205 protein-coding genes, 1 tRNA gene and 3 pseudogenes (2 of these 209 running past the window's edge) are annotated in these 226,997 nt (G+C 71.6%); 81 read left to right on the top strand and 128 right to left on the bottom strand.

The genetic code is table 11. The features are described 5' to 3' along the window. On the bottom strand, positions 1–1,303 hold the 5' portion of the coding sequence (locus EDD30_RS26310; protein ID WP_071805654.1) for an acetolactate synthase large subunit. It extends 530 nt beyond the left edge of the window; the window shows 1,303 of its 1,833 coding nt (coding positions 1–1,303); the start codon lies at positions 1,301–1,303; its stop codon lies off the left edge, out of view. Between the two features lie 148 nt (positions 1,304–1,451). After that, the gene (locus EDD30_RS26305; protein ID WP_394328254.1) at positions 1,452–3,830 is read right to left on the bottom strand and encodes a putative bifunctional diguanylate cyclase/phosphodiesterase; all 2,379 of its coding nucleotides are present in this window, start codon (positions 3,828–3,830) and stop codon (positions 1,452–1,454) included. 103 nt (positions 3,831–3,933) lie between these two features. Here EDD30_RS26305 and ilvD point away from each other — a divergent pair, with 103 nt between their 5' ends. After that, positions 3,934–5,781, top strand: a complete 1,848-nt coding sequence (ilvD, locus tag EDD30_RS26300; RefSeq protein ID WP_071805652.1) for a dihydroxy-acid dehydratase — start codon at positions 3,934–3,936, stop codon at positions 5,779–5,781. Positions 5,782–6,341: 560 nt separating this feature from the next. Here the strand turns inward: ilvD and EDD30_RS26295 are convergent. The 3 genes from EDD30_RS26295 to EDD30_RS26285 all read right to left on the bottom strand — a co-directional run bounded on the left by EDD30_RS26295 (position 6,342) and on the right by EDD30_RS26285 (position 10,496). Further along, complete coding sequence (locus tag EDD30_RS26295; RefSeq protein WP_244945410.1) at positions 6,342–8,963, bottom strand: putative bifunctional diguanylate cyclase/phosphodiesterase; 2,622 nt, start codon at positions 8,961–8,963, stop codon at positions 6,342–6,344. Positions 8,964–9,135: 172 nt separating this feature from the next. Then, positions 9,136–9,411 (bottom strand): MoaD/ThiS family protein, encoded by a 276-nt coding sequence (locus EDD30_RS26290; RefSeq protein ID WP_071805650.1) that lies wholly within the window; start codon positions 9,409–9,411, stop codon positions 9,136–9,138. Continuing rightward, positions 9,411–10,496, bottom strand: coding sequence for a WD40/YVTN/BNR-like repeat-containing protein (locus tag EDD30_RS26285; protein ID WP_071805649.1), 1,086 nt, complete (start codon positions 10,494–10,496; stop codon positions 9,411–9,413). Before EDD30_RS26285 ends, EDD30_RS26290 begins: the two co-directional genes overlap by 1 nt. Before the next feature lie 56 nt (positions 10,497–10,552). Between EDD30_RS26285 and EDD30_RS26280 the strand changes: the two genes are divergently transcribed. After that, positions 10,553–10,945, top strand: coding sequence for a PH domain-containing protein (locus EDD30_RS26280; RefSeq protein WP_071805648.1), 393 nt, complete (start codon positions 10,553–10,555; stop codon positions 10,943–10,945). On the opposite strand, the gene EDD30_RS26275 is transcribed toward EDD30_RS26280, so the two are convergent. Next, positions 10,920–11,846, bottom strand: a complete 927-nt coding sequence (locus tag EDD30_RS26275) for a 2-hydroxyacid dehydrogenase (RefSeq protein WP_071805647.1) — start codon at positions 11,844–11,846, stop codon at positions 10,920–10,922. The genes EDD30_RS26280 and EDD30_RS26275 overlap by 26 nt on opposite strands. 109 nt (positions 11,847–11,955) lie before the next feature. Here EDD30_RS26275 and EDD30_RS26270 point away from each other — a divergent pair, with 109 nt between their 5' ends. Beyond that, positions 11,956–13,080, top strand: coding sequence for a PQQ-dependent sugar dehydrogenase (locus tag EDD30_RS26270; RefSeq protein ID WP_071805646.1), 1,125 nt, complete (start codon positions 11,956–11,958; stop codon positions 13,078–13,080). A 51-nt stretch (positions 13,081–13,131) separates the two neighbouring features. Further along, entirely contained in the window at positions 13,132–14,718 is a 1,587-nt protein-coding gene (locus EDD30_RS26265) for a metallophosphoesterase family protein (protein WP_071805645.1), read from the top strand. A gap of 338 nt (positions 14,719–15,056) precedes the next feature. On the opposite strand, the gene EDD30_RS26260 is transcribed toward EDD30_RS26265, so the two are convergent. From EDD30_RS26260 to EDD30_RS26205, 12 genes and pseudogenes are all read right to left on the bottom strand, one after another. Continuing rightward, on the bottom strand, positions 15,057–15,311 hold the full coding sequence (locus EDD30_RS26260; RefSeq protein WP_071805644.1) for a hypothetical protein: 255 nt from the start codon (positions 15,309–15,311) through the stop codon (positions 15,057–15,059). 764 nt (positions 15,312–16,075) lie between these two features. Next, positions 16,076–17,569 (bottom strand): Asp-tRNA(Asn)/Glu-tRNA(Gln) amidotransferase subunit GatB, encoded by a 1,494-nt coding sequence (gatB, locus tag EDD30_RS26255; protein ID WP_071805643.1) that lies wholly within the window; start codon positions 17,567–17,569, stop codon positions 16,076–16,078. A 136-nt stretch (positions 17,570–17,705) separates the two neighbouring features. Continuing rightward, positions 17,706–19,181: an Asp-tRNA(Asn)/Glu-tRNA(Gln) amidotransferase subunit GatA gene (gene gatA, locus EDD30_RS26250; RefSeq protein ID WP_071805666.1), complete on the bottom strand. Its 1,476-nt coding sequence runs from the start codon at positions 19,179–19,181 to the stop codon at positions 17,706–17,708. Between the two features lie 5 nt (positions 19,182–19,186). Further along, a complete protein-coding gene (gene gatC, locus EDD30_RS26245; RefSeq protein ID WP_071805642.1) occupies positions 19,187–19,486 on the bottom strand; it encodes an Asp-tRNA(Asn)/Glu-tRNA(Gln) amidotransferase subunit GatC in 300 nt (99 codons plus the stop codon). A 156-nt stretch (positions 19,487–19,642) separates the two neighbouring features. Next, entirely contained in the window at positions 19,643–21,697 is a 2,055-nt protein-coding gene (locus EDD30_RS26240; RefSeq protein WP_084556403.1) for a putative bifunctional diguanylate cyclase/phosphodiesterase, read from the bottom strand. A 330-nt stretch (positions 21,698–22,027) separates the two neighbouring features. Continuing rightward, a complete protein-coding gene (gene ligA / locus EDD30_RS26235) occupies positions 22,028–24,358 on the bottom strand; it encodes an NAD-dependent DNA ligase LigA (protein WP_244945409.1) in 2,331 nt (776 codons plus the stop codon). Positions 24,359–24,744: 386 nt separating this feature from the next. Continuing rightward, positions 24,745–25,098, bottom strand: coding sequence for a VOC family protein (locus EDD30_RS26230; protein ID WP_211277792.1), 354 nt, complete (start codon positions 25,096–25,098; stop codon positions 24,745–24,747). Positions 25,099–25,425: 327 nt separating this feature from the next. Continuing rightward, positions 25,426–26,547 carry a uroporphyrinogen decarboxylase/cobalamine-independent methonine synthase family protein gene (locus tag EDD30_RS26225; protein WP_123678522.1) on the bottom strand — a complete coding sequence of 374 codons (1,122 nt, stop codon included), beginning with the start codon at positions 26,545–26,547 and terminating at the stop codon, positions 25,426–25,428. Positions 26,548–26,704: 157 nt separating this feature from the next. Continuing rightward, a pseudogene (mnmA, locus tag EDD30_RS26220) lies at positions 26,705–27,772 on the bottom strand (tRNA 2-thiouridine(34) synthase MnmA); the annotation flags it as partial. 88 nt (positions 27,773–27,860) lie between these two features. Continuing rightward, entirely contained in the window at positions 27,861–29,042 is a 1,182-nt protein-coding gene (locus EDD30_RS26215; RefSeq protein WP_071805127.1) for a cysteine desulfurase family protein, read from the bottom strand. Positions 29,043–29,179: 137 nt separating this feature from the next. Then, on the bottom strand, positions 29,180–30,130 hold the full coding sequence (locus tag EDD30_RS26210) for an electron transfer flavoprotein subunit alpha/FixB family protein (protein WP_071805126.1): 951 nt from the start codon (positions 30,128–30,130) through the stop codon (positions 29,180–29,182). A gap of 14 nt (positions 30,131–30,144) precedes the next feature. Then, on the bottom strand, positions 30,145–30,924 hold the full coding sequence (locus tag EDD30_RS26205) for an electron transfer flavoprotein subunit beta/FixA family protein (protein ID WP_071805125.1): 780 nt from the start codon (positions 30,922–30,924) through the stop codon (positions 30,145–30,147). A gap of 427 nt (positions 30,925–31,351) precedes the next feature. On the opposite strand from EDD30_RS26205, the gene EDD30_RS26200 reads away from it, so the two are divergent. The 3 genes from EDD30_RS26200 to EDD30_RS26190 all read left to right on the top strand — a co-directional run bounded on the left by EDD30_RS26200 (position 31,352) and on the right by EDD30_RS26190 (position 32,482). Beyond that, on the top strand, positions 31,352–31,693 hold the full coding sequence (locus EDD30_RS26200; protein WP_071805128.1) for a YidH family protein: 342 nt from the start codon (positions 31,352–31,354) through the stop codon (positions 31,691–31,693). Continuing rightward, positions 31,690–32,016, top strand: coding sequence for a DUF202 domain-containing protein (locus EDD30_RS26195; protein ID WP_071805124.1), 327 nt, complete (start codon positions 31,690–31,692; stop codon positions 32,014–32,016). The genes EDD30_RS26200 and EDD30_RS26195 overlap by 4 nt, the downstream gene beginning before the upstream one ends. A gap of 127 nt (positions 32,017–32,143) precedes the next feature. Beyond that, on the top strand, positions 32,144–32,482 hold the full coding sequence (locus EDD30_RS26190; RefSeq protein WP_071805123.1) for a PLD nuclease N-terminal domain-containing protein: 339 nt from the start codon (positions 32,144–32,146) through the stop codon (positions 32,480–32,482). Positions 32,483–32,487: 5 nt separating this feature from the next. On the opposite strand, the gene EDD30_RS26185 is transcribed toward EDD30_RS26190, so the two are convergent. From EDD30_RS26185 to EDD30_RS26170, 4 genes are all read right to left on the bottom strand, one after another. Next, a complete protein-coding gene (locus EDD30_RS26185; protein WP_071805122.1) occupies positions 32,488–34,110 on the bottom strand; it encodes an acetolactate synthase in 1,623 nt (540 codons plus the stop codon). 65 nt (positions 34,111–34,175) lie between these two features. Further along, positions 34,176–35,789 carry an Hsp70 family protein gene (locus EDD30_RS26180; protein ID WP_071805121.1) on the bottom strand — a complete coding sequence of 538 codons (1,614 nt, stop codon included), beginning with the start codon at positions 35,787–35,789 and terminating at the stop codon, positions 34,176–34,178. A 35-nt stretch (positions 35,790–35,824) separates the two neighbouring features. After that, positions 35,825–36,400 carry a hypothetical protein gene (locus EDD30_RS38435; protein ID WP_143162655.1) on the bottom strand — a complete coding sequence of 192 codons (576 nt, stop codon included), beginning with the start codon at positions 36,398–36,400 and terminating at the stop codon, positions 35,825–35,827. A 67-nt stretch (positions 36,401–36,467) separates the two neighbouring features. Beyond that, on the bottom strand, positions 36,468–37,241 hold the full coding sequence (locus EDD30_RS26170; RefSeq protein WP_071805119.1) for an enoyl-CoA hydratase/isomerase family protein: 774 nt from the start codon (positions 37,239–37,241) through the stop codon (positions 36,468–36,470). Positions 37,242–37,331: 90 nt separating this feature from the next. Between EDD30_RS26170 and EDD30_RS26165 the strand changes: the two genes are divergently transcribed. Further along, positions 37,332–37,796: a DUF6232 family protein gene (locus tag EDD30_RS26165; RefSeq protein ID WP_071805118.1), complete on the top strand. Its 465-nt coding sequence runs from the start codon at positions 37,332–37,334 to the stop codon at positions 37,794–37,796. After that, positions 37,793–38,152, top strand: a complete 360-nt coding sequence (locus EDD30_RS26160; RefSeq protein ID WP_071805117.1) for a DoxX family protein — start codon at positions 37,793–37,795, stop codon at positions 38,150–38,152. The genes EDD30_RS26165 and EDD30_RS26160 overlap by 4 nt, the downstream gene beginning before the upstream one ends. 128 nt (positions 38,153–38,280) lie before the next feature. On the opposite strand, the gene EDD30_RS26155 is transcribed toward EDD30_RS26160, so the two are convergent. The 3 genes from EDD30_RS26155 to EDD30_RS26145 all read right to left on the bottom strand — a co-directional run bounded on the left by EDD30_RS26155 (position 38,281) and on the right by EDD30_RS26145 (position 41,258). Next, positions 38,281–39,189 (bottom strand): ribokinase, encoded by a 909-nt coding sequence (locus tag EDD30_RS26155; RefSeq protein ID WP_071805116.1) that lies wholly within the window; start codon positions 39,187–39,189, stop codon positions 38,281–38,283. Positions 39,190–39,200: 11 nt separating this feature from the next. Beyond that, positions 39,201–40,016 (bottom strand): ABC transporter ATP-binding protein, encoded by an 816-nt coding sequence (locus EDD30_RS26150; RefSeq protein WP_123678521.1) that lies wholly within the window; start codon positions 40,014–40,016, stop codon positions 39,201–39,203. A 63-nt stretch (positions 40,017–40,079) separates the two neighbouring features. Next, on the bottom strand, positions 40,080–41,258 hold the full coding sequence (locus tag EDD30_RS26145; protein WP_123678520.1) for an ROK family transcriptional regulator: 1,179 nt from the start codon (positions 41,256–41,258) through the stop codon (positions 40,080–40,082). 164 nt (positions 41,259–41,422) lie between these two features. Here EDD30_RS26145 and EDD30_RS26140 point away from each other — a divergent pair, with 164 nt between their 5' ends. The 4 genes from EDD30_RS26140 (at position 41,423) to EDD30_RS26125 (ending at position 45,001) form a co-directional block, all read left to right on the top strand. Beyond that, positions 41,423–42,877, top strand: a complete 1,455-nt coding sequence (locus EDD30_RS26140) for a glycoside hydrolase family 3 N-terminal domain-containing protein (protein WP_071807777.1) — start codon at positions 41,423–41,425, stop codon at positions 42,875–42,877. Positions 42,878–42,982: 105 nt separating this feature from the next. Beyond that, complete coding sequence (locus EDD30_RS40925) at positions 42,983–43,672, top strand: hypothetical protein (protein ID WP_244945407.1); 690 nt, start codon at positions 42,983–42,985, stop codon at positions 43,670–43,672. Beyond that, positions 43,669–44,094: a thiol-disulfide oxidoreductase DCC family protein gene (locus tag EDD30_RS26130; protein WP_071807778.1), complete on the top strand. Its 426-nt coding sequence runs from the start codon at positions 43,669–43,671 to the stop codon at positions 44,092–44,094. The genes EDD30_RS40925 and EDD30_RS26130 overlap by 4 nt, the downstream gene beginning before the upstream one ends. Next, positions 44,075–45,001 carry a TetR/AcrR family transcriptional regulator gene (locus EDD30_RS26125; RefSeq protein WP_244945406.1) on the top strand — a complete coding sequence of 309 codons (927 nt, stop codon included), beginning with the start codon at positions 44,075–44,077 and terminating at the stop codon, positions 44,999–45,001. The genes EDD30_RS26130 and EDD30_RS26125 overlap by 20 nt, the downstream gene beginning before the upstream one ends. A gap of 311 nt (positions 45,002–45,312) precedes the next feature. Here the strand turns inward: EDD30_RS26125 and EDD30_RS26120 are convergent, their stop codons facing one another. Next, positions 45,313–47,445, bottom strand: coding sequence for a heavy metal translocating P-type ATPase (locus tag EDD30_RS26120; RefSeq protein ID WP_084556874.1), 2,133 nt, complete (start codon positions 47,443–47,445; stop codon positions 45,313–45,315). 51 nt (positions 47,446–47,496) lie between these two features. On the opposite strand from EDD30_RS26120, the gene EDD30_RS26115 reads away from it, so the two are divergent. Further along, positions 47,497–48,645 (top strand): MFS transporter, encoded by a 1,149-nt coding sequence (locus EDD30_RS26115; RefSeq protein WP_071807780.1) that lies wholly within the window; start codon positions 47,497–47,499, stop codon positions 48,643–48,645. 91 nt (positions 48,646–48,736) lie between these two features. Beyond that, positions 48,737–49,519 carry an alpha/beta fold hydrolase gene (locus EDD30_RS26110; protein WP_123678519.1) on the top strand — a complete coding sequence of 261 codons (783 nt, stop codon included), beginning with the start codon at positions 48,737–48,739 and terminating at the stop codon, positions 49,517–49,519. 76 nt (positions 49,520–49,595) lie between these two features. On the opposite strand, the gene EDD30_RS26105 is transcribed toward EDD30_RS26110, so the two are convergent. After that, positions 49,596–54,581: an NAD-glutamate dehydrogenase gene (locus tag EDD30_RS26105; protein WP_071808093.1), complete on the bottom strand. Its 4,986-nt coding sequence runs from the start codon at positions 54,579–54,581 to the stop codon at positions 49,596–49,598. Between the two features lie 211 nt (positions 54,582–54,792). Between EDD30_RS26105 and EDD30_RS26100 the strand changes: the two genes are divergently transcribed. Then, positions 54,793–56,715: a penicillin-binding transpeptidase domain-containing protein gene (locus tag EDD30_RS26100; RefSeq protein WP_123678518.1), complete on the top strand. Its 1,923-nt coding sequence runs from the start codon at positions 54,793–54,795 to the stop codon at positions 56,713–56,715. 568 nt (positions 56,716–57,283) lie between these two features. Here the strand turns inward: EDD30_RS26100 and EDD30_RS41805 are convergent. The 3 genes and pseudogenes from EDD30_RS41805 to icmA all read right to left on the bottom strand — a co-directional run. Next, positions 57,284–58,306 (bottom strand): annotated as a pseudogene (locus EDD30_RS41805) (arginase family protein); the annotation flags it as partial. A gap of 18 nt (positions 58,307–58,324) precedes the next feature. Next, positions 58,325–59,266, bottom strand: a complete 942-nt coding sequence (locus EDD30_RS26090; protein ID WP_071810136.1) for a tetratricopeptide repeat protein — start codon at positions 59,264–59,266, stop codon at positions 58,325–58,327. An 83-nt stretch (positions 59,267–59,349) separates the two neighbouring features. Beyond that, the gene (gene icmA / locus EDD30_RS26085) at positions 59,350–61,023 is read right to left on the bottom strand and encodes a coenzyme B12-dependent isobutyryl-CoA mutase large subunit (RefSeq protein ID WP_071810135.1); all 1,674 of its coding nucleotides are present in this window, start codon (positions 61,021–61,023) and stop codon (positions 59,350–59,352) included. A gap of 66 nt (positions 61,024–61,089) precedes the next feature. On the opposite strand from icmA, the gene EDD30_RS26080 reads away from it, so the two are divergent. Continuing rightward, positions 61,090–61,722, top strand: a complete 633-nt coding sequence (locus EDD30_RS26080; RefSeq protein WP_123678516.1) for a Pr6Pr family membrane protein — start codon at positions 61,090–61,092, stop codon at positions 61,720–61,722. On the opposite strand, the gene EDD30_RS26075 is transcribed toward EDD30_RS26080, so the two are convergent. The 4 genes from EDD30_RS26075 to EDD30_RS26060 all read right to left on the bottom strand — a co-directional run bounded on the left by EDD30_RS26075 (position 61,715) and on the right by EDD30_RS26060 (position 66,793). After that, on the bottom strand, positions 61,715–62,833 hold the full coding sequence (locus EDD30_RS26075) for a sugar ABC transporter substrate-binding protein (protein ID WP_071810133.1): 1,119 nt from the start codon (positions 62,831–62,833) through the stop codon (positions 61,715–61,717). The genes EDD30_RS26080 and EDD30_RS26075 overlap by 8 nt on opposite strands. An 87-nt stretch (positions 62,834–62,920) precedes the next feature. Beyond that, on the bottom strand, positions 62,921–64,480 hold the full coding sequence (locus EDD30_RS41570; protein ID WP_071810132.1) for a GGDEF domain-containing protein: 1,560 nt from the start codon (positions 64,478–64,480) through the stop codon (positions 62,921–62,923). Between the two features lie 112 nt (positions 64,481–64,592). Beyond that, a complete protein-coding gene (gene meaB, locus EDD30_RS26065; RefSeq protein ID WP_071810131.1) occupies positions 64,593–65,609 on the bottom strand; it encodes a methylmalonyl Co-A mutase-associated GTPase MeaB in 1,017 nt (338 codons plus the stop codon). After that, on the bottom strand, positions 65,606–66,793 hold the full coding sequence (locus EDD30_RS26060; RefSeq protein ID WP_071810130.1) for an acetyl-CoA C-acetyltransferase: 1,188 nt from the start codon (positions 66,791–66,793) through the stop codon (positions 65,606–65,608). The genes meaB and EDD30_RS26060 overlap by 4 nt, the downstream gene beginning before the upstream one ends. Positions 66,794–66,918: 125 nt before the next feature. Here EDD30_RS26060 and mce point away from each other — a divergent pair, with 125 nt between their 5' ends. From mce to EDD30_RS26045, 3 genes are all read left to right on the top strand, one after another. Beyond that, the gene (mce, locus tag EDD30_RS26055) at positions 66,919–67,407 is read left to right on the top strand and encodes a methylmalonyl-CoA epimerase (protein WP_084557993.1); all 489 of its coding nucleotides are present in this window, start codon (positions 66,919–66,921) and stop codon (positions 67,405–67,407) included. A gap of 279 nt (positions 67,408–67,686) precedes the next feature. After that, a complete protein-coding gene (locus tag EDD30_RS26050) occupies positions 67,687–69,000 on the top strand; it encodes a DivIVA domain-containing protein (RefSeq protein ID WP_071810128.1) in 1,314 nt (437 codons plus the stop codon). A 232-nt stretch (positions 69,001–69,232) separates the two neighbouring features. After that, positions 69,233–70,807 (top strand): DivIVA domain-containing protein, encoded by a 1,575-nt coding sequence (locus tag EDD30_RS26045; RefSeq protein ID WP_071810139.1) that lies wholly within the window; start codon positions 69,233–69,235, stop codon positions 70,805–70,807. 34 nt (positions 70,808–70,841) lie between these two features. On the opposite strand, the gene EDD30_RS26040 is transcribed toward EDD30_RS26045, so the two are convergent. Next, positions 70,842–71,642, bottom strand: a complete 801-nt coding sequence (locus EDD30_RS26040; protein WP_071810137.1) for an alpha/beta hydrolase — start codon at positions 71,640–71,642, stop codon at positions 70,842–70,844. Positions 71,643–71,671: 29 nt separating this feature from the next. Then, complete coding sequence (locus EDD30_RS26035) at positions 71,672–71,998, bottom strand: hypothetical protein (protein ID WP_211278076.1); 327 nt, start codon at positions 71,996–71,998, stop codon at positions 71,672–71,674. 56 nt (positions 71,999–72,054) lie between these two features. Between EDD30_RS26035 and EDD30_RS26030 the strand changes: the two genes are divergently transcribed. Genes EDD30_RS26030 through EDD30_RS26020 form a run of 3 tightly spaced genes read left to right on the top strand, consistent with a single transcriptional unit; the run spans position 72,055 to position 75,740 of the window. Further along, positions 72,055–73,548 carry an aldehyde dehydrogenase family protein gene (locus EDD30_RS26030; RefSeq protein WP_071810127.1) on the top strand — a complete coding sequence of 498 codons (1,494 nt, stop codon included), beginning with the start codon at positions 72,055–72,057 and terminating at the stop codon, positions 73,546–73,548. Between the two features lie 54 nt (positions 73,549–73,602). Beyond that, a complete protein-coding gene (locus EDD30_RS26025) occupies positions 73,603–74,244 on the top strand; it encodes an ABC transporter ATP-binding protein (protein ID WP_071810126.1) in 642 nt (213 codons plus the stop codon). Continuing rightward, positions 74,241–75,740: a DUF6297 family protein gene (locus EDD30_RS26020; RefSeq protein WP_071810125.1), complete on the top strand. Its 1,500-nt coding sequence runs from the start codon at positions 74,241–74,243 to the stop codon at positions 75,738–75,740. The genes EDD30_RS26025 and EDD30_RS26020 overlap by 4 nt, the downstream gene beginning before the upstream one ends. Before the next feature lie 82 nt (positions 75,741–75,822). Here the strand turns inward: EDD30_RS26020 and nucS are convergent, their stop codons facing one another. After that, the gene (nucS, locus tag EDD30_RS26015) at positions 75,823–76,482 is read right to left on the bottom strand and encodes an endonuclease NucS (RefSeq protein ID WP_071810124.1); all 660 of its coding nucleotides are present in this window, start codon (positions 76,480–76,482) and stop codon (positions 75,823–75,825) included. 59 nt (positions 76,483–76,541) lie between these two features. On the opposite strand from nucS, the gene EDD30_RS26010 reads away from it, so the two are divergent. The 6 genes from EDD30_RS26010 to EDD30_RS25985 are packed head-to-tail and all read left to right on the top strand — an operon-like array spanning position 76,542 to position 83,626. After that, positions 76,542–77,153 (top strand): DUF4126 domain-containing protein, encoded by a 612-nt coding sequence (locus tag EDD30_RS26010; RefSeq protein ID WP_071810123.1) that lies wholly within the window; start codon positions 76,542–76,544, stop codon positions 77,151–77,153. Positions 77,154–77,176: 23 nt separating this feature from the next. After that, positions 77,177–78,583 (top strand): hypothetical protein, encoded by a 1,407-nt coding sequence (locus EDD30_RS26005; protein WP_071810122.1) that lies wholly within the window; start codon positions 77,177–77,179, stop codon positions 78,581–78,583. A gap of 30 nt (positions 78,584–78,613) precedes the next feature. Further along, positions 78,614–81,253, top strand: coding sequence for an FtsK/SpoIIIE domain-containing protein (locus tag EDD30_RS26000; RefSeq protein ID WP_123678515.1), 2,640 nt, complete (start codon positions 78,614–78,616; stop codon positions 81,251–81,253). After that, the gene (locus EDD30_RS25995) at positions 81,240–81,977 is read left to right on the top strand and encodes a hypothetical protein (RefSeq protein WP_071808007.1); all 738 of its coding nucleotides are present in this window, start codon (positions 81,240–81,242) and stop codon (positions 81,975–81,977) included. The genes EDD30_RS26000 and EDD30_RS25995 overlap by 14 nt, the downstream gene beginning before the upstream one ends. Positions 81,978–81,992: 15 nt before the next feature. Then, positions 81,993–82,847: an ABC transporter ATP-binding protein gene (locus EDD30_RS25990; protein WP_071808008.1), complete on the top strand. Its 855-nt coding sequence runs from the start codon at positions 81,993–81,995 to the stop codon at positions 82,845–82,847. Next, positions 82,844–83,626 (top strand): ABC transporter permease, encoded by a 783-nt coding sequence (locus EDD30_RS25985; RefSeq protein ID WP_071808009.1) that lies wholly within the window; start codon positions 82,844–82,846, stop codon positions 83,624–83,626. The genes EDD30_RS25990 and EDD30_RS25985 overlap by 4 nt, the downstream gene beginning before the upstream one ends. 5 nt (positions 83,627–83,631) lie before the next feature. Here EDD30_RS25985 and EDD30_RS25980 read toward each other — a convergent pair whose 3' ends face one another. Next, complete coding sequence (locus EDD30_RS25980) at positions 83,632–84,492, bottom strand: 3-hydroxyacyl-CoA dehydrogenase family protein (RefSeq protein WP_071808010.1); 861 nt, start codon at positions 84,490–84,492, stop codon at positions 83,632–83,634. Positions 84,493–84,629: 137 nt separating this feature from the next. Between EDD30_RS25980 and EDD30_RS25975 the strand changes: the two genes are divergently transcribed. Next, positions 84,630–84,986, top strand: a complete 357-nt coding sequence (locus EDD30_RS25975) for a hypothetical protein (protein WP_071808013.1) — start codon at positions 84,630–84,632, stop codon at positions 84,984–84,986. A 51-nt stretch (positions 84,987–85,037) separates the two neighbouring features. Here EDD30_RS25975 and murA read toward each other — a convergent pair whose 3' ends face one another. Beyond that, positions 85,038–86,324, bottom strand: coding sequence for a UDP-N-acetylglucosamine 1-carboxyvinyltransferase (gene murA, locus EDD30_RS25970; RefSeq protein WP_071808011.1), 1,287 nt, complete (start codon positions 86,322–86,324; stop codon positions 85,038–85,040). Between the two features lie 41 nt (positions 86,325–86,365). Here murA and EDD30_RS25965 point away from each other — a divergent pair, with 41 nt between their 5' ends. After that, a complete protein-coding gene (locus tag EDD30_RS25965; protein ID WP_071808012.1) occupies positions 86,366–86,944 on the top strand; it encodes a cob(I)yrinic acid a,c-diamide adenosyltransferase in 579 nt (192 codons plus the stop codon). A 384-nt stretch (positions 86,945–87,328) separates the two neighbouring features. Here EDD30_RS25965 and EDD30_RS25960 read toward each other — a convergent pair whose 3' ends face one another. The 13 genes from EDD30_RS25960 to EDD30_RS25905 form a co-directional block, all read right to left on the bottom strand. Then, positions 87,329–87,796, bottom strand: a complete 468-nt coding sequence (locus EDD30_RS25960) for a DUF2550 domain-containing protein (protein ID WP_123678514.1) — start codon at positions 87,794–87,796, stop codon at positions 87,329–87,331. A gap of 9 nt (positions 87,797–87,805) precedes the next feature. Then, positions 87,806–88,087: a F0F1 ATP synthase subunit epsilon gene (locus EDD30_RS25955; protein ID WP_071803832.1), complete on the bottom strand. Its 282-nt coding sequence runs from the start codon at positions 88,085–88,087 to the stop codon at positions 87,806–87,808. A 110-nt stretch (positions 88,088–88,197) separates the two neighbouring features. Further along, positions 88,198–89,331, bottom strand: coding sequence for an LCP family protein (locus EDD30_RS25950; RefSeq protein ID WP_071803833.1), 1,134 nt, complete (start codon positions 89,329–89,331; stop codon positions 88,198–88,200). 225 nt (positions 89,332–89,556) lie between these two features. Further along, positions 89,557–90,999 carry a F0F1 ATP synthase subunit beta gene (gene atpD, locus EDD30_RS25945; RefSeq protein WP_071803834.1) on the bottom strand — a complete coding sequence of 481 codons (1,443 nt, stop codon included), beginning with the start codon at positions 90,997–90,999 and terminating at the stop codon, positions 89,557–89,559. Next, positions 90,999–91,928 (bottom strand): F0F1 ATP synthase subunit gamma, encoded by a 930-nt coding sequence (locus EDD30_RS25940; RefSeq protein WP_071803835.1) that lies wholly within the window; start codon positions 91,926–91,928, stop codon positions 90,999–91,001. The genes atpD and EDD30_RS25940 overlap by 1 nt, the downstream gene beginning before the upstream one ends. A 3-nt stretch (positions 91,929–91,931) precedes the next feature. Further along, positions 91,932–93,581 carry a F0F1 ATP synthase subunit alpha gene (gene atpA / locus EDD30_RS25935; RefSeq protein ID WP_071803836.1) on the bottom strand — a complete coding sequence of 550 codons (1,650 nt, stop codon included), beginning with the start codon at positions 93,579–93,581 and terminating at the stop codon, positions 91,932–91,934. Positions 93,582–93,661: 80 nt separating this feature from the next. Beyond that, positions 93,662–94,483, bottom strand: coding sequence for a F0F1 ATP synthase subunit delta (locus EDD30_RS25930; RefSeq protein WP_071803837.1), 822 nt, complete (start codon positions 94,481–94,483; stop codon positions 93,662–93,664). Further along, positions 94,480–95,034 carry a F0F1 ATP synthase subunit B gene (locus EDD30_RS25925; protein ID WP_071803838.1) on the bottom strand — a complete coding sequence of 185 codons (555 nt, stop codon included), beginning with the start codon at positions 95,032–95,034 and terminating at the stop codon, positions 94,480–94,482. Before EDD30_RS25925 ends, EDD30_RS25930 begins: the two co-directional genes overlap by 4 nt. Before the next feature lie 26 nt (positions 95,035–95,060). After that, on the bottom strand, positions 95,061–95,303 hold the full coding sequence (locus EDD30_RS25920; RefSeq protein ID WP_071803839.1) for an ATP synthase F0 subunit C: 243 nt from the start codon (positions 95,301–95,303) through the stop codon (positions 95,061–95,063). Between the two features lie 70 nt (positions 95,304–95,373). Next, positions 95,374–96,162 carry a F0F1 ATP synthase subunit A gene (gene atpB, locus EDD30_RS25915; RefSeq protein ID WP_071803840.1) on the bottom strand — a complete coding sequence of 263 codons (789 nt, stop codon included), beginning with the start codon at positions 96,160–96,162 and terminating at the stop codon, positions 95,374–95,376. Between the two features lie 15 nt (positions 96,163–96,177). Then, positions 96,178–96,339, bottom strand: a complete 162-nt coding sequence (locus tag EDD30_RS39335; RefSeq protein ID WP_170047177.1) for a hypothetical protein — start codon at positions 96,337–96,339, stop codon at positions 96,178–96,180. 281 nt (positions 96,340–96,620) lie between these two features. After that, positions 96,621–97,151: a hypothetical protein gene (locus EDD30_RS25910; protein ID WP_244945405.1), complete on the bottom strand. Its 531-nt coding sequence runs from the start codon at positions 97,149–97,151 to the stop codon at positions 96,621–96,623. Next, positions 97,148–98,437: a serine hydroxymethyltransferase gene (locus EDD30_RS25905; protein WP_071803841.1), complete on the bottom strand. Its 1,290-nt coding sequence runs from the start codon at positions 98,435–98,437 to the stop codon at positions 97,148–97,150. The genes EDD30_RS25910 and EDD30_RS25905 overlap by 4 nt, the downstream gene beginning before the upstream one ends. Before the next feature lie 80 nt (positions 98,438–98,517). On the opposite strand from EDD30_RS25905, the gene EDD30_RS25900 reads away from it, so the two are divergent. After that, positions 98,518–99,969 (top strand): SDR family oxidoreductase, encoded by a 1,452-nt coding sequence (locus EDD30_RS25900; protein ID WP_071803842.1) that lies wholly within the window; start codon positions 98,518–98,520, stop codon positions 99,967–99,969. Here EDD30_RS25900 and EDD30_RS25895 read toward each other — a convergent pair. The 4 genes from EDD30_RS25895 to prmC are packed head-to-tail and all read right to left on the bottom strand — an operon-like array spanning position 99,966 to position 103,084. Beyond that, a complete protein-coding gene (locus EDD30_RS25895) occupies positions 99,966–100,901 on the bottom strand; it encodes an L-threonylcarbamoyladenylate synthase (protein ID WP_071803843.1) in 936 nt (311 codons plus the stop codon). The genes EDD30_RS25900 and EDD30_RS25895 overlap by 4 nt on opposite strands. Then, positions 100,898–101,524, bottom strand: coding sequence for an arsenate reductase/protein-tyrosine-phosphatase family protein (locus EDD30_RS25890; RefSeq protein WP_071803844.1), 627 nt, complete (start codon positions 101,522–101,524; stop codon positions 100,898–100,900). Before EDD30_RS25890 ends, EDD30_RS25895 begins: the two co-directional genes overlap by 4 nt. 2 nt (positions 101,525–101,526) lie before the next feature. Then, complete coding sequence (locus EDD30_RS25885) at positions 101,527–102,171, bottom strand: L-threonylcarbamoyladenylate synthase (RefSeq protein ID WP_244945647.1); 645 nt, start codon at positions 102,169–102,171, stop codon at positions 101,527–101,529. Positions 102,172–102,208: 37 nt separating this feature from the next. Beyond that, complete coding sequence (gene prmC / locus EDD30_RS25880; RefSeq protein ID WP_071803846.1) at positions 102,209–103,084, bottom strand: peptide chain release factor N(5)-glutamine methyltransferase; 876 nt, start codon at positions 103,082–103,084, stop codon at positions 102,209–102,211. Positions 103,085–103,176: 92 nt separating this feature from the next. On the opposite strand from prmC, the gene EDD30_RS25875 reads away from it, so the two are divergent. Further along, complete coding sequence (locus tag EDD30_RS25875; RefSeq protein ID WP_071803847.1) at positions 103,177–104,682, top strand: GGDEF domain-containing protein; 1,506 nt, start codon at positions 103,177–103,179, stop codon at positions 104,680–104,682. Positions 104,683–104,700: 18 nt separating this feature from the next. Next, positions 104,701–106,047, top strand: coding sequence for an outer membrane protein assembly factor BamB family protein (locus tag EDD30_RS25870; protein WP_071803848.1), 1,347 nt, complete (start codon positions 104,701–104,703; stop codon positions 106,045–106,047). Here EDD30_RS25870 and prfA read toward each other — a convergent pair. Both prfA and rpmE read right to left on the bottom strand, forming a co-directional pair. Continuing rightward, the gene (gene prfA / locus EDD30_RS25865; RefSeq protein ID WP_071803849.1) at positions 106,031–107,122 is read right to left on the bottom strand and encodes a peptide chain release factor 1; all 1,092 of its coding nucleotides are present in this window, start codon (positions 107,120–107,122) and stop codon (positions 106,031–106,033) included. The genes EDD30_RS25870 and prfA overlap by 17 nt on opposite strands. A gap of 65 nt (positions 107,123–107,187) precedes the next feature. Further along, a complete protein-coding gene (rpmE, locus tag EDD30_RS25860; RefSeq protein ID WP_071803850.1) occupies positions 107,188–107,412 on the bottom strand; it encodes a 50S ribosomal protein L31 in 225 nt (74 codons plus the stop codon). Positions 107,413–107,638: 226 nt separating this feature from the next. Between rpmE and EDD30_RS25855 the strand changes: the two genes are divergently transcribed. The 3 genes from EDD30_RS25855 to EDD30_RS25845 are packed head-to-tail and all read left to right on the top strand — an operon-like array spanning position 107,639 to position 110,243. After that, positions 107,639–108,718: an RNA ligase gene (locus EDD30_RS25855; RefSeq protein ID WP_071803851.1), complete on the top strand. Its 1,080-nt coding sequence runs from the start codon at positions 107,639–107,641 to the stop codon at positions 108,716–108,718. Then, positions 108,715–109,611, top strand: a complete 897-nt coding sequence (locus tag EDD30_RS25850) for a phosphatase domain-containing protein (protein ID WP_071803852.1) — start codon at positions 108,715–108,717, stop codon at positions 109,609–109,611. The genes EDD30_RS25855 and EDD30_RS25850 overlap by 4 nt, the downstream gene beginning before the upstream one ends. Then, positions 109,611–110,243 (top strand): RNA ligase family protein, encoded by a 633-nt coding sequence (locus EDD30_RS25845; RefSeq protein WP_071803853.1) that lies wholly within the window; start codon positions 109,611–109,613, stop codon positions 110,241–110,243. Before EDD30_RS25850 ends, EDD30_RS25845 begins: the two co-directional genes overlap by 1 nt. Here EDD30_RS25845 and EDD30_RS25840 read toward each other — a convergent pair. The 3 genes from EDD30_RS25840 to thrB all read right to left on the bottom strand — a co-directional run bounded on the left by EDD30_RS25840 (position 110,240) and on the right by thrB (position 114,978). Beyond that, positions 110,240–111,391, bottom strand: coding sequence for a nitric oxide synthase oxygenase (locus EDD30_RS25840; RefSeq protein ID WP_071803854.1), 1,152 nt, complete (start codon positions 111,389–111,391; stop codon positions 110,240–110,242). The two genes, EDD30_RS25845 and EDD30_RS25840, sit on opposite strands and share 4 nt — an antisense overlap. 159 nt (positions 111,392–111,550) lie before the next feature. Further along, positions 111,551–113,743 (bottom strand): transcription termination factor Rho, encoded by a 2,193-nt coding sequence (gene rho / locus EDD30_RS25835; protein ID WP_123678513.1) that lies wholly within the window; start codon positions 113,741–113,743, stop codon positions 111,551–111,553. Positions 113,744–114,042: 299 nt separating this feature from the next. After that, entirely contained in the window at positions 114,043–114,978 is a 936-nt protein-coding gene (gene thrB, locus EDD30_RS25830) for a homoserine kinase (RefSeq protein WP_071809258.1), read from the bottom strand. 232 nt (positions 114,979–115,210) lie between these two features. Between thrB and EDD30_RS25825 the strand changes: the two genes are divergently transcribed. Next, entirely contained in the window at positions 115,211–115,651 is a 441-nt protein-coding gene (locus EDD30_RS25825) for a hypothetical protein (RefSeq protein WP_143163008.1), read from the top strand. A 110-nt stretch (positions 115,652–115,761) separates the two neighbouring features. Here the strand turns inward: EDD30_RS25825 and EDD30_RS25820 are convergent, their stop codons facing one another. Next, entirely contained in the window at positions 115,762–117,057 is a 1,296-nt protein-coding gene (locus tag EDD30_RS25820; protein ID WP_071809255.1) for an MFS transporter, read from the bottom strand. 58 nt (positions 117,058–117,115) lie between these two features. Continuing rightward, complete coding sequence (locus EDD30_RS25815) at positions 117,116–120,391, bottom strand: efflux RND transporter permease subunit (protein WP_084557598.1); 3,276 nt, start codon at positions 120,389–120,391, stop codon at positions 117,116–117,118. A 72-nt stretch (positions 120,392–120,463) separates the two neighbouring features. On the opposite strand from EDD30_RS25815, the gene EDD30_RS25810 reads away from it, so the two are divergent. Continuing rightward, positions 120,464–121,015 (top strand): MarR family winged helix-turn-helix transcriptional regulator, encoded by a 552-nt coding sequence (locus tag EDD30_RS25810; protein ID WP_084557596.1) that lies wholly within the window; start codon positions 120,464–120,466, stop codon positions 121,013–121,015. Here the strand turns inward: EDD30_RS25810 and thrC are convergent. From thrC to argS, 5 genes are all read right to left on the bottom strand, one after another. Then, entirely contained in the window at positions 120,956–122,005 is a 1,050-nt protein-coding gene (thrC, locus tag EDD30_RS25805) for a threonine synthase (RefSeq protein WP_071809251.1), read from the bottom strand. The two genes, EDD30_RS25810 and thrC, sit on opposite strands and share 60 nt — an antisense overlap. A 68-nt stretch (positions 122,006–122,073) precedes the next feature. Then, positions 122,074–122,442, bottom strand: a complete 369-nt coding sequence (locus EDD30_RS25800) for a VOC family protein (RefSeq protein WP_071809249.1) — start codon at positions 122,440–122,442, stop codon at positions 122,074–122,076. Between the two features lies 1 nt (position 122,443). Next, positions 122,444–123,757, bottom strand: a complete 1,314-nt coding sequence (locus tag EDD30_RS25795; RefSeq protein ID WP_071809247.1) for a homoserine dehydrogenase — start codon at positions 123,755–123,757, stop codon at positions 122,444–122,446. Then, complete coding sequence (gene lysA / locus EDD30_RS25790; RefSeq protein WP_071809245.1) at positions 123,754–125,139, bottom strand: diaminopimelate decarboxylase; 1,386 nt, start codon at positions 125,137–125,139, stop codon at positions 123,754–123,756. The genes EDD30_RS25795 and lysA overlap by 4 nt, the downstream gene beginning before the upstream one ends. 3 nt (positions 125,140–125,142) lie before the next feature. Further along, a complete protein-coding gene (gene argS, locus EDD30_RS25785) occupies positions 125,143–126,807 on the bottom strand; it encodes an arginine--tRNA ligase (protein ID WP_071809243.1) in 1,665 nt (554 codons plus the stop codon). 96 nt (positions 126,808–126,903) lie between these two features. Between argS and EDD30_RS25780 the strand changes: the two genes are divergently transcribed. The 3 genes from EDD30_RS25780 to EDD30_RS25770 all read left to right on the top strand — a co-directional run bounded on the left by EDD30_RS25780 (position 126,904) and on the right by EDD30_RS25770 (position 128,557). Continuing rightward, positions 126,904–127,719 (top strand): thioredoxin-like domain-containing protein, encoded by an 816-nt coding sequence (locus EDD30_RS25780; RefSeq protein WP_071809241.1) that lies wholly within the window; start codon positions 126,904–126,906, stop codon positions 127,717–127,719. Then, entirely contained in the window at positions 127,719–128,411 is a 693-nt protein-coding gene (locus EDD30_RS25775) for a DUF305 domain-containing protein (RefSeq protein WP_071809239.1), read from the top strand. Before EDD30_RS25780 ends, EDD30_RS25775 begins: the two co-directional genes overlap by 1 nt. 74 nt (positions 128,412–128,485) lie before the next feature. Next, positions 128,486–128,557, top strand: a tRNA-Arg gene (locus EDD30_RS25770). Between the two features lie 225 nt (positions 128,558–128,782). Here EDD30_RS25770 and EDD30_RS25765 read toward each other — a convergent pair. Further along, a complete protein-coding gene (locus tag EDD30_RS25765; protein WP_071809237.1) occupies positions 128,783–129,430 on the bottom strand; it encodes a TetR/AcrR family transcriptional regulator in 648 nt (215 codons plus the stop codon). A 104-nt stretch (positions 129,431–129,534) separates the two neighbouring features. On the opposite strand from EDD30_RS25765, the gene EDD30_RS25760 reads away from it, so the two are divergent. Together EDD30_RS25760 and EDD30_RS25755 are read left to right on the top strand one after the other, a co-directional pair. Beyond that, positions 129,535–131,016 carry an MFS transporter gene (locus tag EDD30_RS25760; RefSeq protein WP_071809235.1) on the top strand — a complete coding sequence of 494 codons (1,482 nt, stop codon included), beginning with the start codon at positions 129,535–129,537 and terminating at the stop codon, positions 131,014–131,016. A gap of 66 nt (positions 131,017–131,082) precedes the next feature. Beyond that, positions 131,083–131,916: an SDR family oxidoreductase gene (locus EDD30_RS25755; protein WP_071809234.1), complete on the top strand. Its 834-nt coding sequence runs from the start codon at positions 131,083–131,085 to the stop codon at positions 131,914–131,916. On the opposite strand, the gene EDD30_RS25750 is transcribed toward EDD30_RS25755, so the two are convergent. Then, positions 131,906–132,127: a hypothetical protein gene (locus tag EDD30_RS25750; protein WP_143163007.1), complete on the bottom strand. Its 222-nt coding sequence runs from the start codon at positions 132,125–132,127 to the stop codon at positions 131,906–131,908. The genes EDD30_RS25755 and EDD30_RS25750 overlap by 11 nt on opposite strands. Between EDD30_RS25750 and EDD30_RS25745 the strand changes: the two genes are divergently transcribed. Together EDD30_RS25745 and EDD30_RS25740 are read left to right on the top strand one after the other, a co-directional pair. Beyond that, positions 132,126–132,512, top strand: a complete 387-nt coding sequence (locus EDD30_RS25745) for a nuclear transport factor 2 family protein (protein WP_071809230.1) — start codon at positions 132,126–132,128, stop codon at positions 132,510–132,512. The genes EDD30_RS25750 and EDD30_RS25745 overlap by 2 nt on opposite strands. Positions 132,513–133,309: 797 nt before the next feature. Beyond that, positions 133,310–134,872 (top strand): methyl-accepting chemotaxis protein, encoded by a 1,563-nt coding sequence (locus EDD30_RS25740; protein ID WP_084557594.1) that lies wholly within the window; start codon positions 133,310–133,312, stop codon positions 134,870–134,872. An 816-nt stretch (positions 134,873–135,688) separates the two neighbouring features. Here EDD30_RS25740 and ftrA read toward each other — a convergent pair. After that, positions 135,689–136,696, bottom strand: a complete 1,008-nt coding sequence (gene ftrA, locus EDD30_RS25735) for a transcriptional regulator FtrA (RefSeq protein ID WP_071809226.1) — start codon at positions 136,694–136,696, stop codon at positions 135,689–135,691. Positions 136,697–136,767: 71 nt separating this feature from the next. On the opposite strand from ftrA, the gene EDD30_RS25730 reads away from it, so the two are divergent. Continuing rightward, positions 136,768–137,223 carry a rhodanese-like domain-containing protein gene (locus EDD30_RS25730; RefSeq protein ID WP_071809224.1) on the top strand — a complete coding sequence of 152 codons (456 nt, stop codon included), beginning with the start codon at positions 136,768–136,770 and terminating at the stop codon, positions 137,221–137,223. Positions 137,224–137,455: 232 nt separating this feature from the next. Further along, a complete protein-coding gene (locus tag EDD30_RS25725; protein ID WP_071809223.1) occupies positions 137,456–138,340 on the top strand; it encodes a hypothetical protein in 885 nt (294 codons plus the stop codon). Positions 138,341–138,538: 198 nt separating this feature from the next. Here EDD30_RS25725 and EDD30_RS40915 read toward each other — a convergent pair whose 3' ends face one another. Together EDD30_RS40915 and EDD30_RS25710 are read right to left on the bottom strand one after the other, a co-directional pair. Next, positions 138,539–139,246, bottom strand: a complete 708-nt coding sequence (locus EDD30_RS40915; RefSeq protein WP_244945404.1) for a glutaredoxin domain-containing protein — start codon at positions 139,244–139,246, stop codon at positions 138,539–138,541. After that, entirely contained in the window at positions 139,243–139,986 is a 744-nt protein-coding gene (locus EDD30_RS25710) for an ArsR/SmtB family transcription factor (RefSeq protein ID WP_084557592.1), read from the bottom strand. The genes EDD30_RS40915 and EDD30_RS25710 overlap by 4 nt, the downstream gene beginning before the upstream one ends. 191 nt (positions 139,987–140,177) lie before the next feature. Here EDD30_RS25710 and EDD30_RS25705 point away from each other — a divergent pair, with 191 nt between their 5' ends. Both EDD30_RS25705 and EDD30_RS25700 read left to right on the top strand, forming a co-directional pair. Further along, the gene (locus EDD30_RS25705) at positions 140,178–141,539 is read left to right on the top strand and encodes an MBL fold metallo-hydrolase (protein WP_071809221.1); all 1,362 of its coding nucleotides are present in this window, start codon (positions 140,178–140,180) and stop codon (positions 141,537–141,539) included. Next, on the top strand, positions 141,536–142,795 hold the full coding sequence (locus EDD30_RS25700; RefSeq protein WP_071809218.1) for an MFS transporter: 1,260 nt from the start codon (positions 141,536–141,538) through the stop codon (positions 142,793–142,795). The genes EDD30_RS25705 and EDD30_RS25700 overlap by 4 nt, the downstream gene beginning before the upstream one ends. A 20-nt stretch (positions 142,796–142,815) precedes the next feature. On the opposite strand, the gene EDD30_RS25695 is transcribed toward EDD30_RS25700, so the two are convergent. From EDD30_RS25695 to EDD30_RS25680, 4 genes are all read right to left on the bottom strand, one after another. After that, on the bottom strand, positions 142,816–143,148 hold the full coding sequence (locus tag EDD30_RS25695) for a YnfA family protein (protein WP_071809217.1): 333 nt from the start codon (positions 143,146–143,148) through the stop codon (positions 142,816–142,818). Between the two features lie 71 nt (positions 143,149–143,219). Beyond that, positions 143,220–143,558 (bottom strand): hypothetical protein, encoded by a 339-nt coding sequence (locus tag EDD30_RS25690; RefSeq protein WP_071809215.1) that lies wholly within the window; start codon positions 143,556–143,558, stop codon positions 143,220–143,222. Next, on the bottom strand, positions 143,555–143,989 hold the full coding sequence (locus EDD30_RS25685; protein ID WP_071809213.1) for a MerR family transcriptional regulator: 435 nt from the start codon (positions 143,987–143,989) through the stop codon (positions 143,555–143,557). Before EDD30_RS25685 ends, EDD30_RS25690 begins: the two co-directional genes overlap by 4 nt. 76 nt (positions 143,990–144,065) lie before the next feature. Then, entirely contained in the window at positions 144,066–144,917 is an 852-nt protein-coding gene (locus EDD30_RS25680; protein WP_071809211.1) for a hypothetical protein, read from the bottom strand. Between the two features lie 311 nt (positions 144,918–145,228). Here EDD30_RS25680 and EDD30_RS25675 point away from each other — a divergent pair, with 311 nt between their 5' ends. Continuing rightward, positions 145,229–145,669, top strand: coding sequence for an SRPBCC family protein (locus EDD30_RS25675; RefSeq protein ID WP_071809209.1), 441 nt, complete (start codon positions 145,229–145,231; stop codon positions 145,667–145,669). Between the two features lie 27 nt (positions 145,670–145,696). Beyond that, positions 145,697–146,317 (top strand): maleylpyruvate isomerase family mycothiol-dependent enzyme, encoded by a 621-nt coding sequence (locus EDD30_RS25670; protein ID WP_071809207.1) that lies wholly within the window; start codon positions 145,697–145,699, stop codon positions 146,315–146,317. 25 nt (positions 146,318–146,342) lie between these two features. On the opposite strand, the gene EDD30_RS25665 is transcribed toward EDD30_RS25670, so the two are convergent. After that, positions 146,343–146,921 (bottom strand): TIGR03086 family metal-binding protein, encoded by a 579-nt coding sequence (locus EDD30_RS25665; protein WP_071809205.1) that lies wholly within the window; start codon positions 146,919–146,921, stop codon positions 146,343–146,345. Positions 146,922–146,998: 77 nt separating this feature from the next. Here EDD30_RS25665 and EDD30_RS25660 point away from each other — a divergent pair, with 77 nt between their 5' ends. Continuing rightward, on the top strand, positions 146,999–147,775 hold the full coding sequence (locus EDD30_RS25660; RefSeq protein WP_084557590.1) for an AraC family transcriptional regulator: 777 nt from the start codon (positions 146,999–147,001) through the stop codon (positions 147,773–147,775). A 111-nt stretch (positions 147,776–147,886) separates the two neighbouring features. Here the strand turns inward: EDD30_RS25660 and EDD30_RS25655 are convergent, their stop codons facing one another. Beyond that, entirely contained in the window at positions 147,887–148,537 is a 651-nt protein-coding gene (locus EDD30_RS25655) for a TetR/AcrR family transcriptional regulator (protein WP_394328319.1), read from the bottom strand. Positions 148,538–148,649: 112 nt separating this feature from the next. Between EDD30_RS25655 and EDD30_RS25650 the strand changes: the two genes are divergently transcribed. Continuing rightward, the gene (locus EDD30_RS25650; RefSeq protein ID WP_071809201.1) at positions 148,650–149,642 is read left to right on the top strand and encodes an NAD(P)-dependent alcohol dehydrogenase; all 993 of its coding nucleotides are present in this window, start codon (positions 148,650–148,652) and stop codon (positions 149,640–149,642) included. Between the two features lie 8 nt (positions 149,643–149,650). On the opposite strand, the gene EDD30_RS25645 is transcribed toward EDD30_RS25650, so the two are convergent. The 5 genes and pseudogenes from EDD30_RS25645 to EDD30_RS25625 form a co-directional block, all read right to left on the bottom strand. Further along, complete coding sequence (locus EDD30_RS25645; protein ID WP_071809199.1) at positions 149,651–149,869, bottom strand: hypothetical protein; 219 nt, start codon at positions 149,867–149,869, stop codon at positions 149,651–149,653. A 157-nt stretch (positions 149,870–150,026) separates the two neighbouring features. Then, positions 150,027–151,412 (bottom strand): serine/threonine-protein kinase, encoded by a 1,386-nt coding sequence (locus EDD30_RS25640; protein ID WP_244945403.1) that lies wholly within the window; start codon positions 151,410–151,412, stop codon positions 150,027–150,029. A 427-nt stretch (positions 151,413–151,839) separates the two neighbouring features. After that, positions 151,840–152,205 (bottom strand): nuclear transport factor 2 family protein, encoded by a 366-nt coding sequence (locus EDD30_RS25635; protein ID WP_071809197.1) that lies wholly within the window; start codon positions 152,203–152,205, stop codon positions 151,840–151,842. A 40-nt stretch (positions 152,206–152,245) separates the two neighbouring features. After that, entirely contained in the window at positions 152,246–153,400 is a 1,155-nt protein-coding gene (locus EDD30_RS25630; RefSeq protein ID WP_244945402.1) for a serine hydrolase domain-containing protein, read from the bottom strand. Between the two features lie 33 nt (positions 153,401–153,433). After that, positions 153,434–153,835, bottom strand: a pseudogene (locus EDD30_RS25625) (zinc-binding dehydrogenase); the annotation flags it as partial. 49 nt (positions 153,836–153,884) lie between these two features. Here EDD30_RS25625 and EDD30_RS25620 point away from each other — a divergent pair. Both EDD30_RS25620 and EDD30_RS38430 read left to right on the top strand, forming a co-directional pair. Next, positions 153,885–154,355: a hypothetical protein gene (locus tag EDD30_RS25620; protein WP_071809191.1), complete on the top strand. Its 471-nt coding sequence runs from the start codon at positions 153,885–153,887 to the stop codon at positions 154,353–154,355. A gap of 654 nt (positions 154,356–155,009) precedes the next feature. Then, the gene (locus tag EDD30_RS38430) at positions 155,010–155,645 is read left to right on the top strand and encodes a VOC family protein (RefSeq protein WP_143162869.1); all 636 of its coding nucleotides are present in this window, start codon (positions 155,010–155,012) and stop codon (positions 155,643–155,645) included. A gap of 60 nt (positions 155,646–155,705) precedes the next feature. On the opposite strand, the gene EDD30_RS41565 is transcribed toward EDD30_RS38430, so the two are convergent. Then, positions 155,706–156,317 carry a VanZ family protein gene (locus tag EDD30_RS41565; protein ID WP_071807837.1) on the bottom strand — a complete coding sequence of 204 codons (612 nt, stop codon included), beginning with the start codon at positions 156,315–156,317 and terminating at the stop codon, positions 155,706–155,708. Between the two features lie 237 nt (positions 156,318–156,554). Then, a complete protein-coding gene (locus EDD30_RS25600) occupies positions 156,555–156,911 on the bottom strand; it encodes an STAS domain-containing protein (RefSeq protein ID WP_071807836.1) in 357 nt (118 codons plus the stop codon). A 275-nt stretch (positions 156,912–157,186) separates the two neighbouring features. Between EDD30_RS25600 and EDD30_RS25595 the strand changes: the two genes are divergently transcribed. After that, the gene (locus tag EDD30_RS25595) at positions 157,187–158,191 is read left to right on the top strand and encodes an AraC family transcriptional regulator (protein WP_071807839.1); all 1,005 of its coding nucleotides are present in this window, start codon (positions 157,187–157,189) and stop codon (positions 158,189–158,191) included. Positions 158,192–158,282: 91 nt separating this feature from the next. On the opposite strand, the gene EDD30_RS25590 is transcribed toward EDD30_RS25595, so the two are convergent. Continuing rightward, on the bottom strand, positions 158,283–158,648 hold the full coding sequence (locus EDD30_RS25590; RefSeq protein ID WP_211353759.1) for a hypothetical protein: 366 nt from the start codon (positions 158,646–158,648) through the stop codon (positions 158,283–158,285). A 300-nt stretch (positions 158,649–158,948) separates the two neighbouring features. On the opposite strand from EDD30_RS25590, the gene EDD30_RS25585 reads away from it, so the two are divergent. Then, positions 158,949–159,239: a hypothetical protein gene (locus EDD30_RS25585; protein WP_071804184.1), complete on the top strand. Its 291-nt coding sequence runs from the start codon at positions 158,949–158,951 to the stop codon at positions 159,237–159,239. Positions 159,240–159,260: 21 nt separating this feature from the next. Next, the gene (locus tag EDD30_RS25580) at positions 159,261–159,539 is read left to right on the top strand and encodes a sigma factor (RefSeq protein ID WP_244945401.1); all 279 of its coding nucleotides are present in this window, start codon (positions 159,261–159,263) and stop codon (positions 159,537–159,539) included. 119 nt (positions 159,540–159,658) lie between these two features. Here EDD30_RS25580 and EDD30_RS25575 read toward each other — a convergent pair whose 3' ends face one another. Together EDD30_RS25575 and EDD30_RS25570 are read right to left on the bottom strand one after the other, a co-directional pair. Next, the gene (locus tag EDD30_RS25575; protein ID WP_071804185.1) at positions 159,659–160,492 is read right to left on the bottom strand and encodes a polysaccharide deacetylase family protein; all 834 of its coding nucleotides are present in this window, start codon (positions 160,490–160,492) and stop codon (positions 159,659–159,661) included. 290 nt (positions 160,493–160,782) lie between these two features. Continuing rightward, positions 160,783–161,679 carry a Gfo/Idh/MocA family protein gene (locus EDD30_RS25570; protein ID WP_071804190.1) on the bottom strand — a complete coding sequence of 299 codons (897 nt, stop codon included), beginning with the start codon at positions 161,677–161,679 and terminating at the stop codon, positions 160,783–160,785. Between the two features lie 76 nt (positions 161,680–161,755). Here EDD30_RS25570 and EDD30_RS25565 point away from each other — a divergent pair, with 76 nt between their 5' ends. Both EDD30_RS25565 and EDD30_RS25560 read left to right on the top strand, forming a co-directional pair. Beyond that, entirely contained in the window at positions 161,756–162,121 is a 366-nt protein-coding gene (locus EDD30_RS25565) for a hypothetical protein (RefSeq protein WP_071804209.1), read from the top strand. Beyond that, positions 162,114–162,536 (top strand): hypothetical protein, encoded by a 423-nt coding sequence (locus EDD30_RS25560; protein ID WP_071804192.1) that lies wholly within the window; start codon positions 162,114–162,116, stop codon positions 162,534–162,536. Before EDD30_RS25565 ends, EDD30_RS25560 begins: the two co-directional genes overlap by 8 nt. A 78-nt stretch (positions 162,537–162,614) precedes the next feature. On the opposite strand, the gene EDD30_RS25555 is transcribed toward EDD30_RS25560, so the two are convergent. The 6 genes from EDD30_RS25555 to EDD30_RS25530 all read right to left on the bottom strand — a co-directional run bounded on the left by EDD30_RS25555 (position 162,615) and on the right by EDD30_RS25530 (position 168,348). Continuing rightward, positions 162,615–164,069 carry a glutathionylspermidine synthase family protein gene (locus EDD30_RS25555; RefSeq protein ID WP_071804194.1) on the bottom strand — a complete coding sequence of 485 codons (1,455 nt, stop codon included), beginning with the start codon at positions 164,067–164,069 and terminating at the stop codon, positions 162,615–162,617. 2 nt (positions 164,070–164,071) lie between these two features. Next, the gene (locus EDD30_RS25550) at positions 164,072–164,440 is read right to left on the bottom strand and encodes a hypothetical protein (protein WP_244945400.1); all 369 of its coding nucleotides are present in this window, start codon (positions 164,438–164,440) and stop codon (positions 164,072–164,074) included. Positions 164,441–164,541: 101 nt separating this feature from the next. After that, positions 164,542–165,300, bottom strand: a complete 759-nt coding sequence (gene fabG, locus EDD30_RS25545) for a 3-oxoacyl-ACP reductase FabG (RefSeq protein ID WP_071804197.1) — start codon at positions 165,298–165,300, stop codon at positions 164,542–164,544. A gap of 64 nt (positions 165,301–165,364) precedes the next feature. After that, on the bottom strand, positions 165,365–167,011 hold the full coding sequence (locus EDD30_RS25540; RefSeq protein ID WP_071804199.1) for an alpha-amylase family protein: 1,647 nt from the start codon (positions 167,009–167,011) through the stop codon (positions 165,365–165,367). Between the two features lie 12 nt (positions 167,012–167,023). Continuing rightward, positions 167,024–168,007 carry a hypothetical protein gene (locus EDD30_RS25535; RefSeq protein WP_071804201.1) on the bottom strand — a complete coding sequence of 328 codons (984 nt, stop codon included), beginning with the start codon at positions 168,005–168,007 and terminating at the stop codon, positions 167,024–167,026. After that, positions 168,004–168,348 (bottom strand): PadR family transcriptional regulator, encoded by a 345-nt coding sequence (locus EDD30_RS25530; RefSeq protein ID WP_071804211.1) that lies wholly within the window; start codon positions 168,346–168,348, stop codon positions 168,004–168,006. The genes EDD30_RS25535 and EDD30_RS25530 overlap by 4 nt, the downstream gene beginning before the upstream one ends. A gap of 95 nt (positions 168,349–168,443) precedes the next feature. On the opposite strand from EDD30_RS25530, the gene EDD30_RS25525 reads away from it, so the two are divergent. Further along, positions 168,444–169,082 carry a DedA family protein gene (locus EDD30_RS25525; protein ID WP_071804203.1) on the top strand — a complete coding sequence of 213 codons (639 nt, stop codon included), beginning with the start codon at positions 168,444–168,446 and terminating at the stop codon, positions 169,080–169,082. Positions 169,083–169,110: 28 nt separating this feature from the next. On the opposite strand, the gene EDD30_RS25520 is transcribed toward EDD30_RS25525, so the two are convergent. Both EDD30_RS25520 and EDD30_RS25515 read right to left on the bottom strand, forming a co-directional pair. Further along, complete coding sequence (locus tag EDD30_RS25520) at positions 169,111–170,280, bottom strand: carbohydrate-binding protein (protein ID WP_071804205.1); 1,170 nt, start codon at positions 170,278–170,280, stop codon at positions 169,111–169,113. Between the two features lie 15 nt (positions 170,281–170,295). Further along, complete coding sequence (locus tag EDD30_RS25515) at positions 170,296–171,552, bottom strand: chitinase (protein ID WP_123678511.1); 1,257 nt, start codon at positions 171,550–171,552, stop codon at positions 170,296–170,298. Positions 171,553–171,752: 200 nt separating this feature from the next. Here EDD30_RS25515 and EDD30_RS25510 point away from each other — a divergent pair, with 200 nt between their 5' ends. The 3 genes from EDD30_RS25510 (at position 171,753) to EDD30_RS40900 (ending at position 175,949) form a co-directional block, all read left to right on the top strand. Then, entirely contained in the window at positions 171,753–172,919 is a 1,167-nt protein-coding gene (locus EDD30_RS25510; protein ID WP_084557354.1) for a carboxylate-amine ligase, read from the top strand. Then, the gene (locus tag EDD30_RS25505) at positions 172,916–174,295 is read left to right on the top strand and encodes an FAD-dependent oxidoreductase (RefSeq protein WP_071808703.1); all 1,380 of its coding nucleotides are present in this window, start codon (positions 172,916–172,918) and stop codon (positions 174,293–174,295) included. Before EDD30_RS25510 ends, EDD30_RS25505 begins: the two co-directional genes overlap by 4 nt. A gap of 118 nt (positions 174,296–174,413) precedes the next feature. After that, complete coding sequence (locus EDD30_RS40900; RefSeq protein WP_244945399.1) at positions 174,414–175,949, top strand: polysaccharide deacetylase family protein; 1,536 nt, start codon at positions 174,414–174,416, stop codon at positions 175,947–175,949. 150 nt (positions 175,950–176,099) lie between these two features. On the opposite strand, the gene EDD30_RS25495 is transcribed toward EDD30_RS40900, so the two are convergent. The 3 genes from EDD30_RS25495 to EDD30_RS25485 form a co-directional block, all read right to left on the bottom strand. Further along, positions 176,100–176,909, bottom strand: a complete 810-nt coding sequence (locus tag EDD30_RS25495) for an Fpg/Nei family DNA glycosylase (protein ID WP_071808717.1) — start codon at positions 176,907–176,909, stop codon at positions 176,100–176,102. A 304-nt stretch (positions 176,910–177,213) separates the two neighbouring features. Then, positions 177,214–178,023: a LolA-like protein gene (locus EDD30_RS25490; protein WP_071808704.1), complete on the bottom strand. Its 810-nt coding sequence runs from the start codon at positions 178,021–178,023 to the stop codon at positions 177,214–177,216. A 197-nt stretch (positions 178,024–178,220) separates the two neighbouring features. Continuing rightward, positions 178,221–179,021: a hypothetical protein gene (locus EDD30_RS25485; RefSeq protein WP_143162980.1), complete on the bottom strand. Its 801-nt coding sequence runs from the start codon at positions 179,019–179,021 to the stop codon at positions 178,221–178,223. 112 nt (positions 179,022–179,133) lie between these two features. Between EDD30_RS25485 and EDD30_RS25480 the strand changes: the two genes are divergently transcribed. Together EDD30_RS25480 and EDD30_RS25475 are read left to right on the top strand one after the other, a co-directional pair. Then, positions 179,134–179,427 (top strand): 4a-hydroxytetrahydrobiopterin dehydratase, encoded by a 294-nt coding sequence (locus EDD30_RS25480; RefSeq protein WP_071808706.1) that lies wholly within the window; start codon positions 179,134–179,136, stop codon positions 179,425–179,427. A gap of 353 nt (positions 179,428–179,780) precedes the next feature. After that, entirely contained in the window at positions 179,781–180,923 is a 1,143-nt protein-coding gene (locus tag EDD30_RS25475) for an FHA domain-containing protein (RefSeq protein ID WP_071808718.1), read from the top strand. Between the two features lie 49 nt (positions 180,924–180,972). Here the strand turns inward: EDD30_RS25475 and rocD are convergent, their stop codons facing one another. The 8 genes from rocD to EDD30_RS25435 form a co-directional block, all read right to left on the bottom strand. Then, positions 180,973–182,166 (bottom strand): ornithine--oxo-acid transaminase, encoded by a 1,194-nt coding sequence (gene rocD / locus EDD30_RS25470; protein WP_071808719.1) that lies wholly within the window; start codon positions 182,164–182,166, stop codon positions 180,973–180,975. An 11-nt stretch (positions 182,167–182,177) separates the two neighbouring features. Next, positions 182,178–182,981 (bottom strand): dimethylargininase, encoded by an 804-nt coding sequence (gene ddaH / locus EDD30_RS25465; protein WP_071808707.1) that lies wholly within the window; start codon positions 182,979–182,981, stop codon positions 182,178–182,180. A 302-nt stretch (positions 182,982–183,283) separates the two neighbouring features. Further along, positions 183,284–183,847, bottom strand: a complete 564-nt coding sequence (locus tag EDD30_RS25460) for a hypothetical protein (RefSeq protein ID WP_071808708.1) — start codon at positions 183,845–183,847, stop codon at positions 183,284–183,286. 109 nt (positions 183,848–183,956) lie between these two features. Then, positions 183,957–184,565 (bottom strand): ATP-dependent Clp protease proteolytic subunit, encoded by a 609-nt coding sequence (locus EDD30_RS25455; protein WP_071808709.1) that lies wholly within the window; start codon positions 184,563–184,565, stop codon positions 183,957–183,959. Positions 184,566–184,683: 118 nt separating this feature from the next. Next, entirely contained in the window at positions 184,684–185,748 is a 1,065-nt protein-coding gene (locus EDD30_RS25450) for a 1-acyl-sn-glycerol-3-phosphate acyltransferase (protein WP_071808720.1), read from the bottom strand. Then, positions 185,745–186,596 carry a patatin-like phospholipase family protein gene (locus EDD30_RS25445; RefSeq protein WP_071808710.1) on the bottom strand — a complete coding sequence of 284 codons (852 nt, stop codon included), beginning with the start codon at positions 186,594–186,596 and terminating at the stop codon, positions 185,745–185,747. Before EDD30_RS25445 ends, EDD30_RS25450 begins: the two co-directional genes overlap by 4 nt. A 45-nt stretch (positions 186,597–186,641) precedes the next feature. After that, complete coding sequence (locus EDD30_RS25440; RefSeq protein ID WP_071808711.1) at positions 186,642–188,033, bottom strand: glycosyl hydrolase family 18 protein; 1,392 nt, start codon at positions 188,031–188,033, stop codon at positions 186,642–186,644. Positions 188,034–188,085: 52 nt separating this feature from the next. Further along, complete coding sequence (locus tag EDD30_RS25435; protein ID WP_071808712.1) at positions 188,086–188,745, bottom strand: TetR/AcrR family transcriptional regulator; 660 nt, start codon at positions 188,743–188,745, stop codon at positions 188,086–188,088. 62 nt (positions 188,746–188,807) lie between these two features. On the opposite strand from EDD30_RS25435, the gene EDD30_RS25430 reads away from it, so the two are divergent. After that, positions 188,808–190,838: an acyl-CoA dehydrogenase family protein gene (locus EDD30_RS25430; protein WP_071808721.1), complete on the top strand. Its 2,031-nt coding sequence runs from the start codon at positions 188,808–188,810 to the stop codon at positions 190,836–190,838. Position 190,839: 1 nt separating this feature from the next. Here the strand turns inward: EDD30_RS25430 and EDD30_RS25425 are convergent, their stop codons facing one another. From EDD30_RS25425 to EDD30_RS25390, 8 genes are all read right to left on the bottom strand, one after another. Further along, positions 190,840–191,655, bottom strand: a complete 816-nt coding sequence (locus tag EDD30_RS25425; RefSeq protein WP_071808713.1) for a hypothetical protein — start codon at positions 191,653–191,655, stop codon at positions 190,840–190,842. A 51-nt stretch (positions 191,656–191,706) separates the two neighbouring features. Beyond that, positions 191,707–191,922, bottom strand: coding sequence for a hypothetical protein (locus tag EDD30_RS25420; RefSeq protein WP_071808714.1), 216 nt, complete (start codon positions 191,920–191,922; stop codon positions 191,707–191,709). A gap of 3 nt (positions 191,923–191,925) precedes the next feature. Continuing rightward, positions 191,926–195,159 (bottom strand): cyclic nucleotide-binding protein, encoded by a 3,234-nt coding sequence (locus tag EDD30_RS25415; RefSeq protein ID WP_211353758.1) that lies wholly within the window; start codon positions 195,157–195,159, stop codon positions 191,926–191,928. A 215-nt stretch (positions 195,160–195,374) separates the two neighbouring features. Further along, positions 195,375–196,985 (bottom strand): trypsin-like peptidase domain-containing protein, encoded by a 1,611-nt coding sequence (locus EDD30_RS25410; protein WP_071807943.1) that lies wholly within the window; start codon positions 196,983–196,985, stop codon positions 195,375–195,377. A gap of 80 nt (positions 196,986–197,065) precedes the next feature. Beyond that, on the bottom strand, positions 197,066–198,622 hold the full coding sequence (locus EDD30_RS25405) for a sensor histidine kinase (protein ID WP_084556937.1): 1,557 nt from the start codon (positions 198,620–198,622) through the stop codon (positions 197,066–197,068). A gap of 7 nt (positions 198,623–198,629) precedes the next feature. Then, on the bottom strand, positions 198,630–199,346 hold the full coding sequence (locus EDD30_RS25400; RefSeq protein ID WP_071807942.1) for a response regulator transcription factor: 717 nt from the start codon (positions 199,344–199,346) through the stop codon (positions 198,630–198,632). Between the two features lie 67 nt (positions 199,347–199,413). Next, positions 199,414–200,181 carry a lysophospholipid acyltransferase family protein gene (locus tag EDD30_RS25395; RefSeq protein WP_071807941.1) on the bottom strand — a complete coding sequence of 256 codons (768 nt, stop codon included), beginning with the start codon at positions 200,179–200,181 and terminating at the stop codon, positions 199,414–199,416. Continuing rightward, positions 200,178–200,942, bottom strand: coding sequence for a GNAT family N-acetyltransferase (locus EDD30_RS25390; protein ID WP_071807940.1), 765 nt, complete (start codon positions 200,940–200,942; stop codon positions 200,178–200,180). Before EDD30_RS25390 ends, EDD30_RS25395 begins: the two co-directional genes overlap by 4 nt. Before the next feature lie 104 nt (positions 200,943–201,046). Between EDD30_RS25390 and EDD30_RS25385 the strand changes: the two genes are divergently transcribed. The 8 genes from EDD30_RS25385 (at position 201,047) to EDD30_RS25350 (ending at position 211,694) form a co-directional block, all read left to right on the top strand. Next, positions 201,047–201,697, top strand: coding sequence for a hotdog family protein (locus tag EDD30_RS25385; protein ID WP_071807939.1), 651 nt, complete (start codon positions 201,047–201,049; stop codon positions 201,695–201,697). A 31-nt stretch (positions 201,698–201,728) separates the two neighbouring features. After that, positions 201,729–202,649 (top strand): ABC transporter ATP-binding protein, encoded by a 921-nt coding sequence (locus EDD30_RS25380; protein WP_244945398.1) that lies wholly within the window; start codon positions 201,729–201,731, stop codon positions 202,647–202,649. Next, a complete protein-coding gene (locus EDD30_RS25375) occupies positions 202,646–203,473 on the top strand; it encodes an ABC transporter permease subunit (protein ID WP_071807938.1) in 828 nt (275 codons plus the stop codon). The genes EDD30_RS25380 and EDD30_RS25375 overlap by 4 nt, the downstream gene beginning before the upstream one ends. A 165-nt stretch (positions 203,474–203,638) precedes the next feature. After that, the gene (locus EDD30_RS25370) at positions 203,639–207,376 is read left to right on the top strand and encodes a multifunctional oxoglutarate decarboxylase/oxoglutarate dehydrogenase thiamine pyrophosphate-binding subunit/dihydrolipoyllysine-residue succinyltransferase subunit (RefSeq protein ID WP_123678869.1); all 3,738 of its coding nucleotides are present in this window, start codon (positions 203,639–203,641) and stop codon (positions 207,374–207,376) included. Between the two features lie 63 nt (positions 207,377–207,439). Continuing rightward, positions 207,440–207,619, top strand: coding sequence for a DUF6104 family protein (locus EDD30_RS25365; RefSeq protein ID WP_071808697.1), 180 nt, complete (start codon positions 207,440–207,442; stop codon positions 207,617–207,619). Continuing rightward, positions 207,609–208,337, top strand: a complete 729-nt coding sequence (locus EDD30_RS25360) for an AAA family ATPase (protein ID WP_071808696.1) — start codon at positions 207,609–207,611, stop codon at positions 208,335–208,337. The genes EDD30_RS25365 and EDD30_RS25360 overlap by 11 nt, the downstream gene beginning before the upstream one ends. A 70-nt stretch (positions 208,338–208,407) precedes the next feature. Beyond that, on the top strand, positions 208,408–210,483 hold the full coding sequence (gene pta, locus EDD30_RS25355; RefSeq protein WP_211277989.1) for a phosphate acetyltransferase: 2,076 nt from the start codon (positions 208,408–208,410) through the stop codon (positions 210,481–210,483). Then, positions 210,480–211,694 carry an acetate/propionate family kinase gene (locus EDD30_RS25350; protein WP_071808694.1) on the top strand — a complete coding sequence of 405 codons (1,215 nt, stop codon included), beginning with the start codon at positions 210,480–210,482 and terminating at the stop codon, positions 211,692–211,694. The genes pta and EDD30_RS25350 overlap by 4 nt, the downstream gene beginning before the upstream one ends. A gap of 360 nt (positions 211,695–212,054) precedes the next feature. Here the strand turns inward: EDD30_RS25350 and EDD30_RS39325 are convergent, their stop codons facing one another. From EDD30_RS39325 to EDD30_RS25330, 4 genes are all read right to left on the bottom strand, one after another. Continuing rightward, a complete protein-coding gene (locus EDD30_RS39325) occupies positions 212,055–212,222 on the bottom strand; it encodes a hypothetical protein (protein ID WP_170047634.1) in 168 nt (55 codons plus the stop codon). Between the two features lie 516 nt (positions 212,223–212,738). Further along, complete coding sequence (locus EDD30_RS25340; protein ID WP_071808692.1) at positions 212,739–213,689, bottom strand: zinc-binding dehydrogenase; 951 nt, start codon at positions 213,687–213,689, stop codon at positions 212,739–212,741. Positions 213,690–213,858: 169 nt separating this feature from the next. After that, on the bottom strand, positions 213,859–215,172 hold the full coding sequence (locus tag EDD30_RS25335) for an NAD(P)-dependent malic enzyme (RefSeq protein WP_394328309.1): 1,314 nt from the start codon (positions 215,170–215,172) through the stop codon (positions 213,859–213,861). A 132-nt stretch (positions 215,173–215,304) separates the two neighbouring features. Next, a complete protein-coding gene (locus EDD30_RS25330; protein WP_071808691.1) occupies positions 215,305–215,613 on the bottom strand; it encodes a S26 family signal peptidase in 309 nt (102 codons plus the stop codon). An 84-nt stretch (positions 215,614–215,697) separates the two neighbouring features. Between EDD30_RS25330 and sodN the strand changes: the two genes are divergently transcribed. From sodN to EDD30_RS25315, 3 genes are read left to right on the top strand one after another with little or no spacing between them, the layout of a single operon-like run. Then, complete coding sequence (sodN, locus tag EDD30_RS25325; protein ID WP_071808690.1) at positions 215,698–216,102, top strand: superoxide dismutase, Ni; 405 nt, start codon at positions 215,698–215,700, stop codon at positions 216,100–216,102. 53 nt (positions 216,103–216,155) lie between these two features. Beyond that, positions 216,156–216,599 (top strand): GNAT family N-acetyltransferase, encoded by a 444-nt coding sequence (locus EDD30_RS25320; protein WP_084557347.1) that lies wholly within the window; start codon positions 216,156–216,158, stop codon positions 216,597–216,599. A 28-nt stretch (positions 216,600–216,627) separates the two neighbouring features. Next, positions 216,628–217,041 (top strand): ATP-binding protein, encoded by a 414-nt coding sequence (locus tag EDD30_RS25315; protein ID WP_244945397.1) that lies wholly within the window; start codon positions 216,628–216,630, stop codon positions 217,039–217,041. A gap of 105 nt (positions 217,042–217,146) precedes the next feature. Here the strand turns inward: EDD30_RS25315 and EDD30_RS25310 are convergent, their stop codons facing one another. Continuing rightward, positions 217,147–217,842 carry a FadR/GntR family transcriptional regulator gene (locus tag EDD30_RS25310; RefSeq protein ID WP_071808687.1) on the bottom strand — a complete coding sequence of 232 codons (696 nt, stop codon included), beginning with the start codon at positions 217,840–217,842 and terminating at the stop codon, positions 217,147–217,149. Positions 217,843–218,102: 260 nt separating this feature from the next. Further along, entirely contained in the window at positions 218,103–218,492 is a 390-nt protein-coding gene (locus EDD30_RS25305) for a hypothetical protein (RefSeq protein ID WP_071808686.1), read from the bottom strand. A gap of 53 nt (positions 218,493–218,545) precedes the next feature. Between EDD30_RS25305 and EDD30_RS25300 the strand changes: the two genes are divergently transcribed. Together EDD30_RS25300 and EDD30_RS25295 are read left to right on the top strand one after the other, a co-directional pair. Continuing rightward, positions 218,546–219,496 carry a diacylglycerol/lipid kinase family protein gene (locus EDD30_RS25300; protein ID WP_071808702.1) on the top strand — a complete coding sequence of 317 codons (951 nt, stop codon included), beginning with the start codon at positions 218,546–218,548 and terminating at the stop codon, positions 219,494–219,496. A 421-nt stretch (positions 219,497–219,917) separates the two neighbouring features. After that, positions 219,918–220,172, top strand: coding sequence for a WhiB family transcriptional regulator (locus tag EDD30_RS25295; RefSeq protein ID WP_043524653.1), 255 nt, complete (start codon positions 219,918–219,920; stop codon positions 220,170–220,172). A 403-nt stretch (positions 220,173–220,575) separates the two neighbouring features. Here the strand turns inward: EDD30_RS25295 and EDD30_RS25290 are convergent, their stop codons facing one another. The 6 genes from EDD30_RS25290 to EDD30_RS25265 form a co-directional block, all read right to left on the bottom strand. Then, positions 220,576–221,382 (bottom strand): sirohydrochlorin chelatase, encoded by an 807-nt coding sequence (locus tag EDD30_RS25290; protein WP_071808685.1) that lies wholly within the window; start codon positions 221,380–221,382, stop codon positions 220,576–220,578. Positions 221,383–221,527: 145 nt separating this feature from the next. Next, positions 221,528–222,283, bottom strand: coding sequence for a phosphoadenylyl-sulfate reductase (locus EDD30_RS25285; RefSeq protein ID WP_071808684.1), 756 nt, complete (start codon positions 222,281–222,283; stop codon positions 221,528–221,530). After that, on the bottom strand, positions 222,280–222,438 hold the full coding sequence (locus EDD30_RS25280; RefSeq protein WP_123678510.1) for an IS1 family transposase: 159 nt from the start codon (positions 222,436–222,438) through the stop codon (positions 222,280–222,282). Before EDD30_RS25280 ends, EDD30_RS25285 begins: the two co-directional genes overlap by 4 nt. Beyond that, positions 222,435–224,126 (bottom strand): nitrite/sulfite reductase, encoded by a 1,692-nt coding sequence (locus EDD30_RS25275; RefSeq protein ID WP_071808683.1) that lies wholly within the window; start codon positions 224,124–224,126, stop codon positions 222,435–222,437. Before EDD30_RS25275 ends, EDD30_RS25280 begins: the two co-directional genes overlap by 4 nt. A gap of 371 nt (positions 224,127–224,497) precedes the next feature. Then, positions 224,498–226,036: a sensor histidine kinase gene (locus EDD30_RS25270; protein WP_071808682.1), complete on the bottom strand. Its 1,539-nt coding sequence runs from the start codon at positions 226,034–226,036 to the stop codon at positions 224,498–224,500. A gap of 38 nt (positions 226,037–226,074) precedes the next feature. Further along, positions 226,075–226,997, bottom strand: partial view of an SIS domain-containing protein gene (locus EDD30_RS25265; protein WP_071808681.1) — the 3' portion only. Its footprint extends 112 nt past the window's final position; the window shows 923 of its 1,035 coding nt (coding positions 113–1,035); its start codon lies beyond the right edge, outside the window; it ends in the stop codon at positions 226,075–226,077.

The following is a 226,997-nucleotide window of genomic DNA, read 5'->3' as shown; positions in this document are numbered from 1 at the left end:
ACTTGATGAACTGGGAGGCCCACATCTGGTGCTGGCCGACGCCCGCCACGTAGACCGCGTCCGGGCCGACCAGTTCGCCGATGCGCTCGATCACGTACTGCGGGGCGAGGGTGCCGTCGGTGGGCTCGTCGTAGCCCAGCGGATAGCGCTTGCGCAGGTCGTTGAGCTGGGCCCACCACGGCTCGTACGCGGACGCGCCGGCCGCCGTGCCGGAGACCGCGGCGATCAGCTCGTCGATCACGTGCCGGGCGTCGCCCACGATCGGGACGTCCGCGTGCCGGTTCTTGCCGATCTCGGCCGGGTCGATGTCGGCGTGCACGACCTTGGCGTCCGGGGCGAACGAGTCCAGCTTGCCGGTGACCCGGTCGTCGAAGCGGGCGCCGAGGGTGACCAGCAGGTCGGCCTTCTGCAGCGCGTACACGGCGGGAACCGTGCCGTGCATGCCGGGCATGCCGAGATGCTGCGGGTGTGAGTCCGGGAACGCGCCGAGCGCCATCAGCGTGGTGACCACCGGGATGCCGGTCAGCTCGGCGAGCTTGCGCAGCCCGTCGGTGGCGCCGGCCTTGAGCACGCCGCCGCCCACGTACAGGACCGGGCGCTTGGCGGCCGCGATCAGCCGGGCCGCCTCCCGGATCTGCTTGCCGTGCGGGTGCAGCGTCGGGCGGTAGCCGGGCAGGTCCAGCGTCGGCGGCCAGGAGAACGTGGTCTGCGCTTGCAGCACGTCCTTGGGGATGTCCACCAGCACCGGGCCGGGTCGGCCGGTCGAGGCCAGATGGAAGGCCTCCGCCATCACCCGCGGAATCTCCTCGGCCGTCTGGATCAGGAAGTTGTGCTTCGTGATCGGCAGGGTGATGCCCTGGATGTCCGCCTCCTGGAAGGCGTCCGTGCCGATCGCGGGCCGCGGCACCTGACCGGTGATCGCCACCATCGGCACCGAGTCCATGTAGGCGTCGGCGATCGGGGTGACCAGGTTGGTCGCGCCCGGGCCGGAGGTGGCGACGCAGACGCCGACCTTGCCCGTGGCCTGCGCGTAGCCGGTGGCGGCGTGACCGGCGCCCTGCTCGTGGCGCACCAGGATGTGCCGCACCTTGGAGTCGTAGAGCGGGTCGTACGCCGGCAGGATGGCCCCGCCGGGAATGCCGAACGCCACGTCGACGCCGAGGGCCTCGAGGGAACGCACGAGGGAGCCGGCCCCGGTGGCGGGGGTCGGCGAGACCGCGGTTACGGCCGGAGCGCCGGCGGCGGCCGCGACGGTGGCCGGGGTGGCACGGTGGGCGAGGGTCTCGGGCGTGGGTCTCGTCATGGCGATTCAGACCTTCGTTCGGGTTCGGGCGTCATTCTCGTGCAACAAAAAAGGCCCTCGTGCGAAGCACGGGACCTGGCGCACTGCCCAAATGGATCGGGGGCAGCGCGCTCAACTAAGTACTACGAGGAACGACGAACACATGCGGCTAAGACTGCCCCATCTCACGAGGTGCGTCAACTGATCTCACATCCTGGTCACTCGAAAAGGCCGGGTCGGTCGGCAGCACCGCCCGGACCTGCCGCATCCCGGGCCCCAGCATGACGATCTGGCTGCGCGCCGGCACTCCCGGCGCGATCGGAGCCGGTCGGCTACGCGGCGCCGGAACCTGCCGCGAGCCGCACGACCGGCCGGCCCGCAACTGCGCCTCCAGATGCTCGGCCGGCACTCCCCAGCCGAAGAGGGAGCCCTGCCCGAGGCGGCAGCCGGCCGCCTCGACGATCTCGCGCTGCGCGGGCGTGCCGATGCCCTCGGCCAACACCTCCAGGCCGAGCCGGTGTCCCAGCCGCACCACCACGTCGACCAGCGGCGCGGCCGTGCCGGTCCGCGACTCGGGCTCCGCGACCAGCGCATGGTCGATCTTCAGGATGTCGACGGGAAGATTGCGGAGCTGCCCGAGGGACGAGTATCCGGCGCCGAAGTCGTCGAGCGCGATGCGGACGCCGGTGGACCGCAGCTCCACGAGGCGGCGGATCAGCTCGTCCATGTCCGTGGCCACGGCGTGCTCGGTCACCTCGAGCACCAGGCGCTGCGGCGGCACGCCGTACTTGTCCAGCACCGCCGCCACCTGACCGGCATAGTCGGCGGCGTGCAGCTCCTTCGGCGACAGGTTCACCGAGACCCACACGTCGTGCCCGGCGGTCAGCCACTGGGCGAGCTGGCCGCACGCCTGGTCGAGCACCCAGGCGCCGAGCATGCCGATGAGGCCGGACTCCTCGGCGACCGGGATGAACTCGTCCGGCCGCACGGAGCCGAGGTCGGGGTGGTGCCAGCGCAGCAGCGCCTCCGCACCCACCGGGCGCACCGAGGGCAGCGCGACCACCGGCTGGAAGACCAGCCGGAGCTGGTCGCGCTCGATCGCGTGGCGCAGCTCGTTCTCCAGCACGCTGTGCCGGCGCAGCAGCTCGTCGTAGCGCTTCTGGTAGCGCTCGACCCGGTTCTTGCCGCGCTGCTTGGCGTAGCGCAGGGCGAGATCGGCGTCGCGCATCAGCTCGCAGGTGTCGCCGGGCGTGAGGGAGCCCGCGACGCCGACACTCGCCGACAGGAAGACCGAGCCTTCCTCGGTCTCGTACGGCTCGCAGAGCACCGCGAGCAGCCGCTCGCCCGCCGCCATCGCCTCGTCCGGGGTGGCCCGCATCAGCACCGCGAACTCGTCGCCGCCCAGCCGCGCCGCCACGTCCCCGTGGCTCAGGTGGGCGCGCAGCCGCGCGCCGACCTCGGCGAGGACCGCGTCGCCGACGTCATGCCCCCGCATGTCGTTGACGTTCTTGAAGCCGTCCAGGTCGAGCCCGACCAGGGTGCGGGGACGGCCCGGCACGGCCGGCTCGCGCAGCGCCCGGACCAGGCCGCGGCGGTTGGCCAGCCCGGTCAGCGGGTCGGTGTGGGCCAGTTCACGGAAGTGCGCCTCCCGCTGGCGCAGCCGCAGGGTGTAGCTCCGCACGTCGCCGAGGGCGAGGTACTGCCGACTGACCAGCGCGAATCCCTCGATGCTCGCGCCGAGGAAGCCGAGCCCGGCGATCTCCCCGCCCGCCAGAATGTGACAGGTGCCGGCGATCACCATCGCGGTCATCGGGACGAACGCGTACCCGGTGCCGCGCTGGATGATGTCGCCGGAGACGGTGACCGGGCGGTCCGCGACCTTGACCGCGCGGGCGACCACCACCAGCCCGGCCGGCAGCAGCAGCGCACCGAGCAGGATCACGACCGGCCCGCCCTGGCAGATCCCACCGGGCAGAGCTGTGGCCGAAATCGCGACGAGGGTCACACCCGCGGCCACCCGGACCGTGACGTGCCGCGGCCGGTGCGCGTGCACGGCCAGGATCGTGGTCAGCCCGGTGGCGATGGTGGCCACCCCGGCGCCGAGCAGCACCGAGAGGCAGCGCACCGGCGTCAGGTCGCCCAGGATCCGGGTGGGCTCGGAGACCAGCGTCCAGCCGACGAACCAGAGCGCCGCCGCGATGACGAGCCCGTCGAGAAGATGCCGCAGCGCGGCCCGGCGGTTCTCCGCGGCACCGGGCAGCATCAGCGTGCCGGCCAGCAGGGTCAGCGTGCCCAACGCCATCGCCACCGCGACGGCCTGCCCGAGGGTCCGCACGTGCGCACGCATCTGCTCGTGCGCCATCAGGGCGCTGACCAGCCCGGCGAGCGCGGCGCCGGTGGCGACGGCGGCACCCGCGGCGAGCAGGAGGTGGGCACGCCGGGCGGCACCGGTGTGCTTACGGCCGGAGTTACCCAGCAACGCGACCGCCGGGACCGCGACGAGGAGGCTCGCCAGCCCGGCCAGCTCCACGCCGGACGGTGAGTGCACGCCAACACTCTGCCGTACCGGCATCGATTTCTCTATCCCGAGGGATGGACATGCGCGGCGCCGGTGCACCCCCGTTCGCCACCGACGGTGGCACTATGTAGTGATGCCTGAGCTGCGCTCCCGGACCTCGACCCACGGTCGGACGATGGCCGGCGCGCGCGCCCTGTGGCGCGCCACCGGCATGACCGACGACGACTTCGGCAAGCCCATCGTGGCGATCGCCAACAGCTTCACCCAGTTCGTACCCGGGCACGTGCACCTCAAGGACCTCGGCGGCCTCGTGGCCGACTCGATCGCGCAGGCGGGCGGCGTCGGCCGCGAGTTCAACACCATCGCGGTCGACGACGGCATCGCCATGGGCCACGGCGGCATGCTCTACTCCCTGCCCAGCCGCGAGCTGATCGCCGACGCGGTCGAGTACATGGTCAACGCGCACTGCGCCGACGCCCTGGTCTGCATCTCGAACTGCGACAAGATCACCCCGGGCATGCTGATCGCGGCCCTGCGGCTCAACATCCCCACGGTGTTCGTCTCCGGCGGCCCGATGGAGGCCGGCAAGACGGTCGCGATCGAGGGCGTGGTGCACGAGAAGCTCGACCTGGTCGACGCGATGAGCGCCAGCGCGAACGAGAAGGTGACCGACGCCCAGCTCGACACCATCGAGCGCTCCGCCTGCCCCACCTGCGGCTCCTGCTCCGGCATGTTCACCGCCAATTCGATGAACTGCCTCACCGAGGCGATCGGCCTGGCGCTGCCCGGCAACGGCTCGACGCTGGCCACGCACGCCTCCCGCAAGGCGCTCTTCGAGCGGGCCGGTTCGCTGATCGTCGAGATCGCCAAGCAGTACTACGAGAACGACGACGAGTCGGTGCTGCCGCGTGCGATCGCCTCGCGCGACGCCTTCGAGAACGCCGTCGCCCTGGACGTGGCGATGGGCGGCTCGACCAACACGGTGCTGCATTTGCTGGCCGCGGCCCGCGAGGCGGGACTCGACTTCAGCGTGGCGGACATCGACGGCATCTCCCGCCGGGTTCCGTGCCTGTCGAAGGTCGCGCCGAACAGCCCGAAGTACCACATGGAGGACGTGCATCGGGCCGGCGGCATCCCGGCCCTGCTCGGTGAGCTCCACCGGGCCGGATTGCTGCGCGACCAGGTCCGCGCGGTGCACTCGCCCGATCTCTCGTCCTGGCTGAACGAATGGGATATTCGCGCCGAATCGCCCTCCGCCGAGGCGCTCGAGCTCTTCCACGCGGCGCCCGGCGGCGTGCGCACCACGCAGCCGTTCTCCACCACCAACCGCTGGGCCACCCTCGACACGGACGCCGCCGAGGGCTGCATCCGCTCGGTCGAGCACGCGTACACCGCCGACGGCGGCCTCGCGATCCTCTTCGGCAACCTCGCGCCGGACGGCTGCGTGGTGAAGACCGCCGGCGTCGCCGAGGAGCTGTGGAAGTTCACCGGCCCGGCCCGCGTCTACGAGAGCCAGGACGCCGCGGTCGAGGGCATCCTCGGCAAGCAGGTCGTCGAGGGCGACGTGGTGATCATCCGCTACGAGGGCCCCAGGGGCGGCCCGGGCATGCAGGAGATGCTCTACCCGACGTCGTTCCTCAAGGGCCGCGGCCTCGGCAAGGCCTGCGCCCTGATCACCGACGGCCGCTTCTCCGGCGGCACGTCCGGCCTGTCCATCGGCCACGTCTCCCCGGAGGCGGCATCCGGCGGCCTGATCTCCCTGGTCGAGACCGGCGACGAGATCATCATCGACATCCCGGGCCGCGCCATCATCCTCAACGTCCCGGACGAGGAACTGGCCCAGCGCCGTCACGAGCAGGAGCGACGGCCGAAGCCGTACACGCCGGCCAACCGGCAGCGCCCGGTCTCGGCCGCCCTACGGGCGTATGCCTCGATGGCCACGAGCGCAAGCGACGGAGCGTATCGGCTGGTGCCGGAGTAGGGTTTGTACGGCTTTGACAAGTACGGCCACACGCGCAGACAGAAGCAGCACCGGCCGGCCCGCGTCACGCACGGATGTGCGTGCGTGGCCCGGCCGGGTCGCGCGGCCGCCGGCCGGGTCGGCTTCGGCCGCGCTCGGCGCTCGGCCCCCGCAGCTCGCCTCCCTGTCACCCGGGACGTAGCCACCCCGCCACCCGCGACGTAGCCACCCCGCCATGCCGTCGCCCCGTCGCCCCGCCACGCCCTCGCCCCGCCACGCCGTCGCCCCGCCACGCCACGCCGTCGCCCCGCCACGCCCGCCACGCCGCCTTGTGTCCGACGGCTCACAGGACCGCCGCCGCGCCGATGCCGGCTCACGGTCGAGCCAGGCGGCCCGGCCCTGCGCCGCGGGGGCGTGCGCTTCGCCGGCAGCCGCCGATCTGCGCAGCGACAGCAGCGTGGTGATGCCCAGGACAAGCCCGGCGGCCGCTCGCAGAGCCCAGCCCCGCACGAAGCTTCGTCCCTGGTGGCGCGTGCCCGGTGCTGCTCTCGGCCGCGACTGTGCCCGTACTGTCGAAAGAGCTACGGCCGATGGCTTTCCAAGTACGCCTCCGTGCGTTCCGCGGGGGCGGGCCGGGCCAGCGCGAACCCCTGCCCGTAGTGGCAGCCCGCCCGCCGGGCGAGCTCGATCTGGTCCTGCGACTCGAGGCCCTTCGCGACGATCTCGAGCCCGAGCCGCCGGCCCAGGCTCACCACCACGTCGAGGACCGCCGGGGTGGTGGCGTGCTCGCTCCGCTGGTTGACCAGGGTCTGGTCGAGCTTGAGCATGTCGACCGGGAGCCGACGCAAGTGGGCCAGCGACGCCTGGCCGGCGCCGAAGTCGTCGAGGCCGGCGCGGACGCCGAGGGTGCGCAGGCCGGCCAGCGACGCGACGATCGCCGGGACGTCCTCGGCGATCCAGGTCTCCTGGACCTCGACGACGAGGCGTTCCGGGGCGATGTCGTAGCGGCTCAGGATCTCCGCGACCCGTTCCGGGAAGCGGGCGGTGAGCAGCTCCCGCGGGGCGACGTTCACCGAGAGCCAGAAGTCGTTGCCGCCGGTGCTCCAGCCGGAAAGGCGCCGGCACGCCTCTTCGAGCACCCATTCGTCCAGCTCGGCGGCGCAGCCGACGGCGCGGGCGATCGGCAACAGCTCGGCGGGCAGCACCGTGCCGAGCTTGGGGTGACGCCAGCGCAGCAGCGCCTCGACGCCGACGGGTTGTTCGTCGCGGAGCGACACCACCGGCTGGAAGACGAGGTCGAGCTCGCCCCGGTCCGCGGCGCCGAGCAGCTCCCGTTCGAGGTCCATGCGGCGGTGCAACTGGATCTCGACGTCGGTGTCATACCACTCGACGCGGTCCCGGCCGAGCTGGCGCGCGCGCTTGCGTGCCAGGTCGGCATGGCGCAGGACCTCCTCGGAGTCCTTGCCGCCGGCGAGTTCGGCGAGACCGACGCTGGTGTGCAGCTCGACGATCATGCCGGGCAGCTCGTACGGCTCCATCACCGCCGTGACGATCCGGGTGGCCAGCGCGTATGCGAGCACCGCACCGTCCGGCGTGAGGACGGCGAACTCGTCACCGCCGAGCCGGGCCGCCACGTCGTCCTCGCCCAGCAGGCAGCGGATGCGGCGACCCACCTCGATCAGCACGGCGTCGCCGGTCTCCCGGCCGCGGCTGTCGTTGATCTCGGCGAGGCCGTGCAGGTCGATGACGAGCAGCGTGCCCTGCTGGCCCGCACGCCGCCGGAACTCGAGGAGGTCGCGCATGAGGGCGCGGCGGTTGGCCAGCCCGGTGAGCTGATCGGTGTAGGAGAGGCGGTGCAGGGTGCGCTCGAGGTGGCGGCGTTCGCCGACGTCGCGGACGTGGACGACCAGCGCGGCGACCTCGGGGACCGACCGCTGGTCGGCGACGGTGGACTCGGTGTCGCGCCAGATGCCGTGGCCGTCCAGCAGCCGGGCGTTGATCAGGGCGGGCGGCCCGTCGGCGTGCTCGCCGGCGATCAGCGCCTCGATGCCGGCCTGCGCGCCGGCGACGTCCTCGGGATGGATGAGCTCGAGGAACGTCCGGCCGACCACCTCGGCGTCGGCGAGCCCGAACAGTCGAGCGGCGGCGGGCGACTGCCAGCGGATCTTCAGCCGTTCGTCGAGTACGAGGGTGAGGTCGGTGGCCCCGGCGACCAACGACCGGAAGTGCGCCTCCTTCACCCGCAACTGGGCCGTGTAGCGCCGGATGTCGCTGACCACGAGCAGTTCGCGCATCGTGAGCACGGCGACCATCGAGACGCCGAGCGCGATCGCCGTGGTGTTGAAGGTGCCGACCAGGATGAGGTGGATCAGCGCGGCCACGACGCCCACCCCGGCCGGAACGGCGAGCAGAGGGTAGCTCGACAGATAGAGGTCCAGCTCCCGGGAATCGAGGCGCTCGGGCAGGTTACGCCGGGATCCGCCGTCGGCGGCCAGGGTGAGCCCGGCGACGATGACCAGGCCGAGGAGGGGAACGAGCCGGCCGGCGGAGCCGTCGAGCACGAGGTTGACGATCGCGCAGAGGACGATCAGCACGCCCATCACGCCGGCACCGCAGCGCAGGGCGGCGGGCCGATGCAGCCGGGCACGCAGCACGATGACCGTGACGATGGAGACGCCGGCCGCGGCGATGAGGGTGTTGGCCAGGGCCGGCCACGGGGTCCGGTGCAGCGGCGTCACCAGGTACGCCGCGAAGCCCAGGCTCACGCCGAGCCCGAGCCCGTCGAAAGCCCGCCGCAGCCGCACCGCGACCGTGGCGGCCGCTCCGGGCAGCAGCATCGTGCCGAACACGGAGGATCCGGCCGCGGCGGCGAGCCCGAGCGCCGCCCACACGGCGACCGCCGGCGGCCTGGCCAGCAGCAGCCCGCAAGTGACCGCCGTGGCCAGCGACGCCATGCCGATGAAGCCGGCTCCCCGGCACGCCGCGTAGACGCCCTCCTCGTGGTGGATGGCGAGCGCGGTGTGCCACAGGACCGCCGTGGCGAAGAGCGCGACCACCCCGACGCCCACGGCAAGGGCGGTGAGCGGCGCAAGCAGACCCGCGGTGCCGGCGACCAGGATGAGTGCACCGGCCGCCGGAGCGAGCAGGAACGCCACCCGGGCGCCGGCCCGGGTGGCGGGGCGTGCGAGGGGCGGCACTGCCACGTCGACGGGATCCTCTACGGACATCGTGGGGTGGGTGGGGCAGGGATCGGCGCGCGGAACGCCGCTCCCACACGGGTAACGATCGTCCCCCGGACAGGTTACGTGCGGAGCGCCTGCCCCCGCACGGGCGGATCGTCGGGTATGGACCTTCCCCGTCCGATGGCCGTGATAGTCATCCCCCGGCGACCGACGGGAGCACCTGGATCTCGGCGGCCGCGGGCACCGGCGTCTCCAGGCCGCCCGAGCGACGGCAGTCCTCACCGTCCACGTAGACGTTCACGTAGCGCCGCAGGACTCCGTTCTCGTCACGGATCCGGCGTTCCAGGCGCGGCCACCGCCGCGCCACCTCGTCGAGCACCGCCCGCAGGGATCCGTCGGCGGCCACCTCCAACTTCGCGGCCCCGCCGGCATCCGTCCGCAGCACGCCCGGCACCAGCATGGTCGGCATCAGACCTGCACCGCCCGCACACACAGCACGTCGGGCAGATGCGCGGCAACCGTGGACCAGCTCTCGCCCTCGTCACGGCTGGCAAAAACGTCTCCCGCCCGCGTGCCGACATAGACGCCGGCCGGGGTGGCGTTGTCGGCGCACATCGCATCCCGCAGCACGACCGGGTAGTAGCGGCCGTCGGGCAAACCCCTGTGCTGCGGCTCCCAGGTGGTGCCGGCGTCGGTGGAGCGGAAGACCCGGCACATCAGGTCGACGGGGTGCCGCTCACCGTCGGCGGTCAGCGGAAAATTCCAGATGGTGCCGGAAGTGGACGGATGGGCCACCATCGCGAAGCCGAAGTCGGCGGGCAGGGTGTCGGCGATGGACTGCCAGGAGGCGCCGCCGTCGGTCGAGCGGTAGACGCCGTGGTGGTTCTGTGCGTAGTAATGGTCGGGATTGGCGCCGTCGCGGGCCACCTTGTGCACGCACTGGCCGAACTCCGGCCACGGGTCGGGCAGGAAGTAGGCTTTGATGCCCTCGTTGGCGGGCGCCCAGGTCTCACCGCCGTCGGCCGTGCGATAGACGCCGCCGGTGGACATCGCCACGAGGATGCGCTGTGGGTCGGTGGGGTGCGGAAGGATGGTGTGGACCGCCTGGCCGCCGAACCCGGCGCCCCAGTCGGGCCGATGCGGGTGGTCCCACAGGCCGCGGATCAACTGGTAGGTGTGGCCGCCGTCCTCGGAACGCCACAGCGCGGACGGCTGGGTGCCCGCGTAGACGACGCCAGGCTGATCGGGACCCGCGGGAACGATCTGCCAGACCCTTTCCACCGCGGCGCCGGCGTCGGGCGGGAAGGCGAGCGGGGCCTTGTCGGGCTCCTGCCAGGTGGTGCCGAGGTCGTCGCTGACGGCCACGCTGGGGCCGAAGTGGGAGCTCTCGACTCCGGCCAGCACGCGCAGGGACGGTCCCCGGGTGTCGAAGGCGACGGAGTAGACGGCTTGCATGGAGAAGTGCGCAGAGCTGACCTGCCAACTCTGCCGGTCGTCGTCACTGGTGGCCAGGAACAGGCCTTTCTGGGTGCCGATGGCGAGCAGTTCGGTCATGGGGGAAAGTATGGGCGCCGGGTCCGACAAAAATTGTCCTTCCGCCGGGTGGGAGGATGACGAGCGTGAGTCGAAAGCCCGTCCTACGCGTCCGCAAGTCCGGCGCCGTCTTCTTCGCCGCCGTGATCGCGTTCGTCGGCACCGTTTCTCTTCTCAGCGCCGGATGGCAGCTCGCCCCGGTGCTGCTGATCCCGCTGGCCGTCGCGGTCTGGGCCTGGCGGGCGGGCACCGACGTGGACGCCGAGGAGCTGCGGGTGCGGGCGCTGATCGGCTCCACGAAGGTGTCCTGGTCGCGGGTGGCCGAGCTGGCGCCGGACCGGCGGGGTCGCGTCACGGCCCTGCTCACCGACGGCATGACGGTGCCGCTCACCGGGGTCACCACGAACAACCTCGCGGCCGTCCTCAAGGCGGGCGGCCAGGAGGTCAGTAACCCTCCGACACCTGATTGATCAGCGGCTCGCCGAACACGAAGCGGCGGATCTGGTCGCCCACCAGGCCGTACGCACGCGGCAGGAGACCGGCGACGGTCCCGGCGGCATGCGGGGTGATGAACGCGTTGGGCAGCCGCCACAGAGGGTGACCGGCTGGCAACGGCTCCGGGTCGGTGACGTCCATCGCGGCCGAGAGGCGCCCGGAGGCCAGCTCCCCGACCAGAGCGTCGGTGTCCACCACGGGGCCGCGGGCGGCGTTCACCAGCAGCGCGCCGTCCGGCATCGCGGCGAGGAAAGCGGCGTCCACCAGGCCGCGGGTCAGATCGGTCAACGGCACCACCAAGACCACCACTTCCGCGTACGGGAGTAAGCGCGGCAGCTCGTCCACACCGTGCACGTCCGCGCCGGGCCGAGCCGTACGAGCGACCCGCGTGATCTCCACGCCGAAGGGCGCCATGTGCTGCTCGATGGCCCGTCCGATCGACCCCGCGCCCACGATCAGCACCTTCTTCCCGGTCAGCTCCCGGGTCGGCGCGTAGGCCTTGATCGCCCACTCCTCCCGCTCCTGGGCGCGGACGAAGTCCGGGAACCTCCGAAACGCGCCGATGGCGGCGCCGAGAACCCACTCGGCGACGGGCTTGTCGTGCACGCCCCGCGCGTCACACAATGCGACGCCGGGCGGCACCTGACCCACCCACGCGTCCGCGCCCGCGGACAGCAACTGGACCGCCCCCAGCTTCGGGAAGCGAGGCAGTTGCCCGGCGGCCCGCACGGTGGCCAGGAACGGCGGCACCCAGAAGCGGACCGCGGCGGGGTCGGACGGGAAGGCCGCCGCGTCCGCGCACACCTCGACCTGGACGCCGGGAGGCACCGCGCCGAGCAGCTCACGGCCCGCCTCGTGGGCAATCCATACCATCACGTCACCAAACTAGTCGGGGCCGCGGCTGCCGGTCCGCCCGCGGCTACCCTGGTCTGGTGAACGAGGAGATCCCGTGACCGTGCGCAGTCGCCGCGCCCGCGCGTGTGCCATGACGCTCGGCACCGCGCTGACCCTCACCACCGCATGCACCTTCGGTCCGCCGGACCCGGACGTGGCCGGCGCCCCGCCCAACCTGCCCACTCCGTCGGTTTCCACGGCCCCGGAGGGCGGCGGTGAGCGAGAAGTGGCGGTGACCGTGCTGGCCAAGGGGCTGGAAGTCCCCTGGGGCATGGCGTTCCTGCCCGACGGTTCGGCGTTGGTCACCGAGCGCGACACGGCCCGCATCCTCAAGGTCGGACCGGAGTCGGACGCCGCCGGGCTGCGCGTCACCGAGGTGCAGCGGCTCGCCGAAGTCACCGCGGGTGGCGACGGCGGCCTGCTGGGCATCGCGGTCTCGCCCGGCTACGCCACCGATCAGACCGTCTTCGTGTATTACTCGACGGCCAAGGACAACCGGGTCGCGAAGCTGAAGCTGAAGGGCAAGCCGGAGCCGATCCTCACCGGCATCCCCCGCTCCCGCGAGGACAACGGCGGCCAGCTCGAGTTCGGCCCGGACGGAGGGCTCTACGTGACGACCTCGGACGGCACGGGCGGCGCCCAGTCGCAGAATCCGAAGAGCCTGGGAGGCAAGATTCTGCGGATCACCGCGGAGGGCAAGCCTGCGCCGGGCAACCCGGTCAAGGACTCACCGGTCTGGTCGTCAGGCCACCGCAACGTGCAGGGCATCGCCTGGGATTCCGGAAAACGGATGTACGCGAGCGAGTCCGGCCAGAACAAGACCGGCGAGCTGAACGTGATCCAGAAAGGCAAGAACTACGGCTGGCCGGCCGTCGAGGGCAACGGCACCGACGCGAAGTTCACGAACCCGCTGGTGAGCTGGCCGATCGCGGAGTCGTTCTGCTCGGGCGTCGCGGTGCTGGAGCGGATGGTCGCCACGGCCTGCCTGCGGGGCCAGCGGCTGTGGATGGTCGACGTGACCGGCAACGGCACGGTGTTCGGGCAGCCCCGGGCACTGCTGGCCGGCGAGTTCGGGCGGTTGCGGGCCGTGACCGCGGCACCCGACGGCTCGCTCTGGGTCGCCACCTCGAACCAGGAGGACGGCGGCGACCCGGCACCGGAGGACGACCGCATCATCCGACTTGTCTTCTCCGATGGTGGCGCGGGCCGTAGCTGACCGGCGTTACCGTTTGACGACCGGCACACGGGGGCAGGTGAGCCGTTGACCATGAAGAACAGACTTTCGCAGTTGACCGCCGTCGCCATGCGGGTGTGGCGGCACTCCTGGACCCAGCGTCTGCGCGTGTGGGCGGCCGTCCTCCTGGTGAGCCTCACCGGCGTCGTCGTCGGCACGATGCTGCTGGCCCAGTCGGAGATTCCGGTGGGCCCGTTCCGCGCGGACATGTCGATCAGCCCGTCGGTCCGGGGCGGCACCGAGGTCGACATCCCGCCCCTGGGGTCGCTGCACCTCGACAGCCACGCCGGCCCCATCCACCTGAAGGTCAACCTCGGCGCGCTGGACCAGCAGCGCACCGAGGCCCTGATCGAGGACCCGACCGCGATCGGCGTGGTCGGCCAGTCCGCGGTCGACGACGTCACCCGCGGCGTGCTGCAGTTGAGCCTGCGCGCGCTCGGCGCCGCGATCGGGTGCGCGCTGATCCTGGCCTCGCTGATCTTCCGCAACGTCCGCCGCGTGGCCTCGGCGGGCGTGATCGCCCTGACCGTGACGGGCGGCAGTCTGGGGCTGGCCGCCGGCACCGCCCGCCCGGATTCGATCGGCGAACCGCGGTACGAGGGCCTGCTGGTCAACGCCCCGGCGGTGGTCGGCGACGCCCGCCGCATCGCGGACAACTACGGCCGCTACGCCGACCAGCTCGCGGAGCTGGTGAGCAACGTCAGCCGCATCTACACCACGGTCTCCAGCCTGCCGGTGGAGCCGTCCGGCAACACCACCCGCATCCTGCACGTCTCCGACCTGCACCTGAACCCGGCCGCCTGGAACGTCATCAAGACGGTGGTCAAGGCCTGGGACGTCGACGCCGTGGTGGACACGGGCGACATCGTCGACTGGGGCAGCAGCGCGGAGACGACATACGTGAACAGCATCGGCCAGCTCGGCGTGCCGTACATCTACGTGCGCGGCAACCACGACTCGATGGCCATCCAGGCGGCGGTGGCCCGCCAGAAGAACGCGAAGGTCCTGGACAACACCACCGTCACCATCAACGGCCTGACCATCGCGGGCATCGGCGACCCCGAATTCACTCCGGACAAGAGCGAAACCCCTCCCGCCCGATCCGCGGACGACCCCGTGACCAACCCGCTGCTGGCCAGCGGCGAGCGGCTGGCCACGACCATCGCGCAGTCGAAGACCAAGGTAGGCGTGGCCCTCGTCCACGACCCGGCGATGGCCCCGCCTCTGTCCGGGGTGGTACCGGTGGTGCTGGCGGGCCACCTGCACAAGCGCGAGGTCAGCATGCTCGATCCCCCCAGCTCCCCGGAGGACGGCGCCTCACCCTCCCCGGCCCCGTCACCGATGACACCCGCCCCCCGGACCCGCCTGCTGGTGGAGGGTTCGACGGGCGGCGCCGGCCTGCGCGGCCTGGAAAAGGAGGAGCCGACGCCACTACAGATGTCGGTCCTGTACTTCGACGAAAACCAGACGCTCAAGGCCTACGACGACATCCACCTCGGCGGCACCGGCGAATCCAACGTCGAAATGCAACGCAAGGTCATCGGCATCGACCCCGAACCCACCACCCACCCGTCGGTCGTCAACGGCGTCACCCCAGGACTAAGCCCAAGCCGCCGATAAGTACGGCCATAGCAAGGCGAAGAGGACACCGGCCGGCCCGCTGCCGTCCCGGCCGCATGCCGCCCGCATCCGGGCGGACCTGCCGATAACACGACCTACCCTCCGCGAAGCCCCCACCCCCAGCCACACGCCGCCGCACCCAGCCGGACCCGCCACCAACACGCCCCACCTCCGCGGTCCCCTTTCCAGGGCTCCTCGCCACCCGCGCACTCGGCCAACTTCTCTGCGGATAAACATTCTCTGGCGCATGGCGACTAGCGGCGGCGCATCGTTCATGCCGGGCCCAATCTCGCCTCTGCCCGCCGGCCTTCGATGCGACGGGTCTGTCGAGCTGCCGGTCAGACGACGGCGAGCGCCTTGACAACGTTGCGTTCAGCGAGGTCGAGCATCCATCGGCAATCGGGGAAGTCGGTCTCCGCAGCCCGATCGGGGAAGTCGGTCTCCGCAAGCCGCAATGGACTCTCGGTCAGAGACAGCACCTGCGCGTACCGATAGAGCGCCAGCTTGTGCGCATCGAGATCGACCGGCTGCAACACCGGATAGGCGTGCCCGAACCGCATGTGCGGCCAGGCGCGCCTCCACTCCGTCGACATGCGCCAGCCTCCGGAGTCGATGATGTACCGCTCGCATCCTCGACTAGCGCGACGTCGGCATCGAAGAACCGGCCGCCACGACGGACAAGCGCCAGCAGCCGCGGAATGCGCGCGTCGCGCAGGAGGCGGCGCACCACGGTGTCGGCACTAGCAGCGACAAGCGCCGCATGGTCCCGCCCGCTCAATGCACAACCTAGTCACCGCAACCGCAACGCGTAGCTGGTCATTACTCACCGGGCGGCCCGCTCACTGGCGACCACCGCGCGCAACTTGATCCCTCGTCTCATTGCAGAGCCCAGTCGCTCACGACAACACCACGCGGTTGCTCACCGTCCGCCGCACAGCCCAGTCGGTAGCGACCGCACCACGCAACAGCTCACCATCCACCGCGCAGCCAGTCACCGACGACCGCAGCACCCAACTGATCTGCCCACTCATCGCACATCTCCAGTCGCTGACGACGCACACCACACGGCCGACCGCAGCCGACCGATGCTGCCCGTCCGCACCCGACCGCAGCCGACCCACCGCAGCCGACCAACGCCGCCCATCCGCACCCGACCGCAGCCGACCAACGCCGCCCATCCGCACCCGACCGCAGCCGACCGATGCTGCCCGTCCGCTACCGGTCGGCACCGACGAATCCGTGTCGCCGCCGGGAGGGAGGAATCCGGCTCAGAGTTGCGGGTCGATCAGAAGTGGACCGCCAGCCGAGGCGAGCCGGGAACCGACCGGCCCACCAAGACGGGCCGAAAATCGGCCGGTCAGCTCAGGCGGGCGAGGATGAGCTCTCGGACGGTCTTGGCGTCGGCCTGGCCGCGGGTTGTCTTCATGACCGCGCCGACCAGGGCGCCTGCCGCGGCCAGCTTGCCGTCGCGGATCTTGGCGGCGATGTCGGGGTTGGCGGCGATGGCCTCGTCGACGGCGGCCTGGAGGGCGCCGGTGTCCGAGACGACGCCGAGGCCGCGGGCGGTCATGACCTGGGCCGGGTCGCCCTCGCCGGCCACGACGCCCTCGAGGACCGTGCGGGCGAGCTTGTCGTTGAGCTTGCCCGCGTCGACCAGGGACTGGAGCTGGGCGACCTGGGCCGGGGTGGCGCCGACGTCGGCCAGCTCGACGCCGGTCTCGTTGGCGCGGCGGGCGAGCTCGCCCATCCACCACTTGCGGGCGCCGGCCGGGCTCGCGCCGGCGGCGATCGTCTCCTCGATGAGCTCGACGGCGCCGGCGTTAGCGACCGACTGCATGTCGAGCTCGCTGATGCCCCAGTCCTCGCGGAGGCGGGCGCGCTTTGCGCTAGGACGCTCGGGAAGGCTGGCCTTCAGCTCCGCGACCCAGGCCGGGTCCGGCGCGATCGGGACGAGGTCGGGCTCGGGGAAGTAGCGGTAGTCGGTGGCCGTCTCCTTGGAACGCCCCGAGCGGGTGTCGCCGGTGTCCTCCTGGAAGTGACGGGTCTCCTGCACGATCTTGCCGCCGTCGTCGAGGATGCCGGCCTGACGGATGATCTCGGAGCGGACGGCCCGCTCGACCGACCGCAGCGAGTTCACGTTCTTGGTCTCGGTACGCGTGCCCCACTCCTCGCCCGGCTTGTTCAGCGAGGTGTTCACGTCGCACCGCAGCGAGCCCTGCTCCATGCGGACGTCGGAGACGCCGAGCGAGCGGATGATGTCGCGCAGCTCCGTCACGTAGGCGCGGGCGACCTCGGGGGCCTTGGCGCCGAGACCCGGCACCGGCTTGGTGACGATCTCGACGAGCGGGATACCGGCCCGGTTGTAGTCCACCAGCGACTCGGTAGCGCCGTGGATGCGGCCGGTGGCGCCGCCGACATGCAGCGTCTTGCCGGTGTCCTCCTCGAGGTGGACCCGCTCGATGCCGATGCGAACGGTCTCGCCGTCCACCTCGACATCGACGTAGCCGTCGACGCACAGGGGCTCGTCGTACTGCGAGGTCTGGAAGTTCTTCGGCATGTCCGGGTAGAAGTAGTTCTTCCGGGCCATGCGGCACCAACTGGCGATGTCGCAGTTGAGGGCCAGGCCGATCCGGATGGTGGCCTCGATGCCGGCGCGGTTCGCAACCGGCAGCGCACCCGGCAAGGCCAGGCAGACGGGGCAGACCTGAGTGTTGGGCTCCGCGCCGAAGTCGGTCGGGCAGCTACAGAACATCTTGGTGTTCGTGCCGAGCTCGACGTGTGTCTCCAGGCCGATCACCGGCTCGTAGCGGGAGGTCGCGTCCTCGTACGAGGGAAGCACAGTCGTACTCATGCGGGAAACTCCAGGTGGCAGCGGGGCATCCTGACGGAACCAAGCCTAGTGGGCGGGACCGGCGGAGATCCCGCCGGTTTTCTTACGATCCGATGGTGCTCCGGCCGGGCTCGAGAACCCGGCCGAAGCACCGGTGTCAGAGCTCGGGCGGGGTGAGAGTGCCGACCGCCGACTCCAGCGCCGCGGCCACGCGGTACATGCGGTCGTCGGCCATCGTCGGCGCCATGATCTGGAAGCCGACCGGCAGCCCCTCGGACAGCCCGCACGGCACGGAGATCGCCGGCCCGCCGTAGAGGTTGGTGGGGATCGTGTAGAGGTCGGCGAGGTACATCTGGTACGGGTCGGAGGTGCGGGACCCGAACGGGAACGCCACGAACGGCGTGGTCGGCGAGATCAGCACGTCGACCCGCTCGAACGCCGAGGTGAAGTCCCGCGTGATCAGCGTGCGGACCTTCTGCGCCTGGCCGTAGTACGCGTCGTAGTAACCGCTGGAGAGCGCGTACGTGCCGAGAATGATGCGCCGCTTGACCTCCGGGCCGAAGCCCTCGTCGCGGGTCAGCGACATGACCTCCTCGAGCGAGCGGTTGCCGTCGTCGCCGGAGCGCAGGCCGTAACGCACGCCGTCGAAGCGGGCCAGGTTGGACGACGCCTCACTCGGCGCGATGAGGTAGTAGGCCGGAAGCGCGTACTCGAAGTGCGGGCACGACACCTCGACGACCTCGGCGCCGAGCTTGACCAGGGCCTCGACCGACTCGCGGAACGCGGCGAGGACCCCGGGCTCGGCACCCTCGCCGGCGAACTCCTTGACCACCCCGAGCTTGACGCCGGTCAGGTCGCCGGTGGCTCCGAGGCGGGCCGCGCCGACCACGTCCGGCACCGCCTGCGGAATCGACGTCGAGTCGCGCACGTCGTGGCCTCCGATGACGGCGTGCAGCAGCGCCGCGTCCTCGACCGTCCGCGCGCACGGGCCGGGTGTGTCCAGCGACGAGGAGAAGGCGATGAGGCCGTAACGGGACGTGCCACCGTACGTCGGCTTGGACCCGACCGTGCCGGTGACCGCGCCGGGCTGGCGGATCGATCCGCCGGTGTCCGTGCCGATCGCGAGCGGCGCCTCGAAGGCGGCGAGCGATGCCGCGCTGCCGCCGCCGGAGCCGCCGGGGATGCGCCCGAGGTCCCACGGGTTGTTGGTGGCCCCGTACGCGGAATATTCCGTGGAGGAGCCCATCGCGAACTCGTCCATGTTGGTCTTGCCGAGCATGACGGTGCCCGCGGCGCGGAGCCGCTCGACGAGCGTCGCATCATAGGGCGGCCGCCAGCCCTCGAGAATCTTTGAGGCCGCGGTCGTCGGCACGCCCTTGGTGGCGATGATGTCCTTGACCGCGACCGGCACACCGGCCAGCGGTCCGAGCTGCTCGCCGCGGCCTCGGCGCGCGTCGACGTCGGCCGCGGCGGCGAGCGCGCCATCCCGGTCGACGTGCAGGAACGCGTGAACGCGGTCGTCGACGGCGGCGATCCGGTCGAGGTGCGCGGTCGCGACCTCGACGGCGGAAGCCTCGCCGGTCGCGATGAGGCCGGCGATCTGCGCCGCCGTCATCCTGGTGACGTCCGTCACGGCACTCACTCCTCCTCATCCAGGATGCGCGGCACGCGGAAGCGGCCGTCGGCGGCGTCCGGCGCGCCGGACAGTGCCTCGTCCTGCGTCAGGCCGGGCCGCACGACGTCGTCGCGGTAGACGTTGGTCAGCGGGACGGAGTGCGAGGTCGGCGGGATGTCCTCGGCCGCGACGTCACCGATGCGGGCGACGGACTGGAGGATGACATCGAGCTGACCGGCGAACTTGTCCAGCTCCTCCTCGGTCACGGCGAGCCGCGACAGGCGCGCGAGATGCGCGACCTCTTCGCGGGAGATGGCGGCCATCGTGCCCCCTGGTTTCCGTCGGTGATGCTGACCGGAGAAGTCTATTTGCCCCGGCGAGCGGTTTGCCGGGCGGCTCCCCGGTCTGTGGATAACGGACCGCCTGTGGACAACGGACCGGTCCGCCCGGCGAACCGGAAGACTGGGCCGATGCTTCTCCTACGTCGTGGCCAAGGCGCCCGGTTCGCGGCCCGGCCGCAGCGGGCGATATCGCGCCAACCACTCGGTGAAGTCCGCGGCCGGCATCGGGCGGGCGTGGAACCAGCCCTGGGCGGCGTGGCACCCGGCGGTGGCAAGCAGGCGCCAGGTGCGTTCGTCCTCCACACCCTCGGCGACGACCCGCAGGTCGAGCGAGCCGGCGAGCGCGATGACGGACCGGACGATCGCCGAGTCGCCGGCGTCGGAGGCCATGCCGAGCACGAAGGACCGGTCGATCTTCACCTCGGACAGCGGCAGCCGGCGCACATGCTGCAGCGAGGAGTAGCCGGTGCCGAAGTCGTCCAGCGAGATCGCGACCCCCATCCGGTCGAGCCGGGTGATGGTGTCGAGGACCCGGTGCGGGTCGGCCATCAGCGCACTTTCGGTGATCTCGAGCTGCAGCAGGTCGGCCGGCACGCCGTACCGGAGCAGAAGGTCCTTGATCTCCTCGGCGATGTCCGTGGCGTGCAGGTCGCGCACGCTGACGTTGACGGAGGCCCGGACGGGGCGACCACCGGCCCGCCAGTCCGCGAGCTGGCCGACAACCTCGCGCAGCACCCGGCTGGTCAGCAGGCGCATCACCGGCGTCTGCTCGACGACGCGCAGCAACTCCTCGGGACCGACCACACCGCGCTCGGGGTGCCGCCAGCGCAGCAGGGCCTCCACACCGACGACTTCACCGGTGGCGATGGCGATCTGCGGTTGGTAATAGAGCATCAGACCCTCGGCAGGCTCCTGCTGCAAGGCATGCCGCAGGTCTGCGAGGAGGGTGAGGTCGGGCGTGTGATGCTCGGCGTCGCGCGCGTATACCGCCATCTGGGCGCCGCGCTGCTTGGCGTCGTACATCGCGGCCTCGGCTTGGCGCAGCAGCGCGGCGCCGTCACCGCCGCGCTCGGACTGCAGCGCGATCCCGATCGACGCACTGACGTCGATGATCAGGCCGTCCAAAGCGAACGGCGAACCGAGCGCGTCGGCCAGGTGCGCCGCTATCCGCCGGGCCGCGGCCGGCCCGTCGACCCGGGTCGCCAGCACTGCGAACTCGTCACCCCCGAGCCGGACGACAAGATCATGCGGGGGTACGGCCGCAGTCAGGCGCTGTGCCACCTGGACCAGCAGCCGGTCGCCGTGAGTGTGCCCGAGGGCGTCATTGACCGTACGGAACCGGTCGAGGTCCAACAGCAGCAAGGCGATCCGCCGCTCGGGGCGGTGCGAGCCCCGACTGTTGCCCCGCTCGGCGACCGACGCCTGCAGTGCCCGCCGATTCGGCAGGCCGGTGAGAACGTCGACGCGCGCGGCCCGCTCGTACTCGCCCGCCGACCGCACCATCCGATGCACGGCGTGCAGTGCCAGCAGCACCAAGGGCACGAGCGCGACACCGACCTGCGCGGCGGCGAGCACGATCGGACCGAGCAGCAGCAGTGCGGCCGTGGCGAACAGCTCGACGCCCCACCGCTGCACGCGCCGGCGCCTACGGCCGTCGCTGAGCAGCCGCGCGGCGAGGGAGTCGAGCCCGTACCGGGCGCCGATCCAGGCGGCCGCGGCGGCCACCGTGATGAGGGCGTCGTCCCAGTCCGGCTCGGCGTCGAGGCGCAGCCCGGCCAGCCCGGCGACGAGCGCGGCCCCGGCGAGCGCGCAGGCGTGCTGGACGGCCAGGTGCAGGGCTCGCCGCGGCGACTGCCTCATCCGTATGCCGGCGACGGCCATCGCGGCCAGTTGCACCGCGACGGCGGGCACGAACCCCCACGCCAGCGCGATGCCGAAGGTGAAGCAGATCGAGGGAAGGATGACCGAGCTGGCACGCCGGTTCGCCACCACGTAGGGCCGGACGTCGACGGCGAGGGCCAGGCCCGCCATCACCCAGAAGGCGGTGGGCAGCCGCGCGAAGGTGCCGGAGAAGGACAGCGCGAGCACGGCGTCGACCAACAACGCTCCACTGACGGCGGTGATGGCGCCGCGCCTGGCCGACCGGTCCTGCCGCTCACCCGGCGTGGAGATGCGCTGCTGTGCGGCACCCATGCGACCTCCACGATGGCGTCGACCGACCGAGTTCACCTCACCCTAGATCCGTATCGACAAAACTACGCGAAACAGACTCGCCGTTATCAAATTGGCATAAGTGATAGAACACGGAACGATGACACTTTCACCCGTTGGAGCGGCCACGCTTCGGCGCGCCTTCCCGACGACGCTCCCCGGCAGGCGCCACCGGGCGACTTCCCGGGCCGGCCGTGGCAAGTCGGCACGCCCATCGAATCGGCACTCTCGAGCGGGCACGACAACTGGCCGGCCCCTCCGAGCCTCGAGGAACCGCCTACTTCGCGTGGGCATGCCTGGGCGGGACTGCGGTCAGGACTGTTCCTTGGCGGACTCCTCCCCGATCTCCGCCACCGCCCTGGCTGCTTCCGGGCCTTTCGCAAGCAGCACCGCGAATCCTTCCTCGTCCAGCACCGGGACCTTCAGTTGCAGAGCTTTGTCGTACTTGCTGCCAGGGTTGTCCCCGACCACGACGAAGCCGGTCTTCTTCGACACCGAGCCGCTCACCTTCCCGCCGCGGGCCGTCACCGCCTCGGTTGCGGCATCCCGCGAGTACGAGGCGAGCGTGCCGGTGACGACCACCGTCAGCCCCTCCAGCGGCCGCGGCCCCTCATCCGTCCGCTCGTCGGCCATCTTCACTCCGGCCTCGCGCCACTTGGTGACGATGTCGCGGTGCCAGTCGACGGCGAACCATTCCCGGAGGCTCTCGGCGATCGTCGGTCCGACACCCTCCACCGCGGACAGCTCTTCGACGTGGTCCTCGGTCAGCGCCGCCTCGATGGCTTCCAGCGTGCCAAAGTGCCGAGCCAGTGCCTGCGCGGCGGTCGGACCGACGTGCCGGATCGAGAGCGCGACCAGGACCCGCCACAGCGGTTTCTGCTTGGCCTCCTCGAAGTTCTCCAGGAGCTTGACCGCATTGCTGCCGAGACTGCCGTCCTTGTTGACGAAGAAGGGAGCACGCCGCAGGTCGTCGGCGGTGATGTGGAACAGGTCGCCCTCATCGGTGATGATCTGCGAATCCAGCAGCGCCTGCCCCGCCTTGTAGCCGAGCACCTCGATGTCGAACCCCCCGCGGCCTGCCAGGTGGAACACCCGCTCCCGCAACTGGGACGGGCAGGACCGGGTGTTGGGACAGCGGATGTCGACGTCGCTTTCCTTGGCGGGTGCCAGGGTCGTGCCGCACGCCGGGCACTCGGTCGGCATCACGAACGGCCGCGCGTCCTCGGGACGCAGGTCGATCACCGGGCCGAGCACCTCGGGGATGACGTCGCCGGCCTTGCGCAGCACGACGGTGTCACCGATCCAGACGCCCTTGCGCTCGACCTCCCGCGCGTTGTGCAGGGTCGCCAGGGCGACGGTCGACCCCGCCACGCGTACGGGCTCGAGCACGGCGAACGGTGTCACGCGCCCGGTCCGCCCGACGTTGACGTCGATGTCGAGCAGCTTGGTGGTGACCTCCTCGGGCGGATACTTGAAGGCGATGGCCCAGCGGGGCGCCCGGCTGGTCGAGCCGAGCCGTCCCTGAATGGCCACGGAGTCGACCTTGACGACGACCCCGTCGATCTCGTGCTCGACGTCGTGACGATGCTCGGCGTAGTAGTCGATGTACTTCCGGACGCCGCTCAGGCCGTCGACCAGTTTCCAACGGTCGCTGGTCGGCAGGCCCCACGCCTTCAACGCCGCGTACGCATGGGACTGCGAGGCAGGGGTGAAGCCCTTGCGGGCGCCGATCCCGTGCACCACCATCCGCAATCCCCGGGTCGCGGTGATCCGCGGGTCCTTCTGCCGCAGGCTGCCGGCAGCGGCGTTGCGAGGGTTGGCGAACGGCGCCTTGCCCTGCTCGACCAGCGAGGCGTTGAGGTCGGCGAAGGCGGAGGCGGGGAAGTAGATCTCGCCTCGCACCTCGAGCAGCTCTGGCGGATCCTCGCCGGCCAGACGCTCGGGGATCTCCCGGATCGTACGGACGTTCGGCGTGACGTCCTCACCCGTACGCCCGTCGCCCCGCGTCGCACCCCGGACGAGCTTGCCCCGCTCGTACGTGAGGTTGATGGCCAGACCGTCGACTTTGAGCTCGCAGATGAACTCGACCGGCCCGCCGGCATCACGCAGGGTCCGCTCGGCCCACGCGCCGAGCTCGGCATCGTCGAAGACGTTGTCCAGCGACATCATCCGCTCGGCATGCTCCACCGGTGTGAACTGGGTGGAGAAGGTCCCGCCGACGTTCTGCGTAGGCGAGTCCGGAGTCCGCAGGGCCGGAAACTCTTCCTCGAGCGCCGTCAGTTCGCGCAGGAGTTTGTCGAATTCCGCGTCCGAGATGGTCGGCGAATCCAGGACGTAGTAGCGGTACTGATGCCCGCGGATCTCGTCGCTCAGCTCGGCATGGCGGGAGCTGGCCTCGGGAGTCGGCTCGCTCCCGGCCGCAGCGACCTGCTCAGGCGTCGGCTCCCCCGTGGTGAGCTCCCCAGCCGCAGCGACCTGCTCGGACCTCGACTCCCCGGCGGCGAACTCCCCCGCGGCGACCTGCCTGGCCGACTGCCCGGCGGCGATGGCCTCCTTCGCGGCGACCTCCTCGGCGTCGGCGAGCTTGCCTTGCTCGGCGCCGACTGCCGGCGAGTCGGCGTGGGGATACTGCTTCTCGGGCACCGGGGACCTCCGTGTTCGTGTTTCAGGAGGCACGTTAGTCGGCCCCTCCGAGAAAACCGGCCGACCCGCACGGCCGTCGTCGCCGACGACCGTGTTACCCGTCTCGCCACACCGTTCAGCCGCCCCATCCGACCGCCCGTGCTTCACCACGCCCGTTCAGCCGCCCCGTCCAACCGCTCCCGCCTAGCCACGCCGGTTCAGCCGCCCTGATCGGCCGCCCGCAAATCGCCAGCAAGGGGGCACGACTTCGCCACCGCAAACGCACCGCCTCGCCGCCACAACAACACCGCCTCGCCGCCGAGGGCACCGGCTCACCGTCACTCGGACACCACAGGACGACCGTCACCTACGTGGCGAAAGACTGGTCGAGGTTCGGGCGGAAGTCGTTACCAGACCAGGCAGAACGGATGACCCACCGGATCGGCGTAGACCCGGAAACTGTCTCCGCCGCCGTCCAGCCGCTTGGCGCCGGCCGCGAGAGCTCGCTGTTCCGCCTTGTCGATGTCGTCCACGCGGACGTCCAGGTGGAACTGCTGGGGACGGTCGGGGTCGGGCCACTGTGGCGGAAGCAGGTCGGGCGCCTTTTGGAACGCGAGGCTGGGTGCGTCGGAGTCGGTGCGGATCAGCACCCAGTCGTCCTCGTCCTGGACGACGTGCATGCCGAGCAGTTCGATGTAGAACCGGGCCAGGGCGCGCGGGTCGGGGCAGTCGATGACGACGGTGTCGAGACGTCCAATCATGCCTCGCATGATGCCCGCCGGGTCCGACAGAAAAGACCCGAACGATCAGAGTTCCGCCCGCCGACGGACGCCGGCAGCGCCGACGGACGCCAGCGCGGACGGACGCCGGCAGCGCCGACGGACGCCAGCAGCGCGGACGGACGCCGGCAGCGCCGACGGACGCCAGCAGCGCGGGCGGACACCGACGGGCACCGACGCGGCCGCGCCCCGGTCAACCGGCCCTAAGCAGCAGCTCGCCCATGGTGGTAGGTCCCGGCGCGCTGACCACGTGCGGTCAGCTCACCGGTGCCGGTTACCCAGGCGGTCAGGGTCCGGCGGGCACGAAGTTCAGGCCTCCGCCAGTCGGCGGCCGGCCTCGCGGCATGCCTTGAGCACTGCGCGGACATACTCCGGTGGGGCTCCCGCGAGGCCGCATGCCGGCGTCACCACCACCTGCTCCGGTAGGCGCGCGGCCGGGAAGCCCAGCTTGCTCCACAATCCACCGACGCGATCCGCGATCTGGGCGGCCAACACCGGGCTGCTCGCCGCCGCCCGGGACCGGCCCGCCACCGCCGACACCGGGTTGCTCGCCGCCGTTCGGGCCCCGCCCGCCACCGTTGACGCCGGCGGGCGGCCCGCCGACGGTGGCCGGGTCGGCACGGCGCCGGCGAAGAGGCCGAGGCCGGCCTCGATCGCCTCGCCGAGGGGGTCGAGATCTTTGAGCAACGCCAGGTCCAGCGCGACGGCGGCGGCTCGGGCATCCCTCAGGACCTGCAACGGTACGCCCGGGGCACAGCAATGCACGACCACCGGAACGCCGACGGTCTCGATGACGGTTCGTAGGGCGGCGGCCGCGTCGGGGCCGTCTACGGCCTTGTAGGCGCTGAGTCCGCTCTCGGTCGGCACGCGGCCGGCGAGCACCGCCGGGAGGGAGGGCTCGTCCAGTTGAAGCAGCACGGTTGCGCCGGGCAGCCGCTTGCTCACGTCGGCCACGTGGCGGCGCAGTCCCTCGGCGAGAGAGTCGGTCACGTCGCGCACGGCGCCCGGGTCGCGCAGCATCCGGCCGCCGACGGGCAGCTCGAGGCTCGCGGCGAGCGTCCACGGGCCGGCGGCCTGCACCTTGACGGTGCCGGTGTAGCCGTCGCCTTGCTCGGTGAGCTGGTCGAGGTCCCGCTCCAGCAGGTCGGCCGTGCGCCGCATGTCCCTTCCGGGCCGCGGCGCGATCTGCCACCGACCGGCGTAGAGCTGGACCGGCAGTTCCACGAGGAACGCGGCGCCTCGCCCGATCATGTCGGCGCCGGGGCCGCGCTCGGGCAGCTCGACGAGGTGCGGCAGCTCGGGCAGCTCGCCCACGACGAGCCGCTGGGCTTCGGCAACATCAGTGCCGGGCAGCGACCCGAGCGCGGTCGCCGAGCCGCGCGCCCAGGGAAAGTCAGGCACCGCGGGACCCCGACGCAGAGTCAACGCCATCGCGAGAACCCGAGACAGAGCCGACGCCATCACGAGAACCCGAGACAGAGCCGACGCCATGAGGGGAAGGCGGGACGGAGCCGACGGGATTGCGGGAGCCGGATGCAGCGCTGGCTCCGGCCGCAGCGCGAGGAGCGGAGCCGGCCTCGTCGTTGGTGCCCGCCGTGATGGTCGCCGAGCCGAGCACGATGTCGCCGTCCGGGTCCGGACGGTAGGCCACGATCGCCTGGCCGGCGGCGACTCCTCGGGCCGGCGTCCGGAGGCGGGCGGTCAGTCCGTCGTCGTCGTCGAGGGTCACCACGGCCTGGACGACTTCGCCGTGCGCGCGGAGCTGCACGTCACAGTCGATCGGGGTGCGCTCGCCGTGCCAGATCGGGCGTTCGGCGGTCACTGTGCTGACGGCGAGGTCCTCGCGCGGGCCCACCGTCACGGTGTTGGTCTTCGGCGTGATCGACAGGACGTAGCGGGGACGGCCGTCGGGCGCCGGGACGCGCAGGTCCAGGCCCTTGCGCTGGCCGACCGTGTAGGCGTAGGCACCGGAGTGCTGCCCCAGCACCGTGCCCGTGCGACCGTCGACGATGTCGCCGGGGGCCTCGCCTAGGCGGCCGGCGAGGAAGCCGCGGGTGTCGCCGTCGGCGATGAAGCAGATGTCGTGCGAGTCGGGCTTCTCCGCGACGGCGAGGCCGCGGGCCGCCGCCTCCTCGCGGACCTGCGCCTTGGTGGAGTCGCCCAGCGGGAAGATCGCGCGGTCGAGCTGCGCGCGGGTGAGCACCGCCAGGACGTAGGACTGGTCCTTGGCGAGGTCGACGCTGCGCCGCAGCATGCCGTCGGCGCCGAGACGGGCGTGGTGGCCGGTGACCACGGCGTCGAAGCCGAGGGCGACCGCGCGGTCCAGCACCGCGGCGAACTTGATTTTCTCGTTGCACCGCAGGCAGGGGTTCGGCGTCCGGCCGGCGGCATACTCGGCGACGAAGTCGTCGACCACGCTCTCGTGGAACTGGTCGGCCATGTCCCACACGTAGAACGGGATGCCGATGACATCGGCGGACCGCCGGGCATCCCGGGAGTCCTCGAGGGTGCAGCAGCCCCGCGCCCCGGTCCGGTAGGTCTGGGGATTTCGCGCCAGCGCCAGATGCACGCCGGTCACGTCATGGCCGGCATCCCGGGCGCGCGCGGCGGCGACGGCGGAGTCGACACCGCCGGACATTGCTGCAAGCACTCGCACGCTGGCAAGCCTAGCCGCCGCCTCCGGCACTTCCCCACCGCCCGCCCCGGCGAGAAGGCCGGCGATCAGTGTGACATTGCACAGCCGCCTACGGCTGACGCGGCGTCTTCCAGGCCGTCGCCCTGCGGGCCCGCTCGACCGCCCCCGGCAACGCCGCCAGCAGCGCGTCGACGTCCTCCAGCGTCGTGGTGTGTCCCAGCGTGAAACGCAACGACGACCGCGCGCGGTCGTCGTCGGCGCCCATGGCGAGCAGGACGTGTGAGGGCTGCGCCACACCCGCCGAGCAAGCCGAGCCGGTCGAGCAGGATATTCCCTGAGCGTCGAGGAGCAGCAGCAACGCGTCCCCCTCACATCCGGGGAAGGAGAAGTGCGCGTTGGCCGGCAGCCGATCGGCCGCGTCACCGTTGAAGACCGCATCGGGGATGGCCGCTCGCACGCGGGCGACCAGCTCGTCCCGGAGGGCAGCGACGCGGGCGGCGTACTCCTGCTGGCTCTTGACCGCCGCCTCCACCGCGACGGCGAACGCGACGACGCCGGGGGTGTCCAGCGTGCCGGAGCGTACGTCTCGTTCCTGCCCGCCGCCGTGCAGCAGCGGGGTCGCGGCGATGTCGCGGCCCAGCAGGAGGGCGCCGACGCCGACCGGGCCGCCCAGCTTGTGGCCGCTGACGGTCATCGCCGCCGCGCCGCTGGCGGCGAAGTCGACCGGGATCTGGCCGACGGCCTGGACCGCGTCGGTGTGGAACGGGATTCCGGCCCGGGCGGCCAGCGCCGCCAGCCCGGGGAGCGGCTGTACGGTGCCGACCTCGTTGTTGGCCCACTGGACGCTGACGACGGTGATCTCGTCGCCGTGCGCATCGATGACCTCCGCCAGCGACGCCGGGTCGACGCGGCCGCAACGGTCGACCGGCAGCCAGTCGACGGCGGCGCCCTCGTGACAGCCGAGCCACTGCACCGCGTCCATGACCGCGTGGTGCTCCACCGCGGATGCCACGACCCGGTTCCGCCGCGGGTCCGCGTCGCGGCGGGCCCAGTGGATGCCCTTCGTCGCGAGGTTGTCGCTTTCCGTCCCGCCGCTGGTGAAAATCACCTCGGAGGGTCGCGCGCCGAGCACCGCGGCGATCCGCTCGCGGGACTCCTCGACCAGCCGGCGGGCGGATCGGCCGGCTGCGTGCAGGGACGACGGGTTACCGACCTGCCGGGCCGCTGCGACGTACGCGTCGAGCGCCTCGGCGAGCATCGGCGTGGTCGCCGCGTGATCCAGGTAGGCCATCGTGGTGAAGCTTATGCCTTGAGCCGTCAACCGATACGCCGCGCCCGCCACCCCCGCCCCGCGAGCGGGAGAACCGGACAGCGGCAGCACGAGAAACGGCCCGGCATCGGAGGACGCCGGGCCGTTTCGTACCAGAGTTACTTACGCTTGCGGATCTCCTCGCCGGCCTGCGGCACGATCTTGAACAGGTCGCCCACCACGCCGAAGTCGGCGAGCTCGAAGATCGGGGCCTCGGGGTCCTTGTTGACCGCGACGATCGTCTTCGAGGTCTGCATGCCGGCCCGGTGCTGGATCGCGCCCGAGATGCCCAGGGCGACGTAAAGCTGCGGCGACACCGTCTTGCCGGTCTGGCCGACCTGGAACTGGTGCGGGTAGTAGCCCGAGTCGACCGCCGCGCGGGACGCGCCGACCGCGCCGCCGAGCAGGTCGGCGAGCTCCTCGACCAGCTTGAAGTTGTCCGCGTTGCCGACGCCGCGGCCGCCGGAGACGACGATCGACGCCTCCGTGAGCTCGGGGCGGGAGCCCTTCTGCTCCGCGACGCGCTCGACGACCTTCGTCAGCTTGTCCGCCTCGGTCACCGTGACCGTGAGCTGCTCCACGGCCGGGGTGGCCGGGGCCGCGGCCGGGGTCAGCGAGTTGGGACGGATGGTCACGATCGGCAGGCCGCGGGTGACCTTCGACTTGACGATGGCCGAACCGGCGAAGACCACCTGCGTGGCGGTGCCGTCGGCGGCCAGCTCGACCGCGTCGGTGAGCAGACCGTTGTCCAGCTTGACCGCGAGGCGGCCGGCGATCTCCTTGCCCTCCTGGGTGGAGGCGAGCAGGACCGCCGCCGGCTGGACGCGCTTGACCAGCTCGGCGACCGCGGTGGCCTTGGGCGCCACCAGGTAGCCCTCGACGTCCTCGCCGGAAGCGACGTAGATCTTCTGCGCGCCGTACTCGCCCAGCTTGGCGGTGAGCTCACCCGCGTCGCCGAACACGACGGCCGAGACGTCGCCCAGACCGCGGGCGATCGTCAGCATCTCGAGCGTGACCTTCTTGACGCCGGCAGCCTGCGAGGCCTCGACGACGACCAATACTTCAGCCATTGTGGGGCCCCTTCTCAGACGAACTTCTCGGTGGCGAGGAACTCGACGAGCTGCGCGCCGCCGTTGCCCTCGTCGGTGACCTTGGTGCCCGCGCTGCGCGGCGGGCGCGGCGCGAACTCGACCACGGTCGACGTCGCGCCGGCGAAGCCGACCTCGTCCGCCGCTACGCCCAGGTCGGCGAGCGACAGGCCCTGCACCGGCTTCTTCTTGGCCGCCATGATGCCCTTGAAGGACGGGTAGCGCGGCTCGTTGATGGTGTCCCACACGCTGACCACGGCCGGGGTGGCGGCGGTGACGACCTCGTAGCCCTCGTCCGTCTGACGCTCGGCGGTGAGCTGCGAGCCGTCGACCGTGAGCTTGCGGGCGCCGGTCAGCGCCGCGATGCCGAGGCGCTCGGCGAGCATGTGCGGCATGACCTGGACGCGGCCGTCGGTCGACTCGGCGCCGCAGAGGATCAGGTCGGCGTTGAGCGTGCCGAGGGCGGCCGCGAGGACCTTCGAGGTCGCCACGGCGCACGAGCCGTGCAGGGCATCGTCCTGCACGTGCACGGCCTTGTCGGGACCCATGGAGAGGGCCTTGCGGATCGACTCGGTCGCACCGGCGGGGCCCATCGTCAGGACGGTCACCTCGCCACCGTGCGCCTCCTTGATCTTCAGCGCCTCCTCGATGGCGTACTCGTCCATCTCGTTGATGACGTTGTTCGCCGAGCCGCGCTCGACCGTGTTGTCGCTCGCGCTCAGGGTGCGCTCGGCACCGGAGTCGGGCACCTGCTTGACCAGTACGACGATGTTCATCGCGCTTCGACGACCCTCCTGTTTATGGACGCACGCCTGCAGCCGGTTTCACGTTTCCCACCAGATGTTACCCGTCGGTAGCTTTCGGGTCTCCGCCACTGAGAGTGACTCACCTCACCCGCGGCAATCTCATGATCGCTAGAGTCGAGGCAAGGAGGTGTTACGACATGTCCGGACAGATCACTCCTTCGACGAGCGGGTCGACCCCGCTCCGGACCCATCCTCCCTCACCGCACGCCCCCGCCGAGCCGGAGGGAGCCTGGTGTACGTGCGGTAAACCTCGCGAGGCATGCCTCAGCGCCGAGATCCGCCGGCTGTGGAGCGAGCTGACCGATCATGAGATGGCGCACTCGCGGCCGCCTTCCTGACCGCGACGGTCGATAATGAGGCCGTGCTCGTTCAGTGGTTCGACCCGCACCGGACCCCGATGGCCGGAGAAAAGCCGGACTACCGGTTCTCCCTGGCCAACGAGCGCACCTTCCTGGCCTGGATCCGCACCGCCCTGGCCCTGCTCGCCGGGGGGCTGGCCTGCGCCCAGTTCCTGCCGCCGCTGCCGATCAGCCATCTCAGGGAGATCATCGCGGTGGCGCTGCTCCTGCTGGGCGGTGTGGTCGCGGTCCGGGCGGTGGACCATTGGGCGCGTACGGAGAAAGCCATGCGCCTCGGCGCCGACCTGCCCCGCTCCCGCTTCCCCGCCGTCCTCGCCCTGATCGTGGCGGTCGGCGCCCTCCTGCTGGTCGTCGCGGTGCTGATCAAGGCAGCACGATGACGGCGGACCCGGCGCCGGGATACGTCCGGGACCCGGGAGCCTCCGCGGAACGCACCCGCCTGGCCTGGCGACGTACCGGAATGTCCGCGACCGTCGTCGCCCTGCTGGCCGCACGACCCGCTTTCGCACCCGACGCCCGCCCGGGGATCATCCTGCTCGCGGCGCTCGCGATGGCCGGCTGGGCGGTGCTGGTCGCGCTCGCCTATCGGCGGGCCCACTGGCTCGCCGTCTGGCCGCCCCGTCCGGGGCGCCGGGCCGTGACCTCCTACGCGCTGATCACCGCGGCGTTCGCGCTGCTGGGCACGGTGCTGGTCCTGCTGTAGACCTGGAGGGCCGCTCCGACAAACCGGGCGAAGGACTGCTCTGAACAAACCGGGCGAAAGGCTGCTCTGACAAGCCGGGCGGAGGAGGACCGTCGCCGTTGCGGTCGCGGCGCGTCATCATTGCCACATGGTCCGGTTGTTCGTCCTCCTGGCTGCCGTGCAGCTCATTCTCCTGGTGCTCGCACTCATCGGCGCGCTGTCCGCCGATCGGGTCCGCGGCATGCCGCGCATCCTCTGGGTCCTCGTGATCCTTCTTGTCCCCCTTTTCGGCCCCTTGGCATACTTCCTCTGGGGCCGACCACTGCCGCCGCCGCGCGAGGGCGGCCGGACACGCCGGACCGGGCCGCGCCCGGTGTCACCCGACGACGACCCGGACTTCCTGCGCTCGATGGACACCGAGCAGTCCCGCCGCGACCGCGAGCTGCTGGACAAGTGGGAGCGCGAGCTCAAGAACGACGACGGCTGACCGGCTCAGGCGAGGTTGGACGAGCGCGGGTACGCGTCCGCGGGATCGGTGAGCACATTGACCAGGTAGGGCACGCCCGAGGCGAAGGCCCGCGCGAGGGCCGGACCCAGGTCGCCGGACTTCTCCACCGTCTCCCCCGCGCCGCCGAGCGCCGTGACCACGTCGTCGTAGCGCAGGCCCGGCTGCAGGTCGGCGGCCACGTCGTAGCCGTACATGGCCTGCATGGGGTGCTTCTCCAGGCCCCAGATGCCGTTGTTGCCGACCACGATGACGACCGGGAGGTTCTGCCGGGCCAGCGACTCGGCGTCCATCAGCGAGAAGCCCGCCGCGCCGTCGCCCATGAGGACGCAGATCTGCCGGTCCGGGTACGTGATCCGGGCACCCATGGCGTAACCCATGCCGGTGCCGAGGCAGCCGTACGGGCCCGGGTCGAGCCAGGTGCCGGGCTGGGCGGGCTCGAGGTAGCGGCCCGCGTACGAGACGAAGTCACCGCCGTCGCCGATGGTGACCGCGTCGGGGGCCAGGACCTTGCGCAGTTCCCCGTACACGCGGGCGGGCTTGATGGGGTCGCTCTCGGCGGCCATGGCCTCGGCGTCGCGGGCCCGGCCGGCGTCCTCGGCGGCCCGCAGTCCCTCGATCCACTCGCTGTGGTCGGCGCGCTTCCCCTGATGGTTCGCGAGCGCGGCGAGGATCTGCCGCAGGTCGCCCGCGGGCGAGACGGCGGCCTGGACGTGCGTGGCGCGCTGGCTCGGCGCGTCGACGATGTGGATCACCCGCGCGGCATCGAACTCGCCGAAGTTGAGCCGGAAGTCGAGCGGGGTGCCGATCACCGCGACCACGTCGGCCCCGCCCAGCGCGGGGCGGCGGGCCTTGGCGAAGGCGAGCGGGTGCCCCGTCGGCAGCGCGCCGCGGCCCATGCCGTTGGTGAAGACCGGGATCTGCAGCGCCTCGGCCGCGGCCCGCAGCTCGGCGACCGCGTCGCCACCCCACACGTCGGAGCCCGCGATGATCACCGGCCGCTCCGCCTCGGCGAGCAGCGCGGCGGCCCGGGCCACCTCGTCGGGATCCGGCTCGAGCACCGGCACGGCGGGCTCGCCGGGCGCCGCGACGTCCTCGCTGGAGAAGAGCACCTCCAGCGGCAGGTCGAGAAAGGACGGACCGCGGTGGGCGGTCAGCGCGGCGGTCAGCGCCCGGCCGATCTCGGCCGGGATCTGCTCGGTGCCGGTCACGGTGGCCGCGTACTTGGTGATCGGGGCGACCAGCGGGACGTGGTCGATCTCCTGCAGGCTGCCCGAACCCCAGCGGAAGGAGGGTGCCCTGCCACCCAGCACCAACACCGGCGAGGCGTTGAAGAACGCGCTGGTGAGCCCGGAGACGCCGTTGGTGACGCCGGGGCCGGCGGTCAGCACGGCGAGGCCGGGACGGCGCTGCAGCTTGGCGACGGCCTCGGCGGCGAAGACCGCGGACTGCTCGTGGCGTACGTCGTAGATCGGGAAACCGGCCTTGTAGGCGGCGTCGTAGATCGGGAAGACGTGGCCACCGGAGAGAGTGAACATCTCCGTGACTCCGTACGCCCGCAGCGCCGCCAGCGCCAGGTCCCCGCCGTGGCCTTCGATCATGTCCGCCATGCCCGCCTCCGCCGTCCGGTCCTGCGCTGCACGCTACCGGCCCGGCGGCGGAACGTGAACGAGACTCACCCCATGAGGCGGCGCAGATCTTCGATCAGATAGGTCATGCTCGCATCGAAGGGCACCTCCGCCGAGATGCTGTACGTCACCAGCAACGCGACGACCGGCGCCGTGACCAGCAGGACGATGCTCAGAAACACCTGGACGGCCCGTAAGGCCCGACCGCTGCGGCGGCGCACAGGCGGCTGTTCCCACCGCACCGTGGCGCCCTTCCTGGAAGACACCCCCTGGGCCGGGGAGACCGGCCGGGCAGGCGGCGACACCGGAAGCACGGTGGCGGCCGGCGACACCGCCACGGTGGCCTCGGGGTCGCGCTGCCAGTGCTGTGTCGCGTCGGGCCACGGATCCACCGCGGGCGGAAGCGCACCGGTGAGCTCGCGGCGAGGGGTCCGCACCGTCTCGATGTCGTCCTGGGAGGCGGCGGGGGCTGTGGGCGGATCGGTCGCGGCGACGGGGACGGGACCGGGGCCGGCATCGGGCCGGGAAACGAGCCGCATCTCCGAGGTGGGTCCCGGCGCCGCGGGCTCGGACGCCAGCAGGGCGGCGCCCGCCAGGATGCTGCCCTCGGCGACCACCAGCTCGGGCTGCTCGATCGCCACCGGGGCCTCGCCCAGCTCGCGGTGCAGCAGCGTGGCGACCAGCGGGATCCGGCTCGCCCCGCCGACCAGGAAGACCCCGGCCAGCCGGCCCTCCGGCAGGTCCGCCCAACGCAGCAGGTCGTGGGTCACCCGTACGGTCTGGTCGAGGACCGGACGGGCGAGCTTCTCCAGCTCCTCGCGGGTGACGTGCAGTTCGAGATCGAGCAGCGGCACCATCACGTCCGCCGACTGGGTGCGCGAGAGCCTTTCCTTGGCGATCCGTACGTCGTCCCAGAGCTGCCGCTGGGCGCGGCGGTCCTCCAGCGTCGCCGGCTCCGTCAGCCGCTTCCAGGCCTCGGCGTCCCGCTCCGCGCAGAGCACGCCGAGATGCTCGACCAGGGCGGCGTCGACGTCGAGGCCGCCGATGTCGTCGCGGCCGTCCACGGCCAGCACCTCGAAGCCCTCGGCGGTGCGCGCGACCACGCTCGCGTCGAACGTGCCGGCACCGAAGTCGTGCACCACCACGACCGAGCCGATGGGTACGTCGCGGCCCAGCACCTCGGCGAAGTACGTGGCGGCGGCGACCGGCTCCGCAACCAGCCGGGCACCCTCGAGCCCGGCGCGAGAGGCGGCCTCGGCGAGCAGGCCGCGCCGGGTGGCGCCCCAGGTCGCCGGGCAGGTCAGGGTCACGTGGGGCCGGACCGGGCCGACCGCCCGATGCCACTCCTCGGCGACCCGGACCAGGACGCCGGCGATGAGGTCGACCACCGGGAGCTCCCGCTCGCCGAGCAGGACGAGCCCGTCGTCGATGCGGCGCTTGGGGTTCGGCTCGAAGCGGGCCGGGTCGCGGCGGGCGCTGTGCACCGCGTCGCGGCCGACCAGGATCAGGCCGCCGGGCTCGGCGTAGACGGCCGAGGGCAGCAGCGGGGATCCGTCGACGAGGATCGGCCGGGCGCGGCCGTCGGGCCAGCGGGCGACCGCGACCGTGTTGGAGGTGCCGAAGTCGACGCCGAGCGAGTGCCGACCCTGGTCGATGGACATGCGCGCCAGTGTAGGCGCTGCGGGTCACCAATTGATCAGGGCCGACGTCGGTCGTCCGGACGCCAGCGCAGGTCACCGTGGCGGTCCCAGGCGCAGCGCACCTTGCGGCCGTCGCCGGTCTCGCCGGTCGCGCCCTCGTCGGCGCAGAAATCCCCGAGCACCGGCACCGTGCGGCGCCGGCCGTCCGGCGGCACCGAGGGCGGGGAATCAGGGAGCGGCGGTGGAAGCGGCGGGACCGCCGTGGGCGGCGTGGGCGGCGACGCCGGAACCGGAGCGCTGCTCGCGCGGCTGGACGCGGCCGGCGACGCGGCCGGCGACGCGGCCGGCGCCGCGGACCGGGCCGGCAGAGAGCTCTTCGAGAGGTGGGCGCCGGCGTCCCTGCGGGGCGTACGGGAGGAGTCGGCCGGTGCCGGCGAGGCAGGGGCCGGGACGGCGATCGGCGGGTCGAGCAGCGGCGCGGCGACGCGGGAACGCGCCGATGACGCATCCCCGCGCCCGTCGAACGTCACAAAGCCGATCACGGCGCACAGCAGCGCCTGACCGGTCACGAGCCCCACCGCGACGATCACGGTGCGGCGCACCGACGTCCCCCGAACCCCCGGCATCGTCACAGAGGGGAACTTTATGGCAACAGATCGATAACCGCGAGATCCTATCGGGTATCCGTCGGGGCGGAGATCACCGCCCGGTGAACCCCGGCTTACGCTTTTCCACGAACGCCGTCGTGCCCTCGATCCGGTCGTCAGTGGCGAAGAGGCCCGCGAACAGGTGGCTCTCCAGCGCCAGGCCGGAGGCGAGATCCATGCTCAGGCCGCCGTCGATCGCCTGCTTCGCGGCGCGCAGGGCCATCGCCGGGCCGTTCACGTACGGCCGCACCAGCTCGACCGCGGCGGAGTAGACGTCGGCGGCGGGCACGACGCGGTCGGCGAGGCCGATGCGCAGTGCCTCCTCGGCGTCGACCATCCGGCCCGAGAAGATCAGGTCCTTGGCCCGGGCCGGGCCGACCAGCCGGGCCAGCCGCTGCGTGCCGCCGGCGCCCGGGATGATGCCCAGCTTGATCTCCGGCTGGCCCAGCTTCGCGTCGTCGGCGACGACCCGCCAGTCACAGGTCAGCGCCAGCTCACAGCCGCCGCCCAGGGCGTAACCGGTGATCGCGGCGACCACCGGCTTCGGGATGCGCGCGACCGCGTCGAACGCGCTGGACAGCGCCGCCGCCCGTACGGTCATCTCCTGGAACGTGGTGGTCGTGAACTCGGTGATGTCCGCGCCGGCGGCGAACACCTTCTCCCCTCCGTACACGATCACCGCCCGGACGTCGGCGGACGCGGTGGCCTCCTCGGCGGCCGACCGCAGCTCCTCCTGCACCTGCGTGTTGAGGGCGTTCATCGGCGGCCGCTGAAGACGGATCGTGCCGATGCCGTCGCCGATCTCCAGCTTCACGAACTCACTCACCCGGACTGCCTCCTGATCGATCGTTCAAGGTGCGGACAGCGTAAGGCGTACCCCGCTGGGTAAGTACGATTGCACGGAGAGGGAGGCGACATGGTCACCTACTACCGGGACCGCGACGTGGTCGTCACGTCCGGCGGGATCCGGATCGGCGGTCACGACTACCGGCTGCGCGACTTCGTGCAGGTCTGGCATGCGCGCGGGCGCCGGCAGTGGAGCGCGGTCGCCGGGCGCGGTGCCCTCGGTATCGCCATGATCGCTCCCCTGGTGATCGGCGCGCTGGGCGTGCTCCTCGCGCTGGTCCTCGACGCCTCCACCGGCACCACGGTCGCGCTGGCCGGCGGCGGCATCCTGGTCGGCCTGGCCGCGGCGCCGCTCGCCGACGTACTGCTCGAGCTCGTGGACCGCTCCTACGATCGCGGCAGCCGCCGGATGGAGATCTGGGCGGACGTGCGCGGCCACCGGACGCTGCTGCTGCGGACGGACAACGCCCAGCGTTTCGGGCAGATCTACCGGGCTTTGCAACGCGCCCTCGATCATGACACCGTTCCTCGATGAGATCGTTCCACGCCCTCGCCGGACTGCTCACCACCACCGGCGTCCTGCACTTCGCCACGCCGCGCCCCTTCGACGCCCTCGTCCCGCGCTCCCTGCCGGGTGGCCCGCGCACCTGGACCTACCTCAGCGGCGCCGCCGAGCTCGCCGTCGCCGCCGCGGTGGCGCACCCGCGCACCCGCCGCCTCGGCGGGCTGGCCGCGGCCGGCCTCTTCGCCGCGGTGTTCCCGGCCAACGTCAAGATGGCCGTCGACTGGCGGCACGCGTCCCCGGCCCGGCGGGCCGTCGCCTACGGCCGGCTGCCCCTGCAGGTGCCCCTGGTGCTGTGGGGACTGCGCGTCGCGTCTTCGGCAAAGTAGCCCCCGGCGTCCCGGCGTCCGGGGACGATATGGAGACCATGAAGGCCACCCGGATCCGCCCGACCGGCATGGAACGCACCCTCGGCGCCGACGAGCTGATCGTGACGAAGACCGACACCCGCGGCCCGTCAGGCGTAGCGCGCGTAGAGGGCGTCGATGTCGGCGCGGGCGGGCAGCGAACCGGACGCGCCCACCGTGCGGGCGCAGACCGCTCCGGCGGCGTTGGCCCAGCGCACCGCGGCGACCAGGTCACGACCCTCGCCCCAGGCCACGGCCAGCGCGCCGGTGAACGCGTCGCCCGCCGCGGTGCTGTCCACCGCGTCGACCGCGAAGGCCGGGATCCGCTCGTCGCGGCCGTCCCGGTCGGCGTAGCGGGAGCCGTGGGCGCCGAGCGTCAGCACCACCCGCGGCACCAGCGCCAGAAGGGCCGCCAGGTCCGGCTCCGGCGTCCCGGTGATCGCGACGGCCTCGCCCTCGTTCACCACGAGCAAGTCGACGCACTCCCGCAGCTCCGGCGGCAGCTCCCGAGCCGGCGCGGCGTTCAGGATCACCCGGGTGCCGGCCGAACGGGCCGCACGGACCGCCGCTACGACGGTGTCCGAGGGGATCTCCTGCTGGCACAGCAACACGTCGCCCTCGGCGATCACCGCGCTCTCCGCGGCGCTGAGCCCGGCGAAGGTACTGTTCGCGCCCGGGCTCACGAGAATGGCGTTCTCCCCGGCACGGTCCACCATGATCACCGCGACGCCGGACGCGCCGTAGCTCGTCCGAAGATGCTCCGTGTCGACGCCCGAGGCGTTCAGTCGGGCCTTGATGGTCACGCCGAACGCATCGGAGCCGATCGCGCCGAGCATCGTGCAGGCGCCGCCCGCACGGGCCGCGGCGATCGCCTGGTTGGCACCCTTGCCGCCCGGGGTCATCACGAAGTCGTCGCCCAGCACCGTCTCGCCCGGGCGGGGCAGCCGCTGTGCGAGGCCCACCAGGTCCATGTTGGCGCTGCCGGCGACGACGATCCGCGGCGGCGACGGGTCGGCCATGTCGGGGCTCCTCAGGCGGCCCGGGCCGTGTAGCGGCCGCCCGTACGCTGCACCACCAGCGGCAGGCCGAACGTCTTGGAGAGGTTGTCCGCGGTCAGCGTCTCGCCCAGCAGACCGGCGGCGACGACCGAACCCTCGCGCAGCAGCATCGCGTGGGTGAAGCCCGGCGGAATCTCCTCCACGTGGTGGGTGACCAGCACCATCGCCGGAGCGTCCGGATCCTCGGCGAGCTCGCCCAGCCGGGCCAGGAGGTCCTCGCGCCCGCCCAGGTCGAGGCCCGCGGTGGGCTCGTCGAGCAGCATCAGCTCCGGATCGGTCATCAGCGCCCGGGCGATCTGGGTGCGCTTGCGCTCGCCCTCGGAGAGGGTGCCGAAGAGGCGGTCCGTCAGCGCGCCCATGCCGAGCTGGTCGAGCAGCGCGCGGGCGCGCCGCTCGTCCTGCGGGTCGTAGGCCTCCCGCCAGCGCCCGACGACCGACCAGGCGGCCGTGACGACGACGTCGAGGACCCGCTCCTCGGGCGGCACCTGGTCGGCGAGCTGACCGGTCGTGATGCCGACCCGGGTACGAAGCTCGCTGACATCCGTACGGCCGAGCCGCTCGCCGAGCACCCACGCCGCGCCCCGGGACGGGTGCATACGGGCGGACGCGAGGTTGAGCAGCGTGGTCTTGCCGGCGCCGTTCGGGCCCAGGATCACCCACCGCTCGTCCAGCTCGACCTGCCAGGAGACGCTGCGGAGCAGGAAGTTGCCGCCGCGGATGACACTCACCCGGTCGAAGGAGATCACGGTGTCGTCGTCAGGGGCTGTGGGGGTCTCTGCCTCGAGCACGCGTCCATCCAACCACGCACCGCCGGCGGCGCCCGACGGCGTGCCGGGCTCGGCCGGGCGGCCTCACGCGGTCGTGGAGCCGAAGACCTCGTCGCGGACGGCGTCCAGGGCGGTCAGCAGCGCGCCCCGCAGGACCGGTTCCGCGGCGACCTCGCTGATCACCACCTTCGGCGTCACCAGGGTGATCGAGGCGACCTCCGCCTCGACCCGCTCGGCGAGCGCGACCCCGCCGGCCTGGCTCACCTCGCCCGCCAGCACCACCAGGGGCGGGTCCAGCACGACGCAGGTGGCCGCCACGCCGAGCGCGAGCCGCCGGGCGAGCTCGTCCAGCACCGGCGCGCCCGCGTCCCCGGCGGCGACCGCGGCCCGGACCACGTCGGCGGACTCCTCGCCCTCGAAGCCGTACTGCTTGCCGATCGCCTTCGCCGCATCCGAGGCCACCAGGGTCTGGTACGCACCCTTCACGCCACGCTCAGAGACGTGGTGCGGCACTTCCACCCCGGCGACGGGCAGGTAGCCGATCTCGCCGGCGGCACCGGTGCTGCCCTGGTGCAGCCTGCCGCCGATCACCATCGCGAGGCCGACGCCGCGGCCCACCCAGATGAGGACGAAGTCGTCGACGCCCCGGGCGGCGCCGGTGTGCTGCTCGGCGATCGCGGCGAGGTTGACGTCGTTGCCGAACACCACCGGCGTACTGAGGTCCTTGCGCAGCTCGGCGAGCAGGCCGCGGTGCCAGCGCGGCAGGTCGAACGCGAACGAGACCTCGCTGGTCTTCGGGTCGACAAGGCCGGGGGTGCCGAGCACCACGCGGTGGATCGAGTCGAGGTCGGTACCGGCCTCGGTCGCGGCCTGCATCACGGCGCCGTGCACCGCGCGTACGGGATCATCGCTGTCGTGGGTGGTCTGCTCGCTGCGGCCGACGATCTCGCCGGTGATGTCGGCGCAGGCGGCGACGACCCGGTCCGGCAGGACCTCGACGCCGATGACGTGCGCACTGCCGGGAGCGACCGCGTAGAGCTGCGCGTTCGGCCCCCGGCCACCGGCCTGCTCGCCCACGCGCCGGACCAGCCCGCGCTCCTCGAGCCGCTCGACGAGCTGCGAGGCGGTGACCTTGCTCAACCCGGTCATCTCACCGAGCTGCGCGCGGGTCAGCGGCCCCTTCGAGAGCAGCAGCTCGAGTGCCGCGCGATCGTTGAGCGCGCGCAGCAACCGGGGGGTGCCCGGCAGGCGGGTGGCAGCCATTACTTCCCCTACTTTTCGACAAATCCTCGTGCGTTGTCGGCACTCTTGCGTAGCCGCAGCGTAACGGTCAGCACATACTGGCCGTTCGGCGTGTCCAATAGACGTTCAGCGATCATGACAGCTCGCCGGCACCGCAGAACAGGGCCCCACCGAGGAAGGTAACCATGGCGATCGACCCGGGACTGCGCCGCCTCGCCCTGCGCACCCTGCTTGCGGCTTTTGCCGGTACCTCACCGCCCGCTCGGGCGTTGGCGCTGCTCACCGACGGCCTGGCCGGGCACACCCTCTTCGGCGCGAACGTCGTCGACCGCGATCAGGTCGCCCGGCTCACCGCCGAGCTGCGATCGGTACGGCCGGACGCCCTCGTCGCGATCGACGAGGAGGGCGGCGACGTGACCCGGCTCGCGCACCGCACCGGCAGTCCGTACCCGGGAAACGCCGCACTGGGTGTGGTCGACGACCCGGATCTCACCCGCGCGGTCTACGCGGCGATCGGCACGGACCTGGCGGATGCGGGGATCAACCTGGACCTGGCACCGACCGTCGACGTCAACACCGCCGAGGACAACCCCGTCATCGGTACGCGTTCCTTCGGCGCAGATCCGGCACAGGTGGCCCGACACGCCGCGGCCGCCGTACGGGGCCTCCAGTCGACCGGCGTCGCCGCGTGCGCGAAGCACTTTCCCGGCCACGGCGCGACGCTCGTCGACTCCCATCTGGCGCTGCCGACGGTCGACGTACCCGCGGAGGTCCTGCGCGAGCGCGACCTGCCGCCGTTCGCCGCGGTGATCGCCGCCGGCGCCCGGTCCGTCATGACCGCCCACATCCGGGTCCCGGCCCTGACCGGCACCGAGCCGGCGACCTTCGCCGCCACGGTGCTGCGCGACCTGCTCCGCGGCGAATGCGGCTTCACCGGCGCGATCGTCACCGATGCCCTGGAGATGCGGGGCGCCTGCGAGTCCGCCGGAGGGATCGGTCCGGCGGCGGTGCGCGCCCTGGCCGCGGGTGCGGACCTGCTGTGCCTCGGCGCCCGGATCGACGCGGACCTGGTCGAGCACGTGGTGGCGCAGATCGTCACCGCCGTCGGCGACGGCCGCCTCGACCGCCGCCGGCTGGAGGATGCGGCGATCCGTACGGGAGAACTCGCCGCCTGGGCCGCACGGCCGGCACCGCCGCGGGCGCACACCGACGCGGGACTCGGCTACGCGGCGGCCCGGCGGGCGGTACGGGTCGAGGGGTCGGTCGCGGAGCTGGCGCACCCGCTCGTCGTGCAGCTCGTGGCGACGCACACGATCGCCGGGGGCCGGGTGCCGTGGGGTCTGTCGCCCCACCTGAACGGCACCGACCAGCTCACCGTCGTCCCGGCGGAAACATCGCCGGAGCGGCTCGCCGGCCGGGCCGGAGGGCGCCCCATCGTGGTGGTCGGGCGGCACGTCCACCGCGCCGCGGCGGCCCGAGCGCTGGTCGAGTCGCTCGCGGCACGGCACGCCGTCGCGGTGGTGGAGATGGGCTGGCCGTCGGCGTGGCGCCCGGCCGGGGTCCGGGCGTTCGTGACCACGTACGGCGCCAGCCACGCCAACGGCCGAGCGGCCGCGGAGGTACTCGGCCTGACCCGCTGATCCGCCGCCTGCCGAGGTGTGCCCCACGTCTCCCTTGAACGCGTTCAAAGATGGATCTAGTCTGAGGCCGTCAGCAGTTGAACGCGTTCAACAAGGGTGAGGCCGATGGACCACAAGATCTGGATGTATCTCGTCTACCTGGCGATCAGCGTCGGCCTGACGGTCTGGGTGGCGACCACCCTGTCCCGCAACGGGCTGGTCTTCCTCGAGGACGTCTTCGACGACAGCCGGCTCGCCAAGGCGGTCAACCACCTGCTCGTCATGGGGTTCTACCTGCTCAACCTCGGCTACGTGGCGGTCGCCATGCGCTCCGCCGAGGGCGTCCGGGACGCCTCCCGGGCGCTGGAGGTCCTCTCCGGCAAGATCGGGCTCGTTCTGCTGGTGCTGGGCCTGCTGCACGTGCTCAACGTGATAGTCCTCGGCCGGTACCGGCGCGGGCGGCTGCGCCAGCAGCAGGCCCTGCCGCCGCTGCCTCCGGCGGGCCGGCTGCCGATGATCCCGCCGGGAGCGCGGCCCATGGGCCCGCCCCCCGGATATCCGATGACCGGGCCGGTACCGAGCGGACCCTTCCAGGGCTTCCCTGCCCCCGGCGCTCCCGGCGCGGGCACTCCCGGCGCCACCGCTTCCGGCACCACCGCTTCCGGCACCACCGCTTCCGGCACCACCGGTCCTGGCGCGGCCGGGCCGGGTGCCGCCGGGCCTGGGGCGGCCTCCAGTGCAGACGCGGCGGGTGAGGGCTTGGCGTGGCCGGGACAGGGCATGTCCGGGCCGGTTCCGCCGCCCGCGCAGGCATGAGCGCGGACATCGATCCGGCCGGGTTCGGGTCCGGCCGGATCGGGTCGCTCACCGTGCTCTACGACGAGGGCTGCCCGATCTGCCGGACCGCCCACCGGTGGCTCGAGAGCCGGGCCCAGCTCGTACCCCTGCGGTTCGTGCCGGCCGGCTCGGAGACGGCCCGGGAGTGCTTTCCCGGGCTGGACCACTCCGCGACGCTGCGGGATCTGACGGTCATCGCCGACAACGGCCTGGTGTACGTCTCGGACGGCGCGTGGCTCGCCTGCCTCTGGGCGCTGGCGGACTACCGGGGCGTCGCGGAACGGCTGAGCACGCCGTCGCTGCTCCCGGCGGCGCGGCGCTTCATCGCGGCCGCGTCGGCCGTGCGGCAGTCGACGCGCGCGGAAGACTACGGTGACGTGTGTGACGACAGCTGCCGCTGATTCCGCCGCCGACGAACCGGACACCGGCTCCGCCCATGCCGCGCCGAAGGGAGGCCGTTCCACCGGATCCCCCCAGGCCGCGCCGGAGGGGGACCGCTCCGCCGGATCCCGCGCAGACGCCGTGGCAGCGACCTCCCGCACGGCCGCGAACAGCGGCGCGGGCACTGACGCGACGCCGAGCGCGGGCACGGTCGGCGGGACGGGGACGCGGACCGGGACGGAGGGTGGTGGCGAGGAGCGGCCGCGCCGGCAGCGGGGTGAGCAGACTCGGCAGCTCATTCTCGAGACGGCGCTCCGGCTCTTCCGGGAGCGGGGTTACACCGAGACCACCATGCGCGCCATCGCCAAGGAGGCCGGGGTCGCGGTCGGGAACGCGTACTACTACTTCGACTCGAAGGAACACCTGATCCAGGGGTTCTACGACCAGAATCAGGCCGCGCACCGGGTGGCCTCCGGGCCGGTACTGGCCCGGGAGAAGGAGTTCGCGGCGCGGTTGCGGGGGGTGTTGCATGCGGGAGTCGATGTCAACGACCCGTACCACTCGTTCGCGGCGACGTTCTTCAAGACGGCCGCCGAGCCGTCGTCGCCGCTGAGCCCGTTCTCGCGGGAGTCGTCGCCCGCGCGGGAGGCGGCCATCGCGATCTTCCGGGATGTGGTCGAGGGCTCGTCCGCGAAGCTCGACCCGGAGCTGCGCAAGGTCCTGCCGGAGCTGTTGTGGCTGGGCTGGATGGGCGTGGTGCTCTTCTGGGTGTACGACCGCTCGCCCGACCGCAGGCGCACCCGCCGACTGATCGACGGGATCGTGCCGCTCATCGACCGCCTCGTCGGGCTGTCCCGCCTGCGCGTGCTGCGGCCGGCGCTGCGGCAGGTCCTCGGCCTGCTCGACACGATCCGCGAGGACGACTGATCACCCTCCGCACTTCGTTCAGCCTTCACTCAGAGTAACCACGCTGTGATCCCTGAGGCTGCTGCCATCTTGTGTGGCAGAGCGGGTCGGTTTTGTCGCCCGACAAGGCCGACCGAACGGCCAATTCACGCACGCTGCGCTTCCAAAGGGGGGCGGTCATCACATAGCGTCATGTGTGCAGGTGGATCTGGGGAATGCCACCGCGGTACTTCGGGCTTCGGGACCAGTCCGAGGGAATGCCGTGGTGGTACAGATGGTGAGCCGGGCGCCCCGTTGGTTTCGGGAGCGACCGATGGGAACAAGCGCCCGGCTCACACTGCCGCGGGCTGGAAGCGGCGCAGCCGGAGGCTGTTGGCGACCACGAAGATCGAGCTCAGCGCCATCGCCGCGCCCGCGATCATCGGATTGAGCAACCCCATCGCCGCGAGCGGCAGCGCCGCCACGTTGTAGGCGAAGGCCCAGAACAGGTTGCCGCGGATGATCTGCACCGTGCGCCGTGCCAGACGTACCGCGTCGACCGCGGCCGTCAGATCGTCGCGCATCAGGGTGAGGTCCGACGCCTCGATGGCCACGTCGGTGCCCGCGCCCATCGCCACGCCGAGGTCCGCCTGGGCGAGGGCCGCCGCGTCGTTGACGCCGTCGCCCACCATCGCGACCGAGCGGCCTTCCGCCTGCAGGCGCTTGACGACGTCGACCTTGCCCGCCGGGAGTACGCCGGCGACGACCTGCGTCACGCCGACCTCCGCGGCCACCCGCTCCGCCACCGGTCCGGCGTCGCCGGTGACGAGGACCGGATCGAGGCCCAGGCCGCGGAGGCTCGCGACGGCGGCGGCGCTGGTCGGGCGTACGGGATCGGTGAGGGCCAGCCGGCCCCGCAGCGTGCCGTCGACGCGGACCTCGACCCAGGTGTGGGCGGTCTCGCCCGCGCCCCGGGAGATCTCGACGAGTGCGTCGCCGACCACGCCGCGGACGCCGACGCCCGCCGTGGCCTTGAACTCCGTGACCGGCGGCAGCGGGCCGTTCTCGGCCGCCGACCGGGCGATGGCGCGGCCGAGAGGGTGCTCCGAGGCGGCTTCGACCGCGCCGGCCAGCCGGAGCAGCTCCGTGGCGTCGTGGCCGGGCTCCGGGACGACCTCGACCACGGCCATCGCGCCCGTCGTCACCGTGCCGGTCTTGTCCAGCACGATCGTGTCCACCCGGCGCGTCGACTCGAGCGCCTCCACGCCGCGGATGAGGATGCCGAGCTGGGCGCCGCGGCCGGTGCCGACCAGCAGGGCCGTCGGCGTGGCCAGGCCGAGGGCGCACGGGCAGGCGATGATGAGTACGGCGACCGCGGCCGTGAATGCCGCCGTCGTCCCCTGCCCCGTGCCGAGCCAGTAGCCCAGCGTTGCCGCCGCCAGGGCGATGACCACGGGCACGAAGACGCCGGAGATCCGGTCGGCGAGGCGCTGCACCGCGGCCTTGCCGTCCTGCGCCTGCTCGACCAGGCGGGCCATCTGGGCGAGCTGGGTGTCGGCGCCGACCCGGGTCGCGCGCACGATGAGCCGGCCGCCGGCGTTGACCGTACCGCCGGTCACCGGGTCTCCCACGGTCACCTCCACCGGGACCGACTCGCCGGTGACCAGGCTCTGGTCGAGGGCGGAGGCGCCGTCCACGACCTCCCCGTCGGCGGCGACCTTCTCCCCCGGGCGTACCTGGAAGAGGTCGCCCACCGCGAGTTGATCGACGGGGATCTCGCGCCCGTCCGGCAGGGTGACCGAGCGCGCGCCGAGCTCCAGCAGCGAGCGCAGCGCGTCGCCCGCGCGCCGCTTGGCGCGGGCCTCGGCATAGCGGCCGGCCAGCAGGAACGTGGTGACCCCGGCGGCCGCCTCGAGGTAGATCGCGTCGCCGTCGCTGCCGGCCCGCAGCACGAAGGGGTGGGTCATACCCGGCATGCCGGCGTCGCCGAGGAACAGCGCCCAGAGCGACCAGAGGAAGGCCGCGAGCGTGCCGAGCGAGACGAGCGTGTCCATGCTGGCGGCGCCGTGGCGCAAGTTGACCGCGGCGGACCGGTGGAACGGCAGGCCGCCGTAGACCACGACGGGTGCGGCGAGGGTCAGCGAAAGCCACTGCCAGTAGTCGAACTGCCAGGCCGGCACCATGGCGAGGACCACGACGGGGACGGTGAGCACGGCGGAGACGATGAGCCGCGTCCGCAGCGGATCGGCGGCGGGGACCTCCGGCGCCTCCTCGGCGCGCGGCTCGGCGGCGGTGTAGCCGGTCTTCTCGACCACGGCGATGAGATCGGCGGCGGTGAGGCCGTCCGGGACGGTGGCGCGGGCCTTCTCCGTCGCGTAGTTGACCGTGGCGGTGACGCCCTCGAGCCGGTTGAGCTTCTTCTCGATGCGGTTGGCGCAGGCAGCACAGGTCATGCCGCCGATCTCGAGCTCGATCTGCCGGGTCATGGTCACCAGCATATACCCCCTGGGGGTACGCGACGACTAGGGTGACCCGTCATGCAGACGCTCCGGCGCGCCCGAGCCGCCACCTCCGTGATCTTCGCCGTGCACGGCGCGGTCACCGGCACGTTCGCCGCCCGGGTGCCGTGGATCGCCGACCACGTCGACACCGGCGCGGGCGGGCTCGGCCTGGCGCTGCTCATGCCGGGCGTCGGCGCCCTGCTCGCCATGCCGCTCTCCGCCCGCCTCGCCCACCGCTACGACCTGCGCGCCCTCACCCGCGCGCTGATCCTGCTGTGGTGCGCGGCGCTCGTCCTGCCGTCGCTGCCCACCTCCATCGTGGGGCTGTGCCTCGTCCTGGTGGCCTACGGCGCGACCGCCGGCGTCGCGGACGTCGCGATGAACGCGCAGGCGGTCATCATCGAGGAGCGGTACGGCCGCTCGGTCATGTCGAGCTTCCACGGCTTCTGGAGCGTCGGCGGGCTGGCCGGTTCGGCGGTAGCGGCGCTGGCGGCCCGCGCCGGGATGGACGCCCGCCCCCACTTCCTGGCCACCGCGGTCGCGCTGGGCGCCGTCACCCTCACCGCGTCCGTCTGGCTGGTGCCGCACCGTCCGGAGGCGGCGTCCGGCGCGCCGCCCGCGTTCGCGCTGCCGTCGCGGGCGGTGCTGCCGATCGGCCTGGTTGCGCTCTGCGCGGTGTTCGCCGAGGGCGCCGGCCTGGACTGGGCCGCGGTCTACATCCGCGACGTCCTGGGCGGCTCGGCCGGCACCGCGGCGCTGACGGTGTCGATGTTCTCGATCAGCATGGCGCTCGCCCGGTTCGTCGGCGACAAGGTGATCGAGCGCCTCGGCCCGGTGACCACCGTACGACTCGCCGGCCTCTGCGCGAGCGCGGGCGCCGTGACCGTGGTGCTGGGAGACCGGGTCCTGCTGGGCATCCTGGGCTTCGGACTCATGGGAGTCGGCATCGCCGTCGTGGTGCCGCTCGTCTTCGCCACGGCCGGACGCCTCGGCGAGCACCCCGGGCGCAGCCTCGCCGGCGTGGCGGGCATCGCGTACGGGAGCGGGCTGGTCGCGCCCGGGATCATCGGCGGGATCGCCCACGCCTCGTCGCTGACGGTGTCGTTCGTCCTGGTGGCCGCGCTGACCGTGGCGATGGGCCTGGGCGCCCGCGCGCTGCGACCGGCGGCGACTCCGTCCCGGTGAGGAACCCGCTCGCGCCGGCAGTGTCGCCCGGTAGCGCCTAGATTGACCTGAAGGCGCCGGATTTCGCTGGCGGCGCCGAGGAGGAGGCTCGATGCGGGCGACGGCGATCGACAGAACCATGGCGGAGGCGGTGGACGAGGGGCTCGGCGCCCCGATCCTCGTGCTGCACGGCGGCATGGCCGACAGCATGGCGTGGCACGCGGTGACCGACCGGCTGCGCGACCGCTTCCGGACCGTACGGCTGCACCGCCGCCAGTACCGGACGGATCTGCCCCGCCCGGTCACCATGGCGGACGAGGTGGACCACGTCGCGGCGATCGCGGCGGAACTGGACCGGCCGGTGCTGGTCGGCCACTCGTCGGGGGCGGTGCTGGCCCTGGAGGCGATGCTCGCGGACCCGGCCTGCTACGGGGGCGCCGTCCTCTACGAGCCCCCCGTCGTGATCGGCGAACCGCTGGGCGGCGACCGCCTGCTTCCGGCCCGGGCGGCGCTGGCCGACGGGAAGCCGGGCAAGGCGCTGACGGTCTTCCTCCGCGACGTCGTCCGGATGTCACCGGCCGCCGCGGCCGCGGCCGGTCTCGTCGCCGGCCACCGCCGCTACCGCGACCGGGTGGTCCGGCAGCTCGACGACAGCGACGCGATCGACGCGCTGGGGAACCGGCTCGACGAGTACGCGAAGCTGGACCTGCCGATGCTGCTCATCGGCGGGGACAGGTCGCCCCGGCATCTCGGGGAGCGGCTGGACGCGCTGGAGCGGGTGCTGCCGCGGGCCCGGCGAATGCTGATGCACGGGCAGGGCCACAACGCCGAGCGCCGGGCACCCGGACGCCTGGCCGCGGCCATCGCGGGCTTCATGGAGGAACTGGACCACTGACGGCCGGACCACGGCACTGACCCGGGCGCGACCCCGGACCCGGGCGCGGCGAGGCGCGCCCGGGTCCGGGGTCGCGTCAGCCCGCGGCCGAGGTCTTGACCAGCGTGCGGATCTGGCGGAGGAGCACCGACAGCGCCGCGAGGTCGGCCGGGGACTCATCCACGTTGCCCATCGCGTTGCCCGCGCGGGCGATCGATGCCGCGTTGACCTGCTCCCACTCCGAGACCCTGTCCTCCGCGGGCGCCTCCGCGCGCGTCGACTGCAGGACCTCCGCGGTCAGGCCGGCGAGCGCCGCGTACAGGTCGTAGCGCAGCGCCATGCGGGCGAGGGTCTGCCAGCGGTCCCCCCGGGGCAGCCGGGAGATGTGGGACAGCAGGCGGTCGATCTGGAAGCGCTCCGAGAGGACGAAGTAGATGCCGGACACTTCGGTCGCGTCCCGGCCCGTCGACTTGGCGGTTTCCAGGATGTCCAGCATGCCGAAGCCGTAGACGACCCGGGCCACCGAGCGGGCCAGATCCTCCGGGATGCCCTTCGACACGAGCGTCTCGACGTGCGCCTCGATCGAGCGGCGCTCGCCACCCACGACGACCTCGGGAAGCTGCGGCAGGAGGGCGCTGACCTCGGGGCGCAGGCGCGCGATCTCGCCGGCCACGTCGATCGGCGAGCGGCGGTTGCTGACCAGCCAGCGGACCGCACGGTCGAGCAGGCGGCGGGTCTCCAGGTAGACCGCGGTCTGCGCGGAGGTCGGCACCTCGTTGTCGAGCCGTTCCGCGGCGTCCCACAGCTCCTGCATGCCGTAGACGTCGCGGATCACCACGTACGCCCGGATGACGTCCGCCGCCGACGCGCCGCTCTCCTCCATCGCGCGGAAGACGAACGACGTGCCGCCACGGTTGACCACCTCGTTGACCAGGGCGGTCGAGATGATCTCGCGGCGCAGCCGGTGGCCGGCCATGCGGGCGGCGAACCGCTCGCGCAGCGGCGTCGGGAAGTAGCGGGCGAGCACCCCGGTGGTCCACTCCTCGTCGACGATGGCGTCGGCGAGCACCTGACGTTCGAGCGAGATCTTCACGTACGCGAGCAGCACCGCGAACTCCGGCGGCGTCAGCCCCTCGCCGTTCTCGTGCCGGACGCCGAGCTCCTTGTCGGTGGGCAGCGCCTCGAGCTCGCGGTTGAGCTGGCCGGCCTGTTCCATGGAGGTCAGCATCCGGCGGTGCACGGGCAGCAGCGAATGAGCCTGCTGCCGCGCGTTGCCCAGCGCGGTGGCCTGCTCGTAGTTGTCGCGCAGGACCAGCGCCGCCACCTCGTCGGTCATCGCCGCCAGCAGCTCGTCGCGCTCGGGGAGCGTCAGTTCGCCGTCGGTGACCGCCCCGCCGAGCAGGATCTTGATGTTGACCTCGTGGTCGGAGCAGTCCACACCGGCCGTGTTGTCGATGAAGTCGGTGAAGATGCGCCCGCCGACGGGGTTGCCGGCGTCGTCGCGCGGACCGCCGCGGCGGGCGTACTCGATGCGGCCGCGCTGGGTGAGGCCCAGGTTGCCGCCCTCACCGACCACCTTGGCGCGCACCTCGCTGCCGTTGATCCGGATGGCGTCGTTGGCCTTGTCGCCGACGTCGGCGTGGGTCTCCGACCGCGCCTTGACGTAGGTGCCGATGCCACCGTTCCACAGCAGGTCGACCGGCGCGGCGAGGATGGCCCGCATCAGCTCGGTCGGGCTGACCGCCGCGGCGTCGCCGAGGTCGAGGGCCGCACGGACCTGCGGGGACACCGGGATGGACTTGGCCGTCCGCGGATAGACCCCGCCGCCCTGGCTGATCAGCGCCGGGTCGTAGTCGGCCCAGGAGGAGCGCGGCAGGTCGAAGAGGCGCCGCCGCTCGGCGAACGAGACCGCCGCGTCCGGCTGCGGGTCCAGGAAGATGTGCCGGTGGTCGAACGCCGCCACGAGCCGGATGTGCTCGCTGAGCAGCATCCCGTTGCCGAACACGTCACCGGACATGTCGCCGACGCCGACGACGGTGAAGTCCTGCGTCTGGGTGTCGGTGCCGAGGTCGCGGAAGTGCTTCTTGACCGACTCCCACGCGCCGCGCGCGGTGATGCCCATCTTCTTGTGGTCGTAGCCCGCCGACCCGCCGGAGGCGAACGCGTCGCCCAGCCAGAAGTCCTTGCCGACCGAGATCTCGTTGGCGATGTCGGAGAAGGTCGCGGTGCCCTTGTCGGCCGCCACCACCAGGTAGGGGTCGTCGGGGTCGTGGCGGACCACGTCCCGCGGCGGGATGATCTTGCCGCTGAGGATGTTGTCGGTCACGTCGAGCAGCGCACCGATGAAGAGCCGGTAGCACGCGACCGCCTCGTCACGGTCGCCCGGCTTCTGCTTCAGCACGAAGCCGCCCTTGGCACCCACCGGCACGATCACCGCGTTCTTGACCATCTGCGCCTTGACCAGCCCGAGGATCTCGGTGCGGAAGTCCTCGCGCCGGTCGGACCAGCGCAGGCCGCCGCGCGCCACGGCGCCGAAGCGCAGGTGCACACCCTCGAACCGCGGCGAATACACGAAGATCTCGAACTTGGGCCGGGGCTGCGGCAGGTCCGGGATCGCCTGCGGGTCCAGCTTGAACGCGACGTACGACTTGGGCCGCCCGTCGGTGCCGCGCTGGAAGAAGCTGGTGCGCAGGGTCGCCTGGATGAGCGTCAGGTACGAGCGCAGGATCCGGTCCTGGTCGAGACTGTCCACCCCGTCGAGCAGGCCGGTGATCTGCTCGACCAGCTCGCCCGAGCGGCGGGAGCGCTCCTCCTCCCCCATCTCCAGGTTCGGCGCGAAGCGGACCTCGAACAGCCGCACGAGCAACCGGGTGATCTCCGGGTAGGCGATGAAGGTCGACTCCACATACCGCTGGGAGAAGACGGCGCCGGTCTGCCGCTGATACTTCGCGTACGCCCGGAGCACCACGACCTGCCGCCAGGTCAGGCCGGCGCGCAGCACCAGCTCGTTGAAGCCGTCCACCTCCGCCTCGTTCTGCCAGGCGGCGGCGAACGCGTTCTCGACCTGCGGGCGCACCTCGGAGAGCTCGCGGTGTGCCGCCGGCGGGAGCAGACCGAAGTCGTAGAGGTAGACGGTGCCGTCGGGGCGGCGCACTTCGTACGGCCGCTCGTCGACCACCTGGACGCCGAGCGAGTGCAGCACCGGCAGCACCGCGGAGAGCATCATCGGCTCGCCGTACCGGAAGACCTTGAACCGCACGTCGTGGTCGTCGGGCTCGGAGTTGCCGTCCCGGGTGACCCGTCGCTTGCGGTACAGGTGCATCTCGAGCTGGCCGGCCTCCTCCAGCAGCTCCAGCTTGGCGATGTCCTGGACCGCGTCGTGCGGCGTGTGACCGTCCTTGTAGCTGTCGGGGAACGCGGCCGCGTAGCGCTGGAACAGCTCCCGGGCCGGCTCCTCGCCGAGCTTGCGCTCGAGCACCAGGGAGAAGTCGTCGTCCCACATGCGGGTCGCGTCGGCGAGCTTCTCGGCCAGCACGTTCGGGTCGACGACACCCGGCGGGTCGGCCGGGTCGGTGCGGACGATGAAGTGCACGCGGGCGAGCATCCGCTCGGTGACCCGGGTCGTGTAGTCGACGCCGACGCCGTTGAGCTCGCGCAGCAGGATCTCCTGCATCACCTGCCGGTTGCTCATGGTGAAGCGGTCGCGCGGCAGGTAGATCAGGCAGGAGATGAAGCGACCGTACCCGTCGCGGCGCAGGAAGAGCCGGAGCTGGCGGCGGCCGGCCATGCGCAGCACGCCGATGACGGCCTCGTAGAGGTCGTCGGTCTTGATCTGGAAGAGCTCGTCCCGCGGGTAGGTCTCGAGGATCTGCAGCAGGTCCTTGCCGGAGTGCCCGCGCGGCGACAGGCCGGAACGGTCGAGCACCTCCATGACCTTGCGGCGCACCACCGGCAGCTCCCGGACGCTGGTGCGATAGGCGGAGCTCGAGAACAGGCCGAGGAACCGGCGCTCGCCGCAGACCTCGCCACGGTCGTTGAAGACCTTGACGCCGATGTAGTCGAGGTAGGCCGAGCGGTGCACGGTCGCCCGGGAGTTGGCCTTCGTGATGACCAGCAACCGCTTCTCCAGCGCGCGCTGGTGCGCCTCGGGCGCCATCGACGACAACTTGCGCGGTGTGCTGTGGTCACCCCGCAGGATGCCGAGGCCGGTGCCAGGCACGGCCGTCAGCACGTCGTAGTCGCCGTCGCCCTCGCCGCCGCCGAGCTGGTATTCGCGATAGCCCAGGAACGTGAAATGGTCGTGGGCGAGCCACTTGAGCAGCTCGATCGAGTCGGTGACGTCCTTGTCCGGCACCGGAAGCTTGTGCTCCGAACCGCGCGCGGCGGCCAGCTCGTCGGCGATGACGAGGGCACGCTGACGCATCCGCGGCCAGTCCTCGACCGCGTCGCGCACGTCGGTCAGGATCCGGCGCACCTCGTTGTGGAGCTGCTCGCGCGCCTCCACGGTGCGTACCGGGTCGATCTCGACCCGGATCCAGCTCTCGACCAGGTCGCCGTCGATCGCGTCGTCCGGCTCGACGTCCGACTCGACCTGCGACAGCGCGCCGAGCGGCTCGCGGCGCACCACGATCAGCGGGTGCACGAGCAGGTGCACCTGGAGCTGGTGGGCGGTGAGCAGGGCGGTTACGGAGTCGACCAGGAACGGCATGTCGTCGGTGACGATCGAGATGACCGTGTGCGGCTGGCCCTCTCCGGGGGCGCTGATGTCGAGCTTCAGCTCGCCCGGCAGCCGGGTGGCGGCGAGCTCCCGGTGCCGGCGGGCGGCCGCGAACATCTCACCGGGGGTGTAACCGACAAGCTCCTCGTCCGGCGCGAACCGCCAGTAGCGGCCCACGAGGGCCGCGGTGGCGTGGTCCTCACCCGCGAGGGCCACGGCCTCGGCGACCAGGCGCTCGGCGTTGGGCAGCGGCTCATCGAGCTCGTCGTCTGACGTGCCCAACCGGCCCGTCAGGGCCAGGCCGGGGCCCGGGCCGAAGTCGAGTTCGGGATCGGATTCGGTGGCTGCCTCGTCGGTGACTGGCATGGCGGACGGCTCCCCTCACCCACGACATTGTGGGTTCGACGTGTCGGCAACAGCCTAGAGCCTGGCTCCGACAGCCTGGGCGCACCCGGGGTCCTCCAGGCACGATCCGACAACGAATTCATACATCTCACGCAGGCCCACTCATCGGAACGGCCAGTGAGCGGCTACCGTTCCGTACGTTTGAGGATCTGTACCCGAGGAGGAGCGCATCATGCACCCGAGCGGACGCGCTCGCCGAGCTCTCGCGGCACTGGGGTGCCTGGCGCTCGCCGCTGCCGGCGTGACCGCGTGTTCGGGTACGGACGGGCCCGGCAAGACGCTCGACACCTTCCTCGACGGCTGGCGCGGCGGCGATCTGAGCAAGGTCGGCTTCGTCACGGCGGCCGGCGGCAGGATCTCCGCCAAAGACACGTACACCCAGCTCCAGAACCTCTCCGGCGACCTGGCGAAGTCGCCCCTCCTGCTGTCGAAGCAGGGCGAGCCCGAGGAGACCGGGGACATCGCCTCCGCGCCGATCAAGCTCGACTGGACGCTACCGGGCGGCGCCGCCTGGTCCTACCAGAGCACCGTACGGCTGACGAAGGCCGGATCCGACGGTTGGCGGGTGGTCTGGGAGCCGGCGGTCGTGCACGGCGAGCTGACCGACGGTGACCGTCTGGAGCTACGCCGCAAGCCGGCCGACCGGGCCGACATCCTCGGCCTCGACGGCTCACCGATCGTGACGCAGCGCCCGGTCACGGTCGTCGGGGTCAGCCCCGAACAGATGACCAACCGCGACGAGGTGCTGGACGACCTGTCCGACGAGCTCAAGAAGATCAAGGTCAACCTCGACCTCAAGGACCTCAGGACCCGTATCGAGGGCTCCAAGCCGGACGCCTTCGTCGACGTGATCACCCTGCGGCAGGCCGACTACGACAAGGTCGGGGCCCGGATCCGTGCCCTCGAGGGCACGCTCACCCGGGAGGACGTCCGGGAGCTCGCCCCCAGCCGGGTGTTCGCCCGCGCCTCGCTCGGCACGGTCGACGCGGCCACCCGGGAGGACCTCGACGCCAACCCGGAGACGCTCGCGCAGGGCGACCAGGTCGGGCACGGCGGGCTCCAGCAGCGCTACGACACCCGGTTGCGCGGCATCCCGGGGCAGTCCGTGGTGATCGCCCGCAAGACCCCGGACGACAAGGTCGAGGACTCGCAGATCTTCAGCATCGAGCCGATCGCGGGGGCGCCGGTCAAGACCGCGCTCGACACCCGTACGCAGAACGCCGCCGACCGGGCCGTCGCCACGGTGAAGCAGCCCAGCGCGCTGGTGGCGATCAGGATCAGCGACTCGTCGGTGGTCGCCGTGGCCAACGGGCCGGACGGCGGTGGCACCGACACCGCCCTGACCGGCCAGGTGCCGGCCGGATCGACCTTCAAGATGGTCTCCGCCCTGGGGCTGCTGGACAAGAAGGCGGTCACCCTCGACGCCCGGGTCGACTGCCCGAAGACCAAGACGGTGGACGGACGCCAGTTCAAGAACTCGCACAACATGGCCCTGGGTTCGGTGCCGTTCCGGACGGACTTCGCCAAGTCGTGCAACACCGCGTTCGTCAACCTCGCCCCCAAGCTCGGCGCCGACGGGCTCCGGGACGCGGCGGCGAAGCTGGGCCTGGGCGCCAAGTGGGACGTGGGAGCCGACTCGTTCGCCGGCAAGATCTCCCCCGCCGACACCCCGACCGAGCTGGCGGCGGCGTCGTTCGGCCAGGGCGCGACGGCGGTGAGCCCGCTCGCGATGGCCGGCGCGACGGCGGCGGTCGCCCGCGGCCGGTTCCGGCAGCCGAGGCTCGTGCTGGAGCCGGCGCCGCCGAACGCGCTGCCGGACGGACCGCCGCTCGCGGAGTCGTCGATCACCCCGCTGAAGACGATGATGCGCCAGGTGGTCACCGACGGCACCGCGGAGGCGTTGAAGGACGTGCCCGGCGGGCCGGTGCACGGCAAGACGGGCACGGCCGAGTTCGCGAACGGCTCCGAGGAGACGCACGCGTGGTTCATCGGCTGGCAGGGGGACCTGGCCTTCGCGGTGATGGTGCAGAAGGGTGGCGCCGGCGCGGAAGCGGCGGTTCCGGTCGCCGAAAGCTTCCTGAGAGCCCTCAGGTGATGTCGGCGCGGGTCTCGGGCCCGAGCTCGAACGCGGGCCGCTGAGCCGGCAGCGAGAACTCCTCCGCCGGCCGGGGACGCAGCATGCCGGGCATGGTGGCGGGAAGCGGCTCGGAGTCGAGCAGCGGCGCGGCGCCCAGCGGACGCAGCGGGGGCTCGGCGGGCTCGGCCTCCACCAGCTCCGCGTCCACGGGATCCTCCGCGGCGGGTGCGGGGATCGCCGGCTCGCCTGCGGGTTCCGCGTCGACGACCTCCGCCTCGATCTCCGCCTCGATCTCCGATTCCTCGGCGGCGGCCTCGACGGCGGCGGCAGCCTCGACGGCGACAGGATCCGCGGCATCCGCCGCGACGACAAAAGCACCGTCAACGTCGGCGTCAGGGGCGACGTCAGCGGCAACAACAGGATCGGCGTCAACGGCAAGATCAGAAGCGGAAGCGGCGGCGGGTGCGGGCGCAGCGGGAAGTGGCGGGTCGGCATCGGACCGGCTCGGGGCCGGGGCCGGGGCCGGGGCCGGGGCCGGGGCCTGGGCCGGGGCCGGGGCCGGGGCCGGGGCCGGGGCCGGGGCCGGGGCCGGGGCCGGGGCCGGGGCCGGGGCCGGGGCCTGGGCCGGGGCGAGCGTGCCCGGCGCTCCCGGTGCCAGCAGGTCCGCGCGGGCCGCGATGAGGTCCGGCCGGGCGTCCACCGCGTGCGCCGACTTCAGGCCCGCCACGATCGCCGCGGTGATCTCCTCCGCGTAGGCGCCGTCGGGGTCGTAGTCGGGGTCGAAGACGGTGATCTCCACCCCCAGGCAGTGCGGCGACTCCACCAGGCCGGCCAGGAGCAGCTCCAGCTCCGGGAAGGCGATGCCGCCCGGCTCCGGCGCGTCCACGGCCGGCATCACCGCCGGGTCGAGCACATCCACGTCGAGATGCACCCAGTAGCCCGCGCAGTCCACGAGCTGATCGCGGGCCCATTGCGCGCTGCGGGCCGCGCCCTCCACGCGCAGGGTCGGCACCGGGCGGGTCACGATGCCGGCCGCCTGCAGGTCGAGGCGGTATTCGTCCTGGGCGCGGATGCCCATCACCACCACGTCGATGTCGCGGTAGTACGGCCGCCGGCCCTCCATCGCCGCCAGGTCGGCCTGGCCCCGGCCGGTGACCAGGGCGAGGTCCTCGCCGGCGGCCGCGCCGACGTACGAGGCGTTGCCGGGGTGGCGGAAGTCCGAGTGGCCGTCGACGAAGACCAGCCCGATGCGGCCGCCCACGGCCTCGCCGAGGCGGTGCATGGCGAGGGCCGAGCCGAGCACGATCGAGCAGTCGCCGCCCAGCACCACCGGGAACTCGCCCTCGTCGATGACCTGGCCGATGCGGTCGGCGAGGCGCCGGGAGTAGAGCGCGATCTCTCGCGCGTGGCAGACGCCGTCGCCCGGCCGCCAGTCGCCCGGGTCGTAGCGCGGCGGCGTCAGGCAGCCGGCGTCGCGGGCGTGCAGCCGGCGCAGCAGACCATGGTCGCGAAGGGCTCCAGGCGCCTTGGCGCAACCCGGCACCGACGTCGCGGTCGGCGGGCGCAGACCGAGATTGGACGGTGCGTCGAGCACGGCTATGCGGCGCATGGAGCCCCCCGAACCTGGCTAGAAGAGCGCGCGGGCTAGAGCACGGCGGGCGCTCGCGACCGCCGGGTCGTCCGGCCCGGCGACGGCGAAGAGCGACAGCAGATGCTTGCGTACGGCGTCGCGATCGTCGCCCGTGGACCGCTTGACGGCGGCGACGAGCCGCTCGTAGGCCTCGGGCGCCTGTCCGCTGAGGACCTCGATGTCGGCGGCGAGCCGCTGCGCCTCGAGGTCGTCGGGGTCGGTCGCGGCCCGGGCCATCACGCTCGCGGCGTCCGCGCCGGCGACCCGGCGATAGAGCTCGACCTGGGCGAGCCCGGCCTCGGCCGCGTGGTCCTGCGGCGACTCGGCGAGGATCTTCTTGTACGCCGCCTCGGCCGCGTCGAGGTCGCCGCTCATCAGGGCGTCGTCGGCCGCGTCCATCCGCGGGTCCTCGAGCGGGGCGACCTGGACCCCGCCGGCCTTGAGCACCGCGTCGATGTAGCGGCGGACCTCCGGCTCGGGCAGCACGCCGGTGAAGCCCTCGACGAGCTGCCCGCCGACCAGCGCGACCACCATCGGGATGCCCTGCACCCGCAGCGCCTGGGCGAGCCGTGGGTTGGCGTCCACGTCCACCTTGCCGAGCACCCAGCTTCCGCCGCCCTCGGCGGCGAGCTTCTCCAGGACCGGCGAGAGCTGCTTGCACGGCTCGCACCAGTCGGCCCAGAAGTCGAGGATGACCGGGGTCGTCATCGACAACTGGAGCACGGTCGTCTGGAAGTTCGCTTCGGTCACGTCGATCACCGCGGCGGCCGGGCCGCCGGGGCCGCTGGGCGCCGGCGACGCGGCGGGTCCGGCGGGTGCCGCGGCGGCACCGCCGGCACCGGCGGGACCGGCGGGCGCGGGCTTGCTCGCCGGCCGCAGCGCGCCGAGGTCGACCGCGCCGCGGGTGAAGATCGACGGAGTGGTCCGTGGGTCGCTCATGGTTACCTAGTCTCGCACGCACCGCCCGGCGGCCGCCGCGCCGCCGGGCAGGCGATATCGGACGTCACATCGTCCTTTTCCGATCAGAAGCGCGCGGGTTCCCGGTAGATCCCCCACTCGTCCTTGAGCACGCCGCAGATCTCGCCGAGGGTGGCCTCCGCCCGGGCCGCGTCGAGCATCGCGGGGATCATGTTGTCGCCGGTGCGGGCCACCTCGACCAGATGCGTGAGCGCCTGCTGGACGCGTACGGGATCACGGTCGTTCTTGCGGGCGCCCAGCTCGCGCTTCTGCACGACCTCGACCTCGTGCGAGACCCGGAGGATCTCGAGGTCCTTGGCGACCGTGCCGGTGTGCACGTTGACGCCGACGATCCTCTTCTCGTTCTTCTCCAGGGCCTGCTGGTAGACGAACGCCGCCTCCGCGATGTTCGCGGTGAACCAGCCGTCCTCGATGCCGCGCAGGATGCCCGAGGTCATCGTGCCGTCGTGGCCGAGGTCGCGGATGCGGGCGAAGATCTCCTCCGCCTCGGCCTCGATCCGGTCGGTGAGCGCCTCGACGTACCAGGAGCCGCCCAGCGGGTCGGCCACATTGGTCACGCCGGTCTCCTCCATCAGCACCTGCTGGGTACGCAGGGCGATCTCGGCGGACTCGTCGGTCGGCAGCGCGAGCGTCTCGTCGAGGGCGTTGGTGTGCAACGAGTTGGTGCCGCCGAGCACCGCGGCGAGGGCCTCGACGGCCGTCCGCACCACGTTGTTGACCGGCTGCTGCGCGGTCAGCGACACGCCCGCGGTCTGCGTGTGGAACTTCAGCCAGAGCGCCTTCTCGCTGGTGGCGCCGTACTCGTCGCGAAGATGCCGGGCCCAGATGCGGCGGGCGGCGCGGAACTTGGCGATCTCCTCGAAGAAGTCGACGTGCGCGTCGAAGAAGAAGCTCAGGCCGGGCGCGAACTGGTTGACGTCGAGGCCCCGGCTCAGCCCCAGCTCGACGTAGCCGAAGCCGTCGGCGAGCGTGTAGGCCAGCTCCTGCGCGGCCGTCGCCCCGGCCTCACGGATGTGGTAGCCCGACACCGACAGCGGCTTGTACTTGGGGATCTCGCGCGCGCAGTACTCCATCAGGTCGCCGATGAGCCGCAGGTGCGGCTCCGGCGCGAAGAGCCACTCCTTCTGCGCGATGTACTCCTTGAAGATGTCCGTCTGCAGCGTGCCGTCGAGCTTGCTCAGGTCGGCGCCCTGACGCTCGGCCGCGACGAGGTACATGCAGAAGACCGGGACGGCCGGGCCGGAGATCGTCATGCTGGTCGTGACGTCCTGCAGCTTGATGCCGTCGAAGAGCACGTCCATGTCGGCCGCCGAGTCGATGGCGACGCCGCAGTGGCCGACCTCGCCGAGCGACTGCGGGTCGTCGGAGTCGCGGCCCATCAGGGTCGGCATGTCGAACGCGACGCTGAGCCCGCCGCCGCCGGCGGCCAGGATCATCTTGTAGCGCTCGTTGGTCTGCTGGGCGTTGCCGAAGCCCGCGAACTGGCGGATGGTCCAGGTCCGTCCGCGATATCCGGTCGGATAGAGACCCCGGGTGTACGGGAACTCGCCCGGCCACCCGATCCGCTCGAAGTCCTCGACGGTGTCCCCGGGCGCGGGCCCGTAGACCGGGTCGAGACTCACCCCGGACAGCGTGGTGAAGTCGGCGTCCCGTTTGCGGGCGTCGTCGTAGCGCTTCTGCCAGCGCTCGCGACCGGCGGCGATGTCGGCTGCGTCCATGGCGCACATCGTATGCGCAATGCTGAACGATCGCTAAGGCCTGACGGCTGATCTACCCTGCCGTACGTGAAGATCCTGCGGATAGTGAGCGTCCTGGCCGTCGTCGTCGGGGTGACGCTGAACGCCTCCGGGCCCCAGACCCTGACCGGAATGCTCCCCTATTTCACGAACCAGAGCAATATTGCGTACGCGATCTTCGCGGCCTGGACCCTCTTCGGGACTCGCGTCGACCGGCCCGCGCTCAAGGGCGCCGTCACCCTCTACGTGGCCATCACCGGGCTGGTGTACCACCTTGTCCTGGCCAACCCGGCGAGCGGCTTCGCGAACGCCCCGTACGACCGCACGCCCGCCGAGGCCATCGGCAACCAGTTGCTGCACACCGTGGTCCCGCTGCTCGCCGTCCTGGACTGGCTGATCTTCGACGAGCGCCGGCGGTTCAAGCTCCGGCACGCCGCCTACTGGCTCGCCTTCCCGCTGGGCTATCTGGTCTTCGCGCTGATCCGGGGCCCGATCACCCACACGTACCCGTACCCGTTCATCGACGTGAACGACCTCGGCTACGGCGGCGTCGCGCTCAGCACGGTGTTCTTCGCGTTCGCGTTCTGGCTGCTGGGCCTCGCGTTCGTCGGCATCGACCGGCTCACCTTCGGCTCCCGCGCCCGCGAGACGGCCCCGGCCGGCGGGGACCTGCCTACTTGATGCCGTTCTTCGCACAGAACGCGGCGAACCGGCCGGCGCACACCGCCGACTTCTCCACGAAGCCGTCCTTGATGACGAAGCCGATGTCCTTGGCGAAGATCGGACGCGGCTCCAGCAGCACGGCCGGGACGAAGGCGCCGGACTCCGGGTCCTTCACCGGCTCCCCCTTCAAGGTCGGGTTCTGGCCCTGGAAAAGCTGGATCGCGAGGCCGGCCGCCGCGTCGGCCTCCTGCTTGATCGACTTGTAGACCGTCATGCACTGATCGCCCGCGAGGATGTTCTGCAGCCCCTGCACGGTCGCGTCCTGGCCGGTGACCGGGACCTTGCCGTTCATCCCGTCCTGCTTCAGCACCTTGATCGCCGCGTTGCCCAGCCCGTCGTTGGCCGCCAGCACACCGCGGATCTTCTTGCCGCTCTGCAACCACATCTCGCGGAAGACGACCTCGGCCTCGTCGTTGTTCCAGTCCTCGATCGACTGGTCCGGGCCCTTGAGGTAGACGCCGTCGTCGTACTTGGGCTGCAGCACCGACTCGTAGCCCGCCTTGAACAGGGTGGCGTTGTGGTCGGTGGGCGATCCGTTGAGGTCGGCCACCAGCGGGACCGACGCGCGCCTGTCCGTCAGGCACCGCACGAGGCCCTTGCCCTGCATCTCGCCGACCGCGACGTTGTCGAAGCTGACGTAGTAGTCCGCGCCGCCGTTGAGGGTCAGCCGGTCGTAGTCGATGGTCTTGATGCCCCGGGCCCGGGCCTTGTCGAGCACGTTCTTGCCGGTGACGGAGTCCAGGTTCGCGATCATGAGAACCCTGACGCCGCCCGCGATCATGCTGTCGGCGATGCGCTGGAACTGCGCCTTGTCGCCCTGGGCGTTCTGGATGTCGACAGGCACGCCGGCCTTGGCGAATGCCGCCTTGAGCAGCTTCGGGTCGTCGGTGCCCCACCGTTGCGAGGTCGTGGTGTCGGGCAGGATCACGCCGATCTTGCCCTCGCCCGCGGCACGGTTGCCGCCGCTGCCGCCAGGGGCGGCGGCATCGCCCTTCTCGTCCGTGCAGGCGGTCAGGCCGGAGAGGATGAGCAGGCCCGCCGCGGCCAGAGCGGACAATTTAGTACGCATGGCGTCTGCCTCCCGGGTCACGAGGGCGGCAACGCTACCAGCCATCACCGTTGCGTAACCCTGGAAGTACCGGCATCCGTCGATCTATTACGCGCGGTCACTGTCCAGGAGCGCGCGGCGACGGTCCTTGGCCGCGTACATCGCCATGTCGGCCTCGTGCAGCAGGCTGTCCGGGTCGTGCACGCCGTGGCGCCCGGTGGCCATGCCGATGCTCGCCCGCAGCGGCACGACGGCCTTGCCGATCTGCAGTTCGCCGCTCAACGCCCGCGCCAGCAGGTCGGCCAGCTCGCCCCGCCGGTCGATGGACGGTCCCTCCACGAGCACGGCGAACTCGTCGCCGCCCAGCCGCGCGACCGTGTCGCCGTCGCGGACGCAGGCCCGCAGCCGCCGCCCCACCTCGATCAGCAACCGGTCGCCGGCGGCGTGGCCGTACGCGTCGTTGACCGGCTTGAAGTCGTCGAGGTCGACGAGGAACACGGTGGCCGGGCCGGCCGCGAGGGCGTCGTGCAGGCGCCGCATGAACAGGCCGCGGTTGGCGAGCCTGGTCAGGCCGTCGTAGAACGCGAGCTCGGTGAGCTGGGCGGCGAGCTCGTCGCGCTCGCGCAGCAGCTCGGCGATGTGCCGGAAGGCGGCCACCTGCCGGCCGACGACCAGCGTCGTGGTCACCATGGCGCCGGTGGCGACGATCCAGGTCCGCCCGCCGAGCCCGTGCAGCGCCAGCACCACGACGGACAGGGCCCAGACCGCGGCAATCGCGCCGTAGGGCAACAGGCTGTACGGGCGCCGGGCCTCCCGCGCGGCGATCGGGACGGCGGACCGGACCCGGCGTTCCTGCAGCCGGACCCCGATCGCGACCAGCCCGCTCGCCAGCACGTTGGCGGCGAGCAGCCACGACATGGTGGGCGGCTGCACGTACATCGAGAAGGGCACCGCCTGGAGCACCGCCTGCAGCGTCGTGGCGAGGCCGGCGAGGAGGCCGGCCGCCCGGATGAAGGGCGACTGACCACCCAGCGTGATCTTGATGACCGCGAAGATCACGACGAGGAAGAGGCCGGGCTGGACCAGCAGCGCCATCGAGGCGCGCAGGACCCAGAGGGCGTCGCGGGCGCCGGGCGGCAGCTCGGCGAGCCAGAGTCCGAAGGTCATCGCGGCCGCCATCACCGTGGCCACGTCGACGCGGAGCCGGAACCGTTCCGCCGTGCTCATGACGCCGAGCGGGTGGCGCAGCATCCCGATGACGATGAGCACCATCGCCAGGGCGATCGAGCCGACCTGCGCCCCGGTGCCCGCCGCCGACACCGGCGCCAGCGGGTCGGGGATGACCGTCACGAGCTGGATCAGGGTGCCGCCCAGCAGCACGACTCCGGCGGCCGCGAACAGCCGCCACATGGTCTGCGCCGCGCGGGCCCGCGCCGCCTCGGGACGACCGGCGCCCGGCGCCGGACCGGCGAGCCGCGCGATGCGCCACGACGACCGCACGAAACTGCTGTGGATGACGAGGAAGAGCAGCCAGAAGACCGTCACCTGGACGCCGGCGGGAACGAGTCCCGGCCAGGCGCCGACCATGGCGCCGAGGATCAGGACGATGAGGCCCGCGAGCACCGGGTCGGCGCGCCACCTCGGCTGCGCTGCCCACAGACGGCCCATCGGTACCCTCTTCCGGTCCACTGCCCGCCGGGGTGGGCGGGAGTGTCGGCGCCTCCCATCGGCCACCGGGGCACGGACTTGAGGAACTTGAACCGGGTGGTGCGCGGTGACCTCAGCGACGGTCGCCGAGCTCGGCGAGGAGGGCCTCGGCCGCCGCGTACGGGTCGATCGCGCCGTCGGCCACCTGGGCCGCGAGCTTGCCGAGCGCCGTACCCTCGTGCAGCGAGCCCATGCGGGCACGCAGCGTGCCCAGCGCGATCGCCTCGACCTCGACGGCGGCCCGTTTCTCGTGCGCGGCCCGCAGCGAGCCGGTCTTCTCCAGCCACTCGCGGTGCTTCCCGATGGCCCCGACCACGTCGTCGATGCCCTCGCCCTTGACCGCGGTGGCGCGCACCACCTGCGGGCGCCAGTCGCCCGGGCCGCGCTCGCCGAGGCCGAGCATGCCCTGGATGTCGCGGTAGGTGGCGTCGGCGCCCGGCCGGTCCGCCTTGTTGACGACGAAGACGTCGGCGATCTCCAGGATGCCGGCCTTGACCGCCTGAATGGCGTCGCCCATGCCCGGGGCGAGCAGCACCAGGGTGGTGTCGGCCAGCGAGGCGATCTCCACCTCGGCCTGGCCGACCCCGACCGTCTCGACGAGCACCACGTCGCAGCCCGCGCCCTCCAGCACGCGGACCGCCTGCGGTGTGGCCGCGGCGAGCCCGCCGAGCTGGCCTCGGCTGGACATCGAGCGGATGTAGACGCCCGGGTCCGTGGTGTGCTCCTGCATGCGTACCCGGTCGCCGAGGATCGCGCCGCCGGTGAACGGGCTGGACGGGTCGACGGCCAGCACGCCCACCCGGTGCCCGGCCCGGCGCAGGGCGCGGACCAGCTCGTTGGTGGTGGTGGACTTGCCCACGCCGGGCGAGCCGGTGAGGCCGACGACCTGGGCGCGGCCCGCGTACGGGGCGAGCGCCGCGGCGACCTCTGCCAGCTTCGGATCGCCGTTCTCGACCATGCTGATCAGCCGCGCGACCGACCGCGGGTCGCCCTCGCGTGCCCGGGCGACCAGCGTGGGCACGTCCCGGAGCCTCCGTGCGCCGGCCGGGGAGGCCGCGGTCACCGCGGCCTCGCCGCCGACGCCACTCATGCTGCCGAGGGTACCTTGATGATCAGTGCGTCGCCCTGACCGCCGCCGCCGCACAGGCCCGCGGCGCCGGCGCCGCCGCCGCGGCGCTTGAGCTCCAGCGCCAGGGTCAGCACCAGCCGCGCACCGGACATGCCGATCGGGTGGCCCAGCGCGATCGCGCCGCCGTTGACGTTGACGATGTCCTCGTTGACCTTCAGCTCGCGCATCGAGTGGATGACGACCTGGGCGAACGCCTCGTTCATCTCGATGAGGTCAAGGTCCTCGACGCTCATCCCGGCCTTGCCGAGAGCGTGCTTGATGGCGTTGGCCGGCTGGGCCTGCAGCGAGCTGTCCGGGCCGGCGACGTTGCCGTGCGCGACGATCTCGGCGAGCCAGGTGAGGCCCAGCTCCTCGGCCTTGGCCTTGCTCATCACGACGACCGCCGCGGCGCCGTCGGAGATCGGCGACGCGCTGCCCGCGGTGATCGTGCCGTCCTTGGAGAAGGCCGGGCGCAGGCCGCCCAGCGACTCGGCGGTGGCGTCCGGGCGCACGCCCTCGTCGGTGTCGATCACGACGTCGACGCCGCGCTGGCCGGTCTTGATCGCGACGATCTCCTCGGCGAAGTGGCCGTTCATCTGGGCGGCGGCGGCGCGCTGGTGGCTGAGCGCGGCGAAGGCGTCCTGCTCCGCCCGGGAGATGTTGAGCTCCTTGCCGCTGCGCTCGGTCGACTCGCCCATGGAGATGCCGTCCCACGGGTCCATCAGGCCGTCGTAGGCGGTGTGGTCGCGGACCAGGATGTCACCGTACTTCTTGCCCTGGCGCTGGCCCATGAGCAGGTGCGGCGCGTTGGTCATCGACTCCATGCCGCCGGCCACCACGATGTCGAACTCGCCGGCCCGGATGAGCTGGTCGGCCAGGGCGATCGCGTCGATGCCGGAAAGGCACACCTTGTTGACGGTGACGGCCGGGGTCGTCATGGGGATGCCCGCGGCCACGGCCGCCTGCCGCGCGGTGATCTGCCCGGTGCCCGCCTGGAGCACCTGGCCCATGATCACGTACTGCACCTGGTCCGGGCTCACCCCGGCGCGCTCGAGCGCGCCGGCGATCGCATAGCCGCCGAGGGTGGTGGCCGGAACGTTCTTGAGATTTCCGAGAAGGCGGCCCATGGGGGTACGGGCGCCGCTGACGATCACCGAACTGGTCACGGAAGCTCCGCTTTCAGGTGGCTTTGCCGGATGGCTACGACGGGTGGGGTGGCGCAGGAGCGCGGCAGCGCCCCTCGTGGGGACCGGCCGCGACGCCTGAACGATGGTTAGGTCAGACTAGCCGGATGAGCCTTACGTCACCCAGCGGGGACAGCAGCGAGAATGTCACACTCTCCGGCATGGACTCCCTGCCGGCCGTCGGCATCCTGCGCATCGATCACGTCGGTATTGCCGTGGCGGATCTCGACAAGGCGATCGCCTTCTACGAGCAGACCTTCGGGCTGCGCTGCGTGCACCAGGAGACGAACGAGGAGCAGGGCGTACGTGAGGCGATGGTGGCCGCCGACGCGGACGGCACCGGGACGCGCATCCAACTGCTTGCGCCGCTGCGCCCCGACTCGGCGATCGCCAAGTTCCTCGACCGCAACGGGCCGGGTCTGCAACAGCTCGCATACACGGTGCGCGACGTCGAGGCGGCGAGTGCCGCGCTGCGCGCCCGGGGACTCCGCCTGCTGTACGAAGAGCCGAAGCGGGGCACGGCCGGGTCCCGGATCAACTTCGTCCACCCGAAGGACGCCGGCGGCGTACTCGTGGAGCTCGTGGAGCCCGCCTGATTCGTCAGCCTTCAGGGTGAAACGTCCTGACGGCGCCGCTGCGGGCTGGCAGGATCGTCGGCATCGAGGAGCGCCGCACGGCGGCACTGTGCGACGATCTTCGTTTCGCCCACTACACAGCAGGTAGCGGCGCGGCGACGCTCTGCGGGACGCCCCGGACGTGGCCCTCCGAACGGGCGCCCCGACCCCTCACCGGACAGGGTGAAGGCGATCTTTTGCCCGTTTACCCCGGCCGTTCGGTCTTGCGTAGCCCCCTGGGGGGTCTGCCAGTATGTCGCAATGCCCCAGCAGCCGGATGCCAATCTCGCGTTCTTCGAAACCGCAAATTCGCAGCACGACTTCACGGTTGTCCTGCGTGGATACGACCGCGGGCAGGTGGACGCCCACCTCGGCCGGCTGGTCGCGGCCCTGAACCAGTCCGAGCAGGCCCGCGGCGAGGCCGAGCAACGGATGAACGACGCGCAGCGCCGGCTGCGGCAGGCGGAACAGCGCCTGAACGCACTGGAGCAAAAACTCGCGGACAGCAACAAACTACTCGAAGAGAACAATCGACCGACGCTCTCCGGGCTGGGCACCCGGGTCGAGCAGATCCTGCGGCTGGCCGAGGAACAGGCGAACGATCACCGCAGCGAGGCCAAGCGAGAGTCTGAGGGCATCCTCTCCGCGGCACGGCTCGAGGCGCGGGAGATCACGGACAAGGCGCGTGCCGAGGCGGCCGCCATGAAGGCGACCGCCGAGCGCGAGGCGGGGCAGCTCCGGACGCACACGGAACGCGAGGCCGCCGAGGCCCGGGTGCAGGCCCGGCGCGAGGCCGACACGCTGCGCTCCGACGCCGACCGCGAGACCAAGCAGTTGCGTACGGTCACCGCGCACGAGGTCGCCGAGCTGAAGTCGACCGTGGAGCGCGAGGTGGCCTCGCTGCGGGCCACCGCCGAGCGGGAGATCACCCAGTTGCGCGCCAAGGCGGCCCGGGAGGCCGAGGAGAAGCGCGCCGAGGCCACCAAGCTGCTGACCGACTCCCGCGACAAGCGCGACAAGGACCTGCAGGCGCTGGCCCTGGAGATCGCCGAGCGCCGGGAGAAGGCCGAGCGCGAGGAGTCCGAGCGGCACGCCGCCCAGGTCAACGCCACCCAGCGGATGGTCGCCGAGGCCGAGGAGCGCGCCCGCGCCGCCGAGGACCGTGCCAAGGAGATCGAGCAGCGCGCCGAGACGCGGCGGGTCGAGTCCGAGCGCAACGCGGTCGAGACGGTCGAGAAGGCTCGGGCCCTCGCCGACAAGACGGTCACCGAGGCGCGCAGCGAGTCCCAGCGCCTGCTGAGCGAGGCGCGCCAGGAGGCCGAGCTCACCACGCAGGCCGCCAAGCGCGAGGTCGAGGACCTCACCCGGCAGAAGGACGCCGTCACCAACCAGCTCGGCCAGATGCTCTCCGGCCTGTCCGGCCTGGTGCCCACCGTCGGTGCCGCCGCGGAGACCGTGCAAAAGGCCGACAGCGGGCAGAAGGGCCAGGCCGCCAAGCCGGAAGCGCCCGCCCAGCGGGCCGCGGGCGGCGACGCCGAGGCGGGCAAGACCGAGGCAGCCACGAAGACGAGCTGAGTCTTTCGCCACTCGGTGTCCGGTTGCGCCACCCCAGCGGGTGCGCAACGGTTAGAGGACCGGGCCGGCTATACGAGACCTGTGTGCGGGCCGTACCGGGAAGTTCTCCGGTGCGGCCCGTCCTGTTCTCGCACTCACGCTGACACCAGACAATTGCGACTAAGCGCACAGTCCCTGCAGGCCGGTGTGTATCCACACGTCCCGGGACGATGCGTATGTGAGGATGGACAGCATGTCGCACGGCGGGGAAATCTTCGGTCTCGGTGGCGAGACGCCACCGGAGCCCAGCTTCGAGACCGCCCTGCGGGGTTACGAGAAGAAACAGGTCGAGCGCTACGTCGCCCGCGCCGAGACCGAGATCGCCACGCTGATCAGCGAGCGGGACGGCGCTCAACTGCAGAACCAGGCGCTGATGGGCCAGCTCGACCGGCTCCAGCAGGAGCTGTCCCAGGCACGCCGCCAGCCCGGCGTCGGCGCCGAGGTGTCGTTCCGCCACCTCGGTCCCAAGGTGGAGGAGATCCTCGCCAAGGCCGAAGAGGTCGCGGCGGACATCAAGAACTCCGCCACCGAGGACATCGCCGCCCGCCTCGCCGAGGCCGAGCGCATCCGCGCGGAGGCCGAGGCGCACGCGCACGACGGCATCCGTGACTTCGAGATCGCCCTCGCCGCCCGGCGCGCCGAGGAGGAGAAGGCCGACGCCGCCCGCCGGGCCGCCGCGGAGAAGGCGCTCGCCGCTAGCCGCCAGTCGGCCGAGCAGATGCGCGCCGAGGCCGAATCGACCCTGACCCGCGCCCGCGCCGAGGCCCAGCAGCTCACCGAGCGCACCGCCCAGGATGCTCAGCGGGTGCGCGCCGAGGCGGACGGCTACGCCAAGTCCACCCGGCTACAGGCCGAGCAGGAGATCAAGGCGCTGCGTGACAAGGCCCAGCAGGACATCGCGAAGCAGCGCGCCGACGCCGACCGCGAGCAGGCCGAGCTGAAGGCCAAGGTCGAGCGCGAGGTGGGCCAGCGCCGGCAGGAGGTCGTGCAGGAGCTCGGCCAGATGCGCACCGCCGTCGAGAAGCAGTGCGCCGACCTGCGCAGCGAGGCGGACAAGTACGCCGAGGAGGTCCTGCGCCGCTCCGACGAGCAGGCCAGCGCCATCCGCAAGGAGATCGCGTCCCAGCAGGACAAGATCACCGCTGCCGGCCGGGACCTCGAGGCCGCGCGGGCCAAGGTCACCGAGTCGGAACGGAAGGCCGTCGAGGCCGCCGACCGCCGCAAGGCCGCCGAACGCGAGGCGGAGCGGGTGCAGCAGCGCCTCGCCGAGGTCAAGCGCGAGCTGGAGGCGGAGCTGACGAAGGTCGCGGAGGCCAAGCGTGCGGGCGAGGCCGCCGAGCGCCACGCCGCCGACGTCCGCCGCCAGGTGCAGAAAGAAGCGAAGCGGGTGGCGGAGCTCGCCGCGGCGGCGGTCCTCGCGGCGGCAGCCTCCCCGGAAGACGACAACGACGGTCCCGACGACGCGGTCGGTCCCCCCTCGGGCGGGCCGGGTGCGTCCGCCGCCCGGACGGGCACGGTTCCGGCCGACGAGGGCACGGCATCGGGCCCCTCGGCGACCGGCACGGCTGCTCCGGCCACCGGCTCGGCACCGGTCACGGGGACCGCTTCGGTCTCGTCCCCGAGCGCGCCGGCGGTCAAATCCACCGGACAGCAGGCACCGGACCTGCCGCCCGCTCCCGGCGCCGTGGCGAGCCCCGGCAAGATCACCGCGTCGGCCAAGGTGACCACCCGGCCGAGCGGGAGCCGGGTCGGCGTCGACGCGGACTGACCGGGCACGACACCCCGGCCCGGCGCGAGCGCGCCTACTCGGTGGTCGGTCCCGGCACGGGGGTGTCCGCGAAGGCGGCCACGGTGCGGTCCGCGTACGCGTTCATGTCCCCCGATTCGATCGGCCCGTCCCACTCGCGCGGCAGCGGCACGGTCACGCCCGGGGCGACCCGGCGCACGATCTCGTCCAGGACGGTTTCGGCGTCGCCGACCCAGAGATGCTTGGCACCGGGCACGCCGACCACCTCGGCCTGCGGAATCGCCCGGAAACGCTCGACGGCGGCATCCGGGCGCAGGTAGTCGTCGAACTCCGGGACCAGCGCCGTCACCGGCTTGCCGGCTTCCGCCCAGGCGGCCAGATGCTCCGGGCCGGAGAAGCGCAGCGGCGGCGACAGCAGGATGGCGCCCGCGACGACCGGGTCCAGGCCGTGCATCAGCGTGAGATCGGTGCCGAAGGACCAGCCGAGCAGCCAGACGTGCGGCAGATCGGCGAACTCCGCGTACTCGATGGCGGCCGCCACGTCGTACTTCTCCTCGACCGCCGCGGAGAACGCGCCCTCGCTCGTGCCCCGGACGCTGGACGTGCCGCGGGTGTTGAAGCGCAGCACCGCGACGCCGGCCAGGGCGGGCAGGCGCCAGGCCGCCTTCCGGAAGACGTGGCTGTCCATCATGCCGCCGTGGGTGGGCAGCGGATGCAGGCACACCAGGGTGGCGACCGGTTCGCGGTCGAGCGGCCGGGCCAGCTCGCCGACGAGGGTCAACCCGTCGGCGGTGTGCAGTTCGATGTCCTCCCGGCAGGCCGGCAGGATGGAGTTCGCGCGGATCTGGTTGGTCACGTCCTTGATCTTTCCCCAGGAACGGCAGGTCACCCGTAGCGGGGCGCGTTGCGGGAGCGTTCCACCGCCGGGCCGCGCCGGTCGCGGGCACGCCAGCAGCCGGTGTGCCAGTGCCGGCGGTCCGACGCGTCGCCGCGCTCGTCGGCCGGCCAGGCCACGACGTGTGCCATCCCGGGCGGGATGTCCTGCACACAGCCCGGGCACCGGTACGTCTTCACCGCCGCCCCGCCGAAGATCGACCGGACCATCCACTCGCCGTCCTGATACTGCTGGACGCCCTCCACGCCTCGGCGGACACGCTCGTCCGGGACGAGGGGCGACTCGTCACGGCGGACGCGATTCCGGCGGGGACTCATGATTATCAAGCGTACGTGGGAGCCCCGGGACCCCGAACGCGACATAGACTCGCGTCATGACGGCTACCCGTACCCCCGGAGTCCCCGTGGTCGAGGACGGCGTCCTCATCTCGACCAGTCCTGCGACCGGGGCGGAGGCGGGGCGCGTGCCCGTCGCCGACGCCGCGGCGGTCACCGCCGCCGTGGAGCGTGCCCGCGCGGCCGGGGCGTGGTGGGCCGGCCTGGGCTTCGAGGAGCGCAAGATCCGGATGCTGCGGTGGCGGGCCCTGCTGGCCGAGCGGCTGGAGGAGCTGGCCGCGCTCACCCACACCGAGACCGGCAAGCCGGTCGCCGACGCCATCGTCGAGGCCAGCGCCGCGATCGAGCACACGGACTGGGCGGCCCGGCACGCCCGGCGCGTGCTCGGCCCGCGCCGCACGCGGTCGCGGCTGTTGCTCGCCGAGCACGCCGGCCACCTGGAATACCAGCCGTACGGCGTGATCGGCGTCATCGGCCCCTGGAACTACCCGATCCTGACCCCGCTGGGCCCGATCTCCGGCGCGCTCGCCGCCGGCAACGCCGTGGTCCTCAAGCCCAGCGAGTACACCCCCGCGGTCGGTCAATGGCTGGTCGACACCTTCGCCGAGATCGTGCCCGAGCGGCCGGTCCTGCAGGCCATCCACGGCCTCGGCGACGTCGGCGCCCTGCTGTGCCGCTCCGGCGTCGGCAAGGTGGCCTTCACCGGTTCGACCGCCACCGGCAAGAAGGTCATGGCCGCCTGCGCGGAGACCCTGACGCCGGTCATCATCGAGGCCGGCGGCAAGGACGCGCTGATCGTCGACGCCGACGCCGACGTGAACGCGGCGGCCGAGGCCGCCGTCTGGGGCGCCATGACCAACGCCGGGCAGACCTGCATCGGCATCGAGCGGGTGTACGCCGTCGCACCGGTCTACGACGCCTTCGTCGACGCGGTGGTGGCCAAGGCCGGCAAGCTCACCATCGGCGAGGACATCGGTCCGATGACCATGCCCGGCCAGCTCGACGTGGTCCGCCGGCACATCGACGACGCCCTGAAGAGCGGCGGGCGGGCGGTGCTGGGCGGTGCCGAGGCGGTGCAGCCGCCGCACGTCGCGCCGACCGTGCTGGTCGACGTGCCCGAGGACTCGGCGGCGATCCGCGAGGAGACCTTCGGCCCGACGCTGACGATCACCAAGGTCGCCGATGCCGACGAGGCGGTGGTGCGGGCCAACGCGCTGCCGTACGGTCTCGGCGGCGCGGTCTTCGGCAAGGCGAACGCCATCCGGATCGCTCGCCGGCTGCGCACCGGCATGGTGTCGGTGAACTCGACGCTGAGCTTCGTCGGCATGGCCAACCTGCCGTTCGGCGGCGTCGGCGACTCGGGCTTCGGCCGCATCCACGGCGAGGACGGGCTGCGCGAGTTCGCCGTGCCCAAGGCCATCACCGTGCGCCGGGCGCCCTCGATGCTGCCGGCAATGACCTTCGAACGCACCCCGGCCCAGGTCCAGCGCATCGTCAAGGCCCTGAAGCTCCTGTACGGGCGCCGCCCGTGAGCGGGTTTCCACCGCCCACCCTGACCGGAAAGTGAAACTTGCTATTTTCGGTCGGTGGATCATGAACTTGCGGTCAAGGTCCGCGGTCTGTCGGTGAGCTACGGCTCGACGCCGGTCCTGGTCGACGTCGGCCTGACCGTGCCGGTCGGCTCCGGCGTCTGCATCACCGGCGAGAACGGCATCGGCAAGTCCACGTTGCTGCGCTGCATCGCGAGCCTCCAGCGGCCCGACGCGGGTGAGATCGAGGTCTTCGGCGGCCCACCGGGGTCCACACCCGAGTTCTGGCGGGCCGTGGCGACCACGGTGGAGCCGCCGACCTGGTATCCGGGCCTGACCGCCCGCGAGCACGCCGAGCTGGTGTGCCGCGCGCACGGCCTGGACGCGGCGGAGGCCGGCGTGGACGAGGCGCTCGACCGGTTCGGCATCGGCACGCACGCGGATGCGAATCCGCCGTCGATGTCGTCGGGCCAGAAGCAGCGGCTCACCCTGGCCCTGGCCCTGCTGCGCCCGAGCCGGCTACTCATCCTCGACGAGCCCGAGCAGCGCCTCGATCCCGAGGGCCGCGCGACGGTGGCGGCGATGCTGGCGGCGTACCGAAAGGACGGCGGCACGGTCCTGATGGCGAGCCACGACGACGCCTTCGCGGCCGCGGCGGGCGCCGTCGTCACCGGCATGGCCGACCTGGTCACCGCATGACCGCCGCCGTCCGCGTCGGGGAAGTCCGCAGGTGGGTGCGCCGGGCCCAGTCGTCACACCGCGAGCGTGGCGAGACGCTCGGCAACGTCTACTTCGCCGTCCTCTTCGTCGCGATCGTCGGCGGGATCCTGCACAGACAGCTCGCGGTGGTCGTCTGGCCCGGCACGCCGCAGGCCTCCCTCCTCGCCGGAGCCGCGCTCGCCGTGGCCCTGACCGGCGGCACCTATCTGGCCCTGCGCCGCCTCGGCCCGCTCGGGTTGAGCCGCCCGGCCGCCTCCTGGCTGCTCACGGCGCCGGTCAGCCGCCGCCGGCTGCTGCTGCCGTCGCTGTGGTTCGCGGCCGCCGGCGCGGCCGCCGCGGGAGCGTTGGGCGGGCTCGCGGTCCTCGGGCACGCCACCGCCCGACCGGTGCCGGCACCCGCGATGCTGCTGCCCGCGGCCGGCGCGCTGGCCGGGGTCACCCTCCTGCTCCTGGCCCTGGCCGCGCAGGCGGACCGGTGGTGGTCGGCCCGCTCGGACGACCTCGCCTCCCTGCTGCTGGCGGCGGGGGTGGGCGGCCTGGTCGCGGACTCGGCCGGACTCGCGCCCGGCACGCACCCGGGTTGGCCCGCGACGACCGTCATGGCCGGCGCCACGGCCGCCCTCGCGCTGGTCGTGACGGCGCTCCTGCTCATCGCCGTACGTGGCCTCGCCCGTACCCCCAACGACCGCATCCTGGAGGCGTCCCGCACGGCCGGCACGCTGTGGGATTCCGCGTACGGGATGGAGCCGTCGTTCGTCACCGAGATGGTGGAGCGTCGCTACTGGGCACACCGGAAGCTACGGTCGGCACGCCTGCCGGGGCGGGTACCCGTCCTGGTGGCCCAGGACCTGCTGGTGCTGCGCCGCCGCCCCCGGCGCCTGCTGTGGCTGGCCGGAGCGACCACCCTCCCGGCCCTGCTGGGCAGCGCCCCGACCTGGCTCCTCGCCCTCGCGACACTCGTCGGCGGCCTTCCGGCCGGCGGCGTGACGGCCGCGACCATCCGCACCGACGCGGGCAACCCGTGGATGCTGCGCATGCTGGGGCTCAGCTCCCGGGCGGTGGTGCTGCAACGCCTCTGGGTCCCGGGCATCCTGGCGGCCGCCTGGTACGCCGCCGCCTTCACCCTCCTGCACGTCCTCGACCACCTGCCACCGGGGCCCTGGTGGGCACTGGGCCTGGCCCTCGGCCCGGTCGGCGCGGTGGCCGCGGTCCGCAAGGGCCGTACCGGCTTCGTCGACAACTCGCTGATGCCCCTGGACACCCCGATGGGCTCGGTGGCGACCGGCCCGCTGATCGCGGCACTCGCGGGCCTCGACGTGCTCCTGCTCGGCATCCCGACGATCGTCCACCTAGCCCAGCATCAGCCGCTGACCTGGACCGGAGTCGCCGTCCAGGCGGCGGTGGGGATGTTCGGCGCACGAGCCTACGTCAGCGGCACCACGGCAAAGGACCGCGTCGAACTGGCCGGCACCTAGGCGCGGGGCAGGAGCCGGATCGTCACCGTCACGACCTGCGGGACGGCGACGGTGTCGACGATCGCCCGATCACCTCGTCGGGCTAGAACAAGGTCAGTTCGTTGCGGTCCATGCCGCGGAGCTTGTCGTAGTCGACGACGACGCAGCGGATGCCGCGGTCGGTGGCGAGCACGCGGGCCTGCGGCTTGATCTCCTGGGCCGCGAAGACACCCTGGACCGGCGCGAGCAGCGGGTCGCGGTTCATCAGCTCCAGATAGCGGGTGAGCTGCTCGACGCCGTCGATCTCGCCGCGGCGTTTGATCTCGACCGCCACCGCGGCGCCGTTCGCGTCACGGCAGAGGAGGTCGACCGGGCCGATCGCCGTCATGTACTCGCGGCGGACCAGACTCCAGCCCTCGCCGAAGGTTTCCGGGTGGGCCGCCAGCAGCTCCTGGAGGTGGGCCTCCACGCCGTCCTTGACCAGCCCCGGGTCGACGCCCAGATCGTACGAGGTGTCCTGGAAGATCTCCTCGAGGGTGATCCGCAGCTCCTCGCCGGCCTTGTTGACGACCTTCCACACCCCGGGCGCCTCCTGGAGCTTGCAGGGTGGGCTCATCCAGTTCAGCGGCTTGTAGGCGCGGTCGTCGGCGTGGATGGACACCGACCCGTCGGCCTTGACCATCAGCAGGCGCACGGCCGGCGGCAGATGGGCGGAGAGACGGCCGACATAGTCGACGGAACATTTCGCGATGACCAGACGCACCGCACGAGGGTAGCCTCCGCTCTCCGGCGGGGCGAGCGCGGCGGTGTCATGCTGAGGTCGTGCTCGAGGCCCTCACCGGTGGTGGCCTGGCGGCGTCCGCCGGGCTGAACGCGTACATCCCGCTGCTCACCATGGGTGTGCTGGCACGGTGGACGGACGCCGTCGACCTGCCCGCCGGGTGGCAGTGGCTCTCGAACGGGTGGGTCCTGCTCATCCTGGCGGTGCTGCTCGCCGTGGAGGTCGTCGCCGACAAGGTGCCCGTGGTCGACCACGTGAACGACGTGGTGCAGACCGTGATCCGGCCCACCGCGGGCGGGCTGGCGTTCGGTGCCGGGTCGTCGTCCGAGACGGTCACCGTCTCGGACCCGGGTGCGTTCTTCGGCTCGCACCAGTGGGTGCCGGTCGCGGCCGGCGTGCTCATCGCGCTCTGTGTGCACGGGCTCAAGGCCGCCTCGCGTCCGGTGGTGAACGCCACCACCGCCGGGGTCGGCGCTCCGGTCGCCAGCACGGTGGAGGACGTCACGAGCGTGCTGCTGTCGTTGCTCGCGATCCTGCTGCCCGTGCTCGTTCTGCTCGCCCTCGTGGCGCTCGTTCTTTTCGCCATGTGGGTGATCAGGCGACGCCGGCGGCGCGGGAGGGCACGCGTGGCATCCAAGGGTGTCGGGATTTAGCGCCCGTTTGGTTGACTGCCCCGGTGCCCGCGATCGCCGTACCCGCCTTCGCCCTGACGTGGTGGCTCGGGTGTTACCTCGTCGCACGGGATCCGGCCCGGGTCGTGCTGTGGCGCGCGGGTGGGGCGCTCGGCGTCTACGCGGTGGCGGTCGCCGCCTGGAGCGTGGCACCCGGGTCCGCGGTGGCCGAGGTACTGCTCTGCGTGCCGGCGTTGTGCTGGTCCGGCACGGCGACAGCGCTGCTGCCTCGCGGTGTCCCGGAGCGGCGGCTGGTCAACGTCGGGTGGGCGTACGCATCCGTCCTGTTCCTGATCCTCGCCGTGGTGCTGCCCGGCGTGGGCAAGCTCGTCGCCCTGACACCCCTGGCCGGCGCGACGACTCTGTTGCTGCGCAACCGCGACCGGTTCCGGCCGCACCCGTTGCCGGTCGCGCTGTCCGCCACCGCCCTGCTCCACGCCGTCGGTTTGACCGTCCTGCTGGCCCCCGGCGACCTGGGCCCGCCGGAGCCGTTGATCGCCGCCATCGGTCTCGACCTGTTGCTGTTCGGGTTCCTCGTCGCCATAGCGGATGCGGCGGAGGCGGGTGAGCGCCTGGTGCCCGACCTGCGGCGCTCATTCGTCGCGGCGGTGGCGGCCACGCTGCTCTGCGCCGGGCCGGCGACCCTGACGATGCTCGCGGCGCCCCGGGCGGCGGCCGTGATCGTGCCGCAGTTCGTGCTGGTGGCGGTGGCGCTGGGGGCGGTCGGGCTGGCCGCGCCGGTGCGGGCCGCGCTGGATCGGGTGGCGTTCCTGCACCAGGACCGGCTGCGGCTCGACCGCGCCGCGCTGCTGATGGCCGCCGAGGCGCTGCCCCGGCGGCACGAGCGGCACCGGCTGATCGCCCTGGACGAGCAGGAGTTCCGGCGGTTGACCCGGCGCGCGCTGGAAGACTTCGGCGACACCGCGCGGCTGATGCGCAGTCCGCTCGTCGAGCTGCCCATGCTGGAGCGACGGCTGCGCGAACGCGGGCCGGGGCTGGCGGAGCAGTCGCTGGTGCGGGCCGCCGAGCTGCGGGCGGTGCTGGCGGAACAGGTCCGCAAGCTGAAGCCCGCCGCGGGATTCGGCATCACCGAGGAGTGGTGGCGCTACAACGCCCTGCACTACTGCCGGGTGCTGGGGCTGCGACCGTACGACCGGAGCCCGCCGACCGACAACCTGGACGGTGACGCCCTCCGGGCCCTCGAATGGTTCCGCTACCACGTGCCGCGGGAGAGGCTGAACCGCTGGGCGGCGGAAGGCGCCGACATGATCGCCGCCCGACTCTGGCGCGACCTCCTGAGCACGGATCCGCGCTGGCTGACCCGGGCGGCGACGGGCGCCTACGTTGCGCGGATCGACCCTTCGAACACGACACGCCGCCCAAAAGGTCGGCGAAACCCTCAAAGTAGCTAAAATCCCCCCACGTGGATTCCGGGGGGTTGAGTGGGTAGCCACCGCAACGCGCTGGTCGCCGTCGTCCGGCAAGAGCTGGCCGAGGCGCGCGGTACCGCCCGGGCGGTGCTGGCCGCCGCCGAGTCGGCGCGCAGCGAGGCCCAGCGCCGGAAGAAGCTGATCCGGGATGCGTACGCGACCTGCCTCGCCCAGCTCGCCGAGGCCCGCGACACCGCGCGTCAGGACATCCTGCGCCGCACCCAGGCCGAGGCCGCCGCCCTCACCCGCAACGTCGAGTCGCTGGCGGCGCTCACCGCCTCCGGCGCGGCCGGGACCTCGTGGCGCTACTGGACGCCGACCGAGCCCGACCGGGTGGGCCGGCCCGGGCTGCTGCGGATCGGGACGGTCGCCTACGAGACGGGCGAGGAACGGACCAAGCTGCCCGCCCTGGTGCCCTTCCTCGACCACGCGCACCTCAACGTCCTCGGCGACCAGACGGCCGTCGACGGCGTCATCTCCGGGCTGCTGCTGCGCGCGCTCGGCACCACCCGTCCCGGCGACGTGCGGCTCAGCGTGTACGACCCCGAGCAGCTCGGCGGGACGCTGGCCGCCTTCGCCCCCCTGGGCAACGCCGGCCTGCTGTCATTCGTCAGCCCCGGCGGGCTGGGCGCGACCCTCGACGACCTGGTCGAGCACATCTGCCGGGTCAACGAGAGCGTGCTGGCCGGCGAACACGCCTCCCTGGCCGACCTCACGGGCACCGGGTCCCGCCCCGAGCCGTGGCGGGTGGTGGTGCTGCTGTTCGACCCCGCCCGCACCGGCGACCTCACCGACGCCCAGCGGGCCCAGCTCGACCGGGTGGTGCGCACCGGCGTGGCTTGCGGCGTACATCTCGTGGTCCGGGGTCTGGAGCTCGCGCAGCATCCCACGGTGGAGCGCGTCGCGGTGCGCGGCGAGACGGCGGCCTGCGACACCACCGGCGGCCTGACGGTCCGTCTCGACGCGCCGCCCCCGGCGGAGCGGATCGCGGCCTTCTGCCGGACCACCGCGGAACGGCTGCGCGAGGGACCACCGCCCGCGCGCTTCACGGACCTCACGCCCGAGAAGATCTGGACCGAGTCCTCCGCGCACGGCCTGACCGCCCCGATCGGCGACAGCACCGACGGCTCGTTGGTCTGCGTGCCGCTGGGCGACGATCCGCCGCATGCGCTGATCGGCGGGCCGTCCGGATCGGGCAAGACGAACCTGATCTACGCGTGGATCGGCTCGCTCGCGGCCCGGTACGACCCCGGCGAGCTCGCCCTCTATCTGCTGGACTTCAAGGAGGGCGTGTCCTTCGCCCGGTTCACGCCCGGGCCGCGCGACCCGAGCTGGCTGCCGCAGGTGCGGCTGGCCGGCATCAACGTCAACGGCGACCGCGAGTTCGGCCTCGCGATGCTGCGCCACCTCGGCGAGGAACTGCGCGTACGGGCCCAGGCCGCCAAACGGTACGAGGCCACGAAGCTCGCCGAGCTGCGCGCCGAGGATCCGGGCGGCCACTGGCCCCGGATCGTCGCGGTGATCGACGAGTTCCAGGTGCTGCTCGCCGGCCGTGACGCGCTCGCCGAGGAGGCCGTCACGCTGCTGGAGGACCTCGCCCGGCGCGGCCGCTCCCAAGGCATCCACCTGGTGCTCGCCAGCCAGGACGTGTCCGGCATCGAGGCGCTCTGGGGCCGCTCCGGCCTCGTCGGACAGTTCACGCTGCGGATCGCCCTGCCCAAGGCGCGCCGCATCCTGGCCGACGCCAACCTGGCCGCCGCCGTCATCCCCCGCTTCCATGCGGTCGTCAACGCCGACTCCGGGGTCGCCGGGGCCAACCAGGTCGTGCGCCTGCCCGACGCCAGCGACCGTTCGGTCTGGCGGGCTTTGCAGCGCAAGCTCTGGCAGGAACGGCCGGTGACGTGCGTGCCGCCGCGGCTCTTCGACGGCGACGCCGTGCCGCGGTTGCCGGACGCCTACCGGCCGGCCGGACGGGTGCCGGACAGCAGTGCGGACGTCGGCTCGTCGCCCGGCGCGGTGCTCGGCGAGCGCATCGACGTCGCCGCCCGCCCGGCACGGCTGCGGCTGGGCCGGATGCCCGGGCGCAACCTGGCGGTCCTCGGCACCCGCACCGACGAGGCCTGCGACGTGCTCGCGGCCGCCGCCCTGTCGCTGGCCGCCCAGGGCCCCGCCCGGTTCAGCATCGTCTGCCTCGACGCGAGCGCCGAGCGACCCGCCGCCCGGCTCGTCGCCGAGCTGCCCCAGGCGGACTGGTACGGGCTCGGCGACCTCGACGACCTGTTCGCCGGGCTCGCGCCGGACGGCATTCCGCACTACGTGGTCGGGTACGCGTGCGACGCGGCCGGGCCGGCGTACCGCGAGCGGCTGCGTGCCCTGCTCGCCGAGGGCCCCGAGCAGCGGCTGCACGTGCTCGGCTGGTGGCGCTCGGTGGCCCGGCTGCGCGACGACCTCGGCGGCATCGGCGCCCGGCTGGACACGATCGGCGCCTGGGTGGCCCTCGACGTGCAGGGCGCCGAGCTCAGCCCGCTCTCGCCGCAGCCCGGCGGTCCTCTGTGGTATCCGCGCAGGCGCCGGGCGCTGTTCTTCGACCGGTCGGTGCACCGCCATCCGGAAGTGATCATCCCGTACGAGGTGAACAGTGACCACACGTGACCGCGACTACCAGTTGATGATGACCGCGCTCGCCGACGTCGCCCGGCGGCGGGACACGGAGCTGGAGAGCGCCGAGCAGGCGTACCAGACGAGCGCCGCCCAGGCCGCCGGCGAGCTGGCCCGGGCCGAGGGTGACGCGGCCGCGGCCGACCGCTGGGCGGGCGCGGCGGCCGCCCAGGTGCTCGACGTGGACCGGGAGGCCGTCCGGCTCTGGGATCAACTTCGCCGGGCGCCGGGAATGCGGGTCCGGGCGCTGGGCGAAGTGCCCGAGCCGGCCGCGGTCGAGGCCCTGCCCCGGGTGGCGCTGGAGCGCTCCCCCGGCTCGACGGCGCTGGCACCGGCGCCGCGTCAGTCGGCCCGGACCCTGCTGGCACGGGCCGCGGAGCGCATCGATGTGACCGTACGCCCGGCCGAGCGCCGCCCTCTGCCCCGCTGGGCGCTGCCACTGCTGCCGCTGGTCGGCGCGCTGGTCGCGGCCCTGACCGGGCTGGTGGCGGCCGGGCTGGTGACGGTCGGGAGCACCGGCCTGCCGGGCGCGACGGTCATCCGGGGCCTCGGCTGGCTCGCCTTCCTGGTGGCGCCGTCGGCCGGGGTGCCGGTCGGCGCGCTCGTCGCGCACCGGCGGCTGCACGCGCGGCTCGACATCGGCGGTATCGGGTTGACCCTGCTCGGCGGCATGATCGCGGCGACTCTGCTGTCGGTGACCTTCGCGTCGACGCGCTAGGTTACCTTTCCCTCCATGAGGGACGCCGCGATCGAGGTACGGGCACTGCGCAAGGTCTATGGAGACAAGCCCGCCGTCGACGGCCTCGACCTCACGGTGGCGCGCGGCGAGATCTTCGCGCTGCTCGGCCCCAACGGCGCCGGGAAGACCACGACGGTCGAGATCCTCGAAGGCTACCGGCAGCGGGACAGCGGCGAGGTCCGCGTCCTCGACATCGATCCGGGCGCCGACACCGAGGCGAAGCGCCGGTGGCGCACCCGGGTCGGCATCGTGTTGCAGGGCACCGGCGAGTTCGACGAACTGACCGTCGGCGAGGTGGTCTCGCACTTCGCCCGCTTCTATCCGGAGCCGGACGATCCGGCCGAGGTCATCGCGCGGGTGGGCCTCACCGACAAGACTCGCGCCCGCACCCACACCCTCTCCGGCGGTCAGAAACGCCGCCTGGACGTGGCGCTCGGCATCATCGGCCGCCCGGAGCTGCTCTTCCTCGACGAGCCGACCACCGGCTTCGACCCGGAGGCCCGGCGCGAGTTCTGGAGCCTGATCCGCGATCTCGCCGCGACCGGGACGACCATCCTGCTCACCACGCACTACCTGGAGGAGGCGGAGGCGCTCGCCGACCGGGTCGCCGTCATCGCCGGGGGCCGCCTGGTCGCTGTGGACACCCCACAGCGCCTCGGGAACCGGGACGCGGCGTTGGCGACCGTCTCCTGGCGTACTCCCGGAGGGGACTGGGAACGCGCCCGGAGCGAGACGCCGACGGCCCTGGTCAACGACCTGGCCGGGCGGTTCGGTGGCGAGGTACCGGGCCTGACGGTGACCCGGCCGACGCTGGAGGACATCTACCTGGACATGATCGGAGCGGCATGAGACTGGGTCTTCACCAGGGGATGCTGGAGATTCGGCAGTTCCTGCGCAGCCGCGAGCAGGTGGTGTTCACGCTCGCGTTTCCGGTGATCATGATCATTGTCTTCGGTTCGATCTTCAAGGCCGACATCGGTGACGGGGTCAACCTCACCCAGTACTTCGTGACCGGCATGATCGCCACCGGTCTGATGACCGCCGGCTTCCAGGCGCTGGCCATCCAGATTCCGATGGAACGCGACCGCGGGGTGCTCAAGCGCCTGCTCGGCACGCCGATGCCGCGATGGGTCTACTTCGCCGGCAAGGTACTGATGGTCGGCTTCATCGCGGTGCTGGAAACGATCATCCTGCTGATCGTGGCGACCCTCTTCTTCGGAGTGGAGCTGCCGAACACCGCCGGAAAGTGGCTGACGTTCCTCTGGGTCTGCGTACTCGGCATCACCGCTTGCACACTCTGCGGGATCGCCTTCTCCTCGCTGGCCCGGACCGGCCGCAGCGCCCCGGCGGTGGTCACCCCGGTCGCACTGATCCTGCAGTTCACCTCGGGCGTGTTCTTCGTCTTCACCGACCTGCCCGCCTGGATGCAGAACGTGGCGTCGGTGTTCCCGCTCAAGTGGATGTGCCAGGGCCTGCGCTCGGTCTTCCTGCCCGCGTCCTTCGGCACGCAGGAGCCCGGCGGCTCCTACAACCTGCCGACGGTGGCACTCGTGCTGGGAGCGTGGTGCCTGGTGGCCCTCGTCCTGTGTCTGACCACGTTCCGATGGACCACCAAGCGCGACGGCTAGATCCTCTACTTCTGAGCTTCGTACGTGTAGAAGCCCCGGCCGGTCTTGCGGCCGAGGTCGCCCGCGGTGACCATGCGCTGAAGCAGTTCCGGCGGGAAGAACTTCTCGTCCGCGGTGTCGCGGTAGATGTTGCCGGCGGCGTTGAGCATCACGTCGAGGCCGGTCATGTCGAGGGTGGCCAGCGGGCCCATGGTGTGACCGAAGCCCAGCTTCATCACCGTGTCCAGGTCCGCGGCGGAGACCACGCCCGACTCGACCAGCTTGATCGCCTCGACCAGCAGCGCGGAGAAGAGCCGGTTGGAGACGAAGCCCGCCACGTCGCGCTTCACCTCGACGCAGGTCTTGCCGACCTCCTCGGCGAAGTTGCGGGCCGCGGCCAGGGTCTCGTCCGAGGTCTGGTAGCCGCGGACGAGCTCGACCAGCTTCATCATCGGCACCGGCGAGAAGAAGTGGATGCCGACGACGGCCTCCGGCCGCTCGGTCACCGCGGCGATCTGGGTGATCGGGATGGCGGAGGTGTTGGTGCCGAGCACGACGCCCGGCTTGCAGATCTTGTCGAGGGCCCGGAAGACCTCGTGCTTGACCTCGATCCGCTCGAAGATCGCCTCGACCACGACGTCGGCGTCGGCGGCCGCCTCCAGCTCGGTCGTGGTGGTGATCCGGGCGACGGTGGCGTCGGCGTCCTCCTGCGTGATCTTGCCCTTGGCGGCGAAGCGCCCGAGCGAGTCCCTGATCGCCGAGACGCCGCGCTGGAGCGAGGACTCGTCCAGGTCGCGCATGGTGACCTGCCATCCCGCCTGCGCCGCCACCTGGGCGATACCGGAACCCATCAGACCGGAGCCGATGACCGCGAGCCGACCCGCCATGTGTGCCTCTCCTTCTGTGTGTCTCACTCGTCGTCGAGCGTGCCCCCAGACTAACCGGAACGCTGAACGCAGGCTCAGGGCTCTCTATCGGGGCAAATCCCCGGAAAAGCGGCCCCTCCTTTGCCAGACTTGTGCTCATGCCACCAAGCGACGGCTGGTACCTCCTCGGGCCTTTCATCGCCGTCGCCCTCGTCGGTTTCCTCGGTGCGATCTTCTGGCGGATGGGCCTGCAATGGACCCGGGCCGGCGAGGATCCGCTGCGGGACCTCTACGACGGCCTCACTATCTTCGACCACGGGGAGGACTACGGACTGCTCTGCCCGGCCGCGGCCACCCGCGACCCGGTCATCGCCGAGGAGATCCGTGCGCTGCTGCGGGCGGCGGGCATTCGCTCGACCTCGGCGACCCGGCCGGACGGGCGCCTGGTGGTGCTCGTCTTTCCCGAGGCGGTCGAGGAGGCCCGACGCCTGGTCGGCGGCTCTCCCGCGCTCTGAGCTCCAGGATCTTCCGCGCTCTGAGCTCCAGGATCTTCCGCGCTCTGAGCTCTAGAAATCGAACGTCGGCTCGGTGACCACGGCGCGCTCCACCTCGACGCCGAGGTTCGCCAGGTCCGCGACGAAGTCGGGGTAACCCCGGTCGATGTGGTGCACCTCACCGACCTCGGTCACTCCGTCGGCGCACAGCCCCGCGATCACCAGGCCGGCGCCGGCCCGGATGTCGGTCGCCCGCACCGGGGCGCCGGAGAGTCGCTCACGGCCGTTGGTCACGGCATGGTGGCCATCGGTACGGATGTCCGCACCCAGCCGCACCATCTCGTTCACGAACATGAACCGGCCGTCGAAGATGTTCTCGGTGATCAGCGACGAACCGGAGCTCACCGCGGCCAGGCCGAGCGCCATCGGCAGCAGGTCGGTGGCGAAACCCGGATACGGCAGGGTCACGATGTCGACGGCCTTCGGACGGTCGTCCATCCGTACGCGGAAGAGGTTGTCGCCCGGCTCCACCACCGCGCCCGCCGAGACCAGCTTGTCGAGGGCGATCTCCAGATACTCCGGGCGTACGCCGTGGACGGTCACGTCGCCGCGGGTCATGGCGGTCGCGAACGCCCAGGTGCCGCCGACGATCCGGTCGCCGACGGTGGCGTGCCGGATCGGCTCGAGCGAGTCCACGCCCTCGATCGTCAGCGTCGATGTGCCCGCACCCTCGATGCGCGCGCCCATCGTGGTGAGCATCTGGCAAATGTCGACGATTTCCGGCTCCCGGGCCGCGTTGTCGATCTCGGTGACGCCCTTGGCCAACACCGCGGCCATCAGGATGTTCTCGGTGGCGCCGACGCTCGGGAAGTCGAGCCAGATCTTCGCGCCTCGGAGCCCGGTCGGCGCCGAGGCGATGACGAAGCCGTGCTCGCCGGAGATCTGCGCGCCCAGCCGCGCCAGGCCGGTGACGTGCATGTCGAGGCCCCGCGAACCGATCATGTCGCCGCCGGGCAGCGCCACCCGCACGTACCCGCGGCGGGCCAGCAGGGGCCCGAGCACGCAGATCGACGCCCGCAGGCGCCGGACCAGGTCGTAATCCGCCTCGCTGCCGGGCTCGGCGGGCACGTCGATGAGCGCCTCACCCGCGTCGAACGACACGCTGCAGCCGAGCCTGCGCAGCACCTCGCCCATGATCGCGACATCGGTGATCCGGGGGACGTTCGCCACGACAGTGCGCCCCTCGGCGAGCAGCGCGACCGCCATCAGCTTGAGAGCGGAGTTCTTGGCGCCCACCACCGTGACATCGCCGGAGAGACGCGCGCCGCCCTTGACTCTGATGACATCCACGCGGGCCATCGTATGGGGCGAGCCCCGTCCACCTCCGTAGGGTGGGGGCCATGGCCGTGCATCTCACCCGCATTTACACCCGCACCGGCGACGCCGGATCGACCCGCCTCGGCAACAACGAGGTAGCCCCGAAGACCGACCCCCGGATCGCCGCGTACGCCGACGTCGACGAGTGCAACGCCGCCCTCGGCGTGGCGCTCGCCCTCGGTGCACTGGCGCCGGACATCCGCAGTGTGCTGACCGCGGTGCAGAACGACCTCTTCGACGTGGGTGCCGACCTGTGCAACCCGCTGAGCGACGACCCGCCGTACCCGCCGCTGCGCGTCAAGGAGACGTACGTGACCCGCCTCGAGGGCTGGTGCGACGAGTACAACGAACAACTTCCGGCACTCGACTCCTTCGTACTCCCCGGCGGCACGCCCGGAGCGGCCCTGCTGCACGTGGCACGGACGGTGGCCCGGCGCGCGGAGCGGGCGGCGTGGACGCTGGTCGAGGCGGACCCGGAGCGGACCGGGCCGCTGCCCGCGAAGTATCTGAACCGGCTGTCTGACCTGCTGTTCATCCTCGCCCGCGCGGCCAACGGCACGGCTGGCGACGTCAAATGGGTCCCGGGCGGCACCGCCTCCTGAGCAAGCGCCCCACAACGGCACTGCCGCCGCCTTCCCGGCGGCGCCAGTGCCGTCCCCGGCCGTCCGACGCACCCGACTCGGCGACCGCGGGACGCCCGCCGCTTGTCGGCCTCTCGTCGCCCCTTCTCAGCCCCTCGCCGCTCCTGGGCCCGACGCCGCTTATCAGCCCGACGCCGCCTCTCGGCCCGACGCGCTTCTCGGCCCTTCCTCGCCGCTTCTCGGCCCGTCCCAACCGCGCCAGGTCCTCCCCCTCGCCTCGTCGCTCCCAAGCCTTGCATCGGACTTGCGGAGCGCGGCCGGTATAGCAGGAACCGCGGAGCAGGCCGTGCAGCAGGAACCGCGGAACGGGCCGCCGCGGCGCGGGACGAATGCTCGGCGGCCGGGTCAGTTCTCGGCGGGGCGGGGGCTGATCGCCGGGCGGGGGGCGACGCTGCCCGGCTGGCCGGGCGGGCCCGCCTCGAGCCAGGAGAGGAAGCCGGTGACGGTCGACTCGGCCATGGCGATCTCGATGTCGATGCCGGCCTGGCGGCACAGCAGCACGACCCAGTGGCTCGGCATGGTCAGCCGCTCGGGGCCCTCCGGCACCCGCCGGCGGCACACGTCGAGGGCGCGGCGGTCGAGGACGCGTTTGGGGCGGACGGCGAAGCTGAAGAACCGGTGAAAGCGCAGCTCGTCGCCGACGAACTGGCCGATTCCCGCCGACCAGCCGCGGCCCGGCACCAGCGTGTTGACCCGGACCTGGACGCGAATGGTGCCGCCGCCGGCGATGAGCAGGCGGCGGCGGAAGAAGACGGCGGAGAGGAGGACGAGCAGCGCGACGACGCAGATTCCGACAATCAACAGAACCCGCATCGCGCGACGTCAGTGCGCGTCGGGAGTGGCGGCGGTCGCGCTCTCGGCGAGGACCGTCACGCCGTCCGCATCGACGGAGAGGAAGCCACCGGCGACGTCGTAGGTGAGCTGCTCACCGCCGGCGAGCTTGACGCGCACCTGGGACGGCTCCTTGAGCAGGCCGAGGAGCGGGGAATGGCCGGGCAGGACGCCGAGCTCACCCTCGGTGGTGCGCGCGACGACCATCTCGGCGTCGCCGGACCAGACCTTCTCCTCGACGGCGACGACCTGGACGTGCAGCTGCTTGGCCACGCTGTCTCCTTGTAAGCCTGCGGGATCTTGCGATTCCTCTGGGAATGAAGTCTAAACGGCCGGACGACACGCCGGTGCCCCGGGTGGCAACCGCCACTCTCCGGGAATGGTCAGAGCTTCTGCAGGAAGCTCGGGTTGTCGACGAGGAACGACGCCACCGTGCCGTCGCGCAGCGACGCGAAGAAGTCGTCCGCGGCGGGCTCCAGCGCCTCGCCGATGTACGTCCCCCCACCGTTCGCGGCACCGGCCGGGAGCTTGACGAGGGTCATGTCGTCGGACCGCAGGTTGCGCAGCGCCAGACCCCAGTCGACCACGGTGTGGCCGTTGCCGTCGAAGACGAGCGCGTCGCCCGCGGCCCGCAGCACCTGGTCGAGCTTGATCGGGTTGGTGACCACGTCCTTGCTCAGCGCTTGCTCGGCCATGGCCTTGATGAACTGCTGCTGGTGCCGCTGCCGGTCGTAGTCGACGCGGGGCAGCCCGTAGCGCTGGCGTACGTAGTCGAGCGCCTGCCATCCCTCGAGGTGGTAGGTGCCCTTCTTGTACTCGGCCTGGGGCCCGACGTACGGGTGCTCGCAGGAGTGGTCGGCGCACTCGGGACGGCGGTCCCGGGGCTTGCCGTTCGGCTTCAGGTGCTCCGACTTCACGTTCTGGTCGATCGTCATGGTGACGCCGCCCATGGCGTCGACGATCTCCTTGAAGCCGTTGAAGTTGATGATGGCGCCGGCGTCGAACTTCTTGATGCCGGTGAGCTTGGCGATCGTCTTGGCGAGCAGGGCGAAGCCCTGTGCCGCGTCGTACTTGCCGTTGCCGAGCCTGCTGCCGTACGACATGGCGGCGTTGACTCTGTCGTTGGCGCCCTGGAAGCCGGTCTTCGCGAACGGCGGGATCTCCACCCGCAGGTCGCGGGGGATGGAGAAGAGGTACGCCTGCCTCAGCCCCTCGGGGATGTGCACGACGATGATCGAGTCGGACAGCGGCGCGCTGTTCTCGTCGCGGGGGTCGATGCCCACGAGCAGGATGTTGACCGGTCCCTTGATGTCACTGACCGGCTCCTTCTTCTCGCCCTCCGCGGGCGGCTCGAAGAGGTTCTCGGTCTTCACCGCGCCGGCGTAGCGAGCGACGAGCGCCTGACTCGTGATCAGCGCGCCGCCACTGAGGACCATGAGGACGCATCCGAGGATCGCGCACAGCCGCGCCCACAGCGGCGACCGCCGCTTGGGCTTGGGTTTCTCGCTCTTCGCCACTCGTTCCCCAACTGTCGTCGATGGTTCTCGTCCGCGACCAGAGGAGCCATGATCGCAGGGCGGCGCCACCGGCATCGCCAAAGGATATCCGAACAAGACAAGAAACCTTCGCGTCCGGACGCCCGCACCACCGCGGAGACAAACGGACATAAAGGGCGCCAGGAAACGGATGGGGCCGCCCCGACCTGAGTCGGCGCGGCCCCGTGTTCCGTTTGGTGCGAAGGATCAGCCCTTCATGAGCTCGTGCGCGTTGCGCTCGAGGTCCTCGAGGCCACCGCACATGAAGAAGGCCTGCTCGGGGAACGAGTCGTACTCGCCCTCGCTGATCTTCTTGAACGCCTCGATGGTCTCCTTCAGCGGGACCGTCGAGCCGGGAACGCCGGTGAACTGCTCGGCGGCGTACGTGTTCTGCGAGAGGAAGCGCTCGATGCGGCGGGCCCGCTGCACCGTGACCTTGTCCTCCTCGGAGAGCTCGTCCATGCCGAGGATGGCGATGATGTCCTGCAGGTCCTTGTACTTCTGCAGGATTCGCTGCACCTCACGGGCGACCGCGTAGTGCTCGGCACCGACGAACTCCGGCGCCAGGATCCGCGAGCTCGAGGCCAGCGGGTCCACGGCGGGGTAGATGCCCTTGTCGGAGATCGACCGCTCGAGGTTGGTGGTCGCGTCCAGGTGGGCGAAGGTGGTCGCCGGCGCCGGGTCGGTGTAGTCGTCGGCGGGCACGTAGATCGCCTGCAGCGAGGTGATCGCCTTGCCGCGGACCGACGTGATCCGCTCCTGCAGCTCGCCCATCTCGTCGGCCAGCGTGGGCTGGTAACCCACGGCGGACGGCATGCGGCCGAGCAGGGTGGACACCTCGGAGCCGGCCTGGGTGAACCGGAAGATGTTGTCGATGAAGAGCAGCACCTCCTGGTTCTGGACGTCCCGGAAGTACTCCGCCATGGTCAGGGCGGTCAGGGCGACCCGCAGGCGGGTGCCCGGCGGCTCGTCCATCTGGCCGAAGACCAGCGCGGTCTTGTCGAGCACGCCACCCTCGTCCATCTCGAGGATGAGGTCGTTGCCCTCGCGGGTGCGCTCACCCACGCCGGCGAACACCGACGTACCACCGAAGTTCCGGGCGACACGGATGATCATCTCCTGGATGAGCACCGTCTTGCCCACGCCCGCGCCGCCGAACAGGCCGATCTTGCCACCGCGCACGTACGGCGCGAGCAGGTCGAGCACCTTGATGCCGGTCTCCAGCATCTCGGTCTTCGGCTCGAGGTCCGCGAACGCCGGGGGCTTGCGGTGGATCGGCCAGCGCTCGGTGACCTGGATCGAGCCCGGGTCCACGTTGAGCACCTCGCCGAGGGCGTTGAACACGTGGCCCTTGGTCACGTCGCCGACGGGCACCGAGATCGGCGCGCCGGTGTCACGGACCTCGGCGCCACGGACCAGGCCGTCGGTCGGCTGCATCGAGATGGCGCGGACCATGTTGTCGCCGAGATGCTGGGCGATCTCCAGGGTCAGCGTCTTGGTGCCCTCGGAGAGGGTCACGTCGACGTGCAGCGCGTTGAAGATCGCGGGCATCGCGTCCCGAGGGAACTCCGCGTCGACGACCGGGCCGATGACCCGGACGACGCGGCCGACACCGGTCTCCGTCTTGGTGGGCTCAGCTACAGCAGTCATCACACATCACTTCCCGCTGCGGACAGCGCCTCGACGCCGCCGACGATTTCACTGATTTCCTGGGTGATCGCGGCCTGACGCGCGGAGTTCATCTCGCGCGTGTACCGCTTGAGCAGGTCGTCGGCGTTGTCCGACGCGCTCTTCATCGCCCGGCGCCGCGACGCCGACTCGCTCGCCGCCGAGTCCAGCAACGCCGCGTAGATCCGCGTGTTGAGGTACTTCGGCAGCAGCGCGTCCAGCAGCTCCTCGGCCTCGGGCTCGAACTCGTACGCCGGACGCAGCCCGGGCTCGCGCTCACGCTCCTCGACCTGCATCGGCGCTAGGAAGCGCGCCTCCGCGGACTGGGTCATGAGCGACTTGAACTGCGTGCTGACGATGTGTAGCTCGTCCACACCCTGGATGCCGTCCGGGCCGTGGTTCGCGTCCGTGTCGTCCGCGCCGGCGACGAAGGCCTCCAGCAGGGACTCACCGATGAGCCGGGCGTCCTCGAAGGAGGGCCGCTCGGAGAAGCCCGTCCAGCTCGCCTCGATCGGCCGGTTGCGGAACTTGTAGTACCCGACACCCTTGCGGCCGACGATGTACAGCGCCACGTCCTTGCCGTCCGCCCGCAGCCGGGAGATGAGCTGCTCGGCGGTGCGGATCGCGTTGGCGTTGTAGGCGCCGGCCAGGCCCCGGTCGCTGGTGATCAGCAGGACACCCGCGCGCCGCACCCGCTCGCGCGGCAGCAGCAGCGGGTTGTCGACCGACGCGTTGGAGGCCAGCGCCGTGAGGACCCGCGTGATCGCCTCGGAGTACGGCTTGGACGCGGCGACCCGCTCCTGAGCCTTGGCGATCCGGCTGGTGGCGACCAGCTCCTGCGCCTTGGCGATCTTCTTGGTCGACCGGACGGTGCGGATGCGCCGCCGGAGGGCCTGTACCTGACCGGCCATGGCTTACTTCTCGTCCGAGGAGGACCGGACCTCGCGGGTGACGGTCTCGCGGCTCTCGCTGCCCTCGGCGAGCGGCTGCGCCGGAGCCTCGTTGGGGCCGCCGGTGATCGCGCCCTGCTTGAACAGCGGCTTGAACTCCTGCACGGCCTTCTCGAAGACCTCGACCTGCTCGTCGTTCAGCTGACCGTCGCTCTCGATGGCGGTGAAGGTCTCGCTGCGGTGCCGCTTGACCCAGTCCAGGAACTCGGACTCGAAGCGACGCACGTCGGCGACCGGGATGTCGTCGAGCTGGCCGGTGGTGCCGGCCCAGATCACGACGATCTGCTCGGCCACCGACAGCGGCGAGTACTGCGGCTGCTTGAGCAGCTCGACCAGGCGGACGCCCTTCTCGAGCTGGGCCCGCGACGCCCGGTCCAGGTCGGAGGCGAAGGCGGAGAAGGCCTCCAGCTCACGGAACTGGGCCAGGTCGAGGCGCAGGCGGCCGGAGACCCGGCGCATGCCCTTGACCTGCGCGGAACCGCCGACCCGCGACACCGAGGTGCCGACGTTGATGGCCGGGCGCACACCCGAGGCGAACAGGTCCGACTCGAGGAAGATCTGGCCGTCGGTGATCGAGATGACGTTGGTCGGGATGTAGGCCGAGATGTCGTTGGCCTTCGTCTCGATGATCGGCAGGCCGGTCATCGAGCCGCCACCCAGCTCGTTGGAGAGCTTGGCGCAGCGCTCCAGCAGCCGGCTGTGCAGGTAGAAGACGTCACCGGGGTACGCCTCGCGGCCCGGCGGGCGGCGCAGCAGCAGCGACACGGCGCGGTACGCCTCGGCCTGCTTGGTGAGGTCGTCGAAGACGATCAGGACGTGCTTGCCGGCGTACATCCAGTGCTGTCCGATGGACGAGCCGGTGTAGGGCGCGATGTACTTGAAGCCGGCCGGGTCGGACGCCGGGGAAGCCACGATGGTCGTGTACTCCAGCGCGCCCTGCGCCTCCAGCGTCCCGCGGATGCTGGCGATGGTGGAGGCCTTCTGGCCGATGGCGACGTAGATGCAGCGGACCTGCTTCTCCGGGTCGCCGGACTCCCAGTTGGCGCGCTGGTTGATGATCGTGTCGAGCGCGACCGTGGTCTTACCGGTCTTGCGGTCGCCGATGATCAGCTGGCGCTGGCCACGGCCGATCGGCGTCATGGCGTCGATCGCCTTGATGCCGGTCTGCAGCGGCTGCTTCACGGGCTGGCGCGCCATGACGTTCGGCGCCTGCAGCTCCAGCTCCCGGAAGCCCTCGTTGGCGATCTCGCCACGGTCGTCGATCGGGTTGCCCAGGGCGTCGACCACGCGGCCGAGGTAGGCGTCGCCGACCGGGACCGAGAGGACGCGGCCGGTCCGCTTGACCTGCTGGCCCTCCTCGATGCCGGCGAAGTCACCCAGGACCACGGCGCCGATCTCGCGGACGTCGAGGTTCAGGGCGACACCCAGGGTGCCGTCCTCGAACTCGAGCAGTTCGTTCGCCATCGTCGAGGGCAGACCCTCGACGTGCGCGATGCCGTCGCCCGCATCGGAGACGATGCCGACCTCCTCACGGGAGACCTCGGGCGTGTAGGACGAGACGTAGCGCTCTAGCGCCCCCCGGATCTCGTCCGAGGAGATGGTCAGCTCGGCCATCCTCTGCCTTCTCTAGTCGGCTCGGGGCGTCGCCGCGCCCGAGGGCTTTCGGTAGCGTCACCGCCGCCGAGGGGAAGTACTTATTTAGCGAACGCCTGCCGGGCTTCGTTGAGTCGCCGCAGGATCGTGCCGTCGTAGAGGTCGGAGCCGACCTGGACGCTGATGCCGCCGATGATGCTCGGATCCACCGCGACCTTCAGCGAGACCTGACGACCGTAGAGGTCGGACAACTTGGCGGAGAGCCGCTGCTCCTCGGCGTCGTCGAGGACCTTGGCCGCCGTCACGTACGCGACCTCGCGGTCCCGCTTGGCGGCGGTCAGCTCGACCAGCTTGCCGAGCGACGTCTCGAAGCTGCGTCCGCCGAAACCCTCGAGCGCGACCTTGACGAGCTGGACCGTCGCCGCCTCGGACTTGCCCTTCAGCAGGTCCTCGGCCAGCTTAGCCCGGCGGTCGGCCGGAGCGGTCGGGTCGCTGAGCGTGACCGCGAGCTTCGGGCTGCCGGCCACGACGTGGGCGAACCGGAACAGTTCGTCCTCGACGTCGGCCAGGATGCCGCCCTTCTCCGCGGACGCCAGCACGGTGTCGACGCCGAGCCGCTCGGTGGCGTCGAGCAGCTCGTTCGGCGCCGACCAGCGGCCGGACGCCAGCGTGACGAGCGCGTCCACCGCCGCGGTGCCGAGCTTGCCGGTGAGCAGGGAGCGAAGCAGCTCTCCGCGCTCGGCGCCCGGGCGCGACGGGTCGGTCAACGCGCGCCGCAGCCGCGGTTCACCACGCAGCAACCGCGCCACCGACACGATCTCGTCGGCGGTCGTGGCGAGCTGCGCGGCGGTGGCCGACTGCGTTCCCGCGGTCAGCTTCTCCGCGGCGGCGGCGTACGACTCCCGGTTGACGGTCGCCATCAGCGCCCGCCCGTACCGGCGCCGAGCTCGCTGATGAACCGGTCGACGGTGCCCCGGCTGCGCGCCTCGTCGGCGAGAGACTCACCGACGATCTTGCTGGCCAGGTCCACCGCGAGCGTGCCCACCTCGGAGCGCAGGTCGCGCACGATGCTCTCGCGCTGGGCGGCGAGCTGCTCGCGACCCGCGGCGATGATGCGCTCGGACTCCTCCCGGGCCTTGGCGAGGACGTCCTGGCGGATGCCCTCGGCGTCGGCACGAGCCTCGTCGCGGATGCGCGCGGCCTCGGTGCGGGCCTCGGCGAGCTGCGTCTTGTACTGCTCGAGCAGCCCGTTCGCCTCGGCCTGAGCGGCCTCGGCGCGCTTGATGCCGCCCTCGATCGCGTCGACCCGAGCCTTGAACGTCTTCTCCATCTGCGGGAAGACGAACTTCATCAGGACGAAGCAGAGCACGGCGAACGCCACCGAGCCGACCACGATCTCCTGCCAGACAGGAATGATCGGGTTGTGGCCGGACTCTTCTCCGGCCTCAGCGGCCAGATAGGAAAGGGAAAGCATGAACACCTCCTAGCGAGGGAAAGGCTTTAGAGGTTGCTTCCCTGCCAGATGAAGCCGAAGGCGATGCCCAGCAGGGCGAGCGCCTCGATGACGGCGAAGCCGATCCAGACGTAGGGCAGGGTCAGGCGGGACGACTCCGGCTGACGAGCGGTCGACTGGATGTAGGCCGAGAAGACCAGGCCGACACCGATGCCGGGGCCGATGGCGGCGAGGCCGTAGCCGATGGCGGCGGTGCTGCCCTCAACTGCGGCAAGAACGTCAACACCCATTACAGATTCCTCCTGGTATCTCGCGTGGCGATCACGCGGGACGACAAACGGTTTGGAGCTCCGACAGCTTTCAGTGCTCGTCGGCGAGCGCACCCTGCACGTAGCTCGCGGTCAGCACGGTGAAGACGTAGGCCTGGAGGCAGATCACCAGGAACTCGAGCAGGGTCAGCGCCACGGTCAGCAGCCAGGACAGCACCGAAACCGGAGCCAGCCAGGCGTTCGCATTGATCATCGCGAAGCCACCGAGCGTGAACACCAGCAGCAGCATGTGGCCCGCGAACATGTTGGCGAAGAGTCGGACCGCCAGCGAGAAGGGGCGGACCAGGAAGTTCGAGAAGAACTCGATCGGGATCAGCAGCGGCAGAATGAACCACGGCGCCGGCGGGATCAAGGCGTGCTTGAAGTAATTCAGACCGCCGTGGTGACGCATACCGACGTAGATGAACATGACATAGCTGATCACCGCGAGAACCGCCGGGAACGCGATGTGCGAGCTCGGTGAGATCTGCACCAGCGGCACGATGCCGAAGAGGTTCATCATCAGGATGAAGCAGAAGAGCGTCGTCAAGTAGGGCGCGAAGGCCACACCACGCGGACCGATCATATCGACCGCGATGTTGTTGCGCACGAAGCCGTAAATGCTCTCCGCCAGCCACTGCTTCTTGGTGGGCACCAGCTTCGGCTTCCGGTTCGAGACCAGGAAGAAGATGATGATCGCGGCCACCGCCACCCAGACCAGCAGAGTGATCTTGGTGAACCAGTAGTTGTCGTGCGCGCCCCACGGCAGGATGCTGGGCAGGTAGAAGTCCTCGACGCTGGGCGGGAACTCCGCTGCGAGGACCGTCGACTGACCGATCACCGTAGCCCTTTCCTGTCAGGCGCCGAGACGGCGCACGATGAGGTAGACACCACCACCGATACCGACGACCGCGCCGATTCCGGCGAAGATCCCTTTGGTACCGACCAAGTGGTCGACCAGCCAGCCGATCCCGCCCCAGACCAACATTCCCGAGAAGAGGTAGGCGACCGCGGTCATGCCCATGCCCGTGTCGGGCGGGGGTGGACCGTCGTCACCGTGAGAATCGTTGGGAGGTTTCTGACCGGCCATGACGGCATGAAGATATCAGCCAGGAACGCGAAGCTAAGCGGGACCCCCCGCACAACCGCAGTTGTCCAGGCGTCGGGGGTCTCGCAACTAGCCAGACACGGTACTCCCCCTCCGCGAGAACCGGACACCTTTGCCGTCTTCCCGTCACCGATTCGTGGATCAAAACCCACGAAAGGCTCGTTGACGTGGCACGACGCCGGTGCAAAAGATCACTGACGGCGGCTCAGGCGGGCCACCCACCAGACCTGCACGGCCGACCAGCCCATGACGCCGGCGACGACGCCCCAGCCGAGCGCCGAACGACCCTGCCACTCCGAGGAGATCACAAATGCGAGGATCACGCCGAGCAACGAGTACTTCACCACGTATGTGGTGATGCCCAGCGGCATCAGCAGCGCCGGACGGACGGTGTCGGCCCAGGCCAGCACGAGCGTCGACATGGTGTAGCTCACGGTCACGATCGCCACCCCGGCCACCGCGCCGAACGCCGCCGGCACGCCCGACGTGAGGAACCCCACCGAGGCCGCGCACATCATCAGCGCGAACGAGAACGCCGTGAGGAGCGGCAGATGCTCGACCCGCCACCGTGGATCGTCGGGAAGCGGGGGCAGCTCGGGCAGCGGCCCCTGGTCCTCGTCGTCCTCTTCGGGCATGAAGTCGTCCCATTCCCCCGTGTCCCGCTGCCCGGGCACGGCATCGCCGCGCTGCTCCCGCGCGGCGGCGGGCTGCGACTCCGTCATGCGGGCACACCCTCCCCCGCGTACGCCGGGAAGCGCCGGACAAGCGCACTCACCTCGTCCGCGGTGTCGCGCAGCGTGCCCGCGCCCGCGACCGTCGCCGGATCGGCGCGCACGGCGGCGGCGATCAGCCCGGCGATCTGCCGCATCTCCCCCTCGCGCATGCCCTGCGTGGTCACGCTGGGCGTGCCGACCCGGATCCCGGAGGCGGTCATCGGCTTCTCCGGGTCGAACGGGATGGCGTTCTTGTTGAGAGTGATCCGCCCACGGTCGCAGCGCTCCTCCGCGTCGCGCCCGCTGACCCCGAGGTCGCGCAGGTCGACCAGGGCCAGATGGGTGTCGGTGCCTCCGGAGACGGGACGCATGCCCTCGGCGGCCAGCCCGGAGGTCAGCGCCTGGCTGTTGCGCACCACCTGCTGGGCGTACGTCTGGTAATCGGGCAGCGAGGCCTCCCGCAGCGCGACCGCCTTCGCGGCGACGGCGTGCATCAGCGGCCCGCCCTGGGTGAAGGGGAAGACGGCCTTGTCGATGCGCGCGGCGAGACTCTCACGGCAGAGAATCATGCCGCCTCGCGGCCCGCGCAGCACCTTGTGGGTGGTGCAGGACACTACGTCCGCATACGGTACGGGCGAGGGCACCGCCCGGCCCGCGACCAGCCCGATGAAGTGCGCCGCGTCGACCATGAGATACGCGCCCACCTCGTCGGCGATGTCCCGGAAGGCCTTGAAGTCGATGAGCCTGGGGTACGCGGTCGCGCCGCAGACGATCAGCTTGGGGCGGTGCGCCAGGGCGAGGTCGCGCACCTCGTCGTAGTCGATCAGCTCGGTGTCGTGGCGTACCCGGTAGCCGATGGGGTGGAACCACTTCCCGGAGAAGTTGACCTTGCTGCCGTGGGTGAGGTGGCCGCCGTGCGGCAGGTCCATGGCCAGCACCGGGTCGCCGGGCTGCACGAGGGCGGCGTACGCGGCCATGTTCGCCGACGCCCCGGAATGCGGCTGCACGTTGGCGTGGTCCGCGCCGAAGAGCTCCCGTGCCCGCTCGACGGCCAGCTCCTCGGCCCGGTCGACCTCGGCGCAGCCCCCGTAGTACCGCCGGCCGGGGTAGCCCTCGGCGTACTTGTTCGTCAGGGTCGAGCCGAGGGCCGCCAGGACCGCCGGGGACGTGAAGTTCTCGCTCGCGATGAGCTGGAGGCCGCCGCGCTGGCGGTCGAGCTCACCCAAGATCACCTCGGCGATCTCGGGGTCCTCGCGCCGCAGCGCGGAGAAGTCCGGACCCCAGAACGTGTCCATGGCGCGCTCCTCACGTCGGCGTCATCGCCGGAATACGAGCATATGGCTTATCCACCCCTACCTGGGGCACTGTGTGGGTTATGCGCTGTCTGGTCACCGGTGCCACCGGGTACATCGGCGGCCGCCTGGCACCCCGGCTCATGGACGCCGGCCACGACGTCCGGGCGCTGTCGCGCAGCGCGGCCAGGCTGCGGGACGTTCCCTGGGCACCTCGGGCCGAGATCGTCGAGGGCGACCTGTCCGATCCGGCGTCGCTGGTCCCCGCCCTCGACGGCGTCGACGTGGCCTATTTCCTGGTCCACTCGCTCGGACAGCGCGACTTCGAGCGCCGGGACCGGGAGGCGGCCCGCAACTTCGCGCGGGTCGCGTACGAGAAAGGCGTCCGCCGGATCCTCTATCTGGGCGGTCCGGAGCCGCCGCCGGCCGAGAAGCCGTCGGCGCACCTGCGCTCGCGGGCCGAGGTCGCGCGGATCCTGCTGGACAGCGGCGTGCCGACCGCCGTGCTGCGCGCGCCGGTGATCATCGGCTCCGGCTCGGCCTCGTTCGAGATGCTGCGCTATCTGACCGAGCGGCTGCCGGTCATGGTGACGCCGCGCTGGGTGCGCAACCGCATCCAGCCGATCGCCGTCCGTGACGTGCTGCGCTGCCTGATCGCCGCCGCCGGCCTGCCCCCGGACGTCCACCGCGGCTTCGACCTGGGCGGGCCGGACGTCCTCACGTACGCGGAGATGATGCAGCGCTACGCCCGCGTGGCGGGCCTGCGCCGCCGGATCATCGTGCCGCTGCGCCCGCTGAGCCCCTGGCTTTCCTCGCACTGGGTCGGCGCGGTCACCCCGGTGCCCAATGCGATCGCCCGGCCCCTGGTCGGCAGCCTGATCCACGAGGCCGTCGCCCACGAGCACGACATCGCGGAGTTCGTCCGGGAGGACGAGTTCCTGGGATTCGACGAGGCGGTCCGGCGCGCCCTCGGCAAGATCCGCGACGCCGACGTGGAGACCCGCTGGTCCACGGCCTCCGGCGCGGACGCGGCCGCCGAACCGCTGCCGAGCGACCCGACCTGGTCCGGCGGCACCATCTACACCGACGTGCGTTGCCGCGAGGTCGCCGCGCCGGTGGAGGCGCTGTGGCGCGTCATCGAGGGGGTCGGCGGCGAGAACGGCTGGTACTCGTTCCCGCTCGCCTGGTCGGTGCGCGGCTGGCTGGACCGGCTGGTCGGCGGGGTGGGCCTGCGCCGGGGTCGCCGCGACCGTCACCGCCTCCACGTCGGCGAGGCGCTGGACTGGTGGCGGGTGGAGGAGATCAGGCCCGGCGAGCTGCTGCGCCTGCGCGCCGAGATGCGGGTTTCCGGACGGGCCTGGCTCGAGATGTCCGCGTCCCCGGGTCCGGACGGCACGAGCGTCTACCGGCAGCGGGCGCTGTTCGTCCCCCGAGGGCTGGCCGGACACGCGTACTGGGCGGGCGTCCTGCCCTTCCACGGCGTCATCTTCAGCGGCATGGCCCGCAACATCGCCCGCGGCGCCGAGGCCTCCTAGGCGGCGGCGCGGGAGAGCCGGTCGCGGACCGCGAGCCAGTCCTCGGTCGGGGGCGGCGTCTTGACCAGGATCGTGGTGACGCCGGCGTCGTCGAGGCGGTGCAGGGCGGCGTAGAGGTCCGCCGCGTACTCGCGGGGGTCGGCGCTGAGGGTCTCCGCGCCGGGTACGTCCGCGGTCTCGTAGGTCAGGGCGCCCACCGACGCGTCGAGGTCGGCGGGGTTCACCACGTCCACCAGCACCACCTTGGCGCGCGGGGCGTAGTGGCGCCTGCTCATTCCCGGCGAGGGGCGGGCCGCGCCGTCCGCGACGTCGTCGGGCAGGGCGATCGTCCCGGCCACCTCGCGGATCTCGCGCAGGCCCAGCGCGCCCGGCCGCAGCAGCCGGGGCACCTCGCCGGTCACGTCCAGCACCGTCGACTCGATGCCCCAGGACGCCGGGCCGCCGTCCAGCACCAGCGGCACGTCCGGCAGGCTGCGCAGCACGTGCTCGGCCGTCGTCGGGGAGATGCTCTCCGACCGGTTGGCGCTCGGCGCGGCGAGCGGCAGCTCCGTGGCCTCCAGCAGCCGCAGTGCGACCTCGTGCGCGGGCACCCGTACGGCGATCGTGCCCGTGTCGGCCCCGACCTGGGTGAGGTGCGGGGCGCGGCGCACGACCAGGGTCAGCGGTCCCGGCCAGAACGCCGCGGCGAGGTCGTCGGCGACCGGTGGCCAGTACGCGGCCAGTTCCCTGGCCGCCGCCACGTGGGCCACGTGCACGATCAGCGGGTTCCACGACGGGCGGTTCTTGAGCCGGTAGACCTCGGCGACCGCCCGGGCCGAGAAGGCGTCGGCGCCCAGGCCGTAGACGGTCTCGGTGGGGAAGGCGACCACCGACCCGGCGCGCAGCAACCCTGCCGCGCGGCGGATCCCGGCGGCATCCGCGGCAACGATCACGCCGGCCTCGGCGCTGCGGGCAGCAGCGCGTCGACCAGGGCGTACAGCGACTCGTCGATGGTGTCCGCGATGCGCTGGAAGGTCTGGTCGCCGCGGCCCCACGGGTCGTCGAGGTCGTCGCCCGGCAGCGGCTCCTCCCCCGCGCGGCGCCGGTCGGCGGCCGCGACCAGGGCGGTGGCCCGGTCCGTGAACGCTCGCGGGTCGGTGCCGCCCGGGGGTAGCTCCGCGACGTCCAGTTCGCGCAGCAGTCGGGCGAACTGGCCGAGGACGAACGTACGGCTCGCGGCGCCGGGCGCCAGCGAGCGGACGAAGTCGCTCTGCTCGGCGGTCGCGGTGAGGACCAGGCCGGCCTCCACCAGGTGCGCGCCGGTCAGCTTGCGGGCGGCGAAGCCGTCCACGGCGCCGCCGCGCAGCCGGAGCTGCCGGGCCGCGGGAGGGTTCATCTGCTCACCCTCGTGCCACCCGCCCGTTCCGGCGCTGACGCTGCGCAGCAGCTCGCCCAGGTCGGCGGCGGGGTCCAGCTTGGCCAGCCGCTGCCGGGCCGCGAGCAGCAGCAGGCGCTCGGCCATCGGGGAGCGGCAGATGTTGCCCAGGCACACGTGCAGCACGGTGAACGGCGGCATGGTCAGGATCCCGCGGGCAGGATGTCCGGCACCACGTCGCGCAGCTTCTCCCACGGGACCGCGCCGGCGCGCAGCACCCGCGGGACGTCGCCGGTGACGTCGACGATCGTGCTGGGCGCCGGGTCGTGCGCCACGCCGGCCTCGAGGTAGACGCGGACCGCGTACTCGAGCTGTTCGCGGGCCTCCTCGGCGGTGTGCGGCGCGGCCTGGCCGGCCCGGTTGGCGGTGGTGACGGCCATCGGGCCGACCTCGCGCAGCACCTCCAGCGCCACGGGGTGCAGCGGCATGCGCACGGCCACCCGCCCGCCGGTCTCGCCGAGGTCCCACTGCAGGCTCGGCGAGTGCTCCACCAGGATCGTCAGGGCGCCGGGCCAGAACGCGTCGGCTAGCTCGCGGGCCGCCTTCGGCAGCGAGTAGACCAGGCCGTCCAGGGTGTGCCGGGAGCCGACGAGCACCGGCGGCGGCACCCGGCGGTCGACGCCGCGGGCGCTCTGCAGCGCGTTCACCGCGTGCGCGGTGAAGGCGTCCGCGCCGACGCCGTAGACCGTGTCGGTCGGCAGGACGACCAGCTCGCCGCTCTTGACCGCCTCCACGGCGGCGGCGATGCCGCGATCACGCTCGGCCACGGCACGGCAGTCGTAGAGCATCACGAGGAGCAGTCTGCCATGGCGCCCGGCATGCCCGTCATGCCCGCCGGGCGGTCGCGAACCGCGGGCGTCCCGCAAGGTCCGGGTGGCCCTCGACCATGGTGAACCGGCCGTCCGCCTCCAGCAGTGCCGGCACGGCGTCGGCGTGCACGTCGTCGTGTTCGATGCCGACCATCCCACCGGGCCGCAGCAGCGCCGCGGCCAGGGCGATCACCGGGCGGATCACGCTCAGGCCGTCCGCGCCGCCGAAGACCGCCTCGGCCGGGTCGTGCTCCGCGACCTCCGGGGGCACGGCGGTGCCGTCCGGCACGTACGGCGGGTTGCACAGCACCACGTCCACCTGCCCGTACAGCTCCCGCAGCAGGCCCTGCGCCGTCACGTCCGCCTCGACCACCCGTACGGCCGGGAAGGCCGCCGCGTTGCGGCGCAGGAAGATCAGCGCCGAGGGCGAGCGTTCGACGGCCACGACCCGGGCCGCGCCGGACTCGTCCGCGACGGAGAGCGCGACGGCGCCGCTGCCGCTGCACAGATCGACCACGGTGGCGCCGGGCGCGGTGTGCTCGATGCCCCAGCCCGCCAGCAGTTCCGTCTCCGGGCGCGGCACGAACACGCCCTCGCCGACCGCCAGCTCGAGATGCCGGAAAGCGGCCGTGCCGAGCAGGTGCTGCAACGGGATCCGCCGGGCTCGCCGCGCCACCAGCTCCTCGAACCGGCGCAGCTCGGCGGCACGGACGGTGTCCACGAGCAACAGTCGGCCGCGGCCGATTCCCAGCACGTGCGCGGCGAGCAGTTCCGCATCGACGCGCGGTGATTCCACCCCCGCCTCGGCCAGCCGTGCCGTCGCCCGGGTCAGAGCGGGTGCCAACCTCGTCCGGTCTGTGCCTTCGGAGGGCTGTTCATGCGCGACTGTCACGGCATAATCATGGGACGTCGTGGCGCGACGGTGGCCGGCCGGGTCGCCGATCGATGCCCGACACAGGAGAGCTGAATGCCCGTGGCGGTGCCATGACGTGGTTGGACCAACTCCCGGATTGCGTCGACGATCTGCGACGCGCCGGCGAGCTCCAGCAAGGCGGCCGGTCCGCCGAGGCGCTGCCCATCCTGGACAAGGTCCTCGAGGTCACCAGCGATCCGCTGACGCGCGCGTACGCACTGGTCCAGCGCTTCGGAGCGCTCATCAACCTGGGCCGGGTCGCGGAGTTCGCCACCGCCATGACAAGTGCGTCCAACGCCGTCCACGAAAGCTCGGATCCCTATCTGCGCGGCCAGATGCACGCCTTCGCCGCACTCGGCGCCCACCTGCAGAGCGCCCTGGACCGCGGCGTCACCCACCTCGTCCAGGCCTCCCGCGCCCTCGCGGCCGTGACGGACGGCGACGCCGAGACGGCGTGGGGCTGGCACGACCTCGCGATGGCGTACTCGTACCTCGGCTTCCACGGCCACGCGCTCACCGCGATCGAGCAGGCCCGTCAGGTCGGCGCGGCCGGCGGCATGGCGCCGGAGCTCTTCGCCGCCCCCGGCATCCGGCTGCGCAACGCGGTCGCGCTCGACCACCAGGGCGACACCGACGGTTGTCTGCGGGTACTGCGCGACATCGACGCCGAGCTCACCCGGTACGTCGCCACCGGTGCCGACGCCCGCCTGCGGCCTAGTAGCCGCCCGGTGTACGGCTATGCGCTCGCCCGCCGCGCCGCGCTCGGCGAGAGCACCGACACCGACGTCGCGGGCTTGTTCACCGGCGGTGGTGACAGCGTCCGCTCCCGCGACCTGCGCCATCTCGGCGGGGTCTGCCTGGACATCGCCGCCGGCCGGCCCGCCGAGGCGCTGCTCAAACTCGACGCCGTACCGGTCTCGCAGGAGATCCTCGGGCCCGCCGAACCGGCCCGCCTGCGCAGCATCTGCCACGCCGCCGCGGGCGACCACGAGGCCGCGCACAAGGCCGACCGGTACGCCTTCCGCCTCGCCGCCCAGCGCATCGACCGGCTCCGCGACGGCTACCTGGACGGCGTCTCGGCCCGCCTCGACGCTCAGGAGACCCACCGCGACGTCGGCCGCTACGGCGACGAGACCCTCACCGACCCGCTCACCGGCCTGCCCAACCGCCGCCAGCTCGAACGCTACGTCGCGGCGATGCTGGCCCGCGGCGAGCACGCGGCGATCGGGGTCTGCGACCTCATCGGCTTCAGCGCGGTCAACGCCCGGCACGGCCGCCACTGCGGTGACCTGGTGCTCCAGCGCATCGCCGGGATCCTCAACCGGGTCATGCGCCGCGGCGACTTCGTGGCCCGCTTCGCCGGCGACGAGTTCGTCGTGGTGCTGCCCGGCGCCGGCGCCGCCCAGGCGGCGGAGGTGTCACGCCGGATCAGCGCGGCCGCGGCCGGCGAGAACTGGCAGGTCCTCGTCCCCGGTACGCCGATCACTCTGGCCGCGGGCTGGTCCGAGGTCGGCACCCACTCGCGCGGCTTGAGCGCGGCGTTGGCCGAGGCGGCCGGGCGACGCTCGCCCGCCTGAGTCCGTACGCTCCCTGCCATGACCGTCATCGAGCTGGGCCTCGTCGGCCACGACGGGGACCGGCCGGCGGGGCCGCCCCGGCGAGCGCCGCTCCGCGTCGTCTTCCGGCGGGTGCGGGTACTGGTGGCCGCGGTCGCGGCGCTCTGTCTGCCGACCCTGGCCGGTTCGGCGCGGCCCGTGTCGCACTCGCCCCAGCAGCTCTGGAGCGCGCCGTTCGCCCCGGACAACGGCGACGTCTTCTCCGTGGGCTCGGGCCGGGTCTTCGTGCTGACCGCCGGTGGTGTGCTCACCGCGTACGGCGCGGACGACGGCGCGGTGCACTGGTCGGCAAAGGGGCTGACCGGCGCGGCTTGGGTCAGCCCGACGGACTTCAGGCTGGTGTTGCTGCCGGTCTACGCCAGCGACAGCGATCTCGAGAGCCAGGACGGCGGCCAGACCTTCCGCCAGCATCCGCACGAGACCATCGCCCTCGACGCCGCCACCGGCCGGGAGATCTGGCGGCTCCCCGGCGAGGCCGCCGTCGCCGAGGAGGGGCGTGTCGTGCTCGTCGAGCGGGACGACGCCAACGTGCTGCGGACCGTGCACGTCGTCCGGCTGCACGATGGCGCGCCCGTCTGGTCCCGTCCGGCCGCCGGGCTGGAAACCTGGACGGCCGGCGGCACGCCGGGCGCCACGGCCGACCGCCTGGCCACCGTCGGCCGCCACGGCGAGGTGAAGGTCTACGACATGGCCGACGGGCGACTCGTGGCCGATGGTGTGGTGCCGTGGCTGGGCCAGGACGAGCAGGGGGAGTCGTACAGCGAAGTCATGATCGAGAAAGGCACCCTCTACGTCCACAACATCCAGGGCGGCAAAGGCAGGATCACGGCCTTCGACACCGCGACGATGCAGCGCAAGTGGCGCGTCGACGTGAGCTCCGACGGCGGCTTCTATCCCTGCGGCCCGGTGCTCTGCATCTCCGGCCCGGACGGCACCTCCGGCCACGACCGGGAGACCGGCGCGGCGCGCTGGAGCGTCCCCGGGATGGCCAGCGGAGTGCCGTTGCCCGACGGCACGCTCATGACCTCCTCCCGGGACGCCGACTCGCGGAACACGCTGGTCGACGCCGCGACCGGACGTCCGATCGCCGAGTTGGGCGCCGGCACTCCGGTGTGGGAGTACTCCACCTCACCGCGCCGGCCGTACCTGCTGAACCGCGTCTCCCAGCCGGCCGATCGGATGACCGTCAGCGAGCTCGACGACACCGGCAAGGTGCGGCTGCGCGGCACGATCGCGCCCGTCCTGGACGATAGCTGTCAGGCCGCCGGCGACCTGCTCGTCTGCGCCGCCCCCCACGGGAGACTCACGGTCACGGACGTCGGCTGATCTCCGACCCGCCCGCCAGGCGGGCGGCCCGGTCGGCCTCCGCGAGGGCGTCGAGCACGCCGTCGAGCTCGCCGCCGAGCGCCAGATCCAGGTTGTACGCCGTGTAGCCGATGCGGTGATCGGTGATCCGGTTCTGCGGGAAGTTGTACGTCCGGATGCGCTCCGACCGGTCCACCGTGCGGACCTGTGCCTTCCGCGCATCGGAGGCAGCGGCGTCGGCCTCCTCCTGGGCGGCGGCCAGCAGCCGGGCCCGCAGGATCCGCATCGCCTGCTCGCGGTTCTGCAGTTGGCTCTTCTCGTTCTGACAGCTCACCACGATGCCGGTGGGCACGTGGGTGATGCGCACGGCCGAGTCGGTGGTGTTGACGGACTGGCCGCCGGGACCGGACGACCGGAACACGTCGACCCGGATGTCGCCGGCGTCGATCTGCACCTCGACGTCCTCCGCCTCGGGCAGCACCAGCACGCCGGCGGCCGAGGTGTGGATGCGGCCCTGCGACTCGGTGACCGGCACCCGCTGGACGCGGTGCACGCCACCCTCCCACTTCAGCCGCGACCAGACCCCGTGGCCACCCTCGGGCACGCCCTTCGTCTTGACGGCCACGGAGACGTCCTTGACGCCGCCCAGGTCGGACTCCTGCGCGTCGATGACCTCGACCGTCCAGCCGCGGCGCTCGGCGTACCGGGTGTACATGCGCAGCAGGTCGCCTGCGAACAGCGCCGACTCCTGACCGCCCTCGCCCGCCTTGATCTCGACGATCACGTCCTTGGCGTCGTGCGGATCCCGCGGGATCAGCATCTCGCCGAGCTTCTCCTCCAGCGGAGGCAGGGTGGCGGCGACCGCCTCGACCTCCGCGCCGAACGACGGGTCCTCGGCGGCCAGCTCCCTGGCCGCGGCCAGGTCGGCGCGGGCGGCCTCGAGCTCGGCGTGGGCGGCGAACAGCGGCGCCAGCTCGGCGAAGCGGCGTCCGACCCGGCGTACCAGGGCCTGGTCGGCATGGATGGAGGGGTCCTCCATCTGCTTCTCGAGCTGCGCGTACTCGTTCAGCAGCGTGGTCAGCCGGTCGTTACTCACGGTTCCCCCTACATACCAACGGCGCCCGGCCCCGCTGCTCGCGGAACCGGGCGCCGTTGAGGCAGCTACTTCTTCTTGCCAGCGTTGATCTTGGCGTACTTCGCCTGGAACTTGGCGACCCGGCCCGCGGTGTCCAGCACACGCTGCTTGCCCGTGTAGAAGGGGTGGCAGGCGCTGCAGGTCTCGACGCGGATCTCGCCGCCCTTGGCGGTGCTGCGGGTCGTGAAGGTGCTGCCGCAGGAGCAGACGACCTCGGTGGTCGTGTACTCCGGGTGGATTCCGCTCTTCATGTCGTCTCGGTCTCTCTCGATAAGCGGTCGCCGGGTCGCCGAGTGCTCAGGGGCGTGAACCGGAACCTTTTGCTGGCCGATGAACCAGTCTGCCATGTCACACACCCTGATCGAAAATCAGGAGGCCTCTGCCACCGATTTCGATCAGAAAACCAGGCGAGATAACTGGTCCCTGGTCGATAACGTGAGCGGCCCTCAAGGCATTCCCCCGGAAAGGAAACGTGCCATGACGCTGCTCGACGACGTCCTCGACCCGGTCGAACTGACCGCCGCGGTCGAAAACGGGCACGTGCGCAAGCAGCGCCACCCGTCGCGCCCGTACGTGATCTACAACTACACGGAATCCTGCCAGTACGCCGCCGCGTGGACCCCGGTGACCCTCACGTGCCGCGGCCTCGTGGTCGATCCGGCCACCGGCACGGTGCTCGCACGTCCCCTGCCCAAGTTCTTCAACCACACGGAGGGGCACGCCCCGGCGCTCCGGCCGGACGCCCCGGTGGCGGTGACCGACAAGGCGGACGGGTCGCTCGGCATCATCTACGGCGACGGCGACCGGCTCGCCGTCGCGACGCGCGGGTCGTTCGCCTCGGCTCAGGCCGAGCACGCGACGGAGGTCCTGCGGACCCGGTACGCGGGCTTCGCGCCGCCGGCCGGGCTCACCGTGCTGGTGGAGATCATCTACCCGGAGAACCGGATCGTCGTCGACTACGGCGGGATGGACGACCTGGTGCTGCTCGGCGCGGTCGACATCGCCACCGGGCGGACGTTCGGCCCGGACGCCGTGCCCGGGTGGCCGGGCCCGAAGGTGGATTCCTTCGCGTACGCCACCCTGGCCGAGGCGCTCGCCGCCCCGCCGCGGGACGGGCGCGAGGGGTTGGTGGTGCACCTGCTCGACACCGACGAGCGGGTGAAGATCAAGTACGCCGAGTACGTCCGGCTGCACCGGCTAGTCACGGGGCTCTCCGCCCGTACGGTCTGGGAGGTCCTGGCCTCCGGCGGCGACCTGGACGCGCTGACGGCTCCCCTGCCCGACGAGTTCCACGCGTGGGTCCGCGAGGTCGCCGCGGAGCTCGTGGCGGCCGTCGAGGAGACGGCCGCCCAGGTCGAGAAGGAGTTCGCGGCTATCGTGGGCGATCTTCCCGACGGCTGGGGACGGCGCGAGTTCGCGGCCCAGGCGGTGCGCAGCGCGCACCGGGGCGCGCTGTTCCTGCGCCTCGACGGCAAGGATTACCGTCCCGGCCTGTGGCAGCTCGCCAAGCCGGCCGGCGACGTGACCCCCGGTGGAAGCCAGGTGAGTGAGGAATGACGAGACTGCTGATCACGCGGGGCCTGCCCGCCTCGGGTAAGACCACCTTCGCGCGCAAGCTGCAACCGCAGGTCGTCCGGGTCAACCGCGACGACCTGCGGCGGATGCTGCACGGCGAGCGGCTCTTCACCCAGCGCGCCGAGGCCCAGGTCACCCAGGCCCAGCGCGCGGCCGTCGAGGCGCTGCTGCGCGCCCACGGCGACGTGATCGTCGACGACACCAACCTGCGGGCCAAGACGGTCCGCGAGTGGGCCGAGCTCGCGGCACGCTTCCACGCGACGTTCGAGGTGCACGACTTCACCGACGTACCCGTCGAGGAATGCGTGCGTCGCGACGCCGAGCGCCCGGAGGACGACCGGGTCGGCGAGGCGGCGATCCGCCGCATGCACGAGCGGTACCTGGCGGGCAAGAACCTGCCGCTGCCGGTGCCGTACGTCGATCCGGGCGGCCCCGGGCTCGTCTACCGGCCGGACCCCGAGCTGCCGCCGGTCGTGCTCGTCGACATCGACGGCACGGTGGCACTCATGGACGGGCGCAGTCCGTTCGACTGGGCCCGGGTCGGCTCCGATCTGCCGAACCCGGCGGTCATCACGGCGGTCCGGGCGATGCACGCAGCCGGCCACGCCATCGTCTTCTGCTCCGGACGCGACGCGGTCTGCCGGGCGGAGACCGAGGCCTGGCTGGACCTTTACGTCGGCGTGCCGTACGAAGGACTCTTCATGCGACCCGAAGGGGATTCGCGCAAGGACGCGATCGTCAAGCGGGAGATCTTCGACCGGGAGATCCGCGACCGCTGGCGCGTCGTCGGCGTCTTCGACGACCGGCAGCAGGTCGTCCGCATGTGGCGTGCGCTGGGACTGACCGTGTTCCAGGTGGCGGAGGGAGACTTCTGATGAGCGGGCAGGCGGGAAAGTATCCGCGGACCTTCCACCTGCCCGACTCACCCGGCGCCACGGACGACGACAAGGTGCAGCAGGATCTGTCCTGGTTGGACGGCGAGCTGGTCGTGACGGAGAAACTCGACGGCGGCAACCTCACCTTCACCCGCGACGCCATGTACGCCCGTTCCCTCGACTCCGGCACCCAGCCGTGGGACCGGCCGGCGAAGGCGCTCTGGGCGATGACGGCCTATCGGATCCCGGACGACTGGCGGGTCTGCGGCGAGTCGATGTGGGCGCGGCGCAGCATCGCGTACCGCGACCTGCCCGGCGTCTTCATCGTCTTCGGCATCTGGGACGAGACCGGCACGCTGCTCGGCTGGGACGACACGGTCGACTGGGCGCAACGCCTCGAACTGCCGGTGGTGCCCGTCCTCTACCGCGGAGGCAGCCTCAGCGAGGCGCGGGCGGCGTGGGCCCGGCGGCACACGCCCGAGACATCCGAGGGGTTCGTGGTGCGCAGCGCCGGCCGCATCCCGGCCGACGAGTTCTCCCTCAAGCTTCTCAAATGGGTACGCGCGGAACACGTACGCACCGACGCGTCGTGGCGCCATCGCGACGACTTCGCCGTGAACGAGTTCGCCTAGTTCTGCGCGTACGGGCAGGCGTGCTCGTTGGGATAGAAGTTGGGCCGCAGGTCCATCTCCGCGTAGTAGCGGTGGAAGACCGGCGTGATGCCACCGGAGATCGGCGGGACGATCCAGGTCCAGTCGGCCGGCACCTGCCGGCCCGCCTTCTCCTCGTTGCGCAGGTGGCTCATGAAGCGCTGCGACTCGGTGTGGTGGTCGCTGATCCGTACGCCCGCCTTCTCGAAGGACCACAGCACCGCGCGGTTGAGCTCGACGAGGGCACGGTCGCGCCACAGGGTGGACTCGCTGCTCGTGTCGAGGCCCATCCGCTCGGCCACGGTGGGCAGCAGGTTGTACCGGTCCGCGTCGGCGAAGTTGCGGGCGCCGATCTCACTGCCCATGTACCAGCCGTTGAAGGGCGCCAGCGGGTAGTTCACGCCGCCGATGGTCAGGCGCATGTTGGAGATGGCCGGCACCGCGTGCCAGCGCAGGCCCAGCTCGGCGAACCAGCCGAACTCGGGGTGCGTGACGGGCACCTCGAGGACCGCGCGCTCGGGCAGTTCGTAGAGGCGTACGGGTTCGCCGGGAACCTCCACGGCGAGCGGGAGGATGTCGAACGCGTCGCCCTTGCCGCGCCAGCCGAAGCCCTCCATCGCCGCCGTGAAGTCGGCCTGGCGCGGGTCGCCCACCACGTCACCGTCCCTGCGGTAGCCGGCGTAGCGGACGAGCTGCTCGTTCCAGAGCTTCGCGTACGGCTGCCCCGGCTGCGCCGCGGCGAAGATGCTGATGACCGGCCGGATCTTGCCGCCCTCCTGACCCCCGCCGGCCGCCTGCAGGTGGTGGACGAGCAGGGAGAAGATCTCGTCGGCCGTGCGCGCGCGGCGGCGGTCCAGGACGACGAGGCTGCGCCAGTACAGTCGGCCGATGCACCGGCTGGAGTTGCGCCAGGCCATCTTCGCGCCGTACGACAGCTCCTCGGTGGTGTGCACGTAACTGCCGGTCGCGGCGATCTGCGCGCGGACGATGGCGAGCCGCGGCTCCACCGGGCCGAGCCGGGGATTTTCCAGATAGCACTGACGCAGGAAGTCCTCCGCCTCGCCCGGGTCAATCGGAGCGATCGGGTCCCATCGGGTCGGCGGATGGTCCCGGTAACCAGGCACGATCATCGAGCGCCCTCCCCCAAATCGAGTAGGTGATACGGAGGTTCGCACGACCCCTTACGAGACGAAACGCACTCCATGTGCGACGAAGGGGCGATCACCTTGCGGTGACCGCCCCTTTTCGGGCGCTTTTGACCCTTACCTAACCGGCATCGAGAGAATTACTCACTCCCCGGGAGTCGACTTCGCGATCTGCATCAGGAACTCGATGTTGGTCCGGGACTGCTTGAGCCGGTCCAGCAGGAGATCGAGAGCCGCCGACGACTCCAGCGAACTCAGCACCTTGCGGAGCTTGTGGACGATCGCCAGCTCCTCCTTGCCGAGAAGGATTTCTTCCTTGCGCGTGCCGGAGGGGTGGATGTCGATGGCCGGGAAGGTCCGCTTGTCGGCGATCTTCCGGTCGAGCTTGAGCTCGGCGTTGCCCGTGCCCTTGAACTCCTCGAAGATGACGGTGTCCATCATCGAGCCCGTCTCCACCAGCGCCGTCGCGAGGATGGTGAGCGAGCCACCGTTCTCGATGTTGCGGGCCGCGCCGAGGAACCGCTTCGGCGGGTAGAGCGCGGTCGAGTCGATACCACCGGACATGATGCGGCCGGAGGCCGGCGCCGCCAGGTTGTACGACCGGCCCAGCCGGGTCACCGAGTCGAGCAGCACGACGACGTCGTGACCCAGCTCGACCAGGCGCTTGGCCCGCTCGATCGCCAGCTCGGCGACCGTGGTGTGGTCCTGCGGCGGCCGGTCGAACGTGGCCGCGATGACCTCGCCCTTGACCGAGCGCTGCATGTCGGTGACCTCTTCGGGCCGCTCGTCGACCAGCACGACCATCAGGTGGCACTCGGGGTTGTTGTGCGTGATCGCGTTGGCGATCGCCTGCAGCACCATCGTCTTACCGGCCTTCGGCGGCGAGACGATCAGGGCACGCTGGCCCTTGCCGAGCGGCATCACCAGGTCGATGACGCGCGTGGTCAGGATGTGCGCCTCGGTCTCCAGCCGCAGGCGCTCCTGCGGGTAGAGCGGGGTGAGCTTGTAGAACTCGGGGCGGCGACGCGCCTCCTCGGGCTCCATCCCGTTGATGGTGTCCAACCGCACCAGCGGGTTGTACTTGTCGCGCCGCTGCTCGCCGTCGCGCGGCGCGGCCCGCACGGCACCGGTGACCGCGTCGCCGCGGCGCAGCCCGTGCTTCTTGACCTGCGACATCGACACGTACACGTCGTTGGGGCCGGAAAGGTAACCGGTGGTCCGCACGAAGGCGTAGTTGTCGAGCACGTCGAGGATGCCGGCCACCGGCACGAGCACGTCGTCCTCGTTGACGTGCGGCTCACGGCCACCGTCCCGGCCGCCCTCGCGTCCGCTGCCGCCACCCTCGCCGTCGCGGTCACGGCCGCGGCGACGGTCACGGAAGCGGCTGCGCCGACTGCGCCGTCCGCCCTCGCCGTTCTCGTTGTCGTCGTCGTCGTGGCTGTCGTTGCGCGGACCCCGGTCGGTGCGATCGCCCCGGTCGGTGCGGTCGCCCCGGTCGGTGCGGTCACCCCGGTCGGTGCGGTCACCCCGGTCGGTGCGGTCACCCCGGTCGGTGCGGTCACCCCGGTCGGTGCGGTCGCCGCCCTCGGAGCGCTGCTGGTTGCGCTGGCGGTCGCGGTTGCGGTCGCCGCGCTCGGAGCGGTCGGTGCGCTCCGCCCGCTCGCCGTTCTCGGCACCCTCGGTGCGGGTGTCGCCCTGGTCGCGCGGCTCGCGCTCCTGCCGCTCCTGGCGGTCGCGACGGCTACGGCGGCCTTGCTCGGGCTCGGCCTGCCCGGCCTGCTCGTCGGCCCGCTGCCCGGTCTGCTCGTCGGCCCGCTGCCCGGCCTGCTCGTCGGCCCGTGGGGCGGACTGCTCCTCGACCCGCGAGGCCGACTGCTCCTCGACCCGCGGGGCGGACTTCTCCTCGGCCCGCGGGGCGGACTGCTGTCCGGTCCCATGACCGGACCGTTCTGCGGCTTTGGGGGCCGTCTCCGTGGTCGCCGCCGCCTGCTGACCAGCCGCGGAGGAAGCGGCGGTGGCGGAGGCGGGAGCCGAGGTGGAACCGGCGTCGGCCGACGCCGCGGCGGCGGCACTGTTGCCGCGGCGCGGGCGCGGAGTGCTCTCGGCGGCGGCCGGAGCCCCGCCGCCCTGACGCTCCGAGATCGCGGCGATCAGTTCGCCCTTGCGCATCCGGGCGGTGCCGGAGATGCCGAGGGAGGCGGCGAGACTCTGCAGCTCGGGCAGCAGCATCGCGGACAGCCCGGTGCCGCCGCGGCGGCGCTTGGTGACAGCCGCGGTGGTGGCGCCGTCATCAGCGACGTCAGAAACACCCGACGTCACGTCGGTGGTGTCGCTCAATGGATTCCTTCCGTCGAAAAAGCCAAGACCACCCGGGTCTGCAGCAGCCTGGTGGCCGGGTGCCCTCGGAACCCGCTTCGCAACTGCGGCGCGGGAGTTTTGCAGCACGGCAGCTCGACGGTTTCCCGACCCGTCATCCAGTGACGGGTAGGTCTCGGCGAGTGCAGCGATCTGATGACCTGCTGCCCGGCGTGTGCCTTGAAAAGAGTTGAGACGAGCCAGATCGGCGTATGTCTCGGGGGTGCGCGCCGAACCGCAGAGATCGCTTGCTTCGCGGCTGTGCTAGGTCCTGAGCGTAGTCAACTCTGACGACCTGCGGCAACAGGGTCCCGCTCGGCGTGTTCCACCATACCCCCTCCGGCAAGGGCTCCGGCGACATCCACGCTCAACGTCTCGGCGCGCCACGCCGTTCCCGGGTCGAAATTTTCCGGCACCGTGGTCAGCGCGAGCACGGTCGGACCCGCCCCACTGACCACAGCAGCCACACCCAGCGACCGCAACGTGGCGAGGAGTGCGGCCGTACCGGGCATGGACTCGGCCCGGTAGCCCTGGTGCAGCCGATCCTCGGTCGCCGCGAAGAGCAGGCCCGGGTCGGCGCCGAGCGCATGCACGAGCAGCGCCGCCCGCCCGGCGTTGAACGCGGCGTCCCCGTGCGGCACGCTCGGCGGCAGCGCCGCCCGCGCCGTCGAGGTCAGGCCGCGTTCCTGCGGAACGAAGATCGTCGGTTGTACGCCCGCGGCGGCGCCCAGGCGCACGGCCCGCGCCCCGGAATCCTCGGTCCAGGCGATCGTGAACCCACCGAACAGGCACGGCGCGACGTTGTCGGGATGCCCCTCCAGCTCGGCGGCGATCCGCAACGCGTCAGCGTCGGACATCCGATTGCCGGCCAGCGCCCGGGCGAGTTGCACGCCTCCGACGATGGCGGCGGAGGAGGAACCGAGCCCGCGGGCCTGGGGGATCCGGTTGACGCACTCGACGGCGACACCGCGCGGACGCCCGCCCAGCTCGTCGAAGGTGCGCAGCATGGCCCGCACGACGAGATGGGACTCGTCCGCGGGAAGCTCGCCGGCACCCTCGCCGGACACGGACACGATGAACCGGTCACCGGTGACCCGGGCGGACAGGTCGTCGTGCAGGCTGAGCGCCACGCCCAGCGCGTCGAAGCCCGGGCCGAGGTTGGCGCTGGTGGCCGGGGTCCGCACCCGGACCGGCTCGGAGACGAAGGTCAGGCCCATCGCCACATGCTAGGCCTTGATCGACAACAGCGCGGCACCACCACGGCGCAAACCGCACGACGTGGCGTGGGCCGCACGCCGCCGGCATTCGGATGCAGCAAGACCCGTGCAAGGATCGACCGACGTCATCCGGGGCGGACCATGCCGTTTCATCGCGAATCGGATGCCCGCCCGGCGCGGCCGGCGCGAGCGGAGCTCAGCGTTGGCGTACCTCTCCGCTACGGTCACGGTCATGAGCGCTGGATACCTGCTGTCGGCCGTCGTGTCCCACCTGCCGCTGCTGGCCGTGCTGGTCGCCGGCCTGGTCGTGGTCTCGGTCCGCCGCGCGCACCTGGGGCCGCGCAGCGTCATGTTCGCCCGGCTGGGGCTGGGCCTGCTGCTGGCGAGCCAGCTTCTCAACATGGTGTGGCTCGCCGTGTTTCCGCACGTCGTCGAATCCATGGCCGCCAGATCGAGCTACACGATGGTGAGCGCATCGGTGGGCATCGTGCTCAGCCTGCTGCTGGCCGCGGGCGTCGGCCTGCTCGTCACCGCGGTGGTGACCCGCGCACCGGCGTCCGCTCCCGGCGTCCCGGCCGCTCCCGGCGCGGCCTTCCCGGCACCCGGATACTCCGCATACCCGGCGCCCTACAACGCCCCCCACGATCCGACGGCCTACCCGCCGGGAACGTAGGTCCAGCTCAGAGACCGGCCCGGACGCGCGCCCCACCACCTGAGGGCGCGAGTTCCCCCGGTCAGACGGGACGGGCTCTCCCCGGTCAGGACGGGCACCGGCTCCCCTGATCAAGCAGGACCGGTTCTTCCTGGGTCGGGAGCGGACCGATTCTCGCCGGGGTGGGAGGGGGCAGCAGGTTCGCCGGGTCGGGGCGCGTCCGCCAGGGAGAGGTTGCGGGTCGCGGCGCGCCAGCCGATGGCGTACACCAGCGTGATCAGGCCGCAGGCGATCAGGATGACCCGCAGGTCGACGTGGTCGACGAACAGCGCCGCGCCGAGCTGGCTGACCGAGATCGCCAGCGTCGCCAGCATCATGTCCGTGGCGAAGACGCGTCCGCGGAGGCGGTCCGGCACCTCGCCCTGGAGCGCGTAGTTGGACAGCACCCAGTTGGTGCCGCCGGCGAAGTGGGCCACGAAGACCAGCGCCAGCACGAGCGGGAACCACGACACCAGCGCCACGCCGAGGTAGCCCAGGCCGTACAGGCTCATCGAGAGGGCCAGGCCCGGCAGGAGCCACGACCGGTGGCCGAGCACCCGCCGCATCACCAGCGGGCCGACCAGCGCGCCGGCCCCGCGTACGGCGAAGAGGAGTCCCGCGCCGAGTGCGCCGGCCCCGTACAGGCCGGCGAGCAGCGGGAAGACCGTGAGCACCCCGTTGCCGAGGCCGACCGCCGACTTCACCGTCACCAGCGCCCGGATCCGCGGCCGGGTGCCGATGTAGCGCAGCGCCTCGATCAGCGCGTGCCAGGTACGGGGTGCCGGCGTCGACGTGTCTCGCGGCGCCTGCAACGGCCGGCGGATCAGGACCGTCAGGACGGCCGCCGCCAGCAGGCCGGCCACGGCCACGGCGAAACACACGTACGGTCCGAAGGCGCCGCTCACGATGCCGCCGAGGGACGCGCCGACGATCGTCATCGTGCCCCACGCCGAGCCGGCCACCGCGTTGGCCGCGGCGAGGTCCTCGGGATCGACCACGTTGGGCAGCGCGGCCGACGCCGTCGGTGAGTAGAACGCCTTGGCGACGGCGACCGCCCCGATGGCGACGAGGGCGAGCGGGGCGGTGGCCGCCGATTGCACCAGGAACAGCAACGACGTGGCGACGAGCGCCGCCGTGTTGGCGGCGACGAGGATCGTGCGGCGGTCCTTGCGGTCGGCGACCGTGCCCGCGTACGGCAGCAGCACCGCGGTGATGCCGGTGTCGGCGGCGAGCACGAGCGCGCCCCATACGCCGCTGCCGGTCAGCTCGGGGAGCAGGACGAGCAGCGGCACCATGACGAACCAGTCGGCGCCGAAGACGACCAGCTCCGCGGCGAACAGGCGCCGGAAGTCGCGGTTGCGGGTAAGGACCGAGAGGGGAGTTGCCACGTACGCGAACAGTACCGGCCGCCCCGGCTCCCGCCGGAGCGGCCGGTTCCTCAGTCGGTCAATGGGCCGGATTGCCCGCCGGAGCCTCGTGTGCCCCTCCGCTGGAGTCCGGCGTCGGGATGTCGGCCGGAACGATCGGCTCCGGACCGGCCGCCGCGTGTTTCGGGACATCGGATCCGCCGGGCGACGTCGCCGCCGCCGTTGATGCCGCGGCTGCCGCCTGCTCCGGGGTGCCGCTGGCCTCGACCGCCTTGCGGGCCCGCCGCCGTTCCCGCCGTTCGCGTCCCTTCAGCTTGGTGTTCTCCACCATCGTGTAGAGCGCCGGGACCAGCACCAACGTCAGCAGCGTGGAGCTCACCAGGCCGCCGATGACCACGACGGCCAACGGCTGCGAGATGAAGCCGCCCTCGCCCGTGAGGCCCAGCGCCATCGGGATCAGGGCGAAGATGGTCGCGATCGCCGTCATGAGGATCGGGCGCAGGCGGTGCCGGCCGCCCTCGATGACCGCTTCCTGGACGCCCATGCCGGCGACCCGGTAATGGTTGATCAGGTCCATCAGCACGATGGCGTTGGTGACCACGATGCCGACCAGCATGAGGACGCCGATCAGGGCCGGCACGCCGAGCGGGGTGCCGGTCGCGAGCAGCAGGGCGATCGCGCCGGTCGCCGCGAACGGGATGGAGATCAGCAGCAGCAGCGGCTGGAGCAGGCTGCGGAACGTCGCCACCATGATGACGAAGACGATCGCGATGGCGGCGAGGACCGCAAGGCCGAGGTCGGCGAACGCCTCCGCCTGGTCCTGGCTGACGCCGCCGATCGTCTTCTTCGCCCCGCTAGGCAGCTTGAGCGCGTCGAGCCGCTTGGTGAGCTCCTTGGTGGTGGCGCCGACGTCGGAGCCGGTCGCGGTGCCCTTGACCGTGGCGCTGCGGTTGCCGTCGATCCGGGTGACCTCCTCCGGGCCGTCGACCTCCTTGACGTCCGCAACCGTGTCCAGCGCGACGGCCTGGCCGGTCGGCGTCGTGACCGGCAGCTTGCGCAGCGCGGCGGCGTCGGCGGGCGGCGCCCCCAGAGTGACGACCACGTCCCGGGTCGCCCCGTCGACGGTGATCTTCCCGGCCGGCGCCGAACGGAACGACCCGGCGACCGCCTGGCCGACGGCGGCCTCGGTCAGGCCCCGGCGGGCCGCCTCGGCACGGTCCACGACCACTTCCAGGCGAGGCACGCTGGCCGCGAGCGAGGTGCTCACGTCGGTGACGCCCTTGGTGCCGGCCATCGCCTCCTCGACCTGCTTGGTCGCCGTGGCGAGGGTCTTCTGGTCGGCGGCCTGCACGATCACCGCGAGCTCGTTGGCGTTGAAGCCGCTGCCGTTGTCGCCGCCGACGGTGACCTCGCCGACATCGGTCATGCCCTTGAACTGCTCGCGCAGCTCGTCGGAGATCTTCACCGCGTCGGCGTCTTCCTTGAGCGCGACGTTGAAGCTGGCGCCGCTGGCGCCACCCGAGCCGACGAAGGGGTTGAACTCGCCGTTGCCGACGGTCACCTGGTAAGTCTCGACGTCGTCGCGGGCCGCAAGGACCGCCTCCACCTTCTTGGCGGCGTCGTTGGTCACCGCCAGGCTGGTGCCGACCGGAAGGTCCTGGTTGACCGTGATCGTGTCCTGACCGGACTCGTCGAGGAAGTTGGTCTCGAGCTTGCTGGCCAGCCCCATCGTCCCGATCAGTACGACCACGCCGAGCGCGACGGTGACCCAGCGGGTGACCCTGCTGCGGGTGACCCAGCGGATGATCGGCAGGTAGGTCCGCTGCAGCGGGCTGCGCAGCTCCTTCTCCTCGGCTGCCCGGCGCACGGCCTCGGACTCGCTGCCGCCGGCCGCGGGGCGCAGGAACCAGTACGCGAGCACGGGTACGACGGTCAGCGACACGAACAGCGAGGCCATCAGCGCGACGGTGACGGTGATGGCGAACGGGGCGAACAACTGCCCGACGAAGCCGCCGACGAGGGCGATCGGGGCGAAGACGGCGACCGTGGTCAGCGTCGAGGCGGTCACCGCGCCGGAGACCTCCTTGACGCCGGACATGATCGCGTGGACCTTCGCTTCGCCGTACCCGAGATGGCGTTTGATGTTCTCGAGCACGACGATGGAGTCGTCCACGACGCGGCCGACCGCGATGGTCAGCGCGCCGAGGGTGAGCAGGTTGAGCGAATAGTCGCCGATCCAGAGCCCGATGAGCGCGATCAGCACCGACAGCGGGATGGACACCGCGGTGACCAGCGTGGACCGCACCGACAGCAGGAAGACCAGGATGACGATCACGGCCATGACCAGGCCGAGCAGGCCCTCGGTGGTCAGGCTCTCGATGGAGCGCTCGACGAACGGCGCCTGGTCGGTGATGACCGTCAGCTTGGCGCCGGAGGTGGCCTCCAGCTCGGCGAGCTTGGCGCGTACGGCGTGGGAGATGGCGACCGCGTTGCCGTCGGGAGCGGCCGTGACCGCCACGCCCAGGCTCTCGACGCCGTCCGTACGCGTGAACGACGTGGCCGTGGCGAGCTCGCTGGTGACCGTGGCGACGTCGCCGAGCTTGACCGGGCCCTTGCTGCCGGTGAGGTAGAGCTCCCGGAGCTGGTCCACCGTGGTGATCGGGGTGCCGACCTGAACGCTCAGCGAGCGGCCGTCGGTGGTGAGGGCGCCCGCCGGCACGGAGATGCCGTTGCTCTGCAGCAGGGTGGCGATGGCGCGGGGGTCGGCCCCGGCGGCGCCCAGCTTGGCGAGGTCGGGCTTGATCAGGACCTGCTCGCTGCGGGTGCCGGTGATCTGCACGTCGCGTACGCCCTCGATGGCGGTGAGCTCGGGTACGACGTTCTGCTGCAACCGCCGCGCGAGATCGGACTGGTCGGAGCCGCCGGTCGCGGCGAGAACGATGGCGGGGATGTCGTCGGTGCCGCCGGCGAAGATCGTCGGCTCGACGCCGTCGGGGAGCGTGGGCTGGATCCGGTTGACCGAGGTGGTGAGCTGGTTGATCGCGTTGTCGAGGTCGGTGCCGAACTCGTACTGCACGAGGATCGTGGCCGAGCCTTCGCGCGTGGTCGACTGGATGGTGTCCAGGCCGTCGGCACCCTTGACCGCGTCCTCGATCGGCCGGGTGACCTGCTCCTCCATGATCTCCGGGCTGGCGCCGGGCACGACCACGCCGATGAACGCGCCGGGGAACTCCAGCGACGGCAGGAGCTGCTGCTTGAGGGATGGGATGGCGTAGACGCCGAAGCCGGTGATCACCACCGCGATGAGGGCCACCAGCCCTCGGTTAGCGAGACTGAGCCTGGTCAGGAATGACATGTGCTCCCCCGATAAAGTTCGTCCTAGGCATATAGTTTGCCCGACGCGAACAAATGGTTTTCGGCGGGGCGGGTGGAGCGATTGGCCAACCAGGAACGACTCATCGCCGACATCGTGGGCGCCCAGCAGCAGCTCCAGCATTTGTTCGCGTACGACCGCTCGGATCCGCTCTTCGCGTCCCAGCTCACCATGTCGCAGTTGAAAATTCTGGTGCTTCTGCACAGATTGGGCGACACCTCGGGGCGTGAGCTGGCCGGGATGCTGGGCGTGAGCCTGGCCACAATGAGCGGCATGGTCGACCGGCTCGTGTCCCAGGACCTCGTGACCCGCGCGGAGGACCCGCACGACCGCCGGGTGCGGCGCATCAGCCTCAGCCCGACCGGCAACGACACGATCTCCAAGATCATCACCGCCGGCACGGAGAAGCAGGTCAGGCTGCTGACGAAGCTGACGGCCGAGGAACTGCGCACGGTCCGCGACGCCATGGTGGCGCTGGTCCGGGTCGCCACCGAGGACGCCGCCGGGGCGGCCCCGCTGGACCGATGCCTGCGGCCGCCGGGCCGGTCAGGCCAGGTCGAGGGCCCGGGCGGCGGCGAGGACGTCGTTGTGGATGGTGGTGGGTGACGGCGCCGTGGAGATGGCCCACTCCGGGTCCTTCAGGCCGTGCCCGGTGACGGTGCAGACCACCGTCGCACCGGGCGGGATCATGCCCGCCTCGGCCTGCTGGAGCAGGCCCGCCACGCTGGCCGCGCTGCCCAGCTCGACGAAGACGCCGACCTCGCGGGCGAGCAGCCGGTACGCCGTGAGGATGTCCCGGTCGGTCACCGCCGAGATCAGCCCGCCGGAGGCGTCCCGGGCGTCGAGCGCCTTGGTCCAGCTCGCCGGGTTGCCGATGCGGATGGCGGTGGCGATGGTCGACGGCTCGGGCACCACCTGGCCGGTGACCAGCGGCGCGGCGCCGGCGGCCTGGAAGCCGTACATCCTCGGCAGGATCTTGCTGTTGCCCGCCTCGTGGTCCTCCTGATAGCCCATCCAGTACGCCGAGATGTTGCCCGCGTTGCCCACCGGCAGGCAGTGGATGTCCGGGGCGGCGCCGAGCGCCTCCACGATCTCGAAGGCGGCCGTCTTCTGACCGTGCAGGCGGTAGATGTTGACCGAGTTGACCAGCGACACCGGGAAGTCCTGGGACAGCTTCGAGGCAAGCGCCAGGCAGTCGTCGAAGTTGCCGTTGACCTGCAGCAGCTTGGCGCCGTGCACGAGGGCCTGGGCGAGCTTGCCCAGGGCGATCTTCCCCTGCGGCACGAGCACCGCGCAGGTGATGCCGGCGCGGGCGGCGTACGCGGCCGCCGACGCGCTGGTGTTGCCGGTGGAGGCGCAGATGATCGCCTTGGCGCCCTCCTCGACCGCCTTGGACACGGCCATGGTCATGCCGCGGTCCTTGAACGAGCCGGTGGGGTTGGCGCCCTCCACCTTGAGATAGACCTCGGCGCCCGTACGCCGGGACAGCACGGGAGCGGGCACGAGGGGTGTGTCGCCCTCGTGCAGCGTGACCACCGGGGTGGCCGCCGAGACCGGGAGCCGGTCACGGTATGCCTCGATCAGTCCCCGCCACATGGTCTTTCCTCTCCGCTGGCTGACCCAAGGATGCACCAGTCCCGCCGGATGGCGAGACGGTGTACCCACTATGCGGGACCGTGGGACACGGCCTCCACGTTGTTACCGTCCGGGTCGCGCACGAATGCGCCGTAGTAGTTCTCGTGGTACTCGGGGTGGACGGCCGGCGCGTGCAGCACCTCGGCGCCCGCCTCCACCGCGGCCGCGAAGAACGCGTCGACCGCCGCGCGGTCGGCCGCCTTGAAAGCGATGTGGGACTCGCGGAAGCCCTCGCCGGAGTTCTGCTCGCCGAGCCAGAAGTCCGGGAAGTCGGCGCCGTACCCCATCGCGACCTTGTGGTCCATCAGCCGGCGCACGCCCAGCGGCGCGAGCACCCGGTCGTAGAAGGCCGCGCTGGCGGCCAGGTCCGCACACTGGAAACCGACGTGATCGAGCATGTCAGGCCCCTCCCTCGACGCGTAGCACGCTCGCGATCGACCGGACGATGTCGAGCGCGCGCAGATCCTCCACGGTGGCCGCCAGGTTCGCATCCGGCGCGCCGTGCGTGACGATGACGAGCATCGCGTCCTCGTCCCGGCCGGACTGCCGGACGGTCGCGATCGACACCTCGTGCCGGGCGAAGACGCCCGCGACCGTGGCCAGCACGCCCTGGCGGTCGGCCACCTCGAGGCTGACGTGATAGCGCGTCACGGCCTCGCCGATCGGCCGGATGGGCAGGTGGGCGTACGCGCTCTCGCTCGGCGCACGGGTGCCCGCCAGCCGGTTGCGGGCGGCCGCCACGACGTCGCCGAGCACGGCGCTGGCGGTGGGCGTACCCCCGGCTCCCCGGCCGTAGAACATGAGCTGCCCCGCGGCCTCGGCCTCGACGAAGACCGCGTTGAACGCGTCGCCCACGCTCGCCAGCGGGTGGCTGCGCGGAATCATCGCCGGGTGCACCCGCACGCTGACCGACTCCTGACCCGAGGAGTCCGCCCCGCGCTCGGCGAGGCAGAGCAGCTTGATGGTGCAGCCCATCTCCTTGGCGCTGGCCACGTCGGCCGCCGTCACGCCGGTCATGCCCTCGCGGAAGACGTCGGCGGCGGTCACCCGGGTGTGGAACGCCAGCGAGGCCAGGATGGCGGCCTTCGCGGCGGCGTCGAAGCCCTCGACGTCCGCGGTCGGGTCGGCCTCGGCATATCCCAGCTCGGTGGCCTCCTCCAGCGCCTCGCCGAAGCCGGCGCCGGTGGCGTCCATCGACGACAGGATGAAGTTGGTCGTGCCGTTGACGATGCCGGTGACGCGGGTGACCCGGTCCCCGTGCAGCGACTCACGCAGTGGGCGCAGCAGCGGGATCGCACCGGCCACCGACGCCTCGTAGTACAGGTCGGCGCCGCCCTCGGCGGCCGCGTCGTGCAGCGTCGCGCCGTCCTCGGCGAGCAGCGCCTTGTTGGCCGTCACCACGCTCTTGCCGCCGCGCAAGGCCTCGGTCAGCCAGGAGCGGGCGGGCTCGATGCCGCCGACGACCTCGATCACCACGTCGACGTCGTCGCGCTTGACCAGGCCCAGTGCGTCGGTGGTGAACAGCGCCGGGTCGACCGGCAGGTTGCCACGCTCACGGCCGAGCCGGCGCACCGCGATGCCGACGATCTCGAGCGGCGCCCCGATCCGGGCCGTCAGGTCATCGGCCTGGTCGTGCAGGAGCCGGACGACCTCACTGCCCACCGTGCCGCAGCCGAGCAGGGCCAGACGAACCGCAGGCTTGCCAGAACTCATCCCACATCCAATGCGAGCAGATCTTCTTCGGTCTCCCGGCGGACGATCACCCGTGAGACGCCGTCGCGGACGGCGACCACCGGCGGTCGGGGCACGTGGTTGTAGTTGCTGGCCATGCTCCGGCAGTACGCCCCCGTGCCGGGCACTGCAACAAGATCTCCGGGCTGCACGTCGGCGGGCAGGAATTCATCCTTCACGACGATGTCCCCGGATTCACAATGCTTTCCCACGACGCGGGCGAGCATGGGCGGCGCCTGCGAGGTCCGGCCGGCCACCGTGGCGGAGTACGAGGCGTCGTAGAGCGCGGTCCGGATGTTGTCGCTCATCCCGCCGTCGACGCTGACGTACGTGCGGATGCCGTCGACGTCCTTGACCGTGCCGACCTCGTACAGGGTGAAGACGGCCGGCCCCACGATGGCCCGGCCCGGCTCGATGGAAAGCCTGGGCGTCGCCAGCGAGGCGGCGGCACACTCGCCGGCAAGGATCTTGTTGATCCGCTTGGCCAACTCGCCGGGCGTCGAGGGGTCGTCCTGCGTCGTGTACGCGATGCCGAACCCGCCGCCGAGGTCCAGCTCGGGCAGCTCGACCCCGCGCGCGTCACGGATCTGCGCCTGCAGCTCGATCACCCGCCGGGTGGCGACCTCGAAACCGGAGGTGTCGAAGATCTGCGAGCCGATGTGCGAGTGCAGGCCGCGCAGATCGAGCACGCCCTCGTCGAGTACCCGGATCGCCGCCTCGAACGCGGCGCCGCCGGCCAGCGAGAAGCCGAACTTCTGGTCCTCGTGCGCGGTCGCGATGAACTCGTGGGTGTGCGCCTCGACGCCGACCGTCACCCGGATCAGCACGGCCGGGCGCCGGCCGGTCTCCCGGGCCAGGGCGGTGAGCCGCTCGATCTCGTGGAACGAGTCCAGGATGATCCGGCCGACCCCGGCCTCCAACGCGCGGCGCAGCTCGGACACCGACTTGTTGTTGCCGTGGAAGCCGATGCGCTCGGGCGGGAAGCCCACCGACAGCGCGACCGCCAGCTCGCCACCGGAGCAGACGTCGAGGAAGAGACCCTCCTCGTCGACCACCCTGACCACGGCCTTGCACAGGAACGACTTGCCCGCGTAGTAGACGTCCGCGCCGGCGAACGCGGCCGCGAAGTCGCGGCAGCGCGCCCGCAGGTCGGCCTCGTCGAGCAGGTACGCCGGGGTGCCGTGCTCCGCCGCCAGGTCGAGCACGCTCACGCCGCCGACCTCCAGGGCGCCTACTTCCGTACGGCTGACCGTGCGCGGCCACAACTGCGGCACCAGCGCGTTCACGTCCTCGGGGGTACGCAGCCACGCCGGTCCTCGGTTGCCGAGGTCACCGTGCAGCGCCCCTGCCTCGTGTGCCCGCATGATCTACATCCTCTCGGGGGCGGAGACGCCCAGCAGTCCCAATCCGTTGGCGATCACCGTTCGGGTGGCGTCGTTCAGCCACAGGCGAGCCCGGTGGAGGTCGGTGATGGCCTCGTCGCCCATCGGTGTGACCCGGCACTTGTCGAAGAACCGGTGGTAGTCGCCGGCGAGGTCCTCGAGGTACCGGGCGACCCGGTGCGGCTCGCGCAGCTCGGCGGCGCTGCCGACCACCGCCGGATACTCGCCGATCGCCTTGAGGAGGTCGTTCTCCTTCTCGTGCACGAGCAGCTCGGGCCGGAAGTCGTCCGGCTCGCCGCGAGTCAGCCCGACCGCCGCCGCCTGGCGGGCGACGCTCGCGGACCGCGCGGCGACATATTGGACGTAGTAGACCGGGTTGTCGCTCTTGGCCCGGGTCCACAGGTCGATGTCGATGTCGATCTGCGAGTCGGACGAGTAGCGCGCGAGGGCGTACCGCGAAGCGTCCACGCCGAGCGCGTCGACGAAGTCCTCCAGGGTCACCACCGTGCCGGCGCGCTTGCTCATCCGCACCGGCTCACCCTCGCGGACCAGGTTGACGAGCTGGCCGATGAGGATCTCCAGGTTGGCCGCGGGGTCGTCGCCGAAGCAGGCCACCATCGCCTTCATCCGGCCGATGTAGCCGTGGTGGTCGGCCCCCAGCATGATGACGACCTTCTCGAAGCCGCGCTTGCGCTTGTCGAGGTAGTAGGCGCAGTCGGCGGCGAAATACGTCCAGTCCCCGTCGGACTTGCGCAGCACCCGGTCCTTGTCGTCGCCGAAGTCGGTCGTGCGCAGCCAGGTCGCGCCGTCGGACTCGTACACGTGGCCCTGCTCGCGCAGCCGGTCGAGCGCTTCCTGCAGCTCGCCGCGGTCGTGCAGGTCCTTCTCGTTGAAGTACGTGTCGAAGTGCACGCCGAAGTCGGCCAGCGACTGCTTGATCTCGGCGAACATGAGGGTGACGCCCTCGACCCGGAACGTCTCGAGCGCCTCGGCCTCGGGCTGCTCCAGCACATCCGGCGCCGCGCCCACGACGGCCGCGGCGATCTCGGCGATGTACTCCCCGCCGTAGCCGTCCTCCGGCGTCGGCAGCCCCTTGGCGGCCGCGTACAGCGACTTGGCGAACCGGTCGATCTGGGAGCCGGCGTCGTTGAAGTAATACTCCGTGCCGACCTTGGCACCGGCGGCACGCAGCAGCCGCGCCAGCGCGTCGCCGACCGCGGCCCACCGCACCCCCCCGATGTGCACGGGACCGGTGGGGTTGGCGGAGACGAACTCCAGGTTGATGTTCTGACCGGCGAGGCGGTCGGTGTGTCCGTACTCGTGCCCCGCCAGCACCACGTTGCGCGCCAGCACCCCCGCCGCCGCGGCGTCGAGCCGGATGTTGAGGAAGCCCGGACCGGCGATCTCCACCGACTTGATCCCGGGAAGGCTGCTCAACTCCTCAGCCAGCGCGGAAGCCAGCTCACGCGGCGCCACACCGGCCTTCTTGCCGAGCTGCATCGCCATCGTCGAGGCATAGTCGCCGTGCTCGGGATTCCGGGGTCGTTCCACCGTCGTCGACTCCGGCAACAGGGAGACGTCGAGGCCACGGGTGACGAATACGGCACGCGTAGCTGTGAGAACGGTGGCAGCGAGGTCAGCGGGAGTCACTGAGCCATGCTATCCGGGTAGACTTTGGCGCCCGGCGGCGTACCGGTGCCTGCGCGTAGGCCCGGCCCGACCAACTTCACGAATTGACGAGGCACGATGAGTATGAGCACACCGGGGCCCGAGCGGGTCCCGTCCACCGTGAAGGTCGACAAGACGTCGGGACAGGGCAAGCCGCCCGCGGGCGGCGCCAAGCCCGGCGGCGCCAAATCCGGTGGCACCAAGCCCGGTGGCGGCAAGGGCAAGGGCGCCAAAGGCAAGCCGATCACGCCGGTCAAGGTCAGCGGCGGGCGCAACTGGGGCCCGATCGCGGTGGCGGCCGTCGTCGTGCTGATCGCCGCCGGCATCATCGGGTACGGCGTGTTCGCCTCGATCAAGGGCGGCGGCTCCTGGGAAGACCGCGCCGCCGAGATCGAGGGCATCGTCAACTACCGGGAGCAGAAGAACCCGGCGATCGACTCCCAGGAACACAAGGACGGCCCGCTCACGTACGTGACCAACCCGCCGGTGGGCGGCGCGCACAACTCCTCCTGGCAGAACTGCATGGGCGACGTCTACCCGGAGCCCATCGCGAACGAGCACGCGGTGCACAGCCTCGAGCACGGCGCCGTCTGGGTGACGTACAAGCAGGGCCTCGGCGCCGACCAGGTCGCCAAGCTGCAGAACCGGGTCGAGGGCAAGGACTACATGCTCATGAGCCCGGTCGCCAACCTCGACAAGAACGTCTCGCTCCAGGCCTGGGGCTACCAGCTCAAGGTCGACAACGCCGACGACGACCGCATCGACCAGTTCATCAAGGACCTGCGTCTGAACGCGACGAAGGAGCCCAACGCGGCCTGCTCCAGCGGCAACACCACGACGGGGCCGGTCGCGGCCACCGCCCCCGGCGCCGGCATGGGCCAGCAGGGCAGTTGATGACCGTCTCCACGGACTCGGACTCGGACCCGGACCCGGACGCGGCGGCCTCGGCCGCCGCCCGGGCCGGCGAACCCACCCGGACCGGTGCCCACCGGTTCGGCGTGGGCTGGCTGGCACTCGTCCTGACCTTCGGCCTCCTGGTGGGCGCGGGCGCCGGCTTCCTCGGCCCCCGCCTGCTGGGCACCCCCAAGGACGACTCCGCCGAGGCCGGCTTCCTGCGCGACATGAGCACCCACCACGCCCAGGCCGTCGAGATGTCGATGATCGCCCACGCCAACTCGGCCGACGCCCAGGTCGTCACCCTCTCGGGTGACATCGCCCTGACCCAGCACGGCCAGATCAGCACGATGCTGGCCTGGCTACGCGAGTGGAATCTCAGCCCCACGGGCTCCCAGCCCGCGATGGCCTGGATGCCGGGAGCGGAGGGCTCCGTCCGCAACGGCCTGATGCCCGGCATGGCGACCCCGGACCAGCTCGCCACCCTGCGCAAGGCCACCGGCAAGGACCTCGACATCCAGTACCTGACGCTCATGCGCCAACACCACCTGGGCGGCATCCACATGGCCCAGGGCGTCCTCGAGCTCTCCGACGAGGAGAAGGTGACCGGCCTCGCCCAGACGATGGTGAACGGCCAGCAGAGCGAGATCAATCTGATCGACACCATGCTGAAGCGGATCCAGCAGGGCTGAAACCGGCAGACCCGACCCGCCGAGGAACCGGTTGGCGAGGCTTCGGGACGGCCTGCTAGAGTTTCACCCGCTGAGCCCCCGTAGCTCAGGGGATAGAGCGTCGCCCTCCGGAGGCGAAAGCGCAGGTTCGAATCCTGCCGGGGGCACGTCACAGAACTGTGCACTTCCATCGGGCACGTTGGTCATCGAAGCCACGTATCCCATGGCACCGCCGCGCATCGAGCGGCGATAAGCGTCCACGAGCCCGACGGCTACCGCCGTCGGGCTCGTTCGCTATCCCCATCACGAGGCTGTTCGAGCTATTCGCAAAGCCCAGTCTTCACAGGCGGCGACGACGCGTGGGGGCGGCATGCCAGCGCTGGCACAGGTGATCATCCGTTCGACGTCATGATCGCGTGGGTTTGCTCGGTGCTGAGCGCCTCGACGGGCAGGGCGCTCAGTGGGCCGCGGTCGGCGCGGAGGCCGTCGAGGAAGATCGTCAGGTAGCGGCGGTAGAGCGCGGGCGCAGTGTCGCGGGTGCGGTCCATGAGGGCGGTCAGCGCGAGTTGGATGAAGATCGCGTCGGTGCCTTCGACGTCGGGCCGTAGGGCGCCTTGGTCCTTGGCGCGCTCGACGATGGCGATGACGAGCGGTGCCACCCGTTCCCGGGCCTGGGTGATGCGGTGCTGCCCTAGCTGGGGGTTGTTGAGGACCTCCTGGAGCCCCCGGTCCTCAGCCTGCATCCGCAGAGACCCTTCCAGGAACGTGGTCAGCCCTCGCCAGGCATCGGGGTCGCGCAGGGATTCGTCGGCCAGGACGCCCACCTGGTCGAGGCGCTGCTCGAAGAGGGCGTCGATGACCTCTTCCTTGTTGGCGAAGCGCCGGTAGGCGGTGCCGACGCCGACGCCGGCGTGGTGGGCGATGTCGTTGAGGGTCACGTCGAGCCCGCGCCGGGCGAACAGCTCCTGGGCGGCGGCGAGTAGCCGCTGGCGGTTGACCTCGGCGTCGCGGCGCAGCGGGCGGTCTGTGGCGTCCTTCACCCGACCAGCCTAGCAAAAGCGGATTAGGCGTATCCGCTTGCGTGTTACGGTCTACGAGTAAGCGGATATCAGGCATCCGCTTCTAGTGGTGAGGACACCTCCGCATGACCTCGACATCACACACCGGCCGGGACCACCGCTGGCTGATCCTGGCCGTTCTCGGCCTGGCTCAGCTCATGGTGGTTCTCGACGTCACGGTCGTGAACATCGCGCTGCCGTCGGCGCAGGAGGCGCTGGGCTTCTCCGACGCCGACCGGCAGTGGCTGGTCACGGCCTACACCCTCGCGTTCGGCGGTCTGCTGCTGCTCGCCGGGCGCATCGGTGACCTGCTGGGCCGCAAGCGGATCTTCATCGTCGGGCTGGTCGGCTTCGCGCTCGCCTCCGCGCTGGGCGGCGCGGCGCAGTCCCTCGGGCTCCTGATCGCCGCGCGGGCGCTGCAGGGCGTCTTCGGTGCGCTGCTGGCGCCGGCGGCGTTGTCGCTGCTGACCACGACCTTTACCGACCCCACCGAGCGCGGCAAGGCGTTCGGGATCTTCGGCGCCATCGGCGTCGGTGGCGGTGCCGTCGGGCTGCTGCTCGGCGGGGCGCTGACCGAGTACCTCTCCTGGCGGTGGTGCATGTACATCAACATCCCGATCGCCCTGGTGGCCGCCGCCGGTGCGGTGCCGCTGCTGTCCGACCAGGCGCGCACCGCCAGGGTCGCCCTGGACCTGCCGGGCACGCTGACCGCGACGCTGGGCCTGGTGGCGCTGGTCTACGGCTTCGCGCAGGCCGAGGCCGACGGGTGGGGCGCAACCTCCACCCTGGGCTTCATCGCCCTCGGCGTGGTGCTGCTGGCCGCGTTCGTCGGGGTGCAGCGCCGCGCGGCTCACCCGCTGCTGCCGCTGCGCATCGTGCTGGACCGGGCTCGCGGCGGCGCGTTCCTCGCCTTGGCGGTCAACACCGCCGCCCTGCTGTCGGTGTTCCTGTTCCTGACCTACTACCTGCAGCAGAACCTCGGCCTGTCCCCCGTCATGACCGGCCTGGCGTTCCTGCCCTCGCCGATCGCCACCGCGCTCGGCGCCACCCAGGGCGCCACCCGGCTGGCACGCCGCTTCGGCGCCCGCCTGGTCATCCCCGGCGGCATGGCGCTCGCCGCCCTCGGCATGGTCCTGCTCGCCCAGCTCGACACCCAGTCGACCTACCCGCTCAGCGTGCTGCCCGGCCTGGTGCTGATGTCCTTCGGGCTCGGCTGCGTCACCGGCCTGGCGATGGGCACCGCGACCGCCGGCGTCGAGCCGACCCACGCCGGCGCCGCCGGCGCCGCGGTCAACGCCATGCAGCAGGTCGGCGGCTCGCTCGGCACCGCACTGCTGAGCACCCTGGCCGTCAGCGCCACCGCCGACGCCCTGACCGGCACCGCCCAGACGCCGCAGCTCCTGACGGAGGCGAGCGTCCACGGCTACACCACCGCGTTCTGGGTATCGGCCGCGCTGCTCACCCTCGGCGCAGCCGTCAGCGCCGCCCTCCTGCACGGCGCGCAGCCGCACGGCCCGGTCGGCGAAACGGACAGCGCCGCACCTGCCGAGCCGGCCCTGACGCACTGACGCACCACCGGGGCGACCTGCCCGGTTAATCCTCGGAACCCTCTCGACTAGGCAAAGGTTGAAGCAATGAACACGAAGATCGTCGTAGTGATCGGTGCCGGCGGCATTGGCCAGGCCATCGCCCGCCGCCAGGGCTCCGGCCACACCGTCCTGCTCGCCGACCTCAATCCGACCACGCTCGCCGCCGCCGCCGAGGCTCTCGAAGCGGCCGGTCACACCGTGGCGACCCACCCCGTCGACGTCGCCTCCCGCGACTCGGTGCGCACGCTCGCGCAGGCCGCCGCACAGCTCGGCGACGTCGTCAACGTCGTGCACACCGCCGGACTCTCCCCGGTGCAGGCGTCGCCGGAGGCGATCCTGGCCGTCGACCTCGTCGGCGTCGCCATCGTCCTCGACGAGTTCCGCCACGTCGTCGCCCCAGGCGGCAGCGCGCTCGTCGTGTCCAGCATGGCAGGGCACATGCGCGCCCTGGCACCGCTCACCGCCGAGCAGGAACACGCCCTCGCGTACACGCCGACCGACGAGCTGCTAGCCCTGCCGTTCCTCAGCCCGGACGCCGTCACCGACTCCGGCGCCGCGTACGCGCTGTCCAAGCGGGCCAACCACCTGCGCGTGCAGGCCACCGCCGTCACCTGGGGCGAACGCGGCGCCCGGGTCAACTCGATCAGCCCCGGCATCATCCTCACCCCCCTCGCCAAAGAGGAGATGTCCGGTCCCGGCGCCGCCGGCTACCAAGCCATGATCAAAAACTCCGCAGCCGGCCGGGTCGGCACCACCGACGAGGTCGCCACCGCCGCCGCCTACCTCCTGGAGGCCGGCTTCGTCACCGGCAGCGACCTGCTCATCGACGGCGGCGTCATCGCCGCCATGAACGCCGGGCGCCTCGGACTCAGCCAGTGAGCCCCACCAACGCCGACGGCCCACCACCACTCACCTCGACCACGCCGACAAGCCCCAGACCAGGACGCAGCCGCTTAGGCATCGCCGTCGCCGCGCTCGGCATCGTGGCCGCCGTGATCGTGGCGGTGAAGGTGGCCGACACACCCTCGGGCCGGGATGCGCGGTCGTCGTCGCCTGCTCCCGCATCCACCGACAGGAGAGAAGCGACCATGCCGACCACGTCAGGCGACGACCAGGCGAGATCCGCCATCCTCGCCAACTACCGCAGCCAGCACCGCGCCATGATCGAAGGACGCACGGACGTGCTGGACGACCTCCTCACCGATCAGTTCACCGCCACCCACATCACCGGCTACCAGCAGCCCAAGGCCGAATGGCTGGCACAGATCCGCTCCGGCGACTTCACCTACCACGACATCGAGGAGAAGAACGTCTCCATCAGCGTGGACGGCAACACCGCCACCCTCGTCGGCCGAGCCGCCGTCACCGTGACGATCGGCGGCTCCAAGGGCACCTGGAACCTCGAATCCACCATGGAGTACGTCCAGCAAGACGGGAAGTGGAAGGTCGCCCGCTCACGCTCCCGCACATCCTGAGTCGACGGCCGGCGCACCCGGCCGCCGGCGTGGTGCCACGAAGGGACGACGCCGCCGCGCAGAACAACAGCTGTCCGGCTCCACTTCCAGCAGTTGATCGACTGCTGGTCCGCGCGGTCGTCTCCGGCCACGGCCCCAGAGGCGCCGCCAGCGCGCCGCACTCTGCCGAACGTCGGGATCGGAGCGCGACAAGGCACCAACCTGCGCAACCGATCGACGGTGCTTCACCCACCAGAGCGGCATGAAGATGCAGCTCAGAAGGCCGAGGTCACAGGCCCGAGTGCGCAGGTGAGTCTCCAGCCGGGGGCACCACAAACAACTGCGACACTTCTAGCCGCGTGCTGGTCGTGGCCGCCACCCTCCCTCTGCCTGCGCCGCCGCGCCACAACTGGGGCGCCGGGCGAACTTAGATGACAGTCGCCTTTGTCCGGGCGCCCCGTTCGGTGGGCGCTCGCGCGAAGGTCGCCCCGTCGGTCCGCTCCGTGAGCCGGGATGGCTACGGGCGACACTTGGCGCCGACACTCAGGGCGGCAATCAGCGGGAACGTGCGCCATGTACCGGGCCAAGCAGCGCTCCAAGCTGGGCGGCACCGGCGGGTACGAGCTCCACCAGCCGGCGGTGCCGACACAGTAGGCCACGGCCGCACCCGCATCGCCGTCCGACGATCACCATTAGGTGGGAAAGGCTCATTACCTTCAGGTCTGCTCCCGGAAAGCCGATTAGCTCACTGTAGCCCTTCCGAATGAGGTGTGATCGTGGCCGTGGTGACGGGTCGGGGGCCACTCGGCTCCTTGCGAGTGCGTCCGAAGATCATCTTGGTGGTCGTGATCGCCCTGCTCAGCACCGTCGTGGCCGGCGTGTCCGGCATGGAACAGATGAGCGATCTGCGCACCAAGGTCAACGAGATCAATTCACAGAGCGTCGCCGGCCTGTCCCGGGCCGCCACACTGCGTCAGGCGCTGTCGCGGGTCGTGACCCTCGGCTCCGCATCCCGGCTGGAACGCGACCCGCAGAAGCTGAAGCATCTGGCCGACGCGTACCCCGTCGCGATGAAGTCGCTCGCCGACAGCTTCCAGGCCTACCAGGCGCTCGACCGCGACGACGCAAACTGGCGCCGATCCGTGGACGGGTTCGGCACGGCGATGCAGCGGTTCATGACGCTCTCCGTCGAGACACGGCAGAAGCACGCCCCGGGCAGCCCCGCGGCCCAGGGCGCGCTCGCCGAGATCATGGTGCTGCTGGAGACGCTCGACACGACGCTGGCGACCCTGTCGGAGCACGAGAGCGTCGCGGCCGACAAGTTGGCCGACGAGGCGACCAACACCTACGAGCAGGGCGTGCTCACCCTGGCCCTGACCATCGCCGCCGGCCTGCTGGTCGCACTCGGCCTCGCCGTGCGGGTCGCCGCCGGCATCATTCGGCCGCTGCGCCAGGTCCGCGCCGTTGTCGCCGCGCTGGCCGAGGGCGATCTCACCCGTCGGGCCGAGGTCCGCTCCGGCGACGAGATCGGTGAGATGGCCGCCGGCCTCAACACCGCGATGGACCGGATGAGCGGCGCGCTGCGCACACTGACCACCAACGCCGACGGCCTCGCTCAGAACGCCGACCGGCTCACCGCTACCGGCAACGAGATCACCGCGCAGGCCGGTGAGGCGTCGCGCCAGGCCGACGTCGTGACCCAGACCGCCGAACAGGTCTCCCGCAACGTCAACACGGTCGCAGCCGGCGCCACCGAGATGGGCGCCTCGATCGAGGAGATCTCACGCAACACCCAGCAGGGCGCCGAGGTCGCGGCCGAGGCGGTCCAGGCGGCCCGGTCGACCAGCGAGCTGATGGCCAAGCTCGGCGAGTCGTCGGCAGAGATCGGCAACGTGGTCAAGGTGATCACCGCGATCGCCGAACAGACCAACCTGCTGGCCCTCAACGCCACCATCGAGGCGGCCCGGGCCGGTGACGCCGGCAAGGGCTTCGCGGTCGTCGCTGGCGAGGTGAAGGACCTGGCCCAGGAGACCGCCCGCGCCACCGAGGACATCTCCCGGCGAGTGTTGGCGATCCAGGAGGACACCACCAACGCCGCTGCGGCGATCACGGCGATCGGCACTGTCATCGGTCGGATCAACGAGTACCAGACCGTGGTGGCCTCCGCCGTCGAGGAGCAGAGCGCCACGACCAACGAGATGAACCGCAGCGTCACGGATGCCGCCTCCGGTACCACCGAGATCGCCGACAACATCTCCGCGGTGGCCGCGGCGGCCCAGCGCACCACCCAGTGCGCCGTCGACAACGAAGAGGCCGCCGGGGGTCTGGCCCGCATGTCGAGCGAACTGAAGCAACTGGTCTCGACGTTCCGCCTGGGCTGACTGGGCTGACTCGTTTCCACGGACACGGTCGATGTGTTGGTCTTCAGGCTACTTTGAGGACGGGAGCGGCCTGTCGTTGATGCCGGCTTCGTAGGCGGCGGGGCTGCGGTAGCCGAGATAAGCGACGTCTCGCAACCCGGTGACGGTCCGCTTCGGCGGCGTGCGCTCGCGGCCTTTGCGTGAAGCGCCCGTGCTCGCCGCAGAGGATGACGACCGGCACGTGGGCTGGCTGGTAGCACACCAGGTCGTAGCCGTACCGGTTCGTGTCCTTCGGACATGTACTTTCTCGCTGCCTCGGCGCAGTGGGGCGCTGGCCTTGCTCCAGGGTCACGCGGACGCTGCCCCGCGCGGAGCGGTAGAGGTTGACCTCTAGCCCTGGCCCTGGCCCTGGCCCTGGCCCTGGCCCTGGCCCTGGCCCTGGCCCGGCATCTAGCCGCTGGCCCGGCATCTAGCCGCTGGCACGGCGTCCCCGCATGGGAGCAGAAGTGGAGCGAAGCGGGGAGCGGATGCGCGGTGGGGTGCGGTCGGCTTCTGTCATCGTCGGCGGTTGCAGTCCCGGTGACCTGGTGGAACACCTGAGGCCAAGTCTTCAAGTTGCCGATGACCTTGGTTATGGTCGCGGGGTCGGGGGTTCGATCGAAGCCAGCTATCCCATGGCTCCGTCGCGCATCAGGCGACGGTAATCGTTGAAGCGTCCGACGACAGATGCCGTCGGACGCTTCGCTGTTCCGGGGCTTGTCGCGAGGTGCGGCTCGCCTCGCTGCCCGACGCTGGAGACTGCGGTCACGTTCGACAAGTCGCCGGACGGGCCGGGCGTCAGAGGGCGCTCGACAACGGTTGCCGATCGGCTGGTTCGCCGGTCCGAAACGCCCGCCGGTACGCCGACGGCGCGGTCCGCATGGTGTGGCCGAAGTGATGGCGATAGGTGACGGCGCTGTCGAAGCCCACGGACCTGGCGATCTTCTCGATCGGGGTCGTGGTGGTCTCGAGCAGCGCAAGGCTGGCCTGGATCCGCTGGTTGATCAGCCATCTGATCGGAGTGGTGCCGGTGGCCCGGGCGAAGTGCCGCAGGTAGGTGCGGGCCGACATGTACGCCCTGTCGGCGAGGGTGTCGACGGTGATGGCGTCGGCCAGGTGTGCCAGTGCCCACGCCATGCTCGCAGCGATGCGGTCGTCGGCCGGGTCGGCGGTCATCGGCGCCTCGATGAACTGGGCCTGGCCGCCGTCGCGGTGGGGTGGTATCACCAGGCGCCGGGCGACCGCGTTGGCGATCGCTGCGCCGTGGTCGCGACGGACGACGTGCAGGCACAGATCGAGCCCGGCGGCGCTGCCTGCGCTCGTGAACACGGTCTCGTCGTCGATGTACAGCACGTCCGGGTCCAGCGCGACGTCCGGGTAGCGGCGACGGAACCGCTCGGCGTAGCGCCAGTGCGTGGTGGCGCGCCGTCCCTCGAGGAGCCCCGCACCGGCGAGAGCGAAGGCACCCGAGCAGATCGACATGATTCGGGCGCCCCGGTGGTGCGCCTGGCGCAGCGCGGCGACCAGCGCCGGTGACGGGTCGACGGACACGTCGGAGACGCCCGGCACGATGACCGTGTCGGCCGTGGCGAACGCCTCCAACCCGTGTGGCGTGTGCAGGCTCGCCCCGCCGATGACCGGCACCGCACCCGGCTCCTCGGCGCAGATCGTGAGCTCGTACCACGGGACGTCGAACTCGGGGCGCGGCAGGCCGAAGACCTCGGTGACAATGCCGATCTCGAAGGCCGACATCCCCTCGTAGGCGAGCACCGACACCGCGGGCCCGCGTCGACGGACCGCAAGCATGGCGGGATCTTAGCGGACCGGGGCGTCGACGCCACTGTCCTGTGTCGAGCCGCCGCCCGAGGATCGTTCCCATGTCGAATGTCCTTGCCACCCCGCCCGCGTCCGCCGAACAGGCCGCCGCTCACTTCGCCGCCCGACTGCGCTTCGAGACCGATGTCAGCGACGTCCACGCCGACCTCGAGGCCCGCGTGGACGGCCTCGTCGTGGTGGACGCCCGCGGCGCCGCCGCCTGGCAGCGCGGCCACCTGCCCGGCGCCGTGCACCTGCCGACAGCCGAGATCCCGGCGCGCGCCACACAGGTCGTCCCCATCGGCGGTACGGTCGTGATCACGTACTGCTGGGGCCCGGGCTGCAACGGCGCCACCCGGGCCGCCCTCGCCTTCGCCACGCTCGGATACCGGGTCAAGGAGATGCTCGGCGGCTACGAGTACTGGGTCCGCGAGGGATTTCCGATCGGCACGCCCGACGGCATCCACCGCCGTCCGGTGGACGACCTCACCGCCGTCGGGATCTCATGTGACTGCTGAGACGACGCTCCGGGCCACGTCGGCGGACCTGACGGTGCTGGTTGGGTCACTTCCGTTTCGGCCCGGCGGCCGTGGGATTCGGCGACTGCGGTGGACGGCTGGCAACGGCGGTGGCGGCAAGGTGGTGTGCAAGTCAACAACGCTCCGCGTCGATGTTCCGTGGATCTTGGCAGACTGTAGGCTCCTCGCCCGTGGACGCCGGGTCCACGACGGGCACACATGGGGGAACACTGTGAACACCAAAATTCGCCGCGGCGTGCTCGCCGCGACCGTCGCCATCGGCGTCACGCTCGCCGGTGCGTCGGCAGCCGATGCGAACAGCGCCGCGGCCACGCTCAGCGGCGCCGCCACCGGCCTGGTCTACGGGCAGCCTGACGTGAGCGGCACCCGGAGCGGTACGAACACCCTCACGCTCACCAACAACGGCACCGGGACGATCCAGTTCCCGATGCTGACCTTCCCGGCGAACGGCCGCGACACCCTGCTCCAGGACGTGGACTGCGAGTACATGAGCGGCAGCTCGACGCGGACCACGTGCATCGTCGACCCGCTGGCCGGGGGCGAGTCCCGCACCATGACCCTGCCGTGGCAGACCCGCGCGTCCGGCCCGGCGGGCACCGCCGAGGTGCGCATCGAGCAGGCCGTCGACAGCGACGGTACGCCGGTCGCCGGCACCGCGAGCACCCTGTCTTTCAAGGTCGGCTTCGAGCGGCTCACCGGCACGTTCTCGATCACCGCGACGCCCCTGACCTACGGCGAGCGCGACCGGTACGGGATCCGGCACGGGTACACGAACGTCACGATCACTAACCTGAGCAGCCAGACCGTGCAGTTCCCGCTGGTCACCTTCCCGGCGAGCAGCGGTGATGCCTCCTACATGGCGTGGAAGGGATGCACGGAGACGATTCAGCACGTCGAGGACATCGTCTGCGTCGAGCGGCCCCTGGCGCCCGGGCAGAAGCGCACCGCCAAGTTCTGGTTCCACACCGTCGGCCCGGTCTCGGAGTTCGACGCCTCGGTGCGGGTCGACGCTGGCGCGGACGCGTCTGGCGCGGTCGTCGACGCCACCGCGGCAGGCACGACCTACCGCGTCACCTCGCCGGGCGACGCCAACTGAAACGAACGGGAAGGGCCACCGGCATTCGCCCGGTGGCCTTTCGCCATACCCGCCGCAAATGGCCCACCACCCCACGCAGCAGCCCGCACAGCCCAACGGCAGGGGATCGGCGGAAGTCGCCGTGATCTCGGTGAGCTCCAGGTTCTGTCCGTCTTCCGTGATGCCGCGGCAAGGAGCCGTCGGCTACGGCTGATGGATCTACCCGCGGGCGAGCTGGTCGACCGTCGCCGCCTTGGGGTTGACCAGCCATCGCTCGGCGACGTGGACGGTTGGCACGGTTTCGTTGCCGTCGGCGACGGAGCGGACGGCCGCAGCGGCTTCGGGGTCGGTCCAGATGTTGATTTCGGTGAAGGTCAGGCCGCGGCGTCGCAGCCCTCGGCGCAGCAGGTAGCAGTAGGGGCAGCCGGGTCGGCTGTACACGGTGATCGGCGTGTGGGACGCCGCGGCGTCGGTCATGGCGTGGAGTCTCCGCTGGGCCGGGTGGCGGCGCCAAGGATGTGCGGAGCGGCCGGGCTGCTCGGCCCGATGCGTTGGACGCGACGCGTGCGCTGTTGGCTCTTCCGGTGCCGTTGGCTCGGGGTGCGGGGATCGAGCGGCGCGCCAGGGATGGCCGGGGTCGGTGGCGACGGCGTCCTCGGCGACCTGCAGGGCGTAAGCCGGCGAAGCGGTGCTTCCGGTCGGGCCAATGTGGACCGGGCCCCGGTAGGTGTGACCGGTCAGGTGACACCAGGCCGGCAGGTCCAGCGGTGCGGCCGGGTCGGTGGTGTGCACGTGGATGACGGTGCCGGGTGCGGCATGCACGGTGAGCGGGCGCAACTCAAGGAGAATTTGTACGCAGCGGCGGTCGCCGCCGTCGAGAACGAGCACCGAACTTGTCGGGCTCGTGCGGTCGGGAGTGGTGTTCACCGTGCCTCGTCGGTTGTCTCGACGCCGTTGCGGGCGAGGAGGGTGTGGGCGGCCGCGGTGAGCAGTTCGGCGGCACGGTCGGCCCCCGTTTCCAGCGGCAGCTCGGCCGCCCGCCATTCGAGGATGCCCTCGGCCAGGGGCCGGGCGCGGCGGCCCTGGGCGGTGAGTAGCCGGACCGCGTCGTGCGCAAGGACGCAGTAGGCGCCCCGACAGTAGGCGACGATCTCCATCCTGGCGGGCAGGTCACCGATGCGGTCGGCGAGCTGATCCAGCGGGATGGAGACCGCCCCGGGCAGGTGCCCGGCGGCGTACTCCTCGGCGGGGCGCACGTCGAGCACGGTGACCCGGCCGAGTTTGACCCGGTGCAGCAGTTCGTCGCGGTCGACCGGTTCGGCCTCGGCCGGGCCGAGGTAGGCGGTGCGGGCGGCTTCGACGTCGGGCAGGTGGGCGGCGGCCACCGTCTGCAGCCGGGCGTAGAGGTCGGCGACATCGCCACCGGCGAGGCGGTAGTACACCTTGGTGCCGTCCTTGCGGGTGGCGACCAGGTTGGCCTGCTTGAGGGTCTGTAAGTGCGCCGAGCAGGTGGTCATGCCCAGGGCGGCGGCGCGGGCCAGGGCCTCGACGGTGCGTTCGCCCTGGGCGAGCAGGTCGATCAGCTCCAGGCGCTTCGGGCTGGACAGCGCCTTGCCGACCCGGGCGAACTGCTCGAACAACTCGTCCTTGCGTTCCCGGTTACCCATCCTGGCCCCTTTCCCTCGGGTCGTGCCGGTTGATTCTCGTGCACCTCGAAGGCGGTCAGAACGTGAGGACCTTGTCCGCCCACACGATGTCGTCGGCACAGTCCGCCCTCTTCCCTTATTCCAAAGTTCTTTGGAGGACTGTATGTTCGTGGAACTGCGAAGTCCAGCGCACCGCTGAAAGGGACCCCGCGATGAGCGCACCGCCGATCCACCCCCTGGTGGATGAAGGGCTGGGCAACACCGCCTGGCTGATAGACCTCGGCGACGGCCGCGCCCTCGCCGTCGACCCGCCCCGGGACCTGCGAGCGCTGCGGGCGGTCGCCGAGCGGCGCGGGCTCACCGTCGCGTACGCCGCCGACACCCACCTGCACGCCGACTTCCTCACCGGCGCGGTGCAACTCGCCGCCACCGACCACGCGACCATCCTGGCCTCGGCCGACGGGCACCGCGCCTTCGACCACTACGGACTGCACGACGGTGACGAGGTCGACCTCGGCGGGCTCACTCTGCGCGCCCTGACCACGCCGGGGCACACCGACGAACACCTGTCGTTCCTGCTCCTCGACGGTCCCACGCCGCTGGGCGTGTTCACCGGCGGGTCGCTGATCGTCGGCTCGGCCGCCCGCACCGACCTGCTCGGCGCCGACCGCACCGAAGAACTGGCCCGCGCCCAGTACGCCTCGCTGCACCGCCTCGCCGCCCTGCCCGACGCGACCGCGGTGTGGCCCACCCACGGCGCCGGGTCGTTCTGCTCCGCCCCGCCCGGCGCGGCCCGCAGCTCCACCATCGGCACCGAGAGGGCCACCAACCCACTCCTCGCCGCCCCCGACGCCGACACCTTCGTCGCCCGGCTGGTAGCCAGCCTGGGCTCCTACCCCAGCTACTTCGCACGTCTCGGCGAGCTCAACCGACGGGGACCCGCCGTCATCACCGACGGGCCGATGCTGCCGGCCCTCGACGTCCCCGCCGTGCGTCGCCTGCTCGCCGACGGCGCCGTCATCGTCGATGTCCGCCCGGTCGCCGACATCGCCGCCGGACACATCCCCGGCGCCGTCGCCAACCCGCTGCGCCCGCAGTTCGCCACCTGGCTCGGCTGGCTGGTCGCCCCTGACACCCCGGTGGTCATCGTCCGCAATCCCGACCAGGATCCGGCCGACATCGTCTGGCCCGCGCTCAACATCGGCTTCGACCGCATCGTCGGCGAGCTGGCCGGCGGCATGCCCGCCTGGCGCGCCACCAGGGCCGAGGTGAGCACCACGCGACTGGTCACCCCCGACCAGATGCCCGCTCGAGGCGTGCTGGACATCCGGCAACACGCCGAGTACACATCCGGGCACCTGCCCCGCGCACTGCACCTCGAACTCGGCCACCTCCCACAACAGGCAGGCGCGGTGCCGAGCGAGGCGCTCACCGTCATGTGCGGACACGGCGAACGCGCGATGACCGCCGCCACCCTCCTCGAACGCGCCGGACACCGCGACCTCAGCGTGCTCGTCGGCGGCGCCGAAGACTGGGCCACCGCCACCGGCCAGCACCTGGAGGAAGGCGCATGACCAGCCCCGCCACGGCCCCCGCCGTCCGGTTGGGGATACGCGCCAACCTCGCCCCATTCAGCCTGCTGGTCGCGGTCAACGCCCTCGTCGGCGGCCTCCTCGGTCAGGAACGCACCGTCCTGCCGCTACTGGCCGAACGCGAGTTCCACCTCACCGCCTACACCGCCGCGCTGACCTACATCCTCGCCTTCGGCGCCACCAAGGCCATCACCAACTTCTTCGCCGGCACGTGGGCCGACCGCTACGGCCGCAAACCCGTCCTGCTCGCCGGCTGGCTCATCGGCATCCCCGTCCCACTGATGATCATCTGGGCCCCGTCCTGGGGCTGGATCGTCGCCGCCAACGTCCTCCTCGGCGTCAACCAGGGCCTGGCCTGGTCGACCACAGTCATCATGAAGATCGACCTCGCCGGACCGTTCCGCCGCGGCCTGGCGATGGGACTCAACGAGGCCGCCGGCTACCTCGCCGTCGCCGGCACCGCCCTGGCGACTGGGTGGCTCGCCGCCGAGCACGGGCTGCGCCCGGCGCCGTTCCTGCTCGGGCTCGCCTACGCCGGCCTCGGCCTCGGCCTGTCCGCATTCTTCGTGCGGGAAACCCGCGAGCACGCCCGCGCCGAGGCCGCCGTCCACCAGAGCGTCGACGGCGCCCACCACGGCGAGCTACGTACCGGGCAGATCGCAGCCCTCGTCTCCTACAAGGAACCAGCTCTGGCCTCGGCCAGCCAGGCGGGCATGGTCAACAACCTCAACGACGGCCTCGCCTGGGGCCTGTTCCCCCTGCTGTTCTCCACCGCCGGACTGTCGCTGACCCAGATCGGCGCCCTGGCCGCGCTCTACCCGGCCGTGTGGGGCCTCGGCCAGGTCGCATTCGGACCGGCATCGGACCGCTACGGCCGCAAACCCTTCATCGTTGCCGGAATGCTCGCCCAGGCCGCCGCCCTCGCCGGCGTCGCTGCCAGCAATTCCTTCGCCGCCTGGACAACCACCGCCATACTCCTGGGCCTCGGGACCGCGGCGGTCTATCCGACGCTGCTCGCCGCCATCGGCGACGTCGCCCACCCCGCCTGGCGCGCCCGCGCCGTCGGCGTGTACCGCCTCTGGCGCGACGGCGGCTTCGCCATCGGCGCCATCCTCGCCGGGATCGTGGCCGACCTCGCCGGCATCCGCGCCGCCGTCTGGGTCGTCGCCGCCCTCACCGCCATCTCGGGAGTACTCGCATGGGTCCGGATGTATGAAACGCACCCACGCCGGCGATGACACGCCTGCGGCGTCGGCGGTCAGGTGCGGGGGGCGTACATGATGACGGCGACACCGACCAGGCAGATGACAGCACCGGCGATGTCGTAGCGGTCCGGGCGGAACTTGTCGACGACGACGGCCCAGCCGAGGGAGCCGGCAACGAAGACGCCGCCGTAGGCGGCGAGGATCCGGCCGAAGTGCGGGTCGGGTTGGAATGCGGCGACAAAGCCGTAGGCGCCGAGGGCGATGACTCCGGCGGCGGCGAACCAGGCGGTGCGGTGTTCGCGCACGGATTGCCAGATCAGCCAGGCGCCGCCGATCTCGGCCAGGGCGGCGACGGTGAACAGCAGCAGCGAGCGGATGATCGTCACAGTGGTATCGCAACAGACCTGTCGGGCCGGGCCGCCGGGAGGATGCCCCCCGAGCGGCCACGACGCCGGAGTCAGCAGTTGCAGGTGCCGCTCGCGCAGCCACCGGCACCTGCGGCGGCTGCCGTGCGGGCCGAGCGGCGGCGGTGCAGCCACCACATCGTGGCGGCGGCGGCCACCAGCACCCCGGACATCCCGAGCAGGATGTTCTCGGCGAGGGCGGCGCCCGCGCCGGTGAGCAGTCCGGCGGCGATCAGCAGCGGCAGCGCGCAACAGGCGGCGCAGGCCAGCGCGGCGAGCCCGGCGGTGATCTTGCTGCGCGTCGGAGGGGCGTTGTCAACCGGCGTGCCGGGTGCAGAAGAGGCGCTGGTGGAGGGCAGGGCGTGGAGAGGGCGTGCGTGTTGCAGGGTCATGAGGCGTCTCCATCGGCGAGTTCGGCGAACGGCAGGGGGCAGTCGTCGCAGGTGCAGGCGGTGAGGCTGTCGCAGCCGGCCGCCACGACGCGGGCGAGGGCGCCGCGGATGGTGCTCAGGTCGGCGATCTTCCGGTCGACTTCGGCGATCTTCGCCTCGGCCCGCGCCTTGAGGTCGGGAGTGGGGTGCCCGCGTCGGCCGGTGTCGAGCAGCTCGGCGACCTCGTCCAACGTGAAGCCGAGGCGTTGCGCCGCCTTGATCACGCTGAGCAGGGTGACCGTGTCGGCGGGGTAGGTGCGGTGTCCGCCGGGACTGCGGGCTGGTTCGGCGATGAGCCCACGGCGTTCGTAGTAGCGCAGGGTCTGAATGTTCACCCCGGCCCGCTCGGCGACCTCGCCGGTGCGCAGCCGCCGGTTGCCGATGTCGTACATCAGGCCGCCGCCGCGTCGATGCGGGCACCGCTCTTGCCGCCCGGGTAGAGCCGCACGTCGGTGTAGCCGAGCCGCTTCATGAGCGGGCTCCGGCCGGGGTGGCGGTGCCGAACACGGCGGTCACCACATCGCTCGCCTCCGGCGGAGCGGTCACCCTGAACCGCATCCCGGCCGGACCCACGGTCAGGGTGAAGGTGAAGAACGAGCAGCAGGCGTACTCCGCGGCAACCAACCGGGCCAGCTCCACCGTCATCGCCGGGTGGTGCTCGAAGGTGAGGGTGACCCCACCGTCGGCGGGCTCGCGCCCGGTGGCCCGCTCGATGACCGCCTGCCATTCGTTGATCCGTCCGTACATGGCGTCGATCCCGCCGTCGATCGTGCACACGAGGTCCGGCCCGTCTGCCGCGCCATCGGTGGCGCCCCCGGTCAGGGCGGCGCGGGCGGCCGGGATTCGCACCGCCGTGACCGCCGACGCGGCGGTCACACACGGGCAGTCCGCACCGCACGCCGCACCGCCGGCGGGCGGCTGCGCCAACCGGTGCGCGGCACCCTGCAACCGCGCCACCAAGGCGGCCGGCTCGGTCGCCTCCGTCTGCAGGTCAGCGGCCACCGGCGACAGGCCCGGCAGGTGCCCGCCGGCCTCGGACTGGATCCGGGCGGCCTGCTCGATCTGCTCCACGACCCGCAGCTCGGCGGCGGCCAGCAGCGCGTTGACGATCTGCGCCATCCGCTGCTGCACCGCTGCGCAGTCCCCGGCGTCGAACAGCACCATCAGGTCGGCCAGGTCATTGCCGTCGATGCTCAACTGCCGGGCGCCGGCGACGAACCGCGTCCGCGGCGCCGATTCATCGGCCTCGACCTGCGAGACACTGTCCGCGACGGCGGTGCCGCAGCACCCGCACCCACCGCTCTGCACCACGTCTGACATGGCAACCTCCACGGCCCTCGGCCCTCGCTGTCGTCCTTCGACCGTAAGCCTGTACCTAGGTACCGGATTCAAGGGTTAGGGCAGTGGCGACCGTCACATGATGTGGCGTCCCGGCGGCTATCGCAGGCCGGAGAGCCGGGGCGGCAGGTGCGCCGCGCTCGAGGCAGATTCGGCTCCTTGCCGCCGGGCGCCGGCCTACAGTTGGCCGTGACGACAGCGACAGCGGGATGGGCGGGCCATGGCGGCTGGGACCAAAGACGATCCGTGGATGCTGCGCACGCCTTCCGGGTCGGGCGCGTAAGGAGGGCGTGATGGCCGTCGACGTGCTGACCGAGACCGTGATCGACCGGCCGGTGGCCGAGGTCGCCGCGTACGCGGCGGACCCCGACAACGCGCCGCGCTGGTACGCCAACATCGCCTCGGTGGAGTGGGTGAGCGAGCCGCCGTTGCGCCTGGGCAGCCGGGTGACGTTCCAGGCGCAGTTCCTCGGCCGTACCCTGCGCTACACGTACGAGATCGTCGAATACGAGCCCGGCGAGCGGCTGGTGATGCGCACCGCTCAGGGGCCGTTCCCGATGGAGACCACGTACACCTGGGCACCGGCCGACGGCGGCGGCACCCGGATGACGCTGCGCAACCGCGGCGAGCCGTCCGGCTTCTCCCGGGTTGCCGCGCCGATGATGGCAACGGCGATGCGGCGGGCCAACCGGGCCGACCTGGCTCGGCTCAAGGCCCTGCTCGAGTCCATGTGACCGCCGGAGCGGGGACGGGAGCCGACGATGGACACCTGGCAGATGATCCGCACGGAGCGGGCGGCGCTGGTCGAGGCGCTCGCCGCCCTACCGGCACCAGCGTGGGACCGGCCGTCGTTGTGCGCCGGCTGGACCGTTCGCGACGTCGTCGCTCACATGATCGCCACCGCGTCCATGACGCCGCCGCGCTTCTTCGCCAAGCTGATCGGCAGCGGCTTCCGGTTCGATGCGATGGTGCGCAAGGACATCGCCGCCGTCACCACCGGCCGTTCCCACGCCGATCTCGTCGAGGCGCTGCGGGCGCGGATCGATGCCCGCACCGGGCCGCCCGGACCGACCCTGTCCTGGTTGGGCGAGACCATCGTCCACGGCGAAGACGTCTTCCGCGCCCTCGGCGGCTACCGCGACCACCCGATCGCCCACCTGATCGAGGTTGCCGACTTCTACAAGGGCAGCGACCTGCTTATCGGCGCCAAGAGCCGCATCGCCGGCGTCACCCTCACCGCCACCGACACGGACTGGCGGCACGGCACCGGCCCGCAGGCCACCGGCACGATGATCGCGCTGGTGATGGCGATGACCGGCCGGTCCACTGCCCTCGACGACCTCACCGGCGACGGCGTCGACGTCCTCCGTACCCGCTGCTGAACCGACGCCCCGACCCAGGGGACCGTTATGCGGGAGGGCCAGCCCATCGGGGGTCGCGGCCGCTGAGCGCCAGTGCCCGCTCGAAGGCCGCAACGTTGCCGGCGACGGTCACCGGGGTGGCGTAGATGCCCATCTGACGGCCCTGATCGCCCATGTCGGTGATGAACCGACAGGTCGCCTCGGCGACGTCGTCGTCGCAGTGGTAGTCCTGCCCGGTAGCGCGTGCCAGGTCCCACCCGTGGATGGCGAGGTCGGTGGCGAGCATGGTGGCGATCATCGGGGCCGGCATCTCGGCCCCGCCCATGCTCACCATGCCGTCCCACGCGCTCGGCTGCGCCCACGCGGCCGCGGCGGCGCGGCCCTCGTCGTCGAAGCGGTCGGCCCATCCCTCGGTCATCAGGTCGCGGCCCCACAACTGGTCGGGCACGGGTTGCCGTCGGCCGGCGAGGTGCAGCGCACTCGTCACCTGCAGGAGGTGGTTGGTCAGGGTCTGTACGTCCCATTCGGCGCAGGGTGTGGGTGCGTGGAACTGGTCGGGCTCGACGCCGCGTACCACGGCCGCCGCCTTGCTGATCGACTTGTTCAAGAGTGCGTTGAGCTGCATGAACGCAGGCTAGGCCAGGGCCACGGACCGGTCTTGAACAAACGCGACGCGCCCGTGGGATCCGCTAGCCTTCACTCGTGCCGGCGATCCTCAACCCGGGCGCGGGCCAGGAGAAGTTCCGGTTCAGCGCGCCCGACGCCGCAACGGCGCTGCGACCGTACGTGGCCCACTACTGGATCGTCGTCTGGGACCTTCGCGGCCAGGACCCCTACGAACAGCAGGTCCTGCCCTACCCGGCGATCAACATGACCTTCAAGCCCGGCCGGTGCCGCATCGCCGGCGTCCCACGCGGCCGTTTCACGGAGGTATTGCACGACGCCGGACGAGTCTTCGGGGTGCGCTTCCAGCCCGGCGGCTTCCAGCCCTTCCTCGGCGCACCGGTCTCCTCGATCACCGACCGGTTCCTCGCGATCGAGGACGTCTTCGGCCCATCGGGGCGGGCACTCGCCGAGGCGGTGCTCGCCGCTGACGACGACACCGCCGTGGCCGTGATGGACGAGTTCCTCACCGCCCGCGCACCCCAGCAGCCCGAGTCCGCTGCCCAGTTGGCCGCCGCCATCGTCGCCCGCACCGCCGCCGAGCCCGGCATCACCCGCGTCGACGACCTGGCACGCGCGTTCGACCTCACCGTGCGCCAGCTCCAGCGCCTGTTCGCCGACTACGTCGGCGTCGGCCCGAAATGGGTCATCCGCCGCCACCGCCTCCACGAAGCCGCCGCCCGCGCCACCGCCGGCACCCGCCTCGACCTCGGCGCCCTCGCCGCCGAACTCGGCTACAGCGACCAGGCACACCTCACCCGTGACTTCGCCAGCATGATCGGCGTACCCCCTTCCCAGTACATCCAGGCGCAGTAGTCGGCGTGCCGGGCTGGGTGAACGCGGGCCATTTCGCCTCCGCCGTCGGCGTGCCGGGCGACCGGGTCCGGATCTGATCGAGCGCCGCAGAGGCGGCGCGCGGCATGGGTGTCAGGGACGCCCGTGCCGCGCGTCGCGGTCGAGCCCGTCGAGAATGAGCTCCAGACCGTACGCGAACTCCTTGCCGAAGTCGTATCCCGGCCGCAGCACGTGCTCCGCCGTGAACTCCGCCAGATGCGGATACTGCTCGGCGGGGAACTGCGCCATCATCGCCTGGGCCAGTTCCGCCGTCTCCTCGGGCGTGTCGAACGGTAGGCCGCGTTCCTGCAGCGCGAAGCCGTAGATATAGCTGTCGAGCAGCGCGTACGCGTGCGCGGCCAGCTCCACGGAGAAGCCGGCGGTACGCAGGCAGCCGAGTACGGCGTCGTGGTGGCACAGCGTGGCCGGCCCGGGAGAGGTCCGCGACTCCATCAGGCCGACGGCCCAGCGGTGCCGGGTCAGGGCCGCGCGGACCGAGTTCGCGCGCAGCCGCATCGCCTCGCGCCAGTCGCCGTCGGCGGCGGGCGGGTCGATCTCGGCGAACACCAGGTCGACCATGCCGTCGAGCAGATCCTCCTTGTTGGCCACGTGGGTGTAGAGGGACATCGCCTCGACGCCGACGGCCTCGCCCAACCTGCGCATGGTCAGCGCTTCCAGGCCGCTCCTGTCGGCAAGGGTGACCGCCGCGCGGAGCACGCCGTCGCGACTGAGCGGTGATCGCACCGCCCGATTACCACGCCCGGCCATCGCGGCCCCCTTCCCTCGTGGTTGACAAGCTTACGCTGTAAGGATCATCCTTACGTCGTAAGGATGCGGCGAATCGAGGAGCGGCACTATGACCACCACTTCCATGCGGGCCGTCGTTCAGGAGCGTTACGGTCCCACCCCCGAGGACGTCCTGGGGCACGGCCGGATCACCCGGCCCGCGATCGGGCCGGACGATGTCCTGGTACGCGTGCACGCCACCGCCGTCGACCGCGGCACCTGGCACCTCATGGCGGGACTGCCCTATCCCGTACGCGCGGCAGGCTTCGGAATGCGGCGTCCGAAGCACGCCAATCCCGGGCGGTCCCTGGCCGGCACCGTCGCGGCGGTCGGCGCCGCCGTGGCGGACCTGCGTCCGGGCGACGAGGTATTCGGCATCGGCGATGCGACCTTCGCGGAGTACGCCCGTGCCCGCGCCGACCGGCTCGCCGTGAAGCCCGCCAACCTGTCCTTCACGGAGGCGGCCGCGGTGCCTGACTCAGGAATGACGGCCCTGCAAGCCGTCCGCACTCACGGACGGGTGCGCGCGGGGGAACGGGTGCTCGTCATCGGTGCGTCCGGCGGCGTGGGCAGCTTCGCGGTGCAGATCGCCGCGGCCGACGGCGCCCAGGTCACCGGCGTGTGCCGTACGGACAAAGCCGACCTTGTCCGCCGGCTCGGCGCACACCGGGTCGTCGACTACACGCGCGACGACCCGACCGACGGCGGGACCCGCTATGACGTCATCATCGACACCGGGGGCAACCGGCGCCTGTCCCACCTGCGCCGCGCCCTCTCGCCCCGGGGCCGGCTCGTCATCGTCGGCGGGGAGAACGGCGGACGCTGGCTCGGCGGCACCGACCGGCAGCTCCGCGCGCACCTGCTGTCACCGTTCGTACGGCAGCGGCTCGGTTCCTTCGTCGCCTCCGAGGACGCGGCCGGGCTCGTGGAACTGCGCAGCCTGCTCGAGACCGGCGCGGTCGTGCCCGCGGTCGATCGGACGTACCCGCTCGACCGCGCAGCGGCCGCGATCCGGCACCTTCTCGACGGCCGCGCCCACGGCAAGGTGGTGATCACCGCCTGAGGCGGGACTCAGCGATCCAGGCCGTGCAGGCGGCGGTAACCGGCCTCCTGCATGCGGAAGATCCGCTGCCGCTCTTCCTCGCGCTTACGCGCGGCGGCGAGTCCGGGGGCGAGCAGGCTCCAAAAGATCATGACCAGCAGGGCGACCCACGCCCACCAGGGGACTACCGCCTCCGGGCCCACGAGAAGGCTCGTCCACTCGTAGGCGGGGTCGAGATATGCCTCCATATGAGCCTCCTTACCGGCGGGACGGCCCCCAATATCGACCAGCCGCCGCGGCGGCTTAGCGTTTCGCGGAACGCCGCCTCAGGTGGTGTTCCCGGCTCGCCGGCCCAGGTGGTGTTCCCGGCTCGCCGGCTCAGGCGGTGTCTTCGGATCGCCCGGCTCAGATGGTCACGACGGCCACCGGAATGCCGGCGACGCAGCTCACCGAGATCCGGATCCGGCTCGGGCCGTCCCGGAAGACGATCACGGCCGCGAGCGCGGGCCCGGGATTCACCCGCTCGACCTCGTACGGGTTCACCGGCGCGAAGGCGACGATCCGCGCCAGCCCTACCCGCGTGCAGCGCGCGGAGACGGTGCCGCCGGCCGACCGGAACGTCGCCACGCCGTCGGGCAGCCCCGACGGTGACTCGGAGGCGCTCGGCCTTCCGGTGGGCTCGCCCGTCGGCGACGGAGCCTGTTCCTCCGGTGCCGTCGTCGGCCGCCGGGGCACGGTCGCGGAGGTCACGCCGGGTTGGCCGCCGGGCGCGGTCGTGCCGGTCGGCCCGGAAGCCGCGGTCGGCGCGGAATTACCGGCCGGAGGCACGGAGATCGCCGCAGGCAGCTCGGACTCGGGCTGCGCGCCCCCGGACAGCAGCATCCAGCCGGCGACGGCCAGCAATGCGACGGTCGCCGCGGTTCCGGCCAGTAGCTTCCCGCGGCGACTCGGCGGGTCCACGGGCGGCGGCGGGGCTCCGGCGCGCAGAACCGCGCCACCGCCGAGCACCTGGGCGACCTCGGCGGCGCTCGGCCGCTCGGCCGGCTCCTTGCGCAGGCACCGGTTGATCAACGCGGTGATCTCCGGCGGCACCCCCGGCAGACTCGGCAGCGGGAAGGGTTCCACCTTCACGTGGGCGGTGAGCATCTGCGTCGTGCTGTCGGCCGTCCACGGAGACTCGCCCGCCAGCAGCCGGTAGAGCAGCACGCCGAGGGCGTAGACGTCCGAGGCGGGCTCGACGGCGTCGGAGGTCATCCGCTCCGGTGCGAGGTAGGCCGGCGTACCGAGCAGCTCCTCCGGCTCGGCGGCCCCGGCCGAGGCGGCGAGTCCGAAGTCGACCACCTTGACGCCGTCCCGGGTGACCATGACGTTGGCCGGTTTGATGTCGCGGTGCACCAGACCGTCGGCATGCGCGGCGGCCAGGGCCGCCGCGACCTGCGCGCCGATCCGGCAGATCTCCTTCGGCGCCAGCACCCCGGTCCGCGAACGCTGCTGCAACGTGATGCCGTGCACCAGTTCCATGACCACGTACGGGACCCGCTGGCCGTTCTCCTCCGCCTCGCCGTAGTCGTACACCTGGGCGATGTGCGGATGGGACAGGGCCGCGGCGGCGCGAGCCTCGGCACGGATGCAGGCACGCGACTGCACGTCGTCGGCGTACCGTCCGGCCAGCAGTTTGATGGCGACCGTACGGCCGAGCACCTCGTCGCGGGCCCGCCAGACCACCGCCATGCCACCATGGCCGATCGGTTCCAGCAGCGTGTAGCGGCCGCCGAGCATCTGCTGCTGCACCTCCGTCCGAGGCTGCCACGCCGGTCGGCGAGGCAGCGGGGCAGCCACGCCTGCTCGGTGAGACCGCTCCACCGCCGGCGGGACCGCCAGGCCCGCATGGCCGGCCCGCTCCACCCGTGTCGGGAACGCCACGCCTCCTTGGCGGGAGCGCCGCGCTTCGGGCGAGGCTGCCGCGCCCTTCTGGCGAGTCCGCCACGTCCCTGCCGGAGTCTGCCGCGCCTTCACCCGAGGCAGTCTGCACCTCTGGGCGCCGGATGGCACTGGATGATCGCGATGTCCGGGATTCATCGCCGTGAATTGAGTAGACAGACCCGGCATATCGGAAGGTGATCACGCATTTACCGGAGCGGCTCACCTTCGGCTGCCGGCGCAGCTTGCCTTCGGCTATCGGTGCCGCTCGCCTTCGGCACGGCTCGCCGCGGCACCCCTAGGAATCGGGGTGCCGCATCCACCACTCGGTGAACTGTCGCGCCTGCCCGTTGTTGTCCAGGCGCAGCACCCACATGTTGCTGTAGACCCGCGGCGGCGAGGAATAGCGTGTCGTCGCCTCGATCACCGCCAGTTCGTCGGCGACGATCAGCGGATGCCACTCGAAGGTGGCGGACCCGGGCTCGTCCCGGTGCTCGAGCCACCCCGCGACGATCGCCTGCCGGCCCACCCACGGCTGCGCCCACGGTTCGGTGAAGTAGGCGGCGTCCTCGGCGAACAACCCGGCGATGGCGCCGGGGTCATTGGTCTCCCAGGCGGCCCGATAGGTGTTTACCCACGCAGTGACCGCGTCGAGGTTCGTCATCGTCTCTCCTCCCGGAACGGGACGAACAAACCGGCGGCGCTCACAGATATGCCAGCCGCTCGAACTCCTGCTGCGCCCCGCTCCACAGGAAGTCGCTGACCTGGGTGAAGGCGATCGCGGTCAGGCCCTCGTGCGGATCGTTGAACCACGTCGTGCCGTACCCGCCGGACCAGCCGTACCGCCCCGGGCCGGAGGTCGCGTCCGCCGTGACGGTGACCGCCATGCCGAGCCCCCAGCCGGCCCCGCCGAGCAGCACGCCCGCCGACTCCACCTGCGCCGGGGTGAGCCGGTTACTCGTCATCAGCTCGACCGACTGCTCGGACAGCAACCGGGTGCCGCCGTGGACGCCGCGGTCGAGCAGCATCCGAGCGAAGGCGTGATATTCATCCACCGTGGAGATCAGCCCGCCCGAGCCCGACGGGAAGACCGGGGGCTTGCTCCAGATCTCCGGGCCCGTGTCGGTGCGTTCGGTCATCGTGCCCGCGCCCGGCTCGGTCAGGTAGTAGCTCGGCAGCTCGCGGGCCCGGGTGGCAGGCAGCCAGAAGCCCGTCTCGCGCATGCCGAGCGGTTCGAAGAGCCGCTCGCGCAGCACGTCGCCGAGCGGCTTGCCCGCCGCCCGCGCCAGCAGCACGCCGAGCACCAGGGTGCCGGCGTTGTACTGCCACTGCTCGCCCGGCTGGCGCATCAGCGGCAGCGTGCCGAACCGGCGGATCCACTCGTCGGGGCCGTGCGGGGTGCGGGGGTCGGGCGGACCGAGCACGAGGCCCAGCTCGTTCGCCCGCTGGTTGATCGGCCAGGGCGGGTCGAACGACGGCTCGGTGATCAGGCCGAACCCCATCCGGAAGGTCAGCAGGTCCTCCACCGTCACCGGCCGGTGGGGGGCGACCGTGTCGTCCAGAGGCCCGTCGATGCGGGCCAGCACCCGCTGCCCGGCCAGCTCCGGCAGCAGGCGGTGGACGGGCTCCTCCAGGTCGATGAGGTCGTCCTCGACGAGGATCATCGTGGCGGCGGCGAGGACCGGCTTGGTGAGCGAGGCGATCCGGAAGACGGTGTCACGGCGCATCGGCACGTCGCCGCCGAGCGCGGTGGTGCCGATCGCGTCGACCCGCACCTGGTCGCCCCGCGCGACGAGCGTGACGATTCCGGGGAACTCGCCACGCTCGACGCGGGCCGCCATCGCCTCATGCAACGTCATGGAGACCACCATGCCAGGTGGCTCCGACAGAAATCAGAATCCGGCGAGGACGGTCTTGCCGATGGTCGACCCCGCCTCCACATCCGCATGCGCCCGGCGCAGACCGGCGGCGTCGATCCTCTCGATGAGGGTGGTCATCGTGGTGTGCAGGATTCCCTTGTCGACCAGCTCGGCGGCCTGACGCAAGATCTCGTGCTGGGCCGTGCTGGTGGGATCGTGCAGGGCACGGGTGAACATCAGCTCCCAGTGCCAGGCGATGCTCTTGGACATGAGCGGCGACACGTCCAGGTTCGGCGCGTTGTCGATGGCCACCACCGCTCCGAAGGGCTTCACGATCTGCGCGAACGTCGCCATCATGCCGGCCGAGTGCGTCGAGAACACGTAGTCGACGCCGTCCGGCAGCGCGGCGGCGAGGTCACCGCGATGATCGACGACGCGGTGCGCGCCGCGGAATTCTGTCGGTCCCTGGGGTTAGCGTCGCGCCATGACCGTTCAGTGGCGCCACCTGCCCGCCGCCGCCCGGCCCATCGCGGCGGCCACCGCCGCCGCGGCGATGGCGGCCCGCGACCAGGACCGGGACGCTCTCACCGAGGCGGTGGCCCTGCTCAGCACGCAGGACCAGACCCAAACCGGGCTCATTCTCGGTACGGCGGTGCGCCTGCAACTGGAAGCGGCCCACCCCGACGGCCTCGACGCCGACGACGTCCGCGCCGTCCTCGAGAAGAGCGTGCGTCCCGCGGCTGCCTGGTGCCCCGAGGTGGACCCGCAGGTGATGCTCTACCTCCTCGCGGGCGCCCTGGGAGTCTGGGACGACGACGGTTCCCCACCGCCGGCGCCCGGCGCTCTCGCGCTGCATGCGGCGCTGCTGCTCACCCACCTGAGCGGGGCCCGACCGATCGCGGAGGTCATCACCGCCGCACTCGGCGAGATCCAGCATGCGCAGCTCAATGACTAGGAGGCGGCTCCGGTGAGCAGTCGGCACGGCGCGGGATGAATCGATGAGCGGTACGGGTCGTTGAGCCCTTCGGCGGCGGCATTTCCGCCGGCGCCGAAAGCTGCCCGACAGGAGTCCGCCATGGCCAAGGAACGACCGGTGACCGCCGGCGGCAGGACGGCGAACGACCAAGGCCGCCATCCCGCCCCGCCCGACCCGCAGGCGACCCGTCCCACACCCGCGGCCGTCACCCCAGGCCCGCGCCGCCCCGCCTCGGGAAGCCCCGCCGACCCCCGCCCGATCCCCCCGCCCTTCCTGAACCTCGAGGAAGGAGAGGCGCACGCCGGCCCCGCCGCCACCTCCGCGTCGGCGCCCGCCTCGCCGTGGACGTCAGAGCCCGCCGCGGAATCGGAGTCCGCCTCGACGGCCGAGTCCTCCTCGGCGTGGGCGTCGGAGTCCGCCTCGGAGGCGGAGCCCTCGGCGCGGACATCGGACTCCGCCCCGGGAGCGGAGCCCTCGGCGCGAGCTTCGGAGTCCGAAACGGAGGCGGGGTCTTCGACGTGGGGTTCCGAGTCGGCCTCGACGTCGGCGTCGGTACCGACTGCGGCCGAGCGGGCCCACATCACCGCGACGGCAGCGACCGCCGACCAGGGCCGAGCGGCCGCCGATGGCCGGTTGGCCGGTCAGATCCGGGCAGCCGGCCAAATCCAGGCGGCCCGGCAGATCCAGGCGGAGGGACAGGGCGGCCTGGCCAGAGGGCAAGGCTCGGTCGGCGGGCAAGGCTCGCTCGATGGGCAAGGCTCGGTCGATGGGCGGGGCTCGGTCGATGGGCAAGGCTCGGTCGATGGGCGGGGCTTGTCGACGGGGCGTGGTCAGGCCGCCGAGCGGCGGGGGCAGGCGCCGAAGCGCGGGGTCGCCAAGGTTCCGTCTCCTCGGCCGATGCTGCCCGGGCTGCAACTGCAGCCGATGGTCCACGTGGCGGACATGCCGGCCGCCGTCGGGTTCTACGAGAAGCTGGGCGGTGAACTGATCCACGGGGAGCGGGGCGGGGACTGGGTGCTCATGCAGGTCGGGACCGCGCAGGTCGGACTCGTCACCCGACCGCCCGACCCGGCACAGGGTGAGAGCACCGTCGAGCTCAATTTCTCGGCGACCATGCCCCTCGAGCGCCTGGAGAAGCAACTGCGCGACCGCGGCGTCACCATCGTGCGGCTGGCCACGGATCGGGATCTGGGCACCCGCCTACACGTGGAGACGCCGGACGGGATGCCGGTCAAGATTCACCAGGTGGAGCCGGACCTGATGATCTGAGCCGGCCGCCGGCTCGCGAACCCAACCCGTCTGCGGACGGTGCTCGCCAAGCCCGCTCTCCTAGTCGTCGGACAAGGATCTCGATTCAAGGCCGGGGCCCGGGCCCGGGCTGAGGTCGCAGCCGGGGCTGAGGACGGGACCGGAGCTGGGGACGGGACCGGGGCTAGAGCTGGGGCTGGAGTCCGGACCGGGGCCGGGCCGGGACTGCGGAGCCGGGCGTGCGGGTCGGCGCCGGGGAGTTGGTGGGCAGGCGCTGGCGCGATGGATCGCCGACGGGACCGCCAGCCGGAGGATGAGCAGGCCGATCAGGGCTCCGGCGGTGTTGGCGATCAGATCGTTCACGTCGATCGTGCGCCGGCTGCCGAGGGTGAGGCCGAGTACCAGTTGCACCCCCTCGATCGACGCGCTGGCCGCCAGGGCGCGCAGGCCGGTCGCCCGGAGGCGGTCGGTCGCCGGCCACAGTAACGGCACGAGTACGCCGAACGGGATGAACATGATGATGTTCAGCGTGAAGCTCGGCGCGTCGACGTCGCCGGGGATCCAGTGGACCATGGTCATGAACGGTTCGCCCGCCCAGTAAGAGGCGGGCCGGACGCGGATCGGGAAGATCGTGATGGCGACGACGCCGGCGGCGTAGAGGAGCAGGATTCCGATCGTCGCGCGCCGCCACATGATCCTTCAACGGTAGGCGACCGCAGAAAGCACGGCCGACCGGGCTTCACGCCCCGCCGAGGACACAACACGACCGGGTGGGGCATTCCCGCCGCAGGCCCGCCACCCACCGGGACGGCTAACCCGCCGGGGCGACGGCGAGACAGCGGAAACGGCGGAACAGCGAGGCCAGCCGCGTAGGCGACCGGCAGGAAGGCCGCAGGCCGATAGCGCAACAGGCCGGCGGAGCCCGACCGGTCAGCTCGGGCGCAGGCCGACCGACGTCCGCGGGTTGGGCGGTTCGGCGCAGCCGAGCAGACCCACCAGCCCGGAGATCCAGAGCTGCCGGTACACCGTCGGGCTGGGATGACTCACCACGAGCTTGACCCCGGAGGCCGCCGCGGCGTGGAAGCAGGCCACCAGGATGCCGATGCCGATACTGTCGATCAACATCACCCGTTGGAGGTCGAGGTCTATCCGTGCCGGCGTCTGCGAGGTCAGGACGTCGTTGACGGCGTCGCGCATGACGTGGGCGTTGTCGAGGTCGATCTCCCCGCTCGGGGCGATCTCGACGGTTCCGTCGGCCAGTTGACGAGTGGTGATCGGCAGATACACGGCTGCCCTCTTCCTGGCGTCGTGCGGGCGACGCCGAACGTTCCGCGGAATCTTCTGCGCGACCAGCCGCACAGCCCGGCACCTCACCCCGGCACCGGTCGGACCTCCGCGTCCCAACAACTATCCGCTGGTCTGCAAGTTACGCCAGGTAGGCGCGGAACGCCAGCGTAGTTCATCAGCCCGGAATGTGCCGGAACGGTCAGGGCCGCGGGGAGGCATTGACGGGACCCTAAGTGATCCGAATACTCGCCGTATGCGTAGGAGTGCCGTACGAGATGAGTGATGCTCTTGACAGGACGGTGACACCCTCACCCGCAACCTCCGCTATCTCCAGCTTCAGCAGTGTCGACATCGATGACACGCGGTCGTTGCTGCGCCGCTTCTACTACCCGCTCACGGTCGGCGCGCCCGAGGGAGCCGAGGGTTTCGAGTTCCGCGCCGATGTGATCCAACTCGGACCACTGACCGTCGGACAGCTCGGTTTCGGAGCTCCCGTGACGCTCGTCGCGGGCGAGCTGGACGCGTACCACGTGACGATTCCGACGGCCGGGCGGCTGCGAGCCCGGCACGCCGGCTACGAGGTCACCGCCGAGCCGGGAACCGCCGTTCTGTACGGCCCGGGCAAACCGGTCTACACCCTGCACGGCGCGCAGTCGGCCGAGCTCGACGTCAAGATCGAGCGATCGGCGCTGGAGGCGGAGCTGTCCGCACTGCTCGGCCGGCCGGTGACGGGGCCGATCGACCTCCCACCGACGGTCGACCTGGCTGCCGGACCGGCCCGGAGCTGGACCACGCTGGTCCGGCTGCTGCAAGGCGAGATCGCCCACCCGGCCAGCCTGGTCCGGCGGTCTCCGATCGCAGAGCACCTGCGCCGCAGCATCCTGGGCGGGCTGCTGTTCAGCGTGCCGCATCGCTACACCGACGAGCTGACCGCGCCCGCGCCCGCCGGACCGCCGCGGGCGGTGCGGCGGGTGATGGACGCCGTCCAGGACGAGCCGGAGCGGCCGTACACGGTGGCGGACCTGGCCCGGATCGCCGGCGTCAGCGTGCGGTCGTTGCAGGAGGGCTTCCGCCGGCACGCCGGCTGCACGCCGATGGCCTACCTGCACCAGGTACGGCTGACGCGCGCGCACGAGACCCTGTGCAGCGAGGACCCGGCCAGTGCGACCGTGGCGGCGGTGGCGCACCGGTGGGGCTTCGCGCATCTGGGCAGGTTCGCTTCGGCGTACCGTGCGCGCTTCGGGGTGTGCCCGTCGCAGACCCTGCGCGGCCTCGCCTAGCGCGGCAGGCAGTCGCGGGCCGCGACGAAGTGCGGGTCACGTTCTCAGGTCGCGGCGTGGGCCAGGAGCGCTCCTTGAGACGCGGCGCGGATCACTCCCCCGGATCGCGGCGCCGGGGCCGGGGGAGCTCCTCGATCCGCGGCGGAGCCGCCGGACCGCCGAGAAGGCGCGGCGGGGCCGCCGTACCGCCGAACAGGTTGCCTCGCGGTGGCACCCAATGGCGCCAGGGCCCGAGCCGGGGCGGCACCGCCACGTTGGCGCCGTCGCCCGCGCCCCGCAGGGTACGCAGATAAGCGAGCACCCGGGCCGCGGCCGCACCGCCGTCCTCGGCCAGGGCAGCGAGCATCTCCTGCTCGGTGCCGCGGTCCTGTTCACCGGGCTGGAGCCGGGCGACCAGCCCTGCGAGCAGGCGGACGATCTCGCCAGCGTCCCGCTCGGCGTCGGACAGCCCGCTCACCTCGTTCGGCCTGTGTCGATCGGGCCCGTCCTCGGTGCGGCATGCCTGCGTTCGTTCATGTCACGTTCCCCTCGCCACGCGTGCGCACGGTCCCCGCCGGAACGCCCGCACACATGACAACGGAGAAATGTATTCGGCCCACTACACACCGTCCATCCGTTGCGCGCGGCGGCTGTCCGAATCACGCTCACTTGGCCCTCAGGACGGTGATCGTCCGTTTCCTTCCTTGAGGAACAGGCGTTTATTTCCGACGATCCGGGTATGCCTGCGAGGAGGTGTCGGCTTCCGCGGGAGGGAACCATGACGGAGCAGGATCGTACGCCGATGGAGGAGACGGAGGAGGTGGCCGACGCCATTGAGGACGATGTCGCCGTCGGCGCGTTCGTCACCGGGGGCGGGCCGGACTCCGACAACCCGCAGTTCCTGCAGCCGGGCGAGGAGATCAAGATACGCACCGGAGCCGACCAGCCCTGGGACCCGGAGGACCTGGCCGTGGCCCAGGGCCGTTATCCGACGCCGGAGAACATCGAGCGCGCCCGCAGAGAACTGGAGCGCGACGGCGCCGCCGCCATCGAGCGCACCGTTCCCTAGCGTCACTCCACCGTGGTGGTGATGGCGTGCCGGTGGCGAACGGCCGTGGCGCGTCGATGCGTGAGGCGGTCTTCACCGGCGCCCGGGCCGCCCAGCCACGACGCACCCAGTAGGCGCATCCTGCGCGATCCGGCCCAGGCGGAGGAGGTCGCCCAGGAGGTGCTGGTGGAGATCTGGCGTACGGCCGCCCGCTTCGACGGCGCCCGGGCTCAGCCACCGCGTGGGTGTTCACGATCGCGCACCGCCGCGCGCCGCGCAGCAGGTCACAGGCATCGGTGGGCGGGGACGGCACCGCCGTGAGGTGGTCCGGCCGCCGCGCAGCACCCTGCTCCATCGGTGTCGCCTCTCCGTCGTCCACGGGAATTCAACGCCGGTGCGGGACGCGACGGGATGGGTCCGGAACTCCCGGGCGGGAGCGGTCAACCAGGGAGCGGCTTGTGCGACGCGACGGCCGGGCCGGGGCTGGGCGTGGCGGAGGCGAGGAGCTCGGACACCGTGACGAAGCGGAAGCCGCGGCGGCGAAGACCGTCGAACATCGCGGGAAGCCCGCGTACGGTCACCAGCCGGCGGTCGTCGCCCTCGTCGTGAGCCAGGACGATGGTGCCGGGCTTCACCGCGTCCACGATGTAACGGGCCTGCGCCGCCGGGTCGCCCTTGTACCGGATCTCGTGCATGGCCTCGGACCACAGCGTGATGGTGTAGCCCATGCGGGCCGCGGCCAGCACGGTCGATCCGCCGAGATGGCCGAACGGCGGGCGCATCAGGGTCGGCGTACGGCCGGTGAGACGCTGGATCGCCTCGTGGGTGCGTTCGAGCTCCCGGCCGACCTCCTGCAGATCCAGCGTGGCCAGATCGGCGTGCGACCAGGAGTGGTTGCCGATCTCGTGCCGGGCCAGCCGGCCGCGGACGAGGTCGGCGTGCTTCTCCAGGTTCTCCCCGACCATGAAGAAGGTCGCCGGGACGTTGGCGGCGTCCAGGGCGTCGAGCACCATCGGCGTCCATTGCGGGGCCGGACCGTCGTCGAAGGTGAGCGCCACCAGTTGCTGGGTGGTGTCGACTCGGTAGCGGATCGCGACGTCGGCGTGCTTCACCGCGGACAGGTCGTCGGCCGCGGCGGCATACCCACCCCGCACGGGCGGACGGTCCCAGCCGAACCAGTCGCTGACCTCGCGGCTCCCGGCCACACCGGCGGCGACCCCGACCGCGCCGGTGAGGGCGGTGCGGATGAGGGAACGCCTGCTCAGCGGCCGCATGCCTGGCCCTCCGGGCGCACGGCGAGGGGCGACGCGGTGGCGTCGGCGCGCGAGGCTGCCGAGGTCATGGGCGTCCCCTCGTGACGGTGGTGAGCATGGACCATGGAGCTTCGTTGATCACGTCAAGGCCGGACCTCGGCCTGGATGCGATGCGTAGCCCCGGACTCACCTCAATCGGCGGAGAGGACCGCCGGATAAGCACCATGAGAGGCAGCAAAAGGTGCACGACGGGCGCCTTTGGGGTGCCGGACGTGCGCGAGATGTGAACTTGGTCGCAGTGCGACCCGCGGCTAGGCGATCGTGACGGTGCGGCCGCTGTCGATGGACTCGGCGGCCGCCGCCAGGATCCGCACGACGTCGGCGCCGAAACGGAGATCCAGCGCCGAGGGCGAGCCGCCGTTCGCGGCCTCGATCAGCGCGTCGATCGCCCTCGCGAACGCCTCCACCGGCAGCCAGGGCACCGGCGGGACGACGGCCACGCCCGACTCGCCGTACAGGGCGGCGTCCTCGCGCTCGAGCTTCGCCGGAGCGTCCACCGACAGGGTCAGCGTGCTGATCGCCCCCTCGGCGTGCCGCATCAGGACGTGCGTCATGTCCCGGACCCCGGACAGCGCGGTCACCTCGGTGACCGGCCCGAGCACCGGCAGCAGCAGCGCCACCGCGTGCGGGCCGACGTCCCACAGCCCGCCGCTCTCCTTGCGCCACGCCGACTCGCCGAACGGGTTGCCGGGCTGGAAGATCGAGCCGAGGTGGTCGACCCGGCCCTCGAGCCAGCCGCCGGCCTCCCGGGCCGCCTCGACGAACTGCTGGATCTGCGGCATGAAGCGGCGGGTGAAGAACACCACCCCGGCGACGTCCGCCTCGGTGGCGGCGGTGACGATCTCCTCGGCCGCGGCCGCGGTGAACGCCGGCGGCTTGTCGAGCAGCAGGTGCTTGCCCGCCTTCGCGGCGCGCAGGGCGATGCCCGCCTGGACGTCCGGGGGCAGCGCGACCGCGATCGCGTCGACATCGGCGATCAGCGCGTCGATGTCCGCGTACGGCTCGGCGTCGTACTCCCCGGCGAGCGCCAGCGCCCTCTCGGCATTACGCCCCCACACGCCGACGAAGTCGACATCCTTGTGCGCCGCCAGCGCCGGAGCGTGCGCCTGGTGAGCCCAGGGTCCCGTACCGAATAGTCCGAACCGCATGGCCCTGTCGCCCTCCGCCGCAGATCACCCGGCCGAAAACTAACACGCGCACGCAGGTCAGTACGCTGTGCCGGTGATGAACGGCCCCCTCTCGATCGCCACCATCGTGGCGGCCCTCGTGCTGGGCGTCTGGTACCTGGTCCGCACGGCGCTGAACCGCGCCCCGAGCAACACCGACCTGTGGTCCATGATCGGCCTCGCCGCCCTGGTCGCGATCCTGGTCGTCGTCGCGGTCGTCGGCCTCTTCACCGGCGACCGGCCCACCGACTGGACCACCTTCGTCGGCTACCTCATCACCACGGTCGCGTTCGCGCCGGTCGCGGTCTACCTCGCCCGCCTGGAGCCGACCCGATGGGGAACCCTGATCCTCGGCGTCGCCTGCCTGGTGCTGCCCGTCCTGGTGCTGCGGCTGCAGCAGATCGCGGAGGTGACCGGTGGCTGAGCAGCCGACCCCGGTCCGCCCCCGCGACGCTGCCATCGGCTCCGGCCTCGGCCGCGTCCTCCTGCTCGTGTACGGCATCTTCGCACTCTCCGCGAGCGCCCGGGCCCTGGTGCAGATCACCACCCACTTCGCCGAGGCGCCCCTGGCGTACCTGCTGTCGGCCTTCGCCGGCCTGGTCTACCTCGCGGCCACCGTCGGCCTGGCGATCGGCGGCACCCGGGGCCGGCTGGTCGCCCTGGCAAGCTGCACCATCGAGCTGATCGGCGTCCTGCTCGTCGGCACCCTCAGCATCGCCGACGCGGTGGCCTTCCCGGACGACACGGTCTGGTCCCGCTTCGGCAGCGGCTACGGCTACGTCCCGCTGATCCTGCCCTTCATCGGCCTCTGGTGGCTCTGGCGCAACCGCCCCCGCTAGCCCGAGTAGGGCGCGTCGCCCAGGCCGAGACCGTGGGCACCCTGTACAACCGCTTCCTCGCGTGGCCGGAGGTCTGGCTCAGGTGATGACGTGGGGGACGAAGTTGCAGCGGTCCTTGGTCACCAGGCCGTCGGTGCCGAGGCCTTCGCGGATGCCCATGCCGGCCGGTTCGCCGTCGATGAGCCAGGCGCCGACGACCGGGTGGACCGTGCCTTCCAGGCCGTCGAACGACGGCAGTTCCAGCAGCTCCTGGACCACGAACTTGCCGTCCGCGCCGTACTCCGACGGGTTGTCGGCGATGGTCACGCCGTCCTTGACCAGGGTGACCGAGCCGCCTTCGCGGCCCCAGATCGGCTTCTTCGCGTACGAGGTCAGCCTGGCCGCCGACGAGGACTCCGCGAAGTAGGCGGGCAGCAGGTACCTGCCCCGCTCCGGGTCGTCACCGAAGAGTTTCCAGAGGACCGGGAGGATGGCCTTGTTGCCGAGCAGGGCCGCCTTGTACGGGGGTTCGATCCAGACCGTGCCGCGCTTGGCGGGGTCGGCCATGTTGCGGAAGAAGGCCTTGCCGCCCTCTTCGTTCCAGAACCATTCCCACGGGTAGAGCATGAAGATCACGTCGATCGGCTCGGCCTTGTGTTCCTGGCCGGGCGCGGGCACGAAGAGGACGCGGTCGCCGGCCACGTCCCAGCCGATCTGGCTCATGGCGATGAGTTCGACCGGGAATCCGGCCTCCTCGGCCGTGGCCATCAGGTACGCGACGTTCATCCGGTCCTCGCCGGTCGTCTCGCTCGTCTCGTACGCAAAGAAGATCTTGGGTTTCTCGGGGAGCCAGGGCCGGGCCTCGCGGAGCTTGGCGATGTTGCGCCGCCAGGCGCCCGGGTCGGCCGGTTCGCCGCCCGACGCCTCCCAGCCGACCAGGCGGTCGTGCAGGGAGTTCCACTGCCGCCACGGATGCTGGGTCACGCCGGTCTGGTCCATCCAGTGCCATTGCACGACCGCGGCCTCGACCAGGGACGTCGGCGTCTGCGCGTTGTACTCCAGCAGGCGTGGCACGCTGCCCGCGCCGTTGTACCAGAGGTCGAAGCGGCCGTAGATGCTCGGCGAGTAGTCCGGCGTCTGCATCGCCACCATGCCGTCCGGGTCCTTGTCCCGGTGGGTCCAGGTCTCCGCGTCGTCGTCGAACCAGGTGCGGATGATCTGCTCGTGCGTGTACTCCGGGATGCCGATCTTCGTCAGGAAGCAGGTCTCCGGGGCGCACACCGAGGCGAAATAGCCGTCACGGCGGCCCTGCGCGGTGCGCCGGGGGCACTGCTGGACCATCCAGTCGCCGGCCTCGAGGCACATGGTGTTCAGGGCGGTGGTCGCCGCCTCCAGCTCCTCGATCTCCGCCTCGGTGAAGTCGTAGTACGGACCCTCCTGCCAGTACGAGATCATCGTCCCGTCGGGCAGTTCGGTGTCGTTGTAGGTCAGGCCGAGGCTGTAGTTCGTGAGCCGCCAGCCGTCGCGGACCGGCCCGTACGGAATCCGTCGCAAGCTCAGCCGCCCGACTTGCCGGACGAACCGCCGCCCTTGCCGACGACGCTGGTCTTGATCGTGCCGTTGCTGATCCTGCCGGACGACGGCAGGCCGAACGACGACCGTGCGGCCTTGTCGTTGTAGGCGAACTTCGACCCGCCCGCCGGAAGCCGGGAGCCGACCGGGTAGCCGGAGCGGTAGCTCGACGAGTGCCAGATGAAGAACCCACCGCCGCCACCGCCGTCGTTGTCGTCGTCGCAGTAGTCCTCGTCGACGATGACCCCGTTCTCGTCGGCGCAGTAGAAGCCCTCGTCCTGGTATTCGTCGCCGTTGTCGCAGGCCGCCGCCCCACCCGCGGCCAGCAGCAGGAACGTGCTCGTCAGAGCCACGCTACGAGAGCTCATCCGTCGATTCACAGTCGGCTTCTCCGCCCTTTCCCTCGTATCGGGGTCGCATCATCAGTTGTAGCGACCCCGATCAAGACAGGGCGCTACGCGCGTGGCCCGCCGGCCACGTAGATCACCTGGCCGGATACGAACCCCGCTCCCTCACTGACCAGGAAGGATACGGTGTTCGCCACGTCTTCGGGACGGCCCGCGCGGCCGACGGGAATTTGGCTGATCGCCGCCTTGGTGAAGTCCTCGAAGCTCATCCCGACGCGCGCGGCGGTGGCGGCGGTCATGTCGGTGGCGATGAAGCCCGGGGCGACCGCGTTCGCGGTGATGCCGAAGCGGCCGAGCTCGAAGGCCAGGGTCTTGGTGAAGCCCTGGATGCCGGCCTTGGCGGCGGCGTAGTTGGCCTGGCCGCGGTTGCCGAGCGCGGACGTGCTGGACAGGCTGACGATGCGGCCGAAGCCGGCGTCGACCATGTGCTTCTGCACCGCGCGGCTGAACAGGAACGCGCCGCGCAGGTGGACCGCCATGACGGTCTCCCAGTCGTCGTCGCTCATCTTGAACAGCAGGTTGTCGCGCAGCACGCCGGCGTTGTTGACCAGGACCGTCGGGGCGCCGAGCTCGGCGACGACCTTCTCCACCGCGGCCGCGACCTGGGCCGGGTTCGACACGTCGGCGCCCACGGCGAGGGCGGTGCCGCCCGCCTCGCTGATCGCTTTGACCGTCTCGGCGCACGCGGCCTCGTCGAGGTCGACGACTGCCACGGCCATGCCGTCGGCGGCGAGCTTCTGCGCGGTCGCCGCGCCGATGCCGCGCGCGGCTCCGGTGACGATGGCTACCCGACTCGGCTGGGTCATTCCTGGGCCTCCCACAGATGAACCTCGGTGATCGGCCGACTCTAACCCAGTTGTTACCGGTGAGTTAGGGCCTGCGGCACAGCCGGATCCAGCGGTATCCGTAGCCCGTGATCGGCAGCGCGTCGAGCTTGCCGGGGTCGGGATACTCGCTGTCGGCCAGCACGTCGTTGGGGAACTCCGCCTCCGGACCCAGCGTGCCGAGATCCACGACGCCGTCGTCCGGGCCCAGATTGTGCAGGAACAGCATCGTTCCGGTGCGGTCGTCCGCGCGGTGCACCAGCACCCCGGGCGGCGCCGGGACGTCGACGTGCGTGCAGGAGCCGCTGCCGACCTCGGGTGCCTCCCGCAGGGTCCGGATCATCCGCTCGAACCAGGACAGCAACGACATCGGGTCGTGGCGCTGGAGCGTGACGTTGACCTGCTCGTAGCCGTACTCCGGGTCGGACACCACGGGCCGGACGAGGTCGCCGGGCGCCGCGGTCGAGAAGCCGCCGTTGGGCAGGGAGGACCACTGCATCGGCGTACGGATGGCGTCGCGCCCCCGCTGCGAGAGGTCGTCGCCCATGCCGATCTCCTCCCCGTACCGCAGCACCGGGGTGCCCCGCAGGCTGAACTGCAGCGCGTACGCCAGCTCGATGCGCCGCCGGTCGCCGCCGAGCATCGGGGCCAGCCGGCGCCGGATGCCCCGGCCGTAGAGCTGCATCTCCTCCTCGGGGCCGAACTCGGCGAGGATGTCGCCGCGCTGCTCGGCGGTGAGCCGGGAGAGGTCGACCTCGTCGTGGTTGCGCAGGAACGTCGCCCACTGGCCGCCGGACGGCAGCGCCGGCGCGTCGCGCAGCGCGTCGATGATCGGCTCGGGGTTGCGGCGTGCCAGGGCGAGCATCAGCCGGCCGTTGAGCATGAAGTCGAAGAGCATGTGGATGCGGTTCGACGAGCCGGAGGGGTCCCCGAAGAAGTGCTTGAGCTCGTCGGGCTCCACGTTGGCCTCGGCGAGCAGCACCGCATCGCCCTTGCGCCACTGGATGTGCTGGCGCAGCTCGGTGAGGAACCCCAGATCCTTCGGCGACGCCGGGTTGCCCGGCTCGGTCTCCTCGATGATGAACGGCACCGCATCCATCCGGAAACCGGCGACGCCCAACTGCAGCCAGAACGCGCAGATCTTCTTGATCTCCTCCCGGACCCGCGGGTTGGCGATGTTGAGGTCCGGTTGGAACTTGTAGAACCGGTGGTAGTACCACTGCTTGGCGGTTCGGTCGTAGGTCCAGGTCTCATCCTGTTCGCCGGGAAAGACCATGCCCTGGTGGCGGTCCGGCGGCGGGGTCTCGGACCAGACATACCAGTCACGGTACGGCGAGTCCGGCGACGACCGGGCGGCCTGGAACCACGGGTGCTTGTCCGACGTGTGGTTGACGACCAGGTCGATGATCACCTTGATGCCGCGGTTGCCCGCCTGGTGCAGCAGCTCGGCGAAGTCGCCCAGGTTTCCGAAGCGGGGGTCGACGTTGTAGAAGTCCTCGACGTCGTACCCGTCGTCGCGGTTGGGCGACGGGTGGATCGGGTTGAGCCACAGGCAGGTGACGCCGAGCCGGGCGAGATAGTCCAGCCGCCCGATCAGCCCGCGGATGTCGCCGACACCGTCGCCGTCGGAGTCGGCGTACGTGTCGATGTCCAGGCAGTAGATGACCGCCTTCTCATACCACCGGTCGCTCATGCCTCAGGTATGTCACCTCGGCGCCCGCCGCGGAAACATCACCCTCGCCGCTTCCCACCCTCCGAGGGCTGCCAGCCCCGCCAGCAGGGGCAGCCCCAGCAGGAAGAGGGCCTGGGTCAGCACGACCTCCCAGGTCACCTCGAACACCCATTGCATGCCGGCGGCCTGCGCGAACCGGTTCTGCGCATACGGCACGGCGAGGACCGCCGCGACCATGACCGCGAGTCGCCGCCGCATCCGCGGCCGCGCCTGCCGGAGCCCGGCCATCAGGGCGACTCCGGCGGCCGCGTAACCGGCCGCTGCGAGACCGGCGGCCGCATAGCCGGAGAACGCATAGTCGACCGGGTTCTGGGAGGACAGCACCGCGACGGCACCGGCCAGCACGATCGCGCCGACGGCCAGGAGCACCCCCCGGCGGCCCAGGACCGAGGTCGTCGTCCGCCCCCGCCGGGCCACCGCGAACAGCACCGCGGTGAGGGGCGCGAGGATGAGCAGCCATCCCCTGTCGATCCAGTGCCAGCGGTCCTGCCAGGAGGCGATCACGCCGATCTCGATGACGGCCGCGGCGGCCGCCATGACGGCAGCCGTACGCCGGAGCCCGGCGAGCGCGGCGACGACCACCACCGACCACGCCACCATCCGCAATGTGGGATCGAGCGAGAAGACATATCCGGACCAGGAGTGTCCCCACCACACGCCGCTCCACACTCCCCAGGCAAGCCGGCGGGCGGACACCGCCGCGAGGATGAGGGCGGCGAGGAAGCCGACCGCGGAGGCGGCGTCGCGCCAGCCGGTGCCGCGCTGTCGCGCGCCGCCGCGGATGATCCGTGCGGTGAGGCCGGAGCGCAGCAGGTCGGCGACCTCGGCGACGGTGGGACGGCGCCGGCCGGGCTCCGCGCCCGCCAGGAGCACACCGAGCATCTCTTCCTCGTAGTCGAGCCGGTGCTCTCGGGGGTAGGCCGCCAGCAGCCTCCGGTAGTAGGCCTCGAGCGTCACGAGAACGCCGCACCTGGCCGCTGGCGGGCGCGGAGGCGGCTCTCGGCGAGGGTCGCCTGTGTGCGCAGCCGGTTGGTCTCGGCGGCGAGCCGCTTCTCGCCCACACCGGTGAGGCGGTAGTAGCGGCGCAGCCGGGACTGCACGATCTCCTCCCGGTCCACCTCGATGAGGCCTTCGCCGCGCAGCCGGTCGAGGGCGGCGTAGAGCGTGCCGGCCCGCAGCCGGACGCGGCCGTCGGTCATCGTCGCCACGTCCTCGATGACGGCGTACCCGTGTTGCGGGCTCGCAGCGAGGGCGGTGAGGACCAGGAAGGTCGGCTCCCGCATGGGTGCGTCGGTCACGCCGGCGATCATATACCGATGACAGGTATATACGCTAAGCGATTCGTAGGGTAGAAGGCGGGTACCTGGAAACGATCCTCGCGAAGGAGCGCCGCATGACCGATCCCGGCACACCCGGTGGCGTGACCGGATGGGTCGCGTCCGTGATCGATTCGCTGGGCGAGCTCGGCGTCGGCCTGCTCATCGCGCTGGAGAACCTGGTCCCGCCGATTCCCAGCGAGATCGTCCTGTCCATGGCGGGCTTCCTGGCCCACCAGGGACGGGTCAGCCTCGTCCTCGTGACCATCGCGGCGACCGCCGGCTCGGTGGGCGGCGCCCTCCTGCTGTACTGGCTGGGGTACGCGCTCAGCGAGGAGCGGCTGCGCCGCTGGCTCGACCGGGTCCCGCTGGTCGACGCGGACGACCTGGACACCGCGGACCGGTGGTTCGAACGGCACGCGGGGGCGGCGGTCCTGTTCGGCCGGATGGCCCCGGTGGTGCGCAGCCTGGTCAGCATCCCGGCCGGCGCCAACCACATGCCGCTCGGCCGGTTCGTCTTCTTCACCACGCTGGGCAGCGGCATCTGGAACTGCCTCTTCGTCGGCCTCGGGTATGCGCTCGGCTCCCGCTGGCAGGACGTCGAGCGCTACAGCCACTGGTTCGACTACGCGATCTGGACGCTGATCGTGGTCGCCGTGGGCGGCTGGGTGGTCAAGAAGCTGCGCAAGCGGCGCCGCGCGGCCGCGAATCGGTGAGATCCACGGCCGCGGGCGCCGGTACGCCTCAGAAGCCGGCGCTGATTCGGGTGAACTCCCAATCGGCCTGGGAGATGCCGCTGCAGTGCGAGACCACACCGCCGCCGGGGCACGGCCGGTCCCGGTTGACCGCCCAGAAGCTGAAGCGGGCGAGACCCCTGCTCTTCGCGTAGTCGCGGATCTGGGTCCACGTCTGCGGCGTGGTGAGCTCGTGCTGGTCGGAGAGGCCGTTCATGCCGGAGATGCCCAGGTGGCTGTACGCCTGCGCGTCGCTCCACCCGAACGTCGACTTGAGCAGGTTCTTCAGGCCCTCGGAGGCGTTGACCGTGCTGGCGTACATGTCCGCGCCGCCGCCGAAGTCGAACGGCATCTGGGTGAAGATGTCGATGTTGGCGCCGAGCGCCTTGGCCTGCTGGACCAGGCGCGTGCCGTAGTAGTTGGGCCCGGTCGTCGTGGTGCCGAACGTCAGGATCGTCTTCACGGACGGGTTCCGCTGCTTGACGATCTTCAGGGCGTTGAGGATGCGGTCCTGGACCACGGTGTTCTCGAACTCGTCGGTGTTCTCGATGTCGATGTCGATCGCCTTGAGGCCGAACGTGTCGATCACCTTCTGGTACGCCCCCGCGAGCGCCTCCGGGGTCGGGCAGTTCGGACCGAGCTTGTTGCCGCTCCAACCGCCGATCGACGGCACGATGCTGCCACCGGCCGCCTTGATCGCGTTGATCGTGCTCTCGTGCACGCCGCCGGTCAGGCCTCCCTCACCGTCCCAGACCGGGTTGCAGCCGTTGGCCAGGACGAAGGCGATGGTGAAGGCCCTGATGCCGGTGGCGTTCATGACGGTCGACGGCGCCGGCGGGTTGCCCCAGCCCGGATAGATGTACGGCGACGACGGCATCTTGCCGCCGGTGGGCGGCGGCGGGTCGGTCGGAGGCGGCGTGGTGCCGCCGCACGTGCCGTTGTCGGCCCAGACGTCCCACTGACCGCTGTGGGTCGCCGGGCTCTCGTTCTGGGTCCACCACTTCGCGGTGTAGTTGCGGCCCGACTGCGAGGCCATGTTGCCTTGGGTGTAGACCGCGCTCGCGCTCCACGCGGGAGCACATGCCACGGCGGCGCTGGACGCGGTGATCGGGACGAGGGCGGCGGCGGTGCCGGTCAGGGCCACGGCGAGGGCGGCCAGGAGCCTCAATCTCAGTTTCATGGGGATGTTCTCCGCTCAGGGCAAAGCGTGGACGTGGGGGGATACGGCGTTGGCCCATCCGTTGCCGGCGGTGACGTCCCAGTTGATAGACCAGGTCATCGCGCCGCGCAGGCCGGGGTAGGTGCGTGGGGGACGGAAGGAGCCGCAGTTGGTGCCGCGGGCCAGGCAGTCCATCGCCTGGTTGACGACCGCGGGCGAGACGTAGCCGCCGCCGGCCGCGCTCGTCGTCGCGGGCAGCCCGATCGCGACCTGGTCGGGGCGCAGGCCGGCCTCGAGCTGGATGCAGGTCAGGGCGACGATGAAGTTCACCGAGCCCTGCCCGTACGCGGCGTTGTTGTCGCAGCCGAGCATCGCGCCGGAGTTGTAGAACTGGGTGTGGACGACCGTCAGGATGTCCTTGATGTCGAGCGCGAGCTTGAAGTACGAGCCCGCCGGGTTCTGCATGTCGATGGTCTGCGGCGCCATCGTGATGATCAGGCTCGGTCCGACCTTGGCGCGCAGGCTCCGCAGCGCCTGGCCCATGGCGGCCGGGTTGAGGCCGTTCTCGAGGTCGATGTCGACGCCGTCGAAGCCGTAGGTCTGCATCAGCGAGTGGACCGAGTCGGCGAAGTTCGTCGCGGCGGCCGGGTCGTTGACCGACACCGAGCCCTTCTCACCGCCGACCGAGATGACAACCTTCTTGCCACGCGAGTGCAGCGTGGCGACGTCGGCCTTGAACTGCGCGTCGGTGTAGCCGCCGACGCTGGCGGACAGGCCCGGGTCGATGCCGAAGGAGACTGCGCCGGGCGTGCTCGTGGCATCGGCGAAGGCCACCGCGATCAGGTCGTAGGTGCTCGGTACGGCGGCGAGCTTGATCTCCTTGGCCGGGTTGTCGAAGTTCTGCCAGTAGCCGGTGACGAAGTGCCGGGGCAGCGAGCCGGCGGGCGGCGGGCTGGTGGGCGGGGTCGTGGGCGGGGTGGTGGGGGGCGTCGTGGGGGGCGTGGTCGGGGGCGTGGTGGGCGGGGTCGTCGGCGTCGTCGTGCCGCTGCACGTCCCGTTGTCCGCCCACACGTCCCACTGACCACTGTGGGCAGTCGGACTCTCGTTCTGGGTCCACCATTTCGCGGTGTAGTTATGGCCGGACTGTGACGCGGACATGCCGTTGGTGTAAACCGCGCCCGCGCTCCAGGCTGGAGCGCACGCGGCCGCGGCACCGGCCGACGAGGCGATGACGACGGCAGAACCGCTGGCAGCCAGGGCGACGGCCGCGGCGAGGACTAAGGATCGGCGCATGCGATGGCCTTCCGCTGGGGGTCAGCCAATTATTAGGAGTGTTAACAGAGGATGTAAAGGCATTGGTGAACTTAACTTTCTATTGAGGCTCCCCGGCCGGGCGACATGGACCCCGAAGCCCGGCGGCGGCACGGAGGTTCGCGCTACCTCTGGGAAGAGACGGTCGTTTTCGGGCGGAGGGCGGAGGGTACTTGCGGCTCATGACGACGGCGGAACCTGCGGCGGGAGCGACCACGATCTCCGAGGAGATGGCCGGGGAAGCGCGGGCCCAGGGACTGCTGACCCTCGGCGTCGAGGAGGAATACCTGCTCGTCGACGCGGTGGAGCCCCGGGCGGTCGAGGCCGTCGACGAGGTCTTCGGCCACCTCGGCTCCGACATCCGCGACTCGGTCCAGCACGAGTACATGCGCAGCCAGATCGAGACGGCCAGCCCGCCCCAGCTCGACCTGGGCGGCCTCCACGACGCCATGAGGCGCCTGCGCTCCGGGCTCGCCACCGCCGCGGAGGCGGCCGGCGCGCGCCTGGTGGCCGTCGGCGCGGCACCGGCCTCCGGCCCGCACACCCGGACGGTGGACCTCGACCGCTACCACCGGATGCGGGAACGCTTCGGCGACCTCTCCCCCGGCGCCGGCCTGAACGGCATGCACGTACACGTGAGCGTCCCGGACCCGGAGACCGGCGTGCAGGTCCTCAACCACCTGCGCCCCTGGCTGCCGATCCTCCAGGCCGCGGCGGCCAACTCCCCGCTCTTCGCCGGCCATGACACCGGGTACGCGAGCTGGCGCTCGATGCTGTGGGAACGCTGGCCGACCGTGGGCCCGGCGCCCTATCTCGAATCCCACGAGCACTACGAGACGCTGGTCGCCGATCTGCAGGCGAGCGGTGCGATGCTCGACGAGGGAATGCTCTACTGGTACGCCCGCCTGTCGGCGAACTACCCCACGGTCGAGATCCGCATGGGCGACGTCTGCCCGTCGCTGGACGACACGATCCTGCTGGCGGCCCTGGCGCGTGCCCTGGTGGGGACGATCCTGCGCGACGTCAACGCCGGAAAGCCCGCGCCGAACGTGCCGCACCCGCTGCTCATGGCCGCGCACTGGCGCGCGGCGCACGACGGGCTGGAGGGTCTCAACATCGACATGGCCACCCGCGAACCCCGGCCGGCCTGGAAGCTGATGCGGCAGCTCTTCGACTGCGTACGCCCGGAGCTCGAACGCCACGGCGACCTGGAGACGGCGACGGTCCTGATGGGCCGGCTCCGCGCCCAAGGCACCGGCGCCGCCCGGCAGCGCGCCCTGCTGTCGCAGCGCGGCTCGATCGCCGACGTCGTCGACTGGCTCGCCCGCACGACCGCGGACACGCGGTGAAACTCGTCGTCGTCGGCGGCGACGCCGCCGGGATGTCCGCGGCCTCACAGGCCCGCAAGCGCCGCGGCCCGGACGACCTGGAGATCGTGGCGTTCGAACGGGGCCACTTCACGTCCTACTCCGCCTGCGGCATCCCGTACTGGATCGGCGGTGCCGTCGCCGACCGCGACGCCCTGATCGCCCGGGAGCCCGCCGCCTTCGCCAAGGCCGGCATCACCGTACGGATGCGGCACGAGGTCGTGGCGATCGACCTGGACCGGCGCGAGGTGATCGCCCACGACCTGGAGGACGGCGGCGAACGCCGCGAGGGCTTCGACGAGCTGGTGTACGCGGCCGGCGCCGTCCCGGTCACGCCGGACTGGGCGCGCATCGACGGCGGCGGCGTCTTCGGCGTGCAGACGCTCGACGACGGCGCCGCGATCCAGGCCTGGCTCGACCGCGATCCCCGGCCGCGCCGGGCGGTGGTGATCGGCGGCGGCTACGTGGGCGTCGAGATGGCCGAGGCGATGATCCGGCGGGGGCTCGAGGTCACCCTGCTGGAGAAGTCCGGGCAGCCGATGTCCACCATCGACCCGGACATGGGCGAGAAGGTGCGCGAGGCGATCTGCGGGCTCGGCATCGAGGTCCGCACCGGGACCCGGGTGCAGGGCCTGGAGACCGCGCACGGGCGGGTCAGCGCGGTCGTCACCCCCGAGGGGTCGCTGCCGGCCGACATCGTGGTCCTCGGCCTGGGCGTACGCCCCCACACGACGCTCGCCGAGGAGTCCGGCATTCCGGTCGGCGTGACCGGCGGCCTGCGCACCGACCTGCGGATGCGGGTGGTCGGCCCGGAAGGGCGCGTCGACGGGCTCTGGGCGGCCGGGGACTGCGTCCAGACGGTGCACCGGATCAGCGGCCAGCCCGTGCACGTCCCGCTCGGGACGCACGCGAACAAGCAGGGCCGGGTCGCGGGCATCAACCTCGGCGGCGGCTATGCGACGTTTCCGGGAGTCATAGGTACGGCGGTGACGAAGGTCTGCGATCTCGAGGTGGCCCGTACCGGGCTGACCGAGCGGGAGGCGGCGGCCGCGGGCTTCGCGTTCGTGACCGCCTCGGTGGAGTCGACGAGCCGCGCCGGCTACTACCCGGGCGCGAGCAGGATGCTGATCAAGCTGATCGCGGAGCGGCGTACGGGCATGCTGCTGGGCGCGCAGATCGTCGGCCGCGCCGAAGCCGCCAAGCGGATCGACTCGCTGGCGATAGCGGTCTGGAACCGCATGACGGTGGAGGAGATGACCGGCCTGGACCTGAGCTACGCGCCGCCGTTCTCACCGGTCTGGGATCCGGTGCTGATCGCGGCCCGCAAGGCGACGGACGAGGTCCACGCCTCCCGGTGACCCGCCTTGAGCAATCCTGTCCGACGGCAAGCCGCTGACCTGCATCGATTACCGTCAGCCATACATTGATCACGAATGCGGTCTCGTTTTCGATCTTGCCGCACGGTAGGCATGACGAATGCCGCCGCATCCCCCCGAATATCCGGCGCCGCAGCAGGGCCCGCGACACGCGGCCGGCCCGGCGCACCCCGCGCTGACCGGCGGCGTCGGCGCCTTTCCCCACGTCGGCACGCTCGACGGCCGTCGCCCCGCCCACGCCGACCACGAGCACTCCGGCGACGAGACCTCGCTCGGTCGGCACCGCCGCCCCGAGTCGCCGGCCGGCCCGATCGCCCTGCGTCCACCCGCGACGCAGCGCATCGCCGGCGGCCGGCGCCGCCCCGCGGTCCACCGTGTGCCCGACGCCGATGTGCCCGACGCCGATGTGCCCGACGCGGACCTGACCGACCGCCGGAGCGAGCGTTTCATCCCCCGGCAGGCCGCGCGCGCCGCCCGGGGCCGGCACGCGGCCGCCGACCAACTCGCCATCACCGTGCGACCGCTGCCGGCGGTGCTGGACGCGGCCGGCGCCGTGCGCGACTGGGCCCGCGCCGACACCGGCAAGCGGCCCGCCACCGGCGCCCACCGTGCCCCCGGCACCCTGCCGATCGAATCCTGGCTGCTCATCGGCCGGCACCGGCAGCAGGCCCTGCTCGGTGCCCTGGTCGCCGTCGGCCTCATGCTCGTCGTCGTGCCGATGCAGCAGGGCGGCGACACGACGGTGACCGCGGTCAACGCGGCGGAGAACTCCGTCGTCGCGCCGGCCAGGTCCCCCGGGAAGAAGCCGGGGAAGGAGGCCGAGGCGGCCACGCCCACCAGCCCGAAGTCACCCCAGGACACCCCGGCGAACCCGCCGGCCCCGGCCGACCCGTCGGCCCCGCCCGGGCAGAACCCGGCGGCCCCGGCACCGTCCGCCCCGGCGACGGCCCCCGACCCGGCGACCGTCCCGATCCCCGAGGGCGACGGCCCTGCCAACTCCCTGCGCACCACCGGCACGGAGACGGTCTCACTGACCTTCGACGACGGCCCCGACCCGGTGCAGACCCCCAAGATCCTCGCTCTCCTGGAGGAACACCAGGTCACGGCGATGTTCTGCGTCGTCGGCGAGCAGGTCCGCAGGCACCCCGACATCGTCCGCGACATCGCGGCCGCGGGACACGCGCTGTGCAACCACACCTGGAACCACAGCCTCACGATCGGCAAGGACGACCCGGACGAGATCCGCAAGGATCTGATTCGCACCAACGACGCCATCCGCGCGGCCGTCCCGGACGCGAAGATCCCCTACTTCCGGGCACCGGGCGGCAACTTCACCGACCGCCTGGTCCGCACCGCGTACGCCGAGGGCATGACGTCCCTCTACTGGGAGGTCGACCCCCGCGACTGGGAGCGCAGTGCTTCGCAAACCGGCGAGTCCCACGTGGACAAGATCATCCGGGAGGTGACGGACAACGTCCGGCCCGGATCGATCGTGCTGTCCCACGACTTCGCCCAGCCGGACACCGTCGAGGCGTACGAGACGCTGCTGCCGCGACTCCGGGAGAACTTCACGCTGGGCCTCCCACCCGGACCCACATCTCCGCCCGCGACGGCTCCCGCCTCCACCACGCAGTAGCCCGGACGCGGCGCTTCCTCCGCGGGACTCGGACTCGGGCTCTCCTCGCCGCGCCCGGACTCGGGCTCTCCTCGCCGCGCCCGGACTCGGGCTCTCCTCGCCGCGCCCGGTCGCCGGGGCCTCTGGCGGTTCGTTCACCGACTGGGTGGGTCAGCCGGGTTGGCAGGTCGGGCACCAGTAGAGATTCCGGCCGGCCAGGGGCCCACGCTGCACCGGCGTCCCGCACACCAGGCACGGCTGTCCGGGCCGGCGGTACACGTACACCTCGCCGCCGTGCCGGTCTACCCGCGGCGCACGCTGCATGGCCTCCGGCGTGTGCGCGGTGTGCACGGTGTCGATCCGGCCCCGCAGGACACCCTCCTTCATGAGGGCCCGCAGGTCGTCCCACATCTGCTGCCAGCACGCCGCCGTGATGCGCGCTCCCGGCGTCGTCGGTGCCAGCCCGGCCCGGAACAACACCTCGTTCGCGTAGATCAACCCACACCCGGCAACCACCGTCTGGTCCAGCAGCAGCGCAAACACCGGCTTCATGCTGCTTCGCACCCTGCCGTACGCGGAAAGCGGATCGGCGTCGTCCCGCAACGGATCCTGGCCCAGCCGCGCCCGCAGCACCGCCACCGCCCCGGGCTCGAGCACCTCACACGCGGTGGGGCCGCGCAGCTCGAGCCAGTGCCCGCCGCCCGCCATCCGCATCCGCACCTGCCCCACGGGATCGGGTGCGGGCGCCACACCGTCGGCGAACTTGCCGTACAGCCCGAGATGGATGTGGAGGCTGAGCTCCCCGTCGAAGTGATGCAGCAGATGCTTGCCGTACGCCTCGGTGTCGATCAACCGGCGGCCACTGATCAGGGCCGCCCCGGCACCGAACCGCCCCTGCGGGCTGTCCACGGCGACGACATGTCCGGCGAACAACTCTCGATGCCGCCCGGCAAGACGATGAATGGTGTGTCCCTCTGGCACGGTCCGCAACGGTAGCCGATGCATCAACCATCCGGCCCGCGCCGCCTTCCCGGACGCGCCGCCCGCTCGTCAGCGTTCCCGAGCACGCAGGTCACCCCGCCACGCAGCTCATCCACGCGCCGGCTCGTCCCCGGCCGGCGCCGCTCACCCAGACACCGAGCTCGTCGCCCACGGGCGCCGCTCACCCAGACACCAAGCTCGTCGCCCACGGGCGCCGCTCACCCAGACACCAGCTCGTTCCGGCGAGCGGCCCATTCACCAGGCGCACGACTCGCTCGCCCGGGGACGCCGTTGGTGAGCGACCTCAGCCGCCCAGGGTGGGGTAGAGGCTGTCCGGCGCCTCGATGATCTGGGCGGCCGGCGGCCGCTTCGCATCCACCGGGGTGCCGTAGTCGGAGTACAGGACCTCGAGCGGCTGGGCCTGCTGCCCGTTCACGGCCGGAAACTGGATCGTCAGGGCGGAGAGCCGGCCCTGCTCGTCGAGGCCCGCGGTGAACGGCACGTTCTGGGCCTGGGAACCCAACGAGCTGACCATCTTCTGGTCGACGCCGACGACACCGGCGACCTTGGTGAGATCGAGCGTGCCCCGGAAGCTGCGCGGGTCGACCCGCTGCACGTCGGTCGTGGAGCTCAGCAACTGGGCGGTGTTGGCCGGATCGATCTGCCCCGGTCGCAGTCCGACGTTGGCGCCCTCGGGCAGCCGGGACACGTCCACGTGGGTCCAGGTGCCGGTCTTCGTGATGCCGGGGATCTGGAGGTAAAGGTCCTGGTCCACGAGCAAAGTCTTGATTTCGATCTTGGTATTCGACCCGGTGATGGCCACCGTGGCCGTCCCGACACCGTTCGGCGCGTCCATGAGCCCGTTCAGGTTCAGGCCCGGCCCGGACGTCATGGACACCTTGAAGCTTGTGGTGCTGAGCTTCGCCGCGGCATCGGCCAGCGCGGCGGCGGCAGCGGGGTCGGCGACGCCCGCGCTCGCGGACGCACCGGGAACACTTCCGGAGGGAGTACCAGCGCCCGGGGTCGCCGCATTGTCGGCGGAGCACCCGCCCACGGCGAGAGCTACCGCGGCCAACGATGCAAGGCCCAGCCCTGCTGCACGAGCCGTCCGCATGTCATCCCTCCTTGCACCCGTCATCGCCGTCGTGACGAAGGCTCACCCCATGCCCGATCCGCCGCCTCACCAAACGGCTCCTCCACCAGACACGCACCACCGGAGAAAGTCCGATGGCCGGGCGGGGATCGTCCCCACCCGGCCATCGGTCATCGCTCACCCGAGAACCGTCACCCGGCCCTCAGTCATCGCTCATGTCAGGCGTTGAGGATTCCGGAGAGCTGGCTCGGCATCTCCTGCACCTCGGACGCCGGCGGGGCCTCGACCGAGACCGGGGTGCCGAAGTCGTGGTAGGTGGTCTTCATCTTGCCGGCGCCCGCACCGAGGCTGCTCATGTCGAGGGTCAGCTCGACGAGGCGGCCCTCACCGTCCTTCTTGGCCGTGAACGGGATCTTGGTCAGCTTGTCGCCCAGCCCCGCGGCGCCCTTCTTGAAGCGCGGGGACTTCGACAGGTCGAGGGTGCCCTTGAAGCCCGTGTCGCCGACGCGCTCGACCTGGGTGAGGGACGAGATCATCGCCTGGGTGCCCGCCGGGTCGTCGCCGTTCGGGCTGAGGTTGAAGTTGCTGCCCTCGCTCAGCTTGCTGGCGTCGAGGTGCATCCAGGCCTTGCCGCCGCCCTTGCCGCCGAGCATCGCGCCCAGGGAGCCGGCGAGCTTCAGGTAGAGGTCGTCCTTGATCATGCGCATCTCGATCTTGTCGCCGCCGAGGGCGGTCATCGACATCGAGACCTGGGTGAGTCGCGCCTTCGTGTCCGCCACGCCGGTCATGGTCATCTGACCGGACATGTCCAGGTCGAACTTCATGCTCTGGTCGGCGAGCTTCTTGGCGGCGGCGGCGAGGTCGGCCGCGGGGTCGAGCTTCGAGGCCGCCTGCGGAGCCTCGGCGCTCGCGCCCGCCGCGCCGGTCGGCGTCTTGGCGGTGTCCTCGGGGCCGCAGCCGGTCAGGCCGAGCGCCACGCCCATCGCGACAACCGCGATGACCAGACGTCGATTTCTCATTGGGTGTCCCTCCCCGTCAAGCCTCATGTCGGCGCCCACCGTAGCCGAAACGTGCGACATTCTCGGCCCCGGCCAGCACCGACCGGGTGCGCCCGACGACTAAGCTCAGGGAATGGGTGACCTGCTCGACGCCGATTCGGTACGCAACGCCGTGGCCGTCCTCGACGGGTGGGAGGGCAGCACGGACGCGATCGTCCGCACCGTGGGCCTGCGCAGCTTCCCCGCCGCGATCGCGGTCGTGGACCGGGTGGCGAAGCTGGCCGAGGAGATGGACCACCACCCCGACATCGACATCCGCTGGCGCACGCTGACGTTCCGCTGCAGCACCCACTCGGTCGGCGGCGTGACGACCCGGGACATCGCCCTGGCCAACCGCATCGACCGCATCCTCGCCGACGCCTCGTAAGACGAAGCCGACGCCTCGTAAGACGAAGCCGACGCCTCGTAAGACGAACCGGCGCTTCCTCACAGGCCTCGCAGGGCCCCGGAGAAAGACCGAGCGCCGCCAGGAAGCAGCCGAGAGCGACGAGCACGGCCATCCAGAGGGCGGGAACGACGAGACGCTGGCGGGCCGGCAGCAGACGGCGGTGCGGTGAGGTCGGCGCGTGTCCCGCACCGCTGCCCGGCCACCCGGCAACCGCCTCAGGGAGCGCCTTCCCGCCACGAACCGGCACGGACCACACCACCCTGATTCGCCGATGCCTGCTTTCAGACGGCATGATGGCCGGGCAGCCGCACGCGTACTCATCGGGAGGCCACGTGAGATTCGAGGTCAGCAAGGTCCTCGATGCCATCGAGGCGCGCCTCACCACCGATCCCGCCCTCGCGCGGGCCGTCGTCGATCTTTCCGAGATCGTCCGCTATGCCGATCTCGACGGCGGCCGTCCGGCCAGCATGTTGCGGCTGGGACTGGTCATCGACGCGCTCGGCCGGCATGTCGCCGAGGAGAACGTCCCGGTGTACGCGGTGGTGCCCCGCGGCCTGCTCTCCGATGCCGATCTCACCTCGAACGAGCGCATGGTGGTACGCCGCTGGGCCGACGACGGCGTGGTCGAGGTCGTGCCGCAGGTCGACGACCGGGTGTTCGAGGTCGCCGAGCTACTGGGGCTGCCCGTGCTCACGCGGGGCCGGGCCGAGCAGTTCCGGGATCGCCGCCCCTGGGTCTCCGAGCCCGGGCGCCTGCTCGCCGCCGTGCCCGGCGCGGGCGGTCCGGTGCTGGTGGCGCGGGTAGGGCGGGGTGACGTGCCGGCCGTCGCAGAGCCTTCTCCGATGGGGCGCAAGCTGCTTTCCCGCGTCTGGGGCTGCCCCGAGACCTGCACCGCGTACGGCTCGGGCGGCGACCCGGACAGCCCGTTCGCCGACATGCGCACGACGACGAGCCCGGTCTCGCAGCCGCCGCCGGCGTTGCGGTCCGGCGTGCCGACCTGCCCGCGGCACGGTGCCCGGTTGCGCGACGCGGGTCCGCGCCCGGCCGTCGAGGTGCTTTCCGTACGCATCGACGGCGTCGTCCGCCGGCGCTTCGTGGTCTCGACCGAGAACCCGGTGGTCGTGGGCCGGGCGCCCGAGGGCGGCGGGGTGATGCTGGGCCAGTGGCTGAGCGACGACGCCAGGAAATGGATCAGCCGTGGGCATGTGCGCCTGGCGCTGCGCAGCGGCGAGCTGAGCGCCCAGGACGTCAGCACCAACGGAACGGGCATCCGCCCGAACGGCTCGTTCGACGACGACCAGCGGATCACGCTGAACCGCGACGAGACGCGCGCGCTGGGCCCTACCGACGTGGTGGAGCTCTACGCGAACGTGTACGTGGGCCGCGCCAAGCTGTGGAGCTCCGGTGGGGTGACCCAGCCGCACTCGGTCATGGCCGAGGCACCCACCATGGCGATCCGCAAGTTCGAACGGTAGGCGACGGGAAGAGCGGCGGCCGATCAGGCCGCCGCCCCACCGCCCCCTCTCACAGGATCGCGGCCAGCTGAGCCAGCGCGTGGTCGAGATCCGCTTCGGTCACCGTCAGCGGCGGCGCGAGCCGGATCGTCGAACCGTGGGTGTCCTTGGCGAGCACGCCGCGGGCCGCGAGCTTCTCCGAGACCTGGCGGCCGGTCATCCGCTCCGAGTCGATGTCGACGCCGGCCCACAGGCCACGCCCGCGTACGGCCAGCACGCCGCGCCCGACCAGGGCGTTCAGCCCCTCGTGCAGCTTCGCCCCGAGCTCGGCGGAGCGCTGCTGGAACTCGCCCGTCTCCAGGAGCTTGACCACCGCGGTGCCGACCGCGCAGGCGAGCGGGTTGCCACCGAACGTGGAGCCGTGCTCGCCGGGCTTGAGCACGCCGAGCACGTCCTTGTTCGCCGCGACCGCGGAGACGGGCACGATGCCGCCGCCGAGCGCCTTGCCGAGCAGGTACATGTCCGGAACAACGCCCTCGTGCTCGATCGCGAAGGTCTTGCCCGTACGCCCGAGGCCGGACTGGATCTCGTCGGCGATGAACAGCACGTTGTTGTCGGTGCACAGCTGCCGGACGCCGGCGAGGTAGCCGGCGGGCGGGACCAGCACGCCGGCCTCGCCCTGGATGGGCTCGAGCAGCACGGCGACCGTGTTAGGGGTGATGGCGGCGGCGATCGCGTCGCTGTCGCCGTACGGAACGATCGTGAAGCCCGGGGTGTACGGCCCGAAGTCGTTGCGCGCGTCCGGGTCCGTGGAGAAGCTGATGATCGTCGTGGTGCGGCCGTGGAAATTGTCCGCCGCGACGATGATCTCGGCCTGCCCGTCCGGCACGCCCTTGACCTGGTAGCCCCACTTGCGCGCGACCTTGATGCCGGTCTCCACGGCCTCGGCGCCGGTGTTCATCGGCAGCACGAGCTCCTTGCCGCACAGGTCGGCGAGGCGGTGGCAGAACTCCGCGAACTGGTCGTGCACGAACGCGCGGCTGGTCAGCGTGAGCCGGTCGAGCTGCGCGTGGGCGGCGGCGACGAGGCCGGGGTGGCGGTGCCCGAAGTTCAGCGCCGAATATCCGGAGAGGAAGTCCAGGTAGCGCTTGCCGTCGACGTCGGTGACCCAGGCGCCCTCGGCGTCGGCGATCACCACCGGCAGCGGGTGGTAGTTGTGCGCCGTCCAGCGCTCGGCGTCCGCGAGCGCTCCGGGCGTACGCATGTCCAGGTCAGTCACGATCGAACCTCCAGGGTGCAGCACTTCGGTCCGCCGCCGGCCTTGCGCAGCTCGCTCACGTCGACTCCCACGGTCTGGTAGCCGGCGGCCTGCAGGGCCGCCGTCAGCGCGGTGGCCTGGACCGGCAGGACCACGGTACGGCCGTCGCTGACCGCGTTGAGGCCCAGCACCTCGGCGTCGGCCTGGGTGGCGATGACCGCGTTCGGGAACAGGCGGCGGAGCACGGCCTGCGATCCCGGCGAGAACGCGGACGGCAGGTAAGCGACGTTACGCTCATCGAGCACGCAAAGTGCTGTGTCGAGGTGGTAAAACGCCGGGTCGACGAGCTGGAGGGTGATCACCGGGCGGCCGAAGACCTCCTGTGTCTGCGCGTGCGCGGCGTGCGCCGTGCGGAAGCCGGTGCCCGCGAGCAGCACGTCGCCGGCGAGCAGAATGTCGCCTTCGCCCTCGTTGGTGTGCTTCGAGTCGAAGACCTCGAACCCGGCGTTGGCGAACCACGCCTTGTAGGCGGGCGCCTCGTCGGCGCGCTCGGCGTCCCGGAACTGCACGGCGAGCACCTTGCCGTCCACGACGGTGGCACCGTTGGCGGCGAACACCATGTCGGGCAGGCCGGGCAGCGGGTCGATCAACTCGACGGTGTGGCCCAGGTCGAGGAACGTCTGCCGCAGATTCTCCCACTGACTCACGGCCAGAGCGTTGTCGTACGGGGCCGTCGGGTCCATCCACGGATTGATCCGGTACGTGACGGCGAAGTGGGTAGGCCGGCACATCAGGTATCGGCGCGGGGCAGCAGTCGTCATGCCGGAAACGCTATGCGCGAAGTGCCTGCGTACGCCCCCGACCAGTCTTGCGCACCGCGGCGAATCGTTGCGTGATCAGCTTCGGCGGCGACGATTCGTTGCACGCGCGTCGGGGGCGGCGCACCGCCGCCCCCGCACAAACGTTGCAGTCGCACGCCGAACCCTCGGCGGTGGCCGCCGGTCGGTGTGGTCCCGCACTTTCCGGCGCACCGCCGGATGATTCGGGGCGGGACGGCTGATGGCCGTCCCGGTTCCGAGGGGTCACCGGCGGCGCATCGCCGCCGGTGAATGTCGGATACCCGTCACATGCGGTTCACAAACTGTGAGTCGAGCCACTGGCGCAGATCACCGGCCGGCTGCATGTCCGTGCCCAGCCAGGAGAGGGATCCGGTGAGGGCCAGGATGCCGACGACGATCGCGAACAGCGCCAGCACCATGCCGATCAGCGCGTCGGTCTTGCCTGCCACGTGCCGCCTGCCCGTGGCCCGGACGCCGGCGATCGACAGCACCAGGGCCAGACCGGCGACGCCGATGCCGTAGCCGAGCAGGGAGCCCGAGAGCACCAGCAGGGCACCGGCCACCCCGGTGATCAGCGCAAGCGTGGCGAGCAGGCTCGACCGGGGCTTGGGACCGGGTGCGACCGGCGCACCCGCGGGGCGGGCGTCACGCTCGACGGGCATGCGGTCGGTGCGGGCCCGGTCGGCGGTAGCGCGGTCGGGGGTCGCGCGTCCGGTCGCGGGCGGAGCGGTTCCGGCGCCGGGATCGGTGGGGTCGGGGTCGGTGGTGCCGGGGCGCGCGGCCACGGCCGGGCGCTCGACGGTGTCGGTGGTGGTGTGGGACTGCCGGGAGAACGTCGGGATCCTCACGTCAGCACCTCCTTCGAACCTTCGGGGATTGGGCACCGCTATACCCCGAGGGCCGCGAAGGCACACCGAGCGGGCGCGCGGTCACCCGCACGCCCGCTCGCAGCGTTGCTCAGACCAGCGCGGACGTCGCCGTGACGTCGGCCGCCTTGGTGATCACGTGGTCGACGATGCCGTAGTCCTTCGCCTCCCGGGCGGTGAACCAGCGGTCCCGGTCGGAGTCGATGTTGATCTCCTCAGGGGTGTGGCCGGTGTGGAAGGCGATCCGCTCGTTCATCACCTTCTTGATGTGCAGCATGCTCTCGGCCTGGATGGCGATGTCGGCCGCGGTGCCGCCGATGCCGCCGGAGAGCTGGTGCATCATCACCCGGGCGTGGGGCAGCGCATACCGCTTGCCGGGCGTGCCGGCGCAGAGCAGGAACTGTCCCATGGAGGCGGCCATGCCCATGGCGATCGTCGCCACGTCGTTCTTGATGTACTGCATCGTGTCGTACACGGCCATGCCGGCGCTGATCGAGCCGCCCGGCGAGTTGATGTAGAGGGCGATGTCCTTCTCGCTGTCGGCCGAGGCGAGCAGCAGCATCTGGGCGCAGATGCGGTTGGTCACCTCGTCGTTGACCTCGCTGCCGAGGAAGATGATCCGCTCCCGGAGCAGCCGCTCGAAGACCTGGTCGTCAAAGGATGCGCCACCCGATCGCATCACGAAGTCGTCAACACTCATGGACCCACCCTCTCGCACGAGCCGGACGGGTGCGGCACCCACCCGGCATCAGACGTCTCCTACCTTTCCCGGTAACGAGGGCCGCGCCCAGCGATTCCCCTGAGGGCGAAAGGCGAAATCAGCCGGACGTGGCGGACGTCCGCCGGGCCGTCCAGTCCGTACTCAGCGGGAGCGGGCGGGGCCCGTGCTCGTCGATCCACGCGTCGATGCGGGCCCACCAGTCGTACAGCCAGGCGATCCGCTCGGCCTCGCCCACCGGAATCTCCTCCGGGGGCACGCTCCAGAAGCGCATCACGAGCTGCTTGTCCATGGGCAGTTCGCGCCACACGTCCGTCACGGTCAGCATCTTGTCCAGGCCGGTGTGGGCCACGAAGATCACGCCCGCATCCGGGGCGGCGTCGATCGCCGAGAGCAGGCCGCCCGGTTTCGGGGGGAGAACGTTGCGCAGGTTTTCGGCGCGTACCGCCATGTCCACGAGGCCGCGGTCGCGGAGCCGGGCGATGGCGCGTACCCGGCGCCGCGGGGTGAAGTTGCCGCCCTCGGGGAAGATGACGAACGCGTCGTTGTGGTCCAGGCCGTCCGCCAGCGCGCCGACGGCCTTCTCGAGGTCGCCGACGCCGGGGCGGCCCGGGCTGATGAACCGGTTGGGCAGGCGGTTCAGCAGGACGTCCACGGCCGGGTCCCACTGCAGGGCGGCCTTGAGGACGATGCGCGGCTCCCGCTCGAACCAGTTGACCAGGGCGTGGATGAGGATGAACGAGTCACCCGGGCCCGCGTGCCGGCTGACCACGATCTCCGGGCGGCCCGGCATTCCCGTGTCGGGATCGGTGCCCACCACGTCGATGCTCAGATGCAGCGACCACTTGGCCACCCAGAACAGCGCCTGGAGGAACTTACCGGTCAGCACGTAGTGGGCCCGTTGGAAGGCGGGCGTACGGATCCTCCAGCCGCACCCGGACGCCACCCAGAGCACCGCAAGGCTGACCAGCGCCGCCGCGTCCCAGGCGAGGTAGACGATCGCCAGGAAGGCGAGGCGGGGCAGCCGCAGGTGACCGCGGGCGAACGGGGACGCCGCCAGGGCGATGAGGAGCCACACCGGCAGCGTGGTCAGCAGCACGGCCGCGAGGACCACCACCAGCGGCGCGATGACCAGCCGGCGAACCCAGGTCGGCGGCAGCATCAGGCGCCGTCGCTCGGTGCCGGAAGGACGTTCGCGGCGAGATAGCGCCGGGTGGCCGTGTAGGCGCGGCTGATCCGGCGCCCGGCGGCGGCCATGTCGCGGTACGCCCACGGGGTATCGTCGCGGCTTTCGCCGCCTCCGGTCGGCAGGACGTGCACACTGACATCGTCGGGCAGCGATGCAAGCTCGCGGGCGAACCGGTGGCGGCGGGCGATCTCGAAGGCCACCTGGGCCACCTCCCACGGCCGCCGCGGTACGGACAGCGGCCGCTCGATGCGCCCGACCTGGAGCACGAAGATCAGCTTGGCGCCGACGCGCACCGCTTCCCCGATCGGGATCGAGTTGACGATGCCGCCGTCGACGAAGTGCTCGCCGGCGATCTCCATCGGAGGCAGCAGCCCCGGCACGGAGGACGAGGCGAGCACCGCGTCGACGAGCGGCCCGCTGTCGAACCAGTGTTCGGCGGCCCGTTCGATGCTCGCCGCGCAGCACCGGAAGGGCACCTTGAGATCGGCGAAGGTCGCGTGCTCGCCCACCTCGGCGCCGAGCAGGCGGCGCAGGGGCAGGGGCGAGTGCAGGTGCGTCCGTGCCGCGAACCGCCGGAGCTGGCGAGCGAGCGAGTCGCCGTACACCTCGGCGGCCTCCGGTGATGCCCAGAGCCGGACCAGGCGGTCGGTGACCGCTTCGGTGGGATCGGCGGCGACGAGCGCTCCGTTGACGGCGCCGATCGACGTGCCCACGACCACGTCGGGCCGGTGACCGGCGCGGAAGAGCGCCCGCAGCATGCCGACCTGGACGGCGCCGAGGACTCCGCCCCCGCCCAGCACGAACGCGACCGGCCCCTGCACCATGACTCACATCGTTCCATGGCCGGGGCCGGCCGTCGGCGTCGCGGTTCAGCCCAGGCCGTTGAGGAACGGCTCGTGCGCATTGCGGAACTCCCAGCCGTAGTACTTGTCCCAGTTGATCGACCAGGTCATGAGGCCGCGGAAGCCCGGGTTGGTGCCGCTGCGGACCGCGTACCCTCCGCAGTTCGTACCCTTGACCAGGCACGTCACCGCCTGCTGGACGCCCGCCGGCGCCACGTACCCGTTGCCGGCGCTGACCGACGACGGGGCGCCGAAGGCGACCTGGTCCTCGCGCAGGGCCGGGAAGACGTTGGCCTGGTTGCCCGCGACCGGGAAGCCCGCGAGCAGCATGTCCGTCATCGCGATGTGGAAATCGGCCCCGCCCATGGTGTGGTACTGGCCGTCGAGGCCCATGATCGGACCGCTGTTGTAGTCCTGCACGTGCAGCACCGTCAGGTCGTTGCGCATCGCGTGGATGACCGGCAGATACGAGCCCGCCCGCGGATCCTGACCGCCCCACGGCCCCGAGCCGTAGTACTGGTGGCCGAGTTGGACGAAGAACGTCTCCGGCGCCATGGTCAGCACGAAGGCCGCGCCGTACCGGGCCTTGAGCGACTTGAGGGCCGCGATGAGGTTGACCACGACCGGGGTCGTCGGGTTCTTGAAGTCGGTGTCACCGGTGTTCAGCGACAGCGAGTGGCCCTCGAAGTCGATGTCGACCCCGTCCAGGCCGTAGCGGTCGATGATGGCGCTCACCGAGCGCACGAACGCGTCGCGGGCCGCCGTGGTGGTGAGCTGCACCTGGCCGTTGGCACCGCCGATCGAGAGCAGCACCTTCTTGCCCGCCGCGCGCTTGGCCCGGATGGCGTCGCGGAACTCCGCCTCGCTCTCCACGCCGGGGCACTCGGTCGCCGGACAGAGGGTGAAGCGGATGTCGCCGGAGGTGGCCGAGGTCGGCTCGCCGAACGCCAGGTTGATGATGTCCCAGTCGGCCGGCACGTCGGCCATCCGCAGATATCCGGACCCGTTGGCGAAGCTGGCGTGCAGGTAACCGATGAGGGCGTGCCTGGGCAGAACACTCGGCGGACTCGTGGTCGGCGGAGTCGTGGGTGGAGTCGTCGGGGGTGTGGTCGGCGGGGTCGTGGGAGGCGTGGTGGGAGGCGTGGTGGGCGGGGTCGGCGGGGTCGTGCCGCCACAGGCTCCGTTGTCGGCCCAGACGTCCCACTGACCACTGTGGGTCGCCGGGCTCTCGTTCTGGGTCCACCACTTGGCCGTGAAGTTGTGGCCGGACTGCGAAGTGGTCATGTCCTTCGTGTAAACCGCGCTCGCGCTCCAGGCGGGCGCGCAAGCGGCGGCGGCGCTGGCGGACGAGGCGAGGGGGACGGCGAAACCGGAGGCCGCGAGCAGGACGGACGCGGCGAGGAGCGGGGATCGGCGCATGGGGGATGGCCTCCACGTCGGTATATCGACAGTTGGCCAATTATTAGGACTGTTAACTGAAGTTGTCCAGAGCCGGCGCAAGTTCGGCGTACGGGTCGAGCGGACGCCCGATCCGCTCCAGCATGTCGGCCAGCACCAGCCACACCTGCGCCGCGAGCCATTCGTTCAGGGACTCGACGCCTTCGTCGTCGCGATGGTCCAGCCACCAGAGGACACCGGCGTCGACCATGCCGATGACGCTCGCGACCACGTGATCCGGCGGGCGCGCGTCGTATCCGGCGGCGCGCAGGTAGGTCACCGCGGCGTCGGTGAGCTCGGGAACGGCCCTGGCGGGCCCCAACCGGACCCGGAACCGGTAGAGGTGGGGATGGTCGACCGCCCAGCCCAGCACCCGGCCGATGACGCCGCGGATCACCTCGGGCGGCGTGCCGCGCGCCGTCAGGGAGGGGCGGATCCAGGCGCTGAGCAGCCGGCCGGCGCGGCGGGCGACCTCCTCATCGAGATCGTCCTTCCCGGTGAAGTGCCGGTAGACGTGGGGGCGCGGCAATCCGGCGCGGTCGGCCACCGCGCCCAGGCCCGCGTCGCAGCCGAGCTCCTCGATGGCGCGCACGGCCGCGTCGACGATCTCCTGACGCCGCCGGGCCCGCACGTCTCCCGCTTGCGCCTGGCGGCGTGCCGCGATCGTGTCGCGCTTCACCGCCGCCTCGCCCATCCGGCAACTCTAACCGGTACAACCTGTACCCGAATCTGGGTACAGGTTGTACCGTGACCACCATGTCCCGTTCTCACGCCGGCCCCGTCGACCCCGCTCGCCTGCGGGAGGTGCTCGACGGCCGTTGGGCGCACATCCGGAAATCCGCACGCGAGCGCATCGACGACAAGTTCCTCCCGGTCTACGGCGAGAGCGGCGAACAGGCCCGCGACCGGGTCAGCCGGCTGCTCAGGGAGCTTCCGACCGATCTCGGCGTCACGGCGGCCTTTCCCGTCGAGTACGGCGGCGCCGCCGATCCCGGCGCGACGATGGTCGGCGGGGAGATGCTCGCCCACCTCGACCTGTCGCTGATGGTCAAGGCGGGCGTGCAGTGGGGCCTGTTCGGCGGCGCGGTAGTAGCCCTGGGCACCCGCCGCCACCACGACGCCTACCTGCGCGACATCATCTCGGCGAACCTGATGGGCTGCTTCGCCATGACGGAGACCGGCCACGGCTCCGACGTCCAGCAGTTGCGCACCACGTGCACGTACGACCCCGACACACAGACGTTCGACCTGCACACCCCGCACCCGGCGGCCCGCAAGGACTACATCGGCAACGCGGCCCGCGACGGCCGGATGGCGGTGGTCTTCGCCCAGCTCGTCACCCACGGCCGCAGCCACGGCGTACACGCCTGGCTGGTGCCGATCCGCGACGACGACGGCGCCGCGATGCCCGGCGTGACCATCGGCGACGCCGGCCCCAAGGCGGGTCTGCTCGGTGTGGACAACGGCCGGTTGACCTTCGACCACGTGACGGTCCCCCGGGAGATGCTGCTGGACCGGTACGGCCAGGTCGCCCCGGACGGCGCCTACACCAGCCCGATCCCGGGCGACACCCGCCGCTTCTTCACCATGCTGGGCACCCTGGTCCGCGGCCGGGTCGCCGTCGGCGGCGCGGCGTCGTCGGCCGCCAAGAGCGCCCTGACGATCGCCGTCCGCTACGGCGATGCCCGCCGCCAGTTCGCCGAGCCCGGCGCGGAGCGCGAGATCGTCCTCAACGACTACCTGGCGCACCAGCGCAAGCTCCTGCCGGCGCTGGCCACCACCTACGCCCTGCACTTCGCACAGGAGGAGCTGGTCAGCGCGCTGCACGACGCGCAGACCGCCACCGGCCCGGTCGACGAGCACCGGCAGCGGGAGCTCGAGTCCCGGGCGGCCGGCCTCAAGGCCGCGCACACCTGGCATGCCACCCGGACCATCCAGGCCTGCCGCGAGGCCTGCGGCGGCGCGGGCTACCTGGCGGAGAACCGGTTACCCGCGCTCAAGGCCGACACTGACGTCTTCACCACCTTCGAGGGCGACAACACCGTCCTGCTGCAGCTCGTCGCCAAGGGCCTGCTCACCGGATACCGGGACGCGTTCGGCTCGCTCGACGGCTGGGGGCGGGCGACGTTCGTCGCCGAGCAGGTGCGCGAGGTGGTGCTGGAGCGTACGGCGGCCCGGTCGCTGATCCAGCGGCTGGTGAGCGCCGTGCCGGGGCGGGACGAGGAGGTCGCGCTCGGCGACCGCGGCTGGCACCTCAGGATGTTCGAGGACCGGGAGCGGCACCTGCTGGAAAGCGCGATCCGGCGGTTGCGCGCAGGCTCGGCCACCAAGAAGGACCGTCCGTTCGACATCTTCAACGACGTGCAGGACCACGTACTGAAGACCGCCACCGCGCACATCGACCGGGTGGCGCTGGAGGCGCTGGTCGCGGGCATCGAGCGCACCACCGACCCGGCCGCGAGGCGGCTGCTGTCCCGGGTCTGCGACCTGTACGCGCTGAGCACCATCGAGTCCGACAAGGGCTGGTTCCTCGAGCACGGACGCCTCACCCCGGCCCGGTCCAAGGCCATCACCGCGATGGTCAACGACCTGCTCAAGGAGCTGCGCCCGGCCATGGTCACGCTGGTCGACGCGTTCGGCATCCCCGACGAGTGGCTGAACTGCGCGATACTCCGCGAGGAGCCGGGCCGCCAGGAGGCGATGGCCGCGCACGACGCCGAGCTGCGTGCCACGGCCCGGGCCTCGCAGGACGTCCTGACCGGCCCGGAGGTGCTGCCCGCCCAGTGAGCTAGCGGCGGACGGAGCGATCCAGCCAGCCGTCGCCGTCGTCGTCGTACATGCGTTCCTCGAACTTGCCGTCGTGGTCGTTGTCGTAGTCGGCGTAGTCCACGATGCGGTCGAGGTCCTTGTCGACGCCGATGAAGTCGGTCTTCCCGTCGCCGTTCAGGTCGACCAGGACCTCCGCGCCCCCGCCGCGGTGACCGCGGTAGGTCGCCTCGTCGATCCGGCCGTCGCCGTCCGCGTCGACCCGGTTGACGTACCCCTTCGGCGCTCGCAGTTCCTCGGCCTGCGCCCGGCCGTGCGGGGCGTCACCGAAGCCCGAGACGGCAGACGGGCCGGCGTCGAGGCCGGGCGCGGACCCGAGGCCCGACTGCGCCGGCACGCCACCGCCGGTCCCCCAGGCACCCGGCGCGGCGCCGAATCCCTCGGTCGCCGGCTGCCCGGCGACCCCGTGCGCGACCTGGCCGGCCGCCGCGCCGAAGGCCGACCACGGGTCGGCACTGCCGGTGCCCGGACCGATCCCGGCCGCGCCGTCGGCGGGCACCGCCACGGGCTGCGGGCCGGACTGCGACCCGACATTGTCGGTGAGCGCGCCGATGCCGCCGAAGGAGCCGAAGAGCCCGAAGGTGCTGGACTTGCTGACCCGGTCCTCGACCGCGGCCTGCGAGGCCCCCGGATCGGCCGCGACCTGCTGGTGCAGGAGCTCGACCTCACCGGAATCCAGGGTGTAACCGGCCAGCGCGCCGCCCGGATCGCGGGCGAGCTGGGCTTGGAAGGCCGGGTCGGTGAGCAACCGCTCCAGCACGGCGTCGAAATCGCTCATGTGCTCAAGTTAGGCGGTGGAGTCCAGCCCGGCCATCCCTCGGTCAGGCCATCAGTCCAGCTCGGGCATGGCGACCGGCTGGGGCCGGGGGTGGCAGGTGCCGCACTGCACGGCGTCCTCCACCACCAGCGCCTCGGCCCGGTCCCGGCTGGCCGAGCGGCTGACCTGCAGCAGGTACGGACCGAAGCGGGCGTGGTCCTCGCACACGCCGCGCCCGCAGAACCGGCAACTGCCACGCGCCGCCTTGGCGCAGAAGAAACAGAGCACGGTTCATCCAATCACGGGTGGGGGCAGTTCGATCACAGGTGGGGGCAGGTCGATCACGGGTGGGGGCGGCGGCTCGGACGGAGGCTCCTGAGGCCGCGTCGGCGGATCTTGCGGCGGCGACGGCGGCGTCGCAGGCTCCGACGGCGGATCCTGCGGCCGCGACGGCGGCGTCTGAGGATTCGACGGCGGGTCCTCGGGCTCCGTGGACGGCCGGCTGGGCCCCGTTCCGGGCGGCGGCGGCCTCAGCGTGGGCCGCGTCGTCGGATCCGCGGTCGCCGGCGGCTGGTTCGGCCCGCCCGGCGGCACCGGAACGGTCGGCGGCAGCGGCACGGTCGTCGCCTCCGTGGGCGGGGTCGCGCTCGGCGACGGCGACGGCACCTCGGACGGCGTCTCGGAGGGCTCATCGTCGGGCGTCTGGCTGGGCGATCCGGCCGGAGGCGGCACGGGTACGCCGTCGCCACAGCTCAGCGACGTCGTGGCGGCCATCTCCGGGGTACCCGCGATGTAGACCCGGCCGGTGGCGACGCTGACCGCGTCCGGGCCGACCGCGAACCACGCCGCGCCGTTGTTGGTGACGTCACCGGCGCCCGGACGCGCCACGGTCAGGCTGAGCGGCTCGTACGCCCCGCTGGTGCTGCCGGTGTCGGCGAGCACCCGACCGGCCTGGACGCTGAGCCCGCCGTGCGGCACCCGTCGGCGCCCGGCGTCGGTGACGAGCGTGCCGACCTCGACCTGCGTGCCCGGGCAGAGCAGGCTCGCCGAGCCGCCCTGGAAGGTCAGCCGTCCGGCAGCCTTGACCGGCACCTCGATGCGCGTGCCCCGGGCGACGTAGCGGCGGTCGCCCGCGGCGAGGCGCACCGGCCGGCCGTCGATCGTGGCGGTCACCGTGCCCCGGTCGGAGCTGAGCAGCACCCGGTCGGTCGGCATCTCGGCCCAGGCCGGCCCGGGCAGGAGGTTCATCGCCGTCATCAGGAGCGAGAGCAGGAGCAGCAGCAGGACCAGCCACCACAGGCGCCGCTCGAAGCGGCGGTCCACATCGGGGTCCTCGGTGCCATCCGGCGGCCCGGGCGGTGCCGCGAGCGGCGGGTAGACCCCGGCGGAGTGCACGCCGGTGGCGGCCCCGGCTCGGCCCGTCTCCGGCCCGGCCAGGCGGGTCGGCGCGCCGACCAGCGGCGGAAGGTCGGCGGCGTCGGGGACGATCCACAGGCGGGCGGGCGTCCGCGTCTGCGCGACCTCGCCCGGGCTGCCGTCCCCGACCGGCCCGATGAGCGTGCCGCGGCGCAGCTCGACCCCGTCCGGCATGGCGATCACGCCGGACTCGACGACGACCGCGTGGGTCGGGCCGGGCAGGACGACCGGCGCACCGGGCTCGAGATCGACGGGGTGCGCCGAGGCGATCAGCGCGAGGCGCTCGTCCCCGGCCAGCCCGGCGAGGGCCGGCGTGTCGGCGAAGAGCGCCTCGGCCTCGGCGCGGTCGGCCGGCGGCGGTCCCGGCAGCGGTCCGACCACGCTCGCGACGGCCGCCGAGGGAACGGAGAGCAGCGTGGTGCCGGCGGTGTGCCAATCCAGCGCCGAGGCCCGGCCGGTGAGCGCGGTGGCCAGGCCGACGACGCCGCCGGCGCCGACGTGGTGGCGGATCGTGCCGCCGGGGTCGCCCGGCCTGCGGGCCTGCATCGCACCGTCGACGACGACGTACACGGAGTGCTGCGCGCCGCCCGCCAGGACCATCGGGGTGCCCGACGGTGGGCGCACCCAGTGGGCCTGCACGGCGAGCTCGGTCAGCGCCTGGGTGCTCAGGCCGGCCAGGTCGGAGTTGCGCAGGGCGGCCAGCCGCCGCGGAGCGTCGGCCTCGCGCTCCTTCTCGCTCGCCCGCAGGCGCGCCCGGCGCCACCAGCGGGCCAGCGCGGAGACGCCCAGATGGACCAGCGGGGCGCAGAGTCCCACCACGACGAGGATGAGCAGCGTCTTGCCGCCGAGGCCGCTGTGCCACAAACCGGTGACGAGGCCCGCCACCCGATCGGCCCAGATCCGGTAGGCGAGGTTGACCGCGACAGCCAGCCACAGCACCGCGAGGATGCCGTAGAGCGCGACGAGGCGGCCCTCCCGGTCCAGTCCACTCCACGCCGGCGGGCGCCCGCGCAGCCGACTGGACACCCAGGCGAGACCCCGGCCGCGCAGGTTGGGGATCTCCAGCCAGTCCATCAGCAGGTAGTAGCCGTCCAGCGCCAGGAGCGGGTTGAGGTTGAACAGCGCGTTCAGATACCAGGCGAAGGCCAGCTTGAAGGCGAGCGGGGCCAGGGCGGGAACGGCGAGCCCGACGAGCTGCAGGGAGCCGGCCAGGACGAGTCCGGTCGCGGGGCCGGCCGCGGTGACCAGCATGCGCGAGCGCCGCCCGGCCATCCACACGTCGGTGGTGTCCACGAACACCGACGGGATGCCGAAGAAGACCAGGAAACCGGCGGCGGGCACCTCCCGCCCGGCGTGCTTGGTCGCCAGGGCGTGCCCGAGCTCGTGACTGGCCAGGGCGAGCACGTTGAGCAGCAGCAGGACGACCGCGCCGAGCAGGTACGACCCGCCGGTCAGGAACACCGCCTGGCTCCCGCGCCACCACGTGGCCACGAACAGCGCGAGGCCGGCCACGGCCAGCACCGCCATCGCGATCGCGGCCGCCCGGGTGAAGAGCAACCGGCCGCCGCCGCGATAGACCGCGGTGATGACCCGGTCGATGTCGACGACGAGCATCCGACGGCCGCGCGCGGCGGCGAGCAGGCTGCTGCCGACCCGCTTGGGCAGCGGCTTGCGGTCGAGCTCCTGCAGCGGGCGGAAGGCGTCCACCGGCAGCTCGTCGAGCATCCGGTTGCCGGCCAGGTCGGCGACGACGCGGCGGACCTGGTCGGGCGCGAGCCGCCCGGCGATACGGGCGAACTCGGCGACCAGGCGGGCCACCGTGTGCGTGCCGTTCATGAGTTGCGCGAGTTGCCACTCTTCCGGGGTAAGCCGTAAGTAGCAGGCGCGGCCGGCCTGATCGGGCGAGCGCAGCATCACGTACGTGCTGCCGCGCACGCTGGTCAGCTCCGCGCACTCGATCCCCGCGCGCAGCACGGGCTTGGCGCGAGCCGGGTTGATCCGGTCGACGACGGCGTGCCAGAGCCCGGGATCGGCGGGACCGAGCGGCTCACCCGGCGCACGCCCGGCCAGGGCTTCCCAGACGCTCATCCGGGTCTCGACGTAGGTCACTCAGGTCGGCCTTCCACTTCGCTATGGCGAATGGAGAGTAGGCGGTTCGCCGGGCCGAACGCGAGCCCCCGATTTGCCGCTCGTCGCCCGATAGCGCACAGAGTGGACATGAAAGGTGCGGTGGGTGGTCGTGACCAACCCCCTTGGTCACGACCACCCACCGCCTGGGGAGGTGGTGCCGCCCGATGGCCCGGACGGCACCGCGTGGCTGTGGGTCAGGAGGCCTCGGCCAGCGTGGCGTTGACCTTCTGCTCCTGTCCGTTGCGGGTGAAGGTGATGGAGACGGTGTCGCCGACCTTGCCGGCCTGGATGATGGCCACCAGGTCGTCGGAGTCGTTGATCGCCTTGCCGTTCACCGACTTGATGACGTCGCCCCGCTCGATCCCGGCCTTGGCCGCCGCGCTGTTCGGGCTCACCAGGCCGACCAGGGCGCCGCCGCCCTCGGCCGGGTTGACGCTGACACCCAGCGCCGGGTGGCTCACCTTCTCGCCCTTCATCAGGGCCGCGGCGACGGTCTTCACCTTGTCGCTCGGGATGGCGAAGCCCAGGCCGATGCTGCCGGATCCGGCGCCCGAGGTCGCGATGGCCGAGTTGATGCCGATGACGTGCCCGTTGGTGTTCACCAGCGCGCCGCCCGAGTTGCCCGGGTTGATCGGGGCGTCGGTCTGCAGCAGGCCGGACATCGACGTCGCGCCCGACTGCTGCTGTTGCCCGCCGAACGGGTTCTGGGGCGCCTGGTCCTCGTTGCCGCCGGCCCGGATGGTGCGGTCCTTGGCGCTGATGATGCCCTCGGTGACCGACCCCTCCAGGCCCAGCGGGCTGCCCAGCGCGAGCACGGTGTCGCCCACCTGCATGTCGGCGCTGGAGCCGAGCGTGGCGGGCTTGAGGCCGTCGACGCCCTCGACCTTGACCACGGCGAGGTCCGTACGCGGGTCGGTGCCGGTGACCTTGCCGTCCGCCTGCGTGCCGTCCGCGAAGATGACCGTGACCGCGCCGCCCTGCGCCGTGGCGACCACGTGGTTGTTGGTGACGATGAAGCCCTCGCCGTTGAGGACGACGCCGGAACCCTCACCGTTCTGCGTCTTGATCGAGACGACGCTGTCCTTCACCGCGGCGACGATCTGCGCGAGCGAGGACCGGTCGACGACCCGGGTGACCGAGGCGTTGCTGCTCTGCACGGTGGCCGTGCCGTTGCCGTCGTCCAGGGCGAGCGCCGCGGCGGCACCGACACCGCCCGCGCCGAGGGCGATCACCACGGCGGCGGCACCGGCGGCGAGGATCCGGCGGCTGCGACCGGCGCGCGCCGGGTCACGCGGCGGCTCGGTGCCGACCGCGGTCGCCCAGATCGGCGCGCCCGAGCCGGGCTGCCACGTCCCCTCGGCCCCGGGCTGAGGCTGGCCGGACTGAGGCTGGCCGGGATGCGGCTGGCCGGGATGCGGCTGGCCGGGATGCGGCTGGCCGGGATGCGGCTGGCCGGGATGCGGGTGGCCGAACGCCGGCTGCCCGGGCTGCGGCGGGTACTGCTGGCCAGGATGTGGCTGGCCGTACGGCGCCCCGGCCTGCCACGGCGAGCCGGTCCACTGCTGCGCCACGCCCGGGTGGGTCACTCCGGGGTGCGGCGGTGCCGGCGGCGCAGGCGGGGCGGAGTGGGGCTGGGGCTGGGGCTGCAAGGACGCCAGCGGGTTCAGCGCGGGCTGCTGAACCGTCGTGTCGGACTCTCCCCGCTCCGGGCTGCTGCCTGCGGGGGAGGCGTCCGCGGGCCGGTGCGACGGCTCCTCGGGCGAGGTGCTCTCGTGCCGCTGCGGGTTGGTCTCGTGCTCGTTCATACGGACAACATTGCCCTGGAGCGCTCCGACAGACCTGTGCTGGCCCTGAAGGTTTTCTGTGAATGACGAAGCCGGAAAAATCAGGACTCGTCGGGAACGAGAGCGGGCAGCGACACCCGGAACGTGGCACCCTGACCGGGTTCGCTGATGACCTCCACGGTGCCGCGGTGTGCCCGGACGATCGCCGCCACGATGGCCAGGCCGAGGCCCGTGCCGGTGGCGTCCCGGTCGGTGCGCCGGGTCCTCGCCTCGTCCGCCCGGTAGAACCGCTCGAAGACGTGTTCGCGCTGCTCAGGCTTGAGTCCGGGGCCGGTGTCGGCGATCTCGATCACGACCTGGTCGCCCGGCGCGCTCATCAGCGACAGCTTCACGGAGGCGTCCGGCGGCGTGTGCACGAGGGCGTTGGTCATGAGGTTGCCGATCACCTGCCGCAGCCGCGCGTCGTCCCCGTACGCGATCAGCCGCTCCGGCTCGTCGCGCACGTCGAGCTCGATCGTCCGGTCGGGCGCGGTGGCCTGCGCGGCCTGCACGGCGTCCAGCGCGAGCACAGGAAGCTCCACCGGGGCGAGGGTGACCGGCCGCTCCCGGTCCAGCCGGGCGAGCAGCAGCAGGTCCTCCACGAGCAGGCCCATTCGGGCGGCCTCGTCCTCGATCCGGCGCAGGATGCGGGCCGTGTCCTCAGGGGCGGCCACCGCGCCCTGGCGGTAGAGCTCGGCGAACCCGCGGATGGACGTCAGCGGCGTCCGCAGCTCGTGCGAGGCGTCCGCGATGAACTGCCGCATCTTCGACTCGGACCGCACCGCCCGCGCCTCGGAGGCACGGGCGGCCTCGGCGGCGTCCCGGGCCTGCGACTCCGCGGCCCGGGCGGCGGTCTCGGAGAGCGCCCGGGCGGTGAAGGCCGCCTCGATCTGAGCGAGCATCGCGTTCAGCGCGCGGGACAGCCGGCCCAGCTCGGTCTGCGGCTCCCCCTCGTCGGGCTCGGGATCGGGCACCCGCTGGGTGAGGTCCCCGGCCGCGATGGCCGCGGCGGTGCGCTCGATCTGCAGCAGCGGGATCAGGCTCTGCCGCACGATGGCGGCGCCGATCGCGGCCAGGGCGAAGAGGACCCCGGCCCCGACGAGCACGTCCACCCAGATGAGGCGGGAGATCGCGTCGTCGATCCCGACCAACCGCTGCCCGACGTGCTGCACCGAGCCGTCCACGTAGGTGATCAGCATTCGCCAGTGGACCTCGCCGTTCGCCGAGCTGACGGTGAACGGCTCGTCGACGCGCCGGTTGACCTCGTCGATCCCCTTCACCAGGGGAGGAAGCTCCGCCGGCTGGAGCGACGGATCGTACCTCTCCCGCCGCTGGCTGCCGACCCCGTCGACGGTGGTCAGGTTGTAGTAGTAGTCGGCGGGAAGGATGATGACTTCGTTGTCGTCCAGCCTGTCGATGGTCTCGGTGAACCGCATGAGCTGCGCGTCCAGCCGGCCGATCATGTAACTGTGCAGCGCGTAGGTCGAGGCGGCGCTGATGAGGGTCAGCGCGGCGAAGACCAGCACGAGCACGGACGCGACCAGCTTGGTGCGCAGGGGCACCCGGCGGAGCCCGGTCTGCAGCGGGACGTGACTGCGGACCCGGTCGGTGAGGGTCACCGGTGGCTCAGGCCGCGGGTTTGCGCAGGACGTACCCGACGCCGCGGAGCGTGTGGATCAGGCGCGGCTGCACGTTGTCCACCTTGCGCCGCAGATACGAGATGTACGACTCCACGATGTTGTCGTCGCCCCGGAAGTCGTACTTCCACACGTGGTCGAGGATCTGCGCCTTGGAAAGCACCCGGTTGGCGTTGAGCATCAGGTAACGCAGCAGCTTGAACTCCGTCGGCGAGAGCTGCACGCGCTGGCCCGCGCGGTAGACCTCGTGCGTCTCCTCGTCGAGCTCGAGGTCGGCGAAGACCAGGCGCGAGGGCTCCTCGTCGCCGGAGTTCGTGCGGCGCAGCACGGCCCGGATGCGCGCCGTCAGCTCCTCCAGGCTGAACGGCTTGGTCACGTAGTCGTCGCCGCCCAGGGTGAGGCCGCGGATCTTGTCGTCGGTGCCGTCGCGGGCGGTCAGGAACACGACCGGCGTGCGGGCGCCACCCTCGCGCATGAGCCGGATGACCTCGAAGCCGTCGAGGTCGGGCAGCATCACGTCCAGGACGACGAGGTCGGGGGTGGCGCTCTTGGCCGCGCTCACCGCGGCGCTGCCGCTGGTCGCGGTGCTGACGTCGAACCCGGCGAAGCGCAGGCTGGCGGAGAGCAGCTCGAGGATGTTGGCGTCGTCCTCGACGACGAGAAGCTTCGCCTCGCTCTGCTTCCCCTGGGTCTGTGTAGCGGCCATGGGCACCATCTTCACGCAGATCGCTGCGCCGGCGCTGCACGCCGCCTGAAAGTTTTCTGTGAGACCGCTATGCGGCAAGGTCGAAGGTCGTGGCCCGGATTCCGGCGGAGGCCTGCGCCGCCCGGGCCAGGGAACGCCGGTCGGCACCCGGCTCGGGACGCAACGCCGGGGCGCCGACGAGGGTCACGGTCAGTCCCCGCAGGGCCGCGACGCGGCGTACCGATGCCCACAGCGTGTCGTCGCCGATGAAGGACGCCGACGGGGACCCGTACCGGATGGAGATCGGGACCACGGCGGCGCGCGCGTCGACCGCGGCCTGGAACACCGCGGGCCGGAAGCGGCCGCCCTCGGCGCCGCAGAACGTCGTGCCCTCGGGGAAGACCGCGACCGAGCGACCGGCCCGCAGCGCCGCGGTGACCTCCGCGACGGTCGCCGGCAGGCGCCTCGGCCGGGCCCGGTCGACGAAGATCGCGCCGGCCGCCCGGGCGAGCACGCCCACCGCTGGCCAGGTGCCGACCTCGCGCTTGGCGACCAGCGTGACCGGCGCCACGGCCAGCAACGCCAGCACGTCCAGCCAGGAGACGTGATTGGCGACGAGCAGACTGCCCGCCCGGGGCACGGGGCCGCGCCACACCAGCCGCACCCCCAGAGCCGCGAGCAGGCCGCGGGCCACGCTCCGGACCGCGCCGCCGCGCAGCAGCGGCACCAGGATCAATCCCCCGATGAGTACGGCGGCAGCGGCACCCAACCGCACCACCGTGGCGACCCCGCTCACGGCGTCGTCCCCGCCCGGCCGGCACCGCGGCCCGCACGACGACACCGGCTGCCAGGTCATCGCGTCGCTCCCAGGAAGTGCCGCCGGTAGCGGGGGTCCATCCGATCCATCGAGAACAGCACGTAGAAGTCGGCACAGTCGAAGTCCGGGTCGTACGCGGGCTCGCCGCACACCCAGCTCCCCAGCCGCAGGTAGCCCTTGAGCAGCGGTGGCGGCTGCACCCGGGCGTCGCCCTCGAGCGTGGTCTCCGCAAGCCAGCCCCGGCGCGGCTGCACCCGCAGCGCCGGCGGGGACAGGTGCTTGTCGCGTACCCGGGCCCAGACCCCGGCGGCGGTGTGACCGCCGTCGGCGAGCGGCACCGAGGCGCAGCCGCCCAGCCAGCGCAGGTTGTGCAGGTGCAGGTAGCGGGCGATGCCGGCCCACATGAGGTTGACCACCGCGCCGGAGCGGTGGTCGGGGTGCACGCAGGACCGGCCGGTCTCCGCGAGTTGGTCGCGCAGCGGGCTCAGGCCGCTCATCACGAATTCGCCGTCGCCGTAGCGGCGCCCGGCGCGCTCGGCGGCCCTCGGCGTCATCATCCGGTAGGTGCCGACCACGTCGCCGGTCGCGTCGTCGCGCACGATCAGGTGGTCGCAGAACTCGTCGAACTCGTCGCAGTCCCGCCCGTCGGGGGTGGCGCCGCGCAGGGTGGCGCCGAGCTCGGTGGCGAAGACGTCGTGGCGCAGGCGCTGCGCGGCCGCGACCTGGGTGGCGTCGTCGGCGATGAGGAGCGAATAGCCGCTGGTCCCGGTGGGGGCGGCGGCGGTCATCAGTACCGTCATGAGACTTGTGTAGGGCTCGCGATTGCCGGGGGCGTGGCGCACCGGGAGGCGGCGGATGACCGGTAAGTGAACGCATTGTCGTACCGGCGTGAGATGGTCTGGCCATGCTGATCCCCGCGCGCTTCAACGGTCCGCCCGGTTCCGGCAACGGCGGCTGGTCCGCCGGCACCTTCGCCGTCGAGGCCGGCGCGGGCGCCGACGGCCGGGCTTTCCAGGTCACCCTGCGCGTGCCGCCGCCGCTGGAGACCCCGCTGACTCTCTCCGGGGCCAAGGTGCTCGATCCGGCGGGCACGCTCGTCGCCGAGGTGACGGCGGACGCCGACGCCGGTCCCGGGGTGCCGCCCGCGACGCCCGCCGACGCGGGTCCCTATCCCGGTTTCTCGAACCATCCCTTCCCCGGCTGCTACGTCTGCGGCCCGGAGCACCCCGGCGGCCTGCGCATCTTCCCCGGCCCCCTGCCGGACGGACGGATGGCGGCCGCATGGGAGGTCCCGCCGGACGTCACGGTCGCGACGATGTGGGCGGCGCTCGACTGCCCGGGTGGCTGGTCCGCGCTGCAGACGGGCCGCGTCTTCGTGCTCGGCCGGATCGCGGTGGCGGTCGACGCCCTGCCCGCGCCCGGCGACCGGTGCGTGGTCGTCGGTGCCCCGGTCAGCACGGAGGGACGCAAGGCCGTGGTCGATTCGACCGTGTATGCCCAGGGTGGCACCGCGCTCGCGCGCGCACGGGCTACATGGATTGCCGTCGACCGGTAAGTTGATCTATTCAACGACGGGGAGGATCAACGTGGCGCCAGCCGGCCAAGGGGAGATCGTCGTCTCCCAGCTCACCAAGCAATACAAGAAACTGCGGGCAGTCGACAACCTGTCCTTCACCGTGCGACCCGGCCGGGTGACCGGCTTCCTCGGCCCCAACGGCGCCGGCAAGACCACCACCCTGCGGATGATGCTCGGCCTGGTCCGGCCCACGGCCGGCACCGCCACGTTCTCCGGCGTCCGCTACGCCGACCTTCAGGACCCGATCCGCCACGTCGGCGCGGTCCTCGAGGCGTCCAGCGCGCACAAGGGCCGCACCGGCATCAACCACCTGCGGGTCATCTGTGCCGCCGCGGGACTGCCGAGGGAGGCCGCCGACCAGGCACTCTCCCGAGTCGGGCTGGACTCGGCGGCGAAGCGCAAGTTCAAGGGCTACTCGCTGGGCATGAAGCAGCGGCTGGGCATCGCGGCGGCCCTTCTGGGCAACCCGCGCGTGCTGATCCTCGACGAGCCCGCCAACGGCCTCGACCCCGAGGGCATCCGCTGGATGCGCGACCTGCTCAAGTTCCTCGCCTCCGAGGGGCGCACGGTGCTGGTCTCCAGCCACCTGCTCTCCGAGATGCAGCAGCTCGCCGACGACGTCGTGATCATCGCGGCGGGTCAGCTCATCCGGCAGGGTCCGGTCGACGAGGTGCTCGGCTCGATGGCCGGGCTGTCGCAGGTCCGGGTGCGCAGCCCGCGTGCCGCCGACCTGGCCGCGGCGCTCACCGCGCAGCAGGCAGGCGTCACCGCCCTGCCCGACGGCGCCCTGTCGGTGACCGGCCTCGACCCGGCGCGGGTGGGCAACATCGCCTTCACCGCCGGGATCGAGCTGCACGAGCTCACCGGCGAGAAGGCCGACCTGGAACAGGTGTTCCTGCAACTGACGGCCGGAAAGGCGGGCATCCGATGAACCTGGTCCGAGCCGAACTGCTCAAGATCCGCACCACCAACACGTGGTGGATCTTCGGGATCGTCACCCTGGTGCTGTGGGTGCTCGCCGTGCTCTACAACTGGGGCGAGAGCTACTCGCTGCAGCAGATGACCGCAGGCGAGGGGGTGGAAGGCGACGGAGCCGCCCAGATCGTGGCGGCCGCCGAACCCGTGAACATCGCCAGCACCCTCTACACCAGCGGGCAGTTCATGGGACTGCTGATGGTGCTCATGCTCGCCACGATCGTGGTGACCAACGAGTACTTCCACCAGACCGCGACCACCACGTTCCTGCTGACCCCGCGTCGCGAGGCGGTGATCCTGGCGAAGCTGGTCGCGTCCGTCATCCTCGGATCGATCTTCTGGCTGGTCACCACGCTCCTCAACCTGGTCGCCGCTCCGATCGTGCTGGGCCTGCTCAAGGTCGATGTCCAGCTCGGCGAGCCGGCGGTGTGGCGGGCGATCGGGCTCAACGCGCTGGCGTACGCGCTCTGGGCGATCCTCGGCGTGGGCGCCGGCGTCCTGATCCGCAGCCAGCTCGGCGCGACGATCACCCTGAGCTCGGTGTATGTGATCGGCACCTTCGGGGCCTCGCTCCTCTTCCTCCTGCTGGTCTCGCGGTTCGGCGAGGGGATCGGCAAGCTCCAGGTCCTCGTCCCGACCATGGCATCCGATCTGATGGTGTCCGGCACGGAGATGCCCGGCAATCCGCCGCGGTGGGTGGGTGCGGCGATCCTGATCGGCTACGCCCTGCTCGCAGGCGGGTTCGGCACCTGGATCGCGAAGCGGCGCGACGTCACCTGACGTATCCGCCGGGTCACACTGACCACTTCTGCCTCATACCGTAGGTCACAGTCCGGACGTCCGAACGGTTACGCCGAAGCCACGGCGTAGCCTTGACGCCGAATCCTTCGTGCTCTGTGACGAACGTCGCGTGCTGACAACATGGTGAAAGAGGCGAACACGGAAGTGTCGACCCAGCAGACTTCGCATGAGAATCCACTCGCGGACTTCGGTCCCAACGAGTGGATCGTCGACGAGATGTACCAGCGGTATCTGGCCGACCCCACGAGCGTCGACCCCGCCTGGCACGACTTCTTCGCCGACTACAAGCCGGCCACGGCGGCGGGCTCGATCGCGACGCCTGACGAGGCCACGGCCGCCAACGCGAAGGCCACCGCCGCCAAGGCCGGCACCGACGCACCCGCCGCCGCGACGGTCGCGCCCGAGAAGCCGACCGTCCCGGCGGCGCCGGCCGCGGCTCCGGCGCCCGCCCCCGCGGCGGCGCCGGCCGCGACGAAGGCCGCCCCGGCGCCCGCCAAGGCCGCCGCCAACGGCAACGTCCCGGCCGACGCGAAGGTGACCACGCTGCGCGGCGTCGCCGCCAAGATCGTGCAGAACATGGGCGCCTCCCTCGAGGTGCCGACCGCCACCTCGGTGCGCGCCGTGCCGGCCAAGCTGCTGGTGGACAACCGCATCGTCATCAACAACCACCTGGCCCGGGGCCGCGGTGGCAAGGTGAGCTTCACCCACCTCATCGGCTGGGCGCTGGTCCGCTCGGTCATGGCCCACCCGGAGATGAACAACTCCTTCGCCGAGGTCGACGGCAAGCCCACCCTCGTGCAGCCGGAGCACATCAACCTCGGCATCGCCATCGACCTCGTCAAGAAGGACGGCTCGCGCACGCTCGTCGTGCCCTCGGTCAAGAACTGCGAGCAGCTCGACTTCCGGCAGTTCTGGCAGGCGTACGAGGACATCGTCCGGCGCGCCCGCCGCAACGAGCTGACCATGGACGACTACGCCGGGACGACGATCTCGCTGACCAACCCCGGCGGCATCGGCACCGTGCACTCCATCCCGCGGCTGATGACCGGCCAGAGCGCGATCATCGGCGTGGGCGCGATGGAGTACCCCGCTCCGTACTCGGGCATGTCCGACGAGACCCTCACCGAGCACGGCGTCAGCAAGGTCACCACGCTGACCAGCACCTACGACCACCGGGTCATCCAGGGCGCGCAGTCCGGCGAGTTCCTCAAGTCGATGCACGAGTTCCTGCTCGGCGAGCACTCGTTCTACGACGACATCTTCACCTCGCTGCGGATTCCGTACGAGCCCGTGCGCTGGGTGCGCGACGTCGCCCGGACCTCCGAGGGGCAGATCGACAAGGCCGCGCGGGTGGTCGAGCTGATCCACGCGTACCGGGTGCGCGGGCACCTCATGGCCGACACCGACCCGCTCGAGTTCAAGATCCGCCGGCACCCCGACCTGGACGTGCTCCAGCACGGGCTGACCCTGTGGGACCTCGACCGGACCTTCCCGGTGGGCGGCTTCGGCGGCAAGCAGAAGATGCGGCTGCGCGACGTGCTCGGCGTGCTGCGCGACACGTACTGCCGCCGGGTCGGCATCGAGTACATGCACATCCAGGGCCCCGAGGAGCGGCGCTGGATCCAGGACCGGATCGAGATCAAGTACACCAAGCCGAACCAGGACGAGCAGAAGCACGTCCTCAACCGGCTCAACGCCGCCGAGGCGTTCGAGACCTTCCTGCAGACCAAGTACGTCGGGCAGAAGCGCTTCTCGCTCGAGGGCGGCGAGTCGCTGATCCCGCTGCTCGACGCCGTCCTGCAGTCCTCGGCCGAGGCGGGCCTCGACGAGATGGTCATCGGCATGGCCCACCGCGGCCGGCTCAACGTGCTCGCGAACATCGTCGGCAAACCGTACGAGAAAATCTTCAACGAGTTCGAGGGTCAGATGGACCCGAAGTCGGCGCACGGCTCGGGCGACGTGAAGTACCACCTCGGCCAGACGGGCAAGTACACGACGCCCGACGGCGAGAACTCCACCACCGTCAGCGTGGTCGCCAACCCGTCCCACCTCGAGGCCGTCGACCCGGTGCTCGAGGGCATCGTCCGCGCCAAGCAGGACCGCCTCGACCTGGGCCTGCACGGCTACACGGTGCTGCCGGTGCTGGTGCACGGCGACGCCGCGTTCGCCGGTCAGGGCGTCGTGGCCGAGACGCTGAACCTCTCCCAGCTGCGTGGCTACCGCACCGGCGGCACGGTCCACGTCGTGGTCAACAACCAGGTCGGCTTCACCACCGCCCCGGAGTACAGCCGCTCGTCGCTCTACTCGACCGACGTGGCCCGCATGATCCAGGCGCCCATCTTCCACGTGAACGGCGACGACCCCGAGGCCGTCGTCCGCGTCGCCAAGCTGGCCTTCGAATACCGTCAGGCGTTCAACAAGGACGTCGTCATCGACCTCGTCTGCTACCGCCGCCGCGGCCACAACGAGGGCGACGACCCGTCGATGACCAACCCGCGGATGTACCAGATCATCGACACCAAGCGCTCGGTCCGCAAGCTCTACACCGAGGAGCTGATCGGCCGCGGCGACATCACCGTGGACGACGCCCAGGAGCAACTCCGCGACTACCAGTCCCAGCTCGAGAAGGTCTTCAAGGCGACCCGCGACACGGCGGGATCCCCGCCGCGGGTCCGCCCGGCTCCCGGCGACGAGCCGGAGCCCCAGGTGGAGACCGCGGTCGACGCGAGCGTGGTCAAGTCGATCGGCCAGGCGCACATCGAGCTGCCCGAGGGCTTCACCCCGCACAAGCGCGTGCAGCAGCTCCTCGAACGGCGCGCCAAGATGGCCACCGAGGGCGGTATCGACTGGGGCTTCGGCGAGCTGATCGCCTTCGGCTCGCTGCTCACCCAGGGCGTCACCGTCCGGCTCGCCGGCCAGGACTCGCGCCGAGGCACCTTCACCTCCCGGCACGCCTCGATCGTCGACGCCAAGACCGGCGACGACTTCCTGCCGCTGTCCACGCTGGCCACCGGCAACGCCCGCTTCTTCGTCCACGACTCGCTGCTCAGCGAGTACGCGGCCATGGGCTTCGAATACGGCTACTCGGTGGAGAACCCCGACGCGCTGGTCCTCTGGGAGGCCCAGTTCGGCGACTTCGTCAACGGCGCCCAGTCGATCGTCGACGAGTTCATCTCCTCCGGCGAGGTGAAGTGGGGCCAGCAGTCGTCGCTGGTGCTGCTGCTCCCGCACGGCCAGGAGGGCCAGGGCCCGGACCACTCGTCCGGCCGTCCGGAGCGGTTCCTACAGCTCTGCGCGCAGGACAACATGCGGGTGGCCAACCCGACCACCCCGGCCAACTACTTCCACCTGCTGCGCCGCCAGGCGCTGTCCACCAAGCGCAAGCCGCTGGTGGTCTTCTCGCCCAAGTCCCTGCTGCGCCACAAGCTCGCGGTGTCGTCGGTCTCCGACTTCACCAACGGCACGTTCCAGCCGGTGCTGGGCGACGCCGGGATCAACGGCACGCCGCTGGACGCCTCGGCGGTCAAGCGGGTCCTGCTCTGCTCGGGCAAGGTCTACTACGACCTGTTCCAGGCCCGTGCCGAGCGCGGCATCACCGATACGGCGATCATCCGGATGGAGCAGATCCACCCGCTGCCCGTCGAGGAGCTCAAGGCCGTGCTCAACCAGTTCCCCGAGGCCGAGGACTTCGCCTGGGTGCAGGAGGAGCCGGCCAACCAGGGCGCCTGGTCCTTCGTGGCGCTCAACCTCCTGGAGCATCTCGAGGGCGTACGCCTGCGCCGCATCTCCCGCCCGGCGGCGGCCGCACCCGCGGTCGGCTCGGCGAAGATGCACGAGGCCGAGCAGTCGGCCCTGATCGAGGCGGCGCTCCCCCGCCCCTGACGCACCGCCCATGAGCAGCGCCCCGTCGGTCACCGGCGGGGCGCTGCTGCATAGGATCCGGACATGTACTTCACCGATCGAGGCATCGAGGAACTGGTCGAGCGGCGCGGCGAGGAGACCGTGACCCTCGAGTGGGTGGCCGAGCAGTTGCGGACGTTCGTCGACGTCAACCCCGAGTTCGAGACGCCGATCGAGCGGTTCGCCACCTGGCTGGCCCGCGACGACGAGGACGATGAGGAGTAGCCCGCTTCCGGACCGGCCCGTCCGCCGGATCGAGCGGGACCCGCAGGCGGAGGTCGACCGGACCGCATGGTGGGCGACGATACCCGCGGTCGCGGCGCTGCTCGACCACGGCCTGAACATCCCGGCCGGAGTCACCTTCCTGGTGGGCGAGAACGGCTCCGGCAAGTCGACGCTCATCGAGGCGCTGGCCGTCGCCCACGGCCTCAACCCGGAGGGCGGCTCACGCTCCGTCCGCCACCGCAGCCGGGTCACCGAGGCGCCGCTGGGCGAGGCGCTGAAGGTGGTCCGCACTCCCGGGCGGCGGCCCAACGCGTACTTCCTGCGCGCCGAGACGATGCACGGGCTGTACACGTACCTGGAGAATCTGCCGGGGTCGCCGGACGGCGACCTGCACGACCGCAGCCACGGCGAGGGCTTCGTGGAGCTGCTCTCCCGCAAATTCCACGGGTACGGCTTCTACCTGATGGACGAGCCCGAGGCGCCGCTGTCGTTCACGTCGACGCTCGGCCTGCTCGCCCGGCTCGAGGCGATGCGCTCGGACGGGGCACAGGTCGTGGTCGCGACCCACTCTCCCCTGCTCACCGCCCTGCCCGGCGCGACGATCCTGGAGCTGGGCGAGCACGGCATCCGGCGCACGAGCTGGAACGACCTCGAGGTCGTGGCGCACTGGCGACGCTTCCTCGACAACCCCGGCGGCTACCTCCGCGAGCTGCGCTGAGGTCGCCCCGATCCCGCAGTTGTCCACAGGGTCGCGCGACGCTCGGCGCGATCGTGGCCGGGCCGGTACGTTGAGGCTTGTGGCAAGCAGCGTCTACGTCGCCGGGCTCGGTCCCTCGGTCGGTAAGGGAACGGTCGCCCTCGGGGTGGTCGAGCTGTTGTCCCGGCAGGTCGCGCGCATCGGCGTGTTCCGCCCGCTGGTCTCCGGCTCCGGCAAGGACCCCCTGCTCACGCTGCTGATCAGCCGCTATCCGATCGCCACCGGATATGACGACTCCTACGGCGTCACCGTGACCGAGGCGGCCGCCCTGGTCGCGGACGGCCGGCGCGAGGAGCTCGTCTCCCGCATCGTCGAGCGCTACCGAGCGGTCGAGCGGGAGTGCGGCTCGGTCGTGGTGATCGGCAGCGACTTCGCCGACGGGCAGGACGAGGGCCACGACGAGCTGCCGCGTGAGCTGGCATTCAACGCCCGGCTTGCCACCGAGTTCGGCAGCGTCGTCCTTCCCGTCGTCAGTGGTCAGGGGCGGCGGGGCGATCTCGGGGCGGCCGTGCGGTCGGCGTACCACTCGCTCGTCGATCTCCATGCGACGGTGCCGGCGGTGATCGCCAATCGGGTGCCCGCCGGGGTGGAGGCCCCGGACGGCCTGGCCGTGCCGGTCTGGGCCATCCCCGAGATGCCGGCCGTCGCGGCACCGACCGTGGCCGAGGTCGCCGCAGCCCTCGACGCGACGGTGGTGACCGGCAACGAGGACGCGCTCGACCGCGACGTTCTCGACTATGTCGTCGGGGCGGCCCACGTGCCCGCCCTGCTCGACCACCTCACCGACGGGGCGCTGGTGATCACCCCGGGCGACCGGGCCGACCTGCTGGTCGCGGCGAGCGCCGCACACGCCGCCGGCAACGTCACCCTCGCCGGGTTGGTGCTGACCCTCGGCGAGTTTCCCGACCCGCGCGCGGTGCGGGTCATCGAGCGGCTCAACACCGGCCTGGCGATGCTGGTCGTGCAGACCGACAGCTACCACACGATCAATGCCGCCGGCCGGATCCAGGCCCGGCTCAGCACCGTCACCCCGCGCAAGGTCGAGGCGGCGCTCGGCGCGTTCGAGGAGCACGTCGACACCGCCGAGCTCGACCGGCTGCTCGACGTCACCCGGTCCAGCCGGGTCACCCCGCTGATGTTCGAGAACGACCTGATCGACCGGGCCCGCGCCGACCGCCGCCACCTGGTGCTGCCCGAGGGCGCCGACGAGCGCATCCTGCGCGCCACGGAGACCCTGCTGCGCCGCGGCGTCGCCGACCTCACCCTCCTCGGCGACCCGGCCGAGATCACCCGGCGGGCCCGCGAGCTGGGCGTCGAGGTCGGCGCCGCCCGCCTGGTCGACCCGGCCACCAGCGCCTGGCGCGACACCTTCGCCGAGCGCTACGCCGAGCTGCGCAAGCACAAGGCCGTCACGCTCGATCTGGCGTATGACGTGGTCCGCGACGTCAACTACTTCGGCACGATGATGGTCGCGGCCGGCCTCGCCGACGGCATGGTCTCCGGCGCCACCCACACCACCGCCGCCACGATCCGCCCCGCCTTCGAAATCATCAAGACGGTCCCCGGCCTCACGGTCGCGTCGAGCGTCTTCTTCATGCTGCTCGCCGACCGCGTCCTCGTGTACGGCGACTGCGCCGTCAACCCGGACCCGGACGCCGCCCAGCTCGCCGACATCGCCCTGTGCTCGGCCCAGACCGCGGCGGCGTTCGGCATCGAGCCCCGGGTGGCGATGCTGTCGTATTCCACGGGCAGCTCCGGCGCGGGCGCCGACGTCGAAAAGGTCGCCGCGGCCACCGCCCTGGTCCGCGAACGCCGCCCGGACCTGCCGGTCGAGGGCCCGATCCAGTACGACGCGGCCATCGACCCGGCGGTCGCCGCGACGAAGCTCCCCGACAGCCCGGTGGCGGGCAAGGCGACGGTGTTCGTCTTCCCCGACCTCAACACGGGCAACAACACCTACAAGGCCGTCCAACGCTCGGCCGACGCGGTCGCGGTGGGCCCGGTCATGCAGGGCCTCCGCCGCCCGGTCAACGACCTCTCCCGAGGCGCGACGGTGAAGGACATCGTCAACACCGTGGCCATCACGGCGATCCAGGCCCGGTCATGAAGATCCTCGTCCTGAACTGCGGCTCGTCCTCGGTGAAATACCGCCTCTTCGACGACCCCCCACCCGCCGCCAGCGCGGCGTCCCCCTCTCTTGACGCGACGCCATCCGTCACTGGCCTGGGGTCCTCTGACCCCGGCGCTGAGCCGGCCGTCTTCCGCGGGATGCCGGCGACCTTGGCCAAGGGGCTGATCGAGCGCATCGGCGAGGCCGGTGGAGACGCCGCCGACCACACCGCCGCCCTGCAACAGGTCATGGAGTCCATCGACCTCTCGAACCTCGGCGCGATCGGTCACCGAGTGGTACACGGCGGCAGCCTCTTCAGCAGCGCGACGCTCATCGACGACGAAGTGGTGGAGACGATCGAGCGTCTGGTGCCCCTCGCGCCCCTGCACAACCCGGCAGCCCTGAGTGGCATCGCGGTCGCGCGCAAGCTGCTGCCCGACGTTCCCCAGGTCGCCGTCTTCGACACGGCGTTCCACCAGACCATCGCGCCGGAGGGCGTCACCTACGCGATCGATGCCGGCCTGGCCGCCGACTGGCAGATCCGGCGCTACGGCTTCCACGGGACGTCCCACGCGTACGTGGCCCGCGAAACGGCGGCCCTCCTCGGCCGGCCGGCGGAGGAGATCAACGTGATCACCCTCCACCTCGGCAACGGCGCCAGCGCCTGCGCGGTCCAGGGCGGCCGCAGCGTGGCCACCTCCATGGGCATGTCACCGCAGTCGGGCCTCGTGATGGGCACCCGCAGCGGCGACATCGACCCCACGGTGATCTTCCACCTGCATCGGGTAGCGGGCCTGCCGATCGAAGAGATCGAACGCTCCCTGACCCGCTCCGCAGGTCTGCAGGGCCTGACCGGTGCCAACGACATGCGCGAAATCCAACGCCGCCGCGACGAGGGCGACCCGGCAGCCACCCTGGCCTTCGCCGTCTACTGCCGCCGCATCAAGGAACACGTCGGCGCCTACCTCGCCCTCCTCGGGCACACCGACGCAATCACCTTCACCGCCGGCGTAGGCGAAAACTCCCCGGCCGTCCGGTCCGCGGCCTTGCAAGGCCTGTCCACGCTCGGCATCGAGATCGACGAAGCCCGCAACAACCGCGGAGACCGAATAGTCTCCCCGGACGCAGCCCGGGTCGCGGTCTGCGTAGTGCCCACAGATGAGGAACTCGAGATAGCCGAAGAAACAAGAAAGGCCCTGGGCGCCTAGCCCTGGAACCACCATGCCCGGCCCAACGCGCGAGCATCGAAACCGGCCCACCCGCGAACACCCTGACCGACTTCCCAGACCGACGCGCGAACATCGGCGGCCGACCGTCCGGGCTAGCGCGCAGAGCATTGCGGTCGAACGCCCGTTATGGCCCATGAACGCCGTGGCCGACCGCTAGGAAGAGCGCACGCATACCGTGGCTTAACGCTCCGAATCAGCGCATGAACGCGTGGCCCACTGGCCCTCAGCGCACGGTGAGCGGGCCTCTCAGCAAAGATACGGCCGCGATCCGCGGCTGTATCCGGCTGCCCGGTTTCCGGCGCACCAGGGACGCGGCCGCCGGGAAGTCCAAACCGGCTGTCAGCCGAGAGCGAGCCAGGCGATGAGGGCGACCAGGACAACCGCCACCGTGGCGACACCCAGGATCAGCGGCGTCTTCGAGGCCGCCGCGGGCTCCTCGGGGGCATTCTGCGTGAAGGCGCGGAACGCCTCGGTGTTGCCGCTCGGGTCGACGCTGTTGTCAGACATGCGGACGACCATAGCGAAGCCCCACGTCTCCGATCCAGGCCTACCCGGCCCCCTACCAGGGCGTTCGACGAAGCATCCGGAATTTCACCCTCTCGTGGGAGTGTCCAGCCGCGCCGATTTGCCCCATCCCGCCGCCCCGCGAGCCCAGGGCATGACGCGGTGTACCCAGACCTCCACCGTCGAGTGACATTCCCGGCGTCCGCTGCCCGAGACACGAGGCGGCCATGAACGTGATCACACCCGAGCGCTGAAATCCAGGCGCCACGTCGCCCGGACAGCACGCCGACGAGGCGCCGTGTAGCTCACCCGAACCCGCTGAGCCCGCTCGGGCAGCACGCCGACAAGGCGCCGCATCGCTCGGGCAGCCTCGCTGAGCCGCTCGGCCGACCCGCCAACACAACGCCGTATCACTCAGGCAACCCGCAGAGCCGCTCGGCCGACCCGCCAACACAACGCCGCATCACTCGGGCAGCGCGCCGACGAGGCGTCCCGTCGCTCGCGTGTGGGTTGCGCCTCTCAGTGGAGGTGGTCGATTGCCACCTTGCCGAATACCTCGCCGGAGTGGAGGCGGGCGAAGGCGTCCGCCACGGCGGTGAAGCCGTAGGTCGAGTCGATGATGGGGCGGATGTCCCCGGCGACGCAGAGCTTCAGCAGGGCGGCGAGTTCGTCGGCTGTGCCCATGGTGCTGCCCAGGATTTCGAGCTGCATCATGAAGACGCGGCGGAGGTCGACCTTCGGGAAAGGGCCGCCGGTTGCGCCGCAGACCACGATGCGGGCGCCGGGGGCCGCGCATTTCAGGGAGTGCTCGAAGGTGGGGGCGCCGACCGACTCGATGACCACGCCGACGCGTTCGGGGAGGCGGGCTCCGGGTTCGACCGCGGTGGCGCCCAGGTCGGCGATCTTCTCGCGCTTGCCGGGATCGCGGCTGGTCGCGTACACCCGCTTGCCGAGGGCCGCGGCCAGGACCACGGCCGCGGTGGCCACTCCGCCGCCTGCGCCCTGGACCAGGACCGCCTCGGTTTCGGCGATGCGGCCGCGGGTCGTGAGCATGTGGTACGCCGTGAGCCACGCCGTCGGGAGGCATGCCGCGTCGAGGAACGAGAGGCCCGCGGGCTTGGGCACGAGGTTCGCCGCCGGCACGGCCACGCGCTCGGCGAGCGTGCCCGGCCAGCGCTCCGACAGCAGCGAGAAGCCGCGCGGGTCCTGCGGGTCGTCGACGACCGGATAGACGACGACCTCGTTGCCCTGTGCGTCCACGCCGGACGCGTCGCAGCCCAGGATCATCGGTAGCCGGTCGGCGGGCAGGCCCACCCCTCGCAGCGACCAGATCTCGTGGTGGTTGAGCGAGCTGGCCCGGACGTCGACCGTCACCCATCCGTCGGGTGGCGACGGCTCGGGCAGGTCGCCGACGGTGAGGGCGGCGAGGGGCTCGTCCGGCTTCGTGGCACTGGCGTAGGCGGCGCGCATGCCGAGAACGCTAGTCACCGCCTCGATGGCACGCCACCCACCACGCTCCCCCTGTGGATAACAGCACGCAAGCGACCGGCACCCAGCGACGAACGAAAGGGCCGGCACCACGAACCGCGGTGCCGGCCCCAGAACAGCCAGCCGAAGGAGAGTCAGCCGAAACCAGACGTCAGGACTGGGCCGAACCCACCGCCACCGCCACGGACAGAGCAGGCGAGGAGGAGGAAGGCGAGGAAGGCGAAGGAGAAGACGAAGAGGAGGAGGACGAAGTCGGCGACGGAGCCGCCGTCCGCAACCGCGCCACGCCGTCCCGCTCCGCCGCCTGCGCCACCGCCGCCGCCACCGCCGGGGCCACCCGCGGGTCCAGCGCCGACGGCACGATCGCGTCCGCGCGCAGGTCGTCGGAGACCACCTCGGCGATGGCCTCCGCCGCCGCGACCTTCATCCGTTCTGTGATCCGCGTGGCGCGCGCGTCGAGCGCCCCGCGGAAGATGCCCGGGAACGCCAGCACGTTGTTGATCTGGTTGGGGAAGTCGCTGCGGCCGGTGGCCACGATCGCCGCGTACTTGTGGGCGATCGCGGGCGGCACCTCGGGCGTGGGGTTGGCCAGCGCGAAGATGATGCCGTTCGGGGCCATCCCGGCCAGTGCCTCCTCGGCGATGGCACCGCCGGACACCCCGATGAGGACATCGGCGCCGATCAGCGCCTCCTTGATTCCTCCCGTACGCCCGGAGTAGTTCGTCTTCTCCGCGAGCGCCGCCTTCACGCCGGTGAGCCCGGGCCGTTCGGCGTGGATGATGCCCCGCGAGTCGCAGACGATCGTGTTGGCGCCCTGGACGCCGGCGGCGATCAGCGTGTCGGTGATGGCCACGCCCGCCGCGCCCGCCCCGCTCACCACGACCCGCAGGTCGGCGAAGCGGCGTCCGAGCAGCGTGACCGCGTTGCGCAGCGCGGCGAGCACGACGATCGCCGTACCGTGCTGATCGTCGTGGAAGACGGGGATGTCGAGGGCCTCGTCGAGGCGACGCTCGATCTCGAAGCAGCGGGGCGCGCTGATGTCCTCGAGGTTGATGCCGCCGAACGAGGGGCCGAGTGCCTTGACCACGGCGATGATGCCCTCGACGTCCTGCGTGTCGAGGCAGATCGGCACGGCGTCGACGCCGCCGAACTGCTTGAACAGCACGGCCTTGCCCTCCATGACCGGCATGGCGGCCTTGGGTCCGATGTTGCCGAGGCCCAGGACCGCCGAGCCGTCGCTGACGACGGCGACCGTGTTGCCGGCCCAGGTGTAGTCGTGGTGCAGGTTCTCGTCGTCGGCGATGGCGGTGCAGACCCGGGCGACGCCCGGCGTGTACGCCAGCGACAGGTCGTCGCGGCTGGCCAGCGGAACCGTGGCGGAGATCGTCATCTTGCCCCGCTTGTGCAGGTCGAAGACGGGGTCGGCGGCCAGCGCGGGATCGAGCTCGAAACTGAAGAAGGACACGGAGACTCCAGACACGCATCAGTACGTCGGTGGTGCCAGCCGGCCCTGAGCGCGAGTGTGCGCGGACCGACGTGCGATGCGGGGATCACCCGGTGAAGCAACCACACTCTGGTGTGTTGTGGTTACCGGACATTAACTTAGCCGACCCGGTCGAGGCCAGTACCGAAACATCACACGTCCGATGACATCCGCCACCCCGTACGCCCGTGAGTCGTCGGTCACGAACTCGTTGTCCCCGCGTACCCACCAACCCTGGTCCTGGGCCCGGATCGCGCGCTTGACGACCAGCAGGCCGGGTCGCGAGCGGAAGCGCGCGACCACGATGTCGCCCTCCCGGACGCGCCGCGTCCGCCACACCACCAGGGCGTCTCCCGAGCGCAGGATGGGTGCCATGGAAGGCCCTTGCACAAGTACGGCGAAGAGCGGCAGTTGCAATCTCATGGCATCAATCCCGCATGGAGTATGGCTCGGGGTGTAAGGGGTAGTGTCAGCACCGGATCATCGCAAACTCATGGAGGGGTCCCGATGCGACTTCCGCGTATCTTCACGCCGCGCACTGTTGTCAGCGCGCACTGCGACCTGCCCTGTGGGGTCTACGACCCCGCTCAGGCTCGCATCGAGGCGGAGTCGGTGAAGGCCATCGCCGAGAAGTACCAGGCGAACACCGACCCCGAGTTCCGTACCCGTGCCATCCAGATCAAGGAGCAGCGGGCTGACCTGGTCAAGCACCACCTGTGGGTGCTCTGGACGGACTACTTCAAGGCTCCCCACTTCGAGAAGTACCCGCACCTGAACCAGCTCTTCAACGAGGCCACCAAGCTCGCGGGCGCGTCCGGGGCCAAGGGTTCCATGGACCCGGCCGTCGGCGAGCAGTTGCTGGCGAAGATCGAGGAGATCTCCAAGATCTTCTGGGAGACCAAGCAGGCGTGAGCGCCGCCCGCATTCGGCCGGTACGTCCCGAGGACGTGCCGGCCGTTGTGGCAATGGTGCACGAGCTGGCCGATTTCGAACGCGAGCCGCAGTCGTGCCACCTGACCACGGAACAGCTCGACGCGGCCCTCTTCGGTGACCGGCCGGGCCTCTTCGGGCATGTGGCGGTCGACGAGGACGACGCTCCTTACGGCGTGGCCCTCTGGTTCCTCAACTTCTCGACGTGGGAAGGCGTCCACGGGATCTATCTCGAAGATCTGTACGTGCGCCCCGGACACCGCGGCACCGGCGCGGGCGCCGCCCTGCTGGCCGAGCTGGCCCGCATCTGCGTCGAGCGGGGGTACCGGCGCCTCGAGTGGGTGATGCTCGACTGGAACCCGGCGGCCGACTTCTACGCCGCGATCGGCGCCGCCGCCAGCAACGGCTGGGTCCCCTACCGGCTGACCGGCGCCCCCCTGGGCCGACTCGCCGAGCGCGCCTCACCCGTCAGGCGCTAGAGTCTCGACCATCGGGAGGATGGGGTCGGTGACTCAGCTTCAGACAACGCATCCGGAGCCGGCGTTCGGTGACGACGTCGTGCTGCTCACCGTGCCCGCCGACGGCGGCTACCTGGGCGTCCTACGGACGGCGACGGCCGGCCTCGCGGCCCGCCTGCACTTCGCCCTCGACGAGATCGAGGATCTGCGCATCGCGGTCGACGAGGCCTGCGCCATGCTGCTGGCGATCGCCACCCGCGGGGCGGACCTGGAGTGCCGCTTCGCGGTGACCGACGACGCACTCACCGTCGAGGTGACGGTCGCCACCGTGCGCGGGGCGCGGCTGCCATCGGAGTCCTCGTTCGCGTGGAAGGTGCTGACCGCCCTGACCACCTCGGCGGCCGCCGAGGCGAACGGCCGGCACGCCACGATCAGACTCCTCACCCGCCGCACCGAGAACTGAGCCACACCGCTCCGCCCGCTGCCCGGAGCCGCGTGAACTGGCACGCTCGGCTCAGCGTCGGCCCTCGCATCAGCACGGCCAACGGATCAGCGCGCGGCCAACGGATCAGCGCGCGGCCACCGCGGCGATGTAGTCGAGGTGGCGGCGGCCGGCTTCCATCGCCCCCGCCGAGTCCCGGTTGCGGACGTGCGTCAGCAGGTCCCGGTGGTCCGCGTCGATCCGTTCCCAGTAGCCGTCGGGCAGCCCCTCGACCACTTCCTCGCCGATCCCGATGTTGTAGAGCGGCCGGGTGACCAGCTCGAACAGCGGATTGCACGTCGCCGACGCGATCGCCGAGTGGAAGGCGGCGTGCGCGGCCATCATCGTGTCGAGCTCGTCAAGGTCGGGGTCGAACATCGCGCCGCGCAGCTCGACGAGATGGGCGTCGGAGCGGCGTTCCGCGGCCAGCCCGGCCGCCGGGATCTCCACCGCGCGCCGCAGCTCGAGCAGGTCGGCGAGCCCGACCTCGGCCGAGTTGGTCAGCAGGGTGAGGCCGGTCGAGAGCGCATCGGAGAGTTGCTGGGCATCGGGGTGGGCGACGAAGCTGCCGCCGGTCACGCCGCGGGTAGTGACGATCAGGTGCTGGCTCGCGAGCAGGCGCAGTGCCTCGCGTACGGTGCTGCGGCTGACGCCCGACCGCACGCACAGCTCCGGCTCGGGCGGCAGGCGCTCGCCGGGCTGCAGGCGACCCGACGTGATCTCATCGCGCAGTTCGTCCGCCAGAAGCTGATACGCCGGCGGGCGCACCGTCGATCCGGTCACTCGCTCACCCCCTTGTGATCCGCCACACTCAGGGTAGGCCTTTCCCCGCGCGGCGGAAGTGCTGATCAGCCCAGCAGACGGAAGTCGGACGAGCTCACACCGGCGTGTCGCATCACGTCGAACCCGGCCCGAAAGCCGGCCAAGGCCGAAGGTCCGCCTAAGCCGGAGGCCAGCCAAGGCCCGGAGACAAGCCGAGGCCCTCGAGGCCAGGCCAGGCACGATGACAATCCAGGCCCGGCAGGCCGCCCAGGCGGCGGAGGTCAGTCCAGACCGAGCGCCCGCGTCGTGGTCGGCATCAGGCACAGCAGCGCGACACCGATGCCCAGCAGCATCGTCAGCGCACCCGCCCAGGCCGGCCCCGTCTGCAGCAGGAATCCGCCCGACGCAATGAGAAAGAGTTGGACGACGATCGCGGGCCCGCGGGCCCGCGCCGAACGGCCCGCCAGGGCCCGGGCCACCAGGAGGACGGCGGCGGCGCCGAGGGCGGTCATCACGGCGAGCGAGATCGCCACCGCGAGGCTGCCGGGATCTGCCGTCACGACCAGCACCATCAGGTACGCCGCAAGCACCGCGAGCGCCACCGCCTCGGCGGCGAGCAGGCGCACCGCCCATACCAGTGTCGCGGGATTCTCCACATCCGCAGGGGTCACCGCTGTACGATACCGGCCAGCTCGCGGCGGCTCCGGGAGGTACAGTGCCGCCCATGCGAGCGTTACTCGTGGTTAACCCCAAGGCCACGACCACCAGTGAACGCAGCCGTGACGTGCTGGTCAGGGCCCTGCGCAGCCAGGTCGAGCTGACGGTCGAGTACACCCTCAAGCGCGGGCACGCCACGACGCTGGCCCGCAAGGCGGCCGAGAGCGGCGTGGACGTGGTCGTCACGCTCGGCGGCGACGGCACGATCAACGAGGCCGTCAACGGAATCATGACCGCCGATCCGGGGCTCGCATCGGGGACGGCGTCGCCCGCGTTCCGGCTGCCGGCGCTCGCGGTCGTGCCCGGCGGCTCCACCAATGTCTTCGCCCGGGCGCTGGGACTCCCGCGGGACTGGGTCGAGGGCACCGGTGTGATCCTCGACGGTCTGCGCTCGGGACGGCACCGCGTGATCGGGCTCGGCCGCGCCGACGACCGCTATTTCACCTTCACGGCCGGGCTGGGGCTGGACGCCGCGGTGACGCGGCGGGTGGAACAGGCCCGGCGGCGGGGGCGTACGTCCACTCCCGCCCTTTATCTGAGGTCTCTGGTCGGACAGGTCCTCTCGGGCGAAGATCGCAAAACGCCGCCGCTCTCGATCGAGCGTCCCGGGGAGGAACCGGAAACCGGTCTGGGAACCGTCATCATTCAGAACACGGCTCCCTGGACCTATGTCGGCGACCGCCCGATCAACCCCAATCCGCAGGCATCGTTCGACCGCGGACTTGACGTGCTGGCCCTTCGTAGCCTAGGAGTGGCGAGCACAACACGGACAGTCACTCAGATGACGTCCCGGCGGGCCGATCCACGAGGCCGCAACGTCCTGCGCATGCACGACCAGGTGGAGTTCACCGTCGTCGCCGCCCGCCCCCAGTCGTTCCAGCTCGACGGCGACTACCTGGGTGAGCGGCAGAAGGTGCACTTCTTGTCCGTCCCCCGGGCACTGCGTGTGATCTGCTGAGGAGCGGGTAGGCCGAAACCGAAGGTCCTCACGATCCGTTACAGAAACACGGGCGAAAGGTCTGCAAGGCGGCGGCTACCGTACTACATTGATGGGAGCGTTCATGCGCCGGTCCCGGGGCCAACCCCCGGAAGCGGACAAAAGGGTCGTGAGCTAGCTCACCCGCCCGGAGATTTTCCGAGCGCTACCCTTGACATCGCGGGAGTTCGTGAAAGCATTCACAAGCGATATGAAGTAACCGGATGCCGCTCGCCCGCGTTCCTAATCCAGAAGGTGCAGAACGGCCTCCTGAACAAAGCTTGCTCACGCACTGGTGATCGGACGAACGCTGTCCGTCGGTCACTGCGGCGTATGCAGATAAAAGTAAGTAGTAAGCCCGCACCATTTCATTACCCCAGCCGAAACAAGGAGTGTTGCCGCCATGGACTGGCGCCACGATGCGATCTGCCGCGACGAGGACCCGGAGCTGTTCTTCCCAATCGGGACGTCCGGCCCCGCGCTCCTGCAGGTCGAGCAGGCCAAGGCCGTGTGCCGCCGGTGCCCCGTGACCGAGTCGTGCCTGCAGTGGGCGCTCGAATCCGGTCAGGACGCCGGCGTATGGGGCGGTATGAGCGAGGACGAGCGGCGCGCCGTCAAGCGTCGCGGCGGCCTGCGGGTCGGCGCTCCCACCGCCTGAACAATCCCTCACAGCATTCACGCCCCGGGCCCATCACGGCGCCGGGGCGTCGTGCTGTCCGGAGTCATCCACCGTTTCGATCCGATTACGCCACGCAATGGTGACGCAGGGCATGAATGAGATCACCGATCTTCGCGAAATGATCTCGAAATCGTCGCAATGGTTGACACCATTAGTCTCCGCGCACTCACCGTCCGATGTGGAGGGCCGGCGGCTCTCAGCGACTTCTCAGTGAGCATGATCACCGCACCGGTAACGCAGCTCACCCCAATCAAAACAACCACCGGAGATGCCCGCCACACCCGGATCAGGCAAGGGCCGGAATCGACCGCATCAAGCCACCGCGACGAACACCACACCCGTCGGACCAGGCTGCCGGGTGAATGCCACCACCGCCCCAGGGTCAGGCCGCCGGGACGAACTCCGCGCGGCCACCGGCGTCGGTCACCCGAGAGGCGACCAGAGCCGCCAGCGCCGGAGTGTCGGTGAGCGGCTCGGCGACCACCGCCACCTCCGCTTCCCGCGCCGAAGCCACCGTCGCGTCCCACAGCAACCCGGGCGCCAGGAAGTACGACACCAGACCAACCCGGCGGCACCCCTGCGTCCGCAGCGAGCGCACTGCGTCCCCGGAGAGCGGCGGCGCGGCCGAGGCGTAGGCCACCCGCCACGGCACCCCGAGACGCTCACCCAACGCCGCAGCGGCCTCCTCCACCGTCGCCCGCGCCGAAGCGCTCCGCGTGCCGGCGGCGGTGAGCACCACCCCGTCCACCGGCCCGGCCGGGGAAGCCGCCTCGCCCACCGAGGAAGCAGCCCCGCCCACCGGGGAAGCGGCCTCGTCGAGACGCACCGCCAGCCCGTCGAGCAACAGCTCCGGCACCTGGCCTCCGACCGGTCCCAGCACCTCGGCCAGCTCGACCTCCAGCCGTACGCCCTCGGCCCGCGCAGCGGTGATCTCGCCCGGCACGTCCACCCGGCCGTGGTAGGCGGCCGTCAGCAGCAGCGGCACCATGATCGCCCGCCGGTGCCCCGCCTCCGCGAACGACGCCAGCACCTGCCGAGGGCGCGGCACGCTGTGGTCGAGATACGACGCGCGCACGTCCCACCCGGGTTGCCGCGCCCGCACCGCCGCCGCCAGCGCCTCGGTCGCCCGGCCCGCCCGCGGATCCCGGCTGCCGTGCGCAACCAGGACAACCGCCTGCCGGAAGCTCATCGCGAGCCCCGCCCGCCGCCAACGGCCAAAAAGCCGCCACGGAGGAGAGCACCGCACACAACGGAAGAGCCGCGCGTAGCGGAAGAGCCCCGCACGACCGAAGAGCCCCGCGAGACGCACGAAGCAGAGCTCAGCGACGGAGAGCTCATTGGTGCAGCCCGCACTCGGTCTTGTCGAACATCGCCCAGCGCCCGGCCCGCGGGTCCTCCCCCGCCGTCGTCCGCCGGGTGCATGGCCAACAGCCGATCGATCCGTACCCCTTCTTGAAGAGCTCGTTGACCGGCACGTTCCACCGCGCGATGTAGCGGTCCACCTCCGCCTGCGTCCATGCCGCGATCGGGTTGACCTTGACCTTGCCCTTGCGGGCGTCGAACGTCACGACCGGCGTGTTCGCGCGGGTCGGTGACTCGTCGCGGCGCAGGCCGGTGGCCCAGGCGTCGTAGTCGGCCAGGGCGCGTTCCAGCGGCTCGACCTTGCGCAGATAGCAGCATTCGTCGGGGTTGCGGGCGAACAACCGGGGTCCGAGCTCGCCGTCCTGCTGGCCGACGGTCATCCGCGGGCGGATCGACCGTACGTTGACGTTCATGGTCCGTGCGACCGTGTCGCGGACCTTGAGCGTCTCGGGGAAGTGCAGGCCGGTGTCGAGGAAGACGACGTCGACGCCGGGGGCCGCGCGGGAGAAGAGGTGGGCGACGACGGCGTCGGCCATCGAGCTGGTGACGCAGAAGCGGTCGCCGAACGTCGACGCGGCCCAGCGGGCGATCTCCTCGGCGGGCGCGTCGGCGAGCTGCGCGGCACCCTCCGCGGCAAGCGCCTCCAGCGTGGCGCGCGAGCGGCGGGCGGGATCGACCGGCTTGTCCAGGGTCACCAGGCCGAGCCCGGCGGCGGTCAGCACACTCATCGGTTCACTCCCTTGGAAAGCAGCCCATGGAACTTGACCGTGAACACCCGGGCGCAGGAGTGGCACTCCCACGCCCCGTGCGAGGCCTCGTGCGGATAGAGGTCCTCGTCGCCGCAGTAGGGGCAGTACAGCGGGGTACTTCTCGCGTCGCTCATGTGAGTAGACCTTCGTCGGCCCGGATGACCCAGTCGGCGAAGCTCTCGCCCGCGGTGCGCCCCGCCAGATAGTGCCGGGCGATCCTTTCGACGTACTCGGGCAGCTCGTCGGCCGTGGCCTTGAGGCCCCGCAGCTTGCGGCCGAAGCCGGCGGTCTGGCCCTGCGCCATGCCCAGGCCGCCGCCGAGGTGGACCTGGAAGCCCTCGACCTGCTCACCGCGCGCGTTCATGACGAGCTGCCCCTTGAGCCCGATGTCGGCGACCTGGGTGCGCGCGCAGGCGTTCGGGCAGCCGTTGATGTGGATCGAGATGTCCACGTCGAAGTCGCGGAGCCGCTCCTCGAGGCGGGCCACCAGCTCCTCGCCGCGGGCCTTGGTCTCGACGATGGCGAGCTTGCAGTACTCGATGCCGGTGCAGGCCATGGTGCCGCGGCGCCAGGCCGACGGACGGGCTTCCAGCCCGATGCGGCGCAGGCCTTCGACGAGCGGTTCCACCTGGTCGTCGGCGATGTCCAACACCAGAAGCTTCTGGTACGGGGTCAGGCGCACCCGGTCCGACCCGTGCCGAGCCACCAGGTCGGCGAGACGGCTGAGCTGCGTGCCGGAAGAGCGCCCGACGACCGGGGCCGCACCCACGTAGTTCCGGCCGTCGCGCTGCTTGTGCACTCCGATGTGGTCGATCGGCTTCTCCGGCAGCACCGGCGGCGGGCCGTCGATCAGGGCACGGCCGAGGTATTCCTTCTCGAGCACCTCACGGAACTTGGCCACACCCCAGTCGGCCAGGAGGAACTTGAGCCGGGCCCGGTTGCGCAGGCGCCGGTACCCGTAGTCGCGGAAGATGCCGACCACGCCCTCCCAGACGTCCGGGATCTCGTCGAGCGGCACCCAGACCCCGAGGCGCTCGGCGAGCCGCGGATTGGTGGAGAGGCCGCCGCCGACCCACAGGTCGAAGCCCGGCCCGTACTGCGGGTGCACGACGCCGAGCAGGGCGATGTCGTTGACCTCGTGGGGCGTGTCCGCCAGCCAGGAGATCGACGTCTTGAACTTGCGCGGCAGGTTCGAGTAGCGCGGGTCGCCGATGTACCGCTCGACGATCGTGTCGATCGCCGGGGTCGGGTCGACGACCTCCTCGGTCGAGACGCCGGCGACGGGGCTGCCGAGCACGATGCGGGGGCAGTCGCCGCACGCCTCGGTGGTCTGCAGGCCGACGGCCTCGAGCCGGCGCCAGATCTCCGGCATGTCCTCGACGCGGATCCAGTGGAGCTGGATGTTCTGCCGGTCGGTGATGTCGGCGGTGCCGCGCGCGAACTCGGTGGAGATCTCGGCGATGGTGCGCAACTGGGCGAGGTTGAGCGCGCCACCGTCGATGCGGACGCGGAGCATGAAGAACTCGTCCTCGAGCTCGTGCGGCTCGAGGACGGCGGTCCGGCCGCCGTCGATGCCCGCCTTGCGCTGGGTGTAGAGGCCCCACCAGCGGAAACGGCCGCGCAGGTCCTGGGGGTCGATGCCGGCGAAGCCGGTGTGGGCGTAGATGTTCTCGATCCGGGCCCGGACGTTGAGCGGGTTGTCGTCCTTCTTGATCCGCTCGTTCGGGTTCAGTGGCTCGCGGTGTCCGACCGCCCACTGGCCCTCGCCACGCGGCTTGCGGGGGCGGACGGCTGGCGCGGCGGCGGTGTTGCTGAGCGCCATGGCGGCGTCCCTCCGGTCATGGTGGGCACGCGGCGACGCTCACGGCAGGGCTCGCGACATCGATGTCTGGAGAAGCCGGGCGTCTCGCGCGCCCGAGAAATCAAACGGGCGGCGTCAGACAGCCGGACACATGGCGCTGCGGACACGGCCGTAGTCGACGTGGCGCCGGGCCACGAAGCGGCGGTCAACTGCAGCGGTCATGTCGGCAAGCCTCTCACGCACGGCGATTCTGGGCCAGTGCGGTCCAGAATTCGGGAGTGTGGCCACGGCCACTGTTTCACCGCGCGCACCGGGAAAGGCGCCGGTGCCAGACGCGTCGGCGCTTGCCCCGCCCGTCAGCGCCGGCCCCGCGCATCAACGCCGGCCCCGCATCAGCGCTTGCCCAGGGGGACCACCAGCACGGCCTCGGTGCCACCGCCGGCGCGGTTGCGCAGTTCGATGGTGCCGCGCAGCTCGCCGGTCGCCAGCGCCCGGACGATCTGCAGGCCGAGGCGGCCGCCCGCGTCCGCCTGGAAGCCCTCCGGAAGTCCCTGCCCGTTGTCGGCGACGGTCACGTGCAACTGCTTGCGGAAGCGGTGCGCGGAGACGACGACCTCGCCGGACGGCTCGGGCGGGGTCGCCGACGGCTCCGATTCCTCGCCGGGCGCCGGGAAGCCGTGCTCCACCGCGTTGATGAGCAGCTCGTTGAGGACCATCACCAGCGAGGTGGCGATCTCCGCGGGCAGCACGCCGAACGTGCCCTCGCGGCGCATCTTGACGGTGATCTCGGTGGCCGCGACCTCGGTGGCGGCGGTGGCGACACGGTCGACGATGCCGTCGAACTCGACCGCCTCGTCGCTGGACATCGAGAGGGTCTCGTGCACCAGGGCGATCGACGCAACCCGGCGTACGGACTCCTGCAGGGCCATCCGGGCCTCCGGGAGGTCGACCCGGCGCGCCTGCAGGCGCAGCAGCGCCGCCACGGTCTGCAGGTTGTTCTTGACCCGGTGGTGGATCTCCCGGATGGTCGCGTCCTTGGTCATCAGCGCGCGGTCGCGCCGGCGGACGTCGGTGACGTCGCGGACCAGCACGAGCGCGCCGATCGGCACGCCGGCCGGCATGAGCGGCAGGGCGCGCATCAGGACGGTGGCGCCGCGGGCCTCGACCTCCTTGCGGGGCGGGGATTCGCCGCGCAGCGAGGTGAGGATGCGCTCGGCGGCGTCCGTACCCTCCAGCGGGTCGGTGGCGAGCCGCTTCGACAGCACCGACAGCTCCTCGCCGACCAGATGGGCGTTGAATCCGAGCCGGCGGTACGCCGACTGCGCGTTCGGGCTGGCGTAGGTGACCTTGCCACCGGCGTCGAGGCGGATCAGGCCGTCGCCGACGCGGGGCGCCGAGGTGGTCTCGCCCTGGTGCCGCTGCGGCGGGAAGGTGCCGTCGTTGACCATCTGGGCCAGGTCGTCGGCGGTGGTCAGGTAGTTCAGCTCGAGCTGGCTGGGCGTCCGCGCGGTCGACAGGTTGGTGTCGCGGCCGATGACGGCGATGACCTCGATGTTCTCGTCCTCGCCGCGGAGCCGCACCGGGATGGCCTCGTGGCGCGCCGGGGTGTCGCCGTACCAGACCGGGTCGCCCTCGCGCCAGATGCGGCCCTGCACGTACGCGATGTCGAGGTGGGCGACCTCGGGCCCGCCGGCGATCTTGCCGACCTGGTCGTCCTGGTACGCCGTCGGCGCGGTCGTCGGGCGCACCTGGGCGACGCAGAGGAAGGACCGGGACTCCGCGGGCCGGGGCCGGACGGGCACCCACAACAGCAGGTCGGCGAAGGACAGGTCGGACAGCAACTGCCAGTCGCCGGCGAGGCGGGTGAGGTGGTCGATGTCGGCGGGGCCGAGGTCGGTGTGCTCTTCGGCGAGATCGCGCAGCGTGGACACGGCCCCAAGCCTGCCATCCCTGCCCCGGCCCCGGGCGGTCAGAGGGTCGCGGTGACCTTCTTCAGGCCGCGCGGTGCGTCCGGGTCCTCGCCGCGCGCGAGGGCCAGGGCCAGGGCCAGCTTCTGCAGCGGCAGGATGTCGAGCAGCGGCGCGTAGCGCTCGTCGACCTCGGGCACGGCCAGCCGGCCGCACGCACCGGCGATGTCGTGGGCGCCGACCGTCACCACGTCGGCGCGGCGCTCGCCGAGCCGGTTCACCACGTCGGCCATCGAGGTGCCACCGGGGCCGCCGCCGACGACGGCCAGCACCGGGACGTCGGGGTCGGTCATGGCGAGCGGGCCGTGCAGCAGGTCGGCCCCGGAGAAGGCGAGGGCCGGCAGGTAGGAGGTCTCCATCAGCTTCAGGGCGGTCTCGCGGGCCGTCGGATACGCGTACCCGCGACCGGTGGTGACCATCCGCGACGCGAACCGGTATCGCTGGGCGAGTTCGTCGGAGCCCCGCTCGGCCAGCGTCTCCTCGGCGAGCTGCGGCAGCTTCTCCAGCGCCGCTCGCTCGTCGGCGCCCGGCCTGCCGTCCCCGTTGCGCACGCCCTCGACCAGCAGCAACAGCGTCAGCAACTCGGCGGTGTACGTCTTGGTCGCGGCGACCGCGCGCTCGTGCCCGGCGGCGATGTCGATCGAGAGCTCGGCGGTCGCGGCAAGCGGGGAGGCGGGGTTGTTCGTCACCGCAAGGGTGACGGCACCACTCTCCCGGGCGACTTTCAGCACCTCGGTGAGATCCGGCGAGCCGCCGCTCTGGCTGACGCCGACCACGAGCGCGCCGGCGAGATCGGGCCGGGCGCCGTAGAGCGTGATCGCGCTGGGTGAGGCGAGGCCGACCGGAATGCCGAGGCGGATCTCGGTGAGGTACGCGCCGTAGAGGGCGGCGTGGTCGGAGGTGCCCCGCCCGACGAAGACGACGT

Origin of the sequence: Couchioplanes caeruleus (assembly GCF_003751945.1) — a bacterium.
Lineage (GTDB): Bacteria > Actinomycetota > Actinomycetes > Mycobacteriales > Micromonosporaceae > Actinoplanes > Actinoplanes caeruleus.
The sequence above is the reverse complement of the archived record's forward strand: the minus strand, read 5'-3'. Positions and strand labels throughout refer to the sequence as shown.

Bases quoted from the DNA above. Each gene is read 5' to 3' on its own strand.
- EDD30_RS26145 (WP_123678520.1), bottom strand. From the start codon at position 41,258: ATGGCTGCCACCCGCCTGCCGGGCACCCCCCGGTTGCTGCGCGCGCTC.
- EDD30_RS25340 (WP_071808692.1), bottom strand. From the start codon at position 213,689: ATGCGCGCCGCCTACGCCAGTGCCACGAAGCCGGACGAGCCCCTCGCC.
- mce (WP_084557993.1), top strand. From the start codon at position 66,919: ATGAGCCTTACGTCACCCAGCGGGGACAGCAGCGAGAATGTCACACTC.
- EDD30_RS26140 (WP_071807777.1), top strand. From the start codon at position 41,423: ATGGCGATCGACCCGGGACTGCGCCGCCTCGCCCTGCGCACCCTGCTT.
- EDD30_RS25795 (WP_071809247.1), bottom strand. From the start codon at position 123,757: ATGAGTTCTGGCAAGCCTGCGGTTCGTCTGGCCCTGCTCGGCTGCGGC.
- EDD30_RS26195 (WP_071805124.1), top strand. From the start codon at position 31,690: ATGACGGCGGACCCGGCGCCGGGATACGTCCGGGACCCGGGAGCCTCC.
- EDD30_RS26160 (WP_071805117.1), top strand. From the start codon at position 37,793: ATGAGATCGTTCCACGCCCTCGCCGGACTGCTCACCACCACCGGCGTC.
- EDD30_RS25750 (WP_143163007.1), bottom strand. From the start codon at position 132,127: ATGGTCGCTTCTCTCCTGTCGGTGGATGCGGGAGCAGGCGACGACGAC.
- EDD30_RS39335 (WP_170047177.1), bottom strand. From the start codon at position 96,339: ATGACCGCGGTCGCCTACCTCTTCTCGGGAATGTTGGTCTGGGGCGGG.
- EDD30_RS26050 (WP_071810128.1), top strand. From the start codon at position 67,687: ATGCCCCAGCAGCCGGATGCCAATCTCGCGTTCTTCGAAACCGCAAAT.
- EDD30_RS25440 (WP_071808711.1), bottom strand. From the start codon at position 188,033: ATGCGCCGATCCCCGCTCCTCGCCGCGTCCGTCCTGCTCGCGGCCTCC.
- EDD30_RS25730 (WP_071809224.1), top strand. From the start codon at position 136,768: ATGTCGAATGTCCTTGCCACCCCGCCCGCGTCCGCCGAACAGGCCGCC.
- EDD30_RS25680 (WP_071809211.1), bottom strand. From the start codon at position 144,917: ATGTCAGACGTGGTGCAGAGCGGTGGGTGCGGGTGCTGCGGCACCGCC.
- EDD30_RS25280 (WP_123678510.1), bottom strand. From the start codon at position 222,438: ATGAGCGACGCGAGAAGTACCCCGCTGTACTGCCCCTACTGCGGCGAC.
- gatB (WP_071805643.1), bottom strand. From the start codon at position 17,569: ATGAGTACGACTGTGCTTCCCTCGTACGAGGACGCGACCTCCCGCTAC.
- EDD30_RS26280 (WP_071805648.1), top strand. From the start codon at position 10,553: ATGACGAGCGTGAGTCGAAAGCCCGTCCTACGCGTCCGCAAGTCCGGC.
- EDD30_RS25595 (WP_071807839.1), top strand. From the start codon at position 157,187: ATGAGTGATGCTCTTGACAGGACGGTGACACCCTCACCCGCAACCTCC.
- EDD30_RS25390 (WP_071807940.1), bottom strand. From the start codon at position 200,942: ATGACGGTACTGATGACCGCCGCCGCCCCCACCGGGACCAGCGGCTAT.
- EDD30_RS25905 (WP_071803841.1), bottom strand. From the start codon at position 98,437: ATGGACACGTTCTGGGGTCCGGACTTCTCCGCGCTGCGGCGCGAGGAC.
- EDD30_RS26205 (WP_071805125.1), bottom strand. From the start codon at position 30,924: ATGAACATCGTCGTACTGGTCAAGCAGGTGCCCGACTCCGGTGCCGAG.
- EDD30_RS26100 (WP_123678518.1), top strand. From the start codon at position 54,793: ATGCACCCGAGCGGACGCGCTCGCCGAGCTCTCGCGGCACTGGGGTGC.
- EDD30_RS26165 (WP_071805118.1), top strand. From the start codon at position 37,332: ATGGTCACCTACTACCGGGACCGCGACGTGGTCGTCACGTCCGGCGGG.
- EDD30_RS25665 (WP_071809205.1), bottom strand. From the start codon at position 146,921: ATGCAGCTCAACGCACTCTTGAACAAGTCGATCAGCAAGGCGGCGGCC.
- EDD30_RS26240 (WP_084556403.1), bottom strand. From the start codon at position 21,697: ATGGGTGCCGCACAGCAGCGCATCTCCACGCCGGGTGAGCGGCAGGAC.
- EDD30_RS25840 (WP_071803854.1), bottom strand. From the start codon at position 111,391: ATGATCGTGCCTGGTTACCGGGACCATCCGCCGACCCGATGGGACCCG.
- ilvD (WP_071805652.1), top strand. From the start codon at position 3,934: ATGCCTGAGCTGCGCTCCCGGACCTCGACCCACGGTCGGACGATGGCC.
- EDD30_RS25690 (WP_071809215.1), bottom strand. From the start codon at position 143,558: ATGACCCTGCAACACGCACGCCCTCTCCACGCCCTGCCCTCCACCAGC.
- EDD30_RS25755 (WP_071809234.1), top strand. From the start codon at position 131,083: ATGAACACGAAGATCGTCGTAGTGATCGGTGCCGGCGGCATTGGCCAG.
- EDD30_RS25275 (WP_071808683.1), bottom strand. From the start codon at position 224,126: ATGGCGCTCAGCAACACCGCCGCCGCGCCAGCCGTCCGCCCCCGCAAG.
- EDD30_RS26260 (WP_071805644.1), bottom strand. From the start codon at position 15,311: ATGTCGACGGAGTGGAGGCGCGCCTGGCCGCACATGCGGTTCGGGCAC.
- EDD30_RS25910 (WP_244945405.1), bottom strand. From the start codon at position 97,151: ATGACGGAGTCGCAGCCCGCCGCCGCGCGGGAGCAGCGCGGCGATGCC.
- EDD30_RS25975 (WP_071808013.1), top strand. From the start codon at position 84,630: ATGCCACCAAGCGACGGCTGGTACCTCCTCGGGCCTTTCATCGCCGTC.
- EDD30_RS25365 (WP_071808697.1), top strand. From the start codon at position 207,440: ATGTACTTCACCGATCGAGGCATCGAGGAACTGGTCGAGCGGCGCGGC.
- EDD30_RS25760 (WP_071809235.1), top strand. From the start codon at position 129,535: ATGACCTCGACATCACACACCGGCCGGGACCACCGCTGGCTGATCCTG.
- EDD30_RS25900 (WP_071803842.1), top strand. From the start codon at position 98,518: ATGCGCTGTCTGGTCACCGGTGCCACCGGGTACATCGGCGGCCGCCTG.
- EDD30_RS26020 (WP_071810125.1), top strand. From the start codon at position 74,241: ATGACCGCCGCCGTCCGCGTCGGGGAAGTCCGCAGGTGGGTGCGCCGG.
- gatC (WP_071805642.1), bottom strand. From the start codon at position 19,486: ATGGCCGCCATCTCCCGCGAAGAGGTCGCGCATCTCGCGCGCCTGTCG.
- EDD30_RS25570 (WP_071804190.1), bottom strand. From the start codon at position 161,679: ATGCGGTTCGGACTATTCGGTACGGGACCCTGGGCTCACCAGGCGCAC.
- EDD30_RS25490 (WP_071808704.1), bottom strand. From the start codon at position 178,023: ATGCGGACGGCTCGTGCAGCAGGGCTGGGCCTTGCATCGTTGGCCGCG.
- EDD30_RS26075 (WP_071810133.1), bottom strand. From the start codon at position 62,833: ATGCGTACTAAATTGTCCGCTCTGGCCGCGGCGGGCCTGCTCATCCTC.
- atpA (WP_071803836.1), bottom strand. From the start codon at position 93,581: ATGGCCGAGCTGACCATCTCCTCGGACGAGATCCGGGGGGCGCTAGAG.
- EDD30_RS25890 (WP_071803844.1), bottom strand. From the start codon at position 101,524: ATGCCGCCGTTCACCGTGCTGCACGTGTGCCTGGGCAACATCTGCCGC.
- EDD30_RS25565 (WP_071804209.1), top strand. From the start codon at position 161,756: ATGAACGGCCCCCTCTCGATCGCCACCATCGTGGCGGCCCTCGTGCTG.
- EDD30_RS41565 (WP_071807837.1), bottom strand. From the start codon at position 156,317: ATGTGGCGGCGCGCGACGATCGGAATCCTGCTCCTCTACGCCGCCGGC.
- EDD30_RS25425 (WP_071808713.1), bottom strand. From the start codon at position 191,655: ATGAGCGATTTCGACGCCGTGCTGGAGCGGTTGCTCACCGACCCGGCC.
- icmA (WP_071810135.1), bottom strand. From the start codon at position 61,023: ATGGACGCAGCCGACATCGCCGCCGGTCGCGAGCGCTGGCAGAAGCGC.
- rocD (WP_071808719.1), bottom strand. From the start codon at position 182,166: ATGCGTACGCCCGGAGCGCTCGCGGACGCCGAGCGCTGGACGGCGCAC.
- EDD30_RS41570 (WP_071810132.1), bottom strand. From the start codon at position 64,480: ATGGGCCGTCTGTGGGCAGCGCAGCCGAGGTGGCGCGCCGACCCGGTG.
- thrC (WP_071809251.1), bottom strand. From the start codon at position 122,005: ATGTGGCGGGGACTGATCGAGGCATACCGTGACCGGCTCCCGGTCTCG.
- EDD30_RS26285 (WP_071805649.1), bottom strand. From the start codon at position 10,496: ATGACCGAACTGCTCGCCATCGGCACCCAGAAAGGCCTGTTCCTGGCC.
- EDD30_RS25515 (WP_123678511.1), bottom strand. From the start codon at position 171,552: ATGCGCCGATCCTTAGTCCTCGCCGCGGCCGTCGCCCTGGCTGCCAGC.
- EDD30_RS25295 (WP_043524653.1), top strand. From the start codon at position 219,918: ATGGACTGGCGCCACGATGCGATCTGCCGCGACGAGGACCCGGAGCTG.
- EDD30_RS25875 (WP_071803847.1), top strand. From the start codon at position 103,177: ATGACGTGGTTGGACCAACTCCCGGATTGCGTCGACGATCTGCGACGC.
- EDD30_RS25540 (WP_071804199.1), bottom strand. From the start codon at position 167,011: ATGAGCGACCGGTGGTATGAGAAGGCGGTCATCTACTGCCTGGACATC.
- EDD30_RS25705 (WP_071809221.1), top strand. From the start codon at position 140,178: ATGAGCGCACCGCCGATCCACCCCCTGGTGGATGAAGGGCTGGGCAAC.
- EDD30_RS25630 (WP_244945402.1), bottom strand. From the start codon at position 153,400: ATGACGTTGCATGAGGCGATGGCGGCCCGCGTCGAGCGTGGCGAGTTC.
- EDD30_RS39325 (WP_170047634.1), bottom strand. From the start codon at position 212,222: ATGTCTGACAACAGCGTCGACCCGAGCGGCAACACCGAGGCGTTCCGC.
- EDD30_RS25650 (WP_071809201.1), top strand. From the start codon at position 148,650: ATGACCACCACTTCCATGCGGGCCGTCGTTCAGGAGCGTTACGGTCCC.
- EDD30_RS26190 (WP_071805123.1), top strand. From the start codon at position 32,144: ATGGTCCGGTTGTTCGTCCTCCTGGCTGCCGTGCAGCTCATTCTCCTG.
- EDD30_RS26120 (WP_084556874.1), bottom strand. From the start codon at position 47,445: ATGACCCGGCAGATCGAGCTCGAGATCGGCGGCATGACCTGTGCTGCC.
- EDD30_RS25410 (WP_071807943.1), bottom strand. From the start codon at position 196,985: ATGAACGAGCACGAGACCAACCCGCAGCGGCACGAGAGCACCTCGCCC.
- EDD30_RS26270 (WP_071805646.1), top strand. From the start codon at position 11,956: ATGACGCTCGGCACCGCGCTGACCCTCACCACCGCATGCACCTTCGGT.
- EDD30_RS26230 (WP_211277792.1), bottom strand. From the start codon at position 25,098: ATGATTGGACGTCTCGACACCGTCGTCATCGACTGCCCCGACCCGCGC.
- EDD30_RS26110 (WP_123678519.1), top strand. From the start codon at position 48,737: ATGCGGGCGACGGCGATCGACAGAACCATGGCGGAGGCGGTGGACGAG.
- EDD30_RS26290 (WP_071805650.1), bottom strand. From the start codon at position 9,411: ATGCCGACCATGCTGGTGCCGGGCGTGCTGCGGACGGATGCCGGCGGG.
- EDD30_RS26115 (WP_071807780.1), top strand. From the start codon at position 47,497: ATGCAGACGCTCCGGCGCGCCCGAGCCGCCACCTCCGTGATCTTCGCC.
- EDD30_RS25745 (WP_071809230.1), top strand. From the start codon at position 132,126: ATGCCGACCACGTCAGGCGACGACCAGGCGAGATCCGCCATCCTCGCC.
- EDD30_RS26210 (WP_071805126.1), bottom strand. From the start codon at position 30,130: ATGGCTGAAGTATTGGTCGTCGTCGAGGCCTCGCAGGCTGCCGGCGTC.
- EDD30_RS25300 (WP_071808702.1), top strand. From the start codon at position 218,546: ATGCGAGCGTTACTCGTGGTTAACCCCAAGGCCACGACCACCAGTGAA.
- EDD30_RS25585 (WP_071804184.1), top strand. From the start codon at position 158,949: ATGACGGAGCAGGATCGTACGCCGATGGAGGAGACGGAGGAGGTGGCC.
- EDD30_RS25395 (WP_071807941.1), bottom strand. From the start codon at position 200,181: ATGACCTGGCAGCCGGTGTCGTCGTGCGGGCCGCGGTGCCGGCCGGGC.
- EDD30_RS25575 (WP_071804185.1), bottom strand. From the start codon at position 160,492: ATGCGGCCGCTGAGCAGGCGTTCCCTCATCCGCACCGCCCTCACCGGC.
- EDD30_RS26090 (WP_071810136.1), bottom strand. From the start codon at position 59,266: ATGAGCGACCCACGGACCACTCCGTCGATCTTCACCCGCGGCGCGGTC.
- EDD30_RS26045 (WP_071810139.1), top strand. From the start codon at position 69,233: ATGTCGCACGGCGGGGAAATCTTCGGTCTCGGTGGCGAGACGCCACCG.
- EDD30_RS25635 (WP_071809197.1), bottom strand. From the start codon at position 152,205: ATGACGAACCTCGACGCGGTCACTGCGTGGGTAAACACCTATCGGGCC.
- EDD30_RS25480 (WP_071808706.1), top strand. From the start codon at position 179,134: ATGGGTGACCTGCTCGACGCCGATTCGGTACGCAACGCCGTGGCCGTC.
- EDD30_RS26215 (WP_071805127.1), bottom strand. From the start codon at position 29,042: ATGGCCTACCTGGATCACGCGGCGACCACGCCGATGCTCGCCGAGGCG.
- lysA (WP_071809245.1), bottom strand. From the start codon at position 125,139: ATGCGGGCACACGAGGCAGGGGCGCTGCACGGTGACCTCGGCAACCGA.
- EDD30_RS26200 (WP_071805128.1), top strand. From the start codon at position 31,352: ATGGCCGGAGAAAAGCCGGACTACCGGTTCTCCCTGGCCAACGAGCGC.
- EDD30_RS25965 (WP_071808012.1), top strand. From the start codon at position 86,366: ATGGCCGTGCATCTCACCCGCATTTACACCCGCACCGGCGACGCCGGA.
- EDD30_RS25920 (WP_071803839.1), bottom strand. From the start codon at position 95,303: ATGGGTGTTGACGTTCTTGCCGCAGTTGAGGGCAGCACCGCCGCCATC.
- EDD30_RS25645 (WP_071809199.1), bottom strand. From the start codon at position 149,869: ATGGAGGCATATCTCGACCCCGCCTACGAGTGGACGAGCCTTCTCGTG.
- EDD30_RS26265 (WP_071805645.1), top strand. From the start codon at position 13,132: ATGAAGAACAGACTTTCGCAGTTGACCGCCGTCGCCATGCGGGTGTGG.
- EDD30_RS25775 (WP_071809239.1), top strand. From the start codon at position 127,719: ATGACCGTCTCCACGGACTCGGACTCGGACCCGGACCCGGACGCGGCG.
- EDD30_RS25620 (WP_071809191.1), top strand. From the start codon at position 153,885: ATGACCGTTCAGTGGCGCCACCTGCCCGCCGCCGCCCGGCCCATCGCG.
- EDD30_RS25430 (WP_071808721.1), top strand. From the start codon at position 188,808: ATGTCCCGTTCTCACGCCGGCCCCGTCGACCCCGCTCGCCTGCGGGAG.
- EDD30_RS25825 (WP_143163008.1), top strand. From the start codon at position 115,211: ATGAGCGCTGGATACCTGCTGTCGGCCGTCGTGTCCCACCTGCCGCTG.
- EDD30_RS26180 (WP_071805121.1), bottom strand. From the start codon at position 35,789: ATGTCCATCGACCAGGGTCGGCACTCGCTCGGCGTCGACTTCGGCACC.
- EDD30_RS25385 (WP_071807939.1), top strand. From the start codon at position 201,047: ATGCTGATCCCCGCGCGCTTCAACGGTCCGCCCGGTTCCGGCAACGGC.
- EDD30_RS25400 (WP_071807942.1), bottom strand. From the start codon at position 199,346: ATGGCCGCTACACAGACCCAGGGGAAGCAGAGCGAGGCGAAGCTTCTC.
- EDD30_RS25885 (WP_244945647.1), bottom strand. From the start codon at position 102,171: ATGCTCTACGACTGCCGTGCCGTGGCCGAGCGTGATCGCGGCATCGCC.
- EDD30_RS25845 (WP_071803853.1), top strand. From the start codon at position 109,611: ATGAGCGGGCAGGCGGGAAAGTATCCGCGGACCTTCCACCTGCCCGAC.
- EDD30_RS25990 (WP_071808008.1), top strand. From the start codon at position 81,993: ATGAGGGACGCCGCGATCGAGGTACGGGCACTGCGCAAGGTCTATGGA.
- EDD30_RS40900 (WP_244945399.1), top strand. From the start codon at position 174,414: ATGCCGCCGCATCCCCCCGAATATCCGGCGCCGCAGCAGGGCCCGCGA.
- EDD30_RS25675 (WP_071809209.1), top strand. From the start codon at position 145,229: ATGGCCGTCGACGTGCTGACCGAGACCGTGATCGACCGGCCGGTGGCC.
- EDD30_RS26155 (WP_071805116.1), bottom strand. From the start codon at position 39,189: ATGGCCGACCCGTCGCCGCCGCGGATCGTCGTCGCCGGCAGCGCCAAC.
- ftrA (WP_071809226.1), bottom strand. From the start codon at position 136,696: ATGCTTGCGGTCCGTCGACGCGGGCCCGCGGTGTCGGTGCTCGCCTAC.
- EDD30_RS25510 (WP_084557354.1), top strand. From the start codon at position 171,753: ATGACGACGGCGGAACCTGCGGCGGGAGCGACCACGATCTCCGAGGAG.
- rpmE (WP_071803850.1), bottom strand. From the start codon at position 107,412: ATGAAGAGCGGAATCCACCCGGAGTACACGACCACCGAGGTCGTCTGC.
- EDD30_RS25685 (WP_071809213.1), bottom strand. From the start codon at position 143,989: ATGTACGACATCGGCAACCGGCGGCTGCGCACCGGCGAGGTCGCCGAG.
- EDD30_RS25850 (WP_071803852.1), top strand. From the start codon at position 108,715: ATGACGAGACTGCTGATCACGCGGGGCCTGCCCGCCTCGGGTAAGACC.
- EDD30_RS25925 (WP_071803838.1), bottom strand. From the start codon at position 95,034: ATGCTTTCCCTTTCCTATCTGGCCGCTGAGGCCGGAGAAGAGTCCGGC.
- EDD30_RS26130 (WP_071807778.1), top strand. From the start codon at position 43,669: ATGAGCGCGGACATCGATCCGGCCGGGTTCGGGTCCGGCCGGATCGGG.
- sodN (WP_071808690.1), top strand. From the start codon at position 215,698: ATGCGACTTCCGCGTATCTTCACGCCGCGCACTGTTGTCAGCGCGCAC.
- EDD30_RS40925 (WP_244945407.1), top strand. From the start codon at position 42,983: ATGGACCACAAGATCTGGATGTATCTCGTCTACCTGGCGATCAGCGTC.
- EDD30_RS25360 (WP_071808696.1), top strand. From the start codon at position 207,609: ATGAGGAGTAGCCCGCTTCCGGACCGGCCCGTCCGCCGGATCGAGCGG.
- EDD30_RS25870 (WP_071803848.1), top strand. From the start codon at position 104,701: ATGACCGTCATCGAGCTGGGCCTCGTCGGCCACGACGGGGACCGGCCG.
- EDD30_RS25350 (WP_071808694.1), top strand. From the start codon at position 210,480: ATGAAGATCCTCGTCCTGAACTGCGGCTCGTCCTCGGTGAAATACCGC.
- EDD30_RS25485 (WP_143162980.1), bottom strand. From the start codon at position 179,021: ATGAGAAATCGACGTCTGGTCATCGCGGTTGTCGCGATGGGCGTGGCG.
- EDD30_RS25375 (WP_071807938.1), top strand. From the start codon at position 202,646: ATGAACCTGGTCCGAGCCGAACTGCTCAAGATCCGCACCACCAACACG.
- EDD30_RS25525 (WP_071804203.1), top strand. From the start codon at position 168,444: ATGACCGATCCCGGCACACCCGGTGGCGTGACCGGATGGGTCGCGTCC.
- EDD30_RS25780 (WP_071809241.1), top strand. From the start codon at position 126,904: ATGAGTATGAGCACACCGGGGCCCGAGCGGGTCCCGTCCACCGTGAAG.
- thrB (WP_071809258.1), bottom strand. From the start codon at position 114,978: ATGGGCCTGACCTTCGTCTCCGAGCCGGTCCGGGTGCGGACCCCGGCC.
- EDD30_RS25985 (WP_071808009.1), top strand. From the start codon at position 82,844: ATGAGACTGGGTCTTCACCAGGGGATGCTGGAGATTCGGCAGTTCCTG.
- EDD30_RS25455 (WP_071808709.1), bottom strand. From the start codon at position 184,565: ATGAGTGTTGACGACTTCGTGATGCGATCGGGTGGCGCATCCTTTGAC.
- ddaH (WP_071808707.1), bottom strand. From the start codon at position 182,981: ATGACGACTGCTGCCCCGCGCCGATACCTGATGTGCCGGCCTACCCAC.
- EDD30_RS25435 (WP_071808712.1), bottom strand. From the start codon at position 188,745: ATGGGCGAGGCGGCGGTGAAGCGCGACACGATCGCGGCACGCCGCCAG.
- EDD30_RS25960 (WP_123678514.1), bottom strand. From the start codon at position 87,796: ATGCGGGTTCTGTTGATTGTCGGAATCTGCGTCGTCGCGCTGCTCGTC.
- EDD30_RS25980 (WP_071808010.1), bottom strand. From the start codon at position 84,492: ATGGCGGGTCGGCTCGCGGTCATCGGCTCCGGTCTGATGGGTTCCGGT.
- EDD30_RS25700 (WP_071809218.1), top strand. From the start codon at position 141,536: ATGACCAGCCCCGCCACGGCCCCCGCCGTCCGGTTGGGGATACGCGCC.
- murA (WP_071808011.1), bottom strand. From the start codon at position 86,324: ATGGCCCGCGTGGATGTCATCAGAGTCAAGGGCGGCGCGCGTCTCTCC.
- EDD30_RS26185 (WP_071805122.1), bottom strand. From the start codon at position 34,110: ATGGCGGACATGATCGAAGGCCACGGCGGGGACCTGGCGCTGGCGGCG.
- EDD30_RS25710 (WP_084557592.1), bottom strand. From the start codon at position 139,986: ATGGGTAACCGGGAACGCAAGGACGAGTTGTTCGAGCAGTTCGCCCGG.
- fabG (WP_071804197.1), bottom strand. From the start codon at position 165,300: ATGACCCAGCCGAGTCGGGTAGCCATCGTCACCGGAGCCGCGCGCGGC.
- EDD30_RS26030 (WP_071810127.1), top strand. From the start codon at position 72,055: ATGACGGCTACCCGTACCCCCGGAGTCCCCGTGGTCGAGGACGGCGTC.
- meaB (WP_071810131.1), bottom strand. From the start codon at position 65,609: ATGAGTGGCGTCGGCGGCGAGGCCGCGGTGACCGCGGCCTCCCCGGCC.
- EDD30_RS25285 (WP_071808684.1), bottom strand. From the start codon at position 222,283: ATGAGTGTGCTGACCGCCGCCGGGCTCGGCCTGGTGACCCTGGACAAG.
- EDD30_RS25815 (WP_084557598.1), bottom strand. From the start codon at position 120,391: ATGTCATTCCTGACCAGGCTCAGTCTCGCTAACCGAGGGCTGGTGGCC.
- EDD30_RS26225 (WP_123678522.1), bottom strand. From the start codon at position 26,547: ATGGCGTTGACTCTGCGTCGGGGTCCCGCGGTGCCTGACTTTCCCTGG.
- EDD30_RS25670 (WP_071809207.1), top strand. From the start codon at position 145,697: ATGGACACCTGGCAGATGATCCGCACGGAGCGGGCGGCGCTGGTCGAG.
- EDD30_RS25940 (WP_071803835.1), bottom strand. From the start codon at position 91,928: ATGGCCGGTCAGGTACAGGCCCTCCGGCGGCGCATCCGCACCGTCCGG.
- EDD30_RS25445 (WP_071808710.1), bottom strand. From the start codon at position 186,596: ATGGTGCAGGGGCCGGTCGCGTTCGTGCTGGGCGGGGGCGGAGTCCTC.
- EDD30_RS25855 (WP_071803851.1), top strand. From the start codon at position 107,639: ATGACGCTGCTCGACGACGTCCTCGACCCGGTCGAACTGACCGCCGCG.
- EDD30_RS25800 (WP_071809249.1), bottom strand. From the start codon at position 122,442: ATGCTCGATCACGTCGGTTTCCAGTGTGCGGACCTGGCCGCCAGCGCG.
- EDD30_RS25290 (WP_071808685.1), bottom strand. From the start codon at position 221,382: ATGAGCTTCCGGCAGGCGGTTGTCCTGGTTGCGCACGGCAGCCGGGAT.
- atpD (WP_071803834.1), bottom strand. From the start codon at position 90,999: ATGACTGCTGTAGCTGAGCCCACCAAGACGGAGACCGGTGTCGGCCGC.
- EDD30_RS26035 (WP_211278076.1), bottom strand. From the start codon at position 71,998: ATGAGTCCCCGCCGGAATCGCGTCCGCCGTGACGAGTCGCCCCTCGTC.
- EDD30_RS25320 (WP_084557347.1), top strand. From the start codon at position 216,156: ATGGTGCACGAGCTGGCCGATTTCGAACGCGAGCCGCAGTCGTGCCAC.
- EDD30_RS25580 (WP_244945401.1), top strand. From the start codon at position 159,261: ATGGCGTGCCGGTGGCGAACGGCCGTGGCGCGTCGATGCGTGAGGCGG.
- EDD30_RS26105 (WP_071808093.1), bottom strand. From the start codon at position 54,581: ATGCCAGTCACCGACGAGGCAGCCACCGAATCCGATCCCGAACTCGAC.
- EDD30_RS25520 (WP_071804205.1), bottom strand. From the start codon at position 170,280: ATGAAACTGAGATTGAGGCTCCTGGCCGCCCTCGCCGTGGCCCTGACC.
- EDD30_RS25330 (WP_071808691.1), bottom strand. From the start codon at position 215,613: ATGAGATTGCAACTGCCGCTCTTCGCCGTACTTGTGCAAGGGCCTTCC.